General features: G+C 55.4%; 191 protein-coding genes and 4 tRNA genes (1 of these 195 cut by a window edge). 100 read left to right on the forward strand and 95 right to left on the reverse strand.

What is annotated here, in order from left to right; translation table 11 throughout:
- Nucleotides 1–325 precede the first annotated feature (325 nt).
- Complete coding sequence (locus tag JO972_RS00005) at nucleotides 326–1,042, forward strand: DUF3108 domain-containing protein (RefSeq protein WP_309487930.1); 717 nt, start codon at nucleotides 326–328, stop codon at nucleotides 1,040–1,042.
- A gap of 5 nt (nucleotides 1,043–1,047) precedes the next feature.
- Here JO972_RS00005 and JO972_RS00010 read toward each other — a convergent pair whose 3' ends face one another.
- Nucleotides 1,048–1,782 (reverse strand): TetR/AcrR family transcriptional regulator, encoded by a 735-nt coding sequence (locus tag JO972_RS00010; RefSeq protein ID WP_309487931.1) that lies wholly within the window; start codon nucleotides 1,780–1,782, stop codon nucleotides 1,048–1,050.
- Between JO972_RS00010 and JO972_RS00015 the strand changes: the two genes are divergently transcribed.
- From JO972_RS00015 to glpX, 4 genes are all read left to right on the forward strand, one after another.
- Nucleotides 1,781–3,193, forward strand: coding sequence for an efflux transporter outer membrane subunit (locus tag JO972_RS00015; RefSeq protein ID WP_309487932.1), 1,413 nt, complete (start codon nucleotides 1,781–1,783; stop codon nucleotides 3,191–3,193). The two genes, JO972_RS00010 and JO972_RS00015, sit on opposite strands and share 2 nt — an antisense overlap.
- 32 nt (nucleotides 3,194–3,225) lie before the next feature.
- On the forward strand, nucleotides 3,226–4,380 hold the full coding sequence (locus JO972_RS00020; RefSeq protein WP_309487933.1) for an efflux RND transporter periplasmic adaptor subunit: 1,155 nt from the start codon (nucleotides 3,226–3,228) through the stop codon (nucleotides 4,378–4,380).
- Nucleotides 4,381–4,416: 36 nt separating this feature from the next.
- A complete protein-coding gene (locus JO972_RS00025) occupies nucleotides 4,417–7,575 on the forward strand; it encodes an efflux RND transporter permease subunit (RefSeq protein ID WP_309487934.1) in 3,159 nt (1,052 codons plus the stop codon).
- 94 nt (nucleotides 7,576–7,669) lie between these two features.
- Nucleotides 7,670–8,746, forward strand: a complete 1,077-nt coding sequence (gene glpX / locus JO972_RS00030; protein ID WP_309487935.1) for a class II fructose-bisphosphatase — start codon at nucleotides 7,670–7,672, stop codon at nucleotides 8,744–8,746.
- A 51-nt stretch (nucleotides 8,747–8,797) separates the two neighbouring features.
- On the opposite strand, the gene JO972_RS00035 is transcribed toward glpX, so the two are convergent.
- From JO972_RS00035 to JO972_RS00075, 9 genes are all read right to left on the reverse strand, one after another.
- A complete protein-coding gene (locus JO972_RS00035) occupies nucleotides 8,798–10,279 on the reverse strand; it encodes a sulfatase family protein (protein WP_309487936.1) in 1,482 nt (493 codons plus the stop codon).
- A 157-nt stretch (nucleotides 10,280–10,436) separates the two neighbouring features.
- A complete protein-coding gene (locus tag JO972_RS00040; RefSeq protein WP_309487937.1) occupies nucleotides 10,437–11,192 on the reverse strand; it encodes a PEP-CTERM sorting domain-containing protein in 756 nt (251 codons plus the stop codon).
- Nucleotides 11,193–11,263: 71 nt separating this feature from the next.
- Nucleotides 11,264–12,106: a GH25 family lysozyme gene (locus tag JO972_RS00045; RefSeq protein WP_309487938.1), complete on the reverse strand. Its 843-nt coding sequence runs from the start codon at nucleotides 12,104–12,106 to the stop codon at nucleotides 11,264–11,266.
- Nucleotides 12,107–12,179: 73 nt separating this feature from the next.
- Entirely contained in the window at nucleotides 12,180–13,916 is a 1,737-nt protein-coding gene (locus JO972_RS00050) for a sulfatase (protein ID WP_309487939.1), read from the reverse strand.
- A 111-nt stretch (nucleotides 13,917–14,027) separates the two neighbouring features.
- Nucleotides 14,028–15,311 (reverse strand): MFS transporter, encoded by a 1,284-nt coding sequence (locus JO972_RS00055; protein ID WP_309487940.1) that lies wholly within the window; start codon nucleotides 15,309–15,311, stop codon nucleotides 14,028–14,030.
- The gene (locus JO972_RS00060) at nucleotides 15,308–16,669 is read right to left on the reverse strand and encodes an FAD-dependent oxidoreductase (RefSeq protein ID WP_309487941.1); all 1,362 of its coding nucleotides are present in this window, start codon (nucleotides 16,667–16,669) and stop codon (nucleotides 15,308–15,310) included. Before JO972_RS00060 ends, JO972_RS00055 begins: the two co-directional genes overlap by 4 nt.
- A 91-nt stretch (nucleotides 16,670–16,760) precedes the next feature.
- Nucleotides 16,761–17,366 carry a sigma-70 family RNA polymerase sigma factor gene (locus JO972_RS00065; RefSeq protein WP_309487942.1) on the reverse strand — a complete coding sequence of 202 codons (606 nt, stop codon included), beginning with the start codon at nucleotides 17,364–17,366 and terminating at the stop codon, nucleotides 16,761–16,763.
- 88 nt (nucleotides 17,367–17,454) lie between these two features.
- On the reverse strand, nucleotides 17,455–18,822 hold the full coding sequence (locus tag JO972_RS00070) for a replication-associated recombination protein A (protein WP_309487943.1): 1,368 nt from the start codon (nucleotides 18,820–18,822) through the stop codon (nucleotides 17,455–17,457).
- Between the two features lie 5 nt (nucleotides 18,823–18,827).
- Nucleotides 18,828–22,304: an ATP-binding cassette domain-containing protein gene (locus JO972_RS00075; RefSeq protein WP_309487944.1), complete on the reverse strand. Its 3,477-nt coding sequence runs from the start codon at nucleotides 22,302–22,304 to the stop codon at nucleotides 18,828–18,830.
- A 324-nt stretch (nucleotides 22,305–22,628) separates the two neighbouring features.
- Between JO972_RS00075 and ftsH the strand changes: the two genes are divergently transcribed.
- From ftsH to JO972_RS00090, 3 genes are all read left to right on the forward strand, one after another.
- Nucleotides 22,629–25,022: an ATP-dependent zinc metalloprotease FtsH gene (gene ftsH / locus JO972_RS00080; RefSeq protein ID WP_309487945.1), complete on the forward strand. Its 2,394-nt coding sequence runs from the start codon at nucleotides 22,629–22,631 to the stop codon at nucleotides 25,020–25,022.
- A 252-nt stretch (nucleotides 25,023–25,274) separates the two neighbouring features.
- Nucleotides 25,275–26,645: a GumC family protein gene (locus JO972_RS00085; protein ID WP_309487946.1), complete on the forward strand. Its 1,371-nt coding sequence runs from the start codon at nucleotides 25,275–25,277 to the stop codon at nucleotides 26,643–26,645.
- Between the two features lie 22 nt (nucleotides 26,646–26,667).
- The gene (locus JO972_RS00090; RefSeq protein ID WP_309487947.1) at nucleotides 26,668–27,531 is read left to right on the forward strand and encodes a GumC domain-containing protein; all 864 of its coding nucleotides are present in this window, start codon (nucleotides 26,668–26,670) and stop codon (nucleotides 27,529–27,531) included.
- A gap of 392 nt (nucleotides 27,532–27,923) precedes the next feature.
- Here JO972_RS00090 and JO972_RS00095 read toward each other — a convergent pair whose 3' ends face one another.
- Together JO972_RS00095 and JO972_RS00100 are read right to left on the reverse strand one after the other, a co-directional pair.
- Nucleotides 27,924–28,268 (reverse strand): DUF3307 domain-containing protein, encoded by a 345-nt coding sequence (locus tag JO972_RS00095; RefSeq protein WP_309487948.1) that lies wholly within the window; start codon nucleotides 28,266–28,268, stop codon nucleotides 27,924–27,926.
- A 133-nt stretch (nucleotides 28,269–28,401) separates the two neighbouring features.
- Nucleotides 28,402–28,884, reverse strand: coding sequence for a Crp/Fnr family transcriptional regulator (locus JO972_RS00100; protein WP_309487949.1), 483 nt, complete (start codon nucleotides 28,882–28,884; stop codon nucleotides 28,402–28,404).
- Nucleotides 28,885–29,167: 283 nt separating this feature from the next.
- Here JO972_RS00100 and lexA point away from each other — a divergent pair, with 283 nt between their 5' ends.
- Nucleotides 29,168–29,785 carry a transcriptional repressor LexA gene (lexA, locus tag JO972_RS00105; RefSeq protein ID WP_309487950.1) on the forward strand — a complete coding sequence of 206 codons (618 nt, stop codon included), beginning with the start codon at nucleotides 29,168–29,170 and terminating at the stop codon, nucleotides 29,783–29,785.
- A 100-nt stretch (nucleotides 29,786–29,885) separates the two neighbouring features.
- Here lexA and JO972_RS00110 read toward each other — a convergent pair whose 3' ends face one another.
- The 7 genes from JO972_RS00110 to JO972_RS00140 form a co-directional block, all read right to left on the reverse strand.
- On the reverse strand, nucleotides 29,886–30,626 hold the full coding sequence (locus JO972_RS00110) for a helix-turn-helix domain-containing protein (RefSeq protein WP_309487951.1): 741 nt from the start codon (nucleotides 30,624–30,626) through the stop codon (nucleotides 29,886–29,888).
- Between the two features lie 114 nt (nucleotides 30,627–30,740).
- Nucleotides 30,741–31,529: a tRNA threonylcarbamoyladenosine dehydratase gene (locus tag JO972_RS00115; protein WP_309487952.1), complete on the reverse strand. Its 789-nt coding sequence runs from the start codon at nucleotides 31,527–31,529 to the stop codon at nucleotides 30,741–30,743.
- Nucleotides 31,530–31,548: 19 nt separating this feature from the next.
- A complete protein-coding gene (locus tag JO972_RS00120; protein WP_309487953.1) occupies nucleotides 31,549–32,088 on the reverse strand; it encodes an NUDIX hydrolase in 540 nt (179 codons plus the stop codon).
- A 16-nt stretch (nucleotides 32,089–32,104) separates the two neighbouring features.
- On the reverse strand, nucleotides 32,105–33,103 hold the full coding sequence (locus JO972_RS00125; protein WP_309487954.1) for an NAD(P)H-dependent glycerol-3-phosphate dehydrogenase: 999 nt from the start codon (nucleotides 33,101–33,103) through the stop codon (nucleotides 32,105–32,107).
- Entirely contained in the window at nucleotides 33,100–33,795 is a 696-nt protein-coding gene (gene plsY, locus JO972_RS00130; protein WP_309487955.1) for a glycerol-3-phosphate 1-O-acyltransferase PlsY, read from the reverse strand. Before plsY ends, JO972_RS00125 begins: the two co-directional genes overlap by 4 nt.
- 189 nt (nucleotides 33,796–33,984) lie before the next feature.
- Entirely contained in the window at nucleotides 33,985–34,431 is a 447-nt protein-coding gene (locus JO972_RS00135) for a DUF2383 domain-containing protein (protein ID WP_309487956.1), read from the reverse strand.
- A 56-nt stretch (nucleotides 34,432–34,487) separates the two neighbouring features.
- The gene (locus JO972_RS00140; protein WP_309487957.1) at nucleotides 34,488–34,982 is read right to left on the reverse strand and encodes a YciE/YciF ferroxidase family protein; all 495 of its coding nucleotides are present in this window, start codon (nucleotides 34,980–34,982) and stop codon (nucleotides 34,488–34,490) included.
- Nucleotides 34,983–35,369: 387 nt separating this feature from the next.
- On the opposite strand from JO972_RS00140, the gene JO972_RS00145 reads away from it, so the two are divergent.
- The 3 genes from JO972_RS00145 (at nucleotide 35,370) to JO972_RS00155 (ending at nucleotide 36,642) form a co-directional block, all read left to right on the forward strand.
- Complete coding sequence (locus tag JO972_RS00145) at nucleotides 35,370–35,984, forward strand: response regulator (RefSeq protein WP_309487958.1); 615 nt, start codon at nucleotides 35,370–35,372, stop codon at nucleotides 35,982–35,984.
- A 192-nt stretch (nucleotides 35,985–36,176) separates the two neighbouring features.
- Nucleotides 36,177–36,425 carry a hypothetical protein gene (locus JO972_RS00150; protein ID WP_309487959.1) on the forward strand — a complete coding sequence of 83 codons (249 nt, stop codon included), beginning with the start codon at nucleotides 36,177–36,179 and terminating at the stop codon, nucleotides 36,423–36,425.
- A 55-nt stretch (nucleotides 36,426–36,480) separates the two neighbouring features.
- Nucleotides 36,481–36,642 (forward strand): DUF1328 domain-containing protein, encoded by a 162-nt coding sequence (locus JO972_RS00155; protein ID WP_309487960.1) that lies wholly within the window; start codon nucleotides 36,481–36,483, stop codon nucleotides 36,640–36,642.
- Between the two features lie 105 nt (nucleotides 36,643–36,747).
- Here the strand turns inward: JO972_RS00155 and JO972_RS00160 are convergent, their stop codons facing one another.
- The 7 genes from JO972_RS00160 to JO972_RS00190 all read right to left on the reverse strand — a co-directional run bounded on the left by JO972_RS00160 (nucleotide 36,748) and on the right by JO972_RS00190 (nucleotide 42,874).
- On the reverse strand, nucleotides 36,748–38,670 hold the full coding sequence (locus tag JO972_RS00160; protein WP_309487961.1) for a PAS domain-containing hybrid sensor histidine kinase/response regulator: 1,923 nt from the start codon (nucleotides 38,668–38,670) through the stop codon (nucleotides 36,748–36,750).
- Between the two features lie 106 nt (nucleotides 38,671–38,776).
- Nucleotides 38,777–39,007, reverse strand: a complete 231-nt coding sequence (locus JO972_RS00165; protein WP_309487962.1) for a histidine kinase dimerization/phospho-acceptor domain-containing protein — start codon at nucleotides 39,005–39,007, stop codon at nucleotides 38,777–38,779.
- A 32-nt stretch (nucleotides 39,008–39,039) separates the two neighbouring features.
- Complete coding sequence (locus JO972_RS00170; RefSeq protein WP_309487963.1) at nucleotides 39,040–40,419, reverse strand: sigma-54-dependent transcriptional regulator; 1,380 nt, start codon at nucleotides 40,417–40,419, stop codon at nucleotides 39,040–39,042.
- An 89-nt stretch (nucleotides 40,420–40,508) separates the two neighbouring features.
- Nucleotides 40,509–41,042, reverse strand: a complete 534-nt coding sequence (locus JO972_RS00175) for a BON domain-containing protein (protein ID WP_309487964.1) — start codon at nucleotides 41,040–41,042, stop codon at nucleotides 40,509–40,511.
- Nucleotides 41,043–41,379: 337 nt separating this feature from the next.
- The gene (locus tag JO972_RS00180) at nucleotides 41,380–42,009 is read right to left on the reverse strand and encodes a hypothetical protein (RefSeq protein ID WP_309487965.1); all 630 of its coding nucleotides are present in this window, start codon (nucleotides 42,007–42,009) and stop codon (nucleotides 41,380–41,382) included.
- A 246-nt stretch (nucleotides 42,010–42,255) separates the two neighbouring features.
- Nucleotides 42,256–42,516, reverse strand: coding sequence for a glycine zipper domain-containing protein (locus JO972_RS00185; RefSeq protein ID WP_309487966.1), 261 nt, complete (start codon nucleotides 42,514–42,516; stop codon nucleotides 42,256–42,258).
- 270 nt (nucleotides 42,517–42,786) lie between these two features.
- Nucleotides 42,787–42,874: transfer RNA gene (locus JO972_RS00190), tRNA-Ser, on the reverse strand.
- A gap of 153 nt (nucleotides 42,875–43,027) precedes the next feature.
- Between JO972_RS00190 and fabD the strand changes: the two genes are divergently transcribed.
- From fabD to JO972_RS00205, 3 genes are all read left to right on the forward strand, one after another.
- Nucleotides 43,028–43,954 carry an ACP S-malonyltransferase gene (fabD, locus tag JO972_RS00195; protein ID WP_309487967.1) on the forward strand — a complete coding sequence of 309 codons (927 nt, stop codon included), beginning with the start codon at nucleotides 43,028–43,030 and terminating at the stop codon, nucleotides 43,952–43,954.
- Between the two features lie 93 nt (nucleotides 43,955–44,047).
- A tRNA-Asp gene (locus JO972_RS00200) sits at nucleotides 44,048–44,124 on the forward strand.
- A gap of 198 nt (nucleotides 44,125–44,322) precedes the next feature.
- Nucleotides 44,323–45,573, forward strand: a complete 1,251-nt coding sequence (locus JO972_RS00205; protein ID WP_309487968.1) for an alginate export family protein — start codon at nucleotides 44,323–44,325, stop codon at nucleotides 45,571–45,573.
- A gap of 92 nt (nucleotides 45,574–45,665) precedes the next feature.
- On the opposite strand, the gene JO972_RS00210 is transcribed toward JO972_RS00205, so the two are convergent.
- Nucleotides 45,666–46,010 carry a DUF2288 domain-containing protein gene (locus JO972_RS00210; protein WP_309487969.1) on the reverse strand — a complete coding sequence of 115 codons (345 nt, stop codon included), beginning with the start codon at nucleotides 46,008–46,010 and terminating at the stop codon, nucleotides 45,666–45,668.
- A gap of 88 nt (nucleotides 46,011–46,098) precedes the next feature.
- Here JO972_RS00210 and JO972_RS00215 point away from each other — a divergent pair, with 88 nt between their 5' ends.
- Both JO972_RS00215 and JO972_RS00220 read left to right on the forward strand, forming a co-directional pair.
- Complete coding sequence (locus JO972_RS00215; RefSeq protein ID WP_309487970.1) at nucleotides 46,099–48,132, forward strand: glycosyltransferase; 2,034 nt, start codon at nucleotides 46,099–46,101, stop codon at nucleotides 48,130–48,132.
- Nucleotides 48,133–48,439: 307 nt separating this feature from the next.
- Entirely contained in the window at nucleotides 48,440–49,120 is a 681-nt protein-coding gene (locus JO972_RS00220) for a GumC domain-containing protein (RefSeq protein WP_309487971.1), read from the forward strand.
- A gap of 164 nt (nucleotides 49,121–49,284) precedes the next feature.
- Here the strand turns inward: JO972_RS00220 and JO972_RS00225 are convergent, their stop codons facing one another.
- Nucleotides 49,285–50,985, reverse strand: a complete 1,701-nt coding sequence (locus JO972_RS00225; protein ID WP_309487972.1) for a DEAD/DEAH box helicase — start codon at nucleotides 50,983–50,985, stop codon at nucleotides 49,285–49,287.
- 286 nt (nucleotides 50,986–51,271) lie between these two features.
- On the opposite strand from JO972_RS00225, the gene JO972_RS00230 reads away from it, so the two are divergent.
- The 4 genes from JO972_RS00230 (at nucleotide 51,272) to tpiA (ending at nucleotide 55,569) form a co-directional block, all read left to right on the forward strand.
- Entirely contained in the window at nucleotides 51,272–52,252 is a 981-nt protein-coding gene (locus JO972_RS00230) for a TlpA family protein disulfide reductase (RefSeq protein WP_309487973.1), read from the forward strand.
- A 208-nt stretch (nucleotides 52,253–52,460) separates the two neighbouring features.
- A complete protein-coding gene (gene gap, locus JO972_RS00235) occupies nucleotides 52,461–53,465 on the forward strand; it encodes a type I glyceraldehyde-3-phosphate dehydrogenase (RefSeq protein ID WP_309487974.1) in 1,005 nt (334 codons plus the stop codon).
- An 82-nt stretch (nucleotides 53,466–53,547) separates the two neighbouring features.
- Complete coding sequence (locus tag JO972_RS00240) at nucleotides 53,548–54,747, forward strand: phosphoglycerate kinase (protein ID WP_309487975.1); 1,200 nt, start codon at nucleotides 53,548–53,550, stop codon at nucleotides 54,745–54,747.
- Between the two features lie 39 nt (nucleotides 54,748–54,786).
- A complete protein-coding gene (tpiA, locus tag JO972_RS00245; protein ID WP_309487976.1) occupies nucleotides 54,787–55,569 on the forward strand; it encodes a triose-phosphate isomerase in 783 nt (260 codons plus the stop codon).
- Nucleotides 55,570–56,107: 538 nt separating this feature from the next.
- Here the strand turns inward: tpiA and JO972_RS00250 are convergent.
- The 3 genes from JO972_RS00250 to JO972_RS00260 all read right to left on the reverse strand — a co-directional run bounded on the left by JO972_RS00250 (nucleotide 56,108) and on the right by JO972_RS00260 (nucleotide 58,276).
- Nucleotides 56,108–57,346: a BaiN/RdsA family NAD(P)/FAD-dependent oxidoreductase gene (locus JO972_RS00250; RefSeq protein ID WP_309487977.1), complete on the reverse strand. Its 1,239-nt coding sequence runs from the start codon at nucleotides 57,344–57,346 to the stop codon at nucleotides 56,108–56,110.
- 27 nt (nucleotides 57,347–57,373) lie between these two features.
- The gene (locus JO972_RS00255; protein ID WP_309487978.1) at nucleotides 57,374–57,766 is read right to left on the reverse strand and encodes a hypothetical protein; all 393 of its coding nucleotides are present in this window, start codon (nucleotides 57,764–57,766) and stop codon (nucleotides 57,374–57,376) included.
- 210 nt (nucleotides 57,767–57,976) lie between these two features.
- On the reverse strand, nucleotides 57,977–58,276 hold the full coding sequence (locus JO972_RS00260) for a hypothetical protein (RefSeq protein ID WP_309487979.1): 300 nt from the start codon (nucleotides 58,274–58,276) through the stop codon (nucleotides 57,977–57,979).
- Nucleotides 58,277–58,698: 422 nt separating this feature from the next.
- Here JO972_RS00260 and JO972_RS00265 point away from each other — a divergent pair, with 422 nt between their 5' ends.
- From JO972_RS00265 to JO972_RS00290, 6 genes are all read left to right on the forward strand, one after another.
- A complete protein-coding gene (locus JO972_RS00265) occupies nucleotides 58,699–59,394 on the forward strand; it encodes a hypothetical protein (protein ID WP_309487980.1) in 696 nt (231 codons plus the stop codon).
- A gap of 5 nt (nucleotides 59,395–59,399) precedes the next feature.
- Complete coding sequence (locus JO972_RS00270) at nucleotides 59,400–60,338, forward strand: hypothetical protein (protein WP_309487981.1); 939 nt, start codon at nucleotides 59,400–59,402, stop codon at nucleotides 60,336–60,338.
- A gap of 69 nt (nucleotides 60,339–60,407) precedes the next feature.
- The gene (locus JO972_RS00275) at nucleotides 60,408–61,307 is read left to right on the forward strand and encodes a hypothetical protein (RefSeq protein ID WP_309487982.1); all 900 of its coding nucleotides are present in this window, start codon (nucleotides 60,408–60,410) and stop codon (nucleotides 61,305–61,307) included.
- 123 nt (nucleotides 61,308–61,430) lie between these two features.
- Nucleotides 61,431–62,147 (forward strand): hypothetical protein, encoded by a 717-nt coding sequence (locus JO972_RS00280; protein ID WP_309487983.1) that lies wholly within the window; start codon nucleotides 61,431–61,433, stop codon nucleotides 62,145–62,147.
- Nucleotides 62,148–62,240: 93 nt separating this feature from the next.
- Nucleotides 62,241–62,849 carry a hypothetical protein gene (locus JO972_RS00285; protein WP_309487984.1) on the forward strand — a complete coding sequence of 203 codons (609 nt, stop codon included), beginning with the start codon at nucleotides 62,241–62,243 and terminating at the stop codon, nucleotides 62,847–62,849.
- Complete coding sequence (locus JO972_RS00290) at nucleotides 62,846–63,304, forward strand: hypothetical protein (protein WP_309487985.1); 459 nt, start codon at nucleotides 62,846–62,848, stop codon at nucleotides 63,302–63,304. The genes JO972_RS00285 and JO972_RS00290 overlap by 4 nt, the downstream gene beginning before the upstream one ends.
- A gap of 305 nt (nucleotides 63,305–63,609) precedes the next feature.
- Here JO972_RS00290 and JO972_RS00295 read toward each other — a convergent pair whose 3' ends face one another.
- Complete coding sequence (locus JO972_RS00295) at nucleotides 63,610–65,490, reverse strand: ABC-F family ATP-binding cassette domain-containing protein (RefSeq protein ID WP_309487986.1); 1,881 nt, start codon at nucleotides 65,488–65,490, stop codon at nucleotides 63,610–63,612.
- 135 nt (nucleotides 65,491–65,625) lie between these two features.
- Between JO972_RS00295 and JO972_RS00300 the strand changes: the two genes are divergently transcribed.
- On the forward strand, nucleotides 65,626–68,322 hold the full coding sequence (locus JO972_RS00300) for an SNF2-related protein (protein ID WP_309487987.1): 2,697 nt from the start codon (nucleotides 65,626–65,628) through the stop codon (nucleotides 68,320–68,322).
- A gap of 293 nt (nucleotides 68,323–68,615) precedes the next feature.
- On the forward strand, nucleotides 68,616–69,326 hold the full coding sequence (locus tag JO972_RS00305) for a YebC/PmpR family DNA-binding transcriptional regulator (protein ID WP_309487988.1): 711 nt from the start codon (nucleotides 68,616–68,618) through the stop codon (nucleotides 69,324–69,326).
- Nucleotides 69,327–69,361: 35 nt separating this feature from the next.
- Here JO972_RS00305 and JO972_RS00310 read toward each other — a convergent pair whose 3' ends face one another.
- The 4 genes from JO972_RS00310 to JO972_RS00325 all read right to left on the reverse strand — a co-directional run bounded on the left by JO972_RS00310 (nucleotide 69,362) and on the right by JO972_RS00325 (nucleotide 71,454).
- Nucleotides 69,362–70,129: a hypothetical protein gene (locus JO972_RS00310; RefSeq protein WP_309487989.1), complete on the reverse strand. Its 768-nt coding sequence runs from the start codon at nucleotides 70,127–70,129 to the stop codon at nucleotides 69,362–69,364.
- A 237-nt stretch (nucleotides 70,130–70,366) separates the two neighbouring features.
- Nucleotides 70,367–70,564 carry a DUF4177 domain-containing protein gene (locus tag JO972_RS00315; protein ID WP_309487990.1) on the reverse strand — a complete coding sequence of 66 codons (198 nt, stop codon included), beginning with the start codon at nucleotides 70,562–70,564 and terminating at the stop codon, nucleotides 70,367–70,369.
- 13 nt (nucleotides 70,565–70,577) lie between these two features.
- Nucleotides 70,578–70,853 (reverse strand): acylphosphatase, encoded by a 276-nt coding sequence (locus JO972_RS00320; RefSeq protein ID WP_309487991.1) that lies wholly within the window; start codon nucleotides 70,851–70,853, stop codon nucleotides 70,578–70,580.
- A 10-nt stretch (nucleotides 70,854–70,863) separates the two neighbouring features.
- Nucleotides 70,864–71,454, reverse strand: coding sequence for a MarC family protein (locus tag JO972_RS00325; protein WP_343221517.1), 591 nt, complete (start codon nucleotides 71,452–71,454; stop codon nucleotides 70,864–70,866).
- Between the two features lie 69 nt (nucleotides 71,455–71,523).
- Between JO972_RS00325 and menA the strand changes: the two genes are divergently transcribed.
- The 6 genes from menA (at nucleotide 71,524) to JO972_RS00355 (ending at nucleotide 77,396) form a co-directional block, all read left to right on the forward strand.
- The gene (gene menA, locus JO972_RS00330; protein ID WP_309487993.1) at nucleotides 71,524–72,387 is read left to right on the forward strand and encodes a 1,4-dihydroxy-2-naphthoate octaprenyltransferase; all 864 of its coding nucleotides are present in this window, start codon (nucleotides 71,524–71,526) and stop codon (nucleotides 72,385–72,387) included.
- Nucleotides 72,384–73,340 (forward strand): enolase C-terminal domain-like protein, encoded by a 957-nt coding sequence (locus tag JO972_RS00335; protein WP_309487994.1) that lies wholly within the window; start codon nucleotides 72,384–72,386, stop codon nucleotides 73,338–73,340. The genes menA and JO972_RS00335 overlap by 4 nt, the downstream gene beginning before the upstream one ends.
- A 35-nt stretch (nucleotides 73,341–73,375) precedes the next feature.
- Nucleotides 73,376–74,479, forward strand: a complete 1,104-nt coding sequence (locus JO972_RS00340) for an AMP-binding protein (protein ID WP_309487995.1) — start codon at nucleotides 73,376–73,378, stop codon at nucleotides 74,477–74,479.
- Nucleotides 74,480–74,880: 401 nt separating this feature from the next.
- Nucleotides 74,881–76,323 (forward strand): PhoH family protein, encoded by a 1,443-nt coding sequence (locus JO972_RS00345; RefSeq protein ID WP_309487996.1) that lies wholly within the window; start codon nucleotides 74,881–74,883, stop codon nucleotides 76,321–76,323.
- Nucleotides 76,324–76,450: 127 nt separating this feature from the next.
- Nucleotides 76,451–76,969, forward strand: coding sequence for a hypothetical protein (locus JO972_RS00350; RefSeq protein WP_309487997.1), 519 nt, complete (start codon nucleotides 76,451–76,453; stop codon nucleotides 76,967–76,969).
- A 73-nt stretch (nucleotides 76,970–77,042) separates the two neighbouring features.
- On the forward strand, nucleotides 77,043–77,396 hold the full coding sequence (locus JO972_RS00355; RefSeq protein ID WP_309487998.1) for a ribonuclease III domain-containing protein: 354 nt from the start codon (nucleotides 77,043–77,045) through the stop codon (nucleotides 77,394–77,396).
- Nucleotides 77,397–77,706: 310 nt separating this feature from the next.
- Here JO972_RS00355 and JO972_RS00360 read toward each other — a convergent pair whose 3' ends face one another.
- Nucleotides 77,707–79,203, reverse strand: a complete 1,497-nt coding sequence (locus JO972_RS00360; RefSeq protein ID WP_309487999.1) for a tryptophan 7-halogenase — start codon at nucleotides 79,201–79,203, stop codon at nucleotides 77,707–77,709.
- A gap of 71 nt (nucleotides 79,204–79,274) precedes the next feature.
- Nucleotides 79,275–79,922 carry a PEP-CTERM sorting domain-containing protein gene (locus tag JO972_RS00365; RefSeq protein ID WP_309488000.1) on the reverse strand — a complete coding sequence of 216 codons (648 nt, stop codon included), beginning with the start codon at nucleotides 79,920–79,922 and terminating at the stop codon, nucleotides 79,275–79,277.
- 320 nt (nucleotides 79,923–80,242) lie between these two features.
- Between JO972_RS00365 and JO972_RS00370 the strand changes: the two genes are divergently transcribed.
- Entirely contained in the window at nucleotides 80,243–82,102 is a 1,860-nt protein-coding gene (locus JO972_RS00370) for a DUF5060 domain-containing protein (RefSeq protein ID WP_425498272.1), read from the forward strand.
- A gap of 87 nt (nucleotides 82,103–82,189) precedes the next feature.
- Here the strand turns inward: JO972_RS00370 and rnr are convergent, their stop codons facing one another.
- Nucleotides 82,190–84,706: a ribonuclease R gene (gene rnr / locus JO972_RS00375; RefSeq protein WP_309488002.1), complete on the reverse strand. Its 2,517-nt coding sequence runs from the start codon at nucleotides 84,704–84,706 to the stop codon at nucleotides 82,190–82,192.
- A 326-nt stretch (nucleotides 84,707–85,032) separates the two neighbouring features.
- Between rnr and JO972_RS00380 the strand changes: the two genes are divergently transcribed.
- Complete coding sequence (locus JO972_RS00380; protein WP_309488003.1) at nucleotides 85,033–85,632, forward strand: prepilin-type N-terminal cleavage/methylation domain-containing protein; 600 nt, start codon at nucleotides 85,033–85,035, stop codon at nucleotides 85,630–85,632.
- 74 nt (nucleotides 85,633–85,706) lie between these two features.
- On the opposite strand, the gene trmB is transcribed toward JO972_RS00380, so the two are convergent.
- Nucleotides 85,707–86,354 carry a tRNA (guanosine(46)-N7)-methyltransferase TrmB gene (gene trmB, locus JO972_RS00385; protein ID WP_309488004.1) on the reverse strand — a complete coding sequence of 216 codons (648 nt, stop codon included), beginning with the start codon at nucleotides 86,352–86,354 and terminating at the stop codon, nucleotides 85,707–85,709.
- Nucleotides 86,355–86,410: 56 nt separating this feature from the next.
- Between trmB and JO972_RS00390 the strand changes: the two genes are divergently transcribed.
- The 5 genes from JO972_RS00390 to rpsD all read left to right on the forward strand — a co-directional run bounded on the left by JO972_RS00390 (nucleotide 86,411) and on the right by rpsD (nucleotide 90,676).
- Nucleotides 86,411–87,523, forward strand: a complete 1,113-nt coding sequence (locus JO972_RS00390) for a serine hydrolase domain-containing protein (RefSeq protein WP_309488005.1) — start codon at nucleotides 86,411–86,413, stop codon at nucleotides 87,521–87,523.
- 38 nt (nucleotides 87,524–87,561) lie between these two features.
- Nucleotides 87,562–88,860 carry a diaminopimelate decarboxylase gene (gene lysA, locus JO972_RS00395; protein WP_309488006.1) on the forward strand — a complete coding sequence of 433 codons (1,299 nt, stop codon included), beginning with the start codon at nucleotides 87,562–87,564 and terminating at the stop codon, nucleotides 88,858–88,860.
- Between the two features lie 191 nt (nucleotides 88,861–89,051).
- Complete coding sequence (gene rpsM / locus JO972_RS00400) at nucleotides 89,052–89,420, forward strand: 30S ribosomal protein S13 (RefSeq protein WP_309488007.1); 369 nt, start codon at nucleotides 89,052–89,054, stop codon at nucleotides 89,418–89,420.
- Nucleotides 89,421–89,446: 26 nt separating this feature from the next.
- A complete protein-coding gene (rpsK, locus tag JO972_RS00405) occupies nucleotides 89,447–90,025 on the forward strand; it encodes a 30S ribosomal protein S11 (protein WP_343221505.1) in 579 nt (192 codons plus the stop codon).
- A gap of 39 nt (nucleotides 90,026–90,064) precedes the next feature.
- On the forward strand, nucleotides 90,065–90,676 hold the full coding sequence (gene rpsD / locus JO972_RS00410; protein ID WP_309488008.1) for a 30S ribosomal protein S4: 612 nt from the start codon (nucleotides 90,065–90,067) through the stop codon (nucleotides 90,674–90,676).
- A gap of 310 nt (nucleotides 90,677–90,986) precedes the next feature.
- Here the strand turns inward: rpsD and JO972_RS00415 are convergent, their stop codons facing one another.
- Nucleotides 90,987–92,708 carry an ABC transporter ATP-binding protein gene (locus JO972_RS00415; RefSeq protein WP_309488009.1) on the reverse strand — a complete coding sequence of 574 codons (1,722 nt, stop codon included), beginning with the start codon at nucleotides 92,706–92,708 and terminating at the stop codon, nucleotides 90,987–90,989.
- Nucleotides 92,709–92,903: 195 nt separating this feature from the next.
- Here JO972_RS00415 and JO972_RS00420 point away from each other — a divergent pair, with 195 nt between their 5' ends.
- Both JO972_RS00420 and JO972_RS00425 read left to right on the forward strand, forming a co-directional pair.
- On the forward strand, nucleotides 92,904–93,698 hold the full coding sequence (locus JO972_RS00420; RefSeq protein WP_309488010.1) for a hypothetical protein: 795 nt from the start codon (nucleotides 92,904–92,906) through the stop codon (nucleotides 93,696–93,698).
- Nucleotides 93,699–93,754: 56 nt separating this feature from the next.
- Entirely contained in the window at nucleotides 93,755–94,564 is an 810-nt protein-coding gene (locus JO972_RS00425; protein WP_309488011.1) for a hypothetical protein, read from the forward strand.
- 203 nt (nucleotides 94,565–94,767) lie between these two features.
- Here the strand turns inward: JO972_RS00425 and dnaG are convergent, their stop codons facing one another.
- Nucleotides 94,768–96,624, reverse strand: coding sequence for a DNA primase (gene dnaG / locus JO972_RS00430; protein ID WP_309488012.1), 1,857 nt, complete (start codon nucleotides 96,622–96,624; stop codon nucleotides 94,768–94,770).
- Nucleotides 96,625–96,712: 88 nt separating this feature from the next.
- On the opposite strand from dnaG, the gene JO972_RS00435 reads away from it, so the two are divergent.
- Nucleotides 96,713–97,702, forward strand: a complete 990-nt coding sequence (locus JO972_RS00435; RefSeq protein WP_309488013.1) for a chorismate-binding protein — start codon at nucleotides 96,713–96,715, stop codon at nucleotides 97,700–97,702.
- A gap of 91 nt (nucleotides 97,703–97,793) precedes the next feature.
- Here JO972_RS00435 and JO972_RS00440 read toward each other — a convergent pair whose 3' ends face one another.
- The 6 genes from JO972_RS00440 to JO972_RS00465 all read right to left on the reverse strand — a co-directional run bounded on the left by JO972_RS00440 (nucleotide 97,794) and on the right by JO972_RS00465 (nucleotide 104,068).
- Nucleotides 97,794–98,726 carry a sugar phosphate isomerase/epimerase family protein gene (locus JO972_RS00440; protein WP_309488014.1) on the reverse strand — a complete coding sequence of 311 codons (933 nt, stop codon included), beginning with the start codon at nucleotides 98,724–98,726 and terminating at the stop codon, nucleotides 97,794–97,796.
- 24 nt (nucleotides 98,727–98,750) lie between these two features.
- Complete coding sequence (locus JO972_RS00445; protein WP_309488015.1) at nucleotides 98,751–99,479, reverse strand: L,D-transpeptidase family protein; 729 nt, start codon at nucleotides 99,477–99,479, stop codon at nucleotides 98,751–98,753.
- A gap of 49 nt (nucleotides 99,480–99,528) precedes the next feature.
- Nucleotides 99,529–101,673 (reverse strand): AMP-binding protein, encoded by a 2,145-nt coding sequence (locus JO972_RS00450; RefSeq protein ID WP_309488016.1) that lies wholly within the window; start codon nucleotides 101,671–101,673, stop codon nucleotides 99,529–99,531.
- A 103-nt stretch (nucleotides 101,674–101,776) separates the two neighbouring features.
- Nucleotides 101,777–102,652 carry a transcription antitermination factor NusB gene (gene nusB, locus JO972_RS00455; protein WP_309488017.1) on the reverse strand — a complete coding sequence of 292 codons (876 nt, stop codon included), beginning with the start codon at nucleotides 102,650–102,652 and terminating at the stop codon, nucleotides 101,777–101,779.
- Nucleotides 102,645–103,148 carry a 6,7-dimethyl-8-ribityllumazine synthase gene (gene ribH / locus JO972_RS00460; protein WP_309488018.1) on the reverse strand — a complete coding sequence of 168 codons (504 nt, stop codon included), beginning with the start codon at nucleotides 103,146–103,148 and terminating at the stop codon, nucleotides 102,645–102,647. The genes nusB and ribH overlap by 8 nt, the downstream gene beginning before the upstream one ends.
- An 83-nt stretch (nucleotides 103,149–103,231) precedes the next feature.
- The gene (locus tag JO972_RS00465; protein WP_309488019.1) at nucleotides 103,232–104,068 is read right to left on the reverse strand and encodes a hypothetical protein; all 837 of its coding nucleotides are present in this window, start codon (nucleotides 104,066–104,068) and stop codon (nucleotides 103,232–103,234) included.
- A 191-nt stretch (nucleotides 104,069–104,259) separates the two neighbouring features.
- Here JO972_RS00465 and clpB point away from each other — a divergent pair, with 191 nt between their 5' ends.
- The 3 genes from clpB (at nucleotide 104,260) to JO972_RS00480 (ending at nucleotide 108,941) form a co-directional block, all read left to right on the forward strand.
- Nucleotides 104,260–106,836 (forward strand): ATP-dependent chaperone ClpB, encoded by a 2,577-nt coding sequence (clpB, locus tag JO972_RS00470; RefSeq protein WP_309488020.1) that lies wholly within the window; start codon nucleotides 104,260–104,262, stop codon nucleotides 106,834–106,836.
- A 344-nt stretch (nucleotides 106,837–107,180) separates the two neighbouring features.
- Nucleotides 107,181–108,278 (forward strand): hypothetical protein, encoded by a 1,098-nt coding sequence (locus JO972_RS00475; protein WP_309488021.1) that lies wholly within the window; start codon nucleotides 107,181–107,183, stop codon nucleotides 108,276–108,278.
- Between the two features lie 108 nt (nucleotides 108,279–108,386).
- Nucleotides 108,387–108,941 carry a Rab family GTPase gene (locus JO972_RS00480; protein ID WP_309488022.1) on the forward strand — a complete coding sequence of 185 codons (555 nt, stop codon included), beginning with the start codon at nucleotides 108,387–108,389 and terminating at the stop codon, nucleotides 108,939–108,941.
- A 9-nt stretch (nucleotides 108,942–108,950) separates the two neighbouring features.
- On the opposite strand, the gene JO972_RS00485 is transcribed toward JO972_RS00480, so the two are convergent.
- The 3 genes from JO972_RS00485 to JO972_RS00495 all read right to left on the reverse strand — a co-directional run bounded on the left by JO972_RS00485 (nucleotide 108,951) and on the right by JO972_RS00495 (nucleotide 112,375).
- Entirely contained in the window at nucleotides 108,951–110,075 is a 1,125-nt protein-coding gene (locus JO972_RS00485) for a M20 family metallopeptidase (protein WP_309488023.1), read from the reverse strand.
- Between the two features lie 122 nt (nucleotides 110,076–110,197).
- Nucleotides 110,198–111,721 carry a mercuric reductase gene (locus tag JO972_RS00490; RefSeq protein ID WP_309488024.1) on the reverse strand — a complete coding sequence of 508 codons (1,524 nt, stop codon included), beginning with the start codon at nucleotides 111,719–111,721 and terminating at the stop codon, nucleotides 110,198–110,200.
- Between the two features lie 6 nt (nucleotides 111,722–111,727).
- Nucleotides 111,728–112,375 (reverse strand): TVP38/TMEM64 family protein, encoded by a 648-nt coding sequence (locus tag JO972_RS00495; RefSeq protein WP_309488025.1) that lies wholly within the window; start codon nucleotides 112,373–112,375, stop codon nucleotides 111,728–111,730.
- 142 nt (nucleotides 112,376–112,517) lie between these two features.
- On the opposite strand from JO972_RS00495, the gene hpt reads away from it, so the two are divergent.
- The 4 genes from hpt to JO972_RS00515 all read left to right on the forward strand — a co-directional run bounded on the left by hpt (nucleotide 112,518) and on the right by JO972_RS00515 (nucleotide 115,454).
- Nucleotides 112,518–113,051: a hypoxanthine phosphoribosyltransferase gene (gene hpt, locus JO972_RS00500; RefSeq protein WP_309488026.1), complete on the forward strand. Its 534-nt coding sequence runs from the start codon at nucleotides 112,518–112,520 to the stop codon at nucleotides 113,049–113,051.
- 20 nt (nucleotides 113,052–113,071) lie between these two features.
- Nucleotides 113,072–114,202, forward strand: a complete 1,131-nt coding sequence (locus tag JO972_RS00505) for an LOG family protein (RefSeq protein WP_309488027.1) — start codon at nucleotides 113,072–113,074, stop codon at nucleotides 114,200–114,202.
- The gene (locus JO972_RS00510; protein ID WP_309488028.1) at nucleotides 114,199–115,188 is read left to right on the forward strand and encodes an MBL fold metallo-hydrolase; all 990 of its coding nucleotides are present in this window, start codon (nucleotides 114,199–114,201) and stop codon (nucleotides 115,186–115,188) included. The genes JO972_RS00505 and JO972_RS00510 overlap by 4 nt, the downstream gene beginning before the upstream one ends.
- An 83-nt stretch (nucleotides 115,189–115,271) precedes the next feature.
- On the forward strand, nucleotides 115,272–115,454 hold the full coding sequence (locus JO972_RS00515; protein WP_309488029.1) for a hypothetical protein: 183 nt from the start codon (nucleotides 115,272–115,274) through the stop codon (nucleotides 115,452–115,454).
- Nucleotides 115,455–115,493: 39 nt separating this feature from the next.
- Here JO972_RS00515 and JO972_RS00520 read toward each other — a convergent pair whose 3' ends face one another.
- The 3 genes from JO972_RS00520 to JO972_RS00530 form a co-directional block, all read right to left on the reverse strand.
- On the reverse strand, nucleotides 115,494–116,168 hold the full coding sequence (locus JO972_RS00520; protein WP_309488030.1) for a DUF4349 domain-containing protein: 675 nt from the start codon (nucleotides 116,166–116,168) through the stop codon (nucleotides 115,494–115,496).
- Between the two features lie 66 nt (nucleotides 116,169–116,234).
- Complete coding sequence (locus JO972_RS00525) at nucleotides 116,235–116,672, reverse strand: 23S rRNA (pseudouridine(1915)-N(3))-methyltransferase RlmH (RefSeq protein ID WP_309488031.1); 438 nt, start codon at nucleotides 116,670–116,672, stop codon at nucleotides 116,235–116,237.
- A 4-nt stretch (nucleotides 116,673–116,676) separates the two neighbouring features.
- The gene (locus JO972_RS00530; RefSeq protein WP_309488032.1) at nucleotides 116,677–118,077 is read right to left on the reverse strand and encodes a glycine--tRNA ligase; all 1,401 of its coding nucleotides are present in this window, start codon (nucleotides 118,075–118,077) and stop codon (nucleotides 116,677–116,679) included.
- Between the two features lie 67 nt (nucleotides 118,078–118,144).
- Between JO972_RS00530 and xseA the strand changes: the two genes are divergently transcribed.
- Nucleotides 118,145–119,536, forward strand: a complete 1,392-nt coding sequence (xseA, locus tag JO972_RS00535) for an exodeoxyribonuclease VII large subunit (RefSeq protein WP_309488033.1) — start codon at nucleotides 118,145–118,147, stop codon at nucleotides 119,534–119,536.
- An 18-nt stretch (nucleotides 119,537–119,554) separates the two neighbouring features.
- Here the strand turns inward: xseA and JO972_RS00540 are convergent, their stop codons facing one another.
- Entirely contained in the window at nucleotides 119,555–120,532 is a 978-nt protein-coding gene (locus tag JO972_RS00540; protein ID WP_309488034.1) for a PEP-CTERM sorting domain-containing protein, read from the reverse strand.
- 252 nt (nucleotides 120,533–120,784) lie between these two features.
- On the opposite strand from JO972_RS00540, the gene JO972_RS00545 reads away from it, so the two are divergent.
- From JO972_RS00545 to JO972_RS00565, 5 genes are all read left to right on the forward strand, one after another.
- Nucleotides 120,785–121,177: a hypothetical protein gene (locus JO972_RS00545; protein WP_309488035.1), complete on the forward strand. Its 393-nt coding sequence runs from the start codon at nucleotides 120,785–120,787 to the stop codon at nucleotides 121,175–121,177.
- Nucleotides 121,178–121,241: 64 nt separating this feature from the next.
- Nucleotides 121,242–122,198 carry an ABC transporter ATP-binding protein gene (locus tag JO972_RS00550; protein WP_309488036.1) on the forward strand — a complete coding sequence of 319 codons (957 nt, stop codon included), beginning with the start codon at nucleotides 121,242–121,244 and terminating at the stop codon, nucleotides 122,196–122,198.
- The gene (locus JO972_RS00555; protein WP_309488037.1) at nucleotides 122,198–123,211 is read left to right on the forward strand and encodes an ABC transporter permease; all 1,014 of its coding nucleotides are present in this window, start codon (nucleotides 122,198–122,200) and stop codon (nucleotides 123,209–123,211) included. Before JO972_RS00550 ends, JO972_RS00555 begins: the two co-directional genes overlap by 1 nt.
- Before the next feature lie 12 nt (nucleotides 123,212–123,223).
- Nucleotides 123,224–123,844 carry a LysE family translocator gene (locus JO972_RS00560; RefSeq protein ID WP_309488038.1) on the forward strand — a complete coding sequence of 207 codons (621 nt, stop codon included), beginning with the start codon at nucleotides 123,224–123,226 and terminating at the stop codon, nucleotides 123,842–123,844.
- A gap of 56 nt (nucleotides 123,845–123,900) precedes the next feature.
- Nucleotides 123,901–124,926: a calcium/sodium antiporter gene (locus tag JO972_RS00565; RefSeq protein WP_309488039.1), complete on the forward strand. Its 1,026-nt coding sequence runs from the start codon at nucleotides 123,901–123,903 to the stop codon at nucleotides 124,924–124,926.
- 92 nt (nucleotides 124,927–125,018) lie between these two features.
- Here JO972_RS00565 and JO972_RS00570 read toward each other — a convergent pair whose 3' ends face one another.
- On the reverse strand, nucleotides 125,019–125,441 hold the full coding sequence (locus tag JO972_RS00570) for a hypothetical protein (RefSeq protein ID WP_309488040.1): 423 nt from the start codon (nucleotides 125,439–125,441) through the stop codon (nucleotides 125,019–125,021).
- 88 nt (nucleotides 125,442–125,529) lie between these two features.
- Nucleotides 125,530–125,907 carry a helix-turn-helix domain-containing protein gene (locus JO972_RS00575; RefSeq protein WP_309488041.1) on the reverse strand — a complete coding sequence of 126 codons (378 nt, stop codon included), beginning with the start codon at nucleotides 125,905–125,907 and terminating at the stop codon, nucleotides 125,530–125,532.
- A gap of 332 nt (nucleotides 125,908–126,239) precedes the next feature.
- Between JO972_RS00575 and JO972_RS00580 the strand changes: the two genes are divergently transcribed.
- From JO972_RS00580 to JO972_RS00595, 4 genes are all read left to right on the forward strand, one after another.
- A complete protein-coding gene (locus JO972_RS00580) occupies nucleotides 126,240–127,589 on the forward strand; it encodes a class I SAM-dependent methyltransferase (protein ID WP_309488042.1) in 1,350 nt (449 codons plus the stop codon).
- A gap of 15 nt (nucleotides 127,590–127,604) precedes the next feature.
- A complete protein-coding gene (locus JO972_RS00585) occupies nucleotides 127,605–130,268 on the forward strand; it encodes an ATP-binding protein (protein ID WP_309488043.1) in 2,664 nt (887 codons plus the stop codon).
- A 98-nt stretch (nucleotides 130,269–130,366) separates the two neighbouring features.
- On the forward strand, nucleotides 130,367–131,554 hold the full coding sequence (locus tag JO972_RS00590; RefSeq protein WP_309488044.1) for a response regulator: 1,188 nt from the start codon (nucleotides 130,367–130,369) through the stop codon (nucleotides 131,552–131,554).
- Nucleotides 131,555–131,574: 20 nt separating this feature from the next.
- Nucleotides 131,575–132,744, forward strand: a complete 1,170-nt coding sequence (locus JO972_RS00595) for an OmpP1/FadL family transporter (RefSeq protein ID WP_309488045.1) — start codon at nucleotides 131,575–131,577, stop codon at nucleotides 132,742–132,744.
- Between the two features lie 84 nt (nucleotides 132,745–132,828).
- On the opposite strand, the gene JO972_RS00600 is transcribed toward JO972_RS00595, so the two are convergent.
- Complete coding sequence (locus tag JO972_RS00600) at nucleotides 132,829–133,059, reverse strand: hypothetical protein (RefSeq protein ID WP_309488046.1); 231 nt, start codon at nucleotides 133,057–133,059, stop codon at nucleotides 132,829–132,831.
- A 99-nt stretch (nucleotides 133,060–133,158) separates the two neighbouring features.
- Here JO972_RS00600 and JO972_RS00605 point away from each other — a divergent pair, with 99 nt between their 5' ends.
- The gene (locus tag JO972_RS00605; protein ID WP_309488047.1) at nucleotides 133,159–134,829 is read left to right on the forward strand and encodes a 4-alpha-glucanotransferase; all 1,671 of its coding nucleotides are present in this window, start codon (nucleotides 133,159–133,161) and stop codon (nucleotides 134,827–134,829) included.
- On the opposite strand, the gene JO972_RS00610 is transcribed toward JO972_RS00605, so the two are convergent.
- The 4 genes from JO972_RS00610 to prfB form a co-directional block, all read right to left on the reverse strand.
- The gene (locus tag JO972_RS00610) at nucleotides 134,826–135,464 is read right to left on the reverse strand and encodes a phosphopantothenoylcysteine decarboxylase (protein WP_309488048.1); all 639 of its coding nucleotides are present in this window, start codon (nucleotides 135,462–135,464) and stop codon (nucleotides 134,826–134,828) included. The genes JO972_RS00605 and JO972_RS00610 overlap by 4 nt on opposite strands.
- Before the next feature lie 10 nt (nucleotides 135,465–135,474).
- The gene (locus JO972_RS00615; protein WP_309488049.1) at nucleotides 135,475–136,005 is read right to left on the reverse strand and encodes a flavoprotein; all 531 of its coding nucleotides are present in this window, start codon (nucleotides 136,003–136,005) and stop codon (nucleotides 135,475–135,477) included.
- A gap of 3 nt (nucleotides 136,006–136,008) precedes the next feature.
- Nucleotides 136,009–136,614 carry a guanylate kinase gene (gene gmk, locus JO972_RS00620; RefSeq protein ID WP_309488050.1) on the reverse strand — a complete coding sequence of 202 codons (606 nt, stop codon included), beginning with the start codon at nucleotides 136,612–136,614 and terminating at the stop codon, nucleotides 136,009–136,011.
- 40 nt (nucleotides 136,615–136,654) lie between these two features.
- Nucleotides 136,655–137,774 (reverse strand): peptide chain release factor 2 gene (gene prfB / locus JO972_RS00625; RefSeq protein ID WP_425498264.1). Its coding sequence is split into 2 segments (ribosomal slippage): nucleotides 136,655–137,695 and nucleotides 137,697–137,774, totalling 1,119 coding nucleotides; the frame shifts between segments, so codons are not numbered across the junction.
- A 123-nt stretch (nucleotides 137,775–137,897) separates the two neighbouring features.
- On the opposite strand from prfB, the gene recO reads away from it, so the two are divergent.
- Together recO and JO972_RS00635 are read left to right on the forward strand one after the other, a co-directional pair.
- Nucleotides 137,898–138,431: a DNA repair protein RecO gene (gene recO / locus JO972_RS00630; RefSeq protein WP_309488051.1), complete on the forward strand. Its 534-nt coding sequence runs from the start codon at nucleotides 137,898–137,900 to the stop codon at nucleotides 138,429–138,431.
- 11 nt (nucleotides 138,432–138,442) lie between these two features.
- Nucleotides 138,443–139,459 carry a tetratricopeptide repeat protein gene (locus JO972_RS00635; protein ID WP_309488052.1) on the forward strand — a complete coding sequence of 339 codons (1,017 nt, stop codon included), beginning with the start codon at nucleotides 138,443–138,445 and terminating at the stop codon, nucleotides 139,457–139,459.
- A gap of 35 nt (nucleotides 139,460–139,494) precedes the next feature.
- Here JO972_RS00635 and JO972_RS00640 read toward each other — a convergent pair whose 3' ends face one another.
- The 3 genes from JO972_RS00640 to JO972_RS00650 form a co-directional block, all read right to left on the reverse strand.
- Complete coding sequence (locus JO972_RS00640) at nucleotides 139,495–140,250, reverse strand: hypothetical protein (protein ID WP_309488053.1); 756 nt, start codon at nucleotides 140,248–140,250, stop codon at nucleotides 139,495–139,497.
- Between the two features lie 20 nt (nucleotides 140,251–140,270).
- Nucleotides 140,271–141,560, reverse strand: a complete 1,290-nt coding sequence (locus tag JO972_RS00645; protein WP_309488054.1) for an aminopeptidase P N-terminal domain-containing protein — start codon at nucleotides 141,558–141,560, stop codon at nucleotides 140,271–140,273.
- Nucleotides 141,561–141,638: 78 nt separating this feature from the next.
- Complete coding sequence (locus JO972_RS00650; RefSeq protein ID WP_309488055.1) at nucleotides 141,639–142,493, reverse strand: NAD(+)/NADH kinase; 855 nt, start codon at nucleotides 142,491–142,493, stop codon at nucleotides 141,639–141,641.
- A gap of 247 nt (nucleotides 142,494–142,740) precedes the next feature.
- On the opposite strand from JO972_RS00650, the gene JO972_RS00655 reads away from it, so the two are divergent.
- The 6 genes from JO972_RS00655 (at nucleotide 142,741) to JO972_RS00680 (ending at nucleotide 151,377) form a co-directional block, all read left to right on the forward strand.
- Nucleotides 142,741–143,352, forward strand: coding sequence for a thioredoxin family protein (locus JO972_RS00655; RefSeq protein ID WP_309488056.1), 612 nt, complete (start codon nucleotides 142,741–142,743; stop codon nucleotides 143,350–143,352).
- A gap of 18 nt (nucleotides 143,353–143,370) precedes the next feature.
- The gene (locus JO972_RS00660) at nucleotides 143,371–144,042 is read left to right on the forward strand and encodes a hypothetical protein (protein WP_309488057.1); all 672 of its coding nucleotides are present in this window, start codon (nucleotides 143,371–143,373) and stop codon (nucleotides 144,040–144,042) included.
- An 87-nt stretch (nucleotides 144,043–144,129) separates the two neighbouring features.
- Nucleotides 144,130–146,871, forward strand: a complete 2,742-nt coding sequence (gene ileS, locus JO972_RS00665) for an isoleucine--tRNA ligase (protein WP_309488058.1) — start codon at nucleotides 144,130–144,132, stop codon at nucleotides 146,869–146,871.
- A gap of 17 nt (nucleotides 146,872–146,888) precedes the next feature.
- Nucleotides 146,889–147,524, forward strand: a complete 636-nt coding sequence (locus tag JO972_RS00670; protein ID WP_309488059.1) for a signal peptidase II — start codon at nucleotides 146,889–146,891, stop codon at nucleotides 147,522–147,524.
- A gap of 85 nt (nucleotides 147,525–147,609) precedes the next feature.
- Nucleotides 147,610–150,453: a DUF2339 domain-containing protein gene (locus JO972_RS00675; RefSeq protein ID WP_309488060.1), complete on the forward strand. Its 2,844-nt coding sequence runs from the start codon at nucleotides 147,610–147,612 to the stop codon at nucleotides 150,451–150,453.
- Nucleotides 150,454–150,573: 120 nt separating this feature from the next.
- Complete coding sequence (locus JO972_RS00680; protein WP_309488061.1) at nucleotides 150,574–151,377, forward strand: TPM domain-containing protein; 804 nt, start codon at nucleotides 150,574–150,576, stop codon at nucleotides 151,375–151,377.
- Here JO972_RS00680 and JO972_RS00685 read toward each other — a convergent pair.
- A complete protein-coding gene (locus JO972_RS00685) occupies nucleotides 151,277–151,891 on the reverse strand; it encodes a DUF2062 domain-containing protein (RefSeq protein WP_309488062.1) in 615 nt (204 codons plus the stop codon). The two genes, JO972_RS00680 and JO972_RS00685, sit on opposite strands and share 101 nt — an antisense overlap.
- A 241-nt stretch (nucleotides 151,892–152,132) precedes the next feature.
- Complete coding sequence (locus tag JO972_RS00690) at nucleotides 152,133–152,561, reverse strand: exosortase system-associated protein, TIGR04073 family (RefSeq protein ID WP_309488063.1); 429 nt, start codon at nucleotides 152,559–152,561, stop codon at nucleotides 152,133–152,135.
- A 286-nt stretch (nucleotides 152,562–152,847) separates the two neighbouring features.
- Between JO972_RS00690 and JO972_RS00695 the strand changes: the two genes are divergently transcribed.
- The 8 genes from JO972_RS00695 (at nucleotide 152,848) to JO972_RS00730 (ending at nucleotide 169,546) form a co-directional block, all read left to right on the forward strand.
- Entirely contained in the window at nucleotides 152,848–155,709 is a 2,862-nt protein-coding gene (locus JO972_RS00695) for a hypothetical protein (RefSeq protein ID WP_309488064.1), read from the forward strand.
- A 44-nt stretch (nucleotides 155,710–155,753) separates the two neighbouring features.
- Nucleotides 155,754–156,737, forward strand: coding sequence for an AAA family ATPase (locus JO972_RS00700; RefSeq protein ID WP_309488065.1), 984 nt, complete (start codon nucleotides 155,754–155,756; stop codon nucleotides 156,735–156,737).
- Nucleotides 156,738–156,742: 5 nt separating this feature from the next.
- Nucleotides 156,743–157,621, forward strand: coding sequence for a DUF58 domain-containing protein (locus JO972_RS00705; protein WP_309488066.1), 879 nt, complete (start codon nucleotides 156,743–156,745; stop codon nucleotides 157,619–157,621).
- 17 nt (nucleotides 157,622–157,638) lie between these two features.
- Nucleotides 157,639–159,669 (forward strand): BatA domain-containing protein, encoded by a 2,031-nt coding sequence (locus JO972_RS00710; RefSeq protein ID WP_309488067.1) that lies wholly within the window; start codon nucleotides 157,639–157,641, stop codon nucleotides 159,667–159,669.
- Nucleotides 159,670–159,673: 4 nt separating this feature from the next.
- A complete protein-coding gene (locus JO972_RS00715; protein WP_309488068.1) occupies nucleotides 159,674–161,887 on the forward strand; it encodes a hypothetical protein in 2,214 nt (737 codons plus the stop codon).
- 25 nt (nucleotides 161,888–161,912) lie between these two features.
- On the forward strand, nucleotides 161,913–164,702 hold the full coding sequence (locus tag JO972_RS00720) for a hypothetical protein (protein WP_309488069.1): 2,790 nt from the start codon (nucleotides 161,913–161,915) through the stop codon (nucleotides 164,700–164,702).
- Nucleotides 164,703–164,721: 19 nt separating this feature from the next.
- Nucleotides 164,722–165,300 carry a DUF4159 domain-containing protein gene (locus JO972_RS00725; RefSeq protein WP_309488070.1) on the forward strand — a complete coding sequence of 193 codons (579 nt, stop codon included), beginning with the start codon at nucleotides 164,722–164,724 and terminating at the stop codon, nucleotides 165,298–165,300.
- Between the two features lie 136 nt (nucleotides 165,301–165,436).
- The gene (locus JO972_RS00730; protein WP_309488071.1) at nucleotides 165,437–169,546 is read left to right on the forward strand and encodes a HEAT repeat domain-containing protein; all 4,110 of its coding nucleotides are present in this window, start codon (nucleotides 165,437–165,439) and stop codon (nucleotides 169,544–169,546) included.
- Here the strand turns inward: JO972_RS00730 and JO972_RS00735 are convergent.
- A complete protein-coding gene (locus JO972_RS00735) occupies nucleotides 169,540–170,550 on the reverse strand; it encodes a YihY/virulence factor BrkB family protein (RefSeq protein ID WP_309488072.1) in 1,011 nt (336 codons plus the stop codon). The genes JO972_RS00730 and JO972_RS00735 overlap by 7 nt on opposite strands.
- A 216-nt stretch (nucleotides 170,551–170,766) precedes the next feature.
- Nucleotides 170,767–173,286 (reverse strand): protein kinase domain-containing protein, encoded by a 2,520-nt coding sequence (locus JO972_RS00740; protein ID WP_309488073.1) that lies wholly within the window; start codon nucleotides 173,284–173,286, stop codon nucleotides 170,767–170,769.
- Between the two features lie 160 nt (nucleotides 173,287–173,446).
- On the opposite strand from JO972_RS00740, the gene JO972_RS00745 reads away from it, so the two are divergent.
- The 3 genes from JO972_RS00745 to recR are packed head-to-tail and all read left to right on the forward strand — an operon-like array spanning nucleotide 173,447 to nucleotide 176,365.
- Nucleotides 173,447–175,117 carry an AAA family ATPase gene (locus JO972_RS00745; RefSeq protein ID WP_309488074.1) on the forward strand — a complete coding sequence of 557 codons (1,671 nt, stop codon included), beginning with the start codon at nucleotides 173,447–173,449 and terminating at the stop codon, nucleotides 175,115–175,117.
- Between the two features lie 44 nt (nucleotides 175,118–175,161).
- Nucleotides 175,162–175,773 (forward strand): hypothetical protein, encoded by a 612-nt coding sequence (locus tag JO972_RS00750; protein WP_309488075.1) that lies wholly within the window; start codon nucleotides 175,162–175,164, stop codon nucleotides 175,771–175,773.
- Nucleotides 175,766–176,365, forward strand: a complete 600-nt coding sequence (recR, locus tag JO972_RS00755) for a recombination mediator RecR (RefSeq protein WP_309488076.1) — start codon at nucleotides 175,766–175,768, stop codon at nucleotides 176,363–176,365. The genes JO972_RS00750 and recR overlap by 8 nt, the downstream gene beginning before the upstream one ends.
- Before the next feature lie 3 nt (nucleotides 176,366–176,368).
- Here recR and JO972_RS00760 read toward each other — a convergent pair whose 3' ends face one another.
- The 6 genes from JO972_RS00760 to JO972_RS00785 form a co-directional block, all read right to left on the reverse strand.
- Nucleotides 176,369–177,838, reverse strand: coding sequence for an SLC13 family permease (locus tag JO972_RS00760; RefSeq protein ID WP_309488077.1), 1,470 nt, complete (start codon nucleotides 177,836–177,838; stop codon nucleotides 176,369–176,371).
- Nucleotides 177,839–177,935: 97 nt separating this feature from the next.
- Entirely contained in the window at nucleotides 177,936–178,880 is a 945-nt protein-coding gene (locus JO972_RS00765; RefSeq protein WP_309488078.1) for a histone deacetylase family protein, read from the reverse strand.
- Between the two features lie 2 nt (nucleotides 178,881–178,882).
- Entirely contained in the window at nucleotides 178,883–180,709 is a 1,827-nt protein-coding gene (locus JO972_RS00770; protein WP_309488079.1) for a GNAT family N-acetyltransferase, read from the reverse strand.
- A gap of 157 nt (nucleotides 180,710–180,866) precedes the next feature.
- A complete protein-coding gene (locus JO972_RS00775) occupies nucleotides 180,867–181,868 on the reverse strand; it encodes an ABC transporter permease (protein ID WP_309488080.1) in 1,002 nt (333 codons plus the stop codon).
- A 44-nt stretch (nucleotides 181,869–181,912) separates the two neighbouring features.
- Nucleotides 181,913–182,830, reverse strand: coding sequence for an ABC transporter permease (locus JO972_RS00780; protein ID WP_309488081.1), 918 nt, complete (start codon nucleotides 182,828–182,830; stop codon nucleotides 181,913–181,915).
- A gap of 70 nt (nucleotides 182,831–182,900) precedes the next feature.
- Entirely contained in the window at nucleotides 182,901–184,451 is a 1,551-nt protein-coding gene (locus JO972_RS00785; RefSeq protein WP_309488082.1) for a peptide ABC transporter substrate-binding protein, read from the reverse strand.
- A 253-nt stretch (nucleotides 184,452–184,704) separates the two neighbouring features.
- Between JO972_RS00785 and JO972_RS00790 the strand changes: the two genes are divergently transcribed.
- Genes JO972_RS00790 through JO972_RS00815 form a run of 6 tightly spaced genes read left to right on the forward strand, consistent with a single transcriptional unit; the run spans nucleotide 184,705 to nucleotide 192,464 of the window.
- Nucleotides 184,705–186,045: an ABC transporter permease gene (locus JO972_RS00790; RefSeq protein WP_309488083.1), complete on the forward strand. Its 1,341-nt coding sequence runs from the start codon at nucleotides 184,705–184,707 to the stop codon at nucleotides 186,043–186,045.
- Between the two features lie 5 nt (nucleotides 186,046–186,050).
- Nucleotides 186,051–187,670 (forward strand): ABC transporter permease subunit, encoded by a 1,620-nt coding sequence (locus JO972_RS00795; protein ID WP_309488084.1) that lies wholly within the window; start codon nucleotides 186,051–186,053, stop codon nucleotides 187,668–187,670.
- A 41-nt stretch (nucleotides 187,671–187,711) separates the two neighbouring features.
- On the forward strand, nucleotides 187,712–189,802 hold the full coding sequence (locus tag JO972_RS00800) for an ABC transporter substrate-binding protein (protein WP_309488085.1): 2,091 nt from the start codon (nucleotides 187,712–187,714) through the stop codon (nucleotides 189,800–189,802).
- Complete coding sequence (locus JO972_RS00805) at nucleotides 189,795–190,796, forward strand: ABC transporter ATP-binding protein (protein WP_309488086.1); 1,002 nt, start codon at nucleotides 189,795–189,797, stop codon at nucleotides 190,794–190,796. Before JO972_RS00800 ends, JO972_RS00805 begins: the two co-directional genes overlap by 8 nt.
- Nucleotides 190,797–190,800: 4 nt before the next feature.
- A complete protein-coding gene (locus JO972_RS00810; RefSeq protein WP_309488087.1) occupies nucleotides 190,801–191,823 on the forward strand; it encodes an ABC transporter ATP-binding protein in 1,023 nt (340 codons plus the stop codon).
- A gap of 29 nt (nucleotides 191,824–191,852) precedes the next feature.
- A complete protein-coding gene (locus tag JO972_RS00815; protein WP_309488088.1) occupies nucleotides 191,853–192,464 on the forward strand; it encodes a CHAP domain-containing protein in 612 nt (203 codons plus the stop codon).
- A 20-nt stretch (nucleotides 192,465–192,484) separates the two neighbouring features.
- On the opposite strand, the gene JO972_RS00820 is transcribed toward JO972_RS00815, so the two are convergent.
- On the reverse strand, nucleotides 192,485–193,234 hold the full coding sequence (locus tag JO972_RS00820) for an inositol monophosphatase family protein (protein ID WP_309488089.1): 750 nt from the start codon (nucleotides 193,232–193,234) through the stop codon (nucleotides 192,485–192,487).
- Nucleotides 193,235–193,403: 169 nt separating this feature from the next.
- On the opposite strand from JO972_RS00820, the gene JO972_RS00825 reads away from it, so the two are divergent.
- The 3 genes from JO972_RS00825 (at nucleotide 193,404) to JO972_RS00835 (ending at nucleotide 199,162) form a co-directional block, all read left to right on the forward strand.
- Entirely contained in the window at nucleotides 193,404–197,348 is a 3,945-nt protein-coding gene (locus JO972_RS00825) for a type IV pilus modification PilV family protein (protein ID WP_309488090.1), read from the forward strand.
- A gap of 15 nt (nucleotides 197,349–197,363) precedes the next feature.
- A complete protein-coding gene (locus JO972_RS00830) occupies nucleotides 197,364–198,185 on the forward strand; it encodes a hypothetical protein (protein ID WP_309488091.1) in 822 nt (273 codons plus the stop codon).
- A 248-nt stretch (nucleotides 198,186–198,433) separates the two neighbouring features.
- The gene (locus JO972_RS00835) at nucleotides 198,434–199,162 is read left to right on the forward strand and encodes a PEP-CTERM sorting domain-containing protein (RefSeq protein ID WP_309488092.1); all 729 of its coding nucleotides are present in this window, start codon (nucleotides 198,434–198,436) and stop codon (nucleotides 199,160–199,162) included.
- Between the two features lie 68 nt (nucleotides 199,163–199,230).
- Here JO972_RS00835 and JO972_RS00840 read toward each other — a convergent pair whose 3' ends face one another.
- Nucleotides 199,231–201,192 (reverse strand): ABC-F family ATP-binding cassette domain-containing protein, encoded by a 1,962-nt coding sequence (locus tag JO972_RS00840; protein ID WP_309488093.1) that lies wholly within the window; start codon nucleotides 201,190–201,192, stop codon nucleotides 199,231–199,233.
- A gap of 142 nt (nucleotides 201,193–201,334) precedes the next feature.
- On the opposite strand from JO972_RS00840, the gene nadC reads away from it, so the two are divergent.
- Together nadC and JO972_RS00850 are read left to right on the forward strand one after the other, a co-directional pair.
- Complete coding sequence (gene nadC, locus JO972_RS00845; protein WP_309488094.1) at nucleotides 201,335–202,186, forward strand: carboxylating nicotinate-nucleotide diphosphorylase; 852 nt, start codon at nucleotides 201,335–201,337, stop codon at nucleotides 202,184–202,186.
- 67 nt (nucleotides 202,187–202,253) lie between these two features.
- Nucleotides 202,254–202,970 carry a PDZ domain-containing protein gene (locus JO972_RS00850; protein ID WP_309488095.1) on the forward strand — a complete coding sequence of 239 codons (717 nt, stop codon included), beginning with the start codon at nucleotides 202,254–202,256 and terminating at the stop codon, nucleotides 202,968–202,970.
- A 7-nt stretch (nucleotides 202,971–202,977) separates the two neighbouring features.
- Here the strand turns inward: JO972_RS00850 and JO972_RS00855 are convergent, their stop codons facing one another.
- The 3 genes from JO972_RS00855 to JO972_RS00865 are packed head-to-tail and all read right to left on the reverse strand — an operon-like array spanning nucleotide 202,978 to nucleotide 205,881.
- A complete protein-coding gene (locus JO972_RS00855; protein WP_309488096.1) occupies nucleotides 202,978–203,727 on the reverse strand; it encodes a hypothetical protein in 750 nt (249 codons plus the stop codon).
- A gap of 21 nt (nucleotides 203,728–203,748) precedes the next feature.
- Nucleotides 203,749–204,810 (reverse strand): type IV pilus twitching motility protein PilT, encoded by a 1,062-nt coding sequence (locus JO972_RS00860; RefSeq protein WP_309488097.1) that lies wholly within the window; start codon nucleotides 204,808–204,810, stop codon nucleotides 203,749–203,751.
- Between the two features lie 18 nt (nucleotides 204,811–204,828).
- Nucleotides 204,829–205,881 (reverse strand): type IV pilus twitching motility protein PilT, encoded by a 1,053-nt coding sequence (locus tag JO972_RS00865; RefSeq protein WP_309488098.1) that lies wholly within the window; start codon nucleotides 205,879–205,881, stop codon nucleotides 204,829–204,831.
- A 293-nt stretch (nucleotides 205,882–206,174) separates the two neighbouring features.
- On the opposite strand from JO972_RS00865, the gene JO972_RS00870 reads away from it, so the two are divergent.
- Both JO972_RS00870 and JO972_RS00875 read left to right on the forward strand, forming a co-directional pair.
- Nucleotides 206,175–208,385: a serine/threonine-protein kinase gene (locus JO972_RS00870; protein ID WP_309488099.1), complete on the forward strand. Its 2,211-nt coding sequence runs from the start codon at nucleotides 206,175–206,177 to the stop codon at nucleotides 208,383–208,385.
- Between the two features lies 1 nt (nucleotide 208,386).
- Complete coding sequence (locus JO972_RS00875) at nucleotides 208,387–209,733, forward strand: class II 3-deoxy-7-phosphoheptulonate synthase (protein ID WP_309488100.1); 1,347 nt, start codon at nucleotides 208,387–208,389, stop codon at nucleotides 209,731–209,733.
- 34 nt (nucleotides 209,734–209,767) lie between these two features.
- On the opposite strand, the gene JO972_RS00880 is transcribed toward JO972_RS00875, so the two are convergent.
- The 4 genes from JO972_RS00880 to JO972_RS00895 form a co-directional block, all read right to left on the reverse strand.
- On the reverse strand, nucleotides 209,768–210,826 hold the full coding sequence (locus JO972_RS00880; RefSeq protein ID WP_309488101.1) for a M23 family metallopeptidase: 1,059 nt from the start codon (nucleotides 210,824–210,826) through the stop codon (nucleotides 209,768–209,770).
- A gap of 5 nt (nucleotides 210,827–210,831) precedes the next feature.
- Nucleotides 210,832–211,335: a hypothetical protein gene (locus JO972_RS00885; RefSeq protein ID WP_309488102.1), complete on the reverse strand. Its 504-nt coding sequence runs from the start codon at nucleotides 211,333–211,335 to the stop codon at nucleotides 210,832–210,834.
- 170 nt (nucleotides 211,336–211,505) lie between these two features.
- Entirely contained in the window at nucleotides 211,506–212,024 is a 519-nt protein-coding gene (locus tag JO972_RS00890; protein ID WP_309488103.1) for a PEP-CTERM sorting domain-containing protein, read from the reverse strand.
- A 676-nt stretch (nucleotides 212,025–212,700) separates the two neighbouring features.
- The gene (locus tag JO972_RS00895) at nucleotides 212,701–213,768 is read right to left on the reverse strand and encodes a phosphate acyltransferase (protein WP_309488104.1); all 1,068 of its coding nucleotides are present in this window, start codon (nucleotides 213,766–213,768) and stop codon (nucleotides 212,701–212,703) included.
- A 182-nt stretch (nucleotides 213,769–213,950) separates the two neighbouring features.
- Between JO972_RS00895 and JO972_RS00900 the strand changes: the two genes are divergently transcribed.
- Complete coding sequence (locus JO972_RS00900) at nucleotides 213,951–214,490, forward strand: hypothetical protein (protein ID WP_309488105.1); 540 nt, start codon at nucleotides 213,951–213,953, stop codon at nucleotides 214,488–214,490.
- Nucleotides 214,491–214,616: 126 nt separating this feature from the next.
- A complete protein-coding gene (locus JO972_RS00905; protein ID WP_309488106.1) occupies nucleotides 214,617–214,976 on the forward strand; it encodes an FtsB family cell division protein in 360 nt (119 codons plus the stop codon).
- A 21-nt stretch (nucleotides 214,977–214,997) separates the two neighbouring features.
- On the opposite strand, the gene JO972_RS00910 is transcribed toward JO972_RS00905, so the two are convergent.
- From JO972_RS00910 to JO972_RS00945, 8 genes are all read right to left on the reverse strand, one after another.
- Nucleotides 214,998–215,723, reverse strand: coding sequence for an SGNH/GDSL hydrolase family protein (locus JO972_RS00910; protein WP_309488107.1), 726 nt, complete (start codon nucleotides 215,721–215,723; stop codon nucleotides 214,998–215,000).
- A 211-nt stretch (nucleotides 215,724–215,934) separates the two neighbouring features.
- Nucleotides 215,935–218,292: a BatD family protein gene (locus tag JO972_RS00915; RefSeq protein WP_309488108.1), complete on the reverse strand. Its 2,358-nt coding sequence runs from the start codon at nucleotides 218,290–218,292 to the stop codon at nucleotides 215,935–215,937.
- A gap of 66 nt (nucleotides 218,293–218,358) precedes the next feature.
- Nucleotides 218,359–220,353 carry a VWA domain-containing protein gene (locus JO972_RS00920; protein ID WP_309488109.1) on the reverse strand — a complete coding sequence of 665 codons (1,995 nt, stop codon included), beginning with the start codon at nucleotides 220,351–220,353 and terminating at the stop codon, nucleotides 218,359–218,361.
- Between the two features lie 73 nt (nucleotides 220,354–220,426).
- Nucleotides 220,427–221,425, reverse strand: a complete 999-nt coding sequence (locus JO972_RS00925; protein WP_309488110.1) for a VWA domain-containing protein — start codon at nucleotides 221,423–221,425, stop codon at nucleotides 220,427–220,429.
- Between the two features lie 17 nt (nucleotides 221,426–221,442).
- The gene (locus JO972_RS00930) at nucleotides 221,443–221,943 is read right to left on the reverse strand and encodes a hypothetical protein (protein ID WP_309488111.1); all 501 of its coding nucleotides are present in this window, start codon (nucleotides 221,941–221,943) and stop codon (nucleotides 221,443–221,445) included.
- A 264-nt stretch (nucleotides 221,944–222,207) separates the two neighbouring features.
- Nucleotides 222,208–223,098 carry a DUF58 domain-containing protein gene (locus tag JO972_RS00935; RefSeq protein WP_309488112.1) on the reverse strand — a complete coding sequence of 297 codons (891 nt, stop codon included), beginning with the start codon at nucleotides 223,096–223,098 and terminating at the stop codon, nucleotides 222,208–222,210.
- Nucleotides 223,099–223,179: 81 nt separating this feature from the next.
- A complete protein-coding gene (locus tag JO972_RS00940) occupies nucleotides 223,180–224,223 on the reverse strand; it encodes an Mrp/NBP35 family ATP-binding protein (RefSeq protein WP_309488113.1) in 1,044 nt (347 codons plus the stop codon).
- A gap of 15 nt (nucleotides 224,224–224,238) precedes the next feature.
- Nucleotides 224,239–224,937, reverse strand: a complete 699-nt coding sequence (locus JO972_RS00945) for a zinc ribbon domain-containing protein (protein WP_309488114.1) — start codon at nucleotides 224,935–224,937, stop codon at nucleotides 224,239–224,241.
- A 165-nt stretch (nucleotides 224,938–225,102) separates the two neighbouring features.
- Between JO972_RS00945 and JO972_RS00950 the strand changes: the two genes are divergently transcribed.
- The 3 genes from JO972_RS00950 (at nucleotide 225,103) to JO972_RS00960 (ending at nucleotide 228,560) form a co-directional block, all read left to right on the forward strand.
- Entirely contained in the window at nucleotides 225,103–226,659 is a 1,557-nt protein-coding gene (locus tag JO972_RS00950) for a zinc ribbon domain-containing protein (RefSeq protein ID WP_309488115.1), read from the forward strand.
- A gap of 88 nt (nucleotides 226,660–226,747) precedes the next feature.
- Nucleotides 226,748–226,833, forward strand: a tRNA-Leu gene (locus JO972_RS00955).
- Nucleotides 226,834–227,045: 212 nt separating this feature from the next.
- Nucleotides 227,046–228,560: an arylsulfatase gene (locus tag JO972_RS00960; RefSeq protein ID WP_309488116.1), complete on the forward strand. Its 1,515-nt coding sequence runs from the start codon at nucleotides 227,046–227,048 to the stop codon at nucleotides 228,558–228,560.
- A gap of 183 nt (nucleotides 228,561–228,743) precedes the next feature.
- On the opposite strand, the gene JO972_RS00965 is transcribed toward JO972_RS00960, so the two are convergent.
- From JO972_RS00965 to nadB, 3 genes are all read right to left on the reverse strand, one after another.
- Nucleotides 228,744–228,831: transfer RNA gene (locus JO972_RS00965), tRNA-Leu, on the reverse strand.
- 128 nt (nucleotides 228,832–228,959) lie between these two features.
- A complete protein-coding gene (locus JO972_RS00970) occupies nucleotides 228,960–229,853 on the reverse strand; it encodes a hypothetical protein (RefSeq protein WP_309488117.1) in 894 nt (297 codons plus the stop codon).
- A 41-nt stretch (nucleotides 229,854–229,894) separates the two neighbouring features.
- On the reverse strand, nucleotides 229,895–230,686 hold the 3' portion of the coding sequence (gene nadB / locus JO972_RS00975) for an L-aspartate oxidase (RefSeq protein WP_309488118.1). Its footprint extends 822 nt past the window's final position; the window shows 792 of its 1,614 coding nt (coding positions 823–1,614); its start codon lies off the right edge, out of view; the stop codon is at nucleotides 229,895–229,897.

The raw sequence follows: 230,686 nt of genomic DNA on the forward strand, positions 1-230,686 counted from the left end.
ACATGCCATACAGCCTGACATGGTATACAACGCATGCCGGTCTGACACAGCGATGTGTTGGAATGCACCATAACTTGGAAACTCGCGCTGAATTCGGCCACAAAGGCTAACTGGAAAGTTGAACATAACCGAGCCCCTTTGCCCGTTAATTAACCTTTAACCGAATAGATGGTAGACCGGCAAGGTTGATTGCTCACCGGGTGCGGGATGATCGGACGCTCTCGCTGGCTGTTTCATCAGCGTCTACTTACCAATTTATCCGATCTATCGTGTGTAAAGAGCTTTGCTCTTGAGCAATGGTGAAGTTGGTTTAATCTTGTCGATCATGTTCCCTCTTAGAAACCTGTTGATCGTATCTCTGATGTTTATTTCTGTGGTAGTTTCTTATGGTGATGAAAATGAAGCTATTTGGCAGCCAAAGGTGGGAGATAGTTGGGTTTACCAAGTTACTATTGATGTTCCCAAGGGTTCTAAGCTTCCTGATAATGTTGAAGGCCAGAGGATTGAAGAACTTGAGGATAAGCAACGGGCTTCATTTATCCAAACTACAGTTTATAAAGGAGTGCAGGAAATGTCCGAGGGGGGCGCTGAGGCACATGCATTTTTTGTTTCTAACGGAAAACAACTTCAGGAAATTCAATTTATGAAAATCACTCCGACGTCCGTGGAAGCTATGGGGCTCAAGCCGGAGGGTAAGGAGCCTCAAGATGTGAAACCATTGAGTAGGGCCATCCCTTTGGTTATGTCGGACTGGAAGGGTGGCGAGGCTTTTCCATTCATGATGGATCATGTGGAAAATGGTGCGAAAATGCGTATGATTCGCAAGTTCAAGGTTTTGGGGTGGGAAACTTTAGAGACCAAAGCTGGCAAGTTTCAAGCTCTTCACGTGCTAGTCACCGGGAAAAATGGACCTATTGAACTTAACCGGAGTTATTGGTTCTCACCAGGCAATGGTTTTATCAAAGAGGTGAAAAAATATTACGCAGGTGAGCAAACAATTTTCACCCAAACGCGAGTTCTTAAAAAAATGGGGAATAAGTAAGTTCCCTACGACTCACAGCCATTGAGAAACAGGTCGACGGTTGACTCCGCGATCTGAAGAAGCTCTTTTTTTGTCGGTGGTGATTCGATGCCAAAGAATTGCGGCCAAAAGACAAATTCCATGAGCAGTCCGGAGAATTGTCGGCTCAATGTCTGTATAGCTATTGTTTTGATAGCTCCAGCTTGGGCTGCATCTGCTAGCCAGAGTTCGAAGCCGTTGGCGTCGCAGCGAATACGCTGAAACGTCTCTGCTGAGAGTCCTGGGTTTCTCACACGTTCTGGCAAGATCACCTTGCAGAGAGCAATGAATTTTGGGCTCATACTGAGCTCGATTTTCTTTTTGGCAAAATCGAGTAATTGTTCACGAAGTGTGATCGCTGGATCGAAAGGCTCTGGCACAACGTTCGTGACGGAATCACACAGCTGCTTACTAATTTCCTGAAACAGAGCCTCTTTACTTTCAAAATGATTATACACCGTCCGTTTAGATACTTTGGCCCTAGAGGCGATGGAATCCATGTTCGAACAATTGTATCCAGATATCTGAAATTCCTTAATGGCTGCTTGCACAATTGCGGCTCGCTTTTTTTGACTAAGTGTAAGGTTCATGGGGTATTTCGGGTAATTTTCGCCAGACGGCTGATAAATAAGTAGACTTTTAAGTTTACTTTGTCGAGAGCTAAAGTAAACCCACCAGTGTAACCCGCCCAGCGGAACAGAAGAAATCAAGCATTTGACCATGACGAACCACTTATCATTTTTCGGAGCAGGAGCAGTATTGAGTATTACGATAGGGCTAAGCGGGTGCCAGATTCCTAGTTCGGACCTAGCCAAACCAACGGCTCCTACTCCGGCTCATTATCAGCATGCTTCAAGTAAGAATGGTAAGCGCCAAGCGAAGAGCGATCAATGGTGGCTGGCATTTGGTGACTCACGTTTAAACTCTCTGATGAGCCAAGTGCGTGACAGTAACCGAGACTTGCGTGGTGGTATGAAGCGAGTTGAACAAGCTCGAGCCTTGGTAATTTCCACACGCTCAGGTCGTATACCACAAGTTTCATCCAGTTCGAGTGCCCTACGGAACGGTATTTCCGGTGAGGTCGTTCGTAGCACAGCAGGAAAGACGGACGGCTATACCCGGAATCTCTATTCACTTCCTGTATCGGTGGATTGGGAACTCGATTTATTCGGGAGGATTCGCAAAGGTGAGGCCGCAGCTCAGGCCGATGTGCAAGCGGCTGAGGAAGATTACTTGGCTCTGCGGTTATCGTTGGAAACGCAAGCAGCTACATCCTATTTCACTCTGCGAGCTCTCGACAGTGAGATCGCTATTGTGAGGGAGGGTGTTGTAAGCCGGAAAGCCTCTTTGAAATTAGCAAACGATCGCCGTGAACTCGGAGTCGTCAGTGAATTGGATGTTGCGCAGGCTCAAGCTTTGTTAGCTAGTAGTGAGGCTGATCTTGCAGCGTTACTACGTGAGCGAGCAGCCCAGGAAGCATCACTCGCAGTTTTGGTTGGAAAGCCAGCATCGAACTTTTCGGTTGCAGCCCGGCGTCTTACAGGCAGACCTCCATCCATTCCTGCTGGACTTCCTTCTGAGTTAGCTCGTTCCCGACCTGACATCCGTCGTGTTGAAAGACTTTTAGCTGCTGAAAATGCACGTGTCGGCGTCGCAGTTGCAGCTTTCTATCCATCCATCAGTCTAAATGGTAACGTTGGGGTGCAGGCATCTGATATTTCCGATATGTTCACGAAAGGGGCTCGTTACTGGGGGATTGGGCCAAGTGTGTATTTGCCAATCTTCACCGGCGGTCAGAACAAGGCGAACTTGCAGCGCTCCAAGGCGCGCTACGAGGAGGTGCTTGAGCTCTATCAACAGACTGTGCTTGAAAGTTTGGCCGAAGTTGAAACCGCATTGTCGGCGGTGAAACATTATCGTCGTCAAGTGTCGGCCCAGAGCCGCGTGGTGACAGCTTCCAATGAGGCAAGGAACATTGCCAAAGCTCAATACGAAGGGGGCACGGTGAACTATCTGAATGTGTTAGATGCCGAACGCACAGCACTCAATGGTGAACGAGAGCAGGCCCGTCTGAAGGGAGCTGAGTATATCAATGCCGTGCAGCTCATCCGTGCTTTGGGCGGACGTTGGTAGAAGCTTTATAACTTATAAATAGTAATTAGATCATGAAACAATTAATCTGGATGACCTCCGCAGCAGCAATCTCTTTGGTAGCGAGCTGTGATAAGAAAGCAGCCCAACAAGGTGCGGCACCACCCAAGGCGTTGGTTGAATTTGTGCACCCTGAAAAAAAGGAAATCATCGATTGGGATGAATACAACGGACGCCTTGAGGCCATGGAAAGTGTCGAAGTCCGCGCCAGGGTGGGTGGCATGTTAGAGGAGATCCATTTCACGGATGGACAAATGGTCGAAAAAGGAGATCTGCTATTCACCATTGATGCCAAGCCTTTTGCCGCAGCTCTAGCAGCAGCCGAAGCTGACCTTGCGCAGGCAGAATCAGCCAGAAATTTGGCTAAAACGAACTTCGAACGTGGCCAGAAGCTGCTGTCGCGCAACGCGATTTCAAAAGAAGAAGCCGACATCCGCTCCGGCGATTTCACCGTGGCCGAGGCTCGAGTGCAGGCAGCCAAAGCGCGTGTCGAAACAGCTAAACTCGATACCGATTATACCAAAGTGAGAGCGCCTATCGGTGGTCGTATCTCAGATCACTATGTTTCCACCGGCAACTTGATTAGCGGTGGTTCTGCTCAGTCGACCTTGCTGACCCGGATTGTTTCGGTGAACCCGATCTATTGTCGGATCGATGCTGATGAAGCCTCCGTGCTGAAATACATGCGTCTCGATCAAGAAGGTAAACGTAAATCCGCTAGAGATCACAAAGTGCAAGCGCAGCTCGCGATCACTGGCGATCAGGGCTACCCGAGAGAAGGATACGTGGACTTCGTTGATAACTCACTGAACCCGGAGACTGCAACACTTCGTGCACGGACTATTTTTGAGAATAAGGACGGTCTACTCGTTCCTGGAATGTTTGCCAAAGTCAGGCTGCCTGGCAGTGGCAAGTTTATGGCCACCTTGGTGCCTGAGATTGCCATCCAGACGCAACAAGACTTTACCTTCCTGCTGACGGTGGATGGCAACGAAACGGTCAAGGTGGTGCCAGTCGAATTAGGGCCAACCTATGGAGACATGAGAGCCATCAATGGCGAGCTTCCGGCTGATCTACGCGTCATTGTTTCAGGCATCACCGGTGCCCGACCGGGAGCTTCGGTGCAGGCAATTCCCTTCGAAGACGATCAAGCTACTGCTGGGAAATAGAGTCGAAGAGATTCTAACCTATACATATTTACAGTCATGAAACTACCTCAGTTTTTCATCGATCGACCGATTTTTGCTTCGGTGATCTCCATCGTCATCATGCTGGTAGGCGGCATTGCCTACCTGACCTTACCGGTGGCGCAGTATCCAGAAATTGCTCCACCTACTATTCAGGTGACAGCCAGCTATCCGGGTGCCAGCCCTGATGTTTTGGCCGAGACGGTTTCCACTCCGTTAGAGCAGGAAATCAATGGGGTGGAGAAAATGATCTACATGACCTCCCAGAGCACCAGTAATGGAGCGGTGACGATCACCGTGTCTTTTGAACAAGGCACGGATGTGGATGAAGCTCAGGTGCTGGTGCAGAACCGGGTGTCGCGCGCCTTGCCCAAGCTGCCCGAGTTAGTGCAGCGCACCGGTGTGGTGACGGAAAAGGCCAGTCCCGATCTTCTGTTAGTAGCGCATTTGATTGCCGATGATGGTGAGTTGAGCCAGCTTTTCGTAGGCAACTATGCCTACCTGCGAGTCAGAGATGAACTGCTCCGCTTGAACGGGGTGGGCAATGTCACCGTCTTCGGTGCCAGCGAATACAGTATGCGGGTGTGGCTCGATCCACAAAAACTAGCAGCCCGGAACCTCACCTCCGGCGATGTTCTTGCGGCTTTGAGCGAGCAGAATGTGCAGGTGGCCGCAGGCACGATCGGTAAGCAGCCGATGGATCAATCGATGGCGTTTGAGATGAGTGTGCTGGCCAAGGGCCGACTCAAAGACGCTGAGGAATTTGAACAAATCATTGTGAAAACCGGCGACTCCGGACAGATCGTGCACCTCGGTGAAGTGGCTCGCATCGAGCTGGGTTCGCAGGACTACTCCCGTGAAAGTTATCTCGATGGAAAACCGGCAATCGGTATCGGTGTGACCCAGAAACCTGGGTCGAATGCGTTAGAAACAGCTCAGGAGGTGGAGGACACCTTGGAGCGTCTGTCTCAAGATTTCCCCGTGGGGCTCAGCCACACCATCGTTTATAACCCAACCGTTTTCGTCGAGGAATCGATCAACTCCGTTTACCACACCCTGATCGAAGCGGTCTGTCTGGTGGTCATTGTGATTTTGGTATTCCTGCAGAACTGGCGAGCCTCGTTGATTCCGCTGTTAGCCATTCCGGTTTCCTTGATCGGTGCCCTTGGAGTGATGGCGGCGATGGATTTCTCGCTGAATAACCTGACCTTGTTTGGACTCGTGCTGGCGATCGGTATTGTGGTCGATGACGCCATTGTCGTGGTTGAGGGCGTTGAGCGCCATTTGGAAGAAGGCTTGAGCCCGAAAGATGCCACCAGCTTGGCGATGAAAGAGGTCAGTGGTGCCTTGGTGTCGATGGCGCTGGTCCTCTGTGCCGTGTTTGTTCCCACCGCATTCATCACAGGTATTTCCGGACAGTTCTATCAGCAATTTGCCATCACCATCGCGGTGGCCACCGTGATCTCCGCTTTTGTTTCACTGACTCTGAGTCCGGCGATGTGTGCCATTCTACTGCGTTCGCCAGATGCGAAAAAAGATTGGTTTCAGAAAGGTGCCGATCTGATTTTCGGTTGGTTCTTCCGCCTGTTTAACCGCTTCTTCAATAAGCTCTCGAATGTTTATGGCGGTATTGTGAAACGAGTGACGCGCTTCGCCGTGTTGATGCTGCTGCTTTACTTCGGCTTGGTAGGTCTCGGTGGTTTCACCTTCACCAAGGTGCCCAGCGGATTCATTCCCACTCAGGATCAAGGGTATTTAATTTTATCGATCCAGCTGCCACCTGCCGCCTCATTGAGTCGGACCCGTGACGTGGTGAAGGAAGCCGGTGAAATCGCTCGTGGCATCGATGGTGTCGGCCACACTGTGGAAATTGCCGGTTTCTCCGGTGCGACCCGCTCGATCGCGTCCAATGCAGCAGCCATCTTTGTGATCCTTGACCCCTTCGATGAACGCACCGCATCAGGGCGGAACTCGGCCGTGATCTCGGCGGACCTGAAGAAGGCACTGGCTCCCGTGACGGAGTCGAACAACGTGGTCATCGCGCCGCCACCAGTGCGTGGTATCGGCACCGGCGGAGGATTCAAGCTCATGCTGCAAAGCCAGGCCAATGGCAGTTATGACGAGCTGGAAAAGGTGACCCAGGAGTTCTTAATGAAGGTCAACAAAGACCCAAGCACGGCCTACGCCTTTACCACCTTCAGTGCCCAGACGCCGCAGTATTATGCTGACATCGATCGTGATAAGGCGAAGATGATGAATGTTCCGATGTCCAATGTTTTTGAGACCTTGCAAGTGGCCTTGGGCTCATCCTACGTGAATGATTTTAACCAGTTTGGTCGCTCCTACCGAGTGATCGCACAGGCGGAATCGCAATACCGCGATCAGGAAAGTGACGTCCGCCTGCTGAGCACACGGAACAGCGATGGCAAGATCGTCCCGCTCGGGTCCTTGGTGAAAATGAACCGGGTGACCGGCCCGGACCGTGTGGTTCGTCACAACCTTTACCCCACAGCAGAAATCATCGGCATCACCGCGCCCGGCGTGAGCTCCGGCGATAGTTTGGATGCGGTGGAGAAATTGGCTGAACAGCTACCACCCGGATATACTTTTGCCTGGATTGACATCGCCTATCAGGAGCGAGCTGCGGGGAACACAGCCGCGCTGGTATTTGCTTTGGCGGTGGTCTTTGTTTTCCTTCTGTTAGCGGCCCAGTATGAAAGTTGGGGACTGCCGATGGCGGTGATCCTGATTGTTCCGATGTGTCTGTTCAGTGCCATTGCCGGAGTCATGCTGCGCGAAATGGATAACAACATCCTGACCCAGATCGGCTTTGTGGTTCTGATTGGCCTCGCTGCCAAGAATGCGATTCTGATTGTCGAGTTTGCCCGCCAGCAGGAGGACGATGGGAAAGATCGCTTTGAAGCAGCCATCGAAGCCTGTCGACTCCGTTTGCGCCCGATCCTGATGACCTCCTTCGCCTTTATTCTAGGCGTGGTGCCACTGGTTATCTCCACCGGGCCTGGTGCCGAGATGCGTCAGTCGCTGGGAACGGCGGTGTTCGCCGGAATGTTAGGTGTGACCTTCTTCGGCCTGATCTTCACCCCGGTATTCTATGTGCTGGTTCGCGGTATGTTCCAGAAACGGCGCGATCGCCAAGCCCTGGAGGCCAAAAGTTAATGGATAGGATTTTAGTCAGTTGTGACAGTATATGTCACAACTGACTCTCTCCTAGATTGAGTTCGAGGAGGGCTGTGGGAAGATGTTGGACGTCATGACCAGCTCAGAAAAACCCGCCGATCCAGAACGCATCATTGAATTTGAATTCCTCCGTGCCACCGAAGCAGCCGCATTGAATGCGATGCGCTGGGCTGGTCGAGGTGAAAAAGAATCCGCCGACGAAGCCGCCTGTGATGCCATCCGCGGCATTTTCGACCTCATGGATATCCGTGGGGAAGTGGTCATTGGCGAGGGGATCAAAGACGAGGCGCCTGGTCTTTTCAAAGGTGAAAAGGTGGGCAAGTGGGGGGCTGAGGACTCAGTGTTCGACATCGCGCTCGACCCGGTGGATGGCACCACCAATATTTCCAAAGGCATGCCAAACTCGATTGCCTGCATCGCTGCAGCCATTCCTGAAGAAGGCAGCGATAGTGCGCTGCAGGACATTCCTGCTTTCTACATGACCAAGCTGGCCTACCCGCAAAAGGTGCGTTTGGCGTGGATGGCGGATCCTTCACTTCCACTCAGTCTGGATGCTCCCTTTGAAGAGGTGATTAAGCTGACTGCGCGAATTTTGGAGAAGGATGTTAGGGATATCGTGGTCATGGTGCTCGATCGTCCACGCAACCAGCCGTGGGTGGATATCACCCGCAAAACCGGAGCCCAGTTACGCATGATTGCCGATGGTGATATCACCGCGGCGCTGGCTCCAGCATTCGAAGACAGCGGCATCGATCTCTACGTTGGCATTGGCGGATCGCCAGAAGGCGTGCTGAGCGCGGCCGGACTACGCTGTCTCGGCGGCGGAATGCAGGCGAAGATCTGGGTGAGCAGTGAGGAGGAACGTGAGAGCCTCATTAAAGAAGGCTGGGGCGATCGCCTGGATGAGACTTTCCGCTCCAAGGACCTCGCCCAGGGCTCGAGTATTATTTTCTGTGCCACCGGAATCACCGATAGCCCCTTGCTCAATGGGATCAAGGTGACCGGTCACCATGTAACAACTCACTCCGTGCTGATGCGTGCGAAAAGCCGCACCGTGCGCTACGTCGAGGCAGTGCATAATCTGGAAGCCAAAACCATCCGGCTGCGTTCTACCGGTAAGGAGGAGAGCTTGCTCAACCAGATTCGTTAGAGACTTCCTGGTCGCTGTGTCCGCCCTACTTCCGCAGGGCTGGCACAGCGCTTACTTGATGTTTTCTTTCAAGGCCCCGAAGCTCCAGAAATCTCGAGGGTCATCTTTTTCCGGCTGCTTGAGCATGAACTTTCGGGTGTAGAGCTTGTGGTTGTATTTGAACCAATGGTTGTCGGACATCCACAGAGGATTCATCTCGAGGGAGGTCTCCCACTCACGCAGGCGATCTCTGAGTTTTTTTGCCATCTCAGGTTGTTCCCGGTAGAGATTATTCAATTCTGAGGGATCTTCGGCGAGCTGATACAGTTCTGGCTCCGAGTGCGCGGGGATCAGAAGTTTCCAATTGCCGGATCGCACCGACTTCGCTCTAAGTGTGATTCGCCAGAAAAGGGCTCGGTGAGGGCGTCCTTTGCGTTCACCGCGCAGATACGGTAGGAGGTCTACGCCATCGGTGACGTGTCGGCCTTTGTCCCCTTTGGCGGAGCTGCCCAAGGGCTGTGTGCGTGGAACTTCGGCTCCCGCGGCGGCCATGAAGGTGGGGAGGATATCGAGCGAGATGACAGGCTCGGTGTAGGTTTTTCCCTTAGGGAGATGAGTGGGCCAATGATAGATAGTGGGGACACGAACTCCGCCCTCAAGATTAGACCCTTTTCCGCCCCGAAGCGGCGCGTTGATGGCGTGGGAGACTTCCACCGACCCTCCGTTATCGGAGAGGAAAACAATCAGGGTGTTTTCCAACTGACCGAGCTCCTTCAGTTTGGCAATGATGGTTCCGATATTGCGATCCATGTTGTGCTGCATGGCGCAGTAAATCCGCCGGGTTTTATCCTGGATGTGATCGAATTTGGCGAGGTCTTCATCTTTCGCCTGCATCGGTGAGTGCGGTGTGTTGTAGGAGAGGTAGAGGAACCACGGCTGGTCGTCCTGGCTATGGCGCTCGATGTAATCCTTGGCCTCGAGGGTGAACCAGTCGGTGAGATACGGCGTCCGGATCTTCGTGACCTTGTTCCCATTGAGTGTCAGTTTATTATTCGTTGGAGTGGGCCAGTAGTGGTGGTGGCCATCTAACATACCGAAGAAATAGTCGAAGCCCCGCTGGTTCGGATGCATCTCAGGCACTGCCTTGCCGAGATGCCACTTGCCGATGATTCCGGTGTGGTAGCCTATTTGTTTGAGCCGATCGGAAAGCAGCGGTTGCTTCAGTGAGATACCTTCATACTCGTCGTGGAGCTCTTTGACCGAGCCGAGGTTATGTTCGAAGCCAATCCGGTTTTGGTAGCGGCCGGTGAGTAAACCAGCTCGGGAGGGAGCGCAGACGGAGGCTGACACATAGCCATCGGTGCAGCGAACACCTTCCGCGGCCAGGGCATCCAGGTTGGGAGTCGGCACTTGTTTGGAACCATAGCAGGAGAGATCGCCATAGCCCATGTCATCGGCCAGAATAATGAGCAGGTTGGGCTTGTCGGAGGCTGTCAGAGAGAGTGGAACAAGGCAGCCGACCAGAAGAAGGGAAATGCGGATGAGCGGAAGCATGTGAAAAGCATAGCGCCGACGAAGCGCACGTGGGGAGGATAAAAATGACGGGCTGTGAATGCCGTCTGATCGAGGAGGGGCGTCCGCCTCTCAAAAAAAGAGCTGCCTCTACTTTCGGGGGGGACTCGAAAGCAGATCGCAGCTCGTTGAAGGTGGTCTAGCTTCTCCGGCGTCTCCATGTCAGACCGAACGCAGCCAAGCCTAGCAGGGTCAGCGAGGAGGGTTCAGGAACGGCTTCGCCATTGATGGTGAATGTGTCCACATCGACAAAGTAACCGTTCGTGCCATCAAGTTTTGCTGCTGACAGGCTGAACTCATACGTAGTGTTGGCACTGAGGGTTGTCCCTGTTAGTGACAAGGAGCTGTCTGGCGATCCTCCGGAGGTTGGTCCATTGGTGCTGATGCTGTCGCTGACAGGTGATCCGAGGATGGATGATCCACCGGTGGAAATATCGAGTGTGGCGGTGAACAAATTGGCAGCAACCCCGGTGTTACTTTGCAATGTACGGCCACTGTTGGTGCGGTAGCTGTCGAAACTGAAATCCTCGAGGCTGAGATCGGACGATCCGGTGGTGAGTGACCAAACAATGGTCCATGTGTTGTTCGCTCCGTTGGTTCCGACATTGATGTTGGGACTCAATGCCTTCGAGATCGAGTCGGTGGTGCCTCCGTCGGCATTGGTGATGCGGTAATTGGAGGTGCTGGTGAAGAGGTTGTCGCTGGTAAAGCTCGAGTCAACGATGTTCCAGCTCGACTGAGCAACCATTGAGCCGGTATGTCCGTTGACGCTCGTGCCCGAGGCGTCACTGATGGTGGTAAAATCGTTGCTCGCGAGCACAGCGGCGTACGAGGCGGTGACGCCGGCTAACTGCAGGGCGACAGCGGCAAAGGTTCTTTTGTGTGTTGAGTTCATGGAACCATAATCAATCACCAAAGTGGCGTTGCGCGCGAGAGTGGGATTTCGTTATGGGGTGTGTATTTTCCTTACCACACCCACGATTGGTCATACCAGAAGCGACGAAGTTCCTCGAGGCTGCCATTGAAACCATTGCGTTCGATCGGGCGGTCGAGGTTGCCGAAATAGCGTGGCGTCTGCCATGATCCACCACGGTAGTTGTAGGGTTGGGATTTGCCATTTTTCCACCACACACCGCCGTATTGCCACATGCACCAGGTGTTCCAGATGCCGCTACTGTTAGCCAGCTGCTGCGGCGTTTTTAGCTTGGGGTGACTGCGGGAATAGAGCGCCAGCCAGTAGGGACACTGACGGAGAATCGCTTTTTGTCGGCCTGTGGCATTCTGCAGTGTGTTGCGGATGGCGTCTCCATTTTCCAGGTAGACCACCGGGTATTTGCCGGTCAGTTGTTGGATCCGGGTGACAAAGCTGACAATTTGTTCGGCCTGGCAGTTGGTATCGATGTCGGCGACCATGAGAATACGGTCGGCCCGAATGCCGCGGGTGGCTTTGATTTCTCGCAGGCGATTGACAAAGCGCTCCGCATGATAGTTCGGCGAAGAACCCGGGAGCAGGTAATAGTAGGATCCTAACAATAGACCTTGGCGATCTGCTCCGGCGAGGAAATCCGCACATTTGGTATCGAGCACCGGCCCCTTGGCGCAGCGGGCAATAAGGCCGTGGGCACCATTGGCTCTCAGTGCTGATTGATTCGCAGGCGAATAGGAGCGCCCCGGACGCTGTTTTTCTTTGGGGTCATAATGCGAGACATTGATGACCTTGGGGGACTCTTGGTAGGAAACCTTGCCATACTGAGAGCATGATGCAGTCAGCAGCAGAGTAGCGAGTAAGAGGAGGTGCGTGGGTTTCATGAGAACTGAAACCTAAAGGATTTCCCCCTCCGATGAGAAGGGGGAATTTGAAACAAGTGCGTTTGATCCGGAATTACTCGGCGGCATTCTTGGGGATCACGCCTTTGGCCATGCGGTCGCCTAGCTTGAAGTAGCCCATGAGCTCGCCGCTTTCCTTAGTGATTGCCCAGACGGATCCGGGGCGGCCTTTGATTTCCACTTCGCTCTCAGCCTTCACCAGAGCTTTTTCAGTGAGTTCCATCTCGGCACTGACTTCGTGAATCTTGGCGTTCACTGGCGATTGGTTGACGAAGACCAAGCGGACGTTGCTGCCGTCGGCATTGGGCTTGAGGATCTTTGTTGGATCGGATGTTTTTTTCCACCTCATCGAGGGTAGATCTTTGACCTTCACCTTGGGCTTCGGAGCGAAGGTTTTTGGCACAAATGCCTTCAGCTGCTCGAGCTTCGCCTGGTGTTCCGGGTGCTTGGCCAGGTTGGTCCACTCGTGTGGATCTTGGTCGATGTTGTAGAGCTCTTCGCCGCCGTCACGGTAGCTGATGTAGCGCCATCCTTTGCCACTGACCCCCAAGCTGGCTGCGTCTTCGAGGAAGGTGGGGACCGGGTCGCTGCTGGTGTTGGCATCGAGAAGTTGGGGCACGATGCTGGGGGCGTCACAGGCATCGGGCGTGGGTAGGCCACAGAGCTCGGTGAGGGTGGGGTAGAGACTGAGCAGGCTGACCGGCTGTTCACAGACGGTTCCGGGGGTGGTGCCTTTGGGCAGTTTGGACGATAGCTTTTCCGGAACCTTTACCATCAGGGGAACGCGGGTGCAGGCGCGCCACGCGGTGTATTTCTGCCAGTGCTGTTTTTCTCCGAGGTGCCAGCCGTGGTCCGACCACAGCACGACGATGGTGTTGTTTTTGTTCGGTCCTTCTTCCAGGGCATCGAGCACACGGCCTAACATAGTGTCGGCAAAGTAAATCGATGCCAGGTAACCTTGCACCGCTTGCTTCCATTGTTTTTCCTTTTGAATGTGGTCGAAGTAACGGTTGTGTGCGAAGCGTTTTCCCAAAGCAGGCACATCATCGAGGTCGTCTTTGCGGTAGCCGGGGGGGAGCTGGATGGAATCTAACGGGAACTTTTCAAAATACTTCGCCGGAACAAACCATGGCTCGTGAGGGCGATAGATGCCACAGGCGAGGAAGAACGGTTTGTCATGTTCTTTCTTGAGATAGTTGCCCACAAATTCGGTCACGCTGTAGTCGCCGCCGAAATCCTTGTCGGAGGTTTCCAGCGGGCCCCAGTCGGTTTCCACATACTGCCATGGACCTCCGACCGGCAGGGAAACCGGGCGTTTTTCCGGGTAGAGTGTTTTTGGCAAGGGCATTTCCGTTTCCTTCGGAGGGAAGTAATCATTCCACGAGCGGGCATCGGTGACGTAGTGCAGCATTTTACCTGATCCGGTCGACCAATACCCGTGGTCGGTAAAGTGCTTGGGGATGAGGGTGGCATCAGGAAGCACATCGCGCATCACCTGCGCATTGCTGTAAATTCCGGAGCGGTGTGGGGACTGGCCGGTGAAGATGGCGCTGCGTGAAGCATTGCATGCGGGGGCGACGCAGTGGGCATTGGTGAAAAGCACGCCGCTGGCAGCGAGGCGGTCCATGTTCGGAGTGATCGTCTGGGGGTGGCCACCCAAGCAGCCAATCCAATCGTTCAAGTCATCAAGCGCAATGAACAGGACATTCGGCTTGGTTTCCTCGGCCTGGGCACCGAGCACACCGCTGGCCGCCAACATCAGGATCAATAGCTTCCGAAATTTTATTTTCATAGCTGCAGAGAACCGAAAATAGGGAACCGGAGAAAGCCAATTCTCGTCGGACAAGGGGTCAAAAAACCATCAGGACGAGCTGTTGCCGCTGCGTATTGAGCGGTGGGTGACTTAGCTTTGATGGGGCTCGGTGTCACCTTCGGGCGGCGTGGACCGCGAGGCAAGTTCCAGTGCCAGCGCCCCCAACGCCAGCAGCCCTGCGATGCAAGCCAGCACCCATTTCGGTTCGAACCCGGTTCCCCAGAGCGCGACCAGCAGCCAGGGAGACAGAGCTTTCGAGAACACACTCGGCATGGCTAAGACTCCATTGAGTTCGGCATATCGGTGGGTGCCAAACAGCTCCGCCGGAGCGGTGCCTTTGACGATGGTCATCACTCCGTTGCCCAGGCCAAACAGTGCGGCAAACAAGCAGAGCACCGGGAGGCTGGGAGGCAGGGTGATCAGAATGGTGAGCGAGAGCAGCAGCAGCGTCATCGCCGCGCGACCAATCTGCAGGGATGAAAAATGGTGACCTTTTGCCGCGAGTAAAAGTCGACCGAGCACCTGCATCGGCCCAATGATCACAATGGCTTTCAAGATCATCGCGGGGGCGACCTCCATGGCCGTGAGCAGGGGGATGATCAGAAAGGTCAGGCCGGAAAAGGCACCCGTGTAGGCGGTGAACCAGAGAGCGAGGTTGAGGAAGCGACGATCGGAGATTTCGCTGCGCAGGGTGCTCCACCGCAGCCGTAATTGCTCAGTCACAGGGGCTGGTCGGGGAGCTCTGGGAATAGCAAGTCGCTTCGGGATGCTGAGCCAGTGCAGGGGCGCGCCGACAATGATCAGCAGGGCTCCGCAGGCCTGCAAGGCTCCGCGCCAGCCCAAGTGCGACTCTGCCAAATAGACCAGCGGAATGAATGCGGTGCTGGCCAATCCGGCGAGCAGGGTGACCAACGTGATGCCCTGGCGGTAGTGCGAGCGGAATGTCTGCGTGATGACTGCAAAGGCAGGATCGTAAAGCAAGCATCCCATCGCGATGCCCAAACCCACCCAGCTGATGAGATAGGGAAGCGGACTGTGAACCGCCGACATCATCAGCAGCGATAAGCCTCCTAACAGCGACCCTGCTGCCATCACCGCGCGCCCGCCCCGGTTTTGAATCCACGCCCCAACAGGCAGCGCGCTCAGCCCCCAGACGAGTAGTCCGAGGGAGAGGCCCGCGTTGAGAAATGATCGCGACCAAGTGGTCTCGGTAGCGATCGATTCCAGCATCACAGTGAAGGTGTAATAAAGCACACCCCACGAGAGCAGCTGCCCAACCGCCAGGCACCACGCCAGCCCCCAAGGTTTGGGATCGGCGTTGTCAGAGGTCCACGGGGCGGTGGGGCTGACCTGTTGAGCCTCGGCCGGTTTCATCGGCAGCAGGCGGAGGTCTCACCTTCGTCAGCGGCCGGCTCGGCGGAGCAGCAGGAGGTGGGGGCTGGCTCGGCGCTACAGCTGGGCGCAGCGTCCTGGCTGCAGACTCCGGTTTCTGGTAGTTCGAGCTCCACGTTCGCGGCGGCTTCGTGGTCGCCAGCAATCTCAGCCACCACGGAGCGCACTTGCTCATGGCCGGTGGCCAGGAGGAAAGTGGGTGCCCGACCGTAACTTTTCATGCCCACGATATAGAAACCGGATTCAGGATGGGTGAGTTCGCGTGCGCCGTGTGGTGGCACGCTGCCGCAGCTGTGTTCGTTGGGATCAATCAGGGGGGCGAGTGCACGCACGGATTCGAGCGCGGGATCGATCTCGACGCGGATCTCGCGCAGCATTGCGAGGTTGGGACGGAAGCCGGTTTTGACAATGGCGCGATCCACGGTGAACGATCGCTCACCGTCCGGTCCGCTGCCGGAAACTTGGATTTGCTGATCGCCCTGAGCCGCCAGCTGCTGAATCTCGAAGGGGGTGATTAATTCGACGTCGCCACGGTCCACGGCAGCCTTCGCCCGGAGACCCATCTCGCCACGCGCCGGTAGGGCGTCGTTCGCTCCTCCGCCGAAGACCTGATCGAGGCAGGCTTTGCGCATCACCCAGATGATTTGGGTCGCGGGAGCTTCTTTCTTCACTTCTAACAAGTCAAGCACGCCGGTGAACGACGAGTGGCCACTGCCAACAACGAGCACGCTGCGGTTTTGATATTTTTCTCTGGCGCAGCCACGGATGTCCGGGATGCCGTAATCGATGAGGTCACGCACCTGCTCTTCACCAATCGGGTGCAGTCCGTTCGAGCCCATTGGATTCGGTTGGTTCCAGGTGCCGCTGGCATCGATCACCGACTTGAATGCTCGTTCTTCCAGCTCACCGTTCTGCTCAATCCGGAGTGTGAAGGCTCGGTCGGCGCGGCCACGGGTGCGCACCTTGTCGAGACCGCGGCGTGAAATTGCCAGAACCTTGCTGTCAAAGCGAAGGCACTTGGCCATGGCGGGGACTTGCGCCAGTGGCGTTAGGTAGTCCGCGATCAGTTCTCCGCCAGTGGGGAGGTGTTCAGGATCGGGCTCTGACCAATCGCTCTGCTGCAGCAAGCGTCGAGCGGCGGAGTCGATGTTGAATTTCCAAGGCGAAAACATCCGCACATGGGCCCACTGGCTCACCGAGTGGGCAATGGATGCCCCCGCTTCAAAAACAACGACGGATTCTCCACGTTCTAACAAATGAGCGGCGGCGGCTAAGCCGATGGGGCCGGCTCCGATGACGGCGACCGGCAAGGGTTCTGATAGTTCTGTGTTATTGTTCATGCCTTAAAGAGACGTGAATTTCCAAAAAAGGACGCAGAAAAAAATCGAGAAGTCCTCAAGCGGCAGCTCCACCGAGCGTGAAACAAGCCTGTTAGGCGCAATAGCCGGGGCGAGGCTCCACCTCCACTACGCCGCCATAGCGATCGGTCTCTAGCAGACAGCAGCGCTCGACTGCATCCCGCACCGCCGCCCGCGCCCGCTGCACCCGCGACTTGGCTCCCGACACCGAGATGCCGGCATTCTTGGCGAGCTCCACCTGGGAGTGACCTTGGCAGTCGGTAAAGCACAGCGCATCGCGGTAGATCGGCGGTAAGCCCTCGACCACCTCGCGTAGAAATGCGCTCAGGATCTCGGGGAAATAATTTTTGCCATCGGCGTGAACCAGAGAGGCCAAGGAGTCGTCCGCCGCGCCGTCATCCAGAAAGGTTGCGGATTTCTGAGCCCCCCGAAAGTAATCGGCGATGGTATTGCGGGCGATCTGATAGAGCCAGGGGCGTCGACGTTGCGGGTCCTTCAGGTGATTGATTTTCTCGAAGGCCTTGAGGAGGATTTCCTGGGTCAAATCCTCCGCCACATGGGGGTCGCGCACCCGACTTAGCACAAAGCGCAGCAGGGATGAACGGACTTCGTCACTGGCCCAGAGCTCATCCTTCGGCGATGAGCTGGGTGAGGATGGCGTAGGGCTCGCAGGCATCATGACCTCGCCAATTTATGACGATGCGTCATCCTGTCCAGCGAAACTGAGTGTCTAACGCCCCCCTGATGATGGGGTGGTTGGATTTTTGTTAGCGGCCTTTTTGATTCGATTGCTGAAACTGGCCTCGCCAATAATCCAGCCGTTCCTTGATGCGTTTCTCGAGACCGTTCTCCGTCGGTGTGTAGTAAGTTTTCCCCTCGGGCAGGTAGGCCTGGGGCACGTAGTTGCCTTCGTAGTCGTGCGAGTAATGGTATTGGAGCGATTCCTCACTGGCACCGGACCCTTGGGCGAGTTTCTTGCGGGTTCCTGTTCGCAGGTGTTCCGGCACAGCGAGGGTGCGGCCCTCTTTGACATCCTCCATGGCGGCACCGAGCGCGGCGTAGGCACTGTTAGACTTCGGCGCGGTGGCGAGGTGCACGGTGGCGTGGGCCAGCGGAATGCGTCCTTCCGGCATGCCGATGAACTCGAAGGCCTGCTGTGCGGCGATGGCAACCTGAATGGCCGAGGAGTCGGCCAGGCCAATATCTTCGCTGGCAGAGATCACCAGACGTCTGGCGATGAAGCGCGGGTCTTCCCCGGCGGTCAGCATCTTCGCCAGCCAGTAAAGCGCGGCGTCCGGGTCAGAACCACGGATGGATTTGATAAAGGCGGAGATGGTGTCGTAGTGCGCATCGCCGTCGGCATCATAGACAATCGCCTTTTGCTGGATCGATTCCTCAGCGACTTCGAGCGTAATGCGGACCTGGCCGCCATCGCTTTCGGGGGTGGTGAGCGCGGCCAGTTCCAGGGCGGTAAGCGCACGCCGGGCGTCGCCGTCTGACTTTTCAGCCAAATGAGCCAAGGCCTTGTCATCGACGCGGATGTCCATGGTCCCCAGCCCCCGCTCTTTATCCTGCAAGGCGCGCTGCATGAGCCCCACGAGGTCGTTGTTAGGGACGGGTTCCAGCTGAAAAATCTGGGAACGTGAGACGAGGGGGGAGTTGACGTAAAAATACGGATTGTGGGTGGTGGCTCCGATAAATCGCACGGTGCCACGCTCAACGTGAGGCAGCAGCACGTCTTGTTGCGCTTTGTTGAAGCGATGAATCTCGTCGATAAACAGGATGGTGGTCTGGTCGCGCAGTTGCCGCCATTTCTGAGCCTGGGCAATTTTTTCCCGGATCTCTCCGACGTTGGACTCGACCCCGTTCAGCATCTCAAAGCGATTGTCGGTGCTGTTGGCGATCACTGTGGCGAGGGTTGTTTTGCCGGTGCCTGGAGGGCCGTAGAAGATTAAGGACGAAAATCGGTCGGCCTCGATGGCGCGGCGCAGCAAATTCCCTTCGGCGAGGATGTGTTTCTGACCAGCGACTTCGTCGAGCGTGCGCGGACGCATGCGTGCGGCGAGTGGGGCGTCGGTTCTGGTCTTGGCAGGACCAGTGGCTTCGGGCATTGGCTCTGGGAAAAGGGAATCCATGTGAGTTATCGGGTGCGGTGGTTCCGGAGGTGCAGGAACAAGGTGGTGAGTGATAGGCAGAACACAATGCAGGCGCAGATCACGATGCGACAGGCTTGCGTGCTTCGGGTGGTAAATCCAAACCAATATTTCCACTCGGCCAAGAAGATACTGCGTTTCGTCGCTTGGCGGTAATCCACCCGATCAATCTCCGACTTGCTGACTAACAGGTCTGTGCGAGTGTTGACGAAGAAGTCGCGGACCGGTCGGGTCTCGATGCTTTCGTCGTCCGGATAAGGAGGTATTTCCAGCAGCTCGTCCATGGTTTTACGTCGACCGGCGTGGGCGAGTTTCCATGCGAGACTTTTGGCCTCGGTGGCATCCGTGGCCTCGGCGGCCATGAGTCTGCGGAGGGATTCTTTGAGAATGTCGAGTCGCTCGCTCTGCTCCGCGGTCAGCTTCTGGCTGAGATCTCCGGCCAGACGTTTTTCGCCGACAGCTTTCAAGGGATCGATCGCCGCTTGCACCTTGCGGCGTTTGTTTTCGAAGGGGTTTTCCGTGGCCTGGCTGACGGTCATGCCCTCGTAGGCATAGCGCAGCGGCATGAAGCGTGCTGGAAAGGGTTCGGCTCCTGCAGCCCGACCTTTATCGGCCCCTTGGAAAAGACCTCGGTTCATTTCGTCAAAGGAAACCAGCGCGCCTGCGAGTAGTAGTTGGGGAACTAACAGCAGGGGGACGGCGCTCAGGGCGGCACGTTCGGTGGTGACCAAGGAGGATACCACAAGCGCCATCGCCGTGCCGCACAATGCGGTCAATGTCATCCACATCCAGTGGGTGGTGAACATGCCGTAGATATCTAACATTTCATGCCCGATCCACGTGTAAATCGCGCACTGCAGCGCAGCCACAATCGCCAAAGCAAGGAATTTGGCACCGACGTAAAGCACCGTGCCCGTGCGGCAGTTCCGCTCCCGCCGGAGCACGGGGAAATCTCGCAGGATCTCGGTGGCGCTGTTGGTCAGGCCGAGGAACATGCCGATGGTGACGGTGAGGAAAATGTAGACTGGCAGATGCAGTCCGCTGTGGAAGGAGTAGGCCCCTTCCGGTGATGCCCTGAGGGTCACCCCGATGAGGAGAGCGAGCAATGGAGCTTCTAACAAGATACTGTAAAGAGTGCCGCGATTGCGGAACTTCGAGATCATCGTGCGGTGGAAATGGGTGCGGAACAGGCGTTCCCATTCGAAAATACGCTGTCGGCTCGAGCGCGTGGGCACTGCCATGTGGTCCTCGCTCAGAGGCACGCTGCCCATTTGGCTTTGGCTGGGAATATCGCCACGTGCCACTTCATTGACCAGCTGGCTGCCTTCGAAACGTTCCTGCCAGAATGTTGGTGGGAAACGGCGGACGCCCCCTCCTTCACGACCCGCATGTCCGTAGAGTGGCGTTTCCAGAATATCGAAGACGAAGTCCGCGCCGCCCACTTTCTCCGCCTTGAGAGTTTTGGCGGTGAGGATGTGCAGCTCCTTGCTGGACTCGCGGAAGTAGTGAGCCATACCCTGAGGGGTGCCGAAAAAGGCAACGCGACCGCCTTTGTCGAGCAGCAGCACCTTGTCGAAAAGCCTCAGCACCCGCGCACCGGGGCGGTGCAAGGAGGCGATCACAATGTTGTCGCGCGAAAGAGTGTGCAAGGTTTCCGCGACGTGTTCGGAATCCTTGGACGAGAGGCCGGAGATGGGTTCGTCAAAGAGGAAGATCTCAGCCGGACTGCTGAGGTCCAGGCCGAGGTTGAGACGACCCCGTTCGCCGCCACTGATAGTTTTGTCGCCGGGCGACCCCACTTTCCTGCGTGCCAGTGGCTGCAGTGCCAGTTCGGCGAGAATGGAGTCCACCCGCTTGGCATGCTCGGCGTGACCAAGGTGCGGACGACGAATCATCGAGGCGTGATTGAGGTGCTCGCGAACCGTGAGTTGGGGATTCAGAGCCTCCTCCTGAGGCATGCTGGCGATGAATGGGGCGAGCCGTTTGCGGTGCTCGTAGAGCGACACCCCGTTGAGCCGGATGTGGCCGCGGTTGGGCTTGAGGTGACCGGCCAAGGCGGCCAAGAGCGTGCTCTTGCCACTGCCGCTGGGCCCCATGATACAGAGCATTTCACCCCGCTTGACCGAGAACTCGACATTATCGAGCACTGTGACAGGGCCGTATTGATGGTTGAGGCTCTCCACGCTGAGGTCGCGGATCACGGTGCGCTCCTCGTCGAGCAGGCTTTCGCTGAAGCGACAGCGCACCGCCTGGTTCGGGCTGAGGCGGATGAGCGATCCGTCCACCAGCCGGGCCTCTGATCTGATGGGCTGTCCGTTGACCATGACCACGCGTTCGGCATCGATGATCTTCAGATGTCCTTCGGCGGTGTTCGGGTTGAACTTAATCTTCAGCACCATGCGGCGTGCCAGGCCGGGGGAGAGGAGGACATCGCCGCGCTTGATGGCGGAGGGGTCATTGGAGACGAGACATTCCTGCCTTCCGGCTTCCATCCGAAAGCGGTTGCCAGTTTCCATCGCTTGTTTGCGCAGAGATTCCAGGCTGGCCTCTGTGCCGTTGTCCAGGAGGATGTGATCCTGAATCGAGAGGAGATAGGTTTTCCCGGGGATCATCGCCTCGCCGGAGCTCAGACGCATGTCGGTCTCCACCAGCGCCTCCACTTTGACATTCAGGCCGAAATCGAGTCTCACCGTGCTCTGCCTCGAGCGGATCCGCTCCGCCGTTAGTTGGTCGTCGGTCTCGTTAATATAAAGGGTGCGACGTTGGCCAGTGCGGGCGGCATTGAGGAAAAAGGAAATGTCTTCGGCGACGATGGTCCACTCGGGGAGGCCGATGCTCTGGTGCGGGCGCAGTCGCATGCACTGGCCGCTGGCGAGTGAGCTGCCACTGATCCACAGCGGTTCTTGCCCGGTGTTGCGGATCAGGATGAGGTCCTTGGAGCGATAGGCGCAGAATGAGAAATCGCGCTGGTCGGCTGGCAGGCTGACATCTTTTTCCTCATCCGAACCGAAGCTGACTTTATCAAAGGGTAAGGGGGTGACCGGTGGCTTGCCTGCCATCTCGTCCATGATCGCGGTGCCTATCTCCGCGGCATTCAGGTTGGTCATGACCTGGCTGAAGGCTTTTTTTCCACGGAACTCCGACCCGGAGGCAACGACCAGGAGGTGCAACTGCAGTCCGAGCGAGACGCGGTCGTCGGTATCCAGCTCGTTGCGCAGGGACTTGGCGACTTTTTCGATCGGTTCCGGGGATGCTAGCGCCCGGTGCAGGCGGCGTGCCAGCCAGGCGTGGTCGGCCTCAGGAAAGGCATGGCGCAAAAGATCCAGAGCCACCTCGGCCTCGGCGCGGTCGACCCGATCGTCCAGGGCGGCAAAGGAGGCAAAAACATCCACCAGACCGCCGGTATGACGCATTCCACCGGGGGCGGTGGGGGAGAATTTACGCAGGAATGGAATGTTTTCCATCCAGCTGATCATTCGGTGTTTTTTGCGCGGAGCATGGTCGTCTGGTTCTGCCACGGGGCTATGTTGGGCTGGAAATCGGCATAGCGCAAGCGTGCTGCGTGAGAGATGGGGAATCGGTGTGGCTCTGGTGGCCGGCGGAGGTGGGTAGAAAAAAGCATTTCCTTTTTCTAATCCTGCGCTAGTTTCACCCGCGCCCCGGATGCATCCGCACCTAGGGAACAGGGCATTGAAGGTTGAAAAAGTGACGCCGGTGCCTACCCCACACCGCCCCCTTAAGACCCTTTCAACGACTCGCGCAGAGCCCTATTTACTACTTATTTTTCTATGTCTAATCAACAACCACCGGAACCTCCACCTACGCCACGCGGCGCAAAGAAATCAGACAAGGGCCAGCCCAATGGCGGCGGCACCAACTGGCGCGTAATCATTCTCATGGCCATCGCACTGGGCATCCTGGTGCTGGCTTGGCAGTCGAGCGGTTTTGGGAAGCCCAAGCGTCTCTCCTACACCGAGTTCCTCGATTACCTCGATGCCGGTAAGGTGGTTTCCAGCCAGAACCTTCCCAAGCGTGGCGAAGGGTTTCCCGATCAACGATTTAAACTGAAGAAATCCGGTGAGTCCTCCGTGGTCTTCACCGTTTCCGGTTTCTACTACAAAGACAACCCATGGAATGGCGACAAGGAAAGCGCGGATCAGGAAGCCTTCCTGATCCCTATCAATACCCAGCTGCACAAGGAACAACTGGATGCCATTCAGGCCCGCCAGTCGATCCCTCTGCGGATTGTCAAAGAACTCCCCGATGAAAACGATGGCAAACAGCTGACCCTTAACGATCTGCGCAGAATGTTGGCGCGTGACGCGGTGATCATGGACGATCCCAAGAATGCCTTCGAAATCGTTTCCCTCGAGGGATCCAACGATAAATACATCGTCGGTAAGCGCTACGTCTTCCCCGAGGTGAACAAAGCCACCGACGAGCAGGGGCTGGCTCCTTTTGAAATCGATATCAACACCCAGGAACTCGCTGGCTACGATGCCGCCGTGATCAAGAATTTGGCGGCCTTCCAGCCCGACTCTGGCATGATGCGCTTCCTGTTGGTGCAGATGCTGCCGATTATGCTCATCATCCTGGTGATCTTCTTCCTCTTCCGCCATCAAATGAAGTCGGCCGGTCGTGGCGCGATGAGTTTTGGCAAGAGCAAGGCCCGCCTGCTGACCATGGACAAAAACCGCGTCACCTTCAAAGACGTGGCCGGTATCCAGGAGGCCAAGGAAGAGCTGTTTGAAGTGGTCGACTACCTGCGTGACCCCAAGAAGTTCCAGAAACTTGGCGGTAACCTGCCCAAAGGTCTGCTCATGGTAGGCCCTCCCGGCACGGGTAAAACCCTTCTCGCCCGAGCCATCGCTGGTGAGGCCGATGTGCCGTTCTTCTCGATCTCCGGTTCCGACTTCGTGGAAATGTTTGTCGGTGTCGGTGCCAGCCGGGTGCGCGACATGTTCGAGCAAGGAAAGAAAAATTCCCCCTGCCTGATCTTCATTGATGAGATCGATGCCGTCGGTCGCCACCGTGGTCACGGCATGGGTGGAGGCCACGATGAACGCGAGCAGACGCTGAATGCCCTGCTGGTGGAAATGGATGGTTTCGATACCCGCACCGGCGTGATCATCATCGCCGCGACGAACCGCCCCGACGTTCTCGACCCCGCACTGCTGCGTCCCGGCCGATTCGATCGCCAGGTCAGCGTCGGACTGCCCGATGTCAACGGTCGTGAGGAAATCCTCAAGGTGCACGTCAAGCGGATCAAAATGGAGCCCGATACCGATCTCAACATCATCGCTCGTGGCACCCCCGGATTCTCCGGAGCCGAGCTGGCCAACTTGATCAACGAAGCAGCCCTACTTGCCGCGCGCAAAGGACTGGATTCCGTCACCATCGCCGAGATGGAGGAAGCTCGTGATAAAGTCCGCTGGGGCCGTGAACGCCGCAGCCTCGCCCTCAGCGAGAAAGAGAAGGAGAACACCGCCTACCACGAGGCAGGCCACGCCATTCTCAACGTGCTGTTGGAACACACCGACCCGCTTCACAAGGTCACCATCATCCCGCGTGGCCCGTCCTTGGGATCCACCATGTTCTTGCCGGAGGAGGATAAATTCACCTACCGTCAGAAGGAGTTGGTCGATCAGTTAGTCGTCGCCATGGGCGGTCGTGTTGCCGAGGAGATCACTTTTGGAAATGTCACCAACGGAGCCGTCGGCGATATCCGCATGGCCACCAACATTGCTCGCAAAATGGTCTGCGAGTGGGGCATGAGTGCCGATCTCGGCATGGTCGAATATGGCGAGGAACGCGGTGAGGTCTTTGTGGCTCGCGATGTAGGATCGTCCCGCGGTTACTCCGAAGTTACTGCTCGCAAGATTGACGAGGAAATTAAAACCCTCATCGATGACGCCTACGCTAAAGCCAAGGCCATGCTCATTGAGCACAACGAGGCTCTTGTGAAGCTTTCCAAGGCTTTGCTCGAATACGAAACTTTGGATGCCCAGCAAGTTGAGGAAATCATCGAGCACGGCGAGATGAAAAACCCACCAACACCTCCCAGTAATACCACGATCCCCGGTAATCAGACCGACAGTGGTGTTGCCAAGAAGCCCATCGCCGATGCTCCATCCAGTGATGACGATCCCTTGGCCGGCGAAGCCGTAGGCGCTCCCGCCTAAGCAAACCGATATGCTGTAGTCGAACGGCTGCAGCTGACCTCTTCAACACAACGCTAAGCTTTCAGGCTCCGATCCGGGGCCAAGGCTTAGCGTTTTTTTTGCCCTGATCCGATTCACCGCCCAACTCCTGGGCGAGCTCCACCTGTTCTACTGGGCTCTATTTTCTAACTTCCTGTCCACGGCTGAGCCTCGCTGTGGGGCAGGCGGTGTATTGACCTTGAACATTCCCAGCCTCTTGGTGTCTTATAAGGCATGAATCAGCCTCCTGATATGCCCGTGCAGCGCGCGATCTCCCCCGGTCACCTCCGACCCAGCCGCGTTATGCGCCGCTGGTGGATCTTGGCACTGCTCTGCCTCTTGGTCATCATCGGATCAGCTTATATGCTCACTTCGTGGTTTGGCATGCGCGGACCGCTCTACGAATCAAGAGCCTTGATCGAAGTTAAGGAAAGCCCCGCGGTGAGCATGACATCCAAGGCATCGGGCACGGTCAGTTCCCCATCGGCCAGTCACCCAAACACCTTTCTGAACACCCAAATCGAGATTGCTCGTGCCGAGGCCACGCTCAAGCGCGCGCTGAAGGAATCGGACCTGATCAATCGGCTCGGCGGCAATCAAACTGCCGCGCTTGAGCGCGTGCAGCGGTCGCTCCAGGTGAAGACTCTACGCGGAACGGATCTGATCGAGATTTCCTACCGCGATGAAGACCCGGTGATTGCGAAGGATGCTGTTACCGCCGTCTATCAAACCTACGTGGCTCGCCGCACCGAGCTGGAGGTCCAGCAGAACAAGGAGCAGCTTGAGGCGCTGCAGCAGGAGCTGGAACAGAGTCGTAAACGTTTGGCTGAGAAACGCGCCGACCTGATTCAAGTGGCGCAAAAAATGGGCATCATCTGGAAGGAGGAAAACGGAGCTCACACAAGCAAGCTTGCCGATCAGGCGCAATCGGCAACCCTCGTGGAAAAGCAACTCTATGAGGCGAGGCAGGAAAAAGAACAGCTCGTCTTTGAAATCTATAAACTTCTCCTGCTCGAGGATAATGAAACCATGTTGCTGCTACACTATGAGGAATCGCCAAATGCAGCGGCAAAAAAACACTACGAGAGATACATGCGAGCCTACATGGAACTCCAGGATCTGAAAAATGCCGGACTGGGCGAGGGCCACCCAGAGCTGCGTGTGAAAGAAAAGCAGCTGGCGGAGCTGAAAGCTACGATGAAAAACCGAGCCCTGAGCGTGAAAGAAACCCTCAAAATAAAGCTCAAGTTGGTGGAAGAGCGTGTGGCTGGCTTAGAGGAAAGAGTTCGACTCCGTCAGCAACAAGGCAGCCACATCACCCGTTCTTCGGAAGACTTCAACCAGGCACGTAAGGATTATCAAGCAGCCAAGCAGAGCTCCGAGGAGACCGAGCAACAGATCCAAATTGAACACCTCACAGCGAACTCTGCCTCGCATCCTGCAATCGTCCACGAACAGCCATCACTCGCCTCCCATCCCAGCACCAAAGGCCGAGCATTCTACACCACCCTGTTCACCGCCATATCGATTCCTCTCGCCACGATCGTCGCCCTGACCCTCTGCTACCTCGCAGAATTTATCTTCCCCAAGCGGGTGGATGTATAGAGAGATGTCGCGTTTCTTGAGCATGCTGACCCGTTGGTGGTGGTTGGAGATCATCCTACTGATCCTTCTCAGCGGACTGCTGGCCCACTTGTCCACATCGAGGGGCTGGCTTGAGATGAAGTATACATCCTCGGTGGTGGTAGAAACTTTACCAATCCACGAGATCGACCCGATAGTTTCTCATAAAGTTTCATCGAACAGGGAGTTTCAAACCCGGGCATTCATGTCCCCAGCTTTCGAAAACCGTGTGGTTACACCATCGTTGATTGATCTGATGTTAGATAATCAAAGTATCCGAGCCGAACTTGGAGGTGATCGGCGGACGGCAATTCAAAAGTTGTCGGAGGTCTTGGCTACAGAGACAGACAGCGAGACTGGATACGTGAGAATAACAGCAACAACGCACGATGCGGCTTTTTCCAAAGCAATTCTCCTATACGTGATCGACGAGTATCGGTTGCGAAGAAAGCAACTTGCTAGCGCGCATAGGCAAGAGCAACTGAAGGCGATTCAGATTGAATTTCAAAATAAAAGCGATCGTGTGCGTGAGATATCTCGGCGACTTCGCCAACTGCAAGATCAAACTCACAGAGAGCCAAGCTCTCTGACTCTTGAGAAACCCTCATCGTCCGATGACATCGCATTGGCTAAAAAAGAGTATCAGAGGGCTCAAGCGATACGCGCTGAGCTACGCAACAAGTATAATAAGGAATTGGCGAAGACGTATTCTTCGAATCACCTTGTCGTGCATCAGGGGCCTGATGCGAGCTCTCGTCTTGGAGGCGAGAGCTGGCTTTGCGCGTTGGTAATAATGATCCTGCCGCTGAGCACGATCCTCTTTGTCTGTTTTGCAGAATTCATCTTCCCCAAGCGGGTGGTGGCCTGAATTTCGATTTTGAGGGAAGGTTTGGTCGCTGAGGCAAGATGGGTTGCTCAAGCTTAGCCAGCCCCGGCCGGGGCGATATAGGCTAGCCCCGTGGTGAAACCCGGGGATCAGCCCATGCAAGGCGTCAAATCCCAGCGGGATGACAGAAGGGTGGCATCCCGCAAAGCTCAAACCTTCTGCTGCACCTCCGGCGCTCGATAAAAGTAGTCCCCAAATCCGGTGGTTTCGCAGAGCTTCACCACCGGCTAGTCTCTGCCGCTCTTACCTGAGCTAATGTAAGAGGTAAAACCCGCGTTGCCGGTGGTCGGTGGTCGGTGGTCGGTGGTCGGTGGTCAGGGGGCAGTAGCCAGTAGCCAGTAGCCAGTAGCCAGTAGCCAGTAGCCAGTAGCCAATCAACCAATCCAATAAACACCCAAATAAATCATCATCGCGTATATGAGTTTGCAGACGTAGTGTAGGATTTGATCAGCATTGAATCCGATCCAGCGTTCGCATTTGAGGTAGTCGATGATCCAGTGCAGCACCAGTTCGATGACTCCTAACACTGCCGAGCCGGTAATCAGCCAGACTGCGCCGGCGTGGATGAGAGCGTGGCCAGTGAGGGCGTGGATCCAGACACCGGACGGGGTGTCGTTTCCAAAGTATTTGCTCAGGTCGGCGTGGCGGTTTTTGGCATCGGCGATGAACGGGCCTTGCAGGGGGAAGTCCGCGAGCACGTGACCGATCGCTAAAGCCATGAAAAGAAAAAACAAACCAGAGACACTGTGAGGGGAGCCAATCAGCGAGGCTACGATGAAAAGGTCAGGCACGAAAAAGAAGAGAAGGTGAAAGGTGGGGGAAGTAAGGTGGTGGGGGGGATTACGGATAGAGCTATTCCCAGAAGCTGCGATAAGCAGCCTCGGCTTCAATCGCGGCGAGCTTTTCGTTCATGTGGCGAATACGCCGACTCATCTCGGCCACCATCGCGGTGAGGAGCTGGTTGCCAGCGTCCGGGTATTCATGCATGAAAGCCTCGACATCGTCACGCGTTGCTTTCCAGACCTGGCTGAAGGTCTTGGCTGTGACGGAGGCACTGGCGGTGCCGGGATCGAACATATTGATTTCCCCGAGGCTTTCACCGGGTTCCACGCGTGCCATTAGAGTTCGCTTTTCCCCGTCATCAGTATGCACATGCAGAATACCGGAGATGACCAAATAAAGGGCGTCTTGTTCCTGACCTTCCTCGATCAGTAACTGATCCTCCTGCACGGGGAGGAATTCGCCGTAGCTGCTCAGCAAAAGACGGTCGTCTTCCTCGAGGTTGGCAACGAGGCCCATGGCGGGGATCTGGGGGGAATTAAATTCAGTGCTCATGATGGTATATGGTTAGTGACGATTGAAGTCGTTCCATATTCACTTGGGCGGGCAGGGGAGGGAAAGCATAAAGTCACCTCATTCGTCAGCTTGCCCGAGCGATGAGATGTATCGCTCAAGGGGCACGACCATCACACGGTGGAAAAAACACCACCTCGCCAATTTCCGCTTGTTCAGTCATTTGAACGTGTTATTGTTCCAGAGAACAGTGTTCATGTGCCGTCAGTTCAAAGGTTGCCACACGGTGGCCGTATTCCCTTTTAACCACTCATCCATTTTAGTCATGTCCGAAGTCAAATTAACCAAACGCCAGCAAGAGGTTCTCGATTTCCTCAAGGAAACTCACCGCAAGGAGGGCTTTATGCCTTCGACGCGCGATATCCAACACCACTTTAACTTTGCCAGCCAAACGGCCGCCATGTCCCACCTTCGTGCTCTCGAACGCAAGGGGGTGATTGTGCGCAAGGCGAACAAGGCCTGCGGCATCGGTTTCCCGGAGGAAATGGAACGTGAAGAAATTGTCGACATCCCCCTCTACGGCAGTATCGCCGCAGGGATGGCGCAGGATGTGGAGTCTGAAAAAGAAGGCTGTATCTCGATCGATATCGCCTCCCTCGGCATGCGCGCCAACGCCCGCACCTTTGCCCTCAAAGTCCGTGGTGACTCGATGATTGATGCCCACATTTGTGACGGTGACACTGTGGTGTTAGAATTTCGTGAACCACGCAAGGGAGATGTCGTGGCGGCCCTCATCGATGGAGAAACGACCCTCAAGCGTTACGTCGTGGAAAATGGCAAACCCTTCCTGCACGCCGAAAACGAAGATTACCCCGATCTCATTCCCGCCCGCGAATTGATTATCCAAGGCGTGATGGTGGCCCTGTTAAGAAAGGCTGCGTAAAACAACGCATCTTCGGGCATACTCACTCTGGGCACAGCATTTCTGGCTATACCAATTCAGGAACTGGTCACTAGGGACATACTCCTCTTCCTCGACGGACTTACTCCTCTTCCTCGATGACCATGGCTTTGGGCGGTGGTCCCAGGCGGGGTTGGGTAGTTTCGTTTGTTTCGGCTGGTGGCGCGGGGATTGCCTTGGGCGCAGGGTCTGCGACGGTGATCGCTGTGTCCGATCCTTGGGGCGTCTTTGCCTGGGGTGAACGGGCTGTGTTTCCGTTTGCTCGGGTGTTCGAGTCTTGTTCTCCAGAGTTTTGTTCTCCGGAACCGTCTGTCGTTGCCTGCCCCCCATCTTCGGTATCTGAGGCTGAGCTGTCGCCTCCTCCGGTGAAGCTTGGTTCGAACTTATTGTAGGCATAGATGCCGCCGCCGATTAGGGCTGCGGTGATCAGGAAAACGGTGGCTGCCTGGAATACAGAGGCTCCATTACCGGATGCCTTATCGTCTTTTCTGGATGAAGTGTAGCTTCGGCTAGGGTCGCCTTCGTTAGCGCCAATGTGCTCGTTGTGTGATTTGAGATACTCGTGGTCGTTGACGTTGGAGAGCACGTCACCAGTCTCGAAAGCTTCCACCCACTCGTGAGCATCCACCCCGAGGTATTCGCTGTATTGCGCCAAAAAGCTTCGCGCATAGGTGGGGCTGGGGAAGATGGAGTAATTGCTCTCCTCGAGAGCGGTCAGGGTGGCGAGTGGAATACGTGTGGCGTGGGCAACATCCTTGATATCGACGCCCTTTTTTTCGCGGGCTTCGCGTAGTTGGTCACCGATGTCAGTCCATTCGCTCATGAGTAGGATTTTTGTAGGGAGGAGGTAAGATCTCCGCTGCGGGCGGAAGATAATCTTAAACGGTCGTTACCTCAAGCATGGATACGTGGAGGCGTAGCCGATTCTTTGGGCAAACTAATGCTCGCTCAGTTGCTTAAGACAGCGCGATACGGCAAAGAAACCGACAGTGGCTGTCATGTGGGTGCTGCTACCGAATCCGGACACGCAGTTGATCCGGCTGCTCTCACCCGGCTCGTGTTTAGGGCGCTGCACGGAAACCTCTCCGTCGCACTGCGGGTAGACCGGTCGCTCCGACGAGAAGATACAGTCGATCCCAAAAAGTTTCAGCTTCCGCTTAGTTACCGGATTTGGGCCGGCGGGGAATCCATATTTTTTACGGAGGTTGATGCGCACATGATTCATCAGAGGATCGTTGTGACAACGGGCGATGTCGTCGATTTTAATCAACGACGGATCGCGTAAACCTCCGGCACCACCACAGCTGATCACCGGAATGCCTCGTTTGTGACAGCCATCTAACAATAGGGCCTTGGATTGCACCTGATCGATGGCATCGATGACAAAGTCATAGCCCTGATCGAGGATTTCATCGGCATTGCGATGACTGAAAAAGGTTTCCAAACAGACCACTTCGCAGTCGGGATGAATGGCGTTGATGCGGCTCGCCATGGCGGCTGTTTTTTGTCGGCCAATCTCTCCGTCCATTGCGTGCAGTTGTCGGTTGATATTGGTTACGCAGATCTCATCCAGATCAATCATGGTGATCCTGCCAATACCGGACCGGGCGAGAGCTTCTACGGCCCAGGAACCGACGCCTCCGATGCCAACAATGCACACGTGTGCCTGCGCGAATTTCTCCATCGCAGACTTTCCATAAAGTCGTTCAATACCTCCGAAGCGCATGAAAATAGGGGGGAAGTGATTAAGCCTCGCTGGTGGTCAGCCCGGATTGCTGGGCAAGGAACATGCAGGCGTGGATTTTAAAATCGATCAACTTGCCCGCACTCTCCTGCTGTTTCAGCCAGTCCGTCAGTTCGGCGATGGCAATGTGGTGCACGGTGATGTCCTCAGACTCGGTGCCTCCGCCGGCGCTCTCTCTGTGGAGATCCGTGGCGGCGAAAAAGTGGGTGGTTTCCGAGGTCATACCCGCCGAGGTGGGGCTGCTGAGTAGGTGGGTGATGACGCCGGCACGGTAACCGGTTTCTTCCAATAACTCCCTGCCTGCACAGTCGGCCAAGGACTCGCCCTGGAACTCCTCCTCGTCACCCACCAAGCCGGCAGGGATCTCAATCATACGTGCCTGCACGGGCACCCGGTATTGCTCGATGAGCACCAGTTGGCCGTCAGCGGTGATCGGAAGGATACCGACGACGCCGGTGGCATTGGGTCGGTCAGAAAACTCCCAGCCGTCTCGAGAGTAGAGACCGAGGTAATTTCCTTCTGCGATGGTGGTGGCTTGCATGGTTGCGATGTTTTTTCTAATCCGCCTCTGGGCGGGTGTCGCGCGTGAGCAGCTCTTCGAGTGCCTCGGAGGCTGGTTTGTTCTCGTAAAGAATCTGGTAGACCGCATCGGTCAGCGGGGTGCGGATGTCGGCCTTGAGGCCGGCTTCGTGAATTGATTTGGTGTTTGGCACCCCTTCGGCGACCATGCCGAGATTGGCGACGATGTCCTCGAGCTTGCCTCCCTTGCCCAGTGCCTTGCCCACGCGGTTGTTGCGCGAGTGGGGTGAGTAGCAGGTGGCCATCAAGTCGCCCACGCCGGAGAGACCGATGAAGGTTTCCATCTTGCCGCCGAGACGGGTGCCGAGTCGGGTCATTTCCGCCAGCCCTCGGGTGACCAAAGCGGCGATGGCGTTATCGCCCAGCCCCAGACCGTCGGCGATGCCGGCGGCGATGCCAAAGACATTTTTCATCGCGGCGCCCAGCTCGATGCCGGCGACGTCATCGCTGGTGTAACAGCGGAATGCGTTGGTGGTGAAGATTTTCTGCAGCTGCTCGGCCAGGGCGTGGTCGTCCGCCCCGATCACCGCGCAGGTGGCGAGGCTCTTACAGACTTCCTCGGCATGATTCGGACCGGAGAGCACCGCTAGCGGGTTCTCCGGAAGGTGGGCGTGGATCAGCTGGCTCATGCGCTCGCCAGTGTGGGCGGCGATGCCCTTGGAGCAGGAAACGAGGATAGTCTCCTTCGGCAGATTGATTTCAGCGAGTTGTTTGGCCGTGGCCTCGGTGGCGGAGGTGGGCACCACGAAGAGCACCAGCGGATATGTTGCCGCTGCGGCAATATCCGTGCATGCCGTGATGTTCTCCGGCAGGGTGAGTTCTGGGAGGTAGTGGTGATTGGTGTGATGCTGGTTGATTTCATCGGCCGTCTTGGCGTTGCGGCCGATGAGGCAAACTTCATCGAGCGACTGCGCCAGCAAGGTTGCCAGGGCAGTTCCCCACGATCCAGTTCCGAGAATTGCTGCGCGATTGATCATTTCTTTTTCTTCTTGGAGAATTTGTTTTCGGTGCCGTTTTTCAAAGCGACGATGTTAGAGCGGTGTCGCCATACCGCCATGAGAGCCACGACGATGGAGAAGACGAAAAGTGGTTTGTTCCAAGTTCCATCGGCCAACTTACCGTGGAATGCGGAGCCTCCGATGGTTAAGATAGGGAGGCAGAGTGCTGCACCGATGCTAGCGACGGAGACGTATTTGGTGGTGAAGAAAAGAATCAGCCAGATCAGCACCAGGATCACGACGGCGGCAGGCATGAGCGCAATCAGCACGCCGCCGGATGTGGCGATGCCTTTGCCTCCTTTGAAGCCGATCCATGGCGAGTAGTTGTGCCCGATGATGGCGGCGAGGCCGGTGAGGATTTGCAAAATCTGGGCGTTCAAGATCGGGAGCTCCACTGCGTAGGGCTTCAGCGCATCAATGGCCATGGGATTAGAGCTGCCTGCGTAGCGAATCAAGCTGATGCCGATCAGCGTGGGAATCAGGCCTTTGAGGAGATCGAGGATTAGGCAACCGATGCCGTATGGCTTACCCACAACACGCAGCACATTGGTGGCTCCAATATTACCGGAACCATGTTCGCGAATATTGACTCCTTTTGCTTTGGCAATGAGAAGTCCGAATGGGATGGAGCCTGCGAGGAAGGCGAGAACGGGAGGGATCCAGAGTGGCATAATGGTGGCGTTGCAGAAGGTGCTTGGTGGCTGAATGATAGGGGGAGAATTGGAAAATCCAACTGCTTTTTGTGGCCTGGACCATTTGAGCGGATGGGCTGTGTTCTCTGCAAAAAAAATCCCCGGCCGCAGTGAGCGGACGGGGATGTGTGAGGTCGGGCAACGACCTCTTTGGGCTACGTGTGGCAATTAGCTCAGACTATCGATCGTCTGAACGTGGGCTTTTACCCGTGGCAGCAGTCGGGTCTGGATCAACGTGCGGCATGCAGGAAGTGTTGAATCGTTATCGATTGCCTCGAAATATTCGTTCTCGCCGTGTTTTTCGCCCTGTTTGAGAGCCGCCATCGCGGATTCCTCGCCGAAGAGGTTGGCTGTGTCTTGGACCGCGGTAGCAAACGTTCCCCAGCTGCCGGAATCTGTGTCTGGGATGCCGCACATGGCCTTGATGTTCTCCTGCAGATCGCGGACTGAAGCTTGGTGCTCCTCTTTGATTCGGCACAGGGTGGCTGTTTCCTTTTCTGATGGGTATTTGGCAATCGCCTTCTCATAGGTTTCCACGGCAGAAAGTTCGCCGCGTAGCAGGCTGTTGCAGGTGTTGATGCATTCGGTATTGATGTCTTGTGTTTTTGTACTCATAGTTTTTGTTAGTTTTGAGGTTGATGTGTTGCTGTTAAAATTGCCATTGGCACGTGTTAGGCGACGGCCATGCTGGAGAGGATTTCCTGTTTGGCGATGTGGGTAAGGTCACGGTCCGCCTTGCCTTCATCTTCGAGCGTCTTGCGCAGAATCTCGACAATGCTGTCCTTGCCCAAGGCGGTGGCGAGGAATAAGGCGTTGCCGTAACCAGCCATCTCGTAGTGTTCGACGCGTTGGGCGGCGCAAATCAGGCCAGCGTCTTTGACGTTTTCATCACCATCCAGAGCGATCATATCCTCGCCTTCTTCAATTAGGCCCTCCGCGCCTGAGCAATGTTCTCCGCCAGGTTCGAAATCGAGCTGGTTAAACACTTCCTCAATGCGGGAGATATGTTTCTTGGTCTCCTCACGATGATTATCAAATGCACGCTTGAGCTGAGGGTTATTCGCTGCCTCAGACAACTTCGGCAGTGCTTTCAAAATTTGCTTTTCAGCGCTGTAAAGGTCCTTGAGTTCGTGGACGAGTAGTTTTTCATAGGAGTCTAATTTCATAATGTGTTTGTTGTAGTTCATCATCTTTATTGCGATCAGTATGCCAGATGAAAAGAAGAGGGCTCAGCCTCGCTAACATGGGGAATAGAGCATTTTGTCTGACGATTTGGGCCTGCGTGCAGAGCCTCTAAATCATACAATCTGCAATGTTTTCAGATGGGTGGAATGCAATCTGCATCACTGTGGTGAGGGATGGTCTTTGATGATAAAGGTCGCGTCACCGTGGATGATCTCCCTTGAGGTAGGGCAGTAATGCCTTATGAAATCAGGACTTTTTGCGGCATCCCAGTGATTCTATTTTACTCTTGAGTCATGAAATGGGTAGCGGTTATACTTTGGCACGCTTTGCGCTAGCTATAAATGTTACCGTAACCACAGGTGCTTTATATGATGGCTGACCCCATAGACATGACTCACAGGATCCTCGTCGTAGATGACGAGCCCTCGCTGCGTGTCGGTTTGGAAATGGCATTGATGGGAGCTAACCGTGAAATTGCCAGCTGTGGTGATGGTTACGAAGCCTTGGCTGCGTTGCAGCATGAAAAGTTTGATCTCATTGTGTTGGACCTCAATATGCCTGGTCTAACGGGTTTGGACGTGCTGAACCAGATGCGTGATCGAGGGGATATGACCCGAGTGGTCGTGTGCAGCGCCCATGTCACCGAGCGGGCAATTCTTTCCGCTGTGCGCAATGGTGTTGTCGACTTTATCGCCAAACCTCTTTCTTTGCAGGAACTGCGGAAATTTGTCAGTGATGTACTGGAAGCGCACAACGACAATCCAAGCACAGTCGAGCAAGCCTTTGTGCATGCCCGGCGTTTGGAGTTCGGAGTGGCGGCTGAGTTACTGGAAGAAAGTATCCAGATGCATGTTGATGAGCCCTGCTTGGAAAATTGGTTCCGCGTGTTCAGCATTCTGGACTCAACGCCAGTTCGAGAGAAACATGGAATAGCTCTGGACGATGCCCGAGTGCTGGCTGATTCCGCTGTGATGCGGAGTTAGATAAGCATGACAGCACAGTGATCAGTGTGTGTTTTGCACGGTCATGAGTGGTAATGTGCATGCTTAGTCGGTGTTTGCTAACAGTTTTCTGTTATATGTTAGTGTTCGCTGTCCCTTGTTCCGTCGGGATTTGGGGCGTTTTCGGTTCTGTTTTCCTGGGTTGGGCTACTGATTGCTTAAAGTAGAGATGTTATGAAAACAACCAAAGTAAAAGAGCTCGCCAACCAATTATCACATCAGACCACGGACGCGGTGTCCGAATCATTGGGTGTCATCCGGAAGAAGCCGGTATCACGGACATTGTTAGGTGCCATCTGCGTTTGTGCTGGAGCTTTGTTCCTGGCCAGTTGTGAAAAAGAAGGTCCTGCCGAACGTGCCGGAGAGAAAATGGATAATGCCGTCGAAGAAGCCGGTGACAAAGTTGAAGAAGCTACCGACTAGTCTGAATCTGGCTATCAAATCTCATATTACCACAAACAACTAACCCTATAATATTATGTTACACTGGACACTCGTATTCCTCGTAGTCGCTATCATTGCCGCCGTATTAGGCTTCACTGGCATCGCGGGAGCTGCGGCAGGAGTTGCTAAAATTCTCTTTGTCGTGTTCCTCGTCGTGTGGATCCTATCGCTTATCTTCGGTAGAAAAAGCGTCTGATAAGAATCACATTGGATGACCTTGCTCGTTTAGCAATCGATCATCAATACAGGACTCCTCCACTTCAGGGGGAGTCCTTTTTTATCGATGATAGCTCACAGCGATTTAGCCAGAGCGACGGCTATCCGCCTGATGTCGGGCCTTGACGATGCTACGCCTCAATTCTTCTGGAACTGGAGGTTTGCTGAGGTGTTCATCGAAGCCCGCAGCGGCGCTTTTTTCACGATACTCTTTCTGTGTATGCCCAGACAGTGCCACTAGGTAGGGGATGCTGGCAGACTCTCGTTCCGCCAACAACTGCTCGGCGAATTCCCATCCATTTTTGTCTCCCTCGAGGGTGAGATCGCAGAAAATAATATCCGGGTGTCCTTGTTCCAAGGCTTTGAAGGCTGAACCAGCACAGTGCGCTACGGTGACCTCGTGGCCTTCCAATTCGAAGAACAGAGCTAGCGACGTGGCAACGCTTTCGTCGTCATCAATGAGCAATATATGAGCGGTGCGGGTGGTCGAGGTGCTAGTCGTATCGTTGCTGCCACTGGTGCGCACCGGTTTGTCGATGGCGGGGAATGCCATCGTAACCGAGGTTCCTTTTCCTGCGCCTTCACTCTTGGCTTGGATGTGGCCGTCATGCAGTTCGACGATCTTGTGAACCACCGCCAGTCCGAGCCCAAGGCCTTCTTTACTCCGGTGACCAGCATCGTTGCTTTGCTCAAAGGGCTTGAACAAGGATTCAATTTCATCGGGTTTCATTCCGATGCCATTGTCCTGGACGGTGATCTCGACCGATTGATGGTCGGCAGATTCAGCTACCGAAACTTGAACTTTACCTCCCGGATCGGTGAATTTGAGGGAGTTGCTGATCAGGTTGTTGATGCACTGGGAAATACGGACAGGATCGGCGTCGATCCATAACGCATCCGTGGGGGCCTGAAAATTCAACGTGAGATCTTCCTCGCGGGCGCGGATCGAGTATCCATCCACCGCGTTTTCCACTAATTGGCTGATATCGCATGGTCGTTTCTCGACGCGCAATTTCCCCGATGTCAATCGCGAGGCGTCCAATGTATCCTCGATCAGGCCACTGAGTTGCTTGATTTGCTCGCCAAGTTGTTTCAATGACTTCTGGCGTTGGGTCTCATCGACATTCGGGTGATTGAGCACCTCATAGTGAGTGGAAATCGCGGCGAGCGGGTTCCGTAATTCGTGGCCCAGAACGGCGATGAACATGTCCTTGCTCTCGGTGGCTTGTTTGTATGAAAGCTCAATCCGCTTCTGATCCTCAACATCAGTGGTGGTGCCATACCATTTTGAGATATTGCCGTCCTGGTCGCGAACTGGAACAGCTCTGGCCGTGTGGTAGCGGTATTCTCCGGCGGTGTTCTTGAGGCGGTAGGTGTGATCGTAAATCTCACCATTGGCCACGGATGCCTGCCATGCTTCCTCGGTGGATGCTCGGTCGTCGGGGTGGATGAAATCGTTGATCTGGGTGTAATTTTCAGAATCGGCACTAAGCCCTGTTAGGTCTGACCATTGTGGGCTGATGTAGTCGATGTTTCCTTCGGGGTCAGAAGTCCAGACAACCTGTGGTAGAGTTTCTGCCAAGTGGCGGAATGCTAACTCGTGAGGTGTGTGGAGGCCTTCCTCGGTGACCTGGTTTTGGTGGAGAAAAATGGCAGCGCCCACTTCAGTGACAGCATTGTCTGCGCCCGTGACAGGGAATAGGCAGATTGACGAGTTCTGTTTTCCCAGACCATTTTGGGTAGTGATATGGAGCTCGAATAATGGGCTTGGCTCACCTTCGGTGAACACCTGCTGGATCTTTTTTTCCAAAACAGGTCCGGCACTCGGGTAGAGATCTGAAATATGTCTCCCCAGATGTTCATCAGCCGGGAGGTTGTTGATGTGGGCCAAGTAGTCGTTGATCCGGATACATCCTCCAGCCGGATCAAAAAATGCCAAGCCGATGGGAGCAAACGAAAGCAAAGAATCCAACGCAAGTGCGTTACTTTGTTCTGTGGGAGTTGACATGCGTTATTGTTAGGCCTCAAACGTTATATGGCCGAAAACAATATCATCTGGAAATCAGCTGCTGTGCAATGTCAGAATGTAAAATTATCAGCAACTTAGAAGGGCGCTAGTCTTGGTCCTGGTCCTCAGGGGTGCTGGAAAAATGGGTGTTGATCGCTTCAAGCAGGCGTTCGGTATCTGTGATGATGCTTTGCATCATGCGTTCTTGCTGTTCATTGAGAGGGCCTACACCCTGCTCCATGAGCAGGTGGGACATCATGCGTATTCCTGTGAGAGGGCTTTTTAGATCGTGACTTACGGAAGACAGAGAGGCATTGGCTTTTTTCGGGTCGGGCATGGCTTGTGTGTGTTCAGGGGGGGGGAAGGGGATTAATCGAGGTTATCGTAGCGTTTGCGCTTTCGATAGAGAGTGGTTTTGTCAATTCCCAGGATTTCTGCGGCTTTTTGTAAGCTGTTGGTGCGCTCGATCACGCGCTTGATGTGCTCGGCCTCCAGCTCTTCGAGAGTCAGGTCACTGCCAAGGATAGCATCGTGTTTTGGGCTGGTCAAAGAGGCGTCTGCCGGGGATGGGAGGTCGGCAGGTTCGATCAACTTGTCCGCACAGAGAATGACAGCGCGTTCCACCGAGTTCCTGAGCTCGCGGAGGTTTCCTGGCCATGGATGGGCCTTCAGTGCCTCCAGCCCTTTTTTGGAAAAGCCGGAGAGTGGGCGGCCGATCTGTTTGGCAAAGTAATCGACGTAGCTGTTGGCGAAGCATTCCAAGTCCTTCAAACGCGAACGGAGAGGTGGCATTTCCACGGAAATGACATTCAGGCGATAGAAGAGGTCCTCGCGGAATTCACCATCCTCGACACTCTGCATGAGGTTCTTATTGGTGGCGGCGATGACGCGGACGTTGGCCGAGCGGGTTTTGTTTTCGCCCAGTCGCTCGTATTCCCTCTCCTGCAGGAGGCGTAGCAGCTTCGGCTGGATTTCCATCGGGAGCTCACCGATTTCATCGAGGAAAAGAGTGCCGCCATTGGCTGCATGCACCTTTCCCCAAGCATCTTTCACCGCACCAGTGAAGGCCCCTTTGACGTGACCGAAGAGTTCGCTTTCCAGCAATTCTTTCGAGAGGCTGGGGCAGCTGACCGTGACAAAGGGCTTATCCGCGACGGAGCTGCGATCGTGCACGGCGCGGGCCACCACGCTCTTGCCGGTGCCGCTCTCACCGAGGATTAGAATGGATGCCGATGTGGGGGCTGCGCGGAACAGGGTGCTCAGCTCCTTCTGCATGATTGGATCTTCCGACTCGAAACGCGGCTCCGGTGAGTTCGCGATGACTTGCGTTTTGAGATCGTTCACCTTGGTTTCCAGAGTGACGATCTCTTTCTGGGTGTTGATCTGTTTCCTGACCTTGGCGAGAATGGCGCGAATCTGATCGGGAGTGAACGGTTTTTCCAGATAATCGAAGGCGCCTAACTGGGTGGCCTTGATCGCGGTATCGACGGATGCATACGCTGTGAAAATCACCACCGGAAGACGGGGGTGACTTTTTTGAAGAGATTCTAACAAAGTTAGCCCATCCTCATCGCCAAGGCGCAAATCGAGAAAGACGAGATCGTATTCCACTTCCTTGAGCCGCATTTCGGCGGATTTGATATTGGCGGCAGGCTCGGCGTAGTGGCCTTCAACTTCCAAGGCGGTGATGGTGGCGTCTCTGATAGATTGTTCATCATCGACGACCAGAATATCCAAAGTTTCTTTCATAAAGTGTGAGTGAAGTGCTGTTTGCAACCTACAGAGTTCAGCATGAGGGTGGGCAGAGGTGGGTGTCAACTAAGCAAAGGGGATGTGTGTTAACGCTCTGTCAGTGCGTTGCTGAGGTGGAGATCGGTCGTAATGCGATTCACACCAGGAACTTGACGGGCAACCTTACGGATGCGCTTTTCCTGCGACGGATGAATGATCAGACCTGAGATGTGATGGTGAGATCCTTTGGTGGTGACTTGCAGGTTCAGATAATCCAGTTGTGTATCCAGCCTAAGCGTGGCGGCGAGGTTTTGTCTCACGGCAGCTTCTTTTCGACGTTCTGAGCCGATGATGAAAAGGGTATCCACGAGATAGACGACACCGCGAACCTTGGTCACTTTGTGTATGACTTGCTGGTGTTGATTCAAAGAGTCGACGTGACCGCGAACGGCCACCAGGCCATCACGCACCTGCACGTTGAGCTGGGAGGTGCGGAGCTCCGGAATGGAACCGAAGGAGTGCTGGATATCTCGGTAAATCGCCCGATCGGAACGTGGCGTATCAGCGAAGCTTGAGCAGGCAGAGAAGACCAAAATGGCGCAAATTCCAAGAGCGGGGGAGAACATTGGTGGTGCGTTCATGGAACAAACTATCGCAATTAACATACCAAGCCGACGTCTCCTCCCTGTGCTTAGCGGAGGGATATGGAAAGGGGGAGTTTTTGATGTTCGTAAGCGTCATGTTTTCAACAGGTTATGAGGTCGGTTGGTTGGGCCTGATGAAATGCGGTCACTGCGAATACAAATTGCGGTCAACGGTTTCGCCTCGTGAGAATCGTGCATTATGCAATGTGGTGAGGTCTGTTGGGAGCGCTTTGCACGATTAGCGTAACGTTTCTACACGGCAAAACCCGACGGCTCGAAAATGAGCGGTCGGGTGGGAATGAGGCTGATGCCTGATTCGCTTGCGTGTGTATTACTATTTCTCGTGTTCAATCACCGTTGAGGCATTGAGCACATTGGTGCTCGCATAGTCGGTGTGGACATGGGCGGTGGTGGTGACCCAATCGTTGATTTCCAGCTGGATGTCACCATCATCGTCAAACGCGTTCTCGGAGAGTTCGGAGGTGTTGACAGTGATAACTTGGTAGCCGTTATCCATCGTCATTGTGTCGCCATCGATGCTAGTGACTTTACCGTAAAACGAGAAGGTAGGTATTTTCTCAACAACATCGATTCTGACGGGTTTACGGACATCCTCATCATCGCTGGCGCTGGCGTAGAAGGTAAGGTTCTCACCTTTGACAAAAACGGAACTGGCTTCGATCGTGCGAGGCTCGTCTTCATCCGCATCGATTCTTCCGGTCACGACGACTTTGTCGTCTACTAGAATATCGCTGCCCTCGGCATACCAATCGTAATCGTCCATTTCTACGGTGATGGCGCCTTTGCCGTAATCGAGGATGAAGGCGCTAGGCGATGTTTTGGTGACTTTACCTGTCACCGTGATCCAAGCCCCGTCTGGGTGGGTGTAAGGGGTTGCCGAAAGTGGCAGGGTGAACAATGAACCCGTAACAGCTGTTATAAGTAGTAGGTTGTTTGTTTTCATAGCATCTTCGTATTTGCAGTGAGCATGCCAGCCTGTTGGTTGGGTGGGAAATGGTCTGTAAACCTAGATTTTAAAGGGGTTGTGGACGCCTGGTGTGTTTTCAGCGATTGAGGGTTTGTGGTGCCTGTGGTGCGCTCTGCATCGTCATGCTGGGCATCATGCAATCCATTTTTGTTAGTAGCTGCGCATAAAAAAAGGGCCCGGCGAACTGCCAGGCCCTCATGGGGTGGGTGAGCGTGTGAGCGATTAGCGGTAGTAGCGTTTGTCTTTCTCGTTACCGACGGCGTATCCGGCTCCACCGCCGACTGCGGCTCCGAGGGCTGCGCCGGTTCCGGTGTTGCCTGAATCTTTACCGATGGCCGCGCCTGCGGCAGCTCCGAGCAGGGCGCCGGTGGCGGCATCGTTTTTAGCGTGGCTATCGTAATTCGAACAGCTGGCGAAGGACAGGGCAGCAGCACTGAAGAGGGCTCCTGCTGCGATGCGTGTTTTAGGTGTCTTTGTTTTCATAATGATGCTTGTGGTTGGGGCAGTGGCCCGGATGGCTAGACTGCCAATTCACTATGCTTACCTAGCGATGATCGTGCCGATCCTCTATGTGGCAGATCTTAAGAAGGTTATGTATTCTCGCATTGTCTGAGATTTCAAAAACCCATGCAGCTTGCATGATGGGAACCACCAAGCCGTGCAATCTGCCATGGTGGGGGCGGCCGAGGGCTAACTGGAGCCTGGGGTCTAAAATGCAATCAGCCGGAACCACATGATCATGGTTCCGGCTGATGGCAGAGGGGGTGGGATTCGAACCCACGGTGACTTGCGCCACGCCGGTTTTCAAGACCGGTGCATTCGACCACTCTGCCACCCCTCCGTGGTGCAATCAGATTGCGGTCGCGGGGAACCTTCCTCAATCGGCGCAATTTGGCAAGAAGAGAATCGTCTGTTTTTTCGTCCCATGGTGGAGGGATTCACGGATGATGTGGGCTTGCTTGAAGAGTCGGCATGGCCTACGTAGGTCGGCGCTATGAGTAACGTTGTAATTTTATTTTCCGGTCAGGGAGCGCAAAAAGTCGGTATGGGTAAGGATCTTGTGGATGCTTATCCGGCGGCCAAGGCGCTGTTTGCCAAAGCAGACGAGGCGCTGGGCTATTCGCTCAGCGACATTATGTTTAATGGTCCCGACGATCAGTTGACCCGCACGGCTTACTGCCAGCCCGCCCTCTATCTCCACGGACTTGCCTGTCTGGAGGTGTTGAAAGAAAAGGTTCCGTCACTCAAGCCAGTGGCTGCCGCCGGCCTCTCACTCGGTGAGTTTACCGCACATGCAGCGGCTGGCACCTTTGACTTCGCCACCGGGCTGAACCTGGTCGCTCAGCGAGGCGCCTTCATGGAAGAAGCCTGTGAAGCCACCGATGGCGCCATGGCTGCCATGATTGGGGGGGACGAAGCTGCCGTGGAAAAGCTGGCGGCCGACTGCGATGTCGACGTGGCCAATTTCAATGCCATCGGCCAGATCGTTCTCTCCGGTAGCGAAGAGGGCATCGATAAAGCGGTCGCCGGAGCCAAGGCCGCCGGGATCCGGATGGGCAAAAAGCTCAAGGTCGCCGGTGCGTATCACTCCCGTCTGATGCAGAGCGCGCAGGACCAATTGGCAGGTGTGCTGGCCGAAACCGAGATTTCCGAACCATCGATCCCGGTGATTTGCAATTTTGGCGCCCGCGAAGTGCAGGGAAGCGACGATATTAAGTCGATGTTAGAGCAGCAAGTGACCGGATCCGTGCGTTGGACGTCCTCCATGCAGCAACTGATTGCTGACGGACACACAAAATTCATCGAGCTCGGACCAGGCAAGGTTCTGGCCGGCCTGATGGGCCGAATCGATAAGAATGTGGAAGTTATGTCGGTTGAAGATGTCGACAGCCTGGAGGCCGCGGTGGCTGCTCTGAAATAAAAATGCATTTTGAGCAAAAAAGATATTGCCATTTAGCGGACTTCTTCCTAGGTTCCGCCCGCCCAAGCAAAGCGAGGGTCCCAAGCAAAGCAAGGGGTGGTAGCTCAGTTGGTTAGAGCACCGGCCTGTCACGCCGGGGGTCGCGGGTTCGAGTCCCGTCCATCCCGCCATTGCTTCTTGGAAAAACAGCCTCACACTTCACAGTGTGGGGCTTTTTTTATGTCGATGGATGAGAGGGCTGCTGACCTCATGAGGGGACATTTATTCGGAAGTATGATTTTATTTCATTGAGATGATGTGTATTGCTTGTCCTTGGTGGTAGCTGTTGGCTTGGCGCTTGCTTGGCCTTGCTTTCAGCTACGATGAACATGCGATACCACACCCCCCTGCTTGCCGCCCTCCTATCCTCCAGCCTCAGCCATGCCGGTGAACCCAGTCTCCCTGCCGAGACGGTGGCCCACCCAGATGCCTTCGAACTGATCACCCCGACTCTGGATCTCCGCACGCGTTTTGAGGCACGCGAGCAGGATGGATACGATGCCTCGACCGCCTGGACCACACGGGCACGCCTCGGGCTGAAAACGGCCGAATTTTCCGGCTTCTCCGCCTTTGTTGAAGGTGAGGCGAACCTGGTGCTGGGCAGCGACTACCGGAGCAACCCGACCGGAGACAGCTCCACCTACCCTTACGTCGATGGCAACACGGTGATCAGCGATCCCCGGTCGTTTGAGTTGAACCGGGCGTGGGTCCAGTATCAGCAGGGCGATTGGGCCGCCAAAGTAGGCCGGCAGCGCATGATCCGGAACAATGCCGCCTTCATTGGCAATGTCGGCTGGCGCCAGAATGAGCAAACATTCGACGCCATCCAGCTGAGTTACACCGAAGAGGCATTCTCGATTTCATACGCTTATTCTGACCGCGTGCAGCGTATTTTCGGCGACGAGGCCAATGATGGGTTGCCCGGGCCACCTCTGCACGATTTTGAAGGGGAGTTCCACTTGCTGGATGCCACATATCAAATCGCCGATGCCACGCTCGGTGGCTACGTGTATCTGATCGATGTGGAGAACAACAGCAACGTGGGAGAGAGCAATACCTTCGGAGCCTTCTACAAGAGCGCCTGCTTCCATGCCGAATGGGCGTATCAAGAGGGCGAGAGCGCTCTGTTCGCCGGGGGCGATTACGATGCCTTTTACGGTCATCTCATTTTCAGCCATCAAATCGACAAAGCCACCTTCAGTGCCGGCGTGGAATACATGGAGGAGGGGTTCAAAACGCCCTTCGCCACGGTGCACGCCTTCAATGGCTTCGCTGATGCCTTTATTTTGAATCGGATTGGCCTGACCAACTCAGGCGGTGCTTACGAGGGCATCACCGATTTTTATGTCGGCTACACCCAGGGGGGCTTGCCATGGAACATGACCTTCAAAGGTTTCCTGCACTACTTCATGGATGACAGCATGGACGGCAGCTACGGCTGGGAAGTGGACGCCGTGTTGATCAAACCTTTCAACAAGCAGCTCAAGGGGATCCTCAAGGCGGCTTATTTCGACGCCGATGACGATGGTCCCTTCAGCGATATCGAGCAAGTCAGTGTGGAGCTGAACTACAGCTTCTGAGCGGCTGCTCCGTCACTTTTGGTTGTATAAGTAATGGAAAGAGCCACCTCGTCCGGCTGTGCGCGTTCGCAGTGGGGCGGGGTGTTTTTTTCCTAAGGCGCAGGCTGCATCAGCACAAAGGGAGAGACCACTAGCGCGGTGAACGATTGCGGGTTTTTCTCCCACCAATCTTTGTGCGGGGCCGAGGGTTTGACGAGATCGCCGGACTTCAGCCAGCCTTCGATCTTCGGCTTGTCGTCTTCTGTCAGGGCCATGCCCACCTCGGTGATGCTGAGGCTGGGGTCGACGTAGAGCAGGGCGCCGGATTCGTAGTGCGGCTCGAGGTAGGGCCAATCGACCACGCCGGTGTATTTCTTCAGTTTCTCCTCGGTGTTCTGCGTGTCTTCACCGAGAATGCCGTATTTCATCGGTTCGGGAGATTGATCGGGTGTGTTCATGGTGGCCAGTGGTTGCGCTGTGCTTCTGTGGCTAAACTGCTACAATATCAAAGGCAAGGTCAATGCCTCACTCGGGTAACATGCGGGCATGAAGCCCATAGAGGATGCCAAGAAGCCGCGCCGGATGCGGATTGAAATTGTCACAGATACGTTTCGGCCCGATGTCAACGGCGTGGCCATGACCCTCGGTCAGCTGGTCGATGGACTGCGTCAAAGCGGTCACCTAGTTTATGTCATCCATACCGGCGACAAGGGCGGCAAGGGGGAGAGCTCGGTGAAGTCCGTGTCGCTGCCCGGTTATTCCGAAGTGCGCGTGGGGTTACCCGGCAAACTGAAGCTCAGCAAACGCTGGCATCGTAAGCGCCCGGATGTGGTCTATGTGGCTACGGAAAGCCCACTTGGGATGTCGGCCATCAAGGTGGCTCGAAAGATGGAAATCCCGGTGGCTGCTGGCTTCCACACCAACTTCCATCACTACATGAAGCAGTATAAACTCGGCAAAATGCAGGACACCGCTCTGCGATACCTCCGCCGTGTGCACGGACTGGCCCACTGCACCATTGCTCCCTCGCCTGACGTGCGCGACATGCTCATGCGCGATGGGTTTCAGAATGTGAAATTGTTAGGCCGAGGGGTCGATACCAAGATGTTCACTCCGCAGAAACGCTGCGCGAAATTGCGCCAGGAGTGGGGAGCACGTGGTGGCACTCCGGTGGTGATGGTTGTGGGTCGGGTCGCTCCGGAGAAGAACATGGAGCTGGCATTCGAAGCCTTCGAAAAGATGCAGACTTCCGTGCCGGACATGCGCTGCGTGGTGGTGGGCGATGGGCCGTCGCGAGAGATGTTAGAGCAAAAACACCGACAAGTCCACTTCGCCGGGGTGCAGCGTGGCGAGGATCTGGCGAAGCATTACGCCTCGGCCGATATCCTGCTTTTCCCCAGTGAGACCGAGACCTTTGGCAATGTTTTGTTAGAAGGGATGGCCAGTGGCATGGTCACCGTGGCCTATGATTACGCCGCAGCCCGACTGCATGTAACACACGGTGAAAACGGCTTGGTCGCCCCCAAGGGAGACGCGGATCTGTTTCTGAAGCTGGCCTTCAAGGCGGCGAATGTGGATGATCTCGAACCGATGCGTGCCAACGCCCGCATCAAGGCGATGGAGCTCGGTTGGCAGTCGATCACCCAGACTTTTGAAGGCTACTTGACCGATATCGTCCACGATACCGGCAATGTCATTCGCGGTCGGCGCAAGCGGCAGAAGTTGAAAGTCCGCACCTTGTTCTTATCGGACATCCACCTCGGCACCGAGGCGAGCAAAGCGCGTGAAGTGGTGGATGTGCTGAAGCATACCCAGTGCGAGCGCATTGTGCTCAATGGTGATATCATCGATGGTTGGGCACTGAAACGTGGCGGCAAGTGGCGTAGCATTCACACCCGGGTGGTAAGAACCTTGCTGAAGAAGTTAGAGAAGGAAAAGGTGGAGATCGTTTACCTCCGCGGCAACCACGATGACTTCATGACCACCTTCCTTCCCATCGCTTTGGGGAAACTGAAATGCGTCGCCGAATACATTCACGAAACACCGAAAGGCGACCGCTACCTCGTGCTCCATGGCGATGGTTTTGACAGCGTTTCCACCGGGCACAAGTGGATCGCGGTGTTAGGGTCGATCGGCTACGATGCCCTGCTCAATGTCAACCGCGTCTACAACCAATACCGCAAGTGGCGCGGCAAGGAATACTACTCGGTGAGCAAAGCGATCAAGGCCCGGGTGAAATCAGCCGTCAACTTTGTTGGCAAGTATCAGGAGAAGCTCGTCGAGCTGGCGGAGAAGCGTAAATGCCAGGGGATCATCTGCGGCCACATCCACACCCCCGCCAATGAGATGATCGAGGGCGTGCACTACCTCAACAGCGGCGACTGGGTGGAAACGCTGAGCTGCTTGGTGGAAGACCACGAAGGAAACTTTGAAGTTCTCTACTACGATCAATTCCTCGAGCGCACCCTGCCGAAGGAGCACTCGGAAGTCGGTAGCTTCGAACTTCCTTCTCGCGAATCAGGTGCCCAACTCATCGCCAGCCGAACCGACTCTCAGAGCCGCTCAGCTGTCGGAGGCTAGGATGGTGCGTTACAGAAAGGCCAGCCTCCATAATCAGTGGCGTTCCATCACTGCCGTCACTATATTCCTAAGCTGGGTGCGTCATGCCCAGTCGAAGCGAGCGGATTGGTTATTTTGAACAGATATTTCTATGATATGTCTGTTTATGTATGTTCGGCAGGCGCACCAAGAGAGACGACACTCATTCTTGTTCGAGTGATTGTAGCGCCGGACGGTTCCATCTGATGCAAGTGACGCGTTGGTGGTGGGTGTTGGGGCTGTTTACAGTCTTGTCCTTCTTCATTTTTTTGTGGTAAATGATGCAAGGATGCAACTTCGTGAGGAGGCGGATGTGCGCCTCTCTCAGCAACATGTTGCTCAGCTAGAGACGGAAATCATAATCAGCAAGAGGCACGTAAAGAAACTCGTGAACCGGCTGAGAGAGCTAGGCAGAAAGAAGTTATTGTATGAACTGCTCTCAGACCAGCCGTCTGGAACCAATCTGAGCGCCGATCAGTTGTACTCTTTAGGCATGGTGGATGCCAATGAAGAGCGGCAGCATCTGCTTTCTCTGCGGACTAAGTTAGACAAAATCACGCTGGAGGAATTGGAAGAATTCGCGTTGGCTTGGCACGACAGCGGGTTGCGTAAAGCTCTGAAAAGGCTCAATGAAACTAAGGGGGAAATCAAGGCTCTGAAGGATTCTGGACTTCCTGATGATCACCCCAACGTCGTGAGAATGCTCGCGACAATCAACGGGTTGCAAGAGGTGATTACCAAATACACTAAGAGTATTCAGGCATCAGTTACGGCTAAGATTGAACGACATGATGAACGGGTTCACCAGTCACAAGAACAATGGAAACAGATGGGGAATCCTAAAAATCTGGCTGAGACTTTGAGTTCCATGAGTGAAGTCCGTCAAGAACTCGAACAAGCTCGCAGGCGCGTGGATCACTACGAAGGAGAGCTGGAAAATGCACGCAGACATTTAGGCAACTCGCAGTAAGCTCTATTATCCCTTGGGGCTTTAAGGGGGGATCAAACTGAGGGGGCAGCGCCGCTTTTGACATGCATCTAACGTGGTGGCTGCCAAGTTGCATGGCAGCCATCGCATTGATGTATAGCGCCGAAGTGGTGAGGCCACGACGACGCTTATCTTGAAAACCGGACTTAACCCATGCGGTCCAGGCCGATGCGGAAGCGTTGGTTTCTCAGTTTCGAGTTACTGAGTTTGTCCACCAGCTGATCGGCACAGTCTTTGTTGACGTCCACGAGGCTGTGGCGTTCGAAGAGCTGGATGCGGCCGACGGAGGCATCTGGGATGCCGCCTTCGCCGTAGAACATGCCGAGAATGTCTGCCGGGCGGACACTGGCGGCTTTTCCAAGGCTGATGAAGATGGTGACCATGTTCGGGTCGCGTGGTTGGTCTTTGCCGCCTTTGCGATCGCGCTTGTTGAAGCGCTCGCCGCGTTCTCCTCGCTCGCCTCTCTCGGGGCGGTCTCTGCGGTCCTTGCGATCTTTTTTCTGTTTGCCCGGTTTGTAGTCGGGGCTGTCTTCGGCAATGGACTCGCCTTCGCGACCGAGTGACTCACGGAGCAGTTCGAACACGCCGGCGGCGATGTCAGTGGCGGTGTGGCCTTGGTCTAACAAGCGATCGATATAGTGGCGATAGCTGCGGTTGACTTCTTTCTCGAGTCGGGTCTGAACCAGTTCGAAAAGTTGATCAGCGCGCACACCTTCCACTTGTTCCTGCGTTGGGATTTTCTCCCGCTTGATGTGTTGCTTGGTGTAGCGCTCGATGCTTTGCAGGCGGTAGATATCACGACCAAAGACAAAGCTAACAGCACGACCTTCGCGACCTGCACGACCAGTCCGGCCAATGCGGTGCACGTAGTCCTCCGGATCCTGGGGGATGTCGTAGTTAAAGACCGCTTCCACGTCGTCGATATCGAGTCCGCGAGCGGCCACATCGGTGGCGATGAGAAGGTCAAACTTGCCTTCGCGGAAACGCTTGGTGGTGCGTTCGCGTGCTTGTTGACCGATGTCGCCGTGCAGCTTGTCAGCCGTGTATCCACGAGCTGTCAGAGCCTCGGTGCATTCGTCGACACTGCGTTTGGTGTTGCAGAAAATGACCGCTAACCTTGGGGTGTCGAGATCCAGCAGGCGGGTCAGCACTTCCACTTTCGAGCGGTTGCGGACTTCGTAGTAGCACTGGCTGACGGTGGAGACAGTTTTGGTCTGGCCTTTGATGGAGACTTCCTGGGGTTCATTGCCGAAGCGTTGAATCAGCTTTTCCACCTGCTTGTTCATAGTGGCGGAGAAGAAGAGCGTTTGGTGATCGTCCTGCATTGCACCTAACAAGTCCTCCATGTCCTCACGGAATCCCATGTCGAGCATGCGGTCGGCTTCATCGAGGATGGCCAGTTTGATGGTCGAGGGCTTCAGCGTCTTGCGGCGAAGGTGATCGAGCAGACGGCCGGGAGTGCCCACGATGATGTGAGCACCTTTGCGCAGCTGCATGATTTGGCGGTCGATCGGTGTGCCACCGTAAACAGGCACGGCACGGAGACCTTTCATTTTGCCGCCGAGGCGATGCACTTCCTCGCAGACCTGCATGCAGAGCTCGCGAGTGGGGGAGAGGATGAGAACTTGGGCAACGTCCTGATCGAGGTCGATCATTTGCAGGGCCGGCAGCGTGAAGGCGGCTGTTTTTCCGGATCCGGTGGCGGACAGGCCAACGATGTCTTTCCCTTGGAGAATGTGGGGAATAGCTTGGGCCTGAATGGGCGAGGGGCTTTCGTAGCCGAGGCCGTCGATAGCTTTGAGAATGTCGTCGGACAAGCCGAGATCGGCGAATGTAGTATCAGTCATGGTATAAATGTGTTGGTTGAAAAATGAGCTTCCGACCAATCAACATCATGCCGGGCTGCTCCGAATGCCGGCAACATCTGCACGGCGGTGGACGGCGAGCCTTAGTGCTGACCTGAGTTATAAGCAACTTAAAAAACAAGCCGTGCGCCCAAGTGGGCACCTTTAGCTGTCGGGGAGGCAGGTGTTTGCACGTTTTGTGCCTATTCTTGGGTCGCAGGTGGCGAACTTGCCTCAGCGGTGGTTCCCGCGTGACAGGATTCGGCCATTTCCTTAGTAGTGTGGAATCATGAACTGCCATCCATTGAAACTGATCCTCACCGCCATCGCGCTGTCTTGCTTGCCGGCGGTCGCCGAGGAAATGCCCGCGACCACCACCCTCAAGGGTAAGGTGAAACTGCCGACCGATGTGTCTGCTGGGATCAACATGGATGGGCTGGCATTGACCAAGGCTGTGGCCGTGCTGAAAGGAGCCTACCGCCATCCGCGACCACCCTATCCAGCCAATTGGGGCGAGATGAAACCTGAGCAACGTCGCAAATGGCAGCAGGAGTTTTCCAACTCGGAGGCTTATGACGAGTATCAGAAAACGGTGAAGGCGGCGGTGGCGAAACGTTTTTCCGTCAAAACCAAGGTGGCCGCCGATGGTTCATTTTCCTTCGATAACATCAAACCCGCATGGTATGAGCTCAGTGTCAGCATCATGCATGACAAATCGCAAGGCGAGCCCAACTACGAGCACGCCCGCGCCCACGCGATGCATCAGTTTTTCATCAAGAAAACCGACCAAGATCACGTCATGAACCCGATGACCCTCAAGGTGAAGAATGTGATCTTGGCTGGCGATATGGCACCGGACTTTACCATCAACCGTTATGATGGCGGCGAGTTCAAGCTCTCCGATCTCCGTGGCAAATACCTGCTGATGGACTTCTGGGCCACCTGGTGCGTTCCCTGCATCGCTGAGATCCCCAACCTGGAAGCCGCGCATGAAAAATATGCCGGGTCCAAGTTCCAAGTCATGGGTCTGAGTGTGGATCAGAAAATCGATGCCCCTGCGAATTTCCTCAAGAAAAAGCCCTCGGAATACCTGCAGGGCTACGTGGGCAGCGACGAGCGTTACGCGATCATCCGCGAAGCCTACGGCATCACCAACATTCCCTCCATTTGGCTGATCGGACCTAACGGAAGAATCATCGCCCGTGACCTGCGTGGCAAAGGACTGCAAAAGGCGGTGAGCACGGTGCTGAGCCAAAGTTCTGCGGAATAAGGCCCGATTCGTCGACCGAGTGGAGCTGGAGACAATAAAAATAGCCGAATGCTCGGCGGAAAGCGGCTTTGGTGGTCGGCGTCCGCTGGCGAAATCGACGGTTTCGTGACAAGAATAGGTTCACGCAGGTATTGACGTGTAGGAATGCGAGGGCATAATCCAGCTCCCGCGGCGAATTGTGCTGCGGTCAACCTAATGGAATATTACCATGGCAAATTACGCAATTAATGGATTTGGACGCATCGGCCGCAACGTACTGCGCGCCCTTGTGCAGAATGGCGAACTTAAAAACATCGTCGCAATTAACGATCTCACAGACAACCACACACTGGCCCACCTGTTGAAATACGATTCTACCCAAGGAAAATTCGGGTATGAAGTGACTTATGACGACGAAGCAATCATCGTCGATGGCCACAGAATTCACGCTACTGCCGAGCGCGACCCTGCGGCTCTGCCATGGGCTGAATACAAAGTGGATGTTGTTCTTGAGTCGACTGGTTTCTTCACCAAGCGTGAAGGTGCTGAGAAGCACATCGCTGCTGGCGCCAAGAAGGTTCTCGTTTCCGCACCTGCTACGGATCCTGACCTCACCATGTGCATCGGTATCAACGATGACCTCTACGATGGCTCCAAGCACAACATCGTTTCCAACGCATCCTGCACCACCAACTGCCTGGCACCTCTCGTCAAAGTTCTCAACGATAACTGGGGCATTGAAAAAGGCTTCATGAGCACCATCCACAGTTACACCGGTGACCAAAACCTGCTTGATGCTCCTCACCCTGACCTGCGTCGCTCACGCTCTGCTGCAGTGAACATCGTTCCATCCTCCACAGGAGCTGCCCGCGCTATCGGCGAGGTCATTCCTGAGATGAAAGGGAAGCTCAACGGCGGCGCATTCCGCGTGCCTACCCCTACCGGTTCACTCACCGACTTCACCGCCATCCTCAAGAAGGACGTCACCGTCGAGGAAGTCAACGCTGCCTTCAAGGCCGCTGCTGAAGGTCCTATGAAAGGTGTGCTCGAGTATTCTGAAGACCCACTGGTGCTTCAGGACATCGTCAGCAACCCACACAGCTCCATCCTCGACTCCGACACCACCATGGTGCTCGACGGCAACTTCGTGAAAGTCTGCTCTTGGTATGACAACGAGTGGGGCTACTCATGCCGTGCCGCTGATGGCCTTGCCATGCTCGGTGCCAGCATCTAAGTGATCGAATTCTATCAAAGGCGGGGGGAGGTAAAACTTTCTCCGCCTTTTTTCCTATCTACAACCTTACTCAACTAATACTATGGCTAAACTCAGTATCCGCGATCTCGATGTCAGCGGCAAATCCGTTCTGACACGTTGTGACTTCAACGTCCCCCTCAACGACAACGGTGAAATCACCGATGACACCCGCATTGTCGCCGCACTGCCAACGATCAAGCACCTGCTTGATGGCGGAGCCAAACTCACTCTCTGCTCCCACATGGGACGGCCCAAAGGTGAGCCTGATCCAAAGTATTCACTGCGCCCGGTCGCCCTGCGTTTGGCCGAGCTTTTAGGTAAGGAAGTTGCCTTTGCAGAAAGCTGCGTCGGCAATGAAACCGAAGCCGCCCGCGCCGCACTGGCCCCAGGCGAAGTGCTTCTGCTGGAGAACACCCGCTTCCATGCCGAGGAAAAAGCCAACGATTCCGTGTTCGCCCGCATTCTTGCCGGTGGCGCCGATATCTTTGTCAACGATGCCTTCGGCACCGCACACCGTGCGCACGCATCCACCGAAGGAGTGACGCACCACATTTCCCAAAGCGCCATGGGTTTCCTCATCGAGCGCGAGCTTGAGTTCCTCGAAGGCAAGCTGGAATCCCCCGAGAAACCTTTCGTCGCCATCATGGGAGGAGCCAAGGTTTCCGATAAGATCCAAGTGATCAAAGCCATGATGGGCAAGGCCGATACCTTCATCATCGGCGGTGCCATGGCCTACACCTTCCGTAAAGCTCAGGGATACAAGATTGGCAAGTCGCTGGTCGAAAACGATTGCCTCGAGCTGGCTCTTGAAATCCTTGAAGACGCCAAGTCCAAAGGCATTCACTTCCACCTTCCTGCCGATACCCGCATCACCCAGGAGTTCTCTCCGGATGCTGAAACCAAAGTCACCGCCGCCTACGAAGACGGTGGCGAGATCCCAGACGACTGGGAAGGCATCGATATCGGCGATCAGGCGATCAAGGACTTCTCCGAAGTCGTCGCCGGAGCCAAGACCGTTCTCTGGAACGGACCGATGGGCGTTTTTGAAATGGACAATTTCGCCGCTGGCACCAAAGCTCTCACCAAGGCTGTCGCAGAATCATCCGCTCTCACCATCGTGGGAGGAGGGGACTCCGTCACTGCCGTGAACAAATTCGGAAACCCGGATGACTTCGACTTCATTTCCACCGGCGGTGGCGCCTCCCTCGAGCTTCTCGAAGGCAAGCAACTCCCCGGCGTGGCAGCCCTCACCGAGGCCTAATCCCAGCCCCTGACCTTCTAACCAATACCCACTGAAACAATGCGTAAACCAATCATCGCCGCGAACTGGAAAATGAACAAGGGGCCTCGCGAGACCGAGGACTTCCTCAATACCTTCGCCGGTCAGCCAGGCAAACTCGACGGACTCACCGGCCAGGCCGACGTCGTCATCGCGCCTCCATTTGTCTCCCTGCCGGCCGCTGTCGCTTCACTGAACTCCGCTTCAGCCGTCGCCATCGCCGCACAGAATATGTCTGATCAAGACTCCGGTGCCTACACCGGTGAAGTCAGCGCCATGATGCTCAAGGAGCTTTATGTCCGCTACGTTATCCTCGGCCACAGCGAGCGCCGCACCCTTTACGGTGAGACCGATGCTGTGATCAATGCCAAGATCAAGAAAGCCTGCGAATCCAACCTCAAGCCGATCTTCTGCATCGGTGAGACCCTGGAAGAGCGTGAAGGTGGTAAACTCGAGACCGTTCTCCGCACTCAGATCACTGGTGGCTTGGAAGGCATCGATGAGAAGGACATGAAGGAAGTCGTCATCGCCTACGAACCCGTCTGGGCCATCGGCACAGGCGTCGTTGCCACCACGGAACAAGCCCAAGATGCCCACGCATTCGTCCGCTCCGTCGTAGCAGACCTCTACAGCCAAGAAGTAGCTGACAAAGTGCGCATTCAGTATGGTGGCAGCATGAAAGCCGCCAACGCCGCCGAACTGCTCGCCCAACCAGACATCGACGGTGGACTCGTCGGAGGTGCCAGCCTCGAGCCCGGCAGCTTCCTCGACCTGATCAAAGCTGCGGTTTCCGCCGCCGAATAACCGATCAGTCAACAAACATTCATTTCAGGGCACGGTGCAAGCGCATCGTGCCCTTTTTTATGCCCCCTAGCGGGGCCGTCACTAGCTTGTGACCGAAGATATCTGAGGAAATAGTACGTCCGTAGCTAGTGGATAGACGTTAGCCCACCAGGCTGATTTATTGATAGGTCGAGCACGTAGGTTGTCAGTTGTCAGGCACAAGGCAATACTCGGTAGCTCCGGCAGGAGCGATAGAAACTAGCCCCGGGTGCAACCCGGGGATCAATGCGGCAGGGTATCTAATCCCAGTGGGATGATAGAAGGGGGATGCGCTCTAGCCGCCTTCACCTTCTGTCGCTCCTCCAGAGCTTGATATCTCTCATCAGCAGTGATCCGGTGGTTCCGCGTTGCTTCACCACCGGCTAGTTTCTATCGCTTCTTCCGGAGTTGGATGCAAGGTGCGGATGCCTGCGACTTCCAATGGAGCACGATGTCTCGCATTGATTGGCGGAGTGGAAAGTAAAAAGGTGATCCGTGAGGACTCTTGAATACCTCGCTACTAACGAGCTGCCACCGCCATGCCGGCCAGATGGCCGCTGGTCCAGGCGTTTTGGAAATTGAACCCGCCGGTGATGCCGTCGATATCGAGCACTTCGCCGGCGAAATAGAGGCCGGGCTGGATCTTGCTCTCCATGGTTTTCAAATTCACCTCGTGCAGCTTGACTCCGCCGCAGGTGACAAATTCATCCTTGTTGATGCTTTTTCCCGACACCGCAAAACTGCCGGCGCTGAGCTCGGTGACGAGCTTGCGGGTTTGATCTTTGTTGAGCTGCGACCACAGCGTCTCCGCCGAAATTCCTGCCGCCTGGCAGAGCTGATTCCACAGACGTTTGGGGATCGGCTCGAAGGGGCAGTGGCCGGGGACGCGTCGTTTTCCCCAGGTTTGACGTTTGTCTGTTAGGGCCGCTTCGATCTCTGCCTGGGAAAGCTCCGGCAGCCAGTTGATCTTGATTTGAAAACGGTAATCGCGCTCGCTTAGATCGCGCGCACCCCAGGCGGAAAGTTTGAGAATTCCCGGTCCGCTGAGTCCGTGGTGGGTAATGAGCAGGGGGCCGGTGGCTTTGAGTTTCATGCCGTCGACGGAGACTTCCGTCTGGGCCACGGAGACGCCCGGCAGCTCACGGATGCGCGGGTCTTCGATGTTGAAGGCAAAAAGTGAGGGCACGTTCGGCACCAGCTGGTGGCCGAGTGATTGCGCCAGCTTGGCCCCGGCAGCGAGTCGGGTTCCACCGGTGGCGAGCAGCACGGAGCGGCTGCTGAGTGATTCGTTTTGGTTCGTTGTCAGGGTGAATCCGCCATCCTCCTCGGGCGTGATGGAATCGACCCCGGTCGACGTCCGAATTTCCACGCCGGCGTCACGGGCCGCCTGGGTGAGGCAGTCGATCACCGTTTGTGAGCTATCGGTGATCGGAAACATCCGCCCGTCAGCCTCTGTTTTCAGAGTCACGCCGCGACTTTCAAACCACTGCACGGTATCGGCAGCACCCCAGCGATGGAAGGGGCCGATGAGAGATTTGTGGCCGCGTGGGTAGTGTTCGGTGAGTGGCTTCGGCTCGAAACAGGCGTGAGTGACATTGCAGCGCCCCCCACCGGAGATCTTCACTTTGCCGAGCAGCTTCGGCGTTTTTTCGAGAATCAGAACCTTACCGCCGCCCGCTTCCGCGCAGGTGATAGCGGCAAAAAATCCTGCTGCTCCGCCGCCGACCACAATCAGGTCCCAGTGCTTGGATGCTGTCATCGGAGCGAGGTGCTTGTGCTTTTCCGACTAAGCTTCATCCAACTCAAACTCGGCCCACTCGATGGAGTCGTTGAGGGATTTCACTGCGTCGTCGATTAGGATGTCGAGATCGGGTGCCTTGCCTTGAGTGTTGAAAGCCAGCAGTGCGCCGCCGTGTTCGATCAGTGGAGGATCGGCCTGGGCACCGGATAGGCGCAGGTAGAACCAATCGAGAATGCCTTCGCCAGTCTCTGGAAGCCACTGAGCAATCAGCTCGATGGTCACGATCGGATCCTCGTCGCCAAGCTCGCGCTGATTCTCGAGATCCTCCTCATCGCAGTCGATCCCTGCGAGGGTCTCCAGTTGTGTGTTCTCTTGCTGACTCCCGAGCGAGTTTTCGATTTTCTCAAAAACGGCATCTTTGGTTGGAATGATTCTCATGGCGGGGGAAGCTTGATGAACAGGGGACTTTTGGCAAGGAATTTAGGGTGTCTGCGCCGCTGGACAGAATTGACTGAATTTTTCAGAATTTGCTTGGGTTGAGTTGTTGGGTTTTGAGCTTCGGTTCGAAGTTCAGGATGAATCCACATCCTTAGGTGTCATCAAGCCCAGAATCATTCTGCAAAATTCTGTTCATTCTGTCTAAAAAAACTAGTCCAACCTGAACTCGCCTTCTTCATCGGAGCCCATCCAGCCGAGTTTGCCGAAGGCGGCTAGGATCTTCTGGTTGATTTCGATGTCGTCGTCCTCGGAGTATTCCACGGTGGCGGAGCTGGTGAGACCGCGCATGGATTCGATACTGATCACCGTTTGTTTGCCGGGGAAGGAAATCCAGTCGCCCCAGCTTTTTTTCTCGTGCTTCGGTTCCAGCTTTTTGCCTCGTAAGGCGACCATGACCTCGCTGATGCTTGAGGGCGGTTCCATGTCGGGTGTGTGCACGCGTGTTTCCATGGCAGTCATTATAGCTGATCGTCTGCAGCAGTCCAAAGGTATTGTAAATCGTGGTCTAAAAATTGGCTGTTCCTCTGCGAGGAAGGTAACATATCAACTCTGTCGCTGCGCGCTCACTCGGCACTATTACTAAATGGGGTTTTTAAAAAAACATTTTCCCTTTGTGTTTTTGTGTGTTTTGTTATACTGTTAGATGTTAGGAGGTTTCCTCATTAAGGCATCGTAACTCCATTTGATTAGATTCGAACCAACACATTCCCTCCCCAGCTATGAAACTTCCCGTATTCTTTCTCCTCGCTGTCATCGGCTGTATTTTGACTTGTTCAGCGCAAGAACAGTGAGAAACAAACATTATAGGAGGCCTGTTTACTGGTGAAACTTCTTCCGATGCCACGGAGAAGCCCTCCATAAAGCGTGATTACGTGGTCAAACAGACATTCCAACAGAGCGTAGGGGGCCGGAATGTAACGATTCAGGAAATAGAAGCCCCAGAGCTTCCTCTGGTAGTTCCCGAAAAAGAAGATGAGCAGCTATTGGCACCTGAAGATAATCCCTGTCTTAAAAATACTCCAGTAGTTCAGCCTATGCGCGTTATTGCGGTTTCTTCAACCATTTATGGAACTGGAGCGAACAAAGTCACACGAATCACTCTTCACTACCAAGGAGATAGCTATCATGCATGGTCGAATATTGATTTTCGGCACATGCAGGGGTTCTCAGCTTACAAAGCCAATGGTCGCGAATATTTCATACTCCTTGGAGCCGGTTTAGCCCGTGATGACCAAGGCAAGATCATGAGTATCAATGCTGCTTATGCTGAGGGCTGTCCAAGCCAGCTCACTACTTTAGGTAAAGAAGTCGCATTCATCTATGTGCCCGACTCAGAACCACAGAGTAATGTCAAGCTCAATCAAGCAAGGGAAATCCTGGAGGATATGCACACTCTCTATGGCAAAGAAAAAGTGAAGTTAGCCGCGGCATATGAGTCGCGCGTTCAATTGGCTGTTATGAATGCCGCACGGGCCGAAGAAATACGCAATACTCCACCAGGGGACGCCACTATTCGTTTCTGGAAGCGTGACATGGTTAAAGAGCAACAAGAAAGGGGAGCAGAGTAGTGAAGTTGGCTATTCTTAGTTTGATTTGCTGTTCAGGTTTTGCAGGCGCACAGCTTCCATTTCATGCCTCTCCACAAGTGACGGAGACTGGCATTGATACCTGGAACTTCGATTGGGATGGACAAAGTGGAATTACCTACTTCATTCAGTATTCCTTCGATCTCCAATCATGGAGCTACATGCCTGTGATCGAAAGTGGAGCCAATGTCCCTATCGGTTACGGTTTCCAGTCAGATGATGAGAAGCTGTTCATGCGCCTGCATTACACGGATGCTCCTACTAGTAGCCCCCACAGCGATGATTTCGATAGTGACGGTATCAGTAATTGGGATGAAGTGCGAGTAGGCGGTACAGGAACAAGCCCACTAATCGCGGATACAAATGGTGACGGGATACGTGATGATGGTCTGGTGTATGCGGCGCAGAATGATCCTGATGGAGCGGGGTTGGCAGCTGCTTTTGATGTTGATTTGACAGGCAGGTGGGATTTTGAACAGCTCAATGGCAACACCTATACAAATTCGGCAGATACGAATTATCACGCTACTATTGGGGGATCTGTTCCAGTAGATAATGAAGGCAGTATTTCCAAGGCCGCACAATATGATGCCGATGGTGATTGGCTGAAAATTGATCCGCGTATATTTAGCCAAAGCACTCAAAATAGTATTTCGATGTGGTTCTGTTTGGAAAATGATTTTGTGCAGAACAAAGTAACGAGCATAGCTTCAGCGCGGCGCACAGCTTTCTGGTCATACAACACAGTCAATAGCACAACACCTCAATTGGTGTTATCAGCATTCAAAGCTGTAAATAACCTAGATCAGCAGAAGATCATCTTAACTACCTACAACAACGGAATTCAATCGGATTTGATCGTTGCTCTAGTTCCTCAGGATAAATTCATTGATGATGCCAAATGGCATCAGCTTACTTTTGTCTAGAATGGAGCGCTTGCAAGCATATGGTTAGATGGGCTAAAGTTAGGTGAACTTAGCATCGGTAATAAGTTCGTGAATGCTACTTCAGCAGGATGGTTTACGGTTGGTAGAGTTTTTCCCACTGCTGCAAATGCTATTACAGATACCAATTTCCGAGGGAAAATAGATCGTCTGAGAACTTATGGAAAAGCTCTGAGCGCTGCGCAAATTGACGCTCTGAATAAACAGGATGCGGATGGCGATGGTCTTTACGATTGTTTTGAGGCCGATTACCGTTTGCCTAGAGCTATTTATTTTGACGCTGCCGATTCTGATGACGATAACGACGAGCTTACTAATTTGACTGAGCAACAGATCGATACAAATCCAGTAAATTTTGATACTGATGGAGATTTACTGCCAGATGGCTTTGAAAATAAATACGGACTTGATCCGAAATCTGATGCTACTCCTAATGGGAAATTGGATGACCCTGACGGTGATGGGCTACTCAATATTGACGAGATGATTTTCCAAACTGACCCTACTAAAGTTGATAGTGATAGTGATGGGAAAAGCGACAAGGTGGAAGCTGACCAAGGAAGTTACGCCAATGATGATTCTGATAACGGGGATGCTCCTGATCCGGCAGAAATCATGCAGATGAGAGTAGCAGTTGGAGATCCCAGCGATAGCCATTCTGAACGATACTCGCTGAGAATAAGTGACATGAAGACGTATGACATCATCATAGATCATCAGGCTCGAGATTTTGGTGTAGTTTCTGAGAAAGTTTACAAACAGTTCCGGAAAGGGAGGTCTTATTCGATAGAGCTGCGGTGGTTGGATACAAATTTACCAGATGACCAACTTCCTGATTTTGATTATTTTTCAGAAGTGGCCTTTGTGAATGCGATAGATGGGCAGAATTATCTTTTGTTCGATGCTGTTGACTTTTTTACAGGAAATAAAGCTACACCTGCGAATGGGTAGAAGGTTTTGGAAAGCTCTCGAAACGCTCAAAATGAACCAGTTGGGACTGGTGATGGCGGCGCGTCAGATTTCTTAGCTACTATAGCTGGGTATCGTGCTTTTCTTTTTAACACTGATGTGGTCGTGCAAAACCAGATTGAGTCAGAGGCTCCTGCTGATGGCACTGTAATTCTCAAAACAGACAAAATACGCTATCAGTTAAGCCAGCATATTGTATGGGCTACACCTCTGCTGAAGGATTGTATTGCTTGGCACCGACGTCAATTAAAGTGGGATGGGACTTATGAAAATTGGGCTGCTGTACCAAACGCCACTGGACATTTTTATATAGAGAAACCTAGCAAAGCAGGGATTTTTGAGGTGAAAGCTGTCATCGACGGCCAAGACTACATTTTTAAACGCAAGGCAGATGATCCACATTCAGGTAAAAAGAAGGGTGACAATGACTGTTATGGTGTAGCTGATGAAGCTTGGCAAGTGTCTATTCGAGATAAGGCTAGGGCAGATCTTGGTAGTGTTGCATATGCAGTAGCAGCGTATAAAAGTATTGCCTTTCGATGGGGGAATAACAAATGCAATTTATTTGTTCGTGATCATGCAACTCAAGCTGGAGCTACAGTGGAAAACGTAAATGGGGGGACATTCCCCCCATACTACCCTCCAACGGCAAATCAGTGGGCAAACTTTGAAGTTAAAGTTATCCCCAACTGGACTTTATTACCAAGAGAAACATATCCCCAACCAGGATATATTGTGAGTAGATACAATACTGTATCGAGTGGTCATTGTGGAATTCTTGATTACGATGGCGCTTGGGTTAGCGCTGGAGAAAAAATGTGAATCGCGTTGCTGATATGCGAGCAGAAGGCTATAATGACGATGATCCAGAAACTCCACAAGGGCCCGCCAGAGTTAACAAATACACACCATAAAATGAATTTCCCAAAAATACTGCCAATCATTTGTTTGTTGATCTTCAGCAAAACAAGCCTTGCTCAGGGCTCATATGATATAGCTCCTCTAAACAATTTAGTAGATGCTCTTCTTCTGAAAAAAATCGATGAAGCTGCAATAGATGCACCATCATTAAATCAGTTGTTTAATGATGACGCTGATTTTGTTGCAATCCAAACAAAATGTAAAACGGATTGGAGCGATATTATGGATAACTTGTCTTCAATTAATGGAGGAGATAAAGGAAGAGATTTAGTTCTTCGCACTATGCAAGCAATGACTGCGAATGATTATATGTCATTACTAGAAAAAACAGCTACTCTTTATGTAGCTAATACTATCAATGACGACGTAATGAAGGTAATAGTTCTTCCAACTGGAAGAATGCGAGCTTTTGTAACTGACAATTATCAAAATACACGAATGTCTACTGCTTTGAATACTTTGAAAACGAAAAGTAACGATGCAAACTTTAAAGCGGCTATGACTCAAATTTTAAGTGGAGACGCTAAAACAGCTATGGATGCTTTCAGAGCTGCATATACAGAAACTTCACTAGGTAATGTGCCCACGATACTTATTCCATGAGCAAACGGAAATATACTATACTATTCATTTTCCTTGCAGCTATACTAGTGTTTATTTCCCTGCTTAGGTTGTGTTTAGAGCACTATCGACCCATAACAAAAACAGATAAATGGGAAGCGACAATAACTGTCGACGAGAATGTAAAAAGTATAGATGTATATAAAATGGCTGGCTTCGAAAATCGTCTACTAGTGCGATTACCTGATGAGCTGAGGCAAAGATATGAGTGGTTTGGTATCTACAAATATGGGGTGACCGAATACAAGTATTATGTTAGCAGATTGTCTGGTGTTAGAACATTTCCTTATCGCCATTACAATCACGATAAGGCCTTTGGTGTTGCTTTAGACGACCCTAAAACTGAAGATAGTTGGGTTATAGAACAGACAAAAGATACAGTAGATTTTCATAATGCTGACTTTAAGATTTCACTAAGAAAGAGGTCTAGTCAGTAAAATTAGGTTGTGTCCCGAATCTTATCGCAAAGATAACGTCCCGGAAGTTTCGCAAAATCTGGAGAGGAGGCTTTGAAAAAAGAGTGTCCCTTGCTGGGCTTCCCCAGAAATTTCGACCAAGGAGTGTCCTAAATTTTGTTAGTTCATTTATGCGGCTGCTTCAAGAAGCAACTGCTGGTTCAGGTGTTCAATTGGTGAGAGGTTACCCAGCGAGGGGGGGGATGTCCCACAGGTCGTTAAAACTCTTGGAGGGAAGAGAAATAGAATGGATGAGATCAACAAACAGTCGCGTCGTTGACGCGTTCTTACTGCTCTGTCGCAGCGCGAATCGCCTCAAGTTCCTCCCAGCGAGTGTATAAGTGCTGCACTTTCTCTTTGGCCTGCTTCAGCTCGGCTTCGAGTTGCTGCCAGTTGTCGCCGTGTTTTTCGTAGAAGTCGGGCGCTTCGAAGGCGGCGGTGAGTTCGGATGCTTTTTCCTCGGCGGCGAGAATGTCGTCCTCGATGGTTTCCAGCTCCTTGGCCTCGGCCCACTTCAGTTTGCGCGGACGTTCTTTGCGAGCTTTGGGTTTTTCCTTTTTGCCGATGTTCTTGTAACTCGCTGCCGTGGCTTCGCGGGCGGCTTTCTTTTCCAGGTAGTAATCGTAGTTGCCCACTTGGTAATCGACCACACCGTCGCCCTCGAAGGCGAGGATGTCCGAGCAGACGCGGTTGAGGAAATAGCGATCGTGACTGACCACGATGACACTGCCTTGGAAGGCGCAGAGGGCTTCTTCTAACAATCGAAGCGTGTTGAGGTCGAGGTCGTTGGTCGGTTCATCAAGCACCAGCACATTGCCGCCGCGTTTGAGGATCTTCGCCAGCATGACCCGACTTCGCTCACCACCGCTGAGTAGGTTGATCTTGGTATTGATGCGTTCCTCGGTGAACAGGAAACGGCGCAGGTAGGCGCGCAGGCCGATGGTTTCGTCGCCCAAGCGGACGTTTTCCTGTCCTTCGCCGACTTCTTCAAACACGGACTTTTCTTCGTCTAACAGGAGGCGGTTTTGGTCGATGAAGTTGATCTCGGTTTTCATACCAATCTCCACTTTGCCTTCCAGTGGTTCCATCTGACCGAGGATGATCTTCAGCAGGGTCGACTTACCCATGCCATTGCGGCCGACGATGCCGAGTCGCTGTCCGCCCTCAAGCGAGAGATCGACATCGGCGAACAGGCGCCGATCGCCAAAGGCCATGCCGACGCCGCGCGCATCGATGATTTTATTGCCGAGCTTCGGTGCCTTGGGGATGATGAGATCGACGTCCAGCTCCTGCTCGGGCGCTTCTTGGTCGGCGATTTCAAAGTAGCGGTCCATGCGGTCCTTTGCCTTGGTGGTGCGGGCCTTCGGGCCACGGCGCACCCATTCGAGCTCGCGACTGAGAAAGCGCTGGCGTTTGTGCTCGTTGCGCGCCTCGGCCATGTCGCGTTCGGCGCGGGAAACGAGGTATTCGGTGTAGTTGCCCTGGTAGCTATCGCATTTCCCCCGGCGGATCTCGACGATGCGGGTGGCGATGCGATCGAGGAAATAGCGATCGTGAGTCACGAATAAGCAGGTGCCATTGTAGCGGGAGAGAAATTGCTCCAGCCACTCGATTGACCCGGTGTCGAGGTGGTTGGTCGGTTCGTCCAGAATTAGGAAATCCGGCTGCGAGAGCAGGGCGCGGCACAGGGCGACGCGTCGTTTTTCCCCACCGGAAAGTGGCCCGACGATGCTGTCCGCATCCGGCGCGTGCAGGTTGGTCAGCAGACTTTGCGCCTGATGTTCCAGGTCCCAGCCTTGGTGGTGGGTGATGAGGTCGAGCAGTTCGGCACTGCGGTCGTCATCGCCGGCGGAGGTTTCGTATTCCTCGATCATATCCAGCACGTATTGCACACCGGAGAGCACGTTCTGAATCACGGTTTTCTCATCATCGAGTTCGAAGTTCTGCGGCAGGTAGCCGGTGAGCAGTCCTCGCTTGCGGGTGACTTCGCCGCTGTCGGGCACATTTTCTCCGGCGAGGATTTTCAGGAAAGTGGACTTGCCGCAGCCGTTGCGGCCGACGAGGCCAATGCGGTCGCCTTGCTGGATCGCGAGAGTGGCGCCGTCGAGCACGGTGTGGGAGCTGTAGCTGACGCAGAGTTCGCTGGCGCTGGCAATGGAATCGGACATGGGCGGGACTATACGGGTGGATGTGGGTTTGGCACTAGTAAAGTCGGGGAACTTACCAAGTTCGTTACCGAGATCGGCTGCAATCCGAGGCTTGCGAGATGAAGCGATCTCTGTCATGTCCGGCGCCCTCAAAGTATGCAGACCATTTCAGACATCGCACCCGGACAACGTTGGATCAGTGAAACCGAACCGGAGCTTGGGTTCGGGATCATGCTCAAAGTGGAGTTTAAGCGAGTGGAGTTGGTGTTTCCTGCGGTCAGCGAGCAGCGGGTTTACGCCCTCGATAGCGCACCTCTGCGCCGGGTCATTCTCAAGCCGGGTGAAGAGCTGGAAACGCACGACGGTGATACGCTGGAAATCGACGACGTGATTGAGCGTGAAAAGCTGCTGATCTATGTCTGCGGCGAGCGCGAAATTGAGGAAGCCCAGCTGGCCGATACCATGAGCTTCAGCCGACCAGAAGACCGCCTGCTCGCCGGACGGGTGGATGATTTGCACACCTACGATCTGCGGGTGGATGCGCTGCAGCGTCAGTGCGAGGTGATGAAGTCTCCCGTGCGCGGATTTGTCGGAGGTCGGGTGGATTTGATTCCGCACCAGATGTCGATTGCCGGCGAGGTGTCCTCTCGGCTTGCTCCTCGCGTTCTGTTAGCTGATGAAGTGGGGTTGGGGAAAACCATCGAAGCCTGCCTCATCATGCACCGATTGCACCTAACGGGTCGTGCCGATCGGGTGTTGATCCTAGTGCCTGAGCCGCTACTGCACCAGTGGTTTGTCGAGCTGCTGCGTCGTTTCAACTTACTCTTCAGCCTCTTCGATGAAGAGCGTTGCCAATCGCTCGAAGGTGAGGGGGAGAACCCCTTCCTCGATAGCCAACTGGTGCTTTGCAGTGTGAACTTCTTGGCTGACAACCCAAACCGCTCCCAGCAGGTCATCGAGGCTGGTTGGGACATGTTGATTGTGGATGAAGCGCACCACCTTGAGTGGTCCGAGCAGGAGGCCAGTCCGGCCTACCAAATGGTCGATTCACTGGCCCGCCGAACCGAGAGTTTGCTCCTGCTCACCGCCACGCCACGGCAGTTGGGTGCCGAAGGTCATTTTGCCCGATTGAGGTTGCTCGATCCCGAGCGCTACGTCGATTTACAGAAGTTCCAAGAAGAAGCCGAGCAGTATGAAGCGGTGGCCGAGGCCGTGGGTAGGCTGCAGGCAGGGGAGCCTCTCAGCGCCGAAGACCGAGCGCTTTTCACCGCCCAGTCCGAGCGTGTGCACGACCACTGCCTGGCGCTCGATGGCGGTGATGAATCCGCCCGCGAGCCACTCATTCGGGAGCTGCTCGATGCCTTTGGCACCGGGCGCGTGATGTTCCGCAACACCCGCACCGCTTTGCAAGGCTTCCCTGAGCGGAAGGTGAACCTGGTGGAGATCGAGCAAGATCACATGCAGTGGCTGGTCGGGCTTTTACAAAGTCTGGGTGAGGAAAAGGTGCTGCTGATCTGTCGCACCCGCGAACTGGCGGAGGAAATTTCCGAACGACTGCAAGAGATCATCAATATCAAGTGTGGTCATTTCCACGAGGGCATGACACTGCTGCAGCGTGACCGCTCGGCGGCTTACTTCGCTGAGCCGGACGGGGCGCGGATTCTTATCTGCTCGGAGATCGGTAGTGAGGGGCGGAATTTCCAATTTGCCCACCATCTGGTGCTCTTCGATCTGCCGGAGGATCCGGAGTTGTTAGAACAACGGATTGGTCGTCTCGATCGCATTGGCCAGTCGGAAACCATCAACATCCACGTGCCCTACGAAAAGGGAACCCGCGGCGAGTTTCTGGCTCGCTGGTATCACGAAGGTTTGGATGCCTTTGAGCATAGTCTGCATGGCGCCACCGAGATCTTGAAAGAGCTGGGTGGGGTGCCGGAGAGTTGTGACGACCTGGATGCCTTCATCGCGACATCGAAACTGGCACGGGAGAAAGTTTCCCAACAGTTACAGCGTGGCTATGATCGATTGTTAGAGCTGAACTCAAGCCGACCCGGCAAGGCGGCGGAAGCGATCGATCAAATCTCCAGCATGGATGATAGCCAGATCTCGGAGTCCTTCCTCTTGCGTCTGTGGGATCACTTCGGCTTGCATGTCGAAGAGCTGGTGGACCGCTCCTATTTACTGCTCCCCGGTCACCTGATCACCGATGCCTTTCCAGCTCTGCCGGACGACGGATTGAACGTGACGTTTGATCGCACCCGCGCGCTCTCGCGTGAAGATTGTGCCTTCATGAGCTGGGATCACCCGGTGGCTCGCACGGCTCTGGATTTACTCCTGACCTCGGAGGCTGGCAATGCCTCCTTCGGCGTCTGGGAGGGGGCTCCGCACAAGGGGATCCTGGTGGAAACCTACGCGGTGGTGGAATGTGTCGCTCCGGCGAAGCTGCACAGCGATCGCTTCCTGCCGGTGACCCCAATCCGCGTGCAAGTGGATCACAGCGGCGCGGATCGCAGCGATGATGCTCGTGTGGATGGCAAGACCTTGCGTGTCGGGAATTTGCATAAACTGCTCGATCAGGAGAAGTTCCGTCGTAAGATGCTACCGATGATGCTTGGCAAGAGCCGCGACATCGCCACGCTGAAGATGAAAGACATCGTCGCCGCCGCGGTGGCGGAATCGGACGCGAAACTGGGAGTGGAAATCGATCGCTTAGTCGCGCTCGGTGAGATCAACGATCACGTCAGTGAAGAAGAAATTGCCGCCCTGAGAGTGCAGCGCGACGCCTTGCACCAGGCCATTTCCAAATCCCGCCTCCGCCTCGATTCCGTGCGCATTATTTTCTGCCAACCTTGACCTCAGGAGTTTTTTTGACCGCGAATCAGGCGAATTCGGCGAATATTTTCCAGCACGACGGGTTCGATTCAAACCACGGAAAACACAGAATACACGGAAGTAAGAATTCTAAATTCTGTAACTTCCGTGTTTTCCGTGGTTCGCCAATGATTAATCAAGCCCAGAATGATTCGCCGAATTCGCCTGATTCGCGGTCAAAAAAAAGCACCGTCATCGCGGTGGAATGAAAGCTTGAGCATTGCTGTCGTTTCCCTAAGGTCTGGGCAGCAAACCAATCAATTTTTTATTATATCATGGGAAGAGCATTTGAAGCACGTCGTGCAGGAAAAGAAAAACGTTGGGGCGAAATGTCGCGCCTGTTTCCGAAACTTGGTAAGGTCATCACCATGGCGGCCAAGGCCGGGGGATCTGATCCCGAGTCGAACACCGCGCTGAAAACGGCGGTGAACAATGCCAAGGCGCAGAACATGCCCAAGGACAACATCGAGAAAGCCATCAAGCGAGCTACCGCCGCCGATGCCGCCAACTACGATGAAGTCAGCTACGAAGGCAAAGGTCCACACGGTGCACTGCTCTGGGTGGAATGTGCTACTGACAATGCGACGCGAACCGTGGCCAACGTCAAAAGCATCTTTAACAAGAACGGTGGCCAAGTCGTCAACAACGGCTCATTGGACTTTATGTTTGATCGCAAGGCTGTGATCGAATTTGCCAAATCCGACGACCTCGACCTCGAGGACATCGAACTGAATCTGATCGACCACGGACTCGAGGAAATGGATGTGCAAGATGATCGCGTGCTGATCTACGGCGATTTCACCAGCTTCGGGGATTTGACCAAAGCCTGCGAGGACATGGGCATCGAAGGAGTCAAAGCGACTCTCCAACGCATCTCCAACAACCCTCAGGAGTTTACCGAGGCTCAGATCGAAGAGATCGAGGTGCTGATCGATAAATTGGAAGAAGACGATGATGTGCAGTCCGTCTTCACCAACATTGCCTAGGGCGACTGCCCGGCCGCGTGCCGGGCATAGCCGCTTTAGTGGCGGATGATACCCGGAGTGACCTTCATGGTCTGCGGTTTGCACATGTCTTTATTGAGGCGTGTGTTCGCAGGGTAGGTTTTCAGCTTGGTGGCGTAGGTGGCATCCACCTCCATGGCATTTTTCAAGGCGGTGTAGATGGTCTTGGTGTGCACGATCTGGTTCTTCGCACCAGTCACAACGACGAGATAGCCGACGTATTTAAACCCACCGATGTTGCCTTCTCCCTTGTTGTCACTGTCGTAACGGGTGACGAATGGCTCGGTCTCTTTGACCAAATCGTCTTCCGTGGGAGTGACTTTGAATTCTTGATTTGAGAGCACCATGAAAGTGTCAGTGTCTCTTTGGTCCTGACCTACAAAGATGACATTCATCGTGCAGGGAGGGCAGGGTATTTTGTAGTCCTCGTTGGTAAGAGTGATCTTGGCAGTGATCTCCATCTGTTTCATGTAATAACTGCCTTTGTCATATTTGCGCCGTTTACCGATGGTAACATCACAATTCAGTGGGGGATAAGCGAGATCCAGGTTCTTCATTTTGTTCGTCACGAGGGCCTTGGATTGATCGCTCAAACTATCGGGGGAGATCGTGAACTCCTTGCCGTCTGTGGCGCGGCGAATGACCACCTTGTCACCTTGTCGTGAAACCAAGGTCACGGTCATTTTTTGGCCTCCTTTTGATTCAATGGTGACCACCTCGGCGAGGGAACTGGCGCAAAGGGAAAGAGAGACGATGGAACAAAGTGTGATAATGTTAGGTGACATGGTCAGCGGGGGTGATTTCTGCTAGATGTTAACTATACTACCAAATATCGTCAATATTTCATAGAATAAATTGAGAGAGATGTTCATGAGGAGAGTTTTCTAAAGTAGCAGTAGAATTCAAACATCATTAGAGTGAGAGGATAGCCAATGATGGTAACGATGACGTCACCGAGGCGGGGACAGGTTGCCAATGGCTAGTTCGGGGAGGGTGCGCGCAACCTGAACTTGTGCCCGCTCTTACCTCTCACGCTTCATCACCGCCAAAAGATACATCGTCTGGCCTTGAATCCCAGTGAGGCTCTCGGTGCTGACCAGCTCCCAGCCGTCATTGCCCCAGTCGGTGAGAGTCTGCGCAACCTCATTCAGATCGATGTCGGCAGACTGGGTGCTGCTTTTTACGGAAAAGCGCACGGTGGTGTATTCCCATCGGGTCATTGTGAATAATGAGTTAGGCTGAAATTGTGAAACCTTTCACATCGTCCAAGAGCGAGATTTCCTCACTGTAGACGTTCTGAATATGATGGGCCATGGCGCTTTCTTCGACGATCTCTTTGATAAACTCGTCGACTTCCTCTTCCTCGCCCATCAGCTGCATTTCCACCGTTCCTTCGGGCAGGTTTTTCACCCAGCCACAGACATCGAAGCCCATGGCGAGCTGTTTGGTGGCGTAGCGGAACCCGACACCCTGCACTCGGCCTTCGAAAATAACGCGTTTGGCAATCATGCGGCGAAGCTTAGTGCATCGATTGATATTCGGCCAGCCCATCCATAAACATTTGCACGGAAATCATCACCAGCAACATACCCATCAGTCGCTCCAGGGCGCGGGTGCCTTTTCTGCCGAGAATACGCATGAAAAAGGGCGAGGCTAACAAGATGGTGGCACTGACCATCCAAGCGAGGAAGGTGGCGATGGCAATATTGCCGATCACATGGGCGTGCTGGTTCGAGAGCAGCAGGAGGTAAATGATGGCGGACGGTCCGGCCATCAGTGGAATGGCCAGCGGCACAATGAATGGCTCCTCTCCCTCTTCACCGCCTAGGACTGACTTCGCCGGGAAGACCATACCTAGGGAGACTAAGAAGAGGATGAGGCCGCCGGAAATGCGTAGGGTCGATTGCTGAAGGTTGAGAAAATCCAGCACTGGCCGACCGCAAAAAAGGAAAAACATCAGCACTACCAGTGCGATCGTCAGCTCGCGGACTAGGATGCCATTGCGCTTGGCTTCCGGCTGGGAGGCGAGCACTGAGTTGAACACCGCCAAGTTGCCAAAGGGGTCAAGGACGATGAAAAGGGTGACCGCTGTGCTGAGAACGAGATCTATACCGCACACATGCCTGATTTTTTCCTCGGAGAAAAGGCGCATTGTGGCTTTTCTATCCGGCGTCAACCTATGAAGTCCTACATCCTCGCTGCCCGACCTAAAACCTTGCCCGCTGCGGTGGTGCCCGTTTGGGTAGGCTGTGTTTTGGCCGATCACCTCACCGGAAGCTGGGATCTCAGGCTGGCGGTCTACACCCTGATGGGCGCGATCTGGATCCAGATTGCTACGAACTTTTTCAATGATGCCATCGATCACGATAAGGGCGCGGATACCGAAGCGCGATTGGGTCCTGTTAGGGCGACGGCGTCCGGTCAGTTGTCGCGGAACACCGTGTTCGGAGCGGCGCTGGTCTGTTTGTTGCTTGCCTCGATCTTTGGCTACCTGCTATTTGCCGCGCGTGGTTGGCCGGTTGTGGCGATCGGTCTGCCATCGCTTTACCTCTGCTACGGCTACACCGGCGGACCGGTGCCCTTGGCGTATCGTGGGCTGGGGGAGCTCTTTGTGATTTTGTTTTTCGGAGTGGTGGCGGTCACAGGCACGGTCTTTATCCAGACCGGAACTTGGTTTGCGGAAGCGGTGATCACCGGGGTATCGATCGGCTGTTTATCGGCGATGTTAATTTCTATCAATAACCTTCGCGATGTCGATGAAGACCGGTCGAACCAAAAAAACACTCTGGCGGTCAAATGGGGACGTCGGCGAGCGATCAACCTTCTGTTTCTCATGTGGGTGGCATCCTACGTCGCCTTGGTCCCGGTGTTTGGGGTCCAACTGCAGCTGCTGTTCTTCCTGCCGGCACTCGCTCTGGGAGCTCTTATCGTCCGGTGGATCAGTCGGACTGCACCGGGCACCATTTATAATCGGTTCCTCGCTCTGTCAGCCCTGCAACTCCTTCTTTACGCGGCGGCAATTCATCTTATGGTAGCCCTATGAAATCTCCCATTTACATCCACCGCTACACCATGCACAGCCACACCGCGCTGAATGCAGCATCGACCCGTCACGATCATGAGGGCGCCTTGATCAAGGTGGACGATGGCTACGGCTGCATGCACCCGTGGCCCGAGCTGGGGGATGTTTCTTTGGACCGACTCCTCACCGCGCTCGAGCGTGGCCGCACGACGCCCACCACCCGATCTGCGCTATACTGCGCCCGGGAGGACGGCAAAGCCCGGCGAGAAGGGAGGAGTCTGTTTGATGGCTTGGAGGTGCCGCTGAGCAATGCCACCCTGCCACTGTGCGAGAAGGCCTTTGACCAGGCGATCGCTGCAGGATTCACCATTGCCAAGGTGAAAGTCGGACGCGATCCGGAGGCCGAGGCGAAGTTCATCATGGAGCAGTCGGACCGATTCCCTACCTTGCGCTGGCGACTGGATTTTAATGCCGTGTTAGGTCGGGGTGGGGTCGAGCAGTTTTTGAAATCACTCAGTCCCGAGTGCCGGCAACGCATCGATTTTATCGAAGACCCCTGTGTCTATGAGAGTGAGAGCTGGAATGAACTTTACACCCGTTACGGCATTCCGCTCGCCGTGGATCGCGATGTGGAAAATGCCGAGAGTGGTGTGAATGTCGTGATTCTCAAGCCGGCGGTGAATGTGGTGAAGCCGATGTTGGAAAAGGCCCACATGGAAAGCTGGCGCGTGGTGTTTACCAGTTATCTGGACCACCCTCTGGGTCAGTGTTTTGCCGCGTGGCGCGCTGCGCAATCGGCCAAAGCCTTTCCCGGAATGATCGATGCCTGCGGGCTGATGACTCACGGGTTGTTCGAACCCAACGCCTTTATCGATCGGATGGGCCCGGTGACACCGGAGTTCACTCCTCCGGGTGGCACAGGGCTTGGATTTGATGATTTGTTAGAAAAGCTACCATGGAAGCGTCTGATCTAACATCTAGTGAATTTTGGTCGTCAACGCAGCCATGGGTGATTCCTAATCCGCGTGACAGTGTCGCTGTGGCTGAGGCGGAAATCATCCAGCCGTGGCTGGAGCAGCAAGCAGGGCTGCAAGGTCATCTGCTGTTCCGCACATCGGGTTCCACCGGTAAGGGGAAGTGGGTAGCTCTCTCGCGAAGTGCGCTGTTGGCCTCCGCCCGTGCGGTGAATGAATTTTTACAGGTGACCCCGAACGATCGCTGGTTGCTCACCTTGCCGCTTTTTCACGTGGGAGGCTTCGGCATTGCTGCACGAAGCTACCTTGCCGGGTGTCCGATGTTGCAGGGCGAGTCTTCATGGGACGCCGAGCGCTGTTATGATCGACTGTGCGAGGAATCCATCACGCTCACCTCTCTGGTGCCTGCTCAGTTAGGTGATCTTGTTGGGCTGGGTCGATCCGCTCCGCCGTCATTGCGCGCAGTGTTGATTGGTGGTGGTCGCACAGACGATTCTATCTATCAACAGGCCGTTGAGCTTGGCTGGCCCGTGCATGAAACCTACGGCATGACGGAGACTGCGTCACAAGTGGCCACGGCCCCGACAGGCGGGAGGCAACTGCAGATCCTGCCACATTGGCAAGTCGGCACCGACGAGCACCACCTGCTGAAATTCCAAGGCGATGCTTTGTTCTCAGCCTACGTTGGCTGCGATCAAGGCCGCTGTTTCATCGATGATCCGAAGCAGGATGGCTGGTTCATCAGTAGTGATCGGGGCGAGGTCGCGTCCGGCATTTTAACTGTGATGGGACGAGCGGATCGATGTGTCAAAGTGCTCGGTGAACTCGTCGATCTCAGTGAGGTGGAAAGCACGCTCAAGAGGGTGGCCGATGAAGCTGGGCTATCCCAGCGAGAACTGATCGTCACAGCGGTCCAGCCACCGAAAGCAGGAGAGTATCGCGACCAACGGCGGGGCACCTTGTTGGTTCTCTGCACCGATCAGGATGATGGGTTGGCATCTTTGTTAGAAAAATACAATGCCGTTTGCCCGGCCCTGCAACGGATCAAAGGAATTGCTGTGTTAGGTGAAATTCCAAGGACAGCGATCGGAAAAATCGACTACCCACTGATCCAACAGCTGCTGCAGAGCGACCAATAACTTTGCATTTAGTGATTGCCAGAAGCTCACGATTCGTGCGATGGTTTAGTTAAGTTGAATTTTTTAGTCCACGCCTATTCCATCTGGAATGGTTGTTTTCATCTAACCCACACAGGGGAAATTGGACGACCCCTGTGCTCAGTCCGGCCTACTTCAACCTCCGGACGCCCCTTTCCAGCTGATAATTTGGCATCAGCTGGCATCCTATCACCAGGTGGTGAGACTGCTGTTCAGCGAGTTAAGTGGAAGACTGCGCAGCATCATCAAATTGACCCTCCACTTCTTCGTTATTACCCCATCCTATGATACAACCTAACAGCCCTGATGCATCGCATGTTGTCGACTCCACAGTAGAAAAAAGATCCTCGGAAAGTGGCACTGCCACTGCTAAAAGAAAAGGTGTGAGTAAATCGCGCATTCAAGACTTCGGCATCGCCGCTCCCTCCGGGACGGCCAAAAATTTCGTCCTCGATACCAACGTTCTTCTTCATGACCCAGGATGTTTGAGTCGGTTCAAGGACAACCACCTCTGCATCCCGGCGGATGTGCTGGCTGAACTGGACAAGTTCAAAGGCGAGCAAAGCGAACGTGGCGCCAATGCGCGCCGGGTGCATCGCCGACTGACTGAAATGTTTTCCTCCGGTGAAAATGTCACCCGCGGCGTTCCCACCGACGGCGGAGGCACGATCCGACTGGTGATTTACGATCCGGCCTTTTGCGAGGAGAACTCGAAGGAACTCAGTCAGTTCCTGCGTATTTTTCCCGACCGGGGACAGGTCGACCACCGAATCCTGGCTGCCACCGTGTTGTTGAAAGAGCACAACGAGGCCCCGGTGATCTTGGTCACCAAAGATCTCAACATGCAGCTGAAGGCCAAGGCCGTGGGAATTTCCTGCGAGGACTACCTTAACGACAAGGTGGATCCCAGCGAGGTGAGTAGCTACGATATGCGATCGGTGGAAGTTGACCCCTCCGAGCTGCAACGCTTTGCCAGCTCAGGGGAGCTGATCATCGAACATCCACGCCGCAAGGAGATCGTTTTGAACCAGTATGTGCTGCTCAAGGCCGGCGAGAAACAAACCATGCCCGCCCGGCTCGACTCGGAAGGCACCTTTGTCCGCTTGCAAATCCCCGAGGTGCTCCGGATTCCGGACGGTCACAACCTCAAGCCTCTCAATCTGGGGCAGAAGTGCCTGATCGACGCCCTGCTCAATCCGGATATTTCTCTGGTGACCTGCTATGGACAGGCTGGCACCGGCAAGACCCTGGTGGCTGTGGCCGCTGGCCTGCATGAAATGTTCAATCGTCGTTACAACGGTCTCACTGTGAGTCGTCCGGTGATTTCCATGGGGGATCAGTTAGGGTTCCTGCCTGGTTCGCTCGACGATAAAATGCGCCCATGGCTGCAACCAATTTACGACGCTCTCGATCTTCTGATGCAGCCTGACAGCCAGCAAGGGCCGCGCAGGAAGCAGCAGAAAAAAGAAAACCTCGGAGAAGGGGGAAGCAAGCCCTACGACGAACTGATCGAGCGCGGGATCATTGAGATTGAAGCGCTGTGTTATATTCGCGGTCGCTCCATTCCGAATCGTTTCTTCATCCTCGACGAAGCCCAACAGTTGACTCCACAAGAGGCAAAAACGGTGGTCACCCGCATGTCGCGTGGCTCGAAACTTGTTTTGGTGGGGGACCCGGCTCAGATCGATAACCCATACGTGGATAGCCGAAGCAATGGCCTGGTATTCACTCGGAACCGACTGAAGGGACAACCGTTCTCGGCACACATCTCGCTCTCACGGGGTGAACGGAGTCCTTTGGCAGAAGCTGGAGCGCAGTTGATGTAAGAGGAGCTCGAAGTATTCAGATTGATGTTTGAATCAGGCTGGGATAAGGTGCCGCCGTTCGCCTCCCCACCTGATTATGACTTTCACTCTGAGAAGACTCTGCTGTTTTCTATTCTGCTCTTGCCTCTTGATGTTGGCAGGATGCGCTAATGAACCGAAAACGTCTCAGCCGTGGCTTAGCTCGATCCGTCAGGAGCTGGGCTATCTCGGCGCCAGAAATTGGGTCGTCATTGGAGAGGCTGCCTTGCCGATCCAGAGTCGGCCAGGTCTGCGCGTGATCCAAGTGGATGCAGATATTCCCGAAGTGCTCGATGGCTTGGAGCAGGTGATTGAGGAAAAACATCACGTGTCCCCACGGATCTATGTGACTTCTGAAATGGCCAAGGTTCCCTATGATTACGCTCCGGGGATTAAGGAACATCGCAAGGATTTGGAACAGGCCCTGCATGGTCGTGAAACGGTGCGATTGGATAACGAGATTTTGATGAAACTGGTCAACGATACCTCCAAAAGCTACCGCGTGCTGGTGATTAAAACCCGCACAGCGCTCCCTTATTCAAGTGTCTTCGTGGAACTTGGCAGTGGTTATTGGAGTGCGGAGTCGGAAAGTGCCCTGCGTAAAAATATGGAAAGCGATACTCCGTAACGCTCTCACGAAGGAGGGTCGTAATTCTGTATTTCAGAGTTGAAAGTTCAAAATTACCTTCTAAATCAACGACATGGCAGCACCCAAAAAAATCGATCCGGAGCTCATGCGCGAGCGTGAGGAAGCGTGGGTTGGCGACGCGGTGCTAGCGCTGTATATGCGCGAGCTGATCCTCAAGGAGGATGGTGCGATGGATGGCGAGAAGTTCGTGCGCTGCACCTCCAATGATTTCCTTAGAAACATCGGAAATGCCACCTCTGTGGAAGCTCTGATCGGCCGGATCTACCAAGAAAAAGGGCTCGAAGCCGCCAACGAGTGGATGGAGTATCAGCTGCTGCCCGTTTTCCGAAAGCAGGAAAAAAACTACCAACAACGCCAAGCTCAGCTCGCCAAAAAAGGAGGCAAGCGCGCGAAGAAGAAAGGTTAATCTCGCCCTCGTCCTATCGTGGAATGGTGACGGTGGTCGTGGGGCATTGTTGCTGGTTTTCGAGATCTGAGGGTGTTTCGTTTACGTTCGAGGAGGGTGACGACTTGTATTTCTTTAGCTCCTGCCCGCGATGGTGATTTGCTGAGAGATTGTCTGCAAGGATAGCAGCAGGGTAGTCGGTTCTTTCGTCGTGGACGGCATAAATATGGCTGGAGGAACTTATGATGCCACCCAGATCGCAGCGCGTGGAGTGGGAGGTTCATCTAACTGCGTAGCTAAGCCTACACGAAAGAGATGGGGACCATGTTTCCTAGCGTCGAAGTTTTTTCCACGTTTCAGGTTTCATGAGTAAGCTTCTAACTTCTGCCATGGTCATGCCCTGAGCGGCCATCTTGTCGAGCCTTTGGCAGTGTTCTTTGTAAATACGCTTTTCATGCCTGGGTGCTTGATAGCCCTTTGTGGGAATTGATAGACCTGTTAAATGGGCAAAGTATCCGCTAATGCCGAACTGTGAGAGAGGAGGAAGGGTGGCCGCGGCGATTTTCGATGATCCGTTTTCTTGATAGAATTTCAGAAGCTCTTCCCAATTTGTAGCGGGGATCTTGTTCTGACAGTCCTGCCAGAACGGGGTGTTGATCCGATGGTTATACTTGTAGTGAAGTGCGAGGAAATCACGAATCTCCTGCCATAGATCAGTCGTGACCTTGTTGTAGAGGGTTCGAAGTGAATCGTTCGGGGAACACTGGCTGTCATACAGTCCGTCAGCCAGCCACCGCGTTTGTAGGCAGGCACACATGATCGCTGTCGCTTCCAAGGGTTCTACGAAACCGGAGGCGTTGCCAATAGCGATGACGTTTTTTGCCCATGCTTTTTCTCGATGGCCAGATTGGAAGAAAACTTCTCGAGCTTCGTTGATTTTAGGGTTTTTGGCTTTGAATTCTTCAACGGCAGTCTCGGTGTCAATATGCGATGAGCTGAACACATATCCGCGGTTGATACGTTCCGGATGGTCAATACGCCACGCCCAACCTGATTCCATGGTTTCAGAAACCGTGTAATTCAAAATCTCCTCGCCGTCTTCTCGATCCCAGCCACCCACAACAGCACGATCGCAAAAGAGTGATTCAGAAAATGAAACAAAAGGAACTTCCGCGTGTTTGCCGATCAGTTCAGCACGGAAGCCTGAAGCATCGATGAAGAGGTCAGCCGAGTATGACTGACCACTGACGCCTATGATCGAAGAGAGGTTTCCGTCTTCATCACACACAGCGGCCTCGAGTTGATCCTCTTCGAAGATGATGCCTGATTCTTTTCCTGCCGCGACCAGTGTTTCGATCAAGCGATGGTTCTCAATATGCCAGGCAAAGAGTTGTCCTGGTGGTGGGATATTTGGCAACTGCGAGCCTCGAGAGGGAATTCTTTTTTCACGCATGCATGCCACCAGAAGGTCGGCCCCATTATCCTCAGCTTGGTGATAATATCCTGAACCTCTCGATAAATGGGGCAATGATCGAACTAAGAAATCTTCAGTGAAGGGGTAATAATACCTGTCATGGGACCCCCACTGGAGTTCCACTCCTAGTTTGTAAACTGGATCAAGTGCTCGGTAAGTGCTCGCTTCATCGAGTTTGAGATAATTATGGATGAAATCGAGAACGTAGGGGACGGTTCCTTCGCCTACGCCAATCGTTCCAATCAGGCTGCTAGAGACGACGGTAACTTCGAGCTGAGGGTTTCGACGTTTGACCCCAAGTGCCGCAATGAGGCCAGCACTCCCCGATCCGAGGACAATAACTTTTTTGACCATATGTTGAACAAACAAAGGCTGCCATAGATTACTATAACAGCCTTGTATGAGGCTAATATCTAGAGGGGCAGTTAGCGTCTACGTTTTCTTTGGAAAAGAAACAAGCCAGCACCAAGCATCGCCATCAGAGCGGATGAAGGTTCAGGAACTGCGGTAATAATAATTCCCGCAATATTGGTTCTTGCACTAGCTCCACCTGAGGGGGCTGTTCCTGTAGTCGTAGTATCTACGTAAAGTGTGTCGGAAGTGATACTGCTACTCACTGTGGTAAGCCCGTTCTGAATATTCGGATTGGTTAGTGTGTCCAGTAGCGCACCTCCGCTGGTATCATTGATGAGAGTGTCACCGAACCAGTTAGTGGATGTGTCGCTTGCTTGAGAAAGTTGCACGGTGTAGCCACTTGCTCCATTGGCTGTTAGCCAGCTTGATAGGCCGGTAATGGTGATTGCTGTGGCGTTATCAATGTAGCCGTTTTCAATATTATTACTGCTGCCGCCGCTCCATGAGCCTCCTCCCCATGACATCGATACTCCATCAGTTGTTAGATTTGTGTCGCCGCTCTCGACATCGACCCAAGTATCGATACCGTATTCGCTACCATCATTAGCGGCAGGTGTGACGGTAGCACTTCGCATAAAATTGACTGCGATGATACTGGCTGCAGAGAGGCTGCCGTGGCAGAGTCCCATAACGGTGACAAGGAATATAGTTTGTTTCATAATATTGCGAATTACATGTTGCATTAACACAGTATTAATCCCGAAAAATATCGTCAACGTGAAATAAGTGTCGGATTTCCTTCTTGGGGTTCATTATTCCTCACCACTCTTACAGGTGTAAAGATGGCTTTTTATCGGGGGCTTTCCGACCTTGTTTTCTGAAGAGTCATCTTCGAGCTTTTCTTTTTCAGGATCGCTTTTTTTGACACGTTCTTGTTACGATGGATTCTTTGTTCAGGGCTTTATTTTCATGACCCAGATCTCGTCTATTGTGTTTGTAGGGGTGTTTAGAGTTATGTTAGTTATGACATTCTATCATGATGAATGTGAAACAATCTAAGGTGCCCCAGGCGGTGAGTGTTGGGTTTTTGTTAGTCAGCGCGGCGCTGTGGGCACGGGCTGAGGTTGCGGTCAGTGGGGAACTCAAGCAGTGGCACAAGGTGACTCTGACGGTCGACGGCCCGATGGCGAAGGAGAGCGACCAACAACCGAACCCTTTTACCGAACTCTTGCTCGATGTGCGCTTCATCCACGAATCCGGCAGCCCGGATTATTGGGTGCCGGGGTATTTTGCCGCGGATGGTCAAGCTGCCGATAGCTCGGCAACTCAGGGGACCAAGTGGCGTGCACATTTGTCTCCGGATAAAACCGGCAGGTGGAACTACACGGTCCGCTTCAATGGCAGCAAGCACGATGGCGAAAGTGGCAGCTTCACCATCGCCGCGACAGATAAGACAGGGCGCGATTTCCGGGGGAAAGGTCGACTGCAATACGTCGGCAAGCGCTACCTTCGGCATGCTGGAAACGGTCAATGGTTTCTCAAAGCCGGCGCTGACTCACCGGAAACTTTTCTCGCCTATCAGGACTTCGATGGCACCGTGACGAACAATCGAAAGAAGGGCCCGTTGAAATCGTGGAAGGCACATATCAAGGACTGGAAAAGTGGTGACCCCACGTGGAAGGGTGGCAAGGGGAAGGGGATGATAGGTGCGATCAATTATCTGTCAGGGAAAGGGGCTAACGCATTTTCCTTCATCCCCTACAATGCAGGGGGCGATGGTGATAACGTCTGGCCCCATGTCAGCCGTGCCGATAAATTACACTTTGATTGTTCCAAGCTTGATCAGTGGGGGATCGTGTTCGATCACGCCACCTCGAAGGGGATGTATCTCCATTTTAAACTGCAGGAAACCGAGAATGACGACCAGAAGGGGCCGGGCAAAGACCAGGCGCTCGATGGCGGAAACTTGGGGCCCGAGCGCAAGGCATATCTGCGCGAAATGGTCGCCCGTTTTGGTCATCATCTGGCACTCAACTGGAACCTCGGTGAGGAAAACACCCAGTCGCTGGATCAGATCCGTGAGCAGGCCGCGTATTTGCGCAAGATCGATCCCTACGGACATCTGATCGTGCTGCACACCTATCCGAGCCAGCATGAGAAAATTTACGGAAAGCTGGTAGGCGACAAGAAAAGCCTGACCGGGGTTTCGGTGCAGAACTCAGACGTCGGCAAGACCCATCAAGATACCTTGAAGTGGGTGGAGCGCTCGGAGAAGTCGGGGCATCGATGGGTGGTCGCTTTTGACGAGGCGGGCAATGCCGGAGCTGGCAGCCCGCCGGACCCCGATTGGCCAGGGGTGGCCGAAGTGCGGAAGAAAAACAAAGCGAGTAAAAAGCCGCTCGATATGCCGAGCGTGAACGACGTTCGGTCGAAGGTCCTCTGGGGAAACTTGATGGCCGGTGGCGCGGGTGTGGAGTATTACTTCGGCTACAAATTACCGCAGAACGACCTCAAAGCCGAGGACTGGCGCAGTCGCGACATGACTTGGGATTACAGCGCCATCGCTCTGGATTTTTTCCAAGAGAACAAGATCCCGTTTTGGGAAATGAGCAACAGCAATGCGCTGGTGGGCAATACCAAGAAGGATAACAGCGCCTATTGTTTTTCCAAAAAAGGAGAGGTCTACGTGGTCTATCTGCGGAAGGCCAATGGCAAGCAGCAGCTCGATCTTTCTGAAACCCAGAACGCCTTCAGCCTGCAATGGTTCAACCCGCGCAGAGGTGGTTTGCTTCAAGATGGCAAGCTCAACCGTGTGACGGGTGGTGGTCAAATCGATCTCGGAAATCCACCCTCGGACCTCGGTGAGGACTGGGTGGTTCTGCTCAAGGCAAAGAAGTGAGCCGACTCCGTTGACGACCTGCTCCGGCCAGCCAGCGCCCTTGATCAAGGGGCTGGGCTGACTGAAGTGTGTGATCCCGGCTCCGAGTTATCGGCGCCGTTTCTTGGCGGACTTTTTCTTGGAAGGTCCTTTTTTGTTGGAAGGTGCCCTCTTGCTGGAAGGCTTTTTGTTGGGCTTCTCTGAACGTGAGTTTCGTTGCTTGTTCTTCTCCGTGTCCACTGGCTGTGCATTCGCTTGGCCTTCGACGGGTTTGAGCTCGTTATCGACGAGTTTGAAATCGACGCGCTGCTGCTCCATATCGACGTTGGACACGTGGCAGAGGTGCTGCTGACCGACGGTAAACATCTGACCGTAGGGTCCGGTGAAGCGCATCAGGTTCGCCTCGAACTGCCATTCTTTACCGCCCTTGAGTGGTGGCAGATCTTCCAGCTTGATCAGCCCCTTGGTCTGAATATCCACCGCTTCGACGAAGAGACCGAAGTGGCGCACTTCCGTGACAACGACATTGAAGCTTGGCGGGTTTTCATCCACCGAACACATGTGCAGATACTGCAGCATCTTGAGTCGGCGTGATTCGTTTTCAGCCTCCGCGCTGGTGCGCTCGGTCTCGGATATGTGCTGGGCGATCTGCGCCATCTCGGCTCCACCCGGTGTGCGGTCGATTTTCTTCGGCGGGTTCCCCAGGTGTCTTTGCAGCGCACGGTGGACGATCAAATCTGCGTAGCGACGGATCGGCGAGGTGAAGTGGCAGTAGTTCTCCTTGGACAGGCCGTAGTGGCCGAGCGGGTCTTGGAAATAGGCGGCTCGCTTGAGCGATTTCAGCAGTCCGATCTTGATCGCCGGTTCCTCGATGGTGCCCTTGGCTTTATCTAACAATGCTTGGATATGCTTCTTATTCGTCAAGTCACCTGGTTTGTAACCGTGGAGCTTGGCGAGCTCGGCATAGTCGTTGAGTCGATCAGGATCTGGATCCTCGTGGATGCGGTAAACTGTCGGTTGGCGTTGGTTTTTCAACAACTTGGCAGCCGCCTCGTTGGCAATGAGCATGAACTCTTCAATCAGCTGGTGGCTTTCGTTGTAGTCGCTTTTTTCAATGCCAATGGGTTTTCCTTTGTCATCTAACACAACCTTGACCTCCGGCATGTCGAGATCGAGCGCGCCGTTTTCAAACCGCCGCTTTCGCAGCAGGGAGGCCAAGCGCCATGCCTCATGCAGCATGGCGGCAATCTCCGGTTTTTCATCGGGGAAGAGCTTGGCGATCTTGTCTTCCGGAGCCATCAGGATTTCCTGGGCTTCTTCGTAGGTGTAGCGTCTGGCCGAGTGAATCACCGCGCGGGTGAACTTGGCGGACTTGACTCGACCTTGCTGGTTGAGCGTTAGCAGACAGCACTGGGTGAGGCGATCCACATGGGGCATCAGCGAGCAGAGGTGGTTTGACAGCTCGCGCGGGATCATCGGCAGCACACGATCGGCCATGTAGGTGGAGTTACCACGCTCCACGGCCTCCTTGTCCAGTGCGGTGCCGGGTTTCACATAGTGCGAAACATCGGCGATGTGCACGCCCAGCTGCCAGTCGCCATTCTTGAGCTTTCGCACGCTGATGGCGTCATCAAAGTCCTTGGCGTCATGGGGGTCGATGGTGATCACCGTGAGGTCGCGCCAGTCGTCGCGGTCGACGAGATCTTTTTCCGTCACTTCATCGCCGAAGTTACGAGCTTCCTTCAACACGGCGTCGGGGAATTCACTGCGCAGGCCATGTTTGTGAACGATGGAAAGCATGTCCACGCCTGGGGTGTCCGGCCAGCCTAACACCTCGGTGATTTTACCGCGCGGTGAGCTGTTCGGGTTATCCCATTGGGTCAGTGCCACGGCCACCTTCTGGCCGCCTTTCGGCTCCGGTGAGGTGTCTTTTGATCCCTTGCTCGCTGGCTCGATGTTGACATCGGGGATTTGGGCATCGTCCGGCTGCACGTGGGCATACTGGCCACGTTTGAAGTAGGTGCCGATGATTTTGGACATGCCTCGCTCGATGATTTTATCGACGTAGCCGGCGGCTTCGTCATCGGGAGCTTTCATGCCCGCGGCCTTCTGGGCTCGGCCACGGCGGCGGTTCGCCCACTCGGGAGGCCCGATGCGATCGATGCGCACGCGCACCTTGTCGCCATTCATGGCGGTGGAAGTTTTGTTGGAGGAAATGAAGATCCGGCTGAACTGTTGCAGATCGATATTAGCGGCTTCGTTACTGGCGTCATTGCTGTCCGGGTAGAACCAAGCATTGCCGGAGGCTTGGAAGCGGATGGTGCCCACGAGTTGGGGGCCACTTGAGGAATGTTTACGGCCGCCTTTTTTGCCACCTCCTTTGGGGGGGCGTTGGGGTTGGTGCTCGGAGGCACCGCCATTCTGGCCAGCTCTTGATTTCAGGTCGAAGCGACCTTTTTTACCGCGGACAATCAGGCCTTTGTTTTCGAGACGAAGCAGCTCGGCGCGGAGGGCGGAGCGTTCGTTCGGTTTCAGGCGGAGGCTGCGGGCGAATTCAGATTTATTGAGCGGTTGGTAATCAGAGGCTTTCATGAGCACTCGGATGCGCTCTCGAAGATTATTCATAAGTTAATACTGTGTAGAAATTGAAGATTGAACATGAAAAATTGATGGTTTTTCAAGGATTGGGATAGATTTTGCGTCTTTGTCGGGAGGTTTTTTTCGTTGTGATGGATCGGATCCAGTGGTAGTTTTGTATTGTCAATGTAATCTCAGATGTAACTCCAAGGTTGCGCTGAGGCAGGATTTCTGTCTCATTAAAGTCTTGCAGTAGCGGCCGTAAAAAACGGTGGGAGAAAAGAACTCTGGGGTGTCCCTTGTTCTCTCTGGCTGAAGCCGTCTTTCTGTTTTTGCATAGCTATCCATATATACACCATAACCAAACATAACCGATGAAATTACCTAAATCAAAATCCAAAGGATTTACCTTAGTCGAACTGCTGGTCGTGATCGCGATCATCGCCGTTCTCGCCGCACTGGCCACGCCTGCCATTATGAAAGGCCTGACCAAGGCCAGCATTGTGAAAGCGAAGAGCGTTTGCTCAAACTTTGAAACTGCCGTAAACAATTTCGAAAACGAATATAATTACCTGCCATACTCTGGCACGGTGCCGGACGATGATAACACGGATCCAATCAGAAGTGATGAAGATGTCGTAGCCGTCCTAGCCGGTGTTGAGGACACTGATAGCTCAGATGCTCAGAATTTCAAAGGAATTCGCTTTTTTGAGTTGGGCGAGCCTAAGGGAAGCTCCGAAGCCAGCTACAAAGATGGCATGAAAATCGACACCGCAGCCAACACCGCCAAGATTTACGATCCATGGGGTAATACCTACTACATCGTGTTCGATTACGGCTTGGACGGCCTGATCGACAATCCACTTGAGCCAGGCGAAACAGTCGGCGGTAAAAAAGTCATCGTCTACAGCTACGGCCCAGACGAGCAGTTCGGCACGAACAAGCTGAACCGCGATAACGCGACCAACTTCTAATCGAGCCTCGCACAGAAGCTCTCAATCATTCCAACGGCGCGGCTCACACCGCGCCGTTTTTTTGTCGACTGCGCTTACTTTTTGAAGCGCAGCTGATGGATGGTTTTTCCCTGGCTTTCCCAGAGTTTTTGGAAGTCCGTTTTTGGGTAGAAAAAGGCATCCGGGCCGGCATCGTCCGTGCCGTCACCCAGCCATGGCAGAGGGGTGAACTTGCCGAAGGTTTCCATCTCCTCGCAGACCCACTCGTAGTAGTCCGGGTGATCGGTTTTGAAGAGGAACTCACCGGTGGGGGAGAGAACATTGTGGAGGCAGCTGAGGAAATGCTGCTGGACGAGGCGGCGCTTGTGGTGGCGCGCCTTCGGCCATGGATCCGGGCAGAGCAGGTGCAGGCGGCTGACCGATTCTTTTTCTAACAACCATTCCAGGGTGTAGGAACTTTCGAGTCTTAAGACCTTGGCATTTTTTAACCCCAGTTCCTCGATTCCCCGACAAACGCCGCGGACTCGCCCCAGCAAGCGCTCGACGCCGAGAAAGTTCCGTTCCGGGTAATGCTTTGCCATTTCCAGGAGAAAGGTGCCGTCGCCGCAGCCGAGGTCGATTTCCAGTGGCAGGTCTGGATTTCCGTCGGAAAAAATATCAGCGGCGGAGTGGCGACGGAAAAAGTCGTCCGGCATGTATTCGCAGGCTTCCGGTGGGCGGGTGCATTGGGCGGTGGTGGGCATGGGGAAAGATTGAAGTTTGGAGTTTGAAGTTTGAAGCATTAAGTTATGAAACTGCCGTGAACGCGAGCGAGCTGGAGAAAAGTTTTCAGAAGAATTTTACCGATCGGCAGGAATTGGGGGCTTCAGTCTCCATCTGGAAAGACGGAGAAGAGGTGCTGTCTTTGGCACAGGGATGGTGCGAACGCGAGCAGGAACGGCCGTGGACGCAAGAAACCTTGGTGCCTTTTTACTCCACGACCAAAGGGCTGGCATCGGCCACTGTGTTGCTGCTGATGCACGAGCGTGGGATGACGCCGGAAGATTTGGTCTGTTCGGTTTGGCCCGAGTTTCCCGTTAAGAAGGGCACGATCGGACAGCTACTGTCGCACCAGCTGGGACTGGCGGCACTGGATGAAAAAGCGGATGTCTGGGACTATGATGCGGTGATTGCCGCCATTGAAAAGCAGCAGCCGAACTGGCAGCCAGGCAGCGCTCATGGCTACCACCCCCGGACCTTCGGCTTCTTGTTGGAGGAACTGGTGCGGCGCATGACGGGGGAGACGCTGGGCGATGTTTGGCGGAAAAAAATTGCCGAGCCTCTCCAACTGGATGCCTGGATCGGTCTGCCGGAGAGCGAATTCGATCGCGTCGCCCGACTATACCCCGGCAAGCAGAACAAGGAGGATCTGGAGAGCGGCTTTTACCGTCAGCTGCACACGCCGGATTCGTTGGTGAAGCGGGCGTTCTCATCTCCGCGCGGATTGCACTCGGTGCGCGAGATGAATGAGGCGCGAGCCTGGCAATCGGGCTTCCCGGCGATGGGGGGCATTGGCACGGCGCGGGCGGTGGCGAAGTTCTACCAGGCGGCCTGCGGAGCGATTCCCTTTTTTCCCGAGGCAATGATGCCCTGGATGCAGGGCATGCGGAGCTGCGGGGAGGATTTGATTTTGTGCACACAAACGGCCTTTTCCTGTGGGTTCCAACTCGACCCGATCGATATGGTGGGGCGCAAAGTGCGTCACCACTACGGACTGTCCAGGCGGGCATTCGGTCATCCGGGGGCGGGTGGCAGTCAGGCCTTTGGCGATCCGGATTCCGGTCTGTCGTTCTGCTACCTGATGAACCAGATGGAGCTCAGTCCGCTGCCGGGTGCGAAAAGTTTGGACATGATCCGAGCGATGTATCTCTAAGGCTTGCAACTTTCGCAGGTCTAGTGCAAAGCAGCGTCATGCATTCTTTCCACTATCAAAATGCCTCGCTGCACTGCGAGGATGTCGATCTCGCAACGCTGGCCGACGCCCACGGCACTCCAGCCTATGTCTACAGCGCGAACACCATCCGAGATCATTACCGTCGACTCGATCAGGCTCTGGGCGACATCGATCACGGCATTGAATACGCTGTGAAGGCGAACTCCAACCTCTCGGTGCTCAAGTTGCTCGTCGAGGAGGGAAGTGGCTTCGACATCGTTTCCGGTGGTGAGCTGCGCCGTGTGATTGAAGCCGGTGGCGATGCCGGAAAGTGCACCTTCGCCGGAGTCGGTAAGACCCGCGAGGAAATTGAATACGCCCTGCGCGAGCAGATCTACTGCTTCAATGCCGAGAGCGAAGAGGAAGTTGCTTTTATTAATACCGTTGCTGGTGAGATGGGTGTGAAAGCTCCTGTCGCCTTCCGCGTGAACCCGAATGTCGATGCCAAGACGCACAAGTACATCTCCACGGGGAAATCTGAGAACAAGTTCGGTGTCGATTTCGAAGTCATCGAAGACGCTTACGCTCGTGCCGCCGCACTGCCTAACATCACCCTGCGCGGATTGCAGATGCACATCGGCTCCCAGCTGACATCGCTGCAGCCATTCATTGAAGCGGTGGAAAAAGTGGCCCCATTGGCGAATAAGCTGAAGGAAAGCTACGGGATCGAATTTTTCTCCATCGGTGGAGGTGTAGGCATCGTTTATGATCCAGCTTTGGAATCAGGGAAACCCGAGTGGTGGTCCGGCCAGGAGGAGGAACACAAACCTCTCACAATCGAGCAGTATGCCGCGGGTGTGGTGCCTGTGTTGAAAAAGACCGGTCTGAAAATCTTGGTCGAACCCGGCCGTTACATCGTCGGCAATGCCGGTGTCATGCTGACCCGCTGCCTCTATGAGAAAAAAGGATCCGCCAAAACCTTCCGCATCGTCGATGCCGGCATGAACGATCTCATTCGTCCGGCACTCTATGAAGGTCACCACGACATCGTGCCGCTGAAAGAGCCGGGTGCCGAAACAGGTGTGACCGCGGTCGACGTGGTGGGCCCCGTCTGCGAGACCGGCGACTTTTTCTGCCAGAACCGCGAACTGCCGAACTTCGCTCCCGGAGAAGCCATCGCACTGCTCAGTGCCGGTGCCTACGGTTTTGTCATGGCGTCGAACTACAACTCACGCGGGCTGCCCGTGGAGATTTTGGTCGATGGATCCGAGGCGAAGGTGATTCGTCCGCGCCAGACCATGGACGATATCCTCGCCAGTGAGAAGGCAGCGCTCTAGATGATTCATTGGCGGAACTGCCTGTATGAGAGGGGAAAATGCTAATTCCCGCTTGCCACGGCTGATATCTCTGCTAAATACGCCCTCCCGCGCGGTGCGCAGGAACACCAATTTTGGTTATCATCACTAGGGCAATTCCTTGGGTTGAGCGCATCACACAACACATTAACCATCCAGAAAAACACAGGATTATGGCACGTATATTCGGTATTGAAATCCCGAACGAGAAGCGCATTGAAGCTTCTCTTCCCTACATCTATGGCGTTGGTCGTCAGACCGCCACACGCATTCTCGAGCAAGCAGGAGTGGACCCAGACGTCCGCACCGGTAAGCTCACTGAAGAACAGCTTGTGAAAATCGCTCAAGTCATCACCTCCGAGGGTATCCTCATCGAAGGTGATCTTCGTCGTGAGAAGCAGGCCGCTATGAAGCGTCTGACTTCGATTAACTGCTACCGTGGCATCCGTCACCGCGTCGGTCTTCCCGTTCGTGGTCAACGCACCAGCACCAACGCCCGCACCCGTAAAGGTAAGAAGCGCACAGTGGGAGTAGTGAAGTAATTAACCTATTAAACTAATTTATCATTATGTCTGAAGAAGAAATCAAAGACGACGCAGCCGAAACACCAGCTGCCGAGGCTCCTAAAGAGGAAGCCACTCCTGTGACTGAAGAAGCTGCTGCTGAAACTCCAGCCGCTACTGAAGAAGCCGTTGCCGAGGAAGCACCTAAAGCTCCTGAGAAAAAGCGCGACATCTTCGCCGAACTCATCGGTGAAGACGAAGAAGCTGTTCGCATTCACAAAGCGAAGAAAAGCAAGAACGTCACCTCCGGTATCGTTCACATCACTGCTACTTTCAACAACACCCTGGTCAGCGTCACCGATTACTCTGGTAACGCCATCGGATGGTCAAGTGCTGGTAAAATGGGCTTCAAGGGATCTCGTAAGAGCACCGCTTATGCCGCCCAGGTTGTGTCTCAGGACGCATGCCGCCAAGCAATGAGCCACGGTTTCAAAGAAGCCGAAGTTCGTGTCAAAGGCCCAGGTTCCGGACGTGAGTCCGCTGTTCGTGCCGTGCAAGGTCTCGGAATCAGCATCACTGCCATCAAGGACGTGACTCCGATCCCCCACAACGGCTGCCGCCCTAAGAAAGCACGTCGCGTGTAATTCAGCACATTTTATTCACTCTCTAACTACTTTTATATTATGGCTCGTTACACTGGCCCAAAAGACAAAATCAGCCGCCGCTTCGGCGTCGCCCTCTTCGGACCTTCCAAAGCTCTCGAACGTCGTAACTTCCCTCCCGGTCAACACGGCGTTCGCGCTGGTCGCCGCAAGAAGTCCGACTACGCAGTCGCTCTCGGTGAGAAGCAGAAACTCCGTTTCCAATACGGCGTTCTCGAAAAGCAATTCCGCGCATACTACGCAGAAGCAAGCCGTCGCCGCGGTATTACCGGTGACCTTCTTCTCCAGATCTTGGAACTGCGTCTCGACAACGTTTGCTACCGCCTCGGCCTTGGCAACACCCGTTCCGCTGCTCGTCAGCTCGTGAACCACGGTCACATCCAAGTCAACGGCAAGCGCGTGGACATCCCTAGCTACCAGTGCAAACCTGGTGACGTGATCTCCGTGCAGGACAAAGCCAGCTCACAGCAGCTCGGCCTCCGTTACATGGACCTCACCCAAGCTGTGCCACTGAAAGACTGGCTCGAGCTTGACCGCACCAAGATGGAGGGCACCATTACCCGCACTCCTGAGAACGACGACATGGACGCCCAAGTCAACGTTCAGCTGGTGGTCGAACTTTACTCACGTTAATCGACCCAACAACAACTTCAAAACGGCGGTTCACTTCGGTGGCCGCCGTTTTTTTGTGGCCCTTTTGTGGCCCAATGAGCGGTGGGAATCAGGTCATGTCGCTTACATGAAATTGGGAAACTGAACTTCGGCGCAGGAGTCACTTTTTCCTCGAGAGGGTAGCGATTGACCTGACTTGAGATTCTTGCACAGGACTGCTCAGATCCCTTGAGCAGCTCAACGGCAATAATACAGAGTTATAAAAAAGCGGAGAGCCCGCGAGCGACACTAGTCGCCTGGAGCCCACCGCCATTGAGCGTTTGGGGAATGCTTATTCCGCGAGAAATGCCTGCTTGGAGAGTTCGGCGTATTTGCCACCCAGCGCCAGCAGTTCGTGGTGCGTGCCACTTTCGATGACGCGACCCTTGTCCAAGACGTGAATCACATCGGCATTGCGGATGGTGGAAAGGCGGTGGGCAATGACGAAGGCGGTGCGGTTTTCCATCAGACGATCCAGTGCCTGTTGGATGAGGAGCTCGGTTTGGCTGTCAACCGAGGCAGTAGCTTCGTCGAGCAGCAGGATGGGCGGGTTCTTCAGCAAGGCGCGAGCAATCGATAAGCGCTGTCTCTCACCTCCGGAGAGTTTCACCCCGCGCTCACCCACCACGGTGTCCAATCCTTCCGGAAGTGCGCGCACAAAGCCATCGGCATTCGCGGCGGCCAGTGCCTGCCACATCGCCTCGTCGCTGGCATCGCGCTGGGCGAGGTAGAGGTTTTCCCGCACCGGGCCATTGAATAAAAACGGATCCTGGGTGACGTAGCCAATGGCCGAGCGCAAGGAGGCTTTGTTGGTCTGGTTCAGCTCCACGCCATCAATTGTGATCGAGCCTTCATCGTATTCGTAAAAGCGGCAAAGCAAGTTGACGATGGTGGATTTCCCCGCGCCGGTGGAACCCACCAGGGCAATTGTCTGCCCCGGCTTGGCTTCCAACGATACACCATGGAGAGTGCGTTCGTCACTGTAAGAAAAGTTGAGGTCGGTGATTTTGACGTGTCCACGCAGCGGTTGGGGCAGCGGGTTGCCATCGGTAGCGTGCACTTCGTCGTCTTCGTCCAAAATGGTGAACACCCGCTCGGCGGCGGCTCGTGATGATTGGGTCATCTGGTTCAGCTGGTGCAGTCGGGTGATCGGATCATACAGCGCCCAGATGATGGTGAAGAACTCCAGCAACACATCAGAGCCCATGCGTCCGTTGTGGATTTCCCAAGCTCCCACACCCAGCACCAAGGTGTAGCCGATGGAGTTGAAGAAGCTCATGCTGGGGGAGTAAAGCGCCCAGGCTTTCATGACGGTGAGGTTAGCATCGCGCACACGACCGGAGGTTTCGTTGAAGCTCTTGTGCTCCTCGTCCTCAGCCGCGTAGGATTTGATCTGGCGGATGCCGGCGATGTTGTCATGCAGCATGGCATTCATTTCCCCCGTGGCCTTGCGAACGATGCGATAGCGCGTGGCTGCATGCCGGGTGTAAAGCCAGGCCCCGATGATTAACAGGGGGATGGGAGCCAGGGCGGAAATGGCCAAGATAGGCGACCGCGTCATCAGGAAGATCGTCACGATGAGAATTTGTAACACGGCGATCAGTCCCTGTTCGATCCCATCGATCAGCACTCGCTCCATCTGTGGCACATCCTCGGCCACTCGAGTCATGATATCCCCAGTGCGGCGTTCATCGAACCACTTTAGCCGCAGACGTTGCAGTTTATTGTAGAGTTGGGATCGCAGATCATAGACCGCTTTTTGCTCGAAGGTGTTGTTGATTAGGATGCGTAGGAAGTTGAAAAAATCACGGGCGAAAAATGCCACCACCACCACGATCATGAAGGGGAGCAGGGATCCGATTTCTCCATTGTCGATGACCTCACGTTTGACTCGACCCGTCATCATTGGGAATGCCAGGAGCATGAGAGTCATCAAAATGGCACAGACCAACTGCGCGGATGCGAGCTTCGGATACTTGCCGAGATAAGAGAAAATACGCAGGATAGTCTTCATAATAGAGGCCTGCACGAGCCTTCGTGCGGGTGCCCTTTACTAAGGCTGCGATTGCCACCTTGTAAAGCGAACGATTGGCAAGAGTAAAATTGAGTGAAATTGCTCAATTTTTGCGTTGCCGTCTGCCCCTCGGTGGCACTAGGTTAACTTTCATACACCGAAAACCCACGATCTCAACACACCTAACCTACACCTATGTCAAAAGTATTTGGAACCATCGCAGCAGTCCTGCTAGCTGTCGCAGCGTTTGTTGCGTTTAAGAACAAAGAAGCTAAACAAGCTGAACTCGAAACTAAAGCTCGGGCCGAAAAATTGGCCAAGTCAACGACGGCTGATCTCGAAGGCGAACAAACTCGCCTGACCGATGCCACCGCCGTTCGTGATGAGAAACAAAAAGAGACGGTTGGCGTCGAGAAAGAGCTCGAAACCATCACCGCTCGTTACGAGGAGGCGAAGAAAAAAGTCGATGCGCTCAAATCCGAGCATGCATCTAACGAAAAAGAAATCGCCAACATGGACGACGTTCTCAAAGGTCTTCCTGATCCCAAGGAACTCGTTCCTAAGATCACTCGCATGAGCAATGACCTCACTGCAGCTACCAGCGAAATCGCTACCAAGGAAGCTACTCTGGCCAACTTGCTGCAAACCGACAAAAATGCTCAGTCAAGAATCGCAGCTACTCGTAAACTGATCGATCTGCAGAGCACCGGAAAATCCTTCCCATCCCTGCGCACAAGCATCAGCTCTGTCTACCGCAACTGGGGATTCGTGATTCTCTCCGCTGGCGATAGCGAAGGTGTTGTAAGCGGCTCTACCCTCGATGTCATTCGTGGCGGTGAGGTGATCGGCAAGCTCAAGGTGACTGCTGTGGAAGCTGGCCGTGCGTCCGCTGACATCGTGCTCGACTCCGTAGCCGAAGGCACCACTCTCCAAGCTGGCGATACCGTCGTGGCCGAGCGTGAAACCACAACGGCTTCCACCGACCAGTAAAATTGGAAAAGCCCAATACGATTCACATTTTTCACATCACACCTACTTTATAGATTATGAAAGCCATCCTTTATGTCCTCGCCATCGTCGCCATCGCAGCCGGCGCATGGTTCTCCTACGATAGCATGAGCAAGTTCCAAACGCTGAAAACTGAGCGTGAAGAACTGGACTCCCAGAACGAAGCTCGTAAGTCTTCGATCAAGAAGACCAAGAAAGAAGCTGATACCATGGTGCAGGAGCGCGACAACGCGAAGAAAGCCCTCGCTGAAGCCATCGCCAACCGTGACAACGCTGTCAGCAACGAGAAACTTGCTAAGAAAGAAGCCGCTTCATGGAGCAGCAAAATTGCTGGTCAGAAGGAAAAAATCACCGAAGTCGAAAGCGTCATCGCCAAGATTAAGAAAGAGTTCTCCAAGCTGGGTGAAGACATCGAGCTCGACCAAGTTCCCGGTCTCGTGCAGAAACTTGAAGACGATCTGAAGCAAGCTAACAAGACTCTCGAAGAGCTTGAAACCAACGTGGAAGTCGCTCAGAAGCGCGTCGCTAGCAGCCAAGAGTCCATTCAGAACCTCAACAGCCGCATCACCAAGCGCGCTCGCCGCATCAGCGGGAACTCCGCTCAAGGCAGCATCACTGCTGTCAATCACGACTGGGGTTTCGTCACTGTGAGCGTGCCAAGCAACATGCCTGTGGATGCCACTTCCAAGCTGACCATCAAGCGTGGTGCTAGCTTCATCGGCACTCTGAAAATCAACGCTGTCGAAGGCAGCCGCATCATCGCTGACATTGATTACAAGAGCATGAGCCCAGGAATGGTGGTTCAGCCTGGTGACCAAGTGGTGCTCACCAAGCCTGTTACCAACTAAGTTTGTAACAACCTGATATTTTACAGAACGGAGTCCGGGAACGGGCTCCGTTTTTTTGTGGCCGGTCACACAGACCAGTTAGCTGATTTTTCAGCAGAGCGGTATCTTTGACGAGGGAGAACCTGCCGATGAAGCTAGACGATCAACCGACAGCTTGTGGGCTGAGACTTGTCACCGGCAGATCGAACTAACAGGAGCGGTTCTTAGCGGATAAACCTCTGCTGTAAGTTTTTCAGGATCTCTTGAAGGTCCTTAGCCTCGTTCATCAGGCGGATCATTTCCTCCGCCGCGAGATTGGGTTCGCGCAGGCGAGCGCGGATGGCTGCTTCCTTATTCTGGAAATGGGTGCTCACCAGCATGGCCGTGGTTTCTTCCGCGGCACGCACGGGGTTGGCTGGGGCATCTTGGGCAAGGGTGCCGCGCAGTGCCAGTTGGTCCTCCTCACGCATCGAGCCGATGAAGGTTTGCACTGCGGCCGGCTTGGTGGGGTCTGGACTGCGACTTAAGATGTGGCGCAGAATCGATCCCCCGGGCAGCGAGGCTAGTGGGTCACTGAGCGATTCCAGCTGCTCACCCAGCCAGTCCTGCGCCTCCTGTGAGGTGAGGGCGAGGTGGCAGAGGTAGGAAACAGATCCGTTGATCGGTGTGGGCAGCGCCTTCGGCAGGTTGTCTTGTTCCTGAGCATCCCGTGCCTGTTGCCGGGTTTCATAGAACTGGGTTTTTCCCTTCTGCTTTTCGGCCCGCACTACGCCGCTGCGAAGCTCTTCCACGCCGATCTCCAAGCGAGTCGACACCTGGTTGATCAACGCGTCCTTGGTCATCTTGTCGTCGACGTGTGCCACCAGCACCGCCAGTTCATTGGCGAGCGCCGCGCGCTCCCTGACCGAGGTGAGGTCGCGTTTGGAGATTTCATGCTCCAGTTTGACTTCGAAATAATCGCGCGAGTGATCCACCAAGTTGCGGAAGGTTTCGGTTCCCTGGCTTTTCATCAGCGAGTCCGGGTCCTCGCCTTCGGGCATGGCGACCATGCGCAGGTTCATGCCCTCGGCGGACATGATGGCGAAGGCCTTGTCGGCAGCTTTGAATCCGGCGTTGTCAGAATCAAAACAGAGCACCACATCGGAGGTGTAGCGTTTTAACAAGCGGGCGTGGTCCGGGGTGCAGGCGGTTCCCAGGGTGGCGATGGCGCTGGTGATGCCAGCTTCGTGGCAGGCGATGACATCGATCTGTCCTTCGCACAGCAGGGCGAATTTGTCCTTGGTCATGCTGCGCCGGGCTTTGTCGAGCGCGAAGAAGACCTTGGATTTTTTAAACAGCGGCGTCTCCGGAGAGTTGATGTATTTGCCGCTGCGTGGATCTTCGCGCAGCTGCCGACCACTAAAGGCGATGATGTCGCCGTAGTCGTTGTGGATGGGAAACATCAGTCGGTCACGGAAGCGAACGTAGAGCCCTCCGGCATCTTTTTTCATCGCAATACCGCTATCGCAGAGTTCGCGACCGGTGAATTTACTGGACCTGGCCCAGTCGAGATAGGTATTGGGGTTGTTAGGCATCCAGCCCACCAGCCAGCGCTCGGCCATGCCGCGGCCGTAACCGCGTGATTTTAGGTAGTCGCGGGCATGCTGGGCCTCTGGCGAACTCATCAGCTGCTCGTGCATGAACTTGGCGGTGCCATTGTGCAGCTCCAGCAGCCTGGATTTTCTCCGCCGTCGTTGATCGGCTTGGGGGTCGTGGGCCTCTTCTTGAATCACCACGCCAGCGCGAGTGGCGAGTTTTTTAACCGCGTCCGGGAAGGGCAGGTTTTCGTATTCCATGACAAAGCCAATGGCGCTGCCTCCCGCACCACAGCCAAAACAATGGTAGGATTGCCGAGCGGGGTTCACCGTGAACGAGGGCGTCTTCTCGTTGTGGAAGGGGCAGTTCGCTTTGAACGCGGAGCCGGCCCGTTTCAAGGGCAGATAGGAACTCACCAGATCCACGATGTCCGTGCTGGCGAGAACGAGCTCGATAGTTTCGTCAGGAATACGACCCACAGAGGACTTGTAAGTTCCAATCTGCAAATACGAAATACCAAATTCATTCAACGGCTAAAATAATCTTGGATCTGGTCTCGGCGGACTGTTCACTGCGGGGGTGCAAGATCAAGCGGTGGCATTTATAAAAGCGGGCGATGGTCCCTATGTGGTGGGCCTGGGTCCTTTTACCAGCCATGCGGCTGCGCCAGACGCAGGCACCGCATTTTACTGCAACGACTTCACTCTGTCGGATCCGGAACCGTGGAAAGTGCCGACCGAAACCCGCGAGGTCGAATCGCTCGAGGAAATCGGCTTGGCGCCAGTATCTTCATCGGTGACCTGGCAGGATTTGGACCCCGAAGGATTTGCCGCCATCTTTGCCGAAATCAACGAGATGATTGGTCGCGGTGTGATTGAAAAATCGGTCCCGGTGGCCACTGAACACGGCACTCTGGAGTCGGGGCACGGATGTTCGCTGATGGGGAACCTGACACCGCTCGGAGCACCATTTTACAGCTACGGCTGGAGCGATGGTGAACGTGGTTTTTGTGGGGGGACACCCGAATTGCTTTTCGAACTCGACGGCCGACAACTCAGCACCATGGCCTTGGCCGGGACAGCGAAGGCCGATGAGCGCGAGGTCTTTGCCGTGGATGGTAAGGAAATCCGCGAACACGAATTTGTCGCCCAAACTTTGGTGGCGAAGCTTTCCGATATCGGAAGCGTCACACGGGCCGAGCGCTCGATCATGGACCTCGGCCAGCTGGTGCATTTCCACACTTCGATCGAAGTCGAGCTGTTCGCCCTGCGCGGTGTCGACGAGCTTATCCGGCGCCTGCACCCCACGCCCGCGTTGGGACCTCTGCCTCGGACCGAGCAAACCTTGCAGATGCTGGCCGACTGGCGCCAACGGATGCAGTGCCCGGAACAATTCGGAGCCCCCTTCGGTCTACTCAAAGACGGCACGTTCCGTTCTGTCGTGGCAATTCGCGGCCTACATTGGCAAGGAGCAGAGGTGGCGATTCCATCTGGCTGCGGCGTCATCGAGGCCTCGCGGCTAGTCAACGAGTGGCGCGAGCTACGGCTCAAACGCGAAGCGGTTAAAGCGGCGCTAGGCTTGTAAGCATCCCGTAGCGAAGCCTTTGCAGGCTTCGTGTTCTAACGGGTGGATCAACCTCACGCCAACGAAGGATGCCAATCCTTCGCTACGGCGATTAACCCTCCAAGGTTTCAGGGTAAGCTGCTTTCCAGACTTCCAGTGCCTGTTTGATCTGTTCCGTCTTGCGGGTCGGGCTGAGCTCCCAGACCAGGGGCTTTTTGGGATCGATGTGGCGTAGCAGCTTTTTAAAATCGAGTTCTCCTGTGAGCGGCACGCGGTGGTCGCGTTCCGGCCAGTAAACGTCGTGCACGTGGCAGCCGATGAGATAAGGAGCCATCTTGCTCAGCCATTGGTCGTGGTCTAACAATCCGAGATTGTGCTTCAGCTGCACGTGGCCGAAATCATGCCAATAACCGACCCATGGGTTGTCTTTGAAGTGCTCTTGGAGCAAAACCATTTCGCTTTCGCTGGGCACGTCTTCAAAGCGGCTGCGTGACTCGACGGCGAGTGGGATTTTCAGCTCGGCAGCTTTTTCCGAGAGCTTTTCCAGTGCCTCAATCGCGCGATGGTAATAGAGAGGGGCGATCTTTTCCCGTTTCTTGACGAAGTCTAACTTTGCCTTGGCATACTCCGGGCTGAGCTGCTGACCGTCTTTGACCATGGCTGTCAGGCGCTTGGTCCATTTTTTCGATGGCATCGGCACCGAGCCCATGTGCATGACCACATAGTGCGCCTTGAACTCCGCTGCCAGCTCGAGGGTTTTCAAGGTCATGTCCAGCGCACGTTCGCGATCGTAGGCACGGTGTGAGCTGAACTCGTAAGCGTCCGGCGCATCGATCATCACCTCCACCGGAGACGGGAAGTAGTTGTGCACGCCGGAGCAGCGGAACTTCCCTTCGCGATACGCTTTTTGGATCCCCGGAAGCTTGCTGATCGTCATGCCATGGCTGAGTTCCATGGTATCGAATCCCAGCTCGAGGATCTCATCGATGATGTCCTCGCCCTCAGGGTGACGCGCGTTGTTCCAGCATGTTGAAAAGGAAAGCATAGGTGGTATCGATCGTGAGATGTCCTATGGAAGCTTCCAAGCACTACGAAGTCTAACATATTCGCTCTGCGGCAGCAGGATATAGACTGGGTTCTTGCTGGGATCGATGCGGGCAATCAGCTGCTTCAGCTGACCTTCTGCCATGGTGGTGCAGCCAGCGGTCGACTTGCTACCACCGCCTCGCCAGATGTGGAAAAAGATCGCCGAGCCGCGCCCAGAAATCGGCTTGCCACCGAGGATGGCGTCGTTGTGTGCAATGTAGAGTTTCAGCGAGTGTGCGTGATCGTTCTGGCGCATCTGGGCCTTTTTCTCCCAGCTGCTGGCAGGTGAGTGATCGAGCACCAGATGGCGGTTGTAGTAGGGCGAGTTACGGTCTTCCACCCAGAGGTCGCGAGGGCTGACTTTGCGGTAACTTAGCGCCGGGTGTTTTTGGATTTGTCCTGCGTAGCCGTAGGCACCGCCAATCTTGAAAATCCCAGCCGGTGCGCGCTTGTCGCCCTCACGTTTGACGGGGGCCTTGGACTGGATGTTAGGGTGGATGCCGTAGCCCCATGCCAAGCCACTTTTCCCCAAACGCCCCTGCCAGGGCGCTCCGACCGGCTGCCAAGCTCTGCCATGTTTTTCGTAGACCCGCAGTGTCACATGGGACGAGTTCCAACCACTGGAAACACCGACGATGGCTTGTCGGCAGTTGTTAGGCACCTGGGCGCATAGGCTTGCTGCCCCGAGTAGGAGGAGAAGTAAGGATTTCATAGGGGCAAACTAAACCGAAAAGGTGGAAGCTCAAACGCGTTTCTGACACTTAGCTCTCGGCCAGTTGTTGGCAGGCTTTGATGTCGAGTTTTCCGGATGCTAAGATGGGAATTTCGTCGGTGGGAATAAACGATTTGGGGCACCACAGACTTGGCAGTCCCTGGTCCATCAGCTTGTAACGCAGATCGATGCATTCCTGCTCCAAGGTATCACCACAGACGGTGGTAAGCAGGGCAATGGCTTCGCCTTTCTGTTCGTCAGGGATACCGACCACAGCAATCTTGCGCTCGGTTTCCTGGTCGAGTCCCAAGACCTTGGTGATGGCCGCCTCCACGGTTTCGTGTGGCACCATTTCGCCGGCAATTTTTGAAAACCTGGAGAGCCTGCCTTCGATGTAGAGAAATCCATCATCATCAATGCGACCAATGTCTCCGGTGTTGAACCAGCCGTCTTTGATCACTTCGGCCGTTTTCTTCTCGTCGCCGAGGTAACCTGGGAAAATGTTCGCCCCGCGCAGCCAGATAGTGCCTTGATGATCAATCGGTGAAGGTTTGCCGGTGGCGGGGTTCGTCATTTTGACCGCCATGCCGGGAAGGAATTTGCCGACCGAGCCAAAGCGGTTGCTGTCGATCACCGGGGCTTGCCCTTCTTGTTCGGGCGTGGGGAGGTTGACGTTGGTGGCGGGAGATGTTTCTGTTAGTCCGTAACCTTCTAGCGGTAGAATGCCGAATTTCTCCTTGAAGGCGGTGGCCAAGGACTCGGGTAATTTCTCGGCACCGGTGACCACGTAGTCGAGCGACTGCAGCTGCTCCGCCTTCACCCGGCGCATGTAACCGCGCAGGAATGTTGGGGTGGACAGCAGCATGTTCACAGAGTGCATCTCGATCAGTTCGGCCAGTCGCTTGGTTTCCAGTGGGCTGGGGTAGGTGACCAAGTTGACGCCCTCGATACATGGATACCAGAGGGTCACGGTGCTACCAAACGAGTGGAAAAGCGGCAGGCAGCCGAGGATTTTAGTGTGGTGACCAAGACAGATTCGGCTGCCGAACTGGCAGACATTGGCGAGCACATTACGGTGGGAAAGCGGCACGCCTTTCGGCTCTCCGGAAGAGCCTGAGGTGAACAGCAAGACCGCCTCGTCATCGCCGGAGGAGTTGCCTAGTCCGAGAATCTTAGCAATCACCGAGACGGGTAAAATTTTCGTCAACACCACCCAGCGGATGATCTTCTTCTTCAAAGCGGGCAGACTGCGTTCGATGAAAATCAGGTCCCTGTTAGGTGGCCATGGAAAGGAAGAGACCTTGCGCACGAAGGGGTCTGCGGTGATGAATTTATCGATATCAGCTTGGCGGATCGACGATTGCACCGCGGCGTGGCTGGCGGTGAAATTGAGGTTCACCGGGATCTTGCCAGCGAAGAGCACCGCGAGGTTGGCTACCATGCCTCCTTTGCCGGGAGGGAGGATGATGCCGACCCGCTTTTTCTTGGTCATCTGCTTCAGCTCACCGGAAAAGGCAATGGCGGCTGCGAGGATGCGATCGAAGGCGAGCTCCGAGTCGTCAGTGCCATCGTAAAGCTTGGTGGTGGAGCCATGCTTTTTCAGTCCACTGAGAATGGCCAACGGCAACGAGCCGTTGAGGAAGGATCGGCTGGAAAAGGCAATTTCGTCTGCCTCGAGCAGTGCCTGGCGCCATGTGGCGGGAGTGACCTCATTGCCGGGGATGACCGGTCTGAAGGAAAAGATGGAGGAGGGAAGCTTCGCGGTGTTCTCCGGGGCGCTGGCAATTTCAGACGGCTTGCTGACTGCGACAGGAAGCACCGGCAGACCAAGGGCGCAAAGCTGGCGAAGAATTGGCGCGGTGATGTGGCAACAATCGCCCGAGGTGGAGCAAACTTGGCCGGCGAGATAGATCAGCACGCCGCCGGATTGCAGTTTGTCTCTGAGATTGTCTCCGATCGTTTCCGGAGCGGCGTCGTCCGCAGAGAAGGCGACTGCAGTGATGCCGTCGCGCTCGAGAAAGCTGCGTATGGCATCATCGAGAACGACATTTTCTTCACAAATCCAAGTAATCGCTCTGCCGGCAAAAATTTGCTCCAGGTGGAGCATTTCGTGGAAATCCAGGCGACCGGGGATGACGAGGGCTCCCTCGCTGGGAATGTGTTCTTTTCCTAGGATTTCAATGTTCTTACTCATGAGGCGGATGTTGCTTGCCGATGATCAAACCATCTCGACAACATGCCTGCAAGCTGTAAGCGGGTATTCGTATCCAAATCCCGCATTCAGTTAGAAAAACGGATCAAGCTTTCAGTGCGTCTAACACACCGTTGACGAAGCGAGACGAATCCGAGCTGCCAAATTTCTTCGCAATCTCAATGGCCTCGTTGATACTCACAGCGCGTGGAATGTCCTCACAGTGCAGGATCTCGTAGGCCCCCAGACGGAGGATAGCGCGATCGACCGGAGCCACTCGCTCGGGAGCGTAGTTTTCCACGATTGATGTCAGAGTGGCGTCGATGTCCGCTTTGTTAGCGAGAATTCCCTGCACCAATTTCTCGGTTTCCTCGCGGAACGAGCGAATCTCTTTTTCTCCGGCGCGAAGGTGCTCGAAGCCGGGGATGCCGGGTGTTTGGAATTCGGGCGAATGAATTGCGTCCAGACGATCGGAAATGCGCTCGAGGTGATTGATGATGGCCGTCATGGCCTCCAGTTTATTGCGCCATGCGGGAAAATCCTGCAGGGTGTAATCCCAGTGCAGGCGAACGGCTGGCAGAGCGCGGCTGGCGACAAAGACTTCTTGCAGGCGGGTTTCCACGATATCCTCGCCGGACTTGCTGCGCGTCGCGGTTTTCAGCAGATCGATGGCGCTACTGAGTTTGCTTTCCTGCGAGTTGATTTTGCGCAAGGCGGTGGCGAGGGGAGTAGTCCCTTCCACGGCTTTCAGCTGGGCGAGCACCAGAGGGCATTCCTCGGCGAGCCGTTTGATCCGGCTTTCGCGTCCTTGGGCAATGTGCAGCACCGCCTTGGCCTTGGCCATGGTGAGCTTGCGGAGGCTGCCCTCCTGAATGATCTGCCAGAAGGCGTCCTGAGCGTCGGAGACCTCGGGTCCACCCTCCAGGTCAGCGAAGTAGAGAAGCTGAACGGCAGCTTCGCGAATGTGGCGGCGTTTAAGCATTACTAGGGAAAACGCGCGATGGGCTACGTTTGAGTTGAGTGAAAGTATCGACGATGGCAGCGGCTGCGCGGGCGGCCTCACGACCACGGTTGAGTTTACTGCCGATGCAGCGTGCGTAGGCTTGTTTTTCGTCACCCACCAGCAGCACCTCGTGCACCACGGGAGTGGCGTGATTGACGGAAATTTGTTGCAGCGCCTGGGTCACGCTTTCAGCCACCATGTCACCGTGTGCGGTCTGGCCGCGGATGATCAGGCCCAGGCAGATGACGCATTCTGGCTTGCTTTGACGCAGCACCGTTTCCACGGCCACTGGGATTTCAAAGGCACCGGGCACACGCACCAGCTCAATCTGGCCGTTGGGGATCAATTCCAGCAGTTCCTCGTGGGTGTTTTCCACCAACGCATCGGTGAATTCCTCGTTGTAATGCGAGGCCACGATGGTGATCTGGGTTTTTTGAGTCAAGCTTCGTGGCTTGGGCGGCAAGACCTTGGACATGGAGGGTGGATATAGGATGGAACCCCGTTCTTGCAAGGTTGAAGTTATAACTATTTTCAGCAGCTCCGACCTACTTAGCCCGCTTAGGGTAGGGGAGCAAAGACGTTCAAGGCACTCTTGGTGCTGATCTTTTGGTTCTTGGCATAGGCCTTCGCCGCACGCAATCGCAGCTGGCCGCGGTCCTCATGTTTCAACCAGCCTTCGATGACATCGTGAAGAATGAAGGCCCCCGGATACATGTTCGAGGCGGTCATGACCAAGGGGGTGACTCCCGAGGGCTCCGTGTGTTTTTGGAAAAACCGATCGCTCTTACAGCAGAGCACCACCGCGCTGACATCCTGCTTACGCTTGGGATTGGCCGGCAGGGCTGGCAGACTGAACTCCATCAGACCGTTGTGACCGATGAAGGCAAGCAGGTCGGCGCCGCCGGCCAGGTTCACCCGGTGCTCTCCTTGATCGTCTTTGATGGTAACCGATTCATAACGCTGCCCCGCCATGCTCTGGCAGAACTGCGCCATGCACTCCTTGATCTCCGAGCCCCGCCAGGCGTCTACGACCATGACGGTTCTGCTTTGCTTGTGTTGAAAGACCAGCCGCTCGAGGATGGCGGGCTGATCCTTGGCCTTGCCGGTGGAGTGTCGGCGCCACTGCTTGCTTTTGGAAAAATACGCCCGCGAGCCGTCGGAGCAGCCCCAGTAGAGGTTGTTTGCCGGGTCGTTGCCATTGCCAATCTTGCTCGGCACCGGGGCAATGCCTTGAGACGCATTGTCACAGAGCGCCACAAAGGTATGCACCACCTTGAAATCACGGTGCTGTTCTGCCGGAGGGCTTGGGTTGGTCGCGGCTGATTCGGCCTTGTTGCAGGCCGCTAGGGTGAGGCTCAGTGCCAAGATGGAGAGATGGAGGGCTGCACGAATCATGATCCTAATGTGTATGAAAGTGAGCCAAAATGTCGATATTTATAACATAACAACAAATATACACAAAAACGTGAACAAATAGCTGTTATGTTTACGTTTATTAAGGTAGAAACAAGGTATGGGATCACCTTTAAAACGAGTTGATATCACCCTTATTCATTCCAAATTAACCTCAATAACCATCACCAATCATGGGACTCGATAAATTAACCACCAAATTTCAAGAAGCACTCCAAACCGCCCAGCAGCTGGCCTCCAAGTCCGCCAATGCCGAGCTGAAAAGTGTGCACGTTTTACTCGCCCTGTTACAACAGGACGGAGGCATCGTTGTGCCGATCCTCGAAAAATCCGCCGTGGATGTCTCCCGGCTGAAGGCAAAAGCGCTCGCTGCGCTGGAAAAGGAACCCCGCATCCAAGGCGCCGCGTCACAACCACAGATGAGCTACGGCCTGCGCTCCAACCTCGATGCCGCTGATGCGGTGCGCGAGAAAATGGGCGACGAATTTCTCAGCGTGGAGCATTTCCTGCTCGGCGCGCTCGATTCCGATTCTCCCGCGGGCAAACTGCTCAAAGAGGTCGGCTTCGACCGCAACAAGGCAGACGCCGCGTTGAAAGAAGTTCGCGGTAGTCAGAAGGTGACCGATCAAGATCCGGAAGGCAAATACCAGGCTCTGGAGAAATACGGCACCGACCTCACCGCCAAGGCGCGCGAGGGGAAAATCGACCCGGTCATTGGTCGGGACGAGGAAATCCGCCGCATCATGCAGGTGCTCTCACGCCGGACGAAAAACAACCCGGTTCTCATCGGCGAGCCCGGCACCGGTAAAACGGCCATCGTGGAAGGTCTCGCACGCCGCATCGTCAGCGGTGACGTGCCGGATTCGATGAAGAACAAACGCCTCATCGCCATGGACCTCGGCGGCATGATCGCCGGTGCCAAATACCGCGGTGAGTTCGAAGACCGATTGAAGGCTTTCTTGAAGGAGGTCACCGAGTCCGAAGGCGAAATCATTCTCTTCATTGATGAGTTGCACACCATCGTGGGTGCCGGTGCCAGCGAAGGTGCCGTGGATGCCTCGAATTTACTCAAGCCGCAGCTGGCTCGAGGTGAGCTGCACACCATCGGTGCCACCACCTTGGACGAGTATCGCAAATACATCGAAAAAGATGCCGCACTGGAACGCCGTTTCCAGCCGGTCCGCTGTGATGAGCCCAGTGTCGAAAGCACCGTGGCTATCTTGCGCGGTCTGAAGGAACGCTACGAAGTGCACCACGGCGTGCGCATCACCGATGCCGCCATCGTGGCTGCCGCGAACTTATCGGATCGCTATATCACCGACCGCTTTCTTCCCGACAAGGCAGTGGACCTGATGGACGAGGCTGCATCGCGCTTGAAAATTGAGCTCGATTCGATGCCCACCGAGATCGATCAGATCGAGCGCCAGGTGATGCAGCTGGAAATGGAACGTCAGGCTCTGGAAAAGGAGACCGACGATGCCTCCGCTGTGCGTCTGGAAAAGGTGCGTGAGGAAATGGCCAACCTGAAAGAGGAATCTGCCACCCTGATGACCCGCTGGCGCAATGAGAAGGACGTCATCGATGTCGTGCGTGGTGCCTCCGAGCGTATTGAGGAACTGAAAAACGAAGCCGAGCAAGCTCAACGCATCGGTGACCTCAACCGCGCTTCCGAATTGACTTACGGTGCTATTCCGGCCGCCGAAAAAGAACTCGAGGAAGCCAAGGAAAAGCTCAATCAGCTGCAGGGCGGCGATCGCATCCTGAAAGAGGAAGTCACCGAGGAAGATATCGCCCGCGTGATTGCCACCTGGACCGGTATTCCTGTGAGCCGACTCCAAGAAGGTGAGCGCGAGAAGCTGGTGAAAATGGAAGAACGGATCGGCCAGCGGGTGATCGGTCAGACCGACGCCGTGGAAGCTGTGGCCAATGCCGTGCGCCGCGCCCGCGCCGGTCTTCAAGACGAGAACCGCCCGATCGGTTCCTTCCTCTTCCTCGGACCCACCGGTGTCGGTAAGACCGAGCTGTCCAAGGCCTTGGCTGAATTCCTGTTCGACGATGAAAACTCGATGATCCGCATCGATATGTCCGAATACATGGAAAAACACAGCGTCGCCCGTCTGATCGGAGCGCCTCCCGGCTACGTTGGTTACGAAGAAGGTGGCCAGCTCAGCGAGCATGTCCGGCGCCATCCGTATTCTGTGGTCCTCTTCGATGAGATCGAAAAGGCACACCCGGATATTTTCAACGTCCTGCTGCAGGTCTTAGACGATGGTCGGATCACCGATGGCCAAGGCCGCACCGTGGACTTCCGCAACACCGTGCTGATCATGACCTCGAACATCGGCAGCCAGTTCATCATGGATGAGGAAAATGCGGAACAGCGTGAAGCCAAGGTCACCGAGGCTCTGCGCGGTCACTTCCGCCCAGAATTCCTCAACCGGATTGACGAAACCGTGATCTTCGATCGGCTCAAGCGCGAGGAGCTCACCGAGATTGTTAGTCTGCAGCTAGAGCGGGTGCGTCAGCGCCTTGCCAAGCAGGGGATTGGTCTGGCTCTCACCGATGAAGCCAAGCTGTTCATTGCCAATCAGGGATATGACCCGGTCTATGGCGCACGTCCACTCAAGCGGGCGATCCAGAAACATCTGCTCGATCCTCTGAGCTTGGAAGTGCTTGAAGGCCGTTTCAAAGATGGCGACGTGATCCAGGCGGATGTGGTGGACGGCAAGGTGCTGTTCACGACTGGCTAACAGGTGCTTTTGCTGGGGCCGGAGGGTCGTGTGATCCTCCGGCTCTCAGAGAAAGTTAGAAAGAATCACGCTTATTACTGAAATTTTAAATTTAAATTCAGTTTATCCTGATTTTTTATTGAAGGGACAACAGGGATTCGGTATATTCCAACCATGTTCTTCAAGCTAGGACATCGGTGACACAGGTCATTGAGTCTAAGTCTTTGAGGGACATGGTTTTTTGATTTGTTGGGTTAAACTTTTTAAAAAATCCGAACATTCTGCGTTGCGTGGAGTCTGTAATGAGACAGATCGCAACCCCCTGCCATCCATCCGTATCAGACGAACTTCACTTATCTAACATCATGTCCCAACAAGGAATATTCAGCATCGCTCCAGATTCACATAACGGCTCATCTAATGGAGCCAATGCTAATGGAGCCAATGGCGACCGTAACGGTGCGAACGGGAGCCCTTTTTCTTCCGTTACCACACCGGCGGCTCAGAACTCTCCGTTTGCAGCGGTGGCTGCCGAATCTCCTTTCCAGCAGGTTGTTCAAAAACCGGCCAATGAGCAGGCATCGTCGATTCCTCAGCCGCGCGCTGAAGGCGAATCTCCCGCGCTGGGATCTGCGGCTGACAGCGGCTCAGCCGCCACGGATTCCGCCCCTGATGCGAACGGTGGACCATTTCAAATGAATGGTTTTCCTGAGCAGTCATCCTCACAGTTCATGGAAGCCGCGCCAGTGGCATCATCCCAAGAGTCATCGCCCTTCGCCGCCGCTTCTCAGCCAGAGAGCCACGATTACACAGCGGCCAAGGCTGGCCTTGAGCCTCAGCAGGATTTTGCAGCCGTGCAGTCCCGCTACCAGCCAGAATCATCACCTGAACCTGCGCGCGCCACCCAAGCGATGCATTACGAGCAAGCTGCAGCTCTGCCGACTCCTACTCAGGCGATCCGTGCAGCCTCGATGGAGATGGATCAGGCTCCCGCCGCGCAGGCCGCGCCCGAGCCAGCTCCAGTCCCCGCAGCTCAAGAGCCCGTCAAGGCCGAAGCCGTGCAAGAGAAGGTCCCTCAAAATGCTCCAGCTCCAGCCCAATCCGCATCCTCTGGGCGCAACACCAGCGCTGGAATTCAGCAGCTCGAGCTGCGCGCCATCTTTGGCGTTGATCACATGCTGTCTCAGGATGAAATGCTGCAACGTGCTCGCACACTGCCGGGCATTCACAATGTTGCCGTGATTCACAGCGAGCAGGTATCTGCGCTATCCAATTTCCGTCAAGCGCTACAAGGAATGGGCTTTGGCAATGCCGATGAACTGAAGCTCACCTCAGGCGGCGGGGCCGTTGATTTCCTTTCCGAAGGAGAGACCACCCTGGCTGTTCTCCACGACGCAGGTTATGCTCCAGGTGTTCAGGAAACCCTGATCATTGTGGCTCGCGAGATCGGTAAGTTGGCCTAACTTTTTCATCCCCCGTGTTCGCCCTTTCGATAGGGCACGGGGGATTTTTTTATATTCGATACAGCATTAGGTAAGATGGCGCATGAGGTTCGAGGGCAAAATGAAGTAGTGATTAAAGTCGCTATTCTCGGTCAGGTAGGAGCTGGAAAATCGAAGATTCTCAGCGCGGTGGCCACTGCTCATGGGCAGGCCGATGTCAGGACGACCTCGCTTTCGGGTGCCGAAGTGCTGCGCACAGAGTTTTCGTGGCCAGACCTTTTACCTGATGACAGCTCGCTGCGGGTCCGCGTTTTTGCGCTGACAGGTCAGCCAATGCACCAAGCTGCAGAACAATGCCTGCTGGCCGATGTGGATGCGATTATCTACGTGGTCAACTGTGCTCCCGATACTATTTCAGCGAGCCGTGAATGCTTGCTGGCCATGACTCAAAATGCCGCCAAAGTGGGGCTCGATTGGGCGAACACCGTCATGGTGATGCAATACAATCGCGCCGACCTTTATCCCGGCTTCAAACCTTCCGACCTCGATCGCTGGTTGGGCATTACTCAGAACAATGTGCCACGGCATATTACTGGCGAGCAGGGCGAGAACCAAGGGGTGGCCGTGAATGACGCCATTGCTAAAGTGGTGGCAAAGCTGGGACAAGCGGTGGCCGAGGTGTAAGCTGGGAGGTCATGCCAACGAGCGGATCAAGCGCTCGAAGTATTCCACTCCGGCTTCTAGATCGGAAATTTGAATAAATTCGTCACGTGTGTGAGCTTGGTCGATGGATCCGGGGCCGACACATATGGAAGGAAGCCCGGCTGCATTCAGATGCGCGGCATCGGAGAACCAAGGTGCCCCCACAGCCTGGGAGTCAGGGTTGGCAGCTTGCATTTTCAGGATCCATGGATGGTCAACAGGCACTTCCATCGGTGGGTTTTCATGGGGCTGGCTCACACTGATGGGTAGAGATTCTTCAGCGATCACTTTTTCCACAAGTGCCAGTGCACCGCAGTCCTCGGTGAGTGAGGGAGTCATGCGGATATCAATTTGTGCCGAGGCAAAATCTGGCACGATATTGGGTTGCTTGCCTCCGTGAAAAACTCCGACGTTGAGCGTGGTGTGGCCGAGGATCGGGTGGGTGTATTCTGCAAGCTGGGCGACGAGCTTTTTGTCTAACACACCGAGTGCATGGGCGAGCTTGAGAATCGCATTTTCCCCGAGTTCCGGTTGGGACGCGTGGGCCGCCTTGCCGCTGGCGTTGAGCGTTGCCCAGAGAGATCCCTTGGTGACGTGCACGATATCTAACGAGGTGGGTTCTCCGGCGAGGGCAAATTCGTATTCCTGTGCGTGATGTTTGGCAAAATGTTGAGAGCCGTGCTGAGACGCCTCTTCGCCCATGAAACCGATGAAGTCCACGGCGACCGGGAGTTGTTCGAGTAGGCCCCGACAGTTGCTCAATGCTTGCAGCATCGCAGCCATCGGGCCTTTGGTATCAGATGCACCCCGGCCAAGGACTCGACCATCGTCGGTGATCTGGCCAAAGGTGTCCATGTCCATGCCGGCGACGCTTACAGTATCCAGATGGGGCCCAAGTAAGATGCGTGGCCGCTCATTCGAGCCTGGGCATCTGGCGATCAGGTTGGGGCGATTGGGTTGCACCACTTCCTGACGCACATCGAAACCGACATTTTCCAGGTAGGCTTGCACATAGTTCGCCGTCGCCGCTTCTCCATCACCATCCGGTGAGCAGTCCGGATTGACGCTGGGGATACGGATCAGGGTCTGAAGTAGAGATACAACGTCGCTAGGCATACCTCTATGTAACCCCGAAGATGACGGAATACACGGAATTTTTACTGCAGAGCTGCGAGCCTAAGACGCGGGGCCTGACTAGACTCGGCAACGCATACTCTCGTGGAGAAGTCGCACTGGTTTTACCGTCGAGACCATGCCAGCCATTTTTTGAATAGCTTGCTCACCATCGGGGTGAGCTTGGTTCGAGAGTAGCTGTCGGCGACTTTTTTGATCGCCTCTGCTTGCGTCGGGTAGGAGTGAATCGTGGAAGCAATCTTATCCAAGCCCAGACCGTGGGTCATTGCCAAGGTGATCTCAGAAATCAGCTCGCCGGCATGATTGGCGACGATCGTGGCACCGAGAATCTCTGCCGAGCCTTTGCGCGTGATGACTTTGACAAACCCATCCGTTTCTCCATCGAGGATGGCTCGGTCGACGTGGTTGAAATCCTGCCGGTAGACGTCGGTTTCCAATCCTTTCTCCTCGGCTTCGTGTTGATACATGCCGACGTGGGCGATTTCCGGTTCGCTATACGTGCACCAGGGAATCACCAGGTCGCTGAGCTTTTTACGCCCGAGGAATAAGGCATTCTGAATGACAATTCGTGCGGCAGCGTCGGCGGTGTGGGTGAACTGGTGGCGCATGGCGACATCTCCAGCCGCGTAGATGTTGGGGTTGCTGGTCCGTAAGCGATCGTCCACCTCAACCCCATGTTGGCGGGAGGAAACTCCGGCGGCTTCGAGTTGCAGGCTTTCAATGTTCGGCTGTCGGCCCGCGGCGACGAGGATGGCATCCACTTTCAGCGCGGACGAATTACCGTCGGAATGTTTCAGCTGCAAGGTCGGCTCAGCACCGTCTTTGCTGACGCGTTCCAGTTCGGTGCGACAGTGAATCGTCACGCCGTCGTGGACCAGCGACTGGTGCACGATCTCTGCAGCGTCCGGGTCCTCCTTGCTCAAAATGTGTTCGCCATGTTGGATCAGGGTGACCTCGGAGCCGAAGCGGGCGAAGGCTTGGGCGAGCTCGACTCCGATTGGTCCGGCGCCGATCACGGCCAGCCGTTTGGGCAGTTCGGTGATGGAGAAAATAGTTTCGTTGGTGAACGCTCCGGCTTCCCACAGTCCGGGAATGGGGATGCGAGCAGCGCGTGCCCCGGTGGCAATCAGGGCTTTTTTAAAAGTGAGCTCTTGCCCGCCTACCTTGACAGTATTTGCTGAGGAAAATGCGGCATCTCCGAGAAAGACATCCACTCCGAGTTCCTCTTGGTAGCGCTGGACGCTATCGACATCACTGATGTTAGCCCGTAGCTGGCGCATCCGGTGAATAGCCGCGGTGAAATCGATTTCAGGCTCAGCCGCGAGAATGCCGAACTTGGCAGATTGCCTGACATGAGCGGCAGCTCGGGCGGCGCGGATGAGTCCTTTTGATGGCACACAGCCGACATTTAAGCAGTCGCCCCCCATGGCATGGCGCTCGATCAAGGCGACTTTGGCACCCAAGCCCGCAGCACCGGCTGCAGCAATGAGCCCGCAGGGGCCCGCGCCGATGATGACCAGGTTGTAGACTGCTTCAGGTTTAGGATTGGTCCAGTCGTCAGGTGCGACATTGGATTTGAGGTCCCGGTTGGGTGCGGTGTCGGGTTCAAAAAGGGGGCTGTTGTTCATATTGTCTTAGACGCGGTTGTTGATCGCTTTGCGTGCAATCTTGGTGATGTAAATCGTGACGATCAAGGTGGCGAGTAGCCCCAAACCGTAGAACACCCACTCGGTGTTCGTTTTCTCCCGTTCTCCACCCGCCAGCTCGGCCAGGCTCTTGAACAAAGAGCCGAGGTAGACGTAGAGCAGGGTGCCCGGGAGCATGCCGATCCATGAGGCCAACACATAACGACCGAAGGAAATTTGAGTCAGCCCCAGGGCATAGTTGAGCAGGGTGAAGGGGAACACAGGCGATAAACGCAGGAGGAAAACTATCTTGCTACCTTCCTCGCCGACGGCCTCATCGATAGCGCGGAATTTGGGGCGGTGTTCGATTTTTTTCATCACCCAATCGCGCGCGACATAGCGGCCAATCAGAAAGGCTGCCGAGGCCCCTGCGACGGACGCCAGTGAAACATAAAGCGTGCCCCATCCCACACCGAACAAGAAACCGGCGGCCAGGGTGATTAGTGAGCCCGGGATGAATAAGACTGTGGCCAGAATGTAAAAACTGATGAACACCAAGGGGGCGAGCAAGGGATCGAGTCCCGAGATGTAGTCGAGCACCCGCTGTAACCAGGAGGAGATACCTGTGGCGGCGATGATGTGGGGGTGGGGGAGCATGGCGAATGGGGCTAGGCCTGGCGGCTTGGAGTCCATGAGAGAGATTGAGGCGGAAAATTATTCCGCATTTAGTTCTAAAGACCATCCCAGCGAGTGCCGACTTTAGGTTGTTGTTGGCGTCAATTCCAGCTAAGTATGGGCCATGCATGAAGATATTGAAAAGGTGCTCATCGATGAGGCGGTGATCCAAAAACGTTTGGATGTGCTTGCGGAGAAAATTCTGGAAGACTTCCAAGGGAAACCGCTGGTTGTGGTGGCTTTGCTCAAGGGAGCCTTGTTGTTCATGGCCGATCTGCTGCGCCGGATCCCGGTGCCGATGGAAATCGAATGCATCAGTGTGGCCAGCTACCACGGCGGCACCGAAACCAGCGGTAAGGTGGAGTTTCTCGATCGAACTTTGCCCGATGTGGACGGGCGCAATGTGCTGCTGCTCGATGATATTCTCGATACCGGTGGCACCCTCCACGCGGTGATCGACAAGTTGAATGAACACGGGGCCAAGGAGATCAAGACCTGCGTCCTGCTGACCAAAGACATCCCTCGCGAACGCATCCGCGAAGCCGATTACACCGGCTTTGTCATCGGCGACGAGTTTGTCGTCGGTTATGGCTTGGACTATCAGGGAAGATATCGTAATTTGCCCTATGTGGGAATTCTCAAGGATTCCGCAATCTAACAACCTCCATTGCTCTTTCCATGAAATGTTCATCCGTCCGTGAAATCGACACTCTAACCTCGCTGAAACGCCTTCAAGGTCAGCTGAACTGCGCCGTGATCCAAGGGCTAGACCTTACTCAGGCCGAGCTCGACTGGGAGACTCTCGAGTGCGATGGAGCGGTGTTCATGGGCTGTCATTTTCCCGATGGGGTCGATGAGCAAAGCTTGCGCCGGCGGGGCGCGATGATTTTACCCAAATTTGCCAACCTGCCCTATCACCCGTATCGCCACGAACTTTATTCGCGCGAGGAACTGATGTGTGGCTGGACGCCCGGTCATGACGACAGTGTGGATAAGAAAATTTACGATCACTTCCACTCCAAAGGACGTCACAATCCGGATGTGTTAGAGGCAATGGCGCAGCGGCTGCACGATCATGCCATCGACGATGCTTTGCGCGATTTGTTAGAAGGTCGGGTCGAACGTGATGGTCGCAAGAAAGTCGTGGCCGTCATGGGCGGGCATGGAACACCTCGCACCGACCCCTATTATCGCAAAGTGGCTCACATTACTCGGCAGCTGACACGAGCGGGGTATTTCATCGCCTCCGGCGGTGGCCCGGGGATGATGGAGGCCGCGAATTTGGGTGCCTGGATGGCCAACGCGGATGATCACGATCTCGAGACGGCCTTGCAAATTTTGGGTCGCAGTCCGGTGTATACGGATGCCGGTTATATGGAATGTGCCCAGGAGGTGATCGATCTTCACCCGGTGGGCAGCTCGAGCCTGGCGGTGCCCACCTGGTTCTACGGTCACGAACCCACCAACTTCTTCTCCCGCTACGTTGCCAAGTATTTTTCCAACAGCATTCGCGAAGACGGCCTCCTAGCCATTGCCACCTACGGAGTGATTTACGCTCCCGGAAGTGCTGGAACCACACAGGAGATCTTCATGGACGCCACCCAGAACCATTACGGAACCTTCGACTGGATTAGCCCGATGATCTTCCTCGGAAAAAAACGCTACCTTGAGGAAACCATGCTCTTCGACTGCATCAGCCAGTTAGCCGAAGGGAAGCAATACGGTGAGATGCTGCTGTGCACCGATGACGTTGAGGATGTGTGCTCGGCCATTGAAAACTATCAACCGACCCATTACCAACAACCATGATGCGCGCCCCTTCTCCCGGTTTTTCCAGACGCCACTTTCTCTCACTCTCCGCCATGGCTGCGGGGGCATGCTGCGCGGCTCCGGCTCAGAGCCTGGCTGCCACATCGCCGAAGAATCCATGGATCTATCACTTTAAGATCGGCGAGCTTGAAGCGTGGTCAATTAGCGATGGCTTCATGAAAATCGGTCAGGGGTTGAAGCTGATGTATCCTGAGGACGAGCGGGACGCGATGGCGACTGCGCTGAAACAGCACTCGGAGCCGCTCGATCACCTACCGCTTTACGTCAACGTTCTGGTCATCCGCAAAGGCAAGGAGATCGCACTTTTCGATGCTGGCTTTGGCGCGCCGGCGAGTGAGCGTAGAGGTTGGCTGGCGGCGGGCTTGAAAGAAATTGGCATTCATCCGGATCAGGTGACCGCCACCTTTCTCAGCCACGCCCACTCGGATCATATCGCGGGCTTTGTCACCGACGGGAAACCGACATTCAAGAACGCGGCACTCAATGTCACCCCGGAAGAATACCATTTCTGGCGCTCGAAAAATCCTGATTTTTCCAAAACCAAGCGCAACCCCAAGGCGATTCCCGGCATGGTGAGGCAGGCGCAGAAGCGCTTGGAAATTCTCACCCCGATCAAGCAGCTTACTCCCGTGGGGGCCTCACTGTTCGATGGTGCGGTGACAGTGGAAAATGGTTTCGGTCACACCGCAGGACACGCGATTTACCGCATCAGATCCGGGGACGATGAACTGCTGCACATGGTGGATCTCGCGCACCACCACTTGCTGATGTTTCAGAAGCCCACATGGAAAATTGGCTGGGACAACAACCTTGAGCTCGCGGCGCAGACGCGGAAGCGTGTATTCACCCAGGCCGCCGCAGCGAAAACCCGCGTGTTTGGCTTCCACGTGCCATTCCCCGGTCTCGGCCGGATCAACCCACTGGGCGACGGCTTTCGCTGGGTGCCGGAACGGCTGGTCTGGTGACCTGCGCCGACCGCGCGACAAGGGAGCATACAAGCTGGAAAAATAGCACTTGATTCGGTCTTGGAGGAGAGTAATGTTCGGACATGACCAAGATCTTTTTTGCATTCCTTGCCCTCGTTACACTTCCGATGATCTCCTGCACTCCTGGCAACGAGTCCGCACGGAATAAACCCGTTCTGCCAACTTCCGATGAGTCCGACATGCCTTGGAATCGTCCTACAGGGCCTGAAGGCGGTGGACCACTCAGCATGCTGGACAATAGCTAGTCGGTATAGTCGCTAAACGATTTTTTCGTGTAAAAGCTGTTAGTCGCGAATGACGAACAGTTTTTTCACTCCCCACCAAGTTCCTTTGGTGATTGCGCCAAGGGGACCGGGGATGCTTTTCTGGCGCAGATTGATGGTGATCTTGCTGTAGCTGACATTGCGCTGCATCGCTTTCATGCGCCCCTCCAGAGAGTCGAGCTCACTCTGCACCCTATTGAGCTCTTTCTCCACCGCGAGCACCTCCTTGACGTTATTGGTTCGATCGAGCAGCCGGCGTAAGCGATCTCGCAGAGAGCGCAGGTTCTTGATTTTTGCCTGCAGATCGATCCACTCGTCCGTCACATCCTCCACCGAGATCTGACGGGAGGTGATTTTTCCAACGGTAGCCAGTCCCTCCATGGTTGAGGTTAAGTGAGTTTGTGGCACTCTCACTGTAAGTCTTGACGAGCCAGCCTCCTTGCCTTGGCTTCGGGTGTGTTCGATGTATCCCTGCTGCTTTTTCACCAGGCTTTTGACCTGAGCGGTGGATTGTTCAACATCAGCGACTTCTAGTGAGATGGAGCCAGTGTGAATCAAGACTCGGGATCTTGCGGCCGACTCTTGGCTGTAGGCAGAAGTCATCGCAGGAGCCGGTGCATGAGGAAGCAGCGAATTGCTGCAGGATGTAAAAAGTGCGAGCGTGGCGAGCAGGGAAAGATAGACAGGTAATTGCATGAGTGCTAGAAAAACAGCACAATCAAACCGAGCGCAAGCTTAAATGCTGAATATCCAGCATATAGCTTAGCGGTGGTAAGGTTCCCCGCGCTGGATGGTGGCGATGCGGTAGAGCTGCTCGAGCAAAACAACGAGGGCCAACTCATGCTGTAAGGTCAGCGGGGAGAGGGCCCAGACGAGGTCGGCTTGCTGGCGCAGTTCTTCGGTGTGGCCATCGGAGGCACCAATCAGGTAGCTGGCGCGTTTCACACCACGCATTTCCCAGGCGTTGATCTTCTTGGTCAGCTGCGCCGTGTTCAGGCTCTCGCCGCGCTCGTCCATGACGATACGCAGCGTGCCTTCACTGCCTTCTAACAAGCGTTGCGAGACATCCTCGCTACTGCCGTCTTTGATATGTTTCAGATCATAGCTGCCGTAACGTTTGAGTCGTTTGAGATACTCAGCGGTGCCTGTTTTCGCGTAAGCGAGCGCAGGTTTTCCGGCAACGATGATCTGGTGTTTCATCGCCTTAAACGATGCGAGCTAACAGCCATGGAAGCAGCTCGCTGATGGCGACCCGTTCCTGCTCCATGCTATCGCGGTGGCGCACGGTGACGGTATCGGTGAAGTCCTCACCGTTGGGTCCTTCTTCGCCGAGCGTTTCGAAATCGATGGCGATGCAGAATGGCGTGCCAACCTCATCTTGACGACGGTAACGGCGGCCGATGGCAGCGGTTTCATCGTAGAAGATGTTCATGTGCGGCTGAAGCAGTGCCTTCACCTCCTTGGCCTTCGCCACGAGTTCAGGTTTGTTTTTCAGCAGCGGCAGAATGGCGGCCTTGATCGGAGCAACGCAGGGTTGGAAACGCATCACGGTGCGCTCGTCCTTCTTGCCACCTTCCTTGGTGAGGTCCTCCACATCGTAGGCTTCGCAGATGACCGCGAGGATGGTGCGGTCGCAACCGGCGGACGGTTCCACCACGTGGGGGATGAAGCGCTCCTTGGTTTCGGCGTCGAAGTATTCGAGGTTTTTGCCAGAGTGTTCCTGGTGCTTGCCGATGTCGTAAGCACCGCGGTAGGCGACACCTTCGAGCTCTTGCTGGCCGAAGGGGAAGTCGTATTCGATGTCGTATGTCTTCTCCGAGTAATGCGCACGGTCTTCATCGGGGATGTCGAGCACGTGCAGCTTCTCGCGTGGCACGCCGATCTCGGAGTAGAACTCGAGGCGTTTCTCCAGCCACTCGTCGGTGAGGCGGAGGCCGTCTTCGGGGCGACAGAAATACTCGACCTCCATTTGTTCGAACTCACGTGAACGGAAGGTGAAGTTGCGTGGGTTGATCTCGTTGCGGAAGGCTTTACCAATCTGGGCGATGCCGAAGGGCAGCTTCAGACGGGTGGAGTCCAAGACGTTTTTGTATTGCACGAAAATCGACTGCGCTGTCTCCGGGCGGAGGTAGGCGATGGCATTGGGATCGTTCTCGTCCGCAGACGCACCCATCTTGGTTTGGAACATCAGGTTGAACTCCTTCGGCTCGGTCAGCTCGCAGCTCTTGTCCTCGCCCTTGGGAAGCTGAGCTTTTTTCTCACAAGTGGGAATCTCGTCGAGTTGGTCGGCGCGGTAGCGTTTGTTGCAGACTTTGCAATCGACCATAGGGTCCGAGAATCCGCCGACGTGGCCGGAGGCTGTGAGCACGGCTTGGTGGGTGAGAATGGAACCGTCCATACCGACGATGTCCTCGCGCTCGAGCACGTTCTTGCGCCACCAGAACTCTTTCACATTGCGCTTCAGTTCAGTGCCTAACGGACCGTAATCCCAGCAGCCGTTGAGCCCTCCGTAGAGTTCTCCTGATTGGAAAATGAAGCCCTTGCTTTTGCAGAGGGAGACGATTTTTTCCATGCGTTCGGTGTCGGTCTGGTCTTTGTTAGCCATGGTGATAAATAAGTTAGTGTTGGACGAACGCGGATGGAAGCAGGGGTGGGGGTGCTAAGCAAGAGAAATGGATTGCAGAATTGAGTCATCCACGGATGATGCGGCTGTGTTGGACAACAAGAAATCACTGACCGTCACCCGTCTGGTGAGGAGGATGCGGAACCTGTTGGAAATCGAGATCGGCGAGATCTGGGTGGAGGGGGAAATCAGCAATCTCCGGAGGCAGGCCAGCGGTCATTGTTACTTCACGTTGAAAGACGAAGGGGCTCAAATTTCCTGCGTCTTATTCCGTGGGACCGCCAGCCGGGCAAAGTCCCGACCCGAAGACGGCATGCAGGCTCGCTTATTTGGTGAGATCTCTGTGTATGAGGCTCGCGGTCAGGTGCAGCTGGTGGTCAAGCAACTGGAGGATGCTGGCATGGGCGATCTGCAGGCCCGTTTCGAGGCACTGAAACGCAAGCTGAATGCCGAGGGACTCTTCGATACCACCCGGAAGAAAGCGCTGCCGAAATTTCCCCAAACCATTGGTCTGGTCACGTCGCCCACGGGGGCTGCGCTGCAGGACATGCTGAATATTTTAACCCGCCGTGCACCCTGGGTGCAGCCGGTCCTTTACCCGGTGACTGTGCAAGGCAAGGGGGGCGAGCGGACCATCGCCGCCGCCATCGAGCAGCTCGGTGATCCCGAACAACACGGCTTGCCGCGCGTGGATGTGATCATCGTCGGCCGCGGTGGGGGATCGCTCGAAGATTTATGGAACTTCAACGAGGAGGTGGTTGCACGCGCCATTCATGCCTGCCCCATCCCGGTGGTTTCCGCCGTGGGGCACGAGATCGATTTTACCATCTCCGATTTTGCCGCCGATATGCGGGCTCCGACGCCGAGCGCGGCTGCCGAGCTGGTGGTGCCGGATGCTGTGGAGCTGAAAGCGCGCGTTCGCCAATCGGCCAGTGCGGTGCAGCGGGCGATGGAAAACCGCCTGAAACATGATAGCTCCATCCTCAACTCGGCGCGTCGTGCACTGATGCCGCGCGATGCGGAACGGGCGCTGCGCGACCCCATTTTAGAGCTCGATCGGATTCGGCAAGAGCTGCGTGATGCAGCTCAAGGAGCGTTGGATGATAAAAAGTCCAAGCTTAGAGAAATGGAAGTGCATCATGCGGCGCACCATCCGGCTCGGGTCTTGGAACGGCGCGGTGAGAAGCTTGATCAGGCTCGGATTATTTGGGAAAAAGCCGGAAAGGCTGCACTTCAATCCGCCACTGAACGCTTTCAGAACTTAGCTTCCCTGATTCGGACTCTTGGTCCCGAAGCTACCTTCGCGCGGGGGTTTTCCATCACTCTCGACCAAGATGGGAAACCAGTGAAGGACGCTGGCGCGGTGCAAGCTGGTGATGTTCTGGTCACCCAAGTTAGCCATGGGAAAATCCAGAGCGAGGTAACCAGCCTACAAGAGTAAGGCTCGGAAGGGACTAACTTAATCGCGGCGCCGGCCACAGAAGAAAACGGCCAAACCAAGGGTCAATAGTCCGCTTGATGCAGGCTCAGGAACGGCGACCAACGAATATCCGAGGTCTTCAATAATTGCTAAATCGAGCGCTGTGTATTCGCGTTTGGACTCACCAAATCCAATATGGTGCACCATAGGATCTTCATCCAGGGTAGGGTCATCGCTATCGACATGGCTCGTGCTGCTACCTCCTAAGTAGGTGCCTGGGGAAAAAAGAGGAACCGGTGCTCCATAGACAGCCACAGCATTGGGGCCGTTAAAAAATAAATTTTCTGAGGTAAATATATCTAAGACATCATCGGAGTCCGCACCATCAGTGAAGCGCGCTGTGTCGAACTCAGCTGAATCCATGATCAGCGGATTGCCCTCCCCATCGACCAGGAAAGAATCGTAGGTGGAATAGGTTTGACCGTAATAATTGCCTCCAGAGACCACATTAGAGCCTTCTCCAGTCACTTCATCAATCAGGCTGGTCATGCCTAGTGAGTGAGTCATCTCGTGTAGAGCGACCGAACGAAAATCGTATTCAAAATCACTGGCTGCGGCTTCTGAGAAATTCCACGCAAAACCGAAATCAACGGTCATGTAGCCTCGCGTTGTGTTGCTGGAAAGACCTTGGATAGCAAGGGCCATGTTGCTGCCGCGTATGGTGTTTGTTCCTTTCAGTAATCCATAGGAGCTACCTGCGCTGGCTAAAGATCCGTTGCCATCAGTTTGAGATGCCTTGATGGTGTATGTAATAGTCGCATTGTGATCCAGTAGACCTCCGATGTAGTTACCGACATCTTGCAGTGCCTGCCGGCGCTCCGCTCCACTGGCAGAGTTGTCAAACCCGATTCCTGAATTGTTTTCGACGTCCTCATAGACGAAATTAAAGATCACTTGGCCGCTGACTAAGCTGGGCACCAGAACAGCATAAGCTGCTAGTTTAGCTATCGATTTCATTTTGGTAGGGGGGGATGGGGCGTGTATGAAAGACACCTAATAAAAGCCAATTGATTAAGATGTATTAACTTAAATGTCAAGTTTGATAAAACGATGTCCCCCCACACTCAGGGGGTGGAGGCTATTTATGATTGCGCCCAAAAGAGCTTTATCCGCTTAATGGTGGCTGCGCTATTGCTGGAGAGGTAGAGCATTCGCGCAAAAGTGTTTTTATGTGGCTTATTCCAAGTTCAGCCCATCTTAGTTACCATCATGCATTTACAAAGGTCAGCCAAGGAAGTCCGCACACTCACCGCGAGTGCGTGTCACTTTCTTTTTAATGTCTCGCTTGGCTCTGCCGTGGTGGTGCTTTTGAGTTATGGATTTTATCGTGACGACCGCACGAGCATGATCTGGGCTGCCAGTCTTTTGGGGCTGTGGTTCCTCTCGATGGCGGTTTTTTTCGCCCGGCGCTTAGTGCTTCGTTGTGCTCTGTGTTCCGTGCCGCTCTGGTCGGGGCAGAAATGCCAGAAGCATAAAAAAGCCAAGCCGGCTCTGGGGGTGAGTTATCGTCTTGGTGTGGCCAGTGGTGTGGTGTTCAAAGGTCATTACCGCTGCCCCTACTGCGGCGAGCCCTTCAGTGCCCGCAAGTCACGGCGGAGGTAGCGGAAGTTGGCTGGCGAGGACTTCCTTCCTTGCTGTTTTCAGTGGTTGGTGTTCTATCGTGCCCGTGTCTGAATCTGTTATTGATATCTCGGAAATGCGAAAGCGCTACCGAGGCGGAGTTGAAGCCCTGCGAGGCGTCTCACTGGCTGTTCCCAAGGGTGGAATTTTTGGCTTGTTAGGGCCTAATGGGGCTGGCAAGTCCACGATGGTGAAGATCTTGCTCAGCATTGTGCGCCCGAGCCAATGCAGGGGGCAGATGCTAGGTCACAAGATCGGTCACAAACCAACCTTGGCACGTGTCGGTTACCTTCCAGAGCACGCTCGCTTCCCTGATTATCTCAAAGGCGGAGAGGTGATTCGCTATGTTGCCGGGCTGGGCGGCGTGCCAAAATCATTGACCCATTCGCGCAGCCAGGAACTGCTGGAAATGGTGGGGATGCAAGATTGGGCCAATCGTAGGATGGGCAGTTATTCGAAGGGCATGAAACAGCGTATCGGCCTGGCCCAGGCGCTGGTCAACGATCCGGAAATTGTATTCCTCGATGAGCCCACTGATGGGGTCGATCCCAAAGGCCGGATGGAAATGCGCTCGGTGTTGAAAACCATGAAAGACCAGGGCCGCACCGTTTTTATCAACAGTCACTTGTTAGGTGAGCTGGAAATGATTTGCGACACCGTGGCTATTATGGACCAGGGGCAGATCGTCCGTCAGGGCAGTATCGCTGACCTAACGGAGAAATCGCGCCGCTACGAGATCTCAGTGCGAGGCAAGATCGGCGGTGAACTCAGCGGGAGTTTGCTCCAACACGGTGTGGAAATCGAAGGTGAGACCCTGACGATGTATCAGCAGGACGCCGAGAAAGTTCAACCGGTGATCGATGCCCTTCGCGCTGCGGGTGTGACCATTGTTACCATGACCGAGGCGCGCCAGTCATTGGAAGATTTGTTTATGGAAACGGTGGGAAGTCATGGACCGGGTGCGGCCATGCCACCTAAACTTCCTCGAAAGGAGAAAGTGTAATGCGACAAATTTTAACCATTTTCTGGGATTCTTACCGACTGCTCACCGCGAAGAAGCTCTTCTGGGTGGCGCTGGGCCTTTCGGTGCTGATTGGCTTGATCTATGCCTCGATCAGTTTTCATGAGGAAGGCATGTCGGTTTTCTTTGGGGCTTACACCTTGGAAAGTGGCATCCTCAATACGACCGGTCCCTTGGCGAAATACATCTACCTCACGATGTTTACCGATGTGCTGGTGCCGTTCTGGCTGGGTCTGTTCGCCATCGTGCTGGCTCTGCTCTCCGTGTGTCCGGTTTTTCCCAACTTCTTGGAAGGTGGATCGATCGATATCGCGGTGTCCAAGCCCATTAGCCGGGTCACCTTGTTCGTCAGCAAATACCTGAGTAGCTTGTTGTTTGTTGCCATTCAGGTCTTCGTGTTCTCGCTGATCGTCTTTGTCGCCTTTGGCCTGCGGATGGAATCCTGGAACTTTGGAATCTTCTGGGCTGTGCCGTTGATGGTGTTTGTGTTCAGCTTGATCTACTGTGTCGCAGTGCTGACGGCGGTGTGGACGAAATCGACGCTGCTCTCGCTGCTGATGGCCTTCTTGGTCTGGGGTGTGAGCTGGGGTATTCAGGTGGCCGAGGGCTTTATCTACCGTTTGGCATATACAGCGCCGGCGTCCGGACTGACCTTGGACATGGGAACCGGCCAGACTCAAATCTCCGATGAGCCACAGGCTGTGGATTCGGATTTAGCCAAGTTCCACGGTCTGCTGAAAATGGTGGAGACTCCATTGCCCAAAACGCGTGAGGCGACGTATTTGCTGAAAAAGAAAATCAAGATTGATGGCCGCAACCTGACACAAGCCGGAGCATTCATTCAGCCGGTGGATGATGTGGAACGAAACCAACACATGGCGGAGGAAGATTATGACAATCGGCACTCGGAATTCTTCGTGGTTGGCACCTCACTGGCCTTCGAGCTGGTGATCCTCTCGATTGCGGGGTTCTTTTTTGTCCGCAAAGATTATTAATTGGCAGGCGTGATGGGGGAGTGGTTGGTCTTTGTCGCCCTGATGGCGGTTGGTCAGTTCAGTCCTGGCCCGGACATGCTCTTGCTGACGCGGACGGCCTTGGCGCAGGGACGGAGTGCAGGCTGTTGGACAGCGCTCGGCATTGCCACCGGCTTGGGCGTGCATGCACTGATCGCCGTTGCCGGTGTGGCCTCGCTCATGGCGCAGGGCGGCTGGCTGGAAAAGGGGATGAAGTGGGCGGCCGCTACCTATTTGCTATGGCTGGCTTATCAGCTGATCCGCAGTGGTCTCAGGGCCAGAAAGGTGCAGGTGGGCGAAGCTGCTGAGAGCAGTGATCAGGGGAGGCTTCACGCATGGAAACGGGGGTTGCTATGCAATTTGTTGAATCCCAAGGTGGCGGTGTTTTTGGCTGGGGTTTCAGCGCCTTTTTTGATCGGTCACGATGGCTTCAGGTGGCCCTTGCTCCTCTGGACCACGATTGTGTTTGAGGGTGCCCTGCTGTGGTGTTTGTGGGTCTGTCTGCTGCAGCAGCCACGGCTGAAACGGGGTTACCTCCGGCTGGCGCATTGGTTCGATCTGGCATTTGGCATCGGGCTGCTGGCCGTGGCGGTCGCCTTACTGGCTGGTGGCTGAAGACTGGGTGAGATTTGCGTTTCCTAAATCCGGCAAGCGTGTACATGGTTTGCCCCGTGGATCTGACAATACATTTGCTCTGGCTGACAGGCGGCTTGGTTTTTCTCTACTTCGGAGCCGAGTGGCTGGTGAAGGGTGCCTCGGAGATTGCCCTGCGCTTGGGGATTTCCCCTTTGGTGGTCGGGCTGACGGTGGTCGCCTTCGGCACCAGTATGCCGGAGTTGCTGGTCTGCCTCAAAGCCAACTCACCGGAAGTCGTAGCAGCGCCGGCGGCGTGGTTTGGTTTTGCTGTCGATGTCGGAGTGGCGAGTCCTGACATTGCCTTCGGTAATATTGTGGGATCGAACATTTTCAACATCGCCCTGATCTTGGGCGTCGCCTCATTGATTCGGCCCATCGAGGTGCATTCACAGCTGATTCGCCGAGAGCTGCCGATCCTGATTGTGGCCTCTCTGGTATTTGTCGCGATGATGTCAGACATGGTGCTGATGCGCTGGGAAGGTGCTCTGCTGGCTGCCGGAGTGGTGACCTACGTGTTCATGAGCGTGCGCATGGCGAGGGGAGAGAAGGACATCGACCAGTATGAGGAATTCTCCGAAGAGGAAATCGAAAAGGCCAAGCAGGGTGGCGGACGACTGCTGATCGATCTCATGCTCATTGTCGTCGGCATTGGCGCTTTGGTCGTGGGTGCCGACTGGTTGGTCGATCACGGCGAGTCCGTGGCCCGAGTATTTGGTGTGCCGGAAGTGATCATCTCACTGACGCTTTTCGCTCTTGGGACCTCATTGCCTGAGTTGGCGACCTCTGTGGTGGCAGCTCTGAAACGTCAAGGCGATATCATCACCGGCAATGCGATTGGCTCCTGTATTTTCAATCTCTTGGCCGTAATGGGCGTCACTGCGAGCGTCAAACCACTGCAAGCAGAGCACATCGCGTGGATGGATCTCTGGGTGATGCTGGGGCTGGCGATTTTGATCATGCCCTTTATGTGGTCCCGTAAGCGGATTAATCGGGTGGAGGGGGCCATTTTAACAGCAGTGGCACTAGGATACTCAGTGCTCGTGGTGGTGATTGATCGCTAAAGATCGGCGAAGGCTGAGGCTATCGCAAAATAATCCCCCCATGCGCATGATGCAGGCGGGGATGGGGTATTCTTAACCGCTGACTTTTTAGATCACTTGTAGCCGATAATTAGGGCGTAGTGTGCTCCATTGCGTGTGCTGTTGGACATTTGCACCTTGATGTGGAAGTTGCCAGACCACTTGGGTTTGACTCGGACGACCGGGACGGCATCCACTTTGGTGTCTCGGCCAACTTCGTTCCAGTTCTCATCGTAAACGATGATATCAATATCACGGGCATCTTCACAACCTCCGGCCACGAGCACATACTGGGTGCCGGCTTTCAGGGTGGTTTTGATCGTGGTGCTCCCTTTATATTTCAGTAAGCCGTGCCAGTATTTTTCACGGAACTGAATATTTTGTTTTTTCAGCGCCTTGGCGATACGATTGGCCCGATTTTGGGCCTCCTCGGTAGTAGCCTGAGCGGCTGAGGTTATCAGGGTGACCGCGATCGTGAAAAAGAGGAGCTTGTTCATTGGGTCAGGTGAGGTGTCCAAGCACGCCAATTAAATCAAGAGGTGCCATGGCACGAGCTCCGTCAAGGGGGCAAGATCTGGAGGGGGCTTACTTCTTGCCGAGTTCTGGCTGAAGTTTCTTTTCCAGCTGCTTCGGTGAGATCCCGTAGAACTTTTTGATGTCGGTGCAAAAATGGCTGTAATAGAGATAGCCCAATTTCTCTCCAATTTCGTGAAGGTCCATCCCTTCGGTGATCATGCGTTTGGCGAGCAAAGCGCGGTGGTTGCAAAACAGATCCTTGGGTTTCAGCCCAATGGCGGCCTCAACATGGCGCTGCAGCTGAATCACGGTGAAGCCAAGCTCCTCTGCAACATTTTTCACATTGAAGCCTTTTTCCTCGGCAAGTTGAAGGAGGTCGACTCCAGATTTGTCGACAACACGGTCTCCTTGTCTGAAGAATGGTGTGGGTGTGGCGGGTCTACTCATGGTGGTGATTTTTCGTAAAACTCTTCCTATAGAGGGAATTATTGTTTGCGCGGGCTTGATAGTAAACGAGAAAGTGTAACTGCGCACGAATTTTTTTCCTGCTAGGTAGCTTTTGCCTGTAGATTTTTCTCTAAATATGCCAGTTTATAACAGTCTTACAAAAGTGCTGTGAAGGTTATTGCCCAGCTCGGTTTTGTAAGACCTTTTTACACCCTTCCTAAATACACATAATGTCCACAACAACAACGGTTCCCACCAATAGCAGTGTCAAATTTTCTAACAGCCAAGGCTACACTCTCAATGCTACGATTCTGAGGCTACGCCGATATTCCGTGTCATTTGAAATCTACAATCCTTACAGTATTGTTCAGCTTTCTGAAGTACTCAAGGATTTCAAGATTAGACTCAACGGGCGTCTGATCTATGAAGGACAAGCTGTGGTTTCCGGTTTGGTGAATACTGGTGTGCTGCTGGTTTGTGAGGTGACCCTAGCCGGAGGTTGGAAGGATGTTGATTTCTTGGCGCAGTCCCAAGAAGGAGGGTCGCTGGTGACGCAGTTTGATGATTTTGTAGATGATTGGAACCGGGCACACCAGGTGTCCTCCGATTTTAAAATCAACGTCGCGGATATGCAGAACTTGATGATCGGAGTGAAGCGCTGGCTAGAGCAGATCGACTTGGGGATTCGCTCTACCGATACCGAGGATAAAGATGGTCTGGAAAAGCAGGTGATTTCTGAAATCGAGGAACGGATGATGCAGGAGGTCAATCCCCTGATGAGTGACTTTGAAGCATCTACGCGAAAAGTTTCCTTGGCGGATCAGCCGGCGCACAAGTTCTACGTTCGTCGGCATATGCATCCGCTGATGCTTTGCTCGCCATTTGCATATCGAGCTTTTAGCAAGCCTTTGGGGTATGCCGGTGATTATGAAATGGTGAATATGATGCTTCGGGATCCCTACGAGGGTGGCACCCTGTTTGCCAAAATGTTGAACCGGACGTTCCTCAGCATCGATCCTGTGCAAGCGCACCGGAACCGGATTGATTACCTGGTTGAAAACCTCAAGAGTGAAGCTCAGAAAGCTGTGAGCGAAGGGCGTCGACTCAAGGTGCTTAACCTTGGCTGTGGACCGGCACAGGAAATTCAACGCTTTGTCAAAAATGAGGAAATTAGTGATCAGTGTGACTTCACGCTTCTCGACTTTAACAAGGAGACTCTCGACTACACCCACGGTCTTCTCGCTAAGATGAAATACGAGATGGGCCGTGGCACCAATTTCAAGATGATCGAACGTTCCGTGCACCAGTTACTCAAGCAAGCGAGCAAAGGGGACGTCGATATGGACTGGGAATCGTATGATATGGTCTACTGTGCGGGGCTTTTTGATTACCTCTCACAGAAGGTCTGCAAGCGTTTGGTGGAGCTCTTTACCAAGCTGATCCGCCCCGGCGGAATGCTAATCACCACGAATGTTGCGTCGACGAACCCTCGTATCGGGTGGATGGAATATGTTGTCGAATGGAACTTGATTTATCGTAACGATTGGGAGATGCTCGATCTCATCCCGCTCGACGGAACCATTCTCCAAACTGATCTCAAACGAGATGCAACCGGCGTCAACCTGTTCTTGGAAATACGCAAGGTGGCGATGGATCCAATTTTCAAACCGACGAGTTTGTAATGGGCGATCAGTATCATGACTGATTCCATCAAAGATTTAAGATCACTGTATCGTAAGTCCCGGCGATTTGCCCGGCGGAAAAATTGTCGCCAAGCAGCTATCTTTGGTGCCGTCTTCATGATGGTGGGGGGCTGTTTGGATGCGGTGGTGTATCCTGAGCTATTGGTTAACTTTCTGCTCTACCGTGTGCTCGCGGCAGCGTTGTTGATCATTTTCGGTATGGGAGTTACCCAGGTTAGATCAGATGCTCTGGCTCGAGTAATCGTTCATATCGTGGGGATCGTTCCTCTGGCATGCATGAGTTTAATGATTGCTCAAGCCGACGGAGCAGCATCCTCTTACTATGCGGGGTTGAACCTAGTGCTGATGGGCGCCACGCTCTTGCTTAGGTGGTCGGCCGCAGACAGTGCGATCAACATGCTGTTCTGTCTGGTCTTTTACGGCATGGCGGTTTTCAGCTACGGCAATACTTGGCGTGAGGCTTATGTCCCTGGCTACTTTATCTTTGTCACTGGAGCGATTGCTTGCGCCGGAACTTACTTTTTCAACCAAGGCCGTTTTCGCGAGTTTTGTCTATCGAAGGATGTTCAGGATGCCAAAGACCAGTTGGAGCAGAGCTATAAGCAGCTGCAGGCGATGGATGAGACCAAGTCTCGGTTTTTCGCCAACATCAGTCATGAACTGAGAACGCCATTGACTCTGATACTTGGCCCGGCTGAGAACCTTCGCTCCAATCAGAAATATGCCAAGGATGTGGGTTTTCTGGAACACCTGGACACCATCGAGGATAACGCGCTTAGACTGCTGCGTTTGATCAATGACATTCTTGATTTGGTTAAACTGGATAGCGACGAAGCGCCACCTCGTCCGGAGGCTGTGAACGTGAAGGAGTTCATCAGCACGTTGAGCAACCATCTTAAGGCGATTGCCGCGTTGAAAAGCATCGAGATTTCCTACACCAGCCACTGCGATCAGCAGGAGATGGTCTGGCTTGATCGTGATCGCTTGGAGAAAATCGTCCTGAATTTGGCGGTGAATGCGGTGAAGTTCACCGAGCCAGGAGGGGCGATCAAATTGGGAGCACATACCTCAAATGGTGTTCTGCAACTCATTGTGGAAGACACTGGCGAGGGAATGTCTTCCGAGGAACTCGATAGTATTTTTGTTCGTTTTTGGCAGGCTGACATGTCAGCAAGACGTAGGCACCGTGGAGCCGGAATTGGCTTGGCTTTGGTCAAAAGTTTGACGGATAGCATGCAGGGCAAGATTAGCGTGCAGTCTGAGGTGAAAAAAGGAACAACCTTCAGTGTGAGCATCCCTGCACCGATGCCTGAAGCTGGAGTATTGGTGGAACCCAAACAAAATGCCAGCGATGTGCTCGAGCGGTTCAACGAGAAAGCCCGTCTCAGTGGTGCCGCCTCAATGGACGAGGTGTTACCGGATGGTGGTGCTGCACTGAAAGTGCTCGCTAAGAAACCTAAGGTTGAAGGGCAGAAGCCACGGGTCCTTGTGGCTGATGATGAGGATGCCATGCGCCATTTCATCGCTCGCCAGCTGGATGACTACGAAGTGGTGGGGGCCCGCGACGGAGACGAAGCGTGGACGCTCGTGCAAACGGAGCCTCTGGACCTGATTGTTCTCGATCTGATGATGCCAGGCATGGATGGTATCGAAGTGACCACCCGGATTCGGAGCTTTGCCGCCACGGCACGCATCCCTATAATCCTGGTAACAGCGCAGGCGAGTGAAGAGCCTCGACTGAAGGCTCTCGAGGCGGGGGTGAATGATTTCATCGCCAAACCGTTCTCCATCGTGGAATTACGTGTCAGGGTGAAAAACCTCCTGGCAAGCAGCGCCTTCGAGGTGAAGCTCGCCGAAAATAAGGTCAACCTTGAGAAAGCCTACAAGCAGCTGCAGGAGCAACGATCGATCCTCGTGCAAACCGAAAAGCTCTCTTCGCTAGGACGGATGAGTGCCGGTATCGTGCATGAGGTCAATAACCCTCTTAATTATGCCAAGACGGCTCTGCATGCTCTCAAATCGTTTGAACGGCAGATCTCAGACGTTGATCGAGAGGACTACCTTGAAGTTCTGGGAGATGCCCAAGAAGGCGTAAATCGCGTGATCGGAATCGTCAGTGATCTGAGATCGTTCACCAGGGGGGATGCCGTTAGCCGCTCCAGCGTTTTGATCAAGAACACGATTGAGAGTGCTCGCCGCTTAAGCAGTGCGACCCTCTCTGGAGTGCACTTCGAGGTCAGCGCACCCGACAATCTCGAAGTCATCGGTCACGACGGACAGCTCTGCCAGTTGTTCATGAACTTGTTCCAGAATGCAGTGCGCGCGATTCAAGTGCGTGGCCCGGAGGGGGACGCTCCCCGGATCTCTGTGGTTGCAGGCCCGTCGATCGATGGGGGGCATGTCATTGTTAAGGTCAGAGATAATGGCTGCGGTATTTCGAGAGAGGATATTGAGCGAATGTTCGAGCCGTTTTTCACCAAGAACGATGTCGGCGAGGGCATGGGGCTCGGTTTGAGCATCTGTCACCGCATTATCCGACAGCATGAAGCGCTGATTGATGTGCAGTCCGAGGTGGGAGTGTTCACAGAGATAGCAATCCGCTTCAAAGGTGTTCCAAAAACGTCTAAGAATGAAAATTTACAGCTCGGCGCTGTTTGAAACAGTATTTAATATAAATGTTAATAATTAGCTAACATTAGATATAAATAAGCTTGTAGTATGTGTATTTTCAGATAAAAGGCGGAAGACGCACCGATATGACTGAATCACCTAATAAAGAGCACCTGATCTTATTCGTCGATGACGAGGAAAAAACTCGTAAGTATTTCGCCAGACTTTTTGGTCAAAATTTTGAGGTGCTTGTGGCTGAGGACGGCGTCCAAGCCTTGGAAATTTTCCGTGAGAATATGGATCGGATCGGTGTGGTGGTGACTGACCAACGCATGCCGAACATGACAGGCTCCCAGCTGCTTGAAAAAGTGGCGGAAATGAAGCCCACCTGTATCCGTATTCTTTCCACGGCCTATGCCGACGTCGATGCCGCTGTGGATTCGGTCAACAAAGGCGGCATTTACCGCTACGTCACCAAGCCTTGGGAGGTCAATGATCTCGAGATGACCTTGAACCGGGCCATGGAACGCTATGTTCTGGAAAAGGAACGCGGCACACTTTTAAAACAGAAGCTCTCCAGTGTGGAGATGCTGGCATCCTCAGACCGGGTGCTTTCCATCGCCACGATCGCGGTGATTGGTCACCCAGGCTTACGCCACGTCGGTCAGGCCCTGACTGCCCTCGTGCAGCTCGCGGAAGTGGGTGGCTCTGAGGATTCTGATGAAGCACCACTGGACCAAGCACTGAACTGGCGCGAACTCTATGGTCGCCACCTGTCTTATCTCCGTTCCATCCACCAAGGTTTGACCCGTGATAAGCTGAAAGGCTTTGAGCTGGATTACAGTCGCACGGTCGCTGTGGGCGATGTCATGGGCCCATTGGTCGGTGGCAATGGCTACTTCGAATGGCTACGCGGTGAACCTTCAACCACTGGCTGGCCTGGACCAGCTGAAACCATGGCGGCTGAAATCAGCACTCTGCTGATGGCTCTGGAAGCGGTGATGCGCGATGCGGGTATTCTTCTGGTCTCTGAAATTCAGGGTGGCATTGAGTTCCGTCTGTCGTCCCGTTTGCTGGCGAGAAATCTGGAACCTCTGAGAACTGCGACCAAGGACGCACCATCTACGGAGTGCTTGGCCCTGGCCTCCTCGCTGTTCCGCCTGGCTGATGCTGGCGCTTTCTTCGAAGTGGTGCCGGAAGAAGGTAGAGACATGATTCGTTTCAAGGTCACCTTCGACCCAACGCGAAACCCCGACACGGGTGTCGCTGGTTGGGATTCGCTCATGGCCGCGTTGACTGGCAATGACGTCTTCTGGGCACGCTACGGCGGCTAAGGCATTCATCCCTTACATTTATGCACACAAAAAACCTCGCTGCTTTTACAGCGTTATCACTGATGTCACCTGCCGCGATTCTTGCGGACGGTTTTCACCTGGCTGGTCAATCTCCCGAAGCGGTTGGTAAAGGCAACGCATTTGTTGCCACGGCCAATACTGCAGCCGCTGTTTATTACAATGCAGCTGGCCTGACCCAGATCGATTCATCCTCTGTCCAAGTAGGATTTTACAGCATTTCCCTAGGGATCGAGGCCGATGTGGCTGGTGGCAAATACGATCTCGAACGTGAGGTCCAGTTCACCCCGCAGATTTACTCAGCTTTCCGACTCAATGAAAAGGCGGTGCTTGGCTTCGGCTTGAACTCACCCTTTGGTCTGGCTTCCGAGTGGGAAGACAACACCAGCTTCAGAAGCACCGCGACCACATCGGAGCTGAAATACGCCACCTTCTGGGCGGTGGCAGGCTATGAAGTCACCGACACCCTGTCCGTGGGGGGCGGTATCGGGATTCACCATGCTGATATGGACCTGCGCCGTGGCATTTTCGCACCCGGTGATGAATTTGGTTTCAATGGCGATGATCAAGGTCTGTCGTGGACGCTCAGTGTGCTCTGGCAGCCGCATGAGAAACACTCGTTCGGTGCTGTCTATCGCAGCAAGACCGACTTCACCTTCGAAGGTGAGTCCGAGGCCGCTCCCTATGCCCCAGCCGAGAATGCCGAGCTGGATCTCACTACTCCGGCCACTTTTGCGGTGGGCTATTCCTATCGACCCAATCAGTGTTGGAACTTCGAAGTCAATGTCGAGTGGGTGGACTGGGATGAACTTGGCACACTGACCCTGGAGCAAGACTCCGGTGACCTCGCCATCCCCTTCGAGTGGGAAGATTCCTTCATCTATTCCATCGGTGCCGAGTATGACTTTGGCAATGGTTACCTTGGGCGTATTGGTTACAACTACATCGAAAGTGCCCAGCCAGACGAATACTACAACCCGGGTGTTGGCGATGCCGACCGTCACTGGCTGACCTGCGGTATCGGCTACAAGGGCGAGAGCTGGTCGTGGGATGCTGCCTATCAGTATGCCTTCTCCGATCGTGAGGTCGACTCTGCGCTCGATCCTGCTGTCAACGGCGACTACAAGTCACGTTTCCACTCGCTCAGCCTGACGGCTCGTTACGATTTCTAACTGATAGCAGCGAACTAATTTACCAAAGCAAAAAACCAGAGTCGTTTCCGGCTCTGGTTTTTTTGTGCAGTGGCTGCGGGTTTGTTAATAGCCGCCCAGGCCGTAACCTTGGCTGCTCTGCATGTATTTTGGTCCGACTGTTGAGCCGGGTCCTTTTTTCTCGGCTGCCGACATGATGTCTTGGTCCATTTCCTTTTGCACAGTGGGGTCCGGAGCGCCACAGGAGGCGCAGATAAGGGAAAGGCCAATGGCGAGGGCGGGGAGGCCCATGGCTGCGAGTTGACTTGGGGTGATTTTGAGGGGCGTTGTTTTCATAACAGCTTAAGCATGATATCACGATTGATGCAGATCAAGAGGTAAATCGAGACAGCCTTTGTGATTGCCATCCGCTGCTGCGCTGCGTCTTATCGTGGTATGCCAGATTCCGCGATGAAGCGACTCCGTCGACTTGGACTGTTGTTGCCTGTGTTTTCTCTCCGAAGGGACCACGATTTGGGGATCGGGGATACTCTGGCACTGCGTCAGGCGGTCGATTGGGCTGCCGCTCACCACGTTGGCTTTTTACAGCTCCTACCTATCAATGAAACGGGAGCTGACAGCAGCCCATACAATGCCATCAGCTCGGTGGCCCTTGATCCGGTGCTCATCGCCATGGAGTTGATCCCAGAGATTGATTCCGCCGTCATTGAGTCAGAATCGAGAGCTTTTCAGGAATCGGCATTGGTCGATTATCCCCCGACCGGTGCCGCCAAGTGGCGACTGCTCAAGCGTGGTTACCAAATCTATCAAGCCACCGAAAAACAGGACCCCGAGTTCGATGCTTTCTGTCAGGCGGAGCAAGATTGGCTGGTGCCGTATACCAAATACCGTTGGTTGATGGAGCAGGCCGGCACCGAGGAGTGGGACCTCTGGCCCGAGGCCTATAACAGCGCGGAAAAAGCGGAACGCTGGCTGGCACAGCAAGCAGGTGCTGAGCAGGGGATGCGTTTTTACGCTTGGGTGCAATGGCATGCATTTAGTCAGTGGCGTGAGCTACGAGAGTATGCGGCAGAGCGTGATGTGAAGCTGATGGGGGACATTCCCATCGGGATTTCCTATTCCAGTGCGGATGTGTTTTTTGAGCCACAGTGGTTTGATCTTAGCCTCTCCGGTGGCTCGCCGCCTGAAAAGGTGTTCAAAGAAGATGCCTTTGCCTGCCAGTGGGGGCAGAACTGGGGTGTGCCGATCTACAACTGGAAGGCGCTGAGAAAAGATAACTTCTCATGGTGGCGCCGCCGGATTGAGAAACTCACCGATGTGTTTCACATTTTTCGCATCGATCACATTCTCGGCTTTTACCGGATTTTCAGTTTCCCCTGGCGCCCGAACCGCAATGCCGAGTTCTTGGGCTTGAGTAAGCCCAAGGCGAAAAAACTCACCGGAGGGAGACTGCCGAAATTTCACCCCTTTCCGGATGACACGGTGGCGCACAAAAAGAGTAACCTCGCAGCTGGGGATGAATACTTGAAGATGGTGTTAGAGGCAGCTGGCGATAGCGAAGTGGTGGGGGAAGATCTCGGCTGTGTGCCGGATTATGTTCGCCCTCATTTGGCCAAGCTAGGCATTGCCGGCTTTAAAATTTGCCACTGGGAAGAGGCTGCCAAAGGGAAGGCTGTGCCGGGCAGTGAGTATCCAGAATGTTCTTTCGCCACATACGCGACTCATGATCACGAATCCATTCCCGCCTTGTGGAATACTTTGGTGGGGATGCTGGATGGTCCGGATCGTAAGGGGGCGCTGGAAGGTTTGACCCTGCTCAGCGACTTCGCCGGTTTGCCGAAAGGCAAGGATGCCAAGGTTTATGGGCACTATGACCCTGTGATCAAGTGGGCGCTATTCGAGAGCTTGTTCCAAAGCCGCTCCAACTACGCCGCGATCATGATCACGGACCTCATTAATAGCTGCAAGCGGATCAATATTCCAGGCACGGTGGGTGGTGAAAATTGGCGCTATCGTTTGCCGTGGGAACTGGCTGACATGCCAGAAGCTCTGCAGGTGGAATGCCGACGGATGAGTGAACTCATCCACTTGAGCCAGCGCGATTAGTCGTGCGGCGCGAGGGCCATGGACTTTTCCAGAATGATCTGTCCCAAGTGCTCTTTCGAGTGCTTCTCAAGCGGCTCGGTGTGCTCCGGGTAGACGAGCAGGATTTCGTTGTCATTGGAATCAAAACCAATGTCCTGGCGCGCCACATCATTGGCGATCACCAGGTCACAGCCTTTGCGTTGTAATTTGCCGCGCGCATTGTCTTCCAAGTTCTCCGTCTCTGCGGCAAAGCCGATCAGTGCGCCGTGGAAACCAAATTCTTTCCGGGCCGATCCCAAAATGTCTGGGTTGCGCACCAGCTCGAGGGTCATGGTGTCGCCGGTTTTCTTGATTTTCTGATCGGGCACAGCGGCAGGTCGGTAGTCGGCCACAGCCGCGGCAAAAATAGCGACATCCGCTTTCTTGATCCAATGCTGAACAGCCTCAAACATTTCCTGCGTGCTCTCCACGGGGATGTAATCAACCCGATGCGGCACGTCGATCTGAGTGGGGCCGGAGATGAGGATGACCCGGTGTCCTGCCTCCGCCGCGGCATCGGCGATGGCGTAACCCATTTTTCCAGACGATCTGTTGGTCAGGAAACGGACGGGATCGATGGCCTCGCGTGTGGGGCCGGCGGTGATGAGAATGGTCATGACGTGCGTGTTATCCCAGTTCCTCCGCCTTGGCGATGATGGCGGATTCGGTCATTAGGCGACCCGGGCCGGAGTAGCCGCAGGCGAGCATTCCTTCGTCCTCGGGGCCGATGAATTCACAGCCGTCGGTGACCAGCTGCTGGACATTGCGCTGCGTCGCCGGGTGCTGCCACATCTTGCCATTCATCGCCGGAGCGATCAGCACTTTCGCGCGGGTAGCGAGGTAGATGCTGGAGAGTGGATCGGGTGCCAGGCCGTTGGCAAAGTTGCCCAAGGTGTCGGCACTGCAGGGGGCGACCAAGAGCAGATCGGCTCGATCGGCGAGGTCGATGTGGCCAGGTTTCCACGCCTGCTTTTCATCCTCCAAGGAAACCAGAACCGGGTTCCGAGAGATTACCTGCAGCGTCAGCGGGGTGATGAATTCGGTGGCCGCCTGGGTCATCACCACGTGAACCTCGTGGCCATTTTTAACGAGCTGCGAGGCGATTCCCGCAGCCTTGTAGGCGGCGATGGATCCGGTGATGCCGAGGATGATGGTCATGATTTAAGCTTCTGGGGTGAGACGGGAAATACGCAGACGTTCGGCTTCGAGTAAGGCCTTGAAGCGGGAGTAATCTTCTTCTCTGGTGCGGGAAATCAGGCGGTAGGTGTATTTCGGCCAGTGGCTCATTTCCTCGATGGCATTGGTCATGCGGAGCTCGATGACATCGGCGGCATCGGTTCCCCGGCCCGTCAGGCGGGCGCGAAGTTCTTCCTCGCTGGGTGGCATCACAAAGAGCTCGACCAGGGCATTGCGGATGTTGGCCTCCGGGCAGGCGCGGACGAGGTCGGCGCCCTGGACATCGATGTCCATCACCACATCGGTGCCGGCGGTGACGTGATCGATGACCTCGGACTTCAAGGTGCCGTAGAGATTGCCGTGCACTTCCGCGTGCTCGATGAACTGATCGGCGGCGATGCGCTTTTCGAAGTCTTCGCGACTGAGGAAGTGGTAATCGTGGCCATCGACTTCACCCTCGCGGGCGGGGCGGGTGGTGCAGGAGGTGGAGTAGACCGCTTCACCTTCGTCGGCAAGACGGCGGCAGAGGGTGGTTTTGCCCGAGCCTGACGGTCCGGATACTAACAGAATGATACCAGTGCGGTGGTGCATCGTTTTTCGGTGGGAATGGATGAGATGGAAATGGGATGGGTTAAGAGCCGCGGGTTTTCCCCTTCAGCATGGCCTCGATGAAGGCGTCGAGCTCACCGTCCATGACGGCGGAGATGTTGCCTGTTTCCTGACCGGTGCGCAAGTCTTTGACCATTTGGTAGGGTTGGAAAACATAGGAGCGGATCTGGCTGCCCCAGCCGATTTCTCCCTTGGCGGAGTATTCGCGATCGGCTTCGGCGCGCTGTTTGTCTTCCTCGATCTGGTAGAGTTTTGCACGCAGTAGCGCCCAGGCATTTTCGCGGTTGCGCAGCTGGGAGCGTTCCTGGGTGGAGCGAATGACGATGCCGGTGGGTTTGTGTTTTAAGATCACGGCGGTTTCCACCTTGTTGACATTCTGACCTCCAGCGCCTCCCGAACGGGCGGTGTTGATCTCCACATCGGAGTCGGGGATGTCGATGACGATGTCGTTGGAAATCTCCGGGGTGACATCGATGGCGCAGAAGGATGTGTGGCGTTTTCCGGCGGCATCGAAGGGGGAAATGCGCACCAAGCGATGCACGCCTCGTTCGTTCTTGAGGTAGCCGTAAGCGTGTGGGCCGTCGATTTTCAACGAGGCAGCCCGGCAGCCTGCGCCATCGCCGTCTTGGTAATCGACGCTGGTTACGGTGAACCCCTTGGATTCTGCCCAGCGGGTGTACATGCGCAGCAGCATTTCCGCCCAGTCGCAGGCTTCGGTGCCACCCGCTCCCGCCTGGATGTTGAGATAGGCGTTGGCGGAGTCGGTGGGTTTATCGAGCAGGGTGAGTAGCTCGAACTTCTCCAGCTCCTTGATGATGGCGTGATAGTCGTTGTTCGCCTCGCGGGCGAATTCCATGTCGTCGGTTTCCTTCGCCAGTTCAATCACCTCGTCGAGGTTGCCGGCGCGTTCTTCGAGGTCGAGGAAGGGATGGAGGCGGCCTTTGAGTAAGTTGGCCTGGCCGACCGTTGACTGGGCTTTTTCAGGATCGTCCCAGAAGTTCGACTGGGTCATGGTCTTGTCGAAATCCGCGAGTTGGCTCTGCAGGGATTCGACGTCAAAGATACCTCCTGAGTTCGGACAGGCGGCTTTTCAAAGCCCCGGTGTCCAGCGCCAGGAGGTCAGCGATATTGTGTTCACTCATACGCGCCGAGTGATAGCGGGAATCCGGCAGATTGAAATGCTGAATCGCAAGAAATCCTGCGTGATTGCCACACGGCTCTTCACGCGCACGGGGATTCGTGGTTCATTGACGTCAGCACCAGCTATGGAAAACACCACCGGCATCATCATCCGCCTGACCAAACTGACCGAGAGCAGCCTGATCGTGCACTGGTGCACCGAACAACACGGCCTGATCAAAACGGTGGCCAAGGGGGCGCGCCGACCGAAAAGTGCCTTCGCTGGAAAAGTCGATTTATTCTTCGAGGCCGATCTCAACTGGGTGCGTAGTCGCAAGGGGGAGCTGCACACGCTGCGGGAGCTGTCGGTCACGGATTACCGTGAGGGGTTGCGGAAACGTTATGCCGACACCGTGGTGGCCTCTTATTTCGGCGAACTACTGGCTCACGTGGTCGAGCTGGATCACCCGGTGCCTGAGTTGTTTGATCTGCTGCGGCGCGGACTGGGCTATCTCAGCGAGCAGGGCGCTGATAAGCGTGCTGTTCTGCACTACGAAAAAGAACTGGCGAGGCTGATGGGTGTGGGGCAGGGGCGCACAGGGGCGGCGATGGCACTTGAGCAGGCGTTCGGTAGCTTGCCGCGGTCACGCGAGGCTTGTCTGCAGGCCACGGGCGGGTGACTTGGCGGGCCTTGAGAGGTCGATATTTCGGATGTCCTAAGGGGGTGTATTTCGCTGGTCAGCGGCTGGGTTGTGGTGTTTATTTTCCCCGCGTTGTGGTTACATCGCATCTTCCTCCACGTCAAAAATCTATGGAATCTGGTACAGCGAATTTACTGAACATGCTTCAGGCCCGAGTGCGAAAGCTCTGCGAAGAAGGGAACTGGAACGAGGCCATGCACTCGGCCACTGCTGGTGTGGATAAAGCACGGGCTGCATTGGGATCGGATCTTGAAAGTCGCGAGGCCCTGGCGATCTCTCTCGAGGTCCAGGCTGATTTTTTGCGCCAGTATGGAAAATTGGAAGAGTCCCGTCAGGCCTACCTTGAGGCTTTGGAGTTACTCGGTGAAACTGATGGTGATCACACCGAGCAAAAAGCACGCATCAGTGCCAGTGTTGCTGTGGTTTATGATAGCGATGGCAACGAGGAAGAGGCGATTCGATTTTACGAACGCGGGGTAGACCTCTTTGAACGCATGACTCCACCCGCATTGTTAGATGTTGCCGATTTATGCAATAACTTGGCCTACATTTACAAAACGCGCGGAGACTTCGATGAGGCAGAGAGCCTGTATCTCAAGGCTCTCCAAATTTGCCACGAACATTTGGGCCCTAATGATGAAGAAACGGCTGCCATTTGTAACAATGTGGGGGCTTTGTATCTCGCTGCAGGCTATTACGAGCAGGCTCGCGAGATGCAAATGATGGCGCTGGAAGCTCGCCGAGTAACCTTTGGTGAGGATCACGTTGAGACGGCTCAATCGCACGCAAACCTGGCTCTTTCCCTCTGCGAGACGGATGAGTTAGAGGAGGCCAAAGAGCACTTCGTTACCGCGCTCAGTATTTACGAAAAACAACTTTCCGAAGCCCCGATGGATTACGCCACCGTATCATCAAACTATGCTGAGTTTCTGCGTGCAAATGACGACGAAAAAGGAGCCGCTAACATCGAGAAACGAGCGGGTAAGAAACTGAAAAAAGTTTCTTAACAAGCGGGTTTTAAAAGCCTTGGTATCTCGCCAGGTTATAAATGGGTGGGGAATGGCTCGTTGCGTAGCCACTTGATGAGCACAGCGTCATCGGCACAGATGTTTCCGACTACTCGGTAGTTAGAGGCCTGGATGGAATAGGCATCGTCCTGGTTTTCATCGACCACACGCCTGAGGACACCGCCAGAGTGAAGGAACTGAAGCCCTTGTTCGTTGTGAACGAGAAAGCCGACGTGTTTATCCAGTCCGATGATGTAGATGCCGTGTTCCTTCTCGCGCATTGACTGCATGAAGTCCTCGTAATCCATGCCGACCCGGATGCTGAGTTTCTTACGGGGCAGGAAGGTAAGTAAGATATTCTGCGACGGTTGCTGCGCGAGGCGGATGCGCTGAACTTCAAATCCAGAGTCTCGCATGATGGTGGAAACGTAGTAACCACATGCCACCTTGCCGCCACCGGGGGCACTGGCTGTGCCGTTAAAATCCCACGGCGTGCCCAGCCAGCAGCGCATCAGTGAGGGCATGGTGAGTTCTAACAATGAACGCGCGCTGGCGAGCACTTCTTTGCGTTCAGCCTCGGTGCTGGCTTGCTGATATTGCCGTGAGAGTTTCTCGCGATGAAACCGAATCTCTTCCACCGTGACGGCATAGGTTTCCGGATCGGGGATGGGGGCTGGTTTCTCGCTTTCGGCGCGCTGCAGATAGAGCGGCGAGGACGGGGTGGTGAGGAAATAGATCACGCCCCCGGCCAGGGCAGAAAAGATTAGTAGGAAGAAAATCAGGAAGCGCATCTGGGCCGGAGCGTAAAATGTTAGGCATTCATCAAGGCCTCGATCTCATCGGCTTCGATGGGGATGTTGGCCATGAGGTCGACGTTGCCATGCTCTTCGATGACGACGTCATTTTCCAGTCGGACGCCGATATTTTCCTCTCGGATGTAGATGCCTGGCTCGATGGTGAACACCATGCCGACGGCAAAGGGCTCTTCGACCGGGCAGATATCGTGCACATCGAGACCGAGGTGATGGGATGTGCCGTGCATGAAATACTTTTTCACCAGAGGTCTGCTGGCGTCCTGCTTGGCGGCCTCCGCGGCATCGATCAGGCCTAGATGGATCAGTTCTTCCTCCATGAAGCAAGTGACTTGCTTTTGATACTCGGTGGGGAGCATACCGGGACGCAGGATTTCATTCGCCTTGCGCAGCACACGGAGCACGGCGTTGTAGACTGCCCTTTGGCGGTCAGTGAACTTGCCGTTCACGGGGATGGTCCGGGTCATGTCGGCATTCCAATTGCCATACTCGGCGGCGACATCCATAAGCAGCAGGTCGCCATCCTCGCAGACGTCTTGATTTTCCAGATAGTGCAGCACGCAGGCGTTCTTGCCGCTGCCAATAATCGGGCTGTAGGCGAAACCTCGGGATTTTCTGCGGAGAAATTCGTGCATGTATTCAGCCTCGACTTCCCACTCACCCACACCGGGTTGGACGAACCCCAGGATTCGGCGGAAGCCGGCTTCGGTGATGTCGCAGGCCTGCTGCAGCATCTTGATTTCCTCGGCGTCCTTGATAATGCGCAGCTGGCGCATCAGCGGGGAGAGTCGCTCATACTTGTGGAGCGGATAGTGGCTTTGGCATTGTTTGAGAAAACGGGCGTCTCGTGTTTGCACCGACACCGGCGGGCGCAGGTATTCGTTAGTATTCAGGTAGACATATTCCGACTGCTGGATGAGGCGGTGAAGGTAGAGCTCGAACTGATCGACCCATTGGACGTTCTCGATGCCCGATAGTGCCGACGCCTGCTCTTTGCTTAATTTGTTGCCTTCCCAGATGGCGATCTGCTCGTTGGTTTCGCGGATGAAGAGGATTTCGCGATCCTTCTTATTCTTCGCATCGGGGAATAGCAGGAGGACGCTTTCTTCCTGATCAATGCCGCAGAGGTAGTAGAGGTCGGTATTTTGCTTCAAGAGCATCGTGCCGTCCGCATTGGTCGGCATGATGTCGTTGGAGTGTAAAATGGCGACGCTGTTGTCCTTGAGTTTGGCGGTTAGGCGGGCGCGATTGCGGACAAAAAGTTGGGCATCGGCAGGATCGTATCTCATACCTCAATCTCAGCGAACATTCGCCCGGCCTGCAATCACAAAGGCCCGGGGAGCAGGCATTCGGGCTTAAAAAAGGCGCTAATTTTGCCCCCAGCCAAGTTTCTGGCGAAGGGTGGCGTAAAATGTCTGACCTTCCAACCGAAGAAGGGGGAGTGCGTGGCCAGCTTGCTCGACGCAAATCCGGCTGCCTTGATTGATTTCCACAACCTCGCGACCGTCCACGGTGAACAGCATGGGGCACTCGGCGTCTTTTGCGGGAGCGAGTTCGACCACTGAGCTGTCCGATACCACTAGTGAGCGGTTGCTCAGGCTGTGAGGGCAAATCGGAGTGATCACAAAAACATCGGCATTGGGCGCAATCAAGGGGCCTCCGGCGGAGAGCGAGTAGGCGGTGGAACCGGTGGTGGTGGCCACAATGAGACCATCGGCGCGGTAGTGGTTCAGAAGTTCTCCATCTACCCAGGCGTCTAACGAGACCAAGCGGCCTGTCTGGCCACGTGCCAGGGTGATCTCATTGAGCGCCCGAAAGCTTTGCTCGGTGCCATCGGCGGAGCGCACATAAGCGCGCAACTGCATGCGCTTGATCAAGGTGTAGCGTTTGTTAGCCACAGCATCGGCAAAGACATCTAACTCGGTGTCCGTGCAGGTGGTGAGGAAGCCCAGGGTGCCTATGTTAATTCCTGCCACGGGGATGTTTGCCGGTCCCAGCTGATTGGCGGCATTCAGCATGGTGCCGTCGCCGCCCAGCACGGCCACCACATCACAGGTATCAGCAAAGGTCGCTGCATCTTGGCCTCCATCCGATTGAATGATGTCCGCAGTCACGGTTTCCAGCACCGGGGTGATTTTGACTTTTTCCAAGGCCTTGCAAAGCGCCCGAATCGTCTTTTCTGCGCCTGATTTCCTAGGGTTTGCAATGATGCCAACTTTCATCGCCACGGATAGTGAACTTAATCATTCAAAGTTACAATAGAAACAGAGTCATCAGGGTAACAAAGATGAGTGGGGCGCTGGCGGAGCGAGAAATGTCGGCTAGGTTTTCGTCCGAGGTTCCTCATCAGACGGCTCAGTGAGAGCTCGTTCGGGGGGTAGGTCTTAGTTTCTAATGGCAAGCGAGTTGTTCCCGCTATCCGAGCATTCACGTCTTGCTATTGTTAGCGGCGAGTGATATTACACATTTATGAAGCGTTTTGCCGGAAGTAAGCGTCCCCAACTGGGGCTGCTGATGAACCTCAGCATCGCCTGCGCCATGATGAGCGTGACTTCCTGCGATAAAGTCGTCGATCTCAAGGATAAAGCCATGGGTGCCTTGGATCAGGTGAAGGAGAAAAGCGGTCTCAGTTTGGCCTCCGTTGACGAGAAAGAGGGGCTGGAAATCATCAATGAGGAGGCGCGCCTGGTAGTGGTCGAGTTCTACACCGACAGCTGTGGTCCGTGCAAAGCCATCGCTCCCACGCTGGAGCGCCTCGCTGAAAGCAACGCCGAGCAGGTGAGAATTATCAAGGTGGATGCCAATGACGAACGCGCTTGGGCAACTCGTGAAAAGATCAGAGCTGTGCCGACTTTCCAATTCTATCGAGGCGGCAAAAAACTCGCGCAATTCTCCGGAGCTCCATCCGAGGCTGAGTTGCAGAAGAAAATCGATGTCTGCGTAGCTTCGTCCGAAGGATCCAATGCTCAATCTCTCGTTAATGAGGGCTCGTCGGGTTCTGCCGATAGCAGTGGAACCGTCCAGCCGGTTATTCAGCGCATGCCGGACGATTGGTTGCCTGCCGGCGTGACTCGCGAATAAAACTTTTCCCTTCCTGACATGACCATTCAATCATCCATCGCCTTGTTGCTGATTTCGATCACGCTGCCGTTGATCAGCTCTTGTGATCAAGTGGATCAGCTGGTGAATAAATTCAAAACCGAAGAGGCCAAAGCGACCATTTCGGAAGAGGAGCTGGCTAAGTCCGATGCTGCTGCCGCGAAGTATTTGGAAATCCTCGAGCGAGTTCCCGTCATTCTTTCCAAAGTAAACGGTGAGAAGTCTGCCTTCCATGCCAGAAAACAACTGGACGAAGTGGCCCATGAAATTGATCAGGTGGTGCTCGATTTGGTGGAGCTCGATGGAGCGCCAACCACTTTGCTCAGCACCGACCTTTCTGCGGGCTCTCATTCCGGATCCTCGAACTCGTCCTCTGATGATGGGATCATGGCCACGCGCAAGACTCCCACCATCGCCGGCGCCATTCACTGGCACATTCGCGAGGAAAACCAGGAAGCCTACAAGCAGCGCGCCATGCGAGTTGCCCAGCGTATCCAGTCGCACATTCATCGCATCGCCAAAGCCACCGATCGTTCACCTGTGGCCTTTGACGTGGTGATGGACGGGGTGTTGACCATGGCCTCGACCCGGAAGAATACCGGTAGCTCTAGCTATCCTGGTGTTTCCCCGATGCCTGAAGGCTGGATGCCGCTTGGTTTATCGGAAGAATAGGCTGGCGATCCAGATTTTCGCAGCAGGCGGACTAAGTAAGCGATTGACCGCCAGCCCCGAAGTGTCTAGCGTCCGCCGCCTTAGATTATGAGTGCGGACGAGTCCAAAAATCAGCCCGATTACAAGGCCACCCTGAGCCTTCCTGAAACGAGTTTCCCTATGCGCGGAGATCTCGTGAAAAACGAACCAAAACGTCTCGAGCGTTGGAATCAGGAGAACCTATACCAGCGCATTCAACAGCGTCGCAAGGACTCCTCCTCGCCTCGCTTCCTGCTTCACGACGGCCCTCCATTTGCCAATGGTGATGTCCACATGGGCACCGCACTGAACAAGGTGCTCAAGGATCTGGTGCTGAAGTCGAAAACCATGGCTGGCTTCGAGACTCCCTACATTCCCGGCTGGGACTGCCACGGTCTGCCGATCGAATTCAAAGTCATGCAGGACGCCCGCGATGAGGAACCTGCGGAAATCCGCCGCCGCTGCGAAGAGTTTGCCCGCGGCTGGATCGATACCCAAAAAGCATCCTTCAGACGCCTCGGTGTGCTGGGCGATTGGGAAAACCCCTACCTCACTCTGGACCCGGCTTACGAGTCGGACATCATCCGCACCTTCGCCACCATGGTGGAAAAAGGCCTGGTCTATCAGTCGCAGAAACCCGTGCAGTGGTCCTACGGAGCCAAGACCGCACTGGCTGAAGCTGAGGTTGAGTATCAGGATAAAAAATCCATCGCCATCTTCGTGAAGTTCGATCTGGTAGCGAACGACAAACTGCCCGCCGACACCTCCTTTGCCATCTGGACCACCACACCGTGGACGCTTCCGGCTAACCTCGGTATCGCGGTGCACGAGCGCTTCAATTACGTGGTCGGACGCTTCACCAAGGAAGACACCCCAGACCAGAATATCATCATCGTCCGCGAGCTGCTGGAAGAATTTCAGAAGAAAACCGGCCTGACCCTTGCGCAGGAAATCGCCGAGATCAAAGGAGCGGAACTCGAAGGGCTTGAAGCCCAACATCCCTTCCTGGATCGCACCTCCAAGGTGATTCTGGCTCCCTTCGTCACCACCGATACCGGAACCGGCGCGGTGCACATCGCCCCCGGTCACGGTGCGGACGATTACTCCGTCGGAATGCAAAACGGCCTAGCCGTGCTTTCGCCGGTGGACGACGATGGTCGCTTCACGGAAGAAGTGGGCGTGCCTGAACTGGTGGGCCTCCATGTGATGGAGAAAAATGAAGGCAACGTCGGCGTGCTGCGACTTCTCGCAGCCAAAGGTGCTTTGTTAGGCAAGGAAACCTACGCTCACTCCTACCCGCACTGCTGGAGATCGAAGACGCCGATCATTTTCCGCGCCGTCGAACAGTTCTTCATCCGCATCGATGACCTGCGTAAGAAAGCGCTCAGTGAGATCGATGAGACCACCTGGCTTCCTGCCTGGGGCCGGAACCGTATTTTTGGCACCGTCGAGGCTCGGCCCGACTGGTGCATCTCCCGTCAGCGCACCTGGGGAGTTCCGCTTCCTGTGTTCTTCGATAAAGACGGAGAGGTCATTCTCGATGCTGAGATCTCGCGCAAGGTCGCGGACCTGGTGGAAGAAGAAGGCACCAATATCTGGTTCGAGCTTTCGGACGCCGAACTCGCTGCCCGTTTGGGACTGCCCGAGGGAGCGACCAAGTGCCGCGATACTCTCGACGTCTGGATCGATTCCGGCAGCTCCCACGTTGCGGTGATGGATCGTCATCCTGAACTTTCCTGCCCAGCTGACCTCTATCTTGAAGCGACCGATCAGCACCGTGGCTGGTTCCAGAGCAGCCTGATGCTCAGCGTGGCAGTGCGCGACAAGGCACCTTACAAATCCGTGCTGACTCACGGTTTTGTGGTCGATAAAGATGGTGGCAAGATTTCCAAGTCCGCCGCCAAGGCCAAGGGGAAACCTACCGATGCCGCGCACTTCTACAACAAGTATGGTGCGGACATCGTGCGCCTCTGGGTGTCGTCGGTCGATTGGCAAACGGAAGTTCCCTTCGGTGAAGATCTGTTCAAGCAAATCGCCGATCCTTATCGCCGTCTGCGCAACACCTTGCGTATTTTGTTAGGCAATATCAATGGCTTCGACCCCGCCAGCCAATCCGTGTCCAAAGCGGACATGACGGTGTTGGATCGCTGGGTGCTGGAGCGCTTGAACGAAGTGATTGCCGAGTGCCGTAACGACTACGAAAGCTATCAGTTCCGCAAGGTGTTCAATCAGATCAACCAGTTCTGTGCCAATGAGCTGAGTGCGCTCTATATCGATATCACCAAGGACCGCATGTATTGTGACGGGCTAGATTCCACGCGTCGCCTGGCTGCCCAGACGGTGATGTATCGCGTTTTCGATTCCATCGTGCGCCTGATGGCTCCCATCCTGGCCTTCACGGCGGATGAAGCTTGGGAACATGCTGGTAATGAAGGCAGCGTGCACGAGCAGGATTTCCCTGAGGTCGATGCCGAGTTTGCTCCTGGTGAAGCGATCGAAACAGTCAATGCCTTGCTGGAAATCCGCGCTGTCATCCAGACCGCGATCGAAGAGCAGGTGCAGGCGAAGGCCTTCAATAAAAACAACGAGGCAGATGTCACCCTGACGCTGCCAGCCGATCACCCATGTGCGGAGCTGTTGAATGACCGTGATTTTGTCACCGAGTTCTTCATTCTTTCCAAGCTCACCGTCGAAAACGGAGCGGAAATTACCGCCACTGCGAAGGCGACGGATCACGGCATGTGCCCACGCTGTCGCCGCTACGAGCCACTGGTCACCGACCTGTGCCAGCGTTGTAGTGAGGTTGTTTAATTGTGATTCCCGAGACCATGTCCACCACTCCGACCAAAGCGAGAATGATCCGGCTTGTGCTGCTGATCTCACTGCCGCTCTACATTCTTGATCAGATCACCAAGTGGTGGACGGTGATGAACTTCAAGCTCCCCTTCGTAGTTATCGAGGGGCAGAAATATGCCGTGCCGGAAGACACCCGGCCGGTGATTGAAGGCTTTTTCAATCTGGTCCGACGCCATAACCAAGGGGTCGCCTTTGGCATTGGCAATGGCACCACCTGGGCCCCGGTCGTCTTTCTTTTTGTCCTGGTCATCGCCCTCGCGGGGATCACTTATTTCTGGAAAAAGGGAGCCTTCACCGGTCCGGCAAAGTGGGCACCCCCCTTGCTGATCTCGGGGATTATTGGAAACCTGACCGATCGCTTGTTCCAAGGTTTCTGGCTGGAACCCTACAAGGATGCCAGCTTCATGGAGCGTCTGGGGCAGGGCTATGTGGTCGATTTCCTCGACTTCAAGATCCCGGGTTTTGAGAAAATCATGCCCTCAAGCGGCGGTCACTGGCCCGCCTTCAATGTGGCTGACAGCTGCATCACCACCGCCGCCGTCCTGCTGTTCTGCACCGCGCTGTTAGAAGCGTGGAAGGAATTTAAGGAGAAAAAGGCGAAGGCCTAAGGGGGGGGGCATACCATCGACTGAGTCAATGCTCCTGAAGCGATAATCAATGCTTCAGCTCGGGGGATTGTGATAGGCTGATCGTATGGATCAGGACTTTCGCGATCGATTGGACAAGCTGGTGACCCGGCAGGCAGAGATGCAGTCTCAGCTGAAGCGTCTGGGCAGAGAGAGTGAGCGGATGGATGCTGACATTCGGCAGGTGTCTGAGGCATTGTGGAAGGAGGAAAAAGCATCCGCCAAGAACCTAGATCAGCTGAAAAAGTCGATCGCGGACGAGAGGAAGCAGCCCAAGCTGCCAGCTCCACCACCTCTTCCTCGGAAAAGTGCAGCGCTGCAGGGTGCGAAAGACGACGGCAAAAAGCCGAAGCGTGCGACTCCATCGCCGCTAAAAGCCACGGCGCTAGCCCAGCCATCATCCGCTCAGAAGAGTGTCCGAAAACCAGCCTTCAACAGCGGTGAGTGGGAGTTGAATTTTGGCAAGATCTGGCTGGTTCGGATCGGGGTGCTATTACTGCTCACGGGGCTGATTTTCCTGAGCACCTATGCGTATAAAAACTGGCTGTTCAATGCCGGAGCAGGAGCCAAGGTGGCATTTTTCATGATCATCTCGTTAAGTCTGACCAGTCTGGGGATGTGGCTGGAGAGGAAGAAAAAGCGTTTTCTCCACTACGGGCGGGTGGTGGCGTCGGGTGGCCTGGCGGCCGGCTATTACACGATTTATGCCTCACATTTCACCCCTTCGCTGAAGCTCATCGATAGCACGATCCTCGTGGGCTTTCTGCTTACCATCTGGGCGGCGATGATGTTGGCTTACGCGGTGTGGAAACGATCGCGAGTCGTCGCGGTGATGGACATCGGTCTCGCCTTCTACGGCACCATCGTGAATCCCGCCGGATGGCTCTCGTTATTTTCCGCGCTGCTTTTGTCGGCCGCCGGTATCGGGCTGATGTTGCGGTTCAAGTGGATTGTCATCGGCATCGGCACGATGATTGCGGCCTACATCGCACATGCATTCTGGCTCGGTGGGTATTATCCACAGCAGGCGCAGGAGTCGGTGCGGATTACTTATTTGCTGAGTTACTGGCTGCTTTTCACCGTAGCTCTGACTCTACCTGCCGCGAAATCTTTGGAGGCAAAAATCCAGCGGATGTTCTGCGCGATCAACAATGGCGCGGCGTGGACTTTGACCGTGTTCTTGATTCCGTCCTTCACGCCTCATGCCCAGATCGGCTGGATCAGTCTGGGCGTGGGAACCCTGTGGCTAGGACTGGCCGTGGTCGCGCGGCGAGGGGCAATTTGGCATCGCTCACTGACATCGATTTTTGCCTATCAGGGGATCTTCATCGCCAGTTTGGGAATCCTGATCGAGGCCACCGGCTACACGCGTTTCTTGGTGTTCGCGGTTGAGGCCTGTGTGCTGTTAGCCGGGGCGCGTCGTTTCGGTGGTTCACTGACACGTGTCTTGTCGGTGTTGATGTATTTCTGCGCCTTGGTGACCGCTGTGCCAGCTGTGACTGGAGGGGCCATCGCGCCATGGCTGAGCTACGCCGCGCTGGCTCTGGTGAGTGCGGTCTACACCGCCATGGTGAACCATGATTTGGCGAAGGGGGCGTCAGAGGCAGAGGGACACCATCTTCTGTCCTTGCTGCCGGCATTGATGACTTGGGCGATCCTCGGCTTCGGCGTGTTTGATCGTCTACCCCTCGCTGTGGGCATCAATGCCATGTGGCTCACCGTGACAGCAGTGATGAGTCTTTTTTTCCTGCTGAAAAAACCAAGATGGATCGCAGACCTCGCGACCATGTCAGTGATCGTGGCCTTTGCCGGCGTCGGGAGCTTTCTCTATGGGCTCGGTTCTCTGCCGGTGGCGGGGGCGTTGCTTCCGCTCCTCGGAATCGCTTCGTTCTGGTGGATGGCGCCTGCACTGAGTCAGGCTTGGGCGGATCTTGCCGAGAACAAGACGACCGATGCCGAAGTCCACAATGGGGCGTTCGAGTGGGTGTTCAGTTGTCTCTTTTGGCTGTCGCTGACGATGACTGTCAACGAGCAACTGGTGAGTAGTCGATGGTGGCTGCTGCTTGGTGGCGCGTTGGCTCTGGTCGGTCACGGTGGTGCCGAGCTCACCAAGCGCCGGAGCTTCGGTGTGCCGCCGTTGCTGTTGCACATTGGAAGCATTTTACTGCTCGTTGTCGTGGGCACGCGGGAATCGGCGCTCGGCTGGGCGACGGTTGCCTTACTGTTGGCGCATTTGGCATGGGTGGATGCGCGCAGGAACGCGGTGGCCCGGGGCTGGCTGAAAATGGGCCTGTCGTTTGCGCTCACTGTGGCAGCCAGCGTGCATGCTTTTCAAGGTTTCGATCGACCGGACATCGCGCTGACGATGCTGGGGCTCGGGATGATGTTCTGGGCGTGGCAGCGGAAGGATGTGATTTTTGCCACGACTGGGGGATTGCTGCCCTTGGCGATTGCCTGCGTCACAGCCATCACCCTTCACCCTGGTCAGGACTGGATGAGATACTTGCCGATCGGTGCCGCCCTTGGCTGCCATGCGCTGCTCTGGTTGGGCAGCGAGGATGATGTCTCCTGGAAACCTCTTCGCGTTCTCTTGCTGAGTGCGGGGATCGGGGCTCTGGTGATTGCCGCGTCTTTCCATGTGCACCTCAGTTTCCATGGGGCTGGCATGGCGATTTGTTGGGCTCTGCTGGCGATGGCGTTATTCTGCGCGGGGCTGGCGCTGCGCTGTCGCCCTTACCGACTGATCGGTCTGTTCTGGCTCGCCGCCGCAGTGGCGCACGTGGTGTTGATTGATGTCTTGAGGATGGAAACCGTCGGTCGTATTCTCAGCTTCATCACACTTGGACTCGTGCTGCTAGGGCTGGGTTTCCTCTACAACCGCTACCAAGAAACAATCCGTAAATTTCTCTGACTGATAGGTGGGGGCGTCCCTTGGAGAAAATGAACCCCGCCGAATGGGAAGGGGGCTTTCTAGCAGCTCGGCAGAGATACGCGCTTGAGTAATGCTTCAGGAAAGTTTAAAGACAACCTTGTGAAACCATGGAGCGCCAAAATCGTCTCAAGACTCTTCAGCATGATGATGCTGTTGGCTAGTTGTTGCTTGGTCATTCCGGCGGTTGCACAGATTGATTTGTCGCCCGAAAAAGTGCTGCCAGCAGCGCCTCCGAATCACGTCCTGGATCAGGCTGATGTTTTTCGTGAAAAGCCTGAGCAGCTCGCCGAACTCTCGGCCACGCTGGCAAGCATCCAGCAGAAACATGGTTATCAGGTGTATTTTGCCGTTTACTACAATATCTTGGATGGTTCGGTGCAAGGGCGGGCCGATGAACTCTACCGCGCCTGGCTGAAGGAGGAAAAACGCGGTTTGGTGATTGTGATTCAACGTGACCCGGCGGTGGACGGGCAAAATGTGGCGGCTTCGTATTTCCAAGGCACAGGTTTGGAGCGCGACAGCGAGCCGGGCGTGATTCCCGACCGAGAAATGAATGGCATTATTCGAGCTGCGTTGGGCAAACGGGCGGATAGCTCAGATCCGGCAGTCCGCTGTAATGCTGTTCTTGCTGGTGTGGAGGAGGGGATGGACGATTACTTCGCCATCGCGCCTGCCAAGTGGAGCGATGCCGCCAACCTCAAGATGATGGCCGTGCTTTTGGGCGTGATCGCCGTGTTGGCGATCGGTGGTTGGCTGGTGTGGAGGCGGCTCAACGCGAGCGAGGAAAAATCTCAGCAGTATTTCACTTTCCCAATGGTCGACGTGGCTCAACGTTTGGGCGCGCCTTACGGTGGGGGCTGGGGGAGTGAGAAGCGTTTCCAGCCTTCTTCTTCAAAGAAATAACCGCCCGTCCCTGATTGGGGAGAAAGAGCGAAATGCCGTAGACCAGAGGGTAGGCCAGTAAGCTTAGAATAATGCCCATGGCGATGAAGCCGACGGTGAAATTCGCCGGGCTGCCCACGATATCAAGTCCAGGGAAGGGAATCCGCGTTTCCTTGCTGAAGGGCAGCGGGATGTTCATGTGGTCGTGGAGCCAGCTGCCAAATTTGATCTGCAAGAGAATCAACGGCGGATAGGTGAAGGGGTTCGAGATCCAACATGCCGCCATGGACACGGGGATGTTCACACGGGAGCGCATGCAGGCGAGGGCTGCCACCAGCATCTGGAAGGGAATCGGTAGCATGGCGCAGAAAAGCCCGATGGATAAGCCGCCGGCCACTGTTCTCCGGCAGGGACGCCAGAGGGCTCTGTCGAACAGAGGTTTGGTAAGTGCCACGAGCCATGGTCGACTCCGAATACGAGGGTGCCGCAGATAGCGATAGGCCTTGCGGACCAATCGAAGGTATTTTTGTTTCATGCTAGGCGGCGGGGGATGTGTGTGAAGGGGGCTGGCTCAATGTGGGGGAAACTGGAAGGCGCCCGTGGGCATCATGGTCTCCTGAATGAGCTATTTTCAATACGAAAACGGAACAAGACACATTTCACCGCGGACGAGTCGGCCACTTGGGTAACTTACTCGACATAGAAAAACCCGCAACTGTCAGTGACAGATGCGGGTTGAAAAGGATCGAATTAACCAGCGGACTGGTTAAGGTCAATTACCACTGCTGAGAGCGAGTGTGGTAGTAGTGCTCGGAACCGAGAACAGGAGGGAACTCGGAGAGTCCGTCATGGGGGTTCATTTCGATGCGGTGGTCTTCACCACAACGCTCGTAAGGTGGCTTGAATGTGCCGTGGTAAGTTGGGCAGTGGAAGGTCACCAGCTCGTAGAAACCGTAGCCGAGACGCTTGAATGCGCGGCGACCACCGTCAACAGCTCCGTAAGACCAGCCAGCCTTGCGGCCGTAGGATTCGTTCTTGCGAACGATCTGCTCAGGGATCTCAATAAAGCCGTAGAGAATGTTGCTGATGGCGCGGCCAAGCTTACGGGTGGATGTGTAAGTGGAGCCAGGAGGGGCCTGAATGTCAGCCATGGCACCGGAGGCCGTGACGACTAATGCTGCTGCGATCGTAAGTGCTTTTTTCATCGTGCTGTGATATTGAATGGCAGATCTTCGGGTGGCAATGGAAAAATGGATTTTTTATCCAATGAGATGAAAGATCTGAGCTGTTGCTTGCTTGGTTAAGAGCGATGGCTCGCGTAAGGATCAGCTATGCAACGTTGCTCCAATGCTTGGTGGTAGTTCGGCCAAGGCACGGTCAAACAGGTGTAAGAAATAATCCTTGTGGGACTGCGAGGATGTCGTTAGAAAATGGGCGATGTTTGTTACCCGGGTTCTACTTCCAACTCTCGCTCTGCTGGGGTGCGGCGTTGTGTCGGCTCGTGGCGAAGCTGCTCCTGACTCGAATCTCGCTGAGAAAGCGGATTATGGTCCCGCTTTTCAACGCCTGGTGGCGCTGGGCCTTCCGGATTCCGAAGGGGCGAGCTACGTGAAGTTGACCTTGCAGGCTCAGAATCAACATTCCGCACAAACTTACTACAGTCGGCAGGCGACGGTTCCCCGTGAGGGCAATGCCTGGGTGCTGCCAGAGAGGGAACAAAAGGAACAAGGGGTATTTACCGTCATCCATAATTACAGCGAGTCAATTCAAGTCTCTCAGAAAGCGAAGCGCAATGGTTTAATGCGTGCTTTGATCGGTAAAGCGAAGCCGAGTAAGAAAGGTGGAGTCGTTGGTGATTGGTCGCCGGTGGATGCCGCCAAGGATGCCGAAAAAATAATTGGGCACCTCGACGTGCTAGCGTTGGATGGCCGGACCTTCGATGCCGACCGTTGGGGCTATGACCACAGCGCCTCCAAGCTGGCTTCAAACGTGTTAGTCATAGCCTGCCACATGTATCGTGCAGGATTCACCGCTGAGGGAAACCGGATGGCTCAGAAGGTTCTTACGCTTTCGCCCTCGCCAACGATGGTGATCGATAACGTGGTGGGGGACCTTGCCGAGCAACAATATGCCGCTCTCGCTGAAGCTTTTTTTTCCAACAAAGATTGGCAAGCCTACCATGACGGCTTGGTGGCCTTGGAGAAGCGGTTCCCCAGAGGCTGGAGGGGTCGATTAGGGGTGAAGATTCTGTTGCCCAAAGTGGAGGCTAAAATCAATGGAGAACAGGCAAGCATGGCGCAGTTCAAAGGAGTGCGGCTGAAACCGGAAGCCGTTAAGATCCTCGATGCACTTCTTGCGCGCACCGATCCTATCCGCGTCAATCCTCGGCCCCTATGGCTAGTCGCCAAAGGAAACATGCAGGCTGAGAGAAACTACGGCGGAGAGGAGGTAGCTGAGGAATGGCTGCAAAAACTTTGCGCCATAGGAATGGATGGTTTCATTGCTCTGGCTGCAGTGGCCGCCGACGAAACATTGATCGCGACACACATTGGCGAGAGTTCCTCTAGTGCCTATTCGCAGATGCAGATGATGCGAGCGATGATGGGGTCGTCTTCAAATTCGATCGATGTCCAGGCTCTGACCGCCTACAACGCGATGCGGCGACCCTGTACCCGCGGAGAGATAGCTCGGCGCATTTTGATCAGCACGCTTCCTAACCCAGATAATGATTTGGAGCAAAAATCGGCCGAAGGGTTGCGCGATTTTGCCTATCAGTGGTGGCTTGAGCACCTTGCCGATTCCCGCTCGACACTGGCGCGGCATTTCATGGAAACTGGTGACGACGAGCAGCAGAGCATCGCTGTGCAAGTGCTGATATCCAGTGGCAATGATGCGGATTCGAAGTTGGTTGAGGAGTTTATCATGTCGGCTGAATCGTTATCGATGTCGCTCACCATGTTAGAGCCTTATTTGAAAGCGCGGCGCGGCAAGGCCAAGGATTTTTATAAGAAGTATTCCTCCTCCTTGCTCGATCAGGCGTCCGGTCAGGATGAGAGTTCTCTTCCATGGAGCATTCGCGAAGCCGGTGGCCTTGAAAAGTTTCTAAAGCGACTCTCCGTCTACGTCGAGGAAGTCAGCCCGGATAAGATTTTGGCCGATATGCGGTCTGGAAAAACCAGCCTACAAAATGGTATGGAGATGCTTAGCGCGGCAGTGGGCCCCGAGGGTATTTTCAAGCAATACCCAGCGCTCATCGAGATCGTCGCCGCACAAAAGAACCTCGCTGCGCAAACCGTGGTCCTCAGTGCATTGACCGAGCAGGTTTACACCGCGTATTACGAAATGGAGGAATCGACGCAGGCGGCACTTCAGCAGGAGCTTTTGGAACAACTTCCTGCTTCCAAGGAGGCTTGGGGAAAGTTGCTGACGAAGACGGAACAACCTAGCGACAGCAACGATCAACAAGCCTTGCGCAGCCTGCCATCGCTCGCCGTCTATGCCGCTTGGTCGATGGAGGCGATTTACTACCCTCAGCATGCGGAGTCACTGCAGGCGCTTCACCAATTGCTCGGCCCTCAGAAAATGGCGGAGTTCATTCTCACACGCGCCAAGCAGCTACTCGACGATCCAAAAACGGCCGATTTTCCTAGCCCCGATCAGGTGACCGAGGCCCGTAGGAAATCCATCCGCGAGGACCTCACTGCTTTCACGCCGCTTGAGGTGGCGAACTATCATCAGAAACTTACGTTGTCTGAAAAACTTGCCTGGCAAGAAATCTTGGCTGCTTACGGCGATGACATACCCGCTGGCGTTAGCGGACTGAGTAAGATGATTGTCGAGATAAGCTGGGCCAGGGCCCCTGATACGGATGCCGCTCACCAGAAAAAGTTGGGCGATCTTTTGCTCAACCAAGAACTTAATCAGAAGCTGATCGAGCAGTTATTGAATACGCTCTCCAAGAATGCTGAGCAAAATGCGCCCTATGTCTTCATGCTGCAGATGGGCGCTGGCACGGGCACCGGTATCACCTTGCATGCTTGGAGCGGTTTGCAGTCGCACTCATGGAAAACACGCATCATGGCAGAGGCCACCAGCAAGCTGAAAGAAGATCAGGCAACATCTCTCGCAGGTGTCTCGATTTATGAAAATCGTGATTGGCTAACAGGCATCAAGTTTATGCCGGCGCAAAATGATCAAGAGGAGGCAGAGCAGGTCAATAAGGTGATCAAAGCCATTGTCGAGAACGTCAAAAATGGAAGCAGGGCCAATATCATGTTCTTCACCGAGACTGCCAGTCATTTGAAAAAAGTTTCCGAGGAGAGTTCTCAGAAGCGACTTCTTCCTGCACCTTAAATTACATACTTAACAATCTATCCCCCTTCCAACACAGTTTTATTATGAGTGAATCCAAACCTCCCTCCGAACAATGGGAAAGCATCCAGAACTCCGTGGCCGAGATCCGCACGCAGACGGCGAAGGTCATCGTGGGTCAGGAAAAAGTCGTCGAGGAGATGCTCGTCTCCCTTCTCTGTAAAGGCCACTGTCTGCTCACCGGGGTGCCGGGGCTGGCTAAGACGTTGTTAGTGTCGACGCTGGGCACGATTCTTGGTCTCAAGTTCCAGCGGATTCAGTTCACACCTGACCTGATGCCCACCGATATCGTCGGCTCTGAAATCCTCCAGACCGGCGACGGTGCAGGGCGTGGGTTTGAGTTCGTGCCGGGCCCTATTTTTGCCAACTTGATCCTCGCCGATGAGGTTAACCGGACACCTCCCAAAACTCAGGCTGCTTTGTTAGAGGCGATGCAGGAAAAGCAGGTCACCGTCGCAGGTCAGACTCGAAACCTGGACGAGCCCTTCATCGTTTTTGCCACCCAGAACCCCATCGAACACGAAGGCACCTATCCTCTGCCCGAGGCGCAGTTAGACCGATTCTTTTTCAACGTCATGATCGATTATCCGACCATCGAGGAGGAGGAAGAAGTCATCCGCCGGACCACTGGCCGCAGCACCGACTCTGCCGATCCTATTCTGGATGCCGCCGGAGTGATCGCGCTGCAGGACGCCACACTCGATGTGCCTCTGCCGGATAATGTGGTGAAATACATCCTTCAGACGGTGCACAAATCACGCCCTAACACTGCCGCCGCCAGCGACTTCGTGAACAACTACGTCGACTACGGTGCCGGCCCGCGTGCTTCGCAATGTTTGGCTCGCGCCGCCCGTGCACTGGCGCTGCTGCGAGGTCGTAGCACCGCCTCGGTGGAGGAGGTGCGCGATGTCGCGCTGCCGATTCTTCGCCACCGCGTGATCCCTAACTACAATGCCACCGGTGAAGGTGTCAGCGTGGAAAACGTCATCAGTGAGCTTCTGAAGGACTAGTCTGCATGGCTGATACGCACTACAAATACATCCGCCCGGAGGACATCCGCCGCCTGAGCCACTACGAGTTCGGGGTCAAGGCGCTGGTGGAAGGGTATTTGTCCGGTCGCCACCGGTCGAAGGATCGTGGTGCGTCCATCGAGTTCCACGAATACCGCCAATACACTCCAGGCGATGATTTGTCGTTGATCGATTGGCGAGTCTTCGCCCGCACCGATCGGCATTACCTCAAGACTTTCGAGCAGGAGACGAATATGGAGTGCCATATCTTCCTCGATAGCTCGGCGTCGATGGGCTTTCAGGAGGATGGACCGATTACTAAGTTGGAATACGCGTCCTTTTTCGCCGCCTGCCTCACCTGGTTGGTGATCTCGAAAAACGACCGCGTCTCGATGCAGATTTTCGATGAACAGATCCGGCAGTTTTTTGAGCCGGGGTCCACCCGCCGACAGCTACACAATATCCTCACCGCCATGGAGAACAATCAGCCGGGGAATAAAACTTCGCTGGCAGAGGCTCTGAAGCGTGCCGCGCCGCTCATCAAGCGTAAGGGCACGCTGGTGGTGCTGTCCGATTTCTTTGATGAGCCGGAGGAGATTTTCAAGGCTCTGAACCCGTATTTGCACCGAGGCTTTAGGGTGCACCTTTTCCATGTGTTAGATCCGGCGGAGTTGAATCTGCCGGACCGTGGGTTGTCGCGCTTCATGGATTTGGAAACGGACGACAAAGTAGTGGTCCACACCCAGACGCTGCGTGATGCGTGGAAGAAGGAAATGCGCGATCATACTCAGCTTCTGCGTAAGCTCGCGGCAGGTCGGCAGGTGGATTATGCCCTCACCACCACCACTGAGAGCTGGTTTAAACTCTTCGATCGGCTCGCCTAACACTTCGCCTAACTGATATGCAATTCTTACTCGCAAACCCTGCCTGGCTCTGGCTGCTCTCTCTGGGACTGGTGCCGGTGCTGGTGCATCTTTTTGCGCGTAGTAATCCGCCGAAGTATGCCTTTTCCAGCACCGAGTTCTTACGTCGGATATTGAAAAAAACCGCCCGCATGAGAAAGCCGCAGGACTGGTTGCTGCTACTTCTCCGCACCCTCGCGGTGTTGGCGCTTTTGTTTGTATTCCTGCAACCTCTTCTGACCGGTGGCGGTGAGGCTTTGCCGGGGAAAAAGACCACCGTGTATCTGATCGATCGCTCGGCGTCGATGGCGTGTAAGGAGGGCGCATCGAGCCGATTCGATGGTGCCTGCGCCAAGGCGGTGGAGCTGATGGATTCGGCCGGAGGAGACGATGCCAACGTCGTCTGGATCGATGCTCAACCGGAAGCGGTTTTCCCTCAGCCCGGGCAGAACATCGCCTATTTACAAGATGCGCTGAAACGTGGCAGTGGCCGCGCAGAGCAGGGAGCGATCGCCGCAGCATTGAGTCTGGCACTCGGCCAGCTGAACCTCGTTGAGGGTGCCAGAGAGCTGGTGATCATTTCGGATTTCCAAGCTTCTGCATGGAAAGAATTTCAGCTTCAAGTGCCGAAGGATATCAAAGTGGTGAAAGTGAGAGTGGGGGATGAGGACACTGGAAACCTGGCCGTGAGCGAGCTCTTTGCCACTCCATCAAACCCGGTGGTGGGGCAGGATGTGGTGATGGTCTGCCGCTTGCGTAATTTTTCAGATACTCCACGCAGAACGACGCTTTACCTGGAGTCGGGCGGCGGGCGGCAATCGCGTGATGTCGAGGTGCCAGCCTGGGGGGAGGCGGAGGCGAATTTTTCAAGCCACTTCGCCAGCCCCGGTCAGGTGCAGCTCAGTGCATCCATTGGTGAGGATGCATTCACTGGCGATAATACTCGTCACGCTCTGGTGCAGGTCAGGGATACCTTGAAAATGGTTTCTCTGCCTGCCGCGAAAGGCAGTGCGCGGGAGCAGGCGGTTGAGGTGCTGGATCGTCTGGCAGCTTCGCTGGAATGGCTGGATCACTCGGTGGTCGAGTCGGGAGCTTTGCCAAGTTCTGACAGCGCGGACTTTGTCTTCGTCCACGCTTGGGATGGGGAAAACACCGAAGCTCTGAAAGCACTTGCGGCTGCCGGCACGAGTGTCTTTGTTCACCCTGCCGCGGGCGTGACTTTAACCGATTGCCAGAGCTTGTTAGATGTTCCTGTTAGTTCAGGAAGCCAGCCACTCGCCATGGACACCAAAGGTTCTTGGAAGGCTGGTATTTCCAGAAAATCCGATGCCAACGCCAAGGTCTTCGAGCTCTTCAAGACCGGTGAGTTTGGCAATCCGGCAGCAGGCAGCTTCAAGGAGCGACTTCGTTTACCATCCGCATGGCCGGAAACGGTGACCCATTTGATCGATTACAACGATGACGTGCCCGGCCTGCTCGCCGCACCGGCCGCGAATGTCATCATCTGGAATCTGCCCTTGTCGAACAGTCTGAGCTCGTGGTCGGGCCAATCTTCTTTTGTGCCATTCATGGGCGAGTTGCTGCTGAACTCACGTGCCAGCCAGAAAGGCGTGTCGGCCGAGGTCCTGCCAGGCACGCCCTTGTCGTGGGCACCCGGTGAAGGGGTGACTCCTGACTCGGTGACTTTGTTTGATGACGCCAATACTGCGCAGCCTACGGAAACGCGGATGACCGCTACCGGCGCGCAACTAACCAGCACGGGGACTGCCGCGCCGGGTGTGTATCAGTGGAAAATTGGCGACGGTCTCGCGCACGTGCAGGTTTCCAATTTCCCGGCGACCGAATCAGATCTTCGCTTGATGGACCCCGCGGAGGTGCAGGGCGGTGAAGTGGTCGATTCCCAACAGCTCCTGCGCCGCGCCGCCCTGGGCGATGGCATCCCTCTCTGGCCCTGGTTTCTCTGCGCCGCATTTCTTTTCCTTATCCTGGAATCCCTAGTCAGCATGTGGAAACCAAAACCTGCGAACTAAATCCATGAACCCCGTTTTACCACTCACTCTCCTGATCCCCATCCTCCTTGTGGTGGTGGCTCTGGGTGTTTGGTTGTCGTGGAAATCCTCACAGACCGCGCCGGGGAAACTTCGTAAAATACTCACCGGTCTCCGATTGTTAGCCCTGCTGGCGATGGCCGTTTTTCTGCTGAACCCAGGCAAGTGGCAGTCGATTAGCGATCAAGTCACCCGCGTTTGGGCAGTGATGTTAGATAGCTCAAAATCCATGGGGGTGAAGGAAGGTGAGAGCACCCGCATCGAGCAGGCACTCACGCTGCAAAAGCAAATCGCCCAAAGCGCCGAGGACGCCGGAGTGGAGCTGCGCTACTTTACCTTCGACGATGCCATGACCGCGGTGGAGGCAGAATCCCCAGTGACTGCCACCGGCACTCACAGCGATCTAACAACCTCCGCCGATTCCATGCTCACCCAGCTGAGTGCGCAGGGTGAACCGCTGGCCGGCGTGCTGGTGCTGAGCGACGGTCGGCAGACCCGGCAACCGCGCCATTCCAGCTTCGCCCTACGTGCCCAAGCCCTACAAGTTCCATTCCATACCGTGCAAGTAGGTGGCGACGTGGTGATGAGCGATTTGGCGCTCAGCGCACCGCGCAAACTCATCACTGCATTCCCCGGTCAAAATGTGCAGATCACGGCGGTGATTGAATCACAGGGGCTGGACGATCTTGAAACTCCGCTGATCTTGGAAACAGAAACCGGCGAGGAACTTCAGCAGGTGAAGGTCAGGGTGAAGGCGGACGACCGCGCATTGCATACCTTTTCCATCAAAGCCCCGGAGAAATCCGCCATCGTTAGAATGAGAGTGCCGCTCGACGAAGACGAAAGCCGGGACTCTAACAACGTCGTCGATGTCCGCCTCCGCATTCTCGATGACAAAGCCAAGGTCTTCATCGCCGAGGGCGCACCCTACTGGGACAGCAAGTTCCTCGCCCAGCTGCTCCGTCAGCAAAAACACATGGAGGTGAACTCCGTGCATCGCCTCAGTGCGAACAGATGGTTCCGCATCGACTCCGGCGAGTCGAAACCTCACGAGTCGGCCAACGATGTCTTCCCAGACACCGCCGAGGAGCTGATGTCCTATGATCTGATCATCTTCGGCAAGAACTCCGAGCATTTCCTAACACCCTCACGCATCGCCAACCTCCGCGCCTTTGTGAAAGATCAGGGCGGCGCAGTGCTGTTTTCACGCTCAAAACCCTACACCGGAAAACTGCCAGATCTCGAACCCCTGGAACCAGTCACCTGGACCACCGGGCTGAGTGGAGATTTCCGCCTGCGGCCATCGGCGGATGGCCAGACCGCGGGGCTGTTTGGGCAGGCACTGCCGGCGCCGGAGTCGAGCGTTTGGTCGTCGCTCCCCGAGTTGAAGGACGCGCATCGCATCGATGTGGTGAAGCCGTTTACCCGGGTCTTGGCACACGGCGAAATCGGTGGCGGCAGCACCCAGGGCCGCTTTCCTCTGCTCATGATCCGCCGCTACGGTCAGGGTGTCAGTGGCTTGGTCAATGCCGATGGCCTCTGGAAGTGGGATTTCTACCCGGACGCGCGTGAGCTGGGGAATATGTATCAGGAGTTTTGGATTCAGATGATCCACTGGATGCTGTCCTACTCCGAGTTCCTCCCCGGTCACGATTACTCACTGAACGTCTCCGCTGGAACGGTCGATCCCGCCACGCCGGTTGCCGTGCGCATGGCCTATCGTGGAGTCGGAAAACCCTCAGCCCCCAAGCTCGAAGTGAGCTCACCAGTCTTGGACGCGCCATTCATTTTAGCCCCCGCTGCCGTTCCTTCTGCCGATGGTCGATTGAAATGGGCCACCAGTTTCACTCCTGAAAAGCCGGGGAACTATCAGCTCAAGCTCATCCCTGCCAATCGACCGGAAAAAGGGGCATCGCTGCCGGAAGCCAGTGTCACCGTGCTGCCTCCACCTTCGGAAATGGATGAACTCAGCGCAGATGCCGGATTTTTGAAGGAATTCAGCGAGTCCACCGGCGGTCAGCTCTTGGCCAGTGCCGATCTTCCCGACTTTCTCAGCACCGCCCTCCTGCCAGAAGCCCCAGAGAGCCGCGATCAAGGTGTCGAGTGGAAATCCTCGTGGATGCGCTGGTTTATGCCCATTCTGGTGATCGTCTGCCTCGCACTGGAATGGTGGTTGCGCCGACGCAATGGTCTGGTATAGAATCTTTTAACGCCTAACAAATTTCATGTCCTCATTTCACAATACACTCGGAAAGTTCCATCGCAGATGGTGCTTCGGGCGGGTGTTGCTGATCCTGCTGCTGCTCGTAGCCGCGTATGCCGTCGCCATGCTGTTGCACGGCTGGCTGGACTACAAATTTGCCTTCTCTCAGGAGGCTAGGGAGAAATACAATCTCATCTTGTTTGTCATTCTCGGAGTGGTCGGGCTGACCGCACTGGTGCAGACGCTGCGCATTCCCAGAGAAAAAATCGCCGCCCTTGCCGATGAGAAATTGTCTGATCCCCGTAAGCGGATTCTAGCGGCTGCGAGTTTGGAAAAGTTAGAGTCGCAGCCGGATGCCACCGAGATGCAGAAATTCCACCTCGACCGAGCACTGCTAGACGCGTCCACTGAGCTCGATAAACTTCCAGCCAGCAGCCGCATGCCATTCCGCGCCATGGGGCTCTCAGCCTTGGCCGTTTTCGCCATCGGCGCTGTCATCTGGGGAATCAGTCACTGGGCACCTGAGCCGTTTCGTGTGGTGTCGACGAGAGTGTTAGATCCCTCTTCAGATCTCCCACCCTACAGCCCGCTCAGATTCGAAATCACCCCAGACGCCCCACGTGCTGTCTATGGTGGTGAGGCTGTGGTGCAGGTGAAAATCACTGGAGGCGAGATCGAGCACGATGTGGTCTGCCTGATCCGTGATCCGCTGACTGGAAACATCGAACAAGCCACGGCCTACCGCGAGGGAAAAACCGGCTACGCGAGGAAATTCGAGAACGCCCTGGCTCCGGTCGAGTTTGCCTTTGCTACAGGTCGTGCCCGCAGCGATTGGCACCGACTCGATGTGCTCCTCGAACCGAAAGTTTCCTCCGCCATGATCACCGTGACGCCACCGGCCTACACAGGTCGGGCCGAGCTGACATATCCTCTCGAGGGAGGCGAAATCAAAGCGCTTGAGGGGTCGACCATTACCCTCGCGCTGGAAAGCAACCGACCACTCTCCAGCGGAAAGCTTGAACTCAAAGCACTGGACAAAGGGAAAGATGCTCGCGTGGAGAAAGTCGACGGTAATCTCACGGGAGAACACGGTGTGCGTTTTAGCTGGGTAGCTCACCGCTCGTCGAAAGTGGCTGCCGTGATTCACGATGTGCGTGCCACACCATCTGCCAAACCTCTGGAACTCACAATCACCACTGAGCCAGATCAAGTTCCTTCGGTGGAGTTGGCGTCGCCCGAACAAATGGTGCTCGCCACCCCCAATACCGAGCTTCCATTCCTCGGCGAGGTAGAGGACGATTTTGGTCTGGCCAAGGTGTCACTGGTTCGAGCTTTGTTAGGTTATCGCGATCGCAGCCGGGTGCTGGCTGATTCTTTGGTGAAAAGAGAATACAACTTTGAAGAGCCATTGAAGCTCGCGGAGCTGGGAGTCGAAGTTGGGCAGATACTGGAATTTTATCTCGAAGCCATGGACCGCAACCCCTCCTTGCTCGGCATGGGCGTTTCCGATGTCGTTCGTGTGAAAATTATCAGCGAGGACGAGTATGCCGAGCGCTTACGGTCGGCTGTGCAGCTGAAGAACTTCACGGCCCGCTATCGTGCCTTGGCCGAGGCGATCCGTGAAAGTCAACAAGCACTCAAGGAACTCGATGAGGCCGCTCGTGCCGGCGATCAACAAGCCTTCGAAGAAGCGCGTAAGAAAGCCGAAGCCGCTCACGCCAAGGCGGAGGCGCTGGCCGATAAGATTGGTAAGGATTTTAACGCCTTCGAGATGGAGAAACGCCTGTCAGATATAGCCAAGGAAGCAGCTCGGAAACTGGGCACTAACAAGGAGACCCTCGGTCAGTTGAAGTTGGATGACGGTGGCGCGGCAGCTCGCAAGCAGATCGAACAGATGCAGCAACGACTCGGAGGAGCGCAGAAAAAGGCGGAGCAGGCAGAGCTGGATGCCGAACTGGTAAGGAAGGTTGGCGATGTGATGGAGATGGCGTCGCGCTTCAAAAAAATCTACAACACACAGCAATCGATCGTCGAGCGTATGGGCACCATTGCCAAGGAGGTGGCTGGAGGAAATACCCGCAACAGTGGGCAGCTGGACGGTCTGGCCCGGGTGCAAGATCGCAATCGCGACGCGCTCGAACAATTTGCTCTCGACCTCAAGAAACGTGCCGAGGCATTGCCCGATGATTTCGGCCAGATGAAGTTGGATGTGCATGAATTTTTACAGAAATTGGAGGAACTCGATATTCCGGACCCCATGCACACCTCCTCGGAGATGGCGAGGAAAGGGAAGTCCCTCGACGCGGCTACCAATGCACTCTTAGCCTTGTCGCTGCTCGAGCGGATGATGAACCAACCGGACAATGGATTTAGCAGCATGTGTCGCGGTGATGGCCCCCCTAAGTTTGGTGTTAAGCCCGATGTGGCAGGCACTATGCAGCAGATGTTAGATTCCTTGATGAAACGGGCTCAGGGGCAAGGCAAAGGCAAGACCGGTGGCGCAGGCGGCGGTGTGGGCGGCAGTGGCCAAGACGGCTTTTCGGTCGCCGGGAACGATGTTAATATCCCGGTCTATGGACCAGACCGACTGGCCTTTTCAGAAACTTCCTCGGGCAAAAGCACTGCTAGCAGCTCCAAGCGTGGTGTCGGTGTGCAGCGTTCCAGCCAGAAACCGGCCGATCAGATCGCGCCTGATCAACATCGCAAATCAGAAAATGCCAAGCTTCTGCCTGAGAATATTCCTGCCAAATACCGCAATGCGGTGAAACGATACTTCTCACAGGAGGACGAAGCCTCCACCCCCCAATCATAACTCAAACCAACAAGAACCCATGAAGAAACTACTACCACTTATCGCGCTCGGATTGGCGATGGCCAGCCCCGTAGCCATGGCCAAGGAAGGTGCCGTCCAGTGCGGCAACTTGATCTACGCAGGCACCAAGACCTCGGAATGCTTCAGTGATGAATTCCTCAGCACGGTGCAGCAAAAAACCAGTATCACCACCGAGCGCCGATTCAAGCCGGTGAAGCTCAGCTCCGAGGAGCTATTTAAGTTTCCCTTTGTCATCATGACCGGTGAGGACGATTTTAATCTCACAAACAAGGAACGTAAGAATCTGAAAAAGTATCTGGAAAATGGCGGTTTCATGCTGGCGTCTCCCGGTTGCTCGAACAAGGCTTGGGCCACTGCCTTTCGCCGTGAAATCAAACGCATCTTCGGCAAAGACGGCCTCAAGGATATCCCCATGGACCATGGCATTTTCAAAACCATCTACACGGTGAAAACTTTGAAGCTCAGCCATGGTGGGGTAGGGAAATTGCAGGGGATCACCCACAATGGGAAATTGGTGGTCGCCTTTGCCTCCGATGGTCTGAACGACACGTCCAATACCGAAGGGTGCTGCTGTTGAGGAGGGAACGAAATTATTGGCTCGGTTCGAGTCAACGCAAACATTCTCGCCTACGCTCTCCTTCACTAATCAACCCACACCATTTCCTTCTTTGACCCACAAAAGTCAGAATAACGTCTTCCCCTCTGCCTGACCCTTGTCCAGTCCAGCCCAACTTATCGCTGCCTGTCTGCTCCGCGCATTCGTGTTTGGCACCTGTCTCGTGCTGCCGGTGTGCTTGTTAGCTCAACCAGCTGCCGAGATCTCCGAGCTGACCGACCCTGTGCGTCTGCAGCGCCTCAGTGGGGAGGAAACCGATGCCGCTGATTGGCGCTGGGCGGCACGTAAAATTGCCGATCGCAACCTCCGCCAGGAAATTCGCGACGCCGTCATGGAGCGTGAGAATTACCCTCGCAAGGAACTCACCGCGCTGCTTAGCGATGAGCATTTGGCGGTGCGATTGGGTAGCCTGGAACTGCTGGAAGAAGCGGCGGGCGATAGTTATGGATTCAACCCCTGGGCCAGCCCCTCAGGCAATGGTGCAGATCCCCGTAATGAACATGCTTTGAAAATGTGGCGCCAGTGGGCGGGGGCCAAGGGTGCGATCTCGGCAGCTGGACCAGTGCTGTCCGGCGAGCAAATGCAGGGATATATCCGCGATATTATTTCTGGCAATACCGATCGGAAAAGGCGTGCCGTGCGCATGCTTGAGCCGCACGGCATGAAGGGTGTGTCAGCCATCCAAGACTTTCTCAGTATCAACCCAGCACTGCCGGAAAACTCTCGCCTGAGTTTGAAAGAGGGGCAGTATCAGCTGGTGCTGTCACGCAGCGCCGGCGAGAACGCATCTGTGCTGGCGCGCGATCTCACTTTTGGCAACAGAGATCAGCGGCTGGGTGCGATCTCGGCGTTGAAAAAGAGCGGGTTTCTCGCCATTCCCATCGTGCGTGACTACCTAGGCTCAGATGATGCCCTGGTTCGGGAGACCGCGGTGGACACTATTCTAACATTGGGTGGAGCTCAGACCGTGCCTCTTGTGGCTCCCTACCTGAAGAAGGAAAAAGACGTCAACGTCATCCACGCGGCCATGCGCCGTTTCCGTGAAATTGGAGGCAATGAGGTGAAGAATATCATCGCCGGATACCTCGACCACCAAGATGAAGATCTTGTCGTTTCCTCGGTTCAGAGTCTGACCAAACTTTCCTCGAGCAGCAATTCCTACTCGTTCAGTTCGGGGGGCAACTTGGAAGCACGTGGCGATCGGAAAAAGCCGTGGTCGGCTAAAATTATCAAACTTCTCGATGACCCTCGCTGGAGGATTCGTTCGGCGGCCTTGGATTACATCGCCGGCACCACCACCACGAGAGCCGAGGACAAAGTGATCGATCTGTTAGCCGACAAGGATGAGTTCGTCCGAGCTCAGGCGATTAAGGCTGCCGTGGCATTGCGCCTGACCAAGGCACAAGATCGGCTACGTAAAATGTTTCTTGCCGACGATGAAATGATCGCCCCGGCCACCAAGGCGTTGACAGGGATGAACATTCCATTGTCCGCCGATTTAATCCGTCATCTCGACCAGCGACCGAGCGATATCATCATCGCAGCCATTCGCGCGATGGATCGTGATAAAAAAGAGTGGCTCGATATTGTGGCTCGATACGCCACCAGCAAGGATCTCGATGTTGCTTGCGCCGCTCTGCGCTCACTGGCCAACGAGGAGGACAAGCTGGAGTTTGCTTTTGTCTCGAACCACCTCACTTCGGCATTAAAATCGGGAGTCGACGAGAAAATCACGGCGGTGATCGATAGCTTGGATTTACCCACCTCCAGCGCCTCTGCGAGTCCAGCTTTGCTGAAGTTGTTAGGTGATGCCTCACCGGGCGAAACAACAGCGCTCGACCCTCTTTATGATGCCTTTTTGCGCCCCTTGAGAGATCAACAAAAAGTCGATGCCGAAGCTGCGAAGGCGCTATCGCCCACGAAGGCCGCTGATGCCACCGGTGGTCTGGCGACACTCACAGCGACACTGGCCGAACTAGCTACCGATTGGTCAAATCATGAGAGGGCATTCCGTGCCGCGCTGCTGTTAGCCAAGTCTGGCGATGAGCGGGGGATGAAACCTCTGGCTGAAAAAGTAGCATCTTTATCCACCAGCGAACGTGCAGCCATTGCCGATGGTCTTTATTATCCGAGAACCACCTCCGCCGTGCCTTTGTTACGCGCACTCATGCAAGATGTGGTGCCGGACATCCGCAATGCCGCTGGCGAGAGGGCGTTTGATTCCGATGGGGGGGCGGCGCTGGTGCAGATGGCTCTCAAGCAATTGGAATTGCCCAATACCAAGATCAAGGCGTCTGAGGTGTATGGCTATAACTTGGAGCGCGCGGCAGGCCAAAGTAGCACCAAGCGCATGATCCGCTCATGGTGTTTGCGGACGCTCAAGGATCAAGGGAGTGATGATCAAAATAAGGTGCTCGCAATCATGATGATGCGCCATGCGATGAATTTCTCCGATACCGAGGTGATCGAGCCCTTTACCAAGTCGTCCAACCAGTGGCTTCGGCGCGCTGCGTGGTATACCCTCGGTAAAGCTCGAGCCTCGTGGTTGAAGGAGAACTCGGATCTGCTCGCTATTGATCCCTCACCGCGTGTTCGTGAAGTTCTGCCATGGGTGCTCACTGCCGCTCCCGGCCGATGGAAGCATTTCTTTTCAGACAGTCATGTGGTGACCGATCAGAGCTACAGTTCATCGAGCCGAAGAGCCTCGCTTTCCCCGGACCAAATAAAAATCCTTAGATCTCTGGCGGAGAAAGATCCCTCGGCTGAGGTGCGTTTCGAGGCATGGTTTTGCCTGCTCTCGAACAGTCAGGCGATCGACCTGGATACCTTCACTCGCCTACTGCCTCAGCAACCGAAGGAGGCAAATGTGGCGGATCGCTTGGCGAACCACATTGAGCAGAACTACCGTCGGATGGGGAAAGGCATGAAACCACTGCTCGCTTACGCCAATGTGAAAGAGATTTCCAAAACCAAGCTGCCATTGATCATCAAGTATTTTGCAGAGGAGGGAAAAGAGAGCTCATTCACGTCTTTTGCTGCGTTGGCGCAGGCCACTGAATCGTCCGGTCAGCCACAGCATGTGGAATCTGCCGAGGATCCTGCTGAGATGGCGGCGAAACGTCAGCGCTTGTTAGTTGTGGTATTCCACAAACCAGGTTGCAAAGAATGTGAGCGGGTGGAGAAGCAACTCGCCGATATGAAAAGCAATTTCCCTCTCTTGGAAATTGAAAGGCGGAACATTTTAAATCAAAGCGATGTGCTTTTAAACCGGGCGCTGTGCGACCGCTTCGGCGTGAGTGGGGCAGGGAAGACCCCCTCCTTGTTTACCCAGGCAGGCGCGGCCATTGCACCGAATACCCAACCTGAAATGATCGGCGAGCTCCTGCAGAGCACCATGGTCTTGAAAGATGATCCGTCATGGAACCAATTTGGCAGTGAGGAAATTGCCGAGGCGAAGGAAATGGTCGAAGAGAGCTTTGCCAGTCTCACTCTTCCCTTGGTATTAGGGGCAGGTTTGTTAGATGGGGTGAACCCCTGCGCATTTGCGACGATTATCTTTTTCCTCTCTTACTTGCAGGTCGCCCGCCGTTCGCCGCGTGAGATTCTGATGGTGGGCGGAGCGTTTATCTTGGCTGTATTCCTCGCCTACTTCTCTGTGGGATTGGTGTTCCATTCCTTGGTGGAAAAACTGACCACAATGGATGGTTTTAAAGTCGTTAGGAATGCGGTGACTTATATCTTTGCTGGCTTCGCTCTGCTCGTCGCCATCCTCAGCTTGCGTGATGCTTTACGGGCGCGGAAAGGGAACTTGGACGACATGACGCTGCAGCTCCCATCCTTCTTGAAAACCAGAATTCGAGGAGTGATTCGCAAGGGGGCCAAGGCTCGTAACTTTGTCATCGCAGCCTTCATCAGCGGGATCCTGATTTCCTTTCTGGAACTGGCCTGCACCGGTCAGGTCTATGCGCCGATCATTTTCCAAATCCAACAAGGCTCCACCGATGCGGTGTTCTATCTCCTGCTCTATAACCTCGCCTTTATTTTGCCACTGGTGATTATCTTCATTCTTGCCTATCGGGGGATGACCAGTGCGACCTTGATCGATTTCCAGAAAAAGCACACGGCCACGGTGAAGTTCGCCACCGCGGTGCTATTCGTCCTACTCGCGGTGGTGATTTTGTTCAGCGAGTCGATTCTGCCTCACTGATGAGGGCTTCTTGTTTGGGTGGGGTGATCGATGGTTATATCTTCGCCGGATTGGGCGACATGGTCTGCGACATAGGCGCCGCGTTTTCCCATTGGGCGATCCTCGCCGTGCGTCGTGTCGTGCACGGTTTGCAGTTCCATCTCACTGTTGAGTTCCGCTCCTAACATTATCACAAAGCCTGTGACGTAGAACCACAGGTGCAAGAGCACGATGGCGCCTAGTGACCCGTAGGTTTTACTGTAGTCGCCTATGGTTGAGGTATACCATGTGAGGATTGCGGAGGCCGCTACCCACAGGAGAGTGCCGAGACATGATCCGTAAGTCACCCAGCGCCATTTGGCGCGACGGCGGTAGGGGGCAAAGCGGTAGATGACCGAGAGACCAGTCATCGCGGCCAAAGCTAATAGCAACCAGCGGAACACGGTGATTACCAGTTCGGTGGCGTGGCCAAGCTCTAGATAGGCCATGACGGCAGGGACCACAGCTAACAGAAACATAACGACAACTGCAAAAATCACCCCGCAGACGGTGAGTCCCAACTCCAGAGATTTGCGTCTTAAAAAGCTACGCCCGTCAGGCTCCTCGTAGGCGACATTCATCGAGGTGACCATCGCATTCATCGCCTTGCTGCCACCCCAGAAGGCGAGTATGAGACCGAGCAGTAGTCCCCAGCCTGCAGCGATGTCATCATTGGCAAAACGCTGCAGCTCGACCGCAATAAGATCGGACACATCGACAGGCATGAGGTGCTTAATACTGCCTAACTGACGTTCAACATCACTCTGATCTGCAATCAAACCGTAGATTGACATCACCGCGCCGAGAGCAGGAACTAAGGAAAGGATGAGGTAGAATGCAATGCCGGCGGCGACAAAGCTGACACGATCGTTTTTCAATTCCTTCCAGACGCGTTTCAGAATCTGCCACCATCCAGCGAATGAGATGTCGCAGGGGCTGGCGGCGCGTTGCTCTGGTTCCGGGGTGATGCTTTTGTGGTGATGCATATTTTATCTCAACTCTTGGGATGTGGCGTTACACCAACTTGGGTCGCTAGTTTTAGAGTATGAGAGGTCAAGATAACACAGAACCCTGGCCTTGCATCAGGTATGGGTGATAGGTGTTGGCTTGGTTGTTCGTCTTGGCGATTGAACGCGAAAGCGTTGGGGTAAAAAAATACCCGCACCAGCAGAGCTGGGCGGGTAGAGGAAAGTAGGATGGGGTTATTTCTTTTCGCTAAGGCGGCGTTTCAAGATCGAAGACGCGCGGTCGGCTTTGTCGGCCACTTTGTTGTCTTTGTCTTTTTTCAACTCCTGCAGGATCGGCATGGCCCACTGGTGTTTTTGATTGGCCATGCCTGCGATGATTTGCAGTTTTTCCCGTTGGCTCTGCGCGGTGTCGGCGAGCAATTTCCACAGCTTACCGAGAGCTTTTGGCTCGCGTTTCCGCTCTTCGCGCAGGAAGCCGTAAGCGGCATCAAAGGCTTGGCGGCGCAGGCCGTCGTTGCCCGTGTCTTCAATGAAGGTGATGAAGGTTTCAAACTGCGAGTCGTCAGCCCACTGGCCAAGCGCTGCAATGGCGGCACTTTGCAGTGACGTATCCTTGGAGTTCAATGCCTCGATCACTGTTTCCGCAGCATTTGTTCCACCGGCCGCACCGGTGAGACGGAGCATGGCAAACTTGGCGTCATTGTTTAATGCTGACTCGTAAGATCCGATGATGGGGTCGGCGAAGTCTTCTTTGTTGTCCGATTGGGCAATCAGCTCGGCAGCGGCACGTTCAGCGGCACCGCGGATGCTTGGCGAGTCCGTGTTGTTGATCAAGTTGAGGAATTCGTCGATAAATTCATCGGCGTCCTGATCTTCGGCTGAGGCGCGGGCGGCTTCGATGGCGGCTGCTGCGGCTTCGTCGTGCTCGGTTTCCTTCGCATAAGCCAGCAGCGGGGCCACATTGGCGATGTCTTGGCGGCGCGTCATCACCGACTTGAAGATCTCAGTGCGGATGTTCTCCGGGCACTGTGCGTTGATCACGTGCTCGATGATCATGTTGTTGATATCAAAGCTGCCTTTGGGCTTGGCGTAGGCCAGTGTCTTGAGTAGCAGTGGACGTTTTTTATCCTCCGCGGTGGCGGTGGCTCGATCGAGCACACCTTCCACTTCTTCTTGCGTGAGTTCAATGCCGTCACTCAGCGTGCGAGAATCGTTCATCTCTTTGGCCGTGAGCATGACATTGTTGACCATGCGCGCTTTGGCACGCTCCTTCATGTATTTCTGACCCAGAACACCTGCGACCACGGCGATAAAGATGAGCATCCCAATGATGGCCCATTTGGCGCCATTGTTGAGACCTTTCTTCTGTGGAGGTTCAGGTGCGGCAGGGGCAGCGGCTTCCTCGGCAGCAGGCGGCGCCGGTGGAGTAGTTTGGGCTGGTTGAGCTGGTTGAGCTGGTTGAACAGCTGGAGTCGGTGCCGGTGCCGGTGCCACAGGTTGACCTGCGACGCTGGCCGGCTGAGCGGGGGCTGCTGCGGAAGGGGTGACCAATGTGGGTGTGGTCGCTGTGGTAGGCGTGGGTGGAGTGTCCGGAGCTTTTGACGTTTGAGATGTGGTAGCTTCTCTGGCCAAGTTCTGAGCTTGTGTGTGCGGGCTCACTTTGCCGGTGATATCCTGCGGCGGAGAAATTGGCTGGGGTGAGGTCTTGGGGTTGACTTCGTCGGCGCTAACCACAGTGGCTGCAGTTTCCTCCATGGAGGTCGGCTGCGGGGTCATAGAGACCGGTGGGCTTACCGCCGGAGGTTCTGGAGTTGGGAGCGTTTCAGGCTCTGGCTCGGGAGTGGCCCCGGGGAATAAAAACTTGGGAGCGCTGGGGCTGGGCTCTGGAGTTGCGAGCTCGGCGCTCATGGTGACGGGTTGCGTCGATTGTTTATCAAGGAAGAGGAATCGTTCGAGTGCTTCGCGCGCATCCTTGGGACGTGCGTCCATGCTGCGTTCGATATGCCACATCACCCAGTCGGCGCCCCACTTGGGAATGTCCGGACGAAGTTCGTGCAGCGGCGTGACGTGGTGCTGCAGATGGCTTGCCATCACGGCTGCCGCAGTGTCTCCATTGAATGGGTATTCCCCAGTGAGAGCGTAGTAATAAAGGCAACCCATGGCATACATGTCGGTGCGAAGGTCGAGCGGAGTGCGCTCAAACTGCTCTGGAGCCATGAAGAAGATGGAGCCGAAGACCGCATCGCCGTGATCAATGGTTTGCAGCGAGGGTTTGGGTGAGAATTTTGCCAGGCCGAAATCCACAATTTTAACCTGGAATTTACCAGATGGCAGCCAGCAGACCATGACGTTGCTGGGTTTCAAATCGCGGTGGAGCAAGTTGAGGTCCTGAGCAGCGATCAGTGCCTCTTGCGACTGCAGGGCAATTTCGCGCAGGTCGTCCCATGTCAGAGTTCCTCGCTCTACCATTTCATCCAAGGTTTTTCCATGGATCAGCTCCATGACCACGTAGGGACCATCGGAATCCACGCCGGCGTCGTAAACGGTAACGATGTGGGGGTGCTGCACCGAAGAAAGGGCGGTGGCCTCTTTCAGCAGATTCTTCGTGGCATCCTCCTGGTTTTCGTAGCCGCCTTCAGCGAGAACTCGCTTAATAGCCACTTCACGGTTCAGCTGGGTGTCGAATGCTGCGTAAACAGCACCGACTCCACCTTGTCCTAACTTGCCTTTGATCTCGTAGCGTTCGTCGCTCATATGATGTTGTATAGTGTCGGCAAAAAGGGCGGCGGTGCAATGACGAATTTTGTGAATCGTGGCTGTCAAACTAGCTATTAATCGGCTTTGGCTCGCGGCAGGTAGGCATTTACAACTTTCGGTTGCGGTCTCCAAATCCGTGATGGATAGTCGTTCCGTCATGAGCGATAAAAAAGACAAAGACCTGCCAGATCCGGACGAGTTGCAAAAAATGCTGCAAGATATGTTCGGTAAGCTGGGCGGGGCGAGTATGCCATTTCCCGGCTTTTCCAAAGATGAACCCGAGACCGATGAGGGGACTCCCGATGACGCTCCCATGGACATCGACGGCGCCGATGCGATTTTTGATTTCAATTACAAACCGAGGGATATCAAATCTTACCTCGACCGCTTTGTGATCCGCCAGGACGAGGCGAAGAAGGCGCTTTCGATCGCCGTCTGTGATCACTACAATCACGCTAAATACATGCGCGGCCTGGAGCAGGAGCATGGGAAAATCCCCGATGGCATCGAGTATCAAAAACAAAATGTCATCGTCGTGGGTCCCACCGGTGTGGGGAAAACCTACCTGATCAAACACATTGCCGAGATGATCGGCGTGCCCTTTGTCAAAGCAGATGCCACCAAGTTCTCGGAAACCGGATACGTCGGCGGTGACGTCGATGATCTTGTGCGCGAGCTGGTGCAGAAGGCGGATGGCGATGTGGATTTGGCGGAGTATGGCATCGTTTACATCGATGAAATCGACAAGTTAGCCGGCTCTGGCGGCACCATGGGGCGCGATGTCAGTGGCCGCGGGGTGCAGACGACCCTGCTCAAGCTGATGGAGGAAACGGAAGTCGCGGCGAGAAATCCCAACGACATGAAAGGCCAGATGATGGCGATGATGGATTTCCAAAATGGCAAGGAGAGCGGCAAAGACACCATCAACACCCGCCACATTTTGTTCATCGTGAGTGGTGCTTTTTCCGGACTGGAAAAGGTCATCAAACGCCGACTCCGCAGCGGCCAAATTGGCTTCGGTGCGGAAGTGGTGGACCCCAACGATGCCGAGCTGTTCAACGAGGCGACGACCCAGGATTACATCGATTTCGGCTTCGAGGCGGAATTCATCGGTCGTCTGCCCGTGCGTGTGGTCTGCGACAAATTGGAGTCGAAGGACTTCGTCAACATCATGAAGAACTCCGAGGGCAGCCTGCTGCGCCAGTATGAACGCGAGTTTGCCGCCTATGGGATTCAAGCGAAGTTCGAGGACTCCGCGATCAAACGGATCGCCGACCGGGCGGAGTCTGAAAATACCGGGGCGAGGGCGCTGATGACCGTCTGTGAAAGCATTCTGCGCGATTTCAAATTCGAGCTCCCCGGCACTGCCGTGAGCGAGCTGAGCATCGATGCGGATCTGATCGACCAGCGCGAGACCGTGCTGGCGAAGTATCGCGAGCTGGGCCAGCGGGTCGACGTGGCCAAGGCGCGTGAGGAGGCCGATTTATACTGTCGGGATTTCCAAGAAAAACACAACCTCAAGATCCATCTCACCGACGAGGCTGTTAGCCTGTTAGGCGTGGAAGCTGCGCAACAAGGGCGTAGTGTCTTGCAGCTCAGTCAGCAGAAATTCAAGGACCTCCAGTTCGGCTTGAAGCTGATTCAGAAGAATACCGGTCAGGGAAAATTCGAGCTCGATGCGGAAGCGGTGGAAGATGCAGACAAGTTCTTGAGTGACCGCGTGGTTCAGTCCTATACTGATGCCGCGGAGGCCAAACAAGCAGCTCAAGCAGCCCAGACGGATCAGGACGATAGCTCGTCCGGCGACTCACCAGTGGAGTCGTCCTGATGTGCTGAGCTGAGAGGGATGCACTCCGCCATTACACCACGCCTATGAGTTCCCATCATCACAATCACCCTGCCACACCGGGCAGGGTGGACAGCTCCACCTTACTCTGTGGCACCGTGGGGCTTTTGCTTGCGGTGGCTATGTTCTGGGTGGGTTTGTTAGGAAAAGGCGACCAGCGGATCCTGGATATGCTTTCTCAGCCGGTGTTCCGCGGCACGGACCCGACCATTTTAGATACCCGGGTGCTCATCGGGCTGACGCTGCTGGCATGTTTCGGCCTGTCCTTTGCCGTGTTAGACTCCGCCGGCACGTGGCGACGCGTGGTCTTGGGCGTCACCGTGCTCATCCTGGTGGCCGCGCTGGTTCCTGTGTTGGCGGTGTGGGAGATCTATTTTCCTCCGATGATGACCCTGGTGGGTGTGTTCTGGAGTTGGTTCTGCGCGATGATGTATGTCAGCCACCACGAGATGCCCTGCGAGCTCCTCGGTGCGAAGCCGACGCCGGTGAAAACCAAAAAGGTGGATGCGCCGTCAGCAGCTCCCGCCAAGGCAAAGCCCGTGGCCGAGCAGCCGACAACTACGAAGGCGAAGAAAAAGAAACGCAAGGCGAGTGATGCCGACGATAAATACAAACCCAAGGACTTGATCGATGGCTAGAGCCGATTACCCACAGCCCGTTGTCGAGCTCATTGCCGAGCTGAAACGTCTCCCCGGCGTCGGCCCTCGAAGTGCAGAACGCATTGCCGTTTGGCTGCTGCAGCATGAAAAAGCGAACCCTGTGGAGCTTTCCGATGCCTTGCTTCAAGCGAAGGCGAAGGTGACCTCCTGCGACACCTGTGGATTTTTTGCCACTGACGAAGGTTGCTCGGTGTGTGACGACTCCAGTCGCGATGAGCAACAGCTCTGCGTGGTCGAGCAAGCTACCGATGTGTTGCCGCTCGAGCGCTCCGGTGTGTTCGCCGGTTACTATCATTGTCTGGGTGGGAAACTTTCACCGCTCGATCACATTGGCCCGGAAGATCTGCGGATCACCCCGCTGCTGCGTCGGGTGGATCAGGCCCCCAATGTGGAAATTATCCTCGCCTTGGGCGCGGATGTGGAGGGGGAGGCAACCGCGAACTACCTGGCGGAAGCGCTTGCCGGGAAGAACTGCAAGATCACCCGCATTGCCCAAGGTCTACCGGCCGGTGGTGGTCTGGACCATGCCGACGATCTCACCCTGATGCGAGCCATGCAGGGGCGACGTTGATTTTTACAGCACCAGCTGCAGCCAGACGATTCCAACGACCGGACCAATGGCTGCCATGATCAGGCCGATCTTCATGAAGTCGCGGCTTTGCACTTTTCCTGAGGCGAGAGCTACCGCATTGGGTGGGGTGGAGATGGGCAGGCACATGGCGCATGAGCAAGCGATTGCCAGAGGGATGGCTAACATGGCCGGGGCATTTTCTGAATGACTCGCGACGATACCGATGCCCACCGGCACAAGGATTGATGCGGTGGCGGTGTTGCTCATCAAGTTACTCATCACCACACCGATCAGCGAGATGACGATGATGATGCCGATCAACGGTAGGCTTGCAGGCACCTGTGAACCAATCCAGGCAGCCAAGCCAGTGGCTTTCACCGCACCGCCGAGCGAGATCCCACCTGCGAGCAGGAGCAGCACATCCCACGGCAGATTGCGCATATCATCGGAGGCCAGAACGCCGGTCACGGCAAAGGCGGTGATCGGTAGAAAGGAAACCACCGGGGCAGGGATGTTGTGCAGGCTCTCCGTCATCCAGGCAAGCACGGTGGTCAGCAACACGGCGGCGACGATGAACCGTTGTTTGTTCTCATCCTTCGTCGGTGGTGCGTCCGTGCTTTGAAAGGTTCCCAGCTGGAAATGGAGACCGTCTTTTTTTCCGGAGAGAAACAGGTAGAGGTAGGCCAGTGAAGCTAACAACAATGCCGGTGGTAGACCGTATGCCATCCACTGAATGAAGTCGGGTCTCAAATTTTCCGAGAGGCTGCCGACCGCAATGGCGTTCGGTGGCGTGCCGATGATAGTGGCAATGCCTCCGAGGTTTGCCGCGACTGGCACGGAGAGGATAAACGATCGGCCAAAGCTGTGGTTCTTGGGAATCACGCTGAGCACGGGAGCCGCTACGGTGATCATCATGGCGGCGGTAGCGGTGTTCGACATGAACATGCTGAAGACAAAGGTGACGGCCATCGTCGAGGCTAACAGGTAGGCCGGGTTTTTTCCAAAGACTCCTAGGATCCGACTCGCCATCCATTGGTCGAGCCGCGTTTTGCTCGCTGCTTGGGCCAAGACAAAACCACCGAGGAACAGCCACATGATGCTGGACGACCAAGCGCCGACAAATTCCGTCCACGCCTTGTTGTCGCCCTCCGCCGCATAAACGCCGCCCGGTTTCCCGAGCACGGCGATCTCCACGGCAATGACTAACACCCCTACGGCAAAGGCAGGGATCGCCTCGGTGACCCATAAAAAGGCGGCGCCGATCATGATGCCCAGGGTGACGCGTCCGGCAGGCGAGAGGGATTCAAAGCTCTGCCACCCTAGCCACTCTGGAAGGAAATAGGCAAGTAGGCCGAGCGTTATGCCGGCGAAAAATTTGACAATAGATGCCAACGCATGGCGATCGGTCTGCCCGAGCATGCGTTTGACCACAGCGCGAGTGTCCGGTCGTTCCCCCGATGGATCCTTATGCATAGCATCTCGATTCATACTGTCTGCTCAGCTGGAAGCAAAGCAATTTAGCCCAGTATCAGCCATGATTAGGATGAATGATTGAGTGCTGCTCGTTGTTCTAACTGCAGAGTGCACGGACATGCGCCAACACCGCGCTGGCAAGCCCTTGGGGATCGTAGCCTCCTTCTAACACCGAGAGCACTCTTCCTTCACAGAGTTCGTCCGCCCAGTCGGTCACCATCGTCGTGAGAGTGGCAAAATCATCGTCGCTGAGGTTGAGCATGCCGATGGGGTCGTGCTCCCTGGCATCGAAGCCGGCGGAGACCAGGATCATGTCGGGCTTGAAGCGTCGAACAGCCCGACCGATATTTTCTTCCCACAGGGGGAGAATGATCTCGCCTCCTGCTCCCTCCGGCACGGGAAGGTTCAGCGTGGTTCCGATGCCTTTGCCTTCGCCCGTTTCCTCGATGTCACCGCTGTAGGGGAAGATGTTTTCCTCATGGGTGGAGGCAAAGAAAACGCTGTCGTCCTGATAGAAAATGTCCTGCGTGCCATTGCCGTGGTGCACATCCCAGTCGAGAATTGCGATGCGTTTCAGACCATGTTCCTGCTGCAAGTAGCGGGCGGCGATGGCGATGTGGTTGAAAATGCAGAACCCTATACCGCGACCAGGCGACGCGTGGTGACCCGGAGGGCGAACCGCGCAGAAGGCATGATGGACCTGCCCGGTCATGATGGCATCTGCGGCAGCGAGCACCGCGCCGGTGGCGGCCATCACCACAGTGTAGGAGTCGGGGCAGATAGCGGTGTCGCCAGTCCTCAGGACCTCGGCAAATTCTTCCACGTCCATTTTGACAATGTCGTGATACCAGCTCTCGTGGCATCGTAAAATGTCGGCCAGCTCCGCAGTCCTCCCCTCGAGCCTCTGGAAGGGGAGCTGGGCGGAGTCCAAGGCATCCATGATCGCTTGGTAGCGCTCGGGACACTCCACGTGACCTGGGCCGGTGTCGTGTTTTAGGTAAATGGCGTCGTAGTGCACGCCGGTGGTGTGGGTGGGCGGCATGCTTAATCGTGAGGTGGCTGCGCTAACCGATCGGCGAGCTGTTGGGTATTGAGCGTGAACTCATCGCTGTCCTCGCCGAAGTGGGATTCCTTGGTCGCTCCGTAGCTGGTGAACAGGGCGGCCATGGGTTTGTTTTTCTTCAAAACGGATGCCCAGAAGGTCTTGATGCCCCGTCTCAAGGCAACGGCGGTGAGTTCGGCTAACAGAAAACGGGCAATCCCTAAGCGGCGGAAATTCTCACCTACAATGAAAGCAACCTCAGCCGAGTCGCTGGTGGGATCTCGATAAAACCGTCCCACCGCGCAGATCTCTTGGCGCTGCCCCATCTCGGTGAACAGGGCGAAGGCCACATCCACCGATTGGTTGACGGAGGTGAGTTTATACGCGGCCTCGTCGGTGAGGCGGTCTTTCAGGTAGCCGTAGCGCATGTTCACCGTTTCTTTGGTGTGCGAGTAGAAGAACGATTGTAGCGCTCGGGTATCGCTGGGGTGCAGCGGCCGGAAGGTGAAGCGTTTACCGGAAAGGGTTATGGTGCGGGCCTCGACTCCGGTCGCATTTTCCGAGACTTCGGTCGGGGTGATGTTGTAGAACTTGGGGATCCAGCCCCAGCGGTGGGCATCGCGCAGCAATCGCTCGCGATGGTTCGGGTGGGCGATCTCCACCAGGTTCAAGACCCGTTGACGAATGCTTCGGCCTTTGAGTCGGGCGATGCCGTATTCGGTGACCACGTAGTGCACGTCACCACGCCCGGTGTTGACGCCGCTGCCGGGTTTGAAGCCGGAGACGATGCGTGAGCTTTTGCCATCGTCCGACTGCGAAGTGAGTACGATGATGGGTCGGCCATTTTTACTGTGTCCCGCACCACGAATGAAATCCTGGGTGCTGCCCATCCCTCCGTAGAAACGGTGCCCCCGAGAGTCTCTCACCACCTGTCCGGTGAGATCGACCTCATAAGCGCCGTGGATGGCGGTCATCATGGTATTCCGCGCAATCCGCCGAACATCACCCACCCAATCCGAGGGCTGCATTTCGATGTCTGGGTTGTTATGGATAAACTCGTAGAGCTTCTGCGAGCCAAGCACGGTGGAGCACACCACCTTGCCTTTCTGAAATTGTTTGCGGCTGTTATCGACCGCGCCGCACTCGATCAACTCCATCATGGGGTCGGTGAAGATGCCGCTGTAGATCCCGAGGTGGCGATGGTTTTTCAGGGCGGCGAGCACCGCTTGGGGCGTGTTGCCCAATCCGGCTTGGATGGTGGAGCCGTCTTCGATCAGTAGAGCCGCATACTGTGCGGCCTTGATCTGAGCATCGCGCGGTGTCTCCCAGATGATTTCCGGAAGGGATTGGTCGTGCTCGATGAAATAGTGGATTTTCTTCGCCGAGATCGATGCGGCTCCTGTTTGGCGGGGCATCGAGGGGTTGATCTGGGCCACCACCGTGCGCGCTGCCTTCACTGCCGCCCGCACGACATCGACGCTGACTCCCAGCGACACGTAGCCATGTTCATCGGGCGGACTGACCTGAATGAGAGCCACGTCCACGGGGAGCAAATGGCCACCGAAAAGTGACGGCACATCGGCGAGGGTGCAAGGGGTGTAGTCCGCACGACCCGCGGCCACTGCTTTGTGAATGTTGTGGGTTAGGAAAAATGTGTTGGTCCGCAGGTGGTCATCGTATTTTTTTGCCAACCACGGCATCTCGCCCAGGGTGTGGATGTGGGTGAGCTCCACATCGTGCAAGGCGGAGGAAGCCTGCAAAAACGAATCGACCAGAGCAAAAGGAACCGCCGCGCCGCTGCCAATAAATACCCGACTCCCGGGCGGCACGATTTTTTTCCAAACCTCTGGCGTTAGCTCCTTCACTGCACGTCATCGTGCCACGATTCAGAGCGAAGTCAATTTGGGAAGAGGTTTCCACTTCCTCGAGAGAAGGCGAAGTGCGCGTAGTTCATTCTCACACTTCGCGATTGAGGTGGGGGACTGCTTAATCCTTCGCGGCTTTCGGGTCCAAAGCGTCGCGCAGGCCATCGCCGAGGAAGTTCAGGGCGAGCAGGGTGAGAGAGAAAAGCACGGAAGGCACAATCAGTAGACGCGGCTGGGTTTCCATGTAGTTAGACCCTTCTTGCAGCAGAATGCCCCAAGAGCTGTTAGGCGACTGCACACCGAGTCCGAGGTAGGAAAGGGTGGCCTCAGCGAGGATGAAACCTGGCACGGTGAGGGTGGCGTAAACGATGATGGGCCCCAGCATGTTAGGCATGATGTGGCGCATCATGATGGTGCGGTGCGGCAAGCCGAGCGAGCGAGCTGCTTCGATGAATTCGAGCTTCTTGATCGACAGTGCCTGGGCCCGAGTGATCCGTGCCATGGTCAACCAGCCGATGGTGCCAATGGCGATGAAGAGAGGAACCAAGTTCGCGTATTTCGCGACAAACTCGGAATCCCAACCCCACTTATTGATCAAAAACAGCGAGGCTTCCTGAGCGTAGGCGGAGAAGAGCAGGGAGATCAAAATGACAATGACCAGGAAGGGCAGGCCGTAGAGAATATCCACAGTGCGCATCATCAGGCTGTCCGTTCGTCCTCCGATGTAGCCGGAGAGAGCTCCGTAGGTGATGCCGATCATGCCGGCGATGGTCGTAGAGACAAGGCCAACAAGGATCGAGATTTGGCCGCCGTAGAGCAGACGTGCCAGAAGGTCGCGGCCCACTTGGTCAGTTCCTAACAAGTGGTTGCCCGATGGAGCACTGAATTTGTTTTCCAGGTTCTGGTAGTTGGGAGGTTTGAACCAGTGCTCGTTGTATTGGAGCGTGCGGTTTTCTGTTTCACTCAATGCCGGATCCACTGGAGCCGTCAATTGTCCCACGAAGGGGATGATGAAGCAGGAGGCGATGACCAGCAGGACGAAGAAGAGCGAGGCTGTCGCCATGCTGTTTTTGCGCAGGCGCATCCATGCATCGTGCCAGAGTGAGGATCCTTTGGTTGCCATAGTGTCGGTGAAAGCGGTGTGTTAGGGATGTAAAAAAGAGAAGACTAGTTCGTTTCGCGCAGGCGTGGGTTGATGGCCACGAGTGCGATATCGGCGGCGAGGTTGCCGATGACGATGAGTACGCCGAGCACGATGACCACCCCCTGAAGGAGGAAGAAGTCACGCTCTTTGGTGGCGTTGACGAAGTGCTGGCCCATGCCGGGGATTTGGAAAATCGTTTCGACGATGAATGAGCCGGTGATCAACATGGCGAAGGCGGGGCCCACGTAGGCGATGGCTGGGATGATGCCGCCGCGCAGTGCGTGTTTGAGGATGATCTTCATCGAGGGCACGCCCTTGGCCTTGGCGGTGCGGATGAAGTCCTGGTTCAGCACTTCGAGCATGCCGCCGCGGGTGATACGGGCGAGGTAGGCTGCGGTCGCGAGACCGAGCGTGAGCGAGGGCAGAAACCAATCGAGCGGACCACCCCAGCCGGCCACCTTGAGGAAGGGGATGTTGCTGGCGATGCTGGAAGCGAGGATTGGTGCGAGCACGAAGGAGGGAACGGAAATTCCCAACATGGCGAGAATCATGGTGCCGTAGTCGATGATGGAGTTCTTGCGCAGCGCCGAGAGAATCCCGGCGGGCAGTCCCACACAGATCGCGATGATGATGCCGGCCAGTCCGAGCACGGCGGAGGCTGGGAAGGAAGACTTGATGATTTTCACCACCGGCTGCTCACGAGTGATTGAGATCCCCATTTCGCCCTGCGCGAGGGTGCCTAGGTAGGCGACGAACTGCACCGGCACCGGCTCGTTGAGTTTGAAGCGTTTTTCGTTCTGCTCCTTAATGTGTGGTGGCAGCGCCTTCTCGGAGGTGAACGGATCACCGGGCATCATGCGGATGAGCACGAAGGTTACGGCGAGTAGCAGGAAGACAACGATGCAGCCTTGGCCAAGTCGGGAAAGAATAGTGGAAAGCATGGTGAGTGCCGGGAGTCAGAAGGTGTGAGGTGAGGTGGATGGTTCCAGGTTCAGAAAACGACGAGATAACTTAGTCTTCGGAATTGGAGTTCGCTGGTTCCAGCGAGATGAATTTATAAGGATGGTTATTCAGGATCAGGGGGTGCCAGCCTTTCAGGGATCCGTGCTTGAGGTAGCACTGGGTGTACCAATAGAGGGGGATGATAGGCATTTCTGCCAGCAGCACCTTTTCGGCCTTTTCCAGGGCACGCAGGCGCTGCACCGGGTCCTCGGTGAGCTCCGCCTTGCCAAGCAGGCTTTCAAATTCCTCGCTGCTCCAGCCGGTGCGGTTGTTGCCGTCGCCCTTTTTCCACATGTCGAGGAAGGTGGTGGGGTCCGGGTAATCGCCGATCCAGCCGCCGGTGCTGATGTCGTAGTCGAGATCCGACATCGCTTTTTGATAACTTTTCCACTCGGACTGGCGGATGTTCACCGTGATGCCGAGGTTCTTGCGCCACATGTCTTGCAGCGCTTCCGCGATGACCTTGGCTCCTTCGCGATCGGTGGTCAGCAGGGTGAGGCTGAGGTCGGCAGGGTTGACTCCGGATTTTTTCAGATACTCGTTGGCCAGTTCCGGATCGTAGAACATGACTTCGGCCGGTTGGTATTCGCCCATGCGCGGAACCAGTCCGCCAGCGCGCTCTTGGCCGCCCTGCAGGATGTTGTCGATGATCGCTTGGCTGTCGACCGCATGGCCCAGCGCCTTGCGCAGGTCGAGGTTCTGGAGGATCGGGCGGGAGACATTGAGACGGAGGAAGTTCGATCCCAAGTAGGTTTCGAGCTTGGTGTTGTCTGGATATTTTTTCTGCGAGTAGCTGATCAGTTCCGGGGCCAGTGTGTAGGTGACGTGCAACTGGTCGTTGTAGAACATCCGCGCCTCGGTGTAGGCGTTGGAAATTGGTAGGAAGTTAATGCCGTCGAGTTGCACCGTATCGGCATCCCAGTAGAGGGGGTTTTTCACGCATTCGATACGGTCGAAGAGCACCCACTTGCTGAGCACGAAGGGACCGTTGGAAATCAGGCTGCCTGCCTCGGTCCACTCACCATTTTTCGCCAGCATACCGCCGTGTTTTTCGATGATGTGCTTGGGCACAGGATACCAAGTGTAGTGTTTGGTGATGTCCGGCAGGAAGGGGATGGGGGCCCGCAGGGTGATCTCGAGAGTGTGGCTGTCGATGGCGCGCACGCCAACCGAGGAAAAGTCATCGTTCTCACCTTTGTTGAAGGCTTCTGCTCCTTTGATGTAGTAGAGCATCGAAGCATATTTGGCTCCAAACTCAGGAAGGAGCATGCGTTCATAGGAGTAGAGAAAATCCTCGGTGGTGACAGGCTTGCCGTCCGACCACTTACCTTCCGGTTGCAGGTTGAAGGTCCAGACGGTGAAGTTCTCGTTCGCGCTCCAGCTGGCGGCCGCTCCGGGCAGGTGCTTGCCGTCGTTCGACGGGTGCTGGCCGCAGAGGCCTTCGAAGAGGGCTCTGATGATGTTGGATTCGATCACTCCGGTGACGACTTGGGGGTCGAGGTCGGCTGGTTCTCCTGAGTTCCCCATGACTAGGACGTTGGCCTCGGTGGCTTTTTCCACGGGTGTCTTACTGTCACAGGAACAGAGTAAGCTACCCAAGAGTGTAAGGGAGACCAGAGAGAATAGGTGATAATGGCGTCGCGCGAATGACATCGGAACGGAAAGTGGCTATAAATTATGGAATGTGGAGCACTTTTTTAGAGGAAATTGAAGATCTTGCTAAAAATCAAACAGGGACTTGCTTCGCGGTAAAGTGTGTCATACAAATTTTGCGAGCGCACGGAAGATATGCCGTGTGCCTTTTTCATTCCCCATGAAGGCTTATTTTATCAGACGATTCCTGCTGGTTCCTCTCACGCTGTTAGGCGTGACCGTGATCGTCTTCGCGCTCACCCGTTTTATGCCGGGTAGCCCCATGGAGCGGGCGATGCAGCGCGCGGCGCAGGCAGAGGATAATTCAAAATCTTCCGGAAGCGAAAACCAGGGTGGGCTCAGCGATGAGCAGCTGGAGGAGCTGGAGGAAGAGTATGGTTACGATAAATCCATCCCGGTGGCGTACATGCAGTGGCTCGGGCTGATCCCCCGTGAACGCTATATCAGTAAGAGCGACATCATGGCGCGTGAGGAAGATACCATCGGCGCGTCCGCTATTTCCGATCCGGAAAACGAAACACTGGTGGTGCTGAAAGGCTCGGGTCGTCAGGTCAAGGTGAACAAAGAGCGTCCCGAAGAAGCTGTCTTTGTGGACACCGGTGAGATGGTTGCCGATTCCAAGTGGACGGTGCGCATCGATTCTCCCGAAGAACGCGCCAAGCGCTGGCTGCGCAGGAATGGCGGTGAGCTGTCTGATGCTCCCGTCACCCCATACCGTGCTGTGCTCTACAAGAAACGATTTTCCGGGCTGCTGCAAGGCGACCTGGGACGTTCGTCGACCTTCCAGGATAAGGTGTCCGACATGATTCTCGCGCGTGTTCCCATCGCGGTTTACTTCGGGCTGCTCTCGACGATCATCATTTACTCCATCTGCATTCCTCTGGGGATTGTGAAAGCGATCAAGCACCGCACCTTCCTCGACAATGCGACTTCGGTGATGGTCTTTGTCGGCTACTCCATCCCCGGCTTTGCGCTTGGCGCGATCCTGCTGGTTTATCTCGGCGCCCGCATGGGCTGGTTCCCGCTCTTCGGTCTGATGAGCCCGGATGCGGAAGAGCTATCCTTCTGGGGCAAGGTCAAGGACCTCGGGCATCACACGGTGCTGCCGCTGAGCTGCTACATCGTGGGTGGTTTTGCCTACACCACGATGATGATGAAGAACAACCTGATGGACAACCTCGCCGCCGACTACGTCCGCACCGCCGTGGCCAAGGGCGTGAGTTTTCGCCGCGCGGTCTTCAAACATGCTTTCCGCAACTCCTTCATTCCCATCGCCACCAGCTTGGGCGGCCTGATCACGATCTTCGTGGGCGGCAGCATGCTGGTGGAGACCGTGTTCGATATCCAGGGCTTCGGTCTGCTGCAGTTCCAAGCCATCATGAACCGTGATCAATCGGTCATTATGGGCACTCTCACCATCGCCGCGTTCCTGATGATCGTGGGTAATATTCTTTCCGATATCATCGTCGCGATGATCGATCCCCGTATTAAATTTCACTAAAGACCATGTTTCGAAAAATTGGCTGGTTACTCATCCTTGGCGCGATTCTGTCGGCTGCCGGGGAGCTGCTATTGCTTAAACTTCCGACCTTGCGCTGGTCCTTTGACGTCAGTCGCGAGATGGATTGGCTGAACTGGGGCTCGGGCGATCGGCCCTTCCTGTGGTTTGGCTGGCTCAGCGTGCTAGTGTTTTTGATCTGCGGGATTTTGCTCCTGCTGAAGTTCCCCAGGGATTTTCAATTCACACCGATCACCCAACGTCGGATCGACCGCTTCAAGTCGATTAAGCGAGGCCACCGCGCCTTTGTGATCGTCGGCTTCCTGGCGCTGATTGCATCGCTCGATCACTTACTGGTCGGGAACGAAGCCTTGCTGATGAAATACAATGGTCAGTTCTACTCTCCGGCACTGCAGCGATTCTATCAGAGTTCGGCCGACGAGGATGTCATTTTCAAAGGGAAGCACTTTGGCTTGACGGGCGATCAGGCCGAGGCGGCTCCGAATTACCGCAAGCTGAAAAAGGTCTTCAAGGAAGAGCAAAAAGGCGACTGGTTGGTGATGCCGCTTGTTCCCTATGCGCCGACCCAGGACACGGTGACCACACCGACCATGGCGCTGGAAACTCGCGACGACGGACTGCTCTACAAACCAGGCTCGCTGAGCCCCTATTCCGGCTTGGCCTCGAAAATTTACGATATCAACGAGCCGAATCGCATCCACCTTCGTTACCGTTTCCGTGATGGTCAGAAGGATGGTGCGGCGGATGGCTGGGATCGCAAAAACAACCGCATCTACGGCGCGGAGTATAGCGAAGGAAAATTGGTCTCCGAGAGCTGGTCCGGCGAAGGCGACAAGGCGAAGTTTCTCAACACCTCAAGCAGCGACCTCAGTGTCATCTACTACGCTCCCTCACCGCCGAGCCTCACCATGGGGCACTTGTTAGGCACCACACCGCAAGGTTACGATGTGCTGGCCTACCTCTACGGTGGCCTGCAGGTGAACTTCAAGGCCTCGATCTTTTTCATCCCGGCAATCTACCTGATCGGGATCTCGGTGGGTTTGCTGATGGGCTTTTTCGGCGGGATCTTCGATCTCTTTGTCCAACGTCTGATCGAGATCTTTTCCAACATTCCTTTCCTCTTTGTCATCATCATCGTCAGTGCCTCGGTGCCTGTGCAGATCAAAGAGAAGTCGGGTCTAGGAGTGATCTTGCTGATTCTGATCATCTTCAGCTGGATGGGCATGACCTATCTGATGCGCACCGCGGCCTTGAAAGAAAAGGCACGCGACTATGTGGCCGCGAGCCGGATCATCGGCTGCTCGACCCCGCGTATTTTGTTTAAACACATCCTCCCCAATGCCGTCGCTATCCTGGTGACCTTGGTGCCGTTCTCGGTGTCCGGTCTGGTGATGGGGCTGACCTCGCTCGATTACCTCGGCTTTGGTCTGCCACCGAAATACGCCACCTGGGGAACGCTCCTCAAGGATGGTCTCAGCAACCTCTCCGCCCCATGGCTGGTGAGTTCTGCTTTCTTCTGTTTGGTTTCCCTGCTGATCCTGGTGACATTCATCGGTGAGGCAGTGCGTGAAGCCTTTGATCCTAAAAAATTCACTTACTACAAATAATGCGCAATCCATTGAAATCACTATTCCACGGCGTAATGATCATGGCTGCAGCATTCAGCCTGAGCGGCTGTGGCGATGAGGAAGACGTGCTCGAACGCAAATTGGGCTTCGATGAGTTTGTTCCGAAGTACAACAGCTACATCAAAAACTGGCTCGCCAAGGAGCACTCACGGGTCACCAAAAGCCTGGCCGAGGTGGAAGCACAGATGGCCGGGGCGGAAGGGAAGGCAAAGACTGACCTGCTCGACCAAAAACAGGAACTCGACCGCGAGCTCGGACGGATAGAATTCCGCCAGTCGCTGGGCGATTACTTTGACTTCAAGGAGGAGTCGGAGCTGCCTGACGGTTTGCAATGGGAGGATGGCATGGACCAGCCGGAGATCGGCGACCCGCGCGCTATCAAGGGTGGGGCCTTTCGCTACTTCATCTCGATGTTTCCCGCCACGGTGAGACCCTTCGGCAAGGAGGCCAATAACAGCTTCCGCAGCTACATCTACGACGACATCGAAGTGGCTACGGTCGGCCTGCACCCGAAAACGATGAAGGTCATTCCCGGCACTGCACGCCGCTGGGCGCTGAGCGAGGACGGTCGCACGGTCTATTACGAACTCGACCCCGACGCCCGCTACAACGATGGCGAACCGATCCCAGCCAAGGATTACATGGTGGGTATTTACGTGCGTGTTTCGGACAACGTCGTGGCGCCTTACGAGAAGCAGTATTATCGCGAACAATATGCTCAGGTGACCTCATACGGGGATAAATATCTGGCAGTGAGCCTGCCGGAGTCGAAGCCGCTGATGCCGTATTTCGCCGCACTACGACCTGCGCCATCGCACTTTTACAAAGATTACGCCGCGGATTATGTGGACTTCTACCAGTGGAAAGTGCAGCCGCACGCCGGTCCTTACTACGTGCGCGATGAGGACATCGTCAAAGGCGTCTCTATCACCCTGACTCGCGATAAAGACTGGTGGGCTAAGGATAAGAAATACTATCGTTACCGTTTCAACCCGGACAAATTGGTCTACACCACCATCCGCGATATTTCCAAAGCCTACGAACTGTTCCGCGCCGGGCAGCTGGATATTTTCGGTCTGACACAGCCGGATTATTGGTATGAAAAATCGGAGATCGATCCGGTGTTTGATGGCTACATCGAGCGCTACAAGTTCTACACCCAGTATCCACGGGTGCCCCGAGGCGCCTACCTGAACCTCGACCGCCCGATCCTGAAAAACCGCGATACCCGCATCGGCATCTGCCATGCCTTGAACTGGCAGAAAGTCATCGATATCGTTTTCCGCGGCGATTACTCGCGCCTGCAGCAATACAGTGAGGGCTACGGCGATTTGACCAACCCGAACGTCAAAGCTCGCGAGTTCTCCGTGACCAAGGCGCGTGAATACTTTGCCAAGGCTGGCTACACCGAAGAGGGCCCGGACGGGATTCTGCGGAAACCCAGCGGGGAGCGACTCGCCGTCACTCTCAGCTACGCCAAGGTTTCCTACTATCCCAATGTCGTGGCCATTCTCAAAGAGGAAGCCAAGAAAGCCGGCATGGACCTGCGTGCTGACGATCAGGAAGGCACCGTGTTTTACAAAACGGTGATGCAGAAGGAGCACGATATGGTGATCTGGGGCTGGGGGGCCACACCGCCGTTCCCCCGCTACTACGAAGGTTTCCACTCGAAGAATGCCTACGACTCGCTGGGCAATGCCAAACCGCAGACGAACAACATCACCAGCTACGCCGATGAGGAAATGGACAAGCTCACCCTGAACACCCGCTATGCACGCACGGTGGAGGAGGTGAAAAGCAATTCCTGGAGAATCCAAGAGAAAATTCACGACGAGGCACTGTTCTCGCCCGGTTGGGTGACGAGTTTTGTCCGCCTCGGCTCGTGGCGCTGGGTCCGCTGGCCCGACACCGAGGAAACTCCATTCAACGTGCCCATCATCTACCTGCCCAACGAGAGCTACGTGTTCTGGATCGATTCCGAAATGAAGCGTGAGACCGAAGCCGCCATGCGCAGTAACCGCACCTTCCCTGAAGTGCAAAAAATCATCGATGTCTATCAGAATGGCATCCCCAAATCCGAACCCAACGACCAAGACGCAAGTAATGAGTGAAAACCTTCTCGAAGTTAAGGAGCTGATCACCGCCTTCCGCATGGAGGACGGCGATTGGTTACGTGCCGTAGACGGTGTCTCTTTCCGCGTGCCAAAAGGCAAAACCGTGGGCGTCGTGGGCGAGTCCGGATGTGGGAAAAGTGTTACCGCCATGTCGGTGGTCAGTCTCTTGCCAAAGCCGATGGGGCACGTCCTCGGTGGCGAGATTTTATTCAAAGGCGAGGACCTCACCAAGGCGAGCGACAAGCGCATGCACCAAGTGCGCGGTGGCGAGATCGGCGTGATTTTCCAAGAGCCGATGACCGCGCTGAACCCGGTGCACCGCATCGGCAAGCAGATTAGCGAGTCGCTCATCCTGCACCGTGGCATGAGTAAACGCGAGGCGCTGCAGGAGTCCATCGAGCTCTTGGATCGTGTCGGTATCCCAGCTCCGGAGCGACGCGTTATGGAGTATCCTCACCAGCTCTCCGGCGGTATGCGCCAGCGTGTGGTGATCGCCATCGCCTTGGCCTGTAAACCGGATTTGTTGATTGCCGACGAACCGACCACCGCCCTGGACGTGACGGTGCAGTCCCAGATTCTTGAGCTGATGGAAGATTTGCAAAACGAGATGGGCATGTCCACCATCCTGATCACTCACGATCTCGGTGTGATCGCCGGCCACTGTGATGAGGTGGTGGTGATGTATGCGGGTCGGGTGGTCGAGCGAGCTCCGGTGAAGGAGCTCTACGCCTCGCCACAGCACGCCTACACCCGTGGCCTGCTCAACGCGATTCCCACCCTGGCGACACCACGTAAATCGAAGCTCAACACCATCGAGGGCCAAGTGGCTTCGATCAAGGACTTCGTCACCGGCTGCCGATTCTGTCAGCGCATGGAACGCAAGGGACCCACCTTGAAGAACCGCGCCCCCTTCGTAGAAATTTCCAAAGACCACTGGGTGGAAGCCTGCCCGGAATGTGTCGATACCAGCGCCCTCAACCTTGCGCACTAGTCCTATGAGCGATCCCATTCTTTCCATCCGCGATCTGAAAATGCACTTTCCTGTCAAAGGAGGAGTGCTCTCGCGCCAGGTGGCCGCCGTCAAAGCGGTCGATGGTGTCACGCTCGATGTCGGACGCGGCGAAACCCTCGGCCTGGTGGGCGAGTCCGGCTGTGGTAAATCTACGCTCGGAAAAAGCATCGTCCGCCTGACCAACCCCACCTCGGGCTCGATCGAGTTTCAAGGCAAGGACATCACCAAGCTTACCCAATCCCAACTGCGCCCGATCCGCCGGAACCTGCAGATGGTTTTCCAAGATCCTGCCGAGTCGTTGAACTCGCGGATGTCAGTGGGGCAAATCATCTCGGAGCCTCTGGAGGTGCAAAAAATCGGCACCCGCGCGACGCGACGCGATTTGGTCGAGCAGCTGTTGGATCGTGTGGGCATGCCCAAAAGTGCCTCGCAGCGGTTTTCCTTCGAGTTCTCCGGTGGTCAGCGTCAACGCATCGGCATCGCCCGCGCCCTGGCACTGAACCCAGAGCTCATCGTTCTGGACGAGCCGGTGTCCGCGCTGGATGTCTCGGTGCAGAGTCAGGTGCTTAACCTGCTGCTGGACCTGCAGGAGGAAATGAATCTCGCCTACCTGTTCATCGCCCACGATCTTGCGGTGGTGAAGCATATATCCGATCGGGTTGCTGTGATGTATCTTGGAAAAATTGTCGAACTGGCCGATGCCGATGCCATCTACAAGAATCCCAAACACGCCTACACCAAGGCCCTGATCTCCGCGATTCCGGAGCCAGATCCAGATGCTCCGAAAGACCGGGTGCATCTCGAAGGGGAGATTCCCTCACCGATCAATCCACCCGCAGGCAGTGCCTTCGGTCACCGGATTCAGCACCCGCGCTACGAGGAAACCATTGGCATGGACCTCGGCCTGGTGGAGCTGGAAAAAGATCACTGGGTGGCCGCCGATCCCTGCTGCCTGACCGACGACGACTACGAAAAAGCCCGCGCTTTGAAGAGCTCCGCTGTATGATCGGTCGCCTTGGCTGCGTAGCTTGCTAGATGAAAAAATCGGCTAGTGCAGTGATCGCCGTCTTGGTCGGCTCCGTGGCGGTCGGCTATCTTGTCTCGACGATGAACAACCAGCCTTCAGTAGCAGACTCCGGCGCGGACGTGAATGCGCCCATCGGATCTGAGGTGGCTCGTTACAAAAACGTGCCGGCATTTCAGAATGGCACCGTCATCACCACCAGCCACGGCAAGCACTATGCCGCCGACGGCTATTACTACGGTCAGAAATGGCAGTGTGTGGAGTATGTGAAACGCTTTTTCCACGATGCCCTCGGCCATCACATGCCCAGCGTCTGGGGGCACGCCCGTGATTTCTATGACCCCGCCGTGACCCACGGCGCCATGAACCCCGCACGAGGTCTGCGGCAGTATCTCAACGGCGGCGATGTCGCGCCCCAGCCAGACGATCTGCTGGTGTTCAGCAAGGGCTCACTGGGTCACGTCGCCATTGTCACCAAGGTGGAACAGGATGCCATTGAGGTGATCCAACAGAACGTGCACGGCGCCGCTACTGCACGGCACAGGCTGCTACACAAAGGCGGAACGTTCACCGTGGGCGAGAGCCACCAGCCGACGGCGTGGCTGCGATTGCCAGCCAGTTAAAGGTGTAAAAAAGGAGGGGGCTAGAGGATTTCCTCGATCGGAATCTTACCGTTGCTTGCAACAATCGACCACACATCCGGCTTGCCTGCCACCGGTTCCAGGGTGGTTTTACCTCCGGCCGATTCCAGCAGCATCTGCCCGGCCGCGATGTCCCAGAGGGAGATGGTGGACTCGACGTAGGCATCCAGGCGACCGCAGGCGATGTAGGCCATGCCGAGTGCCGCGCTGCCCATCATGCGCATTTTCCTGGCGCGGAGAGAGGCCTTGTGGAAGCGATCCATCCCCGTGGCCATGGCTTCTTCGTTTTTGCCGCAGCCGAAAAATAACGCGGACTCTTCAAGTTTCGTGCGTGGGCTGACCGAAATAGGTTCACCGTTCAGCAGGGCGGGGCTGCCTTTTTCCACTTCCCACATTTCGTCCATGCTGGGGTCGTAGATGACACCCACGATCAGTTCGTCCTCGTGACGCAGAGCGATGGAGACGCAGTAGTGGGGGATGCCGTAGAAATAGTTCACCGTGCCGTCGATGGGGTCGACAATCCACTGGTAGGCGCTGTCTTGGTCGCCAGCGAGTCCCTCTTCGCCATACAGCGCGTGGTCGGGGAACTCGGCGAGCAGCACCCGGGTGATCAGGTCCTGGCTTTCACGGTCGAGCGCTAATTTGATGTCGTGATGCTTGGCCTCATCCACCTCGAGCTGAGTGCCAAAATGCTCACGAAGAAATGATCCAGCTTGGTGCGCCGCCTGCTTAGCTACTTCCAGATACGTCATTCCTGTTTCTTACAAAACTGCGATGAATTTACGACTGAATAATCAGATCCAGAGTATTACTTTGTAATGACTTTGTGTTTGATCTCCGCGGCATTAAGTTTTAAAAGAGAAAGGATTACAAGGATCCCCCCTGATATTTGGATTGGTAAAATTTTGCTCACCTAATTCTATGTATATTTCATCCTACGAATCCAAGCGTAGAAATAGGCAACCTGGTTTTGCCCTCATCGCCACGATGTCAGTGATGATTCTCATGGTGATGGTTTCTTTGGCGATGGTGTCGCTGAGTTCCTTGGAGTTAAGGAGTCAGCAACATTCCAACCATCAAGCGGTGGCGCAAGCGAACGCCCGTCTCGCCTTGATGTTGGCTCTCAGTGAGCTGCAGACTCAGATGGGGCCCGATCAGCGGGTGTCCGCCCGGGCAGCGATTTTGGAGGAGGAAACAGCAACGTCCACTGTGGCGAACCGCAATTGGCTCGGTGTGTGGTCGACCACAGTCTCCGAGTCGGGCCAAGACTGGCCGGTGATCGGAAAATTGGGCAGTTCTCCAGTGTCTGGCGCGCCCTACGCCAGTGCCGGCGGCTACGAGGATTTGAGAAATAGTCTACCCAGCTTAGCCAATGACGCATGGAAAACGGAGCTTCGCCGAGCTTGGTTAGTCAGCCAGCAATCAAGCGATGCCGATGCCTCACAGCTACTGGATACCACAGATTCTGGGGTGGTTGAAATTGTCGGACGAGGAAGCTTGGGCAGTGGATTGAATGCCAGCGAGTATCAAGAGGCACGGGTGCTTGTGGAAAAAGTCGAAGTCGAAGGGAGGGGGGGCTACGCGTGGTATGTCGCCGATAACAATCAAAAAGCCTCCATCGATCCGATCTCCGAAGTTCTGGATGTGGACGCCGCTCTGGAAGCTTCGCCGAGGGGGAACCCAGCCTTGGTGAGGCTGCCTAATGACAAGGAACCTTTTCAGGACTTTACCGAGGAAGCTTTAAACCATTCTGGCAAGGTGCTGTCCTACGCCAGTGCGGCGCTTGTTCAGGCCGGTGACAAGGATGTCCGGGAAGCACTGCGGGAAAAATACCACCACCTCACGGCTGAGGCACCCGGACTGTTCACGGATACCTTGCACGGTGGCCTGCGTAAAGATCTCACCCCCTTGCTGCTGGCGAAACAGGGGCAGGAGAGTGTCGATTTCGATCACAGTGAGGGCTCTGAACCTAGCGTGTTTTCTTCCACTTATCCGATCATCCCGGGGGCGGATCACGGGGTGCTGGGGCCTTCATTCGGTGCGCTGCGCGATTGGGCACAGCAGGCCTATGTGACTTCGAATGATGCGCAGACCAGTGCCAGCAGCTCTGCCGTTAGGATGCGGCCGACCACTGCCTGGCCGCATGCGATTTCCGACGGTGCCTGCTTCGATGCCTCCCAGTGGGCCGAATCTGCGCCGAAGGTGCATCCGGTGATGACCGACAGCCGCTGGCACTACTACTTCTCCCACCATAATCAACGCATCCGCACGCACATCATTCCGCGTGTTTGTTTGTGGAACCCTTACAATCGGGAACTGAAGGTGCCGGCGCTTACCGTGCTGATGCCGAATCCTTTCTACAATCTCTCCCATGGCATGCATTTCTTCCCTGAGGAGGCACATGTGAACGACCTCAAGACAGCGCACCAGAGTGATTCCGGTCATGTGTTTTCCAAGTGGATTCAGAAAAGTGGCTACGTCGGCGGCAGTGTCTATAAAATGCGGACTAATCCCTTTCCTGAATCCCGCTACCTCGCGTTCACTCTCGAGGCCACTAGCATGGGGGCTGGCGAGTGCCATGTGTTCTCACCCAAGGTGGTCACGGCTGATTTGACGGCCAGTGGAATCAAGCTTCAGAAGTATCAACCTACGTCAGTCGCCTCCAACGTGCTCAGCTCCTCCGAAGAGCAGGGGAAGAACCACTTTTTCTACGATCACGCGGCCGATGTGAAATACGAGGTGCAGGCAACCAGCTGGAGAAGTCTCTCAAGCACCGACCTCAGCGAGATCGATTTTGGCAGGATCTTTGATTATCAGCCGGAAGTCACGATGCAGACCGATGGCAAGGTGGAGAGCTTCCCCTTCATTCTGAAATCAGGAACCGCGCCGTCCTTAGAAGACCTCTACACCAGCTCGGCCTACCCCACCTTGCAGCTGGTGAATAATGCCGCCGGTGGGGCGAAACCCACGACTTACTTTGGCTACATCGGCGAGACCTGGGGCTCCGCACTGCAGCCGCCCGGCAGTTTTGGCAACTTGCAGACCTTCGCCGAAGCTCCATTGAAAGATGCCCCACCGACCCACCAGGTGGGCGCGAAGTTGCTCTGGCTGGATGAGTCTAGCACCGAGGGGAATGCGCCGCCGTTACGGGTAGATCGATGGACGTCCGATCACATGGCCTACAACGTCAGTCCGGTGGCAAACTGGAACATCCGAGCCCAGCTGACCACACGATCTCCCGCGTCCCAGTGTGCCCTGAAGTGGTATATGACCAGCACCGGCCCGTGGCTGCTTCAGTTCACCCCGATGTCGCCGCAGGATTTTAACGATCAACCCAGTCTGAATGCCTCTGGCACCGCCTTTGTGAAAAATCCTTTTGGTGCAACGAATAGTTTCCCCTTCAGCCAGGATGTGGTGATGTTTGATCTGCCTTCCAACGATTATGGAGTGCTGTCTTTGGCGAAGCTGCGCCATGCGATGCTCAGCCCGTATTCCTGGAACCCCACCTACCTCATCGGCCATTCGCTCAGAGACTTGCACGCCCCGGCTGAGCGCAGCGCTCATGAGGTGGCCACGGATCGCTACACGGGAAATAATGCTCCCACCCGCTGGGACTACCTCATCGGATCGGCCAAAGGTAGCGGACTGAGCCACGGGCCATATGCGAAAGCCATCGATTCCCAAGGCCTGTTACAAATCGGCTCGGAGGCGGTCACCCGCAAGGTCGCCGAGACCCAGCTCAGCTCTGCCGATGAGGTGCTGGCCTATGATGTTGCCTACGAGGTGAACCAGAACCTCTGGGACCGCTACTTCATCTCCGGCATGCCGCTGAGCTCCGACACCGGTGGCTTTGCTTGGAACCCCGACGCAAGTAAGCCGCTCTGGAACACACGCTATCAATTCAATAGCGAGAGCCATATGAGTCAGACCGAGGCGGTCGCCATGGTCACCGCCACCGATGGTCTCAATACCGGGTTCTGGGAGAATGCTGTGGTGTTGAAAAATAAGGCTGCTTTCAATGTCAACTCCACCTCGGTGGAGGCCTGGACCGCCTTCCTCTCCGGTACATTGGGGCTCGAGCGACCACTGAAATCCGGCCATTTGGAGTCAGATGAAATCTCCTTTGCCCGCCATCGTCAGCCAGCCAGCGCGGCCAAAACCAGCGAGGCAAACCCTGACAAATCCGGGGCCTGGATTGGAGCTAGGAAATTGACCAAGGGGGAATTGCGAAGCCTGGCTGAGAACATTGTGGTCGAGGTGAAGAAGCGCGGCCCGTTCGTTTCGATTTCAGACTTCGTCAATCGTCGCCTGTGCGATGAGGAGGATGAAACCTCAATGATGGGAACTCTGGATGCCGCCATTCAGGCGACTGGTTTGAATGCCAATTTTGAAAAAGAATCCAAATATCTCTCCACCGCCGTCAATGTCGGCACCCGCACCGACGCACCGGACAACAATCTATCCACTTTTAAAAACAGCTACCGTTTTCAAAAAGACGGCAGCTACACCAGCGTGCAACCAACGAGTCAGGCCTGGGGGATGCCCGGGTTCCTGACCCAGAGCGATGTGCTGGAATCTATCGTTCCGGCGCTTGCCGTGCGTGGTGATAGCTACACCATCCGCGCTTACGGCGAATCCAGCAGTGACGGCGTGGTGCACGCCCGGGCATGGATTGAGGCGACCGTGGAACGCAGCCCCCACTACGTCGACCGATCGTTGAACGGCAATCAGCCGACTGATGACGCTGGGAAAATCGATTACGTCACCGGATCTTATCAAGTCGGTAATCTGACTCCGACGAATCAGCAGTTCGGCCGCAAGTTCGTGATCAAATCGCAGCGCTGGCTCAATGCCGATGAAATCTAACCCAGCTCCCATTTCATGAAACCCGCCCCCCTCTGCTTCCTCATCCTGGCTTGGTCGATCTCGCTCATGGCAGCAACGGAGGAACAGTCAGAGCAGTCCACACCTGAGCAGGAACTGCAGCACCCTACGGAAATCGTGATCGTCGCTCTTGGGCCGAAGCCGGGTCGTCGTTTCAAGGAGAGCAAGGGCGCCGAGGCCCCTGTTATGCTGCTGCCTCAGCCCGGCGAAATCCCACCGCCACGCCTCTATTACAAAGGGAAGTCCGCGACCGAGAAGAAGAGCGACTGGCAAGGGATGAACCTGGCTTTTAACAACCCTTCCGCCATGCGTGAAGTGACGCCAGAAAAGCCGCTGATTCTCTACCGCAAGTTGGCTGGGGATGACGAGTATGAGAAATACGTGACCATCCCCGCAGGCAAGCCGGGCTCTCGGCGCATCTTTTTTCTACTGCCCTCCACCACGGGGAAAAAACTTTGGAACTCACCGCCGTTAGTGCGAACGATCAACTTGGATGCCGAGGTGTTTTCAGGGAAGCAGTTCATTTTGAAAAACCTCTCTCAATATACCGTGTTGCACGCCTTTGCCGATTCCGTGACTGCGGTGCCGCCGATGAAGACCATCTCCTACACCCGACCCAAAACCGGTGAGCTTTATCGATTGGTGGCTCGCTACGGCACGCATAAAAAAATCCTCTACAACACGGCGGTCCGATTGGACGTGGAGGGGAATATTCAGCTCTTCGCACTCTACAATGCCAGTCCAAGAACGAACTCGGGGCGGTCTGTGGGGGTGTTTCGAATGATGGTTCCCTATCGTAAGCCATTGTCACAAAGTTAGTAAGGGTGAGTCGTTTTCATCGGGTTTGCCTATCTTGGTATGGATGTTGCTGCATCCCAAATCATGGTGCCTAAGCCAAAATGGCCCAGGGAACTGTCCTGGATTGAAATGATTGTGTTGTTGTAATGAGATCATGACGAAAGTGTTATGTAGTGACGTCTGACAGAATAGTTTCATGAAAAAAATACTGGGAACAGAGCCTGATGCTAGAAAGCGAGGGAACCCCCACAAACAAACCCACTATCATCATGAAAAACACAATGTTACTTATCGTCGGAGCTCTTGCACTTGCTCCTTTGAGTGCCCAGTCGGCCATTATTTTCTCCGAGAATTTTGATTCGATTCCAGATGGCGATCTTTCTGCCGATTCAAACTGGACCGCGTTCAGTGGAGCAGACGGCTCCGTGGATGTCACATCAGGTGTCGTTACCGGTCTCGGGAGTGATGCCGAGGATGTCAGCCGAGGTTTTTCTGAGACCTCTGGTGTATATTTCGGAATTGATATCAATGTCTCCGACGATGCCTCCTCGGACTACATCATGGGCTTCCGCGATGGGACAGGGCAGGCAGCGAGATTCTTTCTCAGCGGAGATGGTTCCGAGATTGCACTTGGCGTCAACTCTGCAGGAACGGGCAGCAGTTCAGCGGGCGCCACGAGCACGAGCACTTTTTCTTTGAACACAGATGTGCGCATCGTTGGTTATGCCGATGGCAATGGCACAGTGAGTGCCTGGATCAATCCAGGATTAGCAGATTCGGCCATGCCGGATGTCACTTTTACCAATGCGGATGTTGGTGCTCTGGATGGCTTTTTTCTGCGTCAGGGTGGATCTTGGGACAATGGCGGGGCCTCTTGGACGGCTGATAATTTAGTGGTCGCCACTACTTTTGACGAGGTGATCGCCGTGCCAGAACCTTCCTCATTCGTGCTGCTCGGTCTGGCAGGGCTGGCTGGACTCGTTCGCCGCCGTCGCTAATGTGACCTGAAACAACTATAGAGTGGCGACTTTCGAGTCGCCGCTTTTTTTAGTCCCGTGGGTGATGTTCAGCTGTTGAGCTCGGCCTCAAGTTGCTCAATCTGATCGCTGACGTCACCCCAGCGGGAGAAGGTGTTTTCGAGCTTCTCGCTGAGTGCTTGGTAGGCGGACGAAGCTTGCTGCATTTTGTCGGCATCGCCCGCCGTTTCCGGAGCGGACATGTGGCTGGTGAGCGCGGCCTGGGCGGCTTCGTATTCGGCGATGTTTTTTTCTAACTCCTCGAGCTCTTTCTGCAGCGGTTTCAACACATCGTTGCGCTTCTTCCGCTGCTCGGCTTCGATTTTCCGCTGCTCTTTGCGATTTACCACTGGTGCGTTGCTGGCGACAGGAGAGCTTGCGACGATGCCTTTGGCCTCGTTTTTCTCCTGCTCAATCTTTTCCAGGTAGTAGGTGATGTTTCCTGCGAAGGTGCGCGGCGGGTGACCTTGGCGGAACTCCAGCGTCTTGGTGACGATGGGATCCAGGAACGATCGGTTGTGGGAAACGATCATGTAGGAGCCGGGGTAATCCTTCAGCGCATTTTGCAGAACTTCCTGCGATTGGATATCGAGGTGGTTGGTCGGTTCATCGAGGATTAGGAAGTTAGCTGGGCGGAGTAGCATGCAGACCAGCGCCACACGTGAGCGCTCGCCACCGGAGAGCACTCCGATCTTTTTGAAGACATCATCGCCGCGGAACAGGAAGCATCCTAACAGGTTTCGTGCCAGCGGTGCGTTCTCGCGCGATGCCGCAGCCTCGGCGCAGTCGAGCACGGTGAGTTCCGGATCGAGTTCGTCTGCGTGGTTCTGGGAGAAAAAGGAGACCGCCGCCTTGTGTCCGAAGGTGTGCGTGCCGCTATCCGGTTCTTCCTGGCCGGTGATGAGTCGGCAGAAGGTGGATTTACCCGCACCGTTCGGTCCGACGATGGCCAGACGTTCGCCTCGGGTAATCTCGAAGTTGAAGTTCTGGAAAATGTTGATCTTGCCGTAGGCCTTGCAGGCTTTTTCCAGCATCGCCACTGAGTGGCCGGAGGCTGGTGGGTTGGGGAACTTGAAGCTCATCACGGCGTCTTCTTCCTCGAGCTCGATGATCTCCATTTTCTCCAGCTGCTTGATCCGACTTTGTACCTGCTTGGCCTTGGTGGCTTTGGAGCGGAATCGATCAATAAAGTCTTGGGTTTGTTTGATCTCGCGCTGCTGTGACTTGTATTGTTTGACTAGGATTTCTTTCCGCAGGACGGATTCCTTGACGTAAAACGAGTAATTACCAGCATACTCCTCAGCACGACCGTGGTGGAAGGCGATGGTGCGTGTGGTCAGCATGTCGAGCAGAGCAAGATCGTGGGAAATGATCAGAATGGCACCCGGATAGTTCACCAGATAGCTCTCCATCCACTTTTGAGAGTCGATGTCGAGGTGGTTGGTCGGTTCGTCTAACAAGAGGACTTCCGGTTGCTGCAGCAGCAACTTCGCCAGCGCAATCCGCATCTGCCAGCCACCGGAGAACTCGCCACAGTCGCGGGTGAAATCGCTGCGCTTGAATCCCAGCCCCGTGAGCACGGATTCCATGCGGGGTTTGATCATGCCCGGGTCCGAGTCGTGCAGCTTCAGCTCCAGCTCGCCGATCTGGTTGAGCAAGTCCGAGTAGGGTGCCGAGCGTGGATCGAGGTCGTGCAGGCGGGCGGCCATTTCATCGATTTCTTTCTGCAGGCTCTGCGTTTCGGCAAAGGCGGACTCGACCTCGTCCCAGAGCGTGATGCCGTGGATGTGGATGCCTTCCTGTGGGAGGTAACCGATCTGGCAATGTTTTGGCTTGGTGAGTCGGCCTCCATTGGGTTTGAGAATACCGGCGATGCACTTCATCAGGGTGGATTTCCCCGCGCCGTTGTGTCCGGCAAAGGCAATTCGCTCTTTGGCGTGCACGGTGAAGGAGAGGTCCTTGAAAATGACCCTGGCACCGAATTCGATATGAAGATTTTGAATGGCGAGCATCGCGGCAGGTTTCTGCCAGAATTCAGCTAATAAACAACGGTAATATGCCTAGATCTGGGGCGGAGGGCGGTTTTCCCGTGGCTGGATGACAGGGGCGGAATGTTGCATTGTCATTTTCTCCGCAGTAGCCGATGATCCAGTCATGCAGCAATTTTCTGACGTAAGCGATCAACTCATCGATCTGGCATTGGTGGAGGATATTGGGCCGGGGGACGTGACATCGCGTTACTTTGTGCCCGAGGAGAAATCGTCCAAGGCCTATATTTATGCCAAAGCGGATGGTGTGGTGGCCGGGATCGATCTCGCGATCGAGGTGTTCCGCCGGGTCGATGCCGAGGTCTCTCTCATGGCAGTGAAACAAGATGGCGACCAGGTGCAATACGGCGACCATGTGTTGGAAATTGAAGGGGCGGCTCGGTCGATTCTGACCGCAGAGCGCACTGCGTTGAATTTCATGCAGCGGCTCTCAGGCATTGCCACCAATACCAGTCGCTACGTCGCCCTCACCGAAGGCACTCGTGCGAAGATTTTGGACACCCGCAAGACCACGCCCGGCTGGCGTCAGTTGGAAAAGATGGCGGTGGTCGCCGGCGGTGGCACCAACCACCGGATGGGCCTCTACGATCGCGCCATGGTTAAGGATAACCACATTGTGGCCCAGGACAAACTGGCGGGCATGCAGGCAGCGATTGACCAGCTGAAGCAAGAGCTGCCGGACGTCGAGGTAGAACTCGAGGCAGATACCTTGGAGCAGGTGAAGAGTTTCCTTGAACTCAATGGGGTGGATTACATTCTTCTCGATAACATGAGCAACGATCTCATGCGTGAGGCGGTGGCCATGCGCGGCGATTCCGGTCCGTTGTTAGAAGCCAGCGGTGGCGTGAATTTGACCACAGTAAAAGCGATCTCCGAGACAGGAGTTGATTTTATTTCCGTCGGCGCACTGACTCACTCGGCAGTGGCACTCGATCTCTCGCTGGAGTTTTGCGAGTAGGCAGATGGCGGCATGCATCGATTTCGTGGGAGTTGCAATCTCAGTAAACCGCGCTAGCATCCGTGATATGAATCAATTGCTGGGAATCCGACTCCACCGACTCCTGCTGTGGGTGAGTTTTCTAACCGTGACTTCGCTGAACGCAGTGGCGGAACTTCCTCGCACTTCACTGAAAAAAATGGCCTCCGCCGAGTTCTCGGAACGACAACAGGGCTACGAGGAACTGCAACAGTGGTCGAAAGAAAATGTCAAACAAGCGCCCGATCTCCTCTATCAGGTGTGGAATCAGGAGAAAGATCCCGAGCTGAAAACGCGCTGCTACTCCCTGATGAAGGACGCAGTGATCCTGCGTGAATTCGGCAAGGGCAAAGGCTTTGTCGGTGTGCGCATGGAAGAGGCTATCGTTCCCGGTGGGGCGAATCTGCCGGCACGGAGAGGCGTGCGCATTGCGCAGGTGGTTCGTGGCACCCCGGGGGAACGCGCAGGGCTGGCGATGGGTGACATCGTTACCGGCGTGGACGACGTGGATTTTTCCAAATTCGAACAGGCTCAGGCACCCGATGGTGTGGTGGACGTGTTCAGCGATTACATTCAATCGAAGCACCCGGGCGATGTGATCAACCTGCACATTCTTCGTGGAGGGAAGAAGCTCGAGAAAAAAGTGCGCCTGATGCTGCGCCCGGATGGTATCGACCGAGACCTGTTCGGTCGTGACGACGAGGCTCTCATTAATCGATCAGATCTGTTTTTTGAGACCTGGCTGAAGAAGAAAGCGGAGAAGTAAGAATCAGCTACTCGGAGGCTTCGGCGTCCTCGGTTTTGGGCGCCACCAGAGGTTGCTTGGTGATGGTTTCGTAGTAGTCCAGCACCTTCTTGTAGACTTCTTTTTCAATCAGTCGTGCTTCGGCGAGTTGTTTCGCCAGTTGTTTCGAGCGAGCGATGGCAAATGCACTGAGGTTTTGTGAGCTATCGTAGTCGGCCGGCAGCGGCGGGGCGATGCTCAGGTTGGGAAGCATTTTTTCAGCCCCCGGCAGCAGGTAGCTGGGGATGATGTAGTCGATGATCACCTCGTCGCCCTCGGAGGGGCCACTGCCGATGGTTGGGAACTCGCCATCTTTCAAAGCGTCGAGATTCAGCGCGTTGTCAAAGATCCCCAGCTTGCGGCAATTGTCATAATTGCTCAGCAGCGCTTCGCGGATGAGTTCCTCTCGGGTGGAGAGGTTATCCGGAGTTTCGGTGGAGAACATTTCGCCTTCGTCCTTGTTCAGCACCTGATCGATCAGTTCGGCGGGTGTCATGCCGAGCTCCACGCCCTGGTGGATGGTCAACATCGCGCGGAACAAATTCTCGCGCGCATTATCTTGATAGAACTGTTCGTAGGCTGCGGACTCGCTGGCGTGGGTGCTCAGCTCCACCACAATCTGACGCTTTTTCTGAAACTTGCGGCAGCTCTTGATGCCAAAAAGTGCGATGGCAATAACGGCGATGATGAAGATCCCTTGTTTGATGTATTCGGAGACCGGTAGGTGTGTGTTCGACATGATGTTAGGTAGGAAATAAAACTATTTGTTGGGTTCGAAGCGTTTGCGATCGCGGCAGTTGTAGAGGGCCTCTTGCAAATCGATCTGCCCGGTTTGCAGCAGGTGGGCGAGCGACTCATCGATGGTGTGCATGCCTTCGCCTTGGCCAATTTCCATCAGCCCCACCATCTGTTCGATCTTGCGCTCACGGATGCAGGTGCGCAGGCCGTGGTTCATCTTCATCACCTCGGTGGCGAGCGCGCGTCCTTGGCCGTCGGGCCGCATAAGCAGTCGCTGCGAGACGATGGCTTCGCAAACGTTGGCCAGCTGGGCGATGATTTGCTGCTGCTGGTCGGGAGGAAAGACATCCACCAAACGATCCACACTCTGCGGTGCGTCCACGGTGTGTAGCGTGGCGATCACCAAGTGCCCCGTTTCGGCGGCGGTCAGGGCGATGCGGATGGTTTCCAGATCGCGCAGTTCGGAGACCACGATGACGTCGGGGTCCTGCCGCAGAGCCTGACGAAGGGCGCCGGAGAAGCTTTTGGTATCGGACCCCACTTCACGTTGTTTCACCAGACACGACCGGTGCTCGTAAACAAACTCGATCGGGTCCTCGACGGTGATGATCACGCCTGAGCGGGTCTCGGAGATGCGCTTGATCATCGAGGCCATGGTGGTGGTTTTTCCAGAGCCTGTCACACCGGTCAGCAATACCAACCCGCGCCGCAGCTGACAGATCTGCTCGATCACCGGGTAGTGACCGAGGGTTGCCAGGTCGGGGATCTCGGTGGGGATGTAGCGGAATGATGCTTCGATGTGGCCGCGGATGTAATGCACGTTACCGCGGAAGCGCCCGACGTTGTCGACGTGGATGGCGTAATCGAGCTCCCAGTTTTGTTCTAACTCGGTGCGTTGCGCCTCGGTGAGGGTGTCCATGATGAGTTGCTTGCACACCTCGTCGTTGAGGCAGAACTCCTCCAGTGGTTTCAACTGTCCGTCGACCCTGGCTGCCGGTGGCGCACCGCTGGTGAGATGCAGGTCAGAGCCCTCGAGCTCCACGGTGACGCGGAGGTAGTCGGTGATTTTTTTCACTTCACTCATGGTAAAATTGGTCGTCTGTTAGGATATGCCGCGGATCAATCGATCGAAGTCCTGAGGATTGGCGGCCGCTTGTCGTGCCACGTGCTCATCGAGGTAACCCTGCTGGGATGCAGCCACGAGGAAGCGGACAAAGGAGCAGTTCGCGGGGTTGTCGACTCGGTTGATGTGGTCGGAAATTTCCGGGAGCTCGCTATGTTTGATCCAGCTGCGGGTGGCGGCTTCATTTTGCAAATGTTCGATGGCGAGCAGCATGCCGCCGTCGGGGCGGGGGAGAAGCTGCTGGGAGAGGATGCCTATCAGATGCTGGGAGAGCAGCTTGAGCAGGCCTTGTCGACTGCCGGCCTCGAATAGATTGGTGAGGCGCTCCAAGGTATCGGTGACTCCGGAGCTGTGCAGGGTGGCGAGCACGAGGTGACCTGTTTCCGCCGCTTGCAGACAGATCTGGGCGGTTTCCTGATCGCGGATTTCCCCCACCAGAATGATGTCGGGGCTTTGCCGCAGCGAGGCGCGGAGGGCGGCGGAAAAGGAATGGGTGTCCGAGTGCAGCTCGCGCTGCGAGAAGTAGCTGAGATGATTCTCGAAGAGATATTCGATGGGATCTTCGATGGTCACCACATGGCGCGATTGGTGCTCGTTCACCCACTGCAGCGATGATGCGAGGGTGGTGGATTTCCCCGATCCGGTGGGACCGGTGATCAGCACCAGGCCTGCTTGTTTGGAGACCCACCGAGTGAGCAGGTCCTTTGGAGCGCCGAGCTCTTCCAGCGAGGGAATGTGATCTTTGATGGGGCGAAGCACGGCGGCGAGAGCTCCCAGAGATTTGTATAAATTGACTCGGAGTCGATGACCTCCGCCGGTGATGTAGCTGATGTCCTTTTCCTGGGTGGTCTCCGGATCGGCTCCGCAGCTGATCCAGAATTGGGTGAGGGTGTCCCTGGTTAGCGGGTCGTCACCGGGGACTTGCACGTCGTTGTTCAATCGCACGCGCGGCACTTTGTCCTCGCAGAGAAATAAGTCGGTGGCTCCCGTCTGGAATGCCTGGTCGGCGAGTCGATCAATGACATCGTTCATAATTGCGTTTCACAATAAAGCGAGGTCGTGGCGCAGCTGCAAGCATGAAGGTTCAATGTGATGGTCTTTAGAGTTTTCAAAACGTAAGCCTTTGCGTAGTTTGGAGCCTCATGATGGATGAAACGAGTGAACCTCAAATTGCCCACTGCAGTGCTTGCGGGTGCAAGATGGATATTTCGACCTTGTTGCCTTACACTAATGTCGTTTGTCCCGATTGCGGGCACCACACTCGGGTCAAATGTGAGTTAGGTCACTATCTGCTCACCGCACGTCACGCCGTGGGGGGGATGAGCATGGTTTTCGCCGCGCGCGACACCACCCTGCAGCGCGATGTCGCCATCAAGATTCTCAACGAGGAATATTCCAAGGACGAGGTGCGGATGCAGCAGTTCGAGCACGAAGCTCTGATCACTGCGGGGATCAGCCACCCTCATATTGTCCGAGTTTACACCGTGGGACAAACCGCTGGGGTGTATTTCATCGCCATGGAAATGGTGCCCGGGGAGAACCTTGAGCAACGCATCGCCAAAGAGGGGGCGGTGAAGGAAGATGAGCTGTTACCGATCGCTTCGGAAATCATTGCCGGTCTCGATGCAGCGCACGACGCCGGTCTGATTCACCGCGATGTGAAACCGGGAAACATTCTGTTCGATGCTGCCGGACACGTGAAAATTGTCGATTTCGGCCTGGCGTTAGTCACCCAGGGAGGCAAGGCAAAGGCGGATGAAATCTGGGCCACCCCCTACTACGTGCCGCCCGAAGCCCTCGACGGCATTGAGGAAGATTTCCGCAGCGATATTTATGCCTTGGGGGCGACTCTTTATCACGCCTTTTCCGGTCAGCCGCCGATCTCCAGTGAGACTAAATCCACCCGCGAGGTGCGCAAGGCCAAGGAAAACATCCCACCGCTGGCGAAGGTGGCTCCGTGGTTGAAACCGGAAACCTGTTACCTGGTGGACAAGGCGATGGCGATCAACCCTGAAGACCGGTTTTCATCCTATGCCGAGATGGAACAAGCCTGTGAAGATGCCTATCAGGTAACCCAGGGGAATGGCGCATCCGAGCCGATTCATAGCAAGGAGCGCGCCCGACGCCGTGGAGCATCTCATAAGGGGCTGATCAGTCTGATCGCCACTTCGGCGGTGGTGCTGGCTCTGTTAGTAATCGCAGGATACATGGTGATTCAGAAGAAGTCCGCCACTCCCGACGAAGCTCCGGTGCTTGGTGCGACAGAGGAACCTGTCGAGCAACCCGAAGTCAGCGATGATGGCGAATACAGCCCGGAAGTGGCCGCGAAAGTGAGCAGTATGTTCCGCTCGTCCCATGCCTTTCTGGAGGAGAAAAAATACGATGAGGCCAAAGACGTTTTCATCCAGCTCATGCGCGATCCTGACGTCCAGGAGCCAGCTGCAACCTGGGCCGGTGTGGAGGCGGTGATCGCCACCTGGCTGAGTGGCAACCCAGGCGATGCCTCATCGGCCATCGGGCAGGTGCGCCAGCATATGCAGCAGCGTGAGATTTCTAACGATAGCGAAATGGGCCGACTGGTGCATCGACTGGGCTCGCTGCAATCGATCAAGAACCCGGAGGTCAAAGAGAACACCATGGAGGTAGTGCACCTGATGGCTGTGGCCTTGAAGAATTGGGAGATGGGTGCTTGGCAAGATGCCGTGCCGTTGTTCAAGCGGATCGTGCAGATGCCCTTCGCCGAAGGCAGTCCACTGAGTGTTTATCCTGAAATTTCCAAACGTTACTTGGCCGATTACCGGCGTCTTCGTCCGATGTTCGACCAATCGGAACCGACCAGTATTGAACAAGCAAGAGCCCGCTTGGACGAGCTGAAACAAGCGCTCGGAGAGCTGCAAACCAGAGGCCGTGCCAAGTTCCATATCCGCGTCTGGCAGATCCGTCTGATGGTGCACATTCGTGAAATGCGCGAACAGGCGGAGCGTGAGGGGATCGAGAAAAATAAGGCGCCTCGCTACACGGAGGTAATGCCGAAGTTCCGCGAGCTGGTCGCTAAAGCCCACTTTGCCAAAGCCTCCGAACTACTGCAGGATGTTCGGATCAACGAGCACGCGGTGGAAGAGCGCGATGCCTACGTCTACCTCACCGACTCTGCCAGTGCCTTCCTCGGTGGACTCGAAGAAGTCATTCCTGACCAAGGCGTGGCACTGGAAGTCACGGATCTCGAGGGTAAGGTTTATCAAGAAATCCTAGGATCAAAACCTGGCGGGCTGCGGCTCAAGGGGGAGAACGGTGAGGTGTTTCTTCCTTGGGGCAAGCTTCAGCCGGACTCTGTGCTGCTTATTCACCAGAAGGCATTTCGGCAGACCTTGGGAACCTTGGAAGGGCAGCTGCGCACCGAGCAGGCAGTCTGTTATGCGTGGCTGACTGGCCTGTTAGATAAGGCCAAGCGCGCGGCATCTGTCCTCAGCGAGGTGAATGGCAACTTTGAAAAACAATGGGAGGCCACCATGAAGGCCCTGCATCACGATGCATGATATGAGTAATTGGAATCCGTCCTCATGGCGCCAGCACACGGCGTTGCACCAGCCTGTTTACCCGGATCAGGATGCGCTGGCTGACGTCACTGCGCAGCTGAAACAATCGCCGCCCTTGGTCTTTGCCGAGGAGGTGAGGTCGCTGCGCGACGATCTGGGCCGGGTCGAGAGGGGTGAGGGCTTCCTGCTTCAGGGTGGAGACTGCGCCGAGAGCTTTGCCGAGTTTTCCGAACAAAACCTGCGCGATACCGTGAAAGTGATCCTGCAAATGGCGGTGACGCTCACCTACGCCGGCTCCTGTCCGGTGGTGAAAATGGGACGCGTGGCTGGCCAGTTTGCCAAACCCCGATCCTCGCCGGTGGAAACTCGCGACGGAGTGAGCCTGCCCAGCTACCTCGGCGACAGTATCAACGGCATTGATTTTACCAGCGCCAGTCGCACACCCGACCCGCAGAGAATGCTCCGCGCCTATCAGCAATCGGTGACAAGCATCAACCTGTTGCGGGCCATGGCCACCGGGGGCTTTGCCAGTTTACAAAATATCAGGGCGTGGAATTTGGAATCCGTTCAAGCGACACCGCTCGCCCAGCGCTACGGCGCCATGACCGACCAGATTCATCAGGCGCTCGACTTCATGCATGCCTGCGGCGTTCCCTTGGAAGCCTTTTCCAGTCTGCAAGGGACGGCCCTCTACATCTCACACGAGGCGTTGTTGTTAGAGTTCGAGGAGGTTATGGCCAGGGAGGTCGACGGTTGTTGGTATGATCTCTCCGGTCACTGTCTCTGGGTGGGAGAACGGACACGTCAGCCGGGTAGTGCGCACCTCGAATTCATACGTGGTGTGGAAAACCCGGTGGGGGTAAAGATCGGACCGACTGCTTCGGTGGACGATTGCTTAAACCTGTGCCAGCAGCTCAATCCTGACAACCAGAGTGGCAAATTGCTGTTCATCTGTCGGATGGGAGTGGAACAGACGCAGCAAGTTTTACCTCAATTGTTAGGCTCAGTCAAACAGGCTGGGCATAAGGTTGTTTGGGTATGCGACCCCATGCATGGCAACACCGAGACGGCCAGCAGTGGTTATAAAACGAGGAACTTCGATCGGATTATGGCCGAGCTTGAGGCCTTTTTCGCTGCCCACCGTGAGGCCGGAACTTATCCGGGAGGCTTACATCTGGAAATGACCGGGCGCTATGTCACCGAATGCACCGGTGGAGCTTATGCGATCCGGGAAGAGGATTTACACCACTGTTATGAGACCCAGTGTGATCCACGCTTAAATGCAGGGCAGGCCTTGGAAATTGCCTATCGTGCCGCGGATGAACTCCGTCGGTTTCGCCAGCGGTGAGGTTCCAACCATGAGGAGCCAGGTCTCTGTTTTCCTAGTTCGAAGCGTTTGTGACTTCGCCATTTTCTGGCCAAGTCAGGAGATCGATGAAGCGTCGGCCGGTGGCACTCAGTGAGGCTCGGTAGCCGGTGCCGGTGAGGATTCCCTTGGTGTGGTATTCATGCTTTGACAGGCATTTGCGAACCGAGGTCACCCGCGGGGCCGACACCTTACGGTTGCTGGCCGCCACGTTGACCGGAAGGCCGGATGCGGTGAAGGAGATTTCCCACGATGGTGTGGGCGTTTTGGCGTCGCCCTTCACGAGCCATGGGTAACGCGTCATGAGGTTGAGTGGTCCGTGGCGTGGCACCGTCACTTTGTAATACACCTTGCGTGACTTGACGAAGCGGGGGATGGTCAGTGTTTTGTCCTTGTTTTTGGCGATGTAGAAGCCGGCGACATCGAGGCCAGCCATGTTCAAGCCGTTGTGATTGCCGTGGTAGTTTTTGCTGCCGAAATACTTCGCATGCCAGGCATCGTAGTGGGTGGAGAGCATGAGATCGAGCTCGAGGTGGAGGTGCGAGCGCTCCCGGTTGATACCGGCGCCGGTGTAGCCCATCATGCCGATCGTTTGCCCTTGGGTGACGCGTTCTCCGACCTGAACCTTCACGTCGGAAAGGTGAGCGTAGAGACTGCAAAGTGGCCCACTGTCCCAGTTGTGCTCAACCACGATGTACTTGCCGTAATTGCTCCGGCCGTTGACCGGGCAGGTGTAAGCCACCACGCCGCTGGCGATTGCCTTCACCTCATCGAGAGGTTTGTTCGAGCGATCTCGCTTGATGGGGCGGATATCGATCCCCTCGTGGAAGCGGGTGCCAATCACCCCGTCCTCGGTGCGTTTCAAATTACGCACGAAGCCGTATTTCCCAGCCTGCCAAGGACGCGAAGATTTGCCCTCGAAGGTGCGGTGGACGTACATGTAAAACTTTTCCCCTTCACCACGAAACAGGTGATCATTCACCGTGGGGAGAACGATTTCCGCCGGGGCTGCCGTAAGCTGGCAGGTGAGCAGGAAGAGAATGCCCAGCAGGCGTGAGAGAGATCGAGCAGACATGCTTGTTATCGCTTCTTACGCTCTTCTTTGAGGCGTTTTTTCCACTTCTTCTCGTCCTCGCCAATGCGGGGAGCCACTTGATCGTAGAGTCTGATTTCGTCGAGTTTGACACCACTCCAGATCACGAGAATTCCATCGGATACGGGTTTATCAATGCGCACCACACCTAGCGCTTGGCCATTGACCAAGGCTAACAGCAGCTTTCCACGGTTCATCGTGGTCGCAGCCTGAAGACGGCGGGTCGCTTGTTTGTTGATTTTGAAAACGATGCCGTAGGTCAAGTTGTCATCGGCTGGGAATGGGCTAAAGGCGACGATATCCTTGGTGCTGACTTCAGGAACCTTGCGGAAGTAATACTCACCGGCCAAGGTTTTGACCTTGCGTGCGAATTTGGGAGCTTCCACTGGATCACCTTGCATGTGGAAAGAAATGGATGCCGGAGGTGTCTTTTTGCCATTCGCCATCAGGGAGGCTGGAAGTAACAGCAGCAGGAGCAGAAGATGTTTCATAGCGCTTAGACTAAGTTTTACAGAGAATCCTGAAAGCAAAAAAAAAGCTTATCCCCGGAAGAGGAACAACAAGGGCGATCGTAGCACATAAAAAAATCCACCAACCGCTTGTATCGGTTGGTGGATTGTTGAGATCCTTGGAGGGATGAAAATGGGAAGGCGCTAAAAAATTAGCGGCGACGTCTGAGCAAGATCGCGCAGGCACCGAGAGCTCCCAGCATGGCTGAGCTTGGCTCAGGAACGGCCGTCCAGCTGACTGCGGCGATCCCAGCTCCGTCGGCACCTGGGTTGGCCACGGTGTTGACGGTGAATTCGTAGGTGCGGAAGGCGTTTTGGTTGATCTGAACCACTTCTTCGCCCGGAGTCAGGCCCGCGAGGTCAAAGTCCACATTGAGGGCTTCCGGTCCGAGGAAGGTCACCAGCACGGTGTCGCCTCCGTCCATTTCAAGTGAGTTGACGATGGATGTGCCCGGGTCGTTTGAATAGGTCGTGCCCACTTGGACTACGTCAGTTCCGGCGACTTCAAAACGGACGTCTCCGTATCCTTCTACATCGATGGTCAGGGAGTTGTCGCTGTCAATAGTCGTGCCCACGGGAACAACCAGTGCATTGAAGTCGATGGTGAATGCCTGTGACAGAGCCGTAGTGGCCAGTGAAATGGCTGCAATCAGTAATGTTTTCGTTTTCATGTTTTGGAGGGTGGTTTGGGGGTTGCTTTGCGTCGCTTGGGGTGACGGGTGTTATTTTTATAAAAAACACACTTTAAGCAAGGTAAAACGTCTCCTTTAAAGTTAATTTAAGTTAATATTTACAGAAAATAACATTTAAGATGTGTAAAATGTAAATACTGTAAATGGCTCTACGACTACAAACGGTCGTTCACAAAGGGGCTCAGTCGGCGATAAAATCTTGACCGTAAGGACTGAAAAAAAATGCCACGAGGCTGTGAAACAGAAGCTTTTGGACCTCTGAAAAGTGCTTGAGAACACTTTTCTTCGTCAGGTCACCACTGTGATCATCCCTAACAATGGCGTCTAAGAGAGTTAAGAAAGTGAATGTTATCACTAAACTCAAAGTATTCGGACTGATGGGTAACAGCGCCTCGAGTTAATCCTGTAGAAAATGCCGTAATCTCAATTTGAAGACGCAATATAAAGTGCGGATCTTCATCTTAACCCAAGGAGCGAGCAGGGAAGAGCGCCTAGCGTGTGAATGCGGAATATTTAGCGGACGGCAGGGGCCGACCGCTCAAGCACGAAGGCGATGTTCGCACGCGAGCACTCGATGATGCTGGGCGATGATGGCGCAGGAAATTCCACCCAGACAAGGAGTCCGCCAGGAGACCTGCTAAGGGGGAGGATGGTGTTATTTTTTCGCCAGCTGGAACTCGTGAGCCTTAATGGCTTCGGCTCCCACAATGGCAGCGGTTCCTAACAAGGTTTCTTCCGTCGTGGTGCGTGGCACCTGCGCGGCTGGGCGGGTCAGCCCCATGATCAGGAGCCCGTAGTTTTGGGCACCGCCCAAGTGTTGGACCAGCTTCAGAGAGATATTGGCGGCATCGATGTTGGGGAAGACCAGCACATCGGACGGCTCTTGCGCGCGACGATCCTGAACTTTGATTTCGGCTGCGGTGTTATCCACGGCGACATCCGCTTGGATTTCACCGTCGATGTCCATATCGAGAAAAAGGTCGTGGATCTGCTGTCTGGCGAGTTCTGTAGCGGCCGCCATTTTCTTGGCTGACTCGGTGCTCGAGCTTCCGTGGGTGGAGTGACTGAGCATGGCGATCCGTGGTCGGCGACCGAGGAAATGCTTCGCCAACTTGCCGGTCTCGATCGCAATTGATGCCAGCTGCCGGATGTCCGGCTCTGGGATCACCCCGCTATCGGCGAGGAAAAGCATGCCGTCTCGACCAAAATTCTTCAAATGCGGGGCCACCAGGATTTTGGCACCGAACAGTTGCGGCACTTCCTTGATCGGTTTGATCATTGTCTTTGCCGCGCGCAGCACAGTGGCTGGCATCGCTTGGTTGCCGGAGACCATGCCGTCGGCGTGACCATACTGCACCATCATGGCGGCGAAGTTGTGCGGCCGGGAAACCACCTCGCAGGGATCGGCGATGTGTTTTCCGGCGTAGCGAGCCACCTTTTTCAATCGTTCACAAAACAGTCCGAGGTCGGATGACTTCGCCGGATCCACCACGCTGATGAAGGTCATCGGCAGGTTTTCATCCTTGGCCATCTGACGGATGCGGTTGCGATCGCCGATGAGGATGGGCACTCCGATCTCCAGCTCCACCATGCGTGCAGCTACTCGCACGACTCTAACATCCTCGCCTTCGGTAAAGACGATCCGTTTGGGGTGGAGACGCAGGGTCTGGAAAAGCTTCTCGGTGAGAGGGTTCGCTTTAGGGAAGATAGGGTCAGCTGACATGAGAGTAAAGGTGAGTGCGAAGCCGTGAGCGTGAGAGCTGCCGGATGAACTATGCGTATAGAGTCTATGGCCAAGCGACTGTCACCTGCAAGACCGAAGTCTTCGGCTGTCGGAATATTCACCCCTGTATCCCCCACGGAGATGCCGCTTCCGTTTTTCCGCCGTTGTGATTAATTGGTGGCATGGATGATCTTTCGCACACGCCCTCGCCACCGGAGTCTAGCGCTCTGCCCAGCTCAGCGCCGCCGAGTGGATTACACATCCCACCGCAGCCGCCGGCAGGCATGCCCGGCCAGGCTCCCGACGCGCAAGATGTCGAACATATCCGGATTCTCTCGATCTGTTATTACGTGATGGCCGGGCTGACCGCCCTGCTCGCCTGTGTCCCCATTTTTCACTTACTGGTGGGCGTGATGATGCTCACCGGAGGATTTGGCAGCAGCACGGTCTCGCCTCAGGAAAAGGAAAGCATGCAGATGGCAGGCGCGCTGTTCACCGGTGTCGCGACCTTGATTATTCTCTCAGGCTGGGTGATCGCTCTGCTGAACTTCCTGGTGGCTCGCAGAATTGTTAGGCGCGAGTCCCGTTTGCTCTGCCTGGTGGTGGCTGGGATCAATTGCCTGAACATGCCGATGGGCACCGTGCTCGGTGTTTTCACATTCATTGTCTTGAACCGACCCCAAGTGATCCAGAGCTTCGATGCCCGCCAGCGATCCACATGAGCATGTCGATCGGCCGCAAAGGAGTGGTGTAGTTGTGTATCGACGGAAATCGGCGACGTTTTTTTCCTTCCGATCTCTTAACTAATCGGTTACGTTACGGGCGCAGGCGAATGGCTGCGAGTGAGCATGGCACGTAACAAAAGGAACACCACCAGAAGGCAGCACCGCGAAGGGGGCTACAACAAGATGCGTGCCCGCACCGAGCGGATGAACGCCGGTGTCCGCCTGGCGCTCTGTGGGCTGCTGCTCACGGCTAGCTGTGCTTTCTTGGTCGCTGGCCTTCCGCACCATCGGAAGTTGGAAAAATTACGCGCGGATCTCGCCGAAGTCCAAGCTTCCGAACAAGCGGTGATTGACCAAAAGGATGCCAAAGAACGCGAGCTGCGCGCCATCGAGAAAGATCCCGCCTACCTCGAACTCATCGCCCGTGATCGCTTGAATTACTACAAGCCGGGCGAAACGATCTTCCGCATCGAGCGCGAGTAACTGCGCTGGTGGGGCGAGGTGTTACTCGCTCTTGGCCGATTCCTCGGTCACTCCCAGTTCTTGCAGCATCAGGTCAGCGAGGTAGCGGTTGCCCTTTTGGGTTAGGTGCACTCCGTCGTAGGTGAGGATGCCTTTTCCCACGTTGTCCGGATTGTGTTCGGCGAGGTAGCCGAGAAAGTGTTTGCGTAGATCGAGCATGGGGGTGTCGGTCTCTGCAGCCACCTTTCGACTGATCGCAGAATATTGGTCGAGCTGCTTGTCCAGAGGGTTGCTGCCGTCGCTTTTCTCACCGATCACCGTGGGAGTGCAGAGAATGACCTTCGCTCCCTTCGCTTTGATCCGCTGGATTGTCTTTCTGAGCCCGGCATCAAATTCCTCCGGAGTGGTGCCCTTGCCGCCTTTGGAAACAATCAAGGGATGGGTCCAGTGCCAGACGTCGTTGATGCCGATGTAGACCACCACCAGGGTGGGGTCTTTCTTCAGCACATCGCGCTCGAGACGGGCCAGGCAGTGCGCGATCCGGTTGCCGCTGACTCCGGCACCGATCACCTTCACGCCCAAGTAAGGCTGTCGTTTGGCAATCGCATCCGCTACCAGAGTGATATATCCCTCGGGGCGGATTCCATCCTGGGTGATCGAGTCGCCCAAAAATACCAGCCTTTCCCCCTTCTTCAGCGGCATCGGTTCCGCCCATCCAAGCGAGGAAAATAGCAGCAAGAAAAGCGACGGCCAAAGAATCAATTTCATGCGAGTTTCTATAAAACGAATTGCGCTCGGTTTGGATGATAAAAATCAGTTTTCCCAAAATACCACCACGTCCTAGGGGACTGAATGAGTGCGTTATCGCTGTGACAGTCCGTGAAAAAGATGGCTGTTCGAGTGTTGTTGCCGATCCGTTGGTCGAAACTGAATGACTTCGACCCGATTGTTTGAGGCCAAACAAGCCTACCGTGCGGATTTAGTCCGCCACCTTGCCGAGCTGTTTGGTTTTGACCCAGCCGGTGGTTTCGGTGGGGGTGGTGATGTGGGTCCAGGGGCCGCGGCTGGCGTTGACCTTGACCAGGCTGGCGGGGGCAAGCTGGGAGATCTGTGTGGAGTTGCGGTGGGCTTGATCGTGGACCGTGGCAGACTCTAACACGATGGCTTGTTGCTCGAGGGGGGCGAAGGTGTGGCCGTCCGGGTAGTAGTGGGTGGCGACAGCGCCGAGGGTGGCAATCACCGGGGTGATGGCTAAGAGAATGATGCAAACGGTGAGCACGGCCCCTTTGGGACGGCGGATGATCAGGGCCAGCACGAGCAGGCCGATGAGCCAGAGCGAGGCCTGGAGGATGAGCTGGTAGCTGCGGGGTGTCAGATAGGTGAGGAGCTTCTGCCAGCTGGCGGTTTCCGGAACTTCCGCGAGGTTTTCGATTTCGGTGAAGCGTAGGTTTTGACGGGCTTTTTGATGGCTGGGGTCGGCGCGCAAGGCTTGTCGCCAAGCGAGGGCGGCACGGCCTGGCTGATTCAGGCGATGGTGGCAGTTGCCGATGTTGTAAAGGACGTCGGCCGGGGTGTTAGACGGCTCAGGGTAGGCGGCGCGATAGAGATCGATCGCCTGCTGATAGTGACCGGTTTTCCACGCGGCTTCGGCAGTGGGTTGTGATCCTGCGTCTGTGTTAGGCGGCAGCTCTGCCTTGAGGTTCCCCAGGGTGGCGAGGCTGGTCAGGAGAATGAGGGTGAGCTTGGAGCAGCGCTTGAGCAGGCTGATGATCTCGGCTTTGCGATCGGCGGGCATCGGTGTTTTTTCCTCGGTTTCAGGTTGGAAACAAAGTTGGTCGCGCTCGCGCAGGACGGTTTCGAGCTCGGGGTTCGGGCTGAGCCATTGCTCGATGAAACGGCCTGCACGGCGGTAGAAGGTGCGGGCGTCGGCGTCCTGGGCAATTTTTTTCAATGCGGCGTCCTTGCGTTCCTGATCGGGATGCTGCACGCGGGCGGCGGAGATTTTGCGACGGATGGCGGGAGCGACGATCAGCAGGCAGAGCAAGGCGGGGATGAGCTGCCATCCCCAGCGGGAGAAGCTGTGCATGATGCCGGATGGGGCGGCGGTGTTGGGTCGATCAATGAAGCCGACGATGCCGCGCATTTCCTCCGGTGCGGTTCCAGCCTCCTCGGTGGGGCTGCTGGTCACGGCGGCGGTGGCGGGGCTGAGGGTGACGGCGATGGGATCGGTGCGGCGGGTGATGTAGCTTTTGCTGTCCGGATTGAAATAGCTGAAGGTGTAGGGGGCGATGGTCGAAGGGGGGCTGGCCACGTCCTTGGCGCGGATCAACTGGCGGAAAGTGACCAGACCACTGATCTCCCGGCGCTCCTCGCCGCGGGTAATTTTAGAGGTGTCGATGATTTTCCAAGCATCGCTGGAGAGCACGGGGGCCTTGAGGGTTTCCAGATTGCCGATGCCAGCAACGCGCAGAATGACCTCGGTGGGTTCGGTGGCCTCGAGGGTGGTTTTTTCACAGCGGGCATCGATTTCAAAGTCACCGATGGCGCCGTTGAAATCGGCAGGGGCACCGGCGGGCAGGGGCAGGATGTTGAAATTCAGCTGCGGCAGGTTCAGCTTGATCGGCACGTCGCTGATGACCGAGCCGCGACGGGGATCGATTATGGAGCGGCGCTGGTAAATGGTGAGCTCGGCCGGGCCGAGGGTGGCGATGCCGGGGCGGATGCCGCTGATGTTGGTGCTGTAGGTGACGCTGCGGTGCTGCACGCCATCGAGCTGGACCTCGCTGGTGACGTTGTCGCCCGGGGGTGAAAATCTCCATGCCAGGCAGTTCACCTTCTCCGCATCCGGGTAACCCCAGCTGGCGATGAACATGCTGCGTGGCACGTAGATTCTGAGCCAGACCTGACATTGCTCGCCCTGATAGAGGGTGGATTTTTGGGTGAACCAGGCGGCTTTGATTTCCTGCCCAGCCACACCGGTAGGGAGCGAAATGAGCTTATCGATTGGGTGCACGGTGAAGTCCACCGGATCGGTGCGGTGCACCTTGCCATCCACGGTGATGGGGATGGCGGGCAGGGTGTAGCTACCAGCCTTGACCGGAGAGAGGCGGAAGAGGAAGGCGTAGGAAAGCCGCCGTTGGGAATCGATCTGCGTCTGGGTGCGCACGTAGTTGACCCCCACGCCATCGATCTCGGGTGTAGGCGGTCGTTGGTCGGGCTGGCCTCCGGACACTCGGACAATGACGCTGCCCTGTTCGCCCGGCAGGAGGTCCTGACTGGTGAGCGCGGACTGGACGTAGACGCTGGGCGCAGATTGCCCGTGAGCAATGCCGAGCATGCTCAAAACGATGGCCAGGTAGATGGAAATGCTGAGGTTGATGGGGTGGAGTCTGGGTGTTGAGGATTACCAGTCTTTGGCGGGGCGGCGGAGTCTGAGGAGGCGGCGCTGCACCGGGCGGGTTTCTGCGTCGGAGTTGTCCTTGAGCACGCGGGCGGCGTAGGCTTCCTCGGACTCACCTTCTTGGCGCTCCATGTCTTTGGGGTCGGGCTGCTCGCCGGACGGTGGTTGTTGGCTTTCGCGGTCGCCTTGCTCGCCTTCGCCTTGCTCGTTGGGGTCTTTGTCGTCTGACTGCTCACCTTGGTCACCTTCTTGCTGTTCGCCGTTTTCCCCCTGCTCGCCTTCGTTGCCTTTGTCGTCCGGCTTTTCTTGATTGCCGTCGCCCGGTTGGTCATCGGGCTTCTCGCCCTGATCGGATTGCTCCTTCTCGCCTTCTTTTTCCTTGGGGTCTTGTTCGCCTTGTTGCTGCTGGTTCTGCTGCTGCTGTTGTTTTTCCTGTTCCTGCTGTTGTTGGTTTTTGAGCTCATCCAACAATTTTTGAGCAGCTTCCAAGTTGGTTGCGGCGTTGGCGTGGTTTAGGTTGAGGGCGAGGGTGGCCTGGAAGTGGTCGATGGAATCTTCCACCGCGGTGATGGCGGCGTCGAGGTCCTCGACGTGATAGGATTCCTTGTCGTCGGTGGCATCTTGCTCGGGGTTCTCGACGGGTTTGAACTGGCTCCAGCCGGTCATGAAGAGGGCGTTTCCGAGGTTGTAGTGGACCTGCTCCTGGAGCTTTGGGTTCTCGGTGAGTAAGGCGGACGAAAGGTAATCGTTGGCGGTCTGCCAGTCCTTGAGTTTATACGCGCTGCTGCCGATGGAGAATTGGATGGCGCGGCGATCTTCGCCGGATGTGTTAGGGAGCGCCTTGCTGAACAACTTCAGTGCCTGCCGGTAGTCCTTCCGATTGTAAAAATCCTCTGCCTGTTCGATAACATTGGCAGCGGGCAGGGGGAGGCAGAGGGCGAATAAGAGCAGGGCGGTGGCGGACTTGATCGGCGGTGGCTGAGGGGTGGATTTTTTTGTCTGGCGCTTCCCTCCCGATAAAAATTCCGAGCGCACGACGATGGATAGGGCCAGCAGTAGGATGGCGGGGATGAGGAACCACTGGAACAGCTCTTTCGGCACGGTGGTCTCGCGGCCGGCCTGTTCCTCGCGCTGGAGGGAGTCCAGTGCGGCGGCGATGGCCTTGGTGCTGCCGGAGCTGGCGGGAGTGAACTCGCCGCGGCCGGCGCGGGCGAGAGTCTGGAGGGCTTCGGGGGTCATCTGACTGAACACGGTCTGGCCTTGGCTATCGCGGTATTTGCCATCGCGGTATTCGGCGCTGGGGACCACGCCGCCAGCGGTGGTGCCGACGCCGATGGCGCAGACCACGGTCTTGCTGCTGCGGATTTTCTCAGCGGCGAGATCAATCTTCTGTGAGTGGTCCTCGCCATCGCTGATGAGGATGAGGGCGTTCGATTTCTGCCCGGTTTTCTTGAATGCCTTCACGGCGGTATCCACGGCGGCGCTGATATCTGAGCCGCCGGAGGGGATGACGTTGGTATCGAGCTGGCTAATCGTTTCGTGCACGGCGGCGTGATCGATGGTGAGCGGCGCCATGAGCACGGGCGCTCCGGAGAAGGCGATGACGCCGATGCGGTCGTTGGGAAAGGCATTGATCACCTCGATGGCCATGGCCTTGGCCGTGGCCATGCGATCCGGTGAGCCATCTTTGACTAACATCGATCGCGAGGTATCGATGGCGATGAGGATGTTGCGGGTGCTGATCTGCTCGGTGGTGGTGGTCTCCCCGTGGTAGGGGCGGGCGAGGGCGGTGATCAGGAAACCACACCCTAACAGGCCCAGTCCAAGCGCCACCCAACGGCGGGTTGGGGAGGACTTCTTCACCAGATGACTTTGCAAACGCGGTGCGACCATCCGTTTCCAAGCCTGTCCCTGTTTCCGCGCAGCCAGAATCGCACCCAATAATATAAAGGGAAGGATCAGCTGCAAGAGCAGGAGGCCGGGGTGGAGGTAGGACATGTTGTGGTGAAGTTTTAAAATCGAAGTTTCAATTACCTATGAGGGTGTCGAGTCTTGGTGTGGGTGATGAGAATTAGGGCGCCGGTTGGGGTTTGAGGGCTTGGATGGTGAGGGCGGCGGTGGCCAGCAGGAAGGAGGCACCGAGGAACCAGGGGAAGTATTCCTTGGTGGTGACGATACGATGCTGCTTGATCTCGGTTTTTTCAAGCTGATCGATCGAGTCGAATGTCTCGCGGAGCTTCTCGGTATCGCGCACGCGGTAATACTCGCCGCCGGTGATCTTGGCGATTTTCTCCAAGGTTTCGGTATCGAACTCTTTTTGCGGGTGAGACTGCATCCCGTTGCGGAGTCGGCCGTCCTCGGTGCCGATGGCGACCGCATACACTTTGACGCCGAGCTTCGCGGCGTGTTCGGCGGCCTCGACGGGGGAGAGTCGGCCTGAGTTGTTCGAGCCATCGGTGACCAGAACAACCACCTTGCTCTTCGCTTCGCGGTCGTGCAGGCGGGTGGCGGAGGCGGCGATGGCGGAACCGATGGCCGTGCCTTGTTCGCGGACCAGACCGGGTTGGAGTTGGCGGAGCTGCTCGATGAGCCAATCGTGCTCTAGGGTGATCGGACTGGTGACGTAGGGTCGACCTGAAAAGGCGACGATGCCAATGCGATCGCTGGGGCGTTGGTTGATAAAACTCTCGGCAGTGGCCTTGGCGGCGACGATGCGTTGCACCCGGCGATTGTTCAGTTGGAAATCAATGATCTCCATCGAGTAGGAGATGTCGATGGCGAGCACGATATCGATGCCGCTGGCTTTGCGGTTAGAGAACGAATGTTGCTGCTGCGGGCGGGCAAGTGCGATGATGGCGCAGGCGAGGGCGAGCACCATCAGGGTGAAGGTGAAGGCTCCGGGGGCACGCCGTGGTTTCTGTCCCAGGCTGACCAGGATGGAGAGCGAGGAATAAGTGATCGACGATGGCGAACCGGCTTTGTTGCGCAAGAACAGCAGCGGGGTGAGCAGGGGGAGACCAATCAGCCACCATGGCTGAGCGAGAGTGAGGTTCTGGAGGAAATCAAACATCGTGGGCGCGCGCGGGGTCAGGTGGTTTCAGGGCTGACGTTGATTTCGATATTGGCTAACAGCTCTTCGGCCTCCTCGATGAGTTGAACCGGTTCCGCGCTGTGGACGGGGGCGTATTTCAGCTGGGACAGCTGGCTGAGGTGGGCGGTGACGGGCTCGCGGGAGTCGGGGTGAAGTTTGTTCAGAGCGTCATGGCGCAGGGTGAACTCCTCGTTGGTTTCGAAGAGGGCGGGGTCTTTGAACGCGGCTTCGAGGTAGCGGCGAATGATCAGGGAGATGCGGGTAGCTGTGACGTGGGGCGGGAGCTTGGGCGATTCCTCTTTCAGCTTGTGGAGGCTGGCGCGGGCATCGTCTAACAGGTTGGCGCGGGTTTTGGCGGGGTTGGGTTTGAAAATCAGCCAGGCGACCAAGGCCAAGATCATCAGGACACCGATGCCCACCAGGGCCCAGAGCCACCATGGGGTGTTGGGTTCGGGGAGGAATTCACCGGGTGGGGTGATGTCTTCGATCGGTGGCATGTTTTCTGGGTGGGCGGGGCTTCTGTCGTCCCTCCGGGACTGGGTTATGGGTGCTTGGGGGATTCCCGGGGTTTCACCCCGCGCTAGTTTTTATCGACCCTCCGGGTCTGGGTGTTAGGTGGGTAGAGATGGCTGTTTTTTCCCGGCGTTCGTTGCGATCGAGCCGTTGGGTCGTGGTGACGGGACATTGGCTGGCGCTGGTTGTTTCCTAATAACTGATAACTGATAACTGATAACTGATAACTGATAACTGATAACCGGGCCTCAGGAGTTTCTTCGGCGGGTGCGGGTTTTGAAGAGGCGGTGGAGGGCTGGGAGGTAGTCGGCGTCGGTGCTGAGATTGAGGTGATCGATGCCTTGTTGTTTAAATAGGCGGGTGATGCCTTCGCGGTTTCGGCGGGTTAATTTGCTGAAGCCCATGCGGAGGTTGCTATTGTTGGTGTTGACCGTGGTTTGCCATCCGGTTTCCGGATCGGTGAGGTTGACGGTGCCGATGCGTGGCAGTTCCTCATCCAGGGGATCTGTGACACGGAGCGCGATGGTATCGTGTTTGCACGCCAGAGCACCGAGGGGCTTTTTGAGGTCGTGGGCAAAGAAATCGGAGACCATGAAGATCAGCGATTTGCGTTTCACGGTGTGCAGTAAGAAATTGCAAGCTCCGGGGATGGAGGTTCGCTTGTCCTCCGGGTCGGCGCTGAGGATCTCCCTGACCATGCGCAGGATGTGGCGGGTTCCCTTGGCCGGGGGCAGGAACATGATCGGCTCGTTGGCGAACAGCAGCAGGCCGGTTTTATCGCCATTGTAGTTGGCGCTGAAGGCTAGCAGAGCGGCCAGTTCGGCGGCCAGTTCACGTTTGCTGAGGTGGGAGCTGCCGAACAGGCTGGAACCGGAAACATCGATGGCGAGGATCACCGCCAGTTCACGCTCCTCGCGGAAGGTTCGGATGTATGGGGTGTCCTTGCGGGCGGTGACATTCCAATCGATAAAGCGAGTCTCGTCCCCGTGCTGATACTCCCGGTAGTCCTCGAAATCGAGCCCGCTGCCCTTGAACGATGAATGATACTCGCCGCTGAAGGTTTCGCGCGCCAAGCGGCGGGCCTTGATCTCCAGCCGGTGCACGCGGCGCATGATTTCATCGATGGAGTCAGGTGTCATTGTTGGGTATCAGGAGTCGTCAGTCGGGCGGCGGATGTTACAGGTATAACGTCGCCACCGGGGGAATCTTTGAGTTGGAATTTAAACGGGGTGGGCGGAGGCGAGCGATTTGGCGATGCGGGTAAACGCAGCGCTCGAAGCGTTGGCTTCCGCGGGGAGCAGCGCCACGGGGGCTCCGTCGTCGCCCTGGCGGCGGGTAGGGATATCGATCGGGATTTGGCCAAGCAGTGGGATCTTGAGTTTCTCAGCCTCACGTTGTCCTCCGCCCTCACCGAAGATGGGGTAGCGGGTGCCGAGGTCGCACTCGAACCAGGCCATGTTCTCCACCAGACCTAACAATGGCACATTGACCTTGGCGAACATGGAAACGGCCTTGCGGGCATCGATCAGGGCCACTTCTTGGGGAGTGGTGACGATGACGGCGCCGGTGAGGCTGATGGTTTGCACGATGGTCAGCTGGATATCGCCGGTGCCGGGCGGGAGATCGAGGATGAGGTAATCGAGGTCTTCCCAGAGGACGTTTTTCAAAAACTGCTGGGTGTACTGGGTGGCGAGCGGGCCGCGCACGATGACCGGTGAGTTTTCCTCTAACAAAAACCCCATGGACATCAACTTGACGCCGTGGGCTTCGATGGGGATGATCTCATTGTCCTCGGTCGCGAGTGGGCGTTCGCGGCTGCCGAACATGTGGGCAACGGATGGGCCGTAGAGATCGCAATCGCAGAGGCCGACCTTGTATCCCTCCTTGGCCAGGGCCACAGCGAGGTTGGCGGAGACGGTGGATTTCCCCACGCCGCCTTTACCGGAGGCCACGGCGATGACGTGTTTGACGCCCGGGATGGTGTTTTTTCCCATCTGGGCCGAGCCACCGGCTTGGGCCGGGGGATCTTGCACATCGATCTCAATCTTGGCGTGTTTCAGGCCGGGCATGGGATCGAGCACCTCGTGGCAAGATTTGAAAATCTGCTTGGGCACCTTGGCATCGTTGGTCTGAACGCTGATCTGGACGGTGGCGACGTCGCCGTCGATTTGGACGTCCTTGACTAGTCCGAATGAAATAATATCGCGTGAAAATCCTGGGTAGGGCACCTTCTTCAGTGCCTCAATGATCGATTCCTTCGTCATAAAAAATGGTGAGTGTTAGAGATACAAGATGCGGCCGCAGTTTTCGCACTGCGTGATTTCTTTCTCGCTTTGGACACTGATGATGGTGGCAGGCACGAGCTTCATGTGGCAGCCGCTGCACTGCCCCTTATCGGCAGAGACAATGGCATCGCCGCCCTTGGATTTCATCAAGCGTTCGTAGAGTGAGAGGTTGTCCTCATCGACCTTGGCAGCGAGCTTGCTGCGCTCGGCCTTGACTTCGCTGAGCTGCTGGCTGCGTTGTTCGAGCTGCTTGCCGAGGTTGGCAATTTCTTCGTCGACCATCTCTTGGGTGAGAGCCAGGGCTTCTTCTGCTTTTTTCACCACGGCGCGGAGCTCGTCGGCTTTTTCCATGAGCTCCAGCTCGGTGGTTTCGTAGTCGTCGACTTGTTGGTTGTAACGTTCGATTTCTTTGCCGAGGGCGGTGAACTCTTCGTTTTTCTTCGTCTCATACTGCTGGGTTTTCAGCTTGGTCAGCGTGTCCTTGCGGGTGCCGATATCGAGCTCGACGTTTTTGATCGCGACCTCATTTTCCTGCACGGCGCTCTTCGCTGTGGCCACGGCGGCGAGGTCGTTGGCGAGGCGTTCCTTGGCGCGTTCTTGATCGACGGGGATACGTTTTAGGTCAGCTTCTAACTTCAGGATCCGCTGATCGCGGTCTTGAAGGACGAGAAGGGACTCAATTTCTGCAAGCATGATGTGCTTCTACCCCCTGAATGGCTCTGGAGCAAGCGCTGGTGCAGCCAGAAAGATATTTTTCTTCATGGCCAAAATTCCAGTGAAGGGATAGCCTTTCGGCATAATTGAAGATCTAACGGTAGCTGCCGCTGTCGACTCGAATCAAAAGACCCACCAAAAAATATGAGGATCAAATGCCCCGATTGTAGCCAGAAGTTTGATGTGACTGAGGATTTCCTTGGAAAGACCGTGGAGTGCGGCTCCTGTGATGCACAATTCAAAGTGGCCGACGAACATGTTGTCGCCGAAAAAGCGCGATTTTACCCCGGTGAAAAGCAGGACAAGAGCCTGGACCAGTTTGGCAAAACGGCGGCTGAGGTGAATGGTCCGGTAGCTTTCCAGCAAGCGCACTATCAGCAAGGCGTGGCTGCTGACGTGGTGGGCCCTCCCAGACCTCGGAGAACGATGGCTGCAGTGGCGGGGGCTGTGATTCTGGTGCTGACGATTGTGGTTTTTCTTTTGGCCGGGGGCAAGGAGGGGAGCCTTCGCGATATGGAAACAGGCAAGCGCTTTGTCTTTGTGGCTTTTGTTGCTGTGCTGGGTGGAGGGTTGTTGTTCTACGGCACCTCACACATTCGCAAGCTCGGTTTGTTAGCCTGTGTGATTCTTTGTGGCGCGGTCTTGGCGATGCCGGTTATTTTCCCAGGAAACCCGACATTGGCCACTGTGGTTCCGCTGGAACAGGCGGATGCGGCGGACGAGGTAAGGGACAGCAAGGCGGAGCAGGCACAGGAGCGTGAGGACTACTTGTTTGAAATCGGTTACGATCCAGTGAGGACAGCTGTCGCCTCAGGTGCTCCGAACTCGGTGGTTGCTATCTATTTGCGCAACGCGTCCAAAGCTGACCGCGGAAAGATTGCTGCCTACTTGTATGAAGCTACCGAAAAGGTGAGCCGCGAGACCTCTTACGATCGAGGCGTTACGGGCCTGAATGGTCTTATCCTGTTAGTTGAACAAAAGAAAACCTTGGACGAAATCGCCGCGCTCTGTGCCAAGTTTGGCCGCATCGAAAAAATCTCCCATGACCTTCGGGTGATTGATATGACGGTGGAAAGCGCGAAAATTGGTCGTCTGGACGAGGACAAGGTGCTGAACCCAGAGAGTCTCGATTTCCAAAGCCAGAACCTCAAGGCTCTTTCCAACATCGATCCGGATGTCAGAATGAAAGCGGTCAAACGTCTGGCGGTTTCCGAGCCGAAAGCATTACGGCCTGACATCACTCGGCAAATGCTCAGCATGCTCCCTACGAGTAGCAATGAGATGAAAGTGGAGCTTATTCGTGCGCTGAAAGTCTGGGCCCAGCCGGGTGATGGCAGTGAGGTGGTGGTCATGGATGCCGTGAAGGAATTGCACAAGGTGGACATGGTGGATAAAAGCGCCGTCGATTTCCTGATCGAACGCGAGGCCGAGGGCACCGATGTGATCCTGATGGATCTATGGAAAAAGGACCCCGTTGTCTGGTCGGAGACTCTTGTGGGGCTTGGCGAGGGTGCTCAAGTTTTGTTACTGCCTGTGCTGGATCAGCTCAACGAGGGCCAGGTGGTGGCCGCCTCGGATATTCTGGGGAAGGTAGGCACGGTGGCGAGTATCCCACTGATAGAAGAAGTTATGGCAAAGCGTGATGATGCGGGTAAAAAATCTCTGCAAGCAGCCATTGACGAAATCAAAAAGCGCTCCTAGTCTGCACGCCGTTCCGCACCAGTGGTCGGGACGATCCCATCATGTGGCACCTACCAGCTGCGCGATGGTGATGCAAATATCCAAGTATGCCGCCGTGGCGGAATTGGTAGACGCGACGGACTTAAAATCCGTTTCCTGGTAACAGGAGTGCCGGTTCGATCCCGGCCGGCGGTACTTGGTGATTTCTAAATATGGCCTGAATTGAATGGGGGATGGGCTCCTCACCTGAGGGCGGTGATGGATGCTCCGACGAAATGTTCGGAGCGCGCTTTTCCTCATCGAGTGTTCATTTTCCGCAAAGCGTGATTCGACGTGTGATACTTGGCGGTGAAGGGGTATGAATGGACTATGAGTTCCATCTAGAGGGCTCCCATCAATCACTGACTATGAAATATCCATCTCGAAAAAAACAGGCCTGGCTCTCCATGGCGCTGCTGGCCTCTCTGGCAGTGGCCGCAGTGGCTGAGCCCGCAAAACCAAACATTGTCTTCATCCTCGCCGATGACCTCGGCTACGGCGAGCTGGGCTGTTATGGTCAGGAAAAAATCATGACCCCAAATGTCGACCAGCTGGCGAAGGAGGGGCTCAAGTTCAACCAGCATTACACCGGAGCCCCCGTTTGTGCTCCGGCCCGTTGTGTGCTGATGACCGGGAAGAACCTCTCCCACGCTGAGATTCGCGGCAACAGAGACAGCGGCAACGGGCGCAAGTTTCCCGGGCAGTGGCCGATCACTGCCGATGCCGTCACCATCGCGGAAGTGTTGAAAGCCGCCGGCTACCGGACCGGAGCCTTCGGTAAGTGGGGGCTGGGTCCTTCCGATACCACAGGTTCGCCGATCAAGCAGGGCTTTGACGTGTTTTACGGCTACAACTGTCAGCGCAATGCCCACAGCTATTACCCGCCCTTTCTCGACTCGAACGAAAAGGAAGTGACCATCAATGAGCATCCCATTCCAGGGCACAAGAAGAAGCCGGAGGGAGAGGTGAAGGCCTCTGATTACACTGCTGAGAACTACGCTCCGGATCTCATTCTCGATCATGCCCTGCAATTTATCGATGACAACAAAGACCAGCCCTTCTTCCTCTATTTACCCTTTGTGGAACCTCACGTGTCCATCCAGTCGCCGCAGGAATGGATCGACCGATATCCGAAGGAGTGGGACGAGAACCGCGAATACCGTGGCCAGAATGCCTACCTGCCGCATCCGCGTCCAAGGGCTGGATACGCCGCGATGATTTCCGACCTCGATGAACACGTGGGCGCTGTGCTGCAACGCCTGAAACAGCACGGGCTGGAAGAAAACACCATCGTGATTTTCACCTCCGACAACGGGCCGACTCATGGTGGACGGGACGAACGCTTCAACATCGGTGGGGCCGATTGTGAGTTCTTCAATTCCCGCGGTGGGCTAAGAGGCTTCAAGGGGAGTTGTTATGAAGGAGGGATTCGCATTCCTTGTGTGGTCAAATGGCCGGCCAAGGTGAAGGCTGGGAGCGTCACGGAGATGCCATCCTACTTTCCTGACTGGTTCACGACCTTGGCTGGCATTGGTGGCGCTGAGCTGCCGTCGACCAAGTTGGACGGGATTGATCTGATGCCGGTTCTAGCTGGCCGGGAATTGCCTAAGCGGCCGGAGCCGATGGTGTGGGACTTCCACAACTACGGTGGGATCGTGGCCGTGCGTGAGGGGCCCTGGAAGGCAGTTCGCCGCAATTTACTCAATAAGAAAAAATCTGTGTGGGAACTCTACAATCTGGAGGTGGATCCAAAGGAAACAAACGACAGGGCGGCAGCTCATCCGGAGTTGGTCAAAAAGCTGGAGCGTTTCTGGTTGAAAAACCGTGTGGTGGAGCCGGACTTTCCGATTCCAGCTGTGGACGGCAAGACCTCGCTCGATTGATCGGATTGGGCGCAGTCTATGTTTTTCAAGCGGGAGTTTTTCGGGGCTCCCGCTTTTTTCGTGCCCCGACTAATAGCGCTAGGGCAGCTTGATCTCAATCAGCCATGCGTTTCGACTTCTGCAGCCGTTATACGCAGGCACAAAAAAGCCCTCGATCTCGTAAGAGAAGGAGAGCTTTTTAAATGGTGCGCGAGGCGGGAATCGAACCCGCACCCGATTAACTCGGACTAGATCCTTAGTCTAGCGCGTCTACCAATTCCGCCACCCGCGCACAGGTGCCAAACGTAGAAACGTGGTGCGGGGACGAAGTAGGTGCTCAGCGAGTAAAAGGCAAGATAAGTTTTACTAAAAAGCAGAAAAAATTTCAGATCGTTGATAAATGGGGGATTCTAGAGGGGGCTAGCGACTCACATTTTTTTGCTGATAAGTGCGGTCGCGCATTTTTCGCAGGTATAGCATGTAATCTTGCTTCGCTTTGAGGTCCGGATCGAGCTTGGGATTGATGAAAGGGTTGTTAGTGCCGTATTGCGACCATGGTCCGCGGGGAACGCGGGAGAAGTCGATAAAGCGCCAGTGCACCTTCTCGTGGGATGTGAGGCCCAAGTAATCGCGCACTGCCGGCGAGACATCGATGCCTGCACCGTTGTTTTTGCTATTCTTCGGGGGCTTGTTGCCGAAGACATACTGCCAATCGTCAGTGGTGAAGGGACCGCAGTCTTCCCACTGGGCGTAGCAGACTTTGCCATTGTGCACGATTTGCAGCCAGCGGCCCTTGCAGCTGGTTTTTCCGGGCCGTTTATCCGGCCGGCGGTTCCACCAGGGGATGACCTCACTGGCCTCGGGGCGATGGACGGCGTGGTTGATGCAGTCGTTGTAAGGCAGCGCCACGTAGAAGGGGTTCAGGCGCGGTGTGAAAGCCTTCGGGCGGTAGCCGATTCTGGCAGATTTGTCTGGATTATCAAAGCCCCCGTAGTTGAGCTGCCACTGTGTGTCCCACGAGCTGGCATGATTCGGCGTCGGGTTGCGCGGTGTTGGCCGCTCGCCGATCCAGAACACGGTGGCGGTGATGTTTTTTTTCCACGGATAACGGATCGTGGTGAATGGATTAGTTACGGCTGCCCGGCCTGTGGGACGGGCGGTGGGGGTGCGCACTACCGGACCGGACGTCGTAGAGGGCCGGGTGCTGTAGCTGCTGCGGTTTGAAAACTTCTTGCTGGAACCTGTGGTGATATCCGCGTGGGCGGTAGCACAGACTGTCAGAGTCATCAGGGATGTCAGTGAGAGGCGGATCATAAATGCGGTAAGCGGTCTGGGGGTGGTTGGGGACTGGGGTGTTAGAATCGTCTGAGGGTGGTCGGCACGCAGGCCTTCGGATCTTTCTCAGGGTAGTCCAACGTGTAATGGATTCCGCGAGACTCCTTACGGCGCATGGCGCAATCGACCACTAAGGTAGCGGTGGCTACCAAGTTGCGAAGCTCCAAGATATCAGATGTGATACGATGCCCCCAGTAAAAACTTCGGACCTCCTTGCGCAGGTTGATCAGGCGGTGGGCGGCCCTTTCCAGTCGGTTGGTGGTGCGGACGATGGAGACGTAATCCCACATCAGGCGGCGAATCTCATCCCAGTTGTGATAGATCACCACCATTTCATCCGGCGGGGCAGTATCGCCATGCTCCCAGGCAGGCACCTCGGGAGCATCGGGGGTGGGTTTGGAAAAGGGATACTGGCGGAGGATTTCCTGCAGGGCCAGGCGGGCCATGACGTGGCCTTCGAGCAGGGAGTTCGATGCCAGTCGGTTCGCCCCATGGAGGCCGGTGCAGGCAACTTCACCGATGGCGAAGAGCCCGCGGATATCGGTCTTGCCATTGACATCGGTGACGACGCCACCGCATTGGTAATGGGCGGCCGGGACGACGGGGATGGGGGCCTTTTCACAGTCGTGCCCGAACTCCAGCAGGGTTTTGTGGATGTGGGGAAAGCGCTCTTTCATGAAGCCCTTCGGCTTGTGGGTGACATCGAGATAGACGCACTGGGCGCCGGTCTTTTTGATCTCGTGGTCAATCGCGCGGGCGACGATGTCACGCGGTGCGAGCGACTTTCGGGGATCGTATTTCTCCATGAACTC

It is taken from the genome of Oceaniferula flava, from assembly GCF_016811075.1.
Classification (GTDB): Bacteria; Verrucomicrobiota; Verrucomicrobiia; order Verrucomicrobiales; family Akkermansiaceae; genus Oceaniferula; species Oceaniferula flava.

Coding starts and splice junctions, on each gene's coding strand:
- JO972_RS00150 (WP_309487959.1), top strand. CDS start 36,177: ATGAAAACAACCAAAGTAAAAGAGCTCGCCAACCAATTATCACATCAG.
- JO972_RS00595 (WP_309488045.1), top strand. CDS start 131,575: ATGCACACAAAAAACCTCGCTGCTTTTACAGCGTTATCACTGATGTCA.
- JO972_RS00010 (WP_309487931.1), bottom strand. CDS start 1,782: ATGGTCAAATGCTTGATTTCTTCTGTTCCGCTGGGCGGGTTACACTGG.
- JO972_RS00300 (WP_309487987.1), top strand. CDS start 65,626: ATGCAGACCATTTCAGACATCGCACCCGGACAACGTTGGATCAGTGAA.
- JO972_RS00600 (WP_309488046.1), bottom strand. CDS start 133,059: ATGAAAACAACGCCCCTCAAAATCACCCCAAGTCAACTCGCAGCCATG.
- JO972_RS00900 (WP_309488105.1), top strand. CDS start 213,951: ATGGATGATCTTTCGCACACGCCCTCGCCACCGGAGTCTAGCGCTCTG.
- JO972_RS00115 (WP_309487952.1), bottom strand. CDS start 31,529: ATGCGCTTCGGAGGTATTGAACGACTTTATGGAAAGTCTGCGATGGAG.
- JO972_RS00060 (WP_309487941.1), bottom strand. CDS start 16,669: ATGAACAATAACACAGAACTATCAGAACCCTTGCCGGTCGCCGTCATC.
- fabD (WP_309487967.1), top strand. CDS start 43,028: ATGAGTAACGTTGTAATTTTATTTTCCGGTCAGGGAGCGCAAAAAGTC.
- JO972_RS00920 (WP_309488109.1), bottom strand. CDS start 220,353: ATGTCCTACCTCCACCCCGGCCTCCTGCTCTTGCAGCTGATCCTTCCC.
- JO972_RS00615 (WP_309488049.1), bottom strand. CDS start 136,005: ATGACCATCATCCTCGGCATCACCGGATCCATCGCCGCCTACAAGGCT.
- JO972_RS00540 (WP_309488034.1), bottom strand. CDS start 120,532: ATGAAATCGATAGCTAAACTAGCAGCTTATGCTGTTCTGGTGCCCAGC.
- JO972_RS00525 (WP_309488031.1), bottom strand. CDS start 116,672: ATGAAACACCAGATCATCGTTGCCGGAAAACCTGCGCTCGCTTACGCG.
- JO972_RS00040 (WP_309487937.1), bottom strand. CDS start 11,192: ATGAACTCAACACACAAAAGAACCTTTGCCGCTGTCGCCCTGCAGTTA.
- JO972_RS00970 (WP_309488117.1), bottom strand. CDS start 229,853: ATGATCCGCCTCTCACTGACATCCCTGATGACTCTGACAGTCTGTGCT.
- JO972_RS00830 (WP_309488091.1), top strand. CDS start 197,364: ATGAAACCCGCCCCCCTCTGCTTCCTCATCCTGGCTTGGTCGATCTCG.
- JO972_RS00380 (WP_309488003.1), top strand. CDS start 85,033: ATGAAATTACCTAAATCAAAATCCAAAGGATTTACCTTAGTCGAACTG.
- JO972_RS00230 (WP_309487973.1), top strand. CDS start 51,272: ATGAACTGCCATCCATTGAAACTGATCCTCACCGCCATCGCGCTGTCT.
- JO972_RS00545 (WP_309488035.1), top strand. CDS start 120,785: ATGCATTTACAAAGGTCAGCCAAGGAAGTCCGCACACTCACCGCGAGT.
- gap (WP_309487974.1), top strand. CDS start 52,461: ATGGCAAATTACGCAATTAATGGATTTGGACGCATCGGCCGCAACGTA.
- JO972_RS00020 (WP_309487933.1), top strand. CDS start 3,226: ATGAAACAATTAATCTGGATGACCTCCGCAGCAGCAATCTCTTTGGTA.
- JO972_RS00475 (WP_309488021.1), top strand. CDS start 107,181: ATGTCCCAACAAGGAATATTCAGCATCGCTCCAGATTCACATAACGGC.
- JO972_RS00415 (WP_309488009.1), bottom strand. CDS start 92,708: ATGAAGACTATCCTGCGTATTTTCTCTTATCTCGGCAAGTATCCGAAG.
- nadC (WP_309488094.1), top strand. CDS start 201,335: ATGCAGCAATTTTCTGACGTAAGCGATCAACTCATCGATCTGGCATTG.
- JO972_RS00800 (WP_309488085.1), top strand. CDS start 187,712: ATGGCTGCAGCATTCAGCCTGAGCGGCTGTGGCGATGAGGAAGACGTG.
- JO972_RS00520 (WP_309488030.1), bottom strand. CDS start 116,168: ATGCAATTACCTGTCTATCTTTCCCTGCTCGCCACGCTCGCACTTTTT.
- JO972_RS00860 (WP_309488097.1), bottom strand. CDS start 204,810: ATGAGTGAAGTGAAAAAAATCACCGACTACCTCCGCGTCACCGTGGAG.
- JO972_RS00320 (WP_309487991.1), bottom strand. CDS start 70,853: ATGATTGCCAAACGCGTTATTTTCGAAGGCCGAGTGCAGGGTGTCGGG.
- JO972_RS00645 (WP_309488054.1), bottom strand. CDS start 141,560: ATGAGATACGATCCTGCCGATGCCCAACTTTTTGTCCGCAATCGCGCC.
- JO972_RS00715 (WP_309488068.1), top strand. CDS start 159,674: ATGAACCCCGTTTTACCACTCACTCTCCTGATCCCCATCCTCCTTGTG.
- JO972_RS00610 (WP_309488048.1), bottom strand. CDS start 135,464: ATGACCATTCTCATCACCGCCGGCCCCACACGCGAGGCCATCGATCCC.
- JO972_RS00740 (WP_309488073.1), bottom strand. CDS start 173,286: ATGAGCGACGAACGCTACGAGATCAAAGGCAAGTTAGGACAAGGTGGA.
- JO972_RS00005 (WP_309487930.1), top strand. CDS start 326: ATGTTCCCTCTTAGAAACCTGTTGATCGTATCTCTGATGTTTATTTCT.
- JO972_RS00440 (WP_309488014.1), bottom strand. CDS start 98,726: ATGCTTTCCTTTTCAACATGCTGGAACAACGCGCGTCACCCTGAGGGC.
- JO972_RS00940 (WP_309488113.1), bottom strand. CDS start 224,223: ATGACGAAGGAATCGATCATTGAGGCACTGAAGAAGGTGCCCTACCCA.
- JO972_RS00170 (WP_309487963.1), bottom strand. CDS start 40,419: ATGAAAGAAACTTTGGATATTCTGGTCGTCGATGATGAACAATCTATC.
- JO972_RS00650 (WP_309488055.1), bottom strand. CDS start 142,493: ATGAAAGTTGGCATCATTGCAAACCCTAGGAAATCAGGCGCAGAAAAG.
- nusB (WP_309488017.1), bottom strand. CDS start 102,652: ATGCTTAAACGCCGCCACATTCGCGAAGCTGCCGTTCAGCTTCTCTAC.
- JO972_RS00155 (WP_309487960.1), top strand. CDS start 36,481: ATGTTACACTGGACACTCGTATTCCTCGTAGTCGCTATCATTGCCGCC.
- JO972_RS00075 (WP_309487944.1), bottom strand. CDS start 22,304: ATGGAAAACATTCCATTCCTGCGTAAATTCTCCCCCACCGCCCCCGGT.
- JO972_RS00210 (WP_309487969.1), bottom strand. CDS start 46,010: ATGAACACACCCGATCAATCTCCCGAACCGATGAAATACGGCATTCTC.
- JO972_RS00585 (WP_309488043.1), top strand. CDS start 127,605: ATGACTGATTCCATCAAAGATTTAAGATCACTGTATCGTAAGTCCCGG.
- JO972_RS00945 (WP_309488114.1), bottom strand. CDS start 224,937: ATGCTTGCAGAAATTGAGTCCCTTCTCGTCCTTCAAGACCGCGATCAG.
- JO972_RS00640 (WP_309488053.1), bottom strand. CDS start 140,250: ATGCGCTTCCTGATTTTCTTCCTACTAATCTTTTCTGCCCTGGCCGGG.
- JO972_RS00145 (WP_309487958.1), top strand. CDS start 35,370: ATGATGGCTGACCCCATAGACATGACTCACAGGATCCTCGTCGTAGAT.
- JO972_RS00495 (WP_309488025.1), bottom strand. CDS start 112,375: ATGCTCCCCCACCCCCACATCATCGCCGCCACAGGTATCTCCTCCTGG.
- JO972_RS00820 (WP_309488089.1), bottom strand. CDS start 193,234: ATGACGTATCTGGAAGTAGCTAAGCAGGCGGCGCACCAAGCTGGATCA.
- JO972_RS00870 (WP_309488099.1), top strand. CDS start 206,175: ATGGTTTTCGCCGCGCGCGACACCACCCTGCAGCGCGATGTCGCCATC.
- JO972_RS00685 (WP_309488062.1), bottom strand. CDS start 151,891: ATGAAACAAAAATACCTTCGATTGGTCCGCAAGGCCTATCGCTATCTG.
- JO972_RS00750 (WP_309488075.1), top strand. CDS start 175,162: ATGAGTTCCCATCATCACAATCACCCTGCCACACCGGGCAGGGTGGAC.
- JO972_RS00670 (WP_309488059.1), top strand. CDS start 146,889: ATGTCCACCACTCCGACCAAAGCGAGAATGATCCGGCTTGTGCTGCTG.
- JO972_RS00720 (WP_309488069.1), top strand. CDS start 161,913: ATGTCCTCATTTCACAATACACTCGGAAAGTTCCATCGCAGATGGTGC.
- JO972_RS00095 (WP_309487948.1), bottom strand. CDS start 28,268: ATGGCTTTAGCGATCGGTCACGTGCTCGCGGACTTCCCCCTGCAAGGC.
- JO972_RS00725 (WP_309488070.1), top strand. CDS start 164,722: ATGAAGAAACTACTACCACTTATCGCGCTCGGATTGGCGATGGCCAGC.
- trmB (WP_309488004.1), bottom strand. CDS start 86,354: ATGCCCACCACCGCCCAATGCACCCGCCCACCGGAAGCCTGCGAATAC.
- JO972_RS00960 (WP_309488116.1), top strand. CDS start 227,046: ATGAAATATCCATCTCGAAAAAAACAGGCCTGGCTCTCCATGGCGCTG.
- JO972_RS00335 (WP_309487994.1), top strand. CDS start 72,384: ATGAAATCTCCCATTTACATCCACCGCTACACCATGCACAGCCACACC.
- rpsD (WP_309488008.1), top strand. CDS start 90,065: ATGGCTCGTTACACTGGCCCAAAAGACAAAATCAGCCGCCGCTTCGGC.
- recR (WP_309488076.1), top strand. CDS start 175,766: ATGGCTAGAGCCGATTACCCACAGCCCGTTGTCGAGCTCATTGCCGAG.
- JO972_RS00765 (WP_309488078.1), bottom strand. CDS start 178,880: ATGCCGCCCACCCACACCACCGGCGTGCACTACGACGCCATTTACCTA.
- JO972_RS00255 (WP_309487978.1), bottom strand. CDS start 57,766: ATGAGAATCATTCCAACCAAAGATGCCGTTTTTGAGAAAATCGAAAAC.
- JO972_RS00160 (WP_309487961.1), bottom strand. CDS start 38,670: ATGTCAACTCCCACAGAACAAAGTAACGCACTTGCGTTGGATTCTTTG.
- hpt (WP_309488026.1), top strand. CDS start 112,518: ATGCATGAAGATATTGAAAAGGTGCTCATCGATGAGGCGGTGATCCAA.
- JO972_RS00135 (WP_309487956.1), bottom strand. CDS start 34,431: ATGAGTACAAAAACACAAGACATCAATACCGAATGCATCAACACCTGC.
- JO972_RS00485 (WP_309488023.1), bottom strand. CDS start 110,075: ATGCCTAGCGACGTTGTATCTCTACTTCAGACCCTGATCCGTATCCCC.
- JO972_RS00465 (WP_309488019.1), bottom strand. CDS start 104,068: ATGATTCGTGCAGCCCTCCATCTCTCCATCTTGGCACTGAGCCTCACC.
- JO972_RS00745 (WP_309488074.1), top strand. CDS start 173,447: ATGAGCGATAAAAAAGACAAAGACCTGCCAGATCCGGACGAGTTGCAA.
- rnr (WP_309488002.1), bottom strand. CDS start 84,706: ATGAATAATCTTCGAGAGCGCATCCGAGTGCTCATGAAAGCCTCTGAT.
- clpB (WP_309488020.1), top strand. CDS start 104,260: ATGGGACTCGATAAATTAACCACCAAATTTCAAGAAGCACTCCAAACC.
- JO972_RS00780 (WP_309488081.1), bottom strand. CDS start 182,830: ATGCTTTCCACTATTCTTTCCCGACTTGGCCAAGGCTGCATCGTTGTC.
- JO972_RS00070 (WP_309487943.1), bottom strand. CDS start 18,822: ATGGATTCCCTTTTCCCAGAGCCAATGCCCGAAGCCACTGGTCCTGCC.
- JO972_RS00065 (WP_309487942.1), bottom strand. CDS start 17,366: ATGATGCCTGCGAGCCCTACGCCATCCTCACCCAGCTCATCGCCGAAG.
- JO972_RS00015 (WP_309487932.1), top strand. CDS start 1,781: ATGACGAACCACTTATCATTTTTCGGAGCAGGAGCAGTATTGAGTATT.
- xseA (WP_309488033.1), top strand. CDS start 118,145: ATGGATTGCAGAATTGAGTCATCCACGGATGATGCGGCTGTGTTGGAC.
- JO972_RS00175 (WP_309487964.1), bottom strand. CDS start 41,042: ATGAACGCACCACCAATGTTCTCCCCCGCTCTTGGAATTTGCGCCATT.
- JO972_RS00590 (WP_309488044.1), top strand. CDS start 130,367: ATGACTGAATCACCTAATAAAGAGCACCTGATCTTATTCGTCGATGAC.
- JO972_RS00855 (WP_309488096.1), bottom strand. CDS start 203,727: ATGTCGAACACACACCTACCGGTCTCCGAATACATCAAACAAGGGATC.
- JO972_RS00655 (WP_309488056.1), top strand. CDS start 142,741: ATGAAGCGTTTTGCCGGAAGTAAGCGTCCCCAACTGGGGCTGCTGATG.
- JO972_RS00125 (WP_309487954.1), bottom strand. CDS start 33,103: ATGATCAATCGCGCAGCAATTCTCGGAACTGGATCGTGGGGAACTGCC.
- JO972_RS00875 (WP_309488100.1), top strand. CDS start 208,387: ATGAGTAATTGGAATCCGTCCTCATGGCGCCAGCACACGGCGTTGCAC.
- ileS (WP_309488058.1), top strand. CDS start 144,130: ATGAGTGCGGACGAGTCCAAAAATCAGCCCGATTACAAGGCCACCCTG.
- JO972_RS00915 (WP_309488108.1), bottom strand. CDS start 218,292: ATGCTCGGCATTGCTCACGGGCAATCTGCGCCCAGCGTCTACGTCCAG.
- JO972_RS00260 (WP_309487979.1), bottom strand. CDS start 58,276: ATGGAAACACGCGTGCACACACCCGACATGGAACCGCCCTCAAGCATC.
- JO972_RS00165 (WP_309487962.1), bottom strand. CDS start 39,007: ATGCCCGACCCGAAAAAAGCCAATGCCTCTCTGTCTTCCGTAAGTCAC.
- JO972_RS00045 (WP_309487938.1), bottom strand. CDS start 12,106: ATGAAACCCACGCACCTCCTCTTACTCGCTACTCTGCTGCTGACTGCA.
- JO972_RS00735 (WP_309488072.1), bottom strand. CDS start 170,550: ATGCATCACCACAAAAGCATCACCCCGGAACCAGAGCAACGCGCCGCC.
- gmk (WP_309488050.1), bottom strand. CDS start 136,614: ATGCACCACCGCACTGGTATCATTCTGTTAGTATCCGGACCGTCAGGC.
- JO972_RS00355 (WP_309487998.1), top strand. CDS start 77,043: ATGGCAGCACCCAAAAAAATCGATCCGGAGCTCATGCGCGAGCGTGAG.
- JO972_RS00865 (WP_309488098.1), bottom strand. CDS start 205,881: ATGAACGATGTCATTGATCGACTCGCCGACCAGGCATTCCAGACGGGA.
- JO972_RS00050 (WP_309487939.1), bottom strand. CDS start 13,916: ATGAAAATAAAATTTCGGAAGCTATTGATCCTGATGTTGGCGGCCAGC.
- JO972_RS00815 (WP_309488088.1), top strand. CDS start 191,853: ATGAAAAAATCGGCTAGTGCAGTGATCGCCGTCTTGGTCGGCTCCGTG.
- JO972_RS00295 (WP_309487986.1), bottom strand. CDS start 65,490: ATGTCCGATTCCATTGCCAGCGCCAGCGAACTCTGCGTCAGCTACAGC.
- ftsH (WP_309487945.1), top strand. CDS start 22,629: ATGTCTAATCAACAACCACCGGAACCTCCACCTACGCCACGCGGCGCA.
- JO972_RS00675 (WP_309488060.1), top strand. CDS start 147,610: ATGGATCAGGACTTTCGCGATCGATTGGACAAGCTGGTGACCCGGCAG.
- tpiA (WP_309487976.1), top strand. CDS start 54,787: ATGCGTAAACCAATCATCGCCGCGAACTGGAAAATGAACAAGGGGCCT.
- JO972_RS00450 (WP_309488016.1), bottom strand. CDS start 101,673: ATGAGTAAGAACATTGAAATCCTAGGAAAAGAACACATTCCCAGCGAG.
- JO972_RS00795 (WP_309488084.1), top strand. CDS start 186,051: ATGTTTCGAAAAATTGGCTGGTTACTCATCCTTGGCGCGATTCTGTCG.
- JO972_RS00690 (WP_309488063.1), bottom strand. CDS start 152,561: ATGAAAAAAGCACTTACGATCGCAGCAGCATTAGTCGTCACGGCCTCC.
- rpsM (WP_309488007.1), top strand. CDS start 89,052: ATGGCACGTATATTCGGTATTGAAATCCCGAACGAGAAGCGCATTGAA.
- JO972_RS00710 (WP_309488067.1), top strand. CDS start 157,639: ATGCAATTCTTACTCGCAAACCCTGCCTGGCTCTGGCTGCTCTCTCTG.
- JO972_RS00895 (WP_309488104.1), bottom strand. CDS start 213,768: ATGTCAGCTGACCCTATCTTCCCTAAAGCGAACCCTCTCACCGAGAAG.
- JO972_RS00505 (WP_309488027.1), top strand. CDS start 113,072: ATGAAATGTTCATCCGTCCGTGAAATCGACACTCTAACCTCGCTGAAA.
- JO972_RS00360 (WP_309487999.1), bottom strand. CDS start 79,203: ATGGTCAAAAAAGTTATTGTCCTCGGATCGGGGAGTGCTGGCCTCATT.
- JO972_RS00805 (WP_309488086.1), top strand. CDS start 189,795: ATGAGTGAAAACCTTCTCGAAGTTAAGGAGCTGATCACCGCCTTCCGC.
- JO972_RS00925 (WP_309488110.1), bottom strand. CDS start 221,425: ATGTTTGATTTCCTCCAGAACCTCACTCTCGCTCAGCCATGGTGGCTG.
- JO972_RS00530 (WP_309488032.1), bottom strand. CDS start 118,077: ATGGCTAACAAAGACCAGACCGACACCGAACGCATGGAAAAAATCGTC.
- JO972_RS00880 (WP_309488101.1), bottom strand. CDS start 210,826: ATGTCTGCTCGATCTCTCTCACGCCTGCTGGGCATTCTCTTCCTGCTC.
- recO (WP_309488051.1), top strand. CDS start 137,898: ATGGAAAACACCACCGGCATCATCATCCGCCTGACCAAACTGACCGAG.
- JO972_RS00285 (WP_309487984.1), top strand. CDS start 62,241: ATGAATTTCCCAAAAATACTGCCAATCATTTGTTTGTTGATCTTCAGC.
- JO972_RS00555 (WP_309488037.1), top strand. CDS start 122,198: ATGCGACAAATTTTAACCATTTTCTGGGATTCTTACCGACTGCTCACC.
- JO972_RS00250 (WP_309487977.1), bottom strand. CDS start 57,346: ATGACAGCATCCAAGCACTGGGACCTGATTGTGGTCGGCGGCGGAGCA.
- JO972_RS00035 (WP_309487936.1), bottom strand. CDS start 10,279: ATGCTTCCGCTCATCCGCATTTCCCTTCTTCTGGTCGGCTGCCTTGTT.
- JO972_RS00055 (WP_309487940.1), bottom strand. CDS start 15,311: ATGAAACCGGCCGAGGCTCAACAGGTCAGCCCCACCGCCCCGTGGACC.
- JO972_RS00835 (WP_309488092.1), top strand. CDS start 198,434: ATGAAAAACACAATGTTACTTATCGTCGGAGCTCTTGCACTTGCTCCT.
- plsY (WP_309487955.1), bottom strand. CDS start 33,795: ATGCCACTCTGGATCCCTCCCGTTCTCGCCTTCCTCGCAGGCTCCATC.
- JO972_RS00240 (WP_309487975.1), top strand. CDS start 53,548: ATGGCTAAACTCAGTATCCGCGATCTCGATGTCAGCGGCAAATCCGTT.
- JO972_RS00290 (WP_309487985.1), top strand. CDS start 62,846: ATGAGCAAACGGAAATATACTATACTATTCATTTTCCTTGCAGCTATA.
- JO972_RS00905 (WP_309488106.1), top strand. CDS start 214,617: ATGGCACGTAACAAAAGGAACACCACCAGAAGGCAGCACCGCGAAGGG.
- JO972_RS00090 (WP_309487947.1), top strand. CDS start 26,668: ATGCTGACCCGTTGGTGGTGGTTGGAGATCATCCTACTGATCCTTCTC.
- JO972_RS00885 (WP_309488102.1), bottom strand. CDS start 211,335: ATGAAACATCTTCTGCTCCTGCTGCTGTTACTTCCAGCCTCCCTGATG.
- JO972_RS00425 (WP_309488011.1), top strand. CDS start 93,755: ATGAAAGCCATCCTTTATGTCCTCGCCATCGTCGCCATCGCAGCCGGC.
- JO972_RS00605 (WP_309488047.1), top strand. CDS start 133,159: ATGCCAGATTCCGCGATGAAGCGACTCCGTCGACTTGGACTGTTGTTG.
- JO972_RS00215 (WP_309487970.1), top strand. CDS start 46,099: ATGAAGCCCATAGAGGATGCCAAGAAGCCGCGCCGGATGCGGATTGAA.
- JO972_RS00700 (WP_309488065.1), top strand. CDS start 155,754: ATGAGTGAATCCAAACCTCCCTCCGAACAATGGGAAAGCATCCAGAAC.
- JO972_RS00205 (WP_309487968.1), top strand. CDS start 44,323: ATGCGATACCACACCCCCCTGCTTGCCGCCCTCCTATCCTCCAGCCTC.
- JO972_RS00660 (WP_309488057.1), top strand. CDS start 143,371: ATGACCATTCAATCATCCATCGCCTTGTTGCTGATTTCGATCACGCTG.
- JO972_RS00705 (WP_309488066.1), top strand. CDS start 156,743: ATGGCTGATACGCACTACAAATACATCCGCCCGGAGGACATCCGCCGC.
- JO972_RS00185 (WP_309487966.1), bottom strand. CDS start 42,516: ATGAAAACAAAGACACCTAAAACACGCATCGCAGCAGGAGCCCTCTTC.
- JO972_RS00570 (WP_309488040.1), bottom strand. CDS start 125,441: ATGAACAAGCTCCTCTTTTTCACGATCGCGGTCACCCTGATAACCTCA.
- lysA (WP_309488006.1), top strand. CDS start 87,562: ATGCATTCTTTCCACTATCAAAATGCCTCGCTGCACTGCGAGGATGTC.
- rpsK (WP_343221505.1), top strand. CDS start 89,447: ATGTCTGAAGAAGAAATCAAAGACGACGCAGCCGAAACACCAGCTGCC.
- JO972_RS00890 (WP_309488103.1), bottom strand. CDS start 212,024: ATGAAAACGAAAACATTACTGATTGCAGCCATTTCACTGGCCACTACG.
- JO972_RS00310 (WP_309487989.1), bottom strand. CDS start 70,129: ATGTCACCTAACATTATCACACTTTGTTCCATCGTCTCTCTTTCCCTT.
- JO972_RS00840 (WP_309488093.1), bottom strand. CDS start 201,192: ATGCTCGCCATTCAAAATCTTCATATCGAATTCGGTGCCAGGGTCATT.
- JO972_RS00935 (WP_309488112.1), bottom strand. CDS start 223,098: ATGACACCTGACTCCATCGATGAAATCATGCGCCGCGTGCACCGGCTG.
- JO972_RS00775 (WP_309488080.1), bottom strand. CDS start 181,868: ATGGCAACCAAAGGATCCTCACTCTGGCACGATGCATGGATGCGCCTG.
- JO972_RS00110 (WP_309487951.1), bottom strand. CDS start 30,626: ATGAGCGAATGGACTGACATCGGTGACCAACTACGCGAAGCCCGCGAA.
- JO972_RS00930 (WP_309488111.1), bottom strand. CDS start 221,943: ATGCCACCGATCGAAGACATCACCCCACCCGGTGAATTCCTCCCCGAA.
- JO972_RS00575 (WP_309488041.1), bottom strand. CDS start 125,907: ATGAGTAGACCCGCCACACCCACACCATTCTTCAGACAAGGAGACCGT.
- JO972_RS00825 (WP_309488090.1), top strand. CDS start 193,404: ATGTATATTTCATCCTACGAATCCAAGCGTAGAAATAGGCAACCTGGT.
- menA (WP_309487993.1), top strand. CDS start 71,524: ATGAAGTCCTACATCCTCGCTGCCCGACCTAAAACCTTGCCCGCTGCG.
- JO972_RS00790 (WP_309488083.1), top strand. CDS start 184,705: ATGAAGGCTTATTTTATCAGACGATTCCTGCTGGTTCCTCTCACGCTG.
- ribH (WP_309488018.1), bottom strand. CDS start 103,148: ATGTCCAAGGTCTTGCCGCCCAAGCCACGAAGCTTGACTCAAAAAACC.
- lexA (WP_309487950.1), top strand. CDS start 29,168: ATGTCCGAAGTCAAATTAACCAAACGCCAGCAAGAGGTTCTCGATTTC.
- JO972_RS00315 (WP_309487990.1), bottom strand. CDS start 70,564: ATGACCCGATGGGAATACACCACCGTGCGCTTTTCCGTAAAAAGCAGC.
- JO972_RS00510 (WP_309488028.1), top strand. CDS start 114,199: ATGATGCGCGCCCCTTCTCCCGGTTTTTCCAGACGCCACTTTCTCTCA.
- JO972_RS00225 (WP_309487972.1), bottom strand. CDS start 50,985: ATGACTGATACTACATTCGCCGATCTCGGCTTGTCCGACGACATTCTC.
- JO972_RS00305 (WP_309487988.1), top strand. CDS start 68,616: ATGGGAAGAGCATTTGAAGCACGTCGTGCAGGAAAAGAAAAACGTTGG.
- JO972_RS00140 (WP_309487957.1), bottom strand. CDS start 34,982: ATGAAATTAGACTCCTATGAAAAACTACTCGTCCACGAACTCAAGGAC.
- JO972_RS00910 (WP_309488107.1), bottom strand. CDS start 215,723: ATGAAATTGATTCTTTGGCCGTCGCTTTTCTTGCTGCTATTTTCCTCG.
- JO972_RS00100 (WP_309487949.1), bottom strand. CDS start 28,884: ATGAGCACTGAATTTAATTCCCCCCAGATCCCCGCCATGGGCCTCGTT.
- JO972_RS00180 (WP_309487965.1), bottom strand. CDS start 42,009: ATGAAAACAAACAACCTACTACTTATAACAGCTGTTACGGGTTCATTG.
- JO972_RS00025 (WP_309487934.1), top strand. CDS start 4,417: ATGAAACTACCTCAGTTTTTCATCGATCGACCGATTTTTGCTTCGGTG.
- JO972_RS00420 (WP_309488010.1), top strand. CDS start 92,904: ATGTCAAAAGTATTTGGAACCATCGCAGCAGTCCTGCTAGCTGTCGCA.
- JO972_RS00490 (WP_309488024.1), bottom strand. CDS start 111,721: ATGAACAACAGCCCCCTTTTTGAACCCGACACCGCACCCAACCGGGAC.
- JO972_RS00850 (WP_309488095.1), top strand. CDS start 202,254: ATGAATCAATTGCTGGGAATCCGACTCCACCGACTCCTGCTGTGGGTG.
- JO972_RS00120 (WP_309487953.1), bottom strand. CDS start 32,088: ATGCAAGCCACCACCATCGCAGAAGGAAATTACCTCGGTCTCTACTCT.
- JO972_RS00365 (WP_309488000.1), bottom strand. CDS start 79,922: ATGAAACAAACTATATTCCTTGTCACCGTTATGGGACTCTGCCACGGC.
- JO972_RS00085 (WP_309487946.1), top strand. CDS start 25,275: ATGAATCAGCCTCCTGATATGCCCGTGCAGCGCGCGATCTCCCCCGGT.
- glpX (WP_309487935.1), top strand. CDS start 7,670: ATGACCAGCTCAGAAAAACCCGCCGATCCAGAACGCATCATTGAATTT.
- JO972_RS00220 (WP_309487971.1), top strand. CDS start 48,440: ATGCAACTTCGTGAGGAGGCGGATGTGCGCCTCTCTCAGCAACATGTT.
- JO972_RS00950 (WP_309488115.1), top strand. CDS start 225,103: ATGAGGATCAAATGCCCCGATTGTAGCCAGAAGTTTGATGTGACTGAG.
- JO972_RS00760 (WP_309488077.1), bottom strand. CDS start 177,838: ATGCATAAGGATCCATCGGGGGAACGACCGGACACTCGCGCTGTGGTC.
- JO972_RS00445 (WP_309488015.1), bottom strand. CDS start 99,479: ATGAAATCCTTACTTCTCCTCCTACTCGGGGCAGCAAGCCTATGCGCC.
- JO972_RS00370 (WP_425498272.1), top strand. CDS start 80,243: ATGAATGTGAAACAATCTAAGGTGCCCCAGGCGGTGAGTGTTGGGTTT.
- JO972_RS00560 (WP_309488038.1), top strand. CDS start 123,224: ATGGGGGAGTGGTTGGTCTTTGTCGCCCTGATGGCGGTTGGTCAGTTC.
- JO972_RS00810 (WP_309488087.1), top strand. CDS start 190,801: ATGAGCGATCCCATTCTTTCCATCCGCGATCTGAAAATGCACTTTCCT.
- JO972_RS00515 (WP_309488029.1), top strand. CDS start 115,272: ATGACCAAGATCTTTTTTGCATTCCTTGCCCTCGTTACACTTCCGATG.